Annotated in this window: 226 protein-coding genes and 3 tRNA genes (2 of these 229 only partly in view); 108 read left to right on the top strand and 121 right to left on the bottom strand. The window is 53.6% G+C overall.

The genetic code is table 11. The features are described 5' to 3' along the window. A protein-coding gene (locus HPY73_03355) for an acetyl-CoA carboxylase biotin carboxyl carrier protein subunit (protein ID QLH74581.1) crosses the window boundary here: on the top strand, positions 1-314 show its 3' portion. 184 nt of this gene lie to the left of the window's left edge; only the last 314 of its 498 coding nucleotides appear in the window; the start codon falls outside the window, past its left edge; the stop codon is at positions 312-314. Positions 315-443: 129 nt separating this feature from the next. Here the strand turns inward: HPY73_03355 and HPY73_03360 are convergent, their stop codons facing one another. After that, positions 444-1,721: an insulinase family protein gene (locus HPY73_03360; protein ID QLH74582.1), complete on the bottom strand. Its 1,278-nt coding sequence runs from the start codon at positions 1,719-1,721 to the stop codon at positions 444-446. A 266-nt stretch (positions 1,722-1,987) separates the two neighbouring features. Here HPY73_03360 and cdhC point away from each other — a divergent pair, with 266 nt between their 5' ends. The 3 genes from cdhC to HPY73_03375 are packed head-to-tail and all read left to right on the top strand — an operon-like array spanning position 1,988 to position 6,398. After that, complete coding sequence (gene cdhC / locus HPY73_03365; GenBank protein ID QLH75637.1) at positions 1,988-4,096, top strand: CO dehydrogenase/CO-methylating acetyl-CoA synthase complex subunit beta; 2,109 nt, start codon at positions 1,988-1,990, stop codon at positions 4,094-4,096. A gap of 21 nt (positions 4,097-4,117) precedes the next feature. Continuing rightward, entirely contained in the window at positions 4,118-5,074 is a 957-nt protein-coding gene (locus tag HPY73_03370; protein QLH74583.1) for an acetyl-CoA decarbonylase/synthase complex subunit delta, read from the top strand. A gap of 1 nt (position 5,075) precedes the next feature. Further along, a complete protein-coding gene (locus HPY73_03375) occupies positions 5,076-6,398 on the top strand; it encodes an acetyl-CoA decarbonylase/synthase complex subunit gamma (GenBank protein ID QLH74584.1) in 1,323 nt (440 codons plus the stop codon). Between the two features lies 1 nt (position 6,399). Here the strand turns inward: HPY73_03375 and HPY73_03380 are convergent, their stop codons facing one another. The 5 genes from HPY73_03380 to HPY73_03400 all read right to left on the bottom strand — a co-directional run bounded on the left by HPY73_03380 (position 6,400) and on the right by HPY73_03400 (position 11,533). Then, a complete protein-coding gene (locus tag HPY73_03380; GenBank protein QLH74585.1) occupies positions 6,400-6,834 on the bottom strand; it encodes a hypothetical protein in 435 nt (144 codons plus the stop codon). Positions 6,835-6,880: 46 nt separating this feature from the next. Then, complete coding sequence (locus HPY73_03385; GenBank protein ID QLH74586.1) at positions 6,881-7,636, bottom strand: AAA family ATPase; 756 nt, start codon at positions 7,634-7,636, stop codon at positions 6,881-6,883. After that, positions 7,629-8,651 carry a methionine synthase gene (locus HPY73_03390; GenBank protein QLH74587.1) on the bottom strand — a complete coding sequence of 341 codons (1,023 nt, stop codon included), beginning with the start codon at positions 8,649-8,651 and terminating at the stop codon, positions 7,629-7,631. The genes HPY73_03385 and HPY73_03390 overlap by 8 nt, the downstream gene beginning before the upstream one ends. Before the next feature lie 153 nt (positions 8,652-8,804). Then, the gene (locus HPY73_03395) at positions 8,805-10,760 is read right to left on the bottom strand and encodes a DUF4445 domain-containing protein (GenBank protein ID QLH74588.1); all 1,956 of its coding nucleotides are present in this window, start codon (positions 10,758-10,760) and stop codon (positions 8,805-8,807) included. A 200-nt stretch (positions 10,761-10,960) separates the two neighbouring features. Continuing rightward, the gene (locus HPY73_03400; protein QLH74589.1) at positions 10,961-11,533 is read right to left on the bottom strand and encodes a flavin reductase family protein; all 573 of its coding nucleotides are present in this window, start codon (positions 11,531-11,533) and stop codon (positions 10,961-10,963) included. Between the two features lie 86 nt (positions 11,534-11,619). Here HPY73_03400 and HPY73_03405 point away from each other — a divergent pair, with 86 nt between their 5' ends. Continuing rightward, positions 11,620-12,570, top strand: a complete 951-nt coding sequence (locus HPY73_03405; protein QLH74590.1) for a cation transporter — start codon at positions 11,620-11,622, stop codon at positions 12,568-12,570. A gap of 83 nt (positions 12,571-12,653) precedes the next feature. On the opposite strand, the gene purH is transcribed toward HPY73_03405, so the two are convergent. From purH to HPY73_03420, 3 genes are all read right to left on the bottom strand, one after another. Continuing rightward, complete coding sequence (gene purH, locus HPY73_03410; protein QLH74591.1) at positions 12,654-14,207, bottom strand: bifunctional phosphoribosylaminoimidazolecarboxamide formyltransferase/IMP cyclohydrolase; 1,554 nt, start codon at positions 14,205-14,207, stop codon at positions 12,654-12,656. A 128-nt stretch (positions 14,208-14,335) separates the two neighbouring features. Then, on the bottom strand, positions 14,336-14,869 hold the full coding sequence (locus tag HPY73_03415) for a hypothetical protein (GenBank protein QLH74592.1): 534 nt from the start codon (positions 14,867-14,869) through the stop codon (positions 14,336-14,338). Between the two features lie 147 nt (positions 14,870-15,016). Beyond that, positions 15,017-15,667 (bottom strand): ribonuclease III family protein, encoded by a 651-nt coding sequence (locus tag HPY73_03420; protein QLH74593.1) that lies wholly within the window; start codon positions 15,665-15,667, stop codon positions 15,017-15,019. Positions 15,668-15,749: 82 nt separating this feature from the next. Between HPY73_03420 and HPY73_03425 the strand changes: the two genes are divergently transcribed. Then, positions 15,750-16,526 carry a dihydropteroate synthase gene (locus tag HPY73_03425; GenBank protein ID QLH75638.1) on the top strand — a complete coding sequence of 259 codons (777 nt, stop codon included), beginning with the start codon at positions 15,750-15,752 and terminating at the stop codon, positions 16,524-16,526. Between the two features lie 166 nt (positions 16,527-16,692). On the opposite strand, the gene HPY73_03430 is transcribed toward HPY73_03425, so the two are convergent. Together HPY73_03430 and HPY73_03435 are read right to left on the bottom strand one after the other, a co-directional pair. Continuing rightward, positions 16,693-16,935, bottom strand: coding sequence for a TM0996/MTH895 family glutaredoxin-like protein (locus HPY73_03430; GenBank protein ID QLH74594.1), 243 nt, complete (start codon positions 16,933-16,935; stop codon positions 16,693-16,695). Positions 16,936-16,996: 61 nt separating this feature from the next. Continuing rightward, the gene (locus HPY73_03435; GenBank protein QLH75639.1) at positions 16,997-18,028 is read right to left on the bottom strand and encodes a permease; all 1,032 of its coding nucleotides are present in this window, start codon (positions 18,026-18,028) and stop codon (positions 16,997-16,999) included. Positions 18,029-18,729: 701 nt separating this feature from the next. Here HPY73_03435 and HPY73_03440 point away from each other — a divergent pair. Together HPY73_03440 and HPY73_03445 are read left to right on the top strand one after the other, a co-directional pair. After that, the gene (locus HPY73_03440; protein QLH74595.1) at positions 18,730-19,080 is read left to right on the top strand and encodes a hypothetical protein; all 351 of its coding nucleotides are present in this window, start codon (positions 18,730-18,732) and stop codon (positions 19,078-19,080) included. Positions 19,081-19,251: 171 nt separating this feature from the next. Then, the gene (locus HPY73_03445; protein ID QLH74596.1) at positions 19,252-19,539 is read left to right on the top strand and encodes a hypothetical protein; all 288 of its coding nucleotides are present in this window, start codon (positions 19,252-19,254) and stop codon (positions 19,537-19,539) included. 101 nt (positions 19,540-19,640) lie between these two features. Here HPY73_03445 and HPY73_03450 read toward each other — a convergent pair whose 3' ends face one another. Further along, on the bottom strand, positions 19,641-19,922 hold the full coding sequence (locus HPY73_03450) for a winged helix-turn-helix transcriptional regulator (protein ID QLH74597.1): 282 nt from the start codon (positions 19,920-19,922) through the stop codon (positions 19,641-19,643). A gap of 654 nt (positions 19,923-20,576) precedes the next feature. Between HPY73_03450 and arsB the strand changes: the two genes are divergently transcribed. The 4 genes from arsB to HPY73_03470 are packed head-to-tail and all read left to right on the top strand — an operon-like array spanning position 20,577 to position 22,813. Further along, positions 20,577-21,653 (top strand): ACR3 family arsenite efflux transporter, encoded by a 1,077-nt coding sequence (gene arsB, locus HPY73_03455; GenBank protein QLH75640.1) that lies wholly within the window; start codon positions 20,577-20,579, stop codon positions 21,651-21,653. Between the two features lie 3 nt (positions 21,654-21,656). Continuing rightward, on the top strand, positions 21,657-21,875 hold the full coding sequence (locus tag HPY73_03460) for a carboxymuconolactone decarboxylase family protein (protein ID QLH74598.1): 219 nt from the start codon (positions 21,657-21,659) through the stop codon (positions 21,873-21,875). A 2-nt stretch (positions 21,876-21,877) separates the two neighbouring features. Then, positions 21,878-22,489: a hypothetical protein gene (locus tag HPY73_03465; protein QLH74599.1), complete on the top strand. Its 612-nt coding sequence runs from the start codon at positions 21,878-21,880 to the stop codon at positions 22,487-22,489. A gap of 45 nt (positions 22,490-22,534) precedes the next feature. Beyond that, positions 22,535-22,813: a hypothetical protein gene (locus HPY73_03470; GenBank protein QLH74600.1), complete on the top strand. Its 279-nt coding sequence runs from the start codon at positions 22,535-22,537 to the stop codon at positions 22,811-22,813. 115 nt (positions 22,814-22,928) lie between these two features. Here HPY73_03470 and HPY73_03475 read toward each other — a convergent pair whose 3' ends face one another. From HPY73_03475 to HPY73_03500, 6 genes are all read right to left on the bottom strand, one after another. After that, the gene (locus tag HPY73_03475) at positions 22,929-23,108 is read right to left on the bottom strand and encodes a hypothetical protein (protein QLH74601.1); all 180 of its coding nucleotides are present in this window, start codon (positions 23,106-23,108) and stop codon (positions 22,929-22,931) included. A gap of 166 nt (positions 23,109-23,274) precedes the next feature. Beyond that, positions 23,275-24,183, bottom strand: coding sequence for a methylenetetrahydrofolate reductase (locus HPY73_03480; GenBank protein ID QLH74602.1), 909 nt, complete (start codon positions 24,181-24,183; stop codon positions 23,275-23,277). After that, positions 24,180-24,884 carry a methylenetetrahydrofolate reductase C-terminal domain-containing protein gene (locus tag HPY73_03485; GenBank protein QLH74603.1) on the bottom strand — a complete coding sequence of 235 codons (705 nt, stop codon included), beginning with the start codon at positions 24,882-24,884 and terminating at the stop codon, positions 24,180-24,182. Before HPY73_03485 ends, HPY73_03480 begins: the two co-directional genes overlap by 4 nt. 1 nt (position 24,885) lies before the next feature. Beyond that, the gene (locus tag HPY73_03490; GenBank protein QLH74604.1) at positions 24,886-25,233 is read right to left on the bottom strand and encodes a hydrogenase iron-sulfur subunit; all 348 of its coding nucleotides are present in this window, start codon (positions 25,231-25,233) and stop codon (positions 24,886-24,888) included. A gap of 52 nt (positions 25,234-25,285) precedes the next feature. After that, the gene (locus tag HPY73_03495; GenBank protein ID QLH74605.1) at positions 25,286-26,941 is read right to left on the bottom strand and encodes a CoB--CoM heterodisulfide reductase iron-sulfur subunit A family protein; all 1,656 of its coding nucleotides are present in this window, start codon (positions 26,939-26,941) and stop codon (positions 25,286-25,288) included. Continuing rightward, on the bottom strand, positions 26,938-28,170 hold the full coding sequence (locus HPY73_03500) for a CoB--CoM heterodisulfide reductase iron-sulfur subunit A family protein (GenBank protein ID QLH74606.1): 1,233 nt from the start codon (positions 28,168-28,170) through the stop codon (positions 26,938-26,940). Before HPY73_03500 ends, HPY73_03495 begins: the two co-directional genes overlap by 4 nt. A 166-nt stretch (positions 28,171-28,336) precedes the next feature. Between HPY73_03500 and HPY73_03505 the strand changes: the two genes are divergently transcribed. Continuing rightward, complete coding sequence (locus HPY73_03505) at positions 28,337-29,176, top strand: polysaccharide deacetylase family protein (protein QLH74607.1); 840 nt, start codon at positions 28,337-28,339, stop codon at positions 29,174-29,176. Further along, entirely contained in the window at positions 29,173-29,802 is a 630-nt protein-coding gene (locus tag HPY73_03510; protein ID QLH74608.1) for a DUF3786 domain-containing protein, read from the top strand. The genes HPY73_03505 and HPY73_03510 overlap by 4 nt, the downstream gene beginning before the upstream one ends. Here HPY73_03510 and HPY73_03515 read toward each other — a convergent pair. Beyond that, positions 29,786-31,459 carry a formate--tetrahydrofolate ligase gene (locus HPY73_03515; protein QLH74609.1) on the bottom strand — a complete coding sequence of 558 codons (1,674 nt, stop codon included), beginning with the start codon at positions 31,457-31,459 and terminating at the stop codon, positions 29,786-29,788. The genes HPY73_03510 and HPY73_03515 overlap by 17 nt on opposite strands. A gap of 134 nt (positions 31,460-31,593) precedes the next feature. Here HPY73_03515 and HPY73_03520 point away from each other — a divergent pair, with 134 nt between their 5' ends. Next, positions 31,594-32,481, top strand: coding sequence for a bifunctional 5,10-methylene-tetrahydrofolate dehydrogenase/5,10-methylene-tetrahydrofolate cyclohydrolase (locus tag HPY73_03520; protein ID QLH74610.1), 888 nt, complete (start codon positions 31,594-31,596; stop codon positions 32,479-32,481). Between the two features lie 249 nt (positions 32,482-32,730). Then, entirely contained in the window at positions 32,731-33,309 is a 579-nt protein-coding gene (locus tag HPY73_03525; protein QLH75641.1) for an RNA 2'-phosphotransferase, read from the top strand. 321 nt (positions 33,310-33,630) lie between these two features. Here the strand turns inward: HPY73_03525 and HPY73_03530 are convergent, their stop codons facing one another. Next, positions 33,631-33,879: a hypothetical protein gene (locus tag HPY73_03530; protein QLH75642.1), complete on the bottom strand. Its 249-nt coding sequence runs from the start codon at positions 33,877-33,879 to the stop codon at positions 33,631-33,633. A 193-nt stretch (positions 33,880-34,072) separates the two neighbouring features. Here HPY73_03530 and HPY73_03535 point away from each other — a divergent pair, with 193 nt between their 5' ends. The 4 genes from HPY73_03535 (at position 34,073) to HPY73_03550 (ending at position 38,921) form a co-directional block, all read left to right on the top strand. Next, positions 34,073-34,921, top strand: coding sequence for a DUF2797 domain-containing protein (locus HPY73_03535; protein ID QLH74611.1), 849 nt, complete (start codon positions 34,073-34,075; stop codon positions 34,919-34,921). Positions 34,922-34,970: 49 nt separating this feature from the next. Then, positions 34,971-35,918, top strand: coding sequence for a DUF1743 domain-containing protein (locus HPY73_03540; protein QLH74612.1), 948 nt, complete (start codon positions 34,971-34,973; stop codon positions 35,916-35,918). A 53-nt stretch (positions 35,919-35,971) separates the two neighbouring features. Further along, positions 35,972-36,754 carry a di-trans,poly-cis-decaprenylcistransferase gene (gene uppS / locus HPY73_03545; GenBank protein ID QLH74613.1) on the top strand — a complete coding sequence of 261 codons (783 nt, stop codon included), beginning with the start codon at positions 35,972-35,974 and terminating at the stop codon, positions 36,752-36,754. A 445-nt stretch (positions 36,755-37,199) separates the two neighbouring features. Next, positions 37,200-38,921, top strand: coding sequence for a TIGR04190 family B12-binding domain/radical SAM domain protein (locus HPY73_03550; GenBank protein QLH74614.1), 1,722 nt, complete (start codon positions 37,200-37,202; stop codon positions 38,919-38,921). 2 nt (positions 38,922-38,923) lie between these two features. On the opposite strand, the gene HPY73_03555 is transcribed toward HPY73_03550, so the two are convergent. The 14 genes from HPY73_03555 to HPY73_03620 form a co-directional block, all read right to left on the bottom strand. Then, complete coding sequence (locus HPY73_03555; protein QLH74615.1) at positions 38,924-40,015, bottom strand: NAD(P)/FAD-dependent oxidoreductase; 1,092 nt, start codon at positions 40,013-40,015, stop codon at positions 38,924-38,926. Positions 40,016-40,072: 57 nt separating this feature from the next. Then, entirely contained in the window at positions 40,073-41,041 is a 969-nt protein-coding gene (locus HPY73_03560) for a polyprenyl synthetase family protein (GenBank protein ID QLH74616.1), read from the bottom strand. A gap of 129 nt (positions 41,042-41,170) precedes the next feature. Beyond that, positions 41,171-42,628 (bottom strand): NADH-quinone oxidoreductase subunit N, encoded by a 1,458-nt coding sequence (locus tag HPY73_03565; protein QLH74617.1) that lies wholly within the window; start codon positions 42,626-42,628, stop codon positions 41,171-41,173. A 1-nt stretch (position 42,629) separates the two neighbouring features. Then, positions 42,630-44,171, bottom strand: a complete 1,542-nt coding sequence (locus tag HPY73_03570; protein ID QLH75643.1) for an NADH-quinone oxidoreductase subunit M — start codon at positions 44,169-44,171, stop codon at positions 42,630-42,632. A gap of 10 nt (positions 44,172-44,181) precedes the next feature. Beyond that, on the bottom strand, positions 44,182-46,272 hold the full coding sequence (nuoL, locus tag HPY73_03575) for an NADH-quinone oxidoreductase subunit L (GenBank protein QLH74618.1): 2,091 nt from the start codon (positions 46,270-46,272) through the stop codon (positions 44,182-44,184). 1 nt (position 46,273) lies between these two features. Continuing rightward, positions 46,274-46,588, bottom strand: coding sequence for an NADH-quinone oxidoreductase subunit NuoK (nuoK, locus tag HPY73_03580; protein ID QLH74619.1), 315 nt, complete (start codon positions 46,586-46,588; stop codon positions 46,274-46,276). Continuing rightward, on the bottom strand, positions 46,588-46,857 hold the full coding sequence (locus HPY73_03585; protein ID QLH74620.1) for an NADH-quinone oxidoreductase subunit J: 270 nt from the start codon (positions 46,855-46,857) through the stop codon (positions 46,588-46,590). Before HPY73_03585 ends, nuoK begins: the two co-directional genes overlap by 1 nt. Next, complete coding sequence (locus tag HPY73_03590; GenBank protein ID QLH74621.1) at positions 46,850-47,122, bottom strand: NADH-quinone oxidoreductase subunit J; 273 nt, start codon at positions 47,120-47,122, stop codon at positions 46,850-46,852. The genes HPY73_03585 and HPY73_03590 overlap by 8 nt, the downstream gene beginning before the upstream one ends. Position 47,123: 1 nt before the next feature. Beyond that, the gene (locus HPY73_03595; protein QLH74622.1) at positions 47,124-47,885 is read right to left on the bottom strand and encodes a 4Fe-4S dicluster domain-containing protein; all 762 of its coding nucleotides are present in this window, start codon (positions 47,883-47,885) and stop codon (positions 47,124-47,126) included. 1 nt (position 47,886) lies between these two features. Further along, on the bottom strand, positions 47,887-49,008 hold the full coding sequence (gene nuoH, locus HPY73_03600; protein QLH74623.1) for an NADH-quinone oxidoreductase subunit NuoH: 1,122 nt from the start codon (positions 49,006-49,008) through the stop codon (positions 47,887-47,889). 6 nt (positions 49,009-49,014) lie between these two features. Beyond that, positions 49,015-50,100 (bottom strand): NADH-quinone oxidoreductase subunit D, encoded by a 1,086-nt coding sequence (locus tag HPY73_03605; GenBank protein QLH74624.1) that lies wholly within the window; start codon positions 50,098-50,100, stop codon positions 49,015-49,017. After that, positions 50,097-50,567, bottom strand: a complete 471-nt coding sequence (locus tag HPY73_03610; protein ID QLH74625.1) for an NADH-quinone oxidoreductase subunit C — start codon at positions 50,565-50,567, stop codon at positions 50,097-50,099. The genes HPY73_03605 and HPY73_03610 overlap by 4 nt, the downstream gene beginning before the upstream one ends. A gap of 9 nt (positions 50,568-50,576) precedes the next feature. Further along, the gene (nuoB, locus tag HPY73_03615) at positions 50,577-51,137 is read right to left on the bottom strand and encodes an NADH-quinone oxidoreductase subunit NuoB (protein ID QLH74626.1); all 561 of its coding nucleotides are present in this window, start codon (positions 51,135-51,137) and stop codon (positions 50,577-50,579) included. Continuing rightward, complete coding sequence (locus HPY73_03620) at positions 51,128-51,511, bottom strand: NADH-quinone oxidoreductase subunit A (protein ID QLH74627.1); 384 nt, start codon at positions 51,509-51,511, stop codon at positions 51,128-51,130. The genes nuoB and HPY73_03620 overlap by 10 nt, the downstream gene beginning before the upstream one ends. Before the next feature lie 187 nt (positions 51,512-51,698). Here HPY73_03620 and HPY73_03625 point away from each other — a divergent pair, with 187 nt between their 5' ends. Together HPY73_03625 and proC are read left to right on the top strand one after the other, a co-directional pair. Next, on the top strand, positions 51,699-52,223 hold the full coding sequence (locus HPY73_03625; GenBank protein ID QLH74628.1) for a type 1 glutamine amidotransferase: 525 nt from the start codon (positions 51,699-51,701) through the stop codon (positions 52,221-52,223). An 80-nt stretch (positions 52,224-52,303) separates the two neighbouring features. Continuing rightward, a complete protein-coding gene (gene proC, locus HPY73_03630; GenBank protein QLH74629.1) occupies positions 52,304-53,107 on the top strand; it encodes a pyrroline-5-carboxylate reductase in 804 nt (267 codons plus the stop codon). Between the two features lie 3 nt (positions 53,108-53,110). On the opposite strand, the gene HPY73_03635 is transcribed toward proC, so the two are convergent. Continuing rightward, the gene (locus HPY73_03635; protein ID QLH74630.1) at positions 53,111-53,587 is read right to left on the bottom strand and encodes a nucleic acid-binding protein; all 477 of its coding nucleotides are present in this window, start codon (positions 53,585-53,587) and stop codon (positions 53,111-53,113) included. A gap of 65 nt (positions 53,588-53,652) precedes the next feature. Between HPY73_03635 and HPY73_03640 the strand changes: the two genes are divergently transcribed. Beyond that, positions 53,653-53,913 carry a hypothetical protein gene (locus HPY73_03640; protein ID QLH74631.1) on the top strand — a complete coding sequence of 87 codons (261 nt, stop codon included), beginning with the start codon at positions 53,653-53,655 and terminating at the stop codon, positions 53,911-53,913. Here the strand turns inward: HPY73_03640 and HPY73_03645 are convergent. Genes HPY73_03645 through HPY73_03665 form a run of 5 tightly spaced genes read right to left on the bottom strand, consistent with a single transcriptional unit; the run spans position 53,885 to position 56,589 of the window. Beyond that, complete coding sequence (locus tag HPY73_03645; GenBank protein ID QLH74632.1) at positions 53,885-54,538, bottom strand: 7-cyano-7-deazaguanine synthase; 654 nt, start codon at positions 54,536-54,538, stop codon at positions 53,885-53,887. The two genes, HPY73_03640 and HPY73_03645, sit on opposite strands and share 29 nt — an antisense overlap. 1 nt (position 54,539) lies before the next feature. Continuing rightward, positions 54,540-54,713, bottom strand: a complete 174-nt coding sequence (locus HPY73_03650; GenBank protein QLH74633.1) for a hypothetical protein — start codon at positions 54,711-54,713, stop codon at positions 54,540-54,542. A gap of 47 nt (positions 54,714-54,760) precedes the next feature. Beyond that, positions 54,761-55,300: an exosome complex RNA-binding protein Csl4 gene (locus HPY73_03655; protein ID QLH75644.1), complete on the bottom strand. Its 540-nt coding sequence runs from the start codon at positions 55,298-55,300 to the stop codon at positions 54,761-54,763. A gap of 17 nt (positions 55,301-55,317) precedes the next feature. Further along, a complete protein-coding gene (locus HPY73_03660) occupies positions 55,318-55,929 on the bottom strand; it encodes a methyltransferase (GenBank protein ID QLH74634.1) in 612 nt (203 codons plus the stop codon). Positions 55,930-55,953: 24 nt separating this feature from the next. Then, positions 55,954-56,589 carry a helix-turn-helix domain-containing protein gene (locus HPY73_03665; GenBank protein QLH74635.1) on the bottom strand — a complete coding sequence of 212 codons (636 nt, stop codon included), beginning with the start codon at positions 56,587-56,589 and terminating at the stop codon, positions 55,954-55,956. 298 nt (positions 56,590-56,887) lie between these two features. On the opposite strand from HPY73_03665, the gene HPY73_03670 reads away from it, so the two are divergent. From HPY73_03670 to HPY73_03680, 3 genes are read left to right on the top strand one after another with little or no spacing between them, the layout of a single operon-like run. Continuing rightward, positions 56,888-58,342 carry a hypothetical protein gene (locus HPY73_03670; protein QLH74636.1) on the top strand — a complete coding sequence of 485 codons (1,455 nt, stop codon included), beginning with the start codon at positions 56,888-56,890 and terminating at the stop codon, positions 58,340-58,342. 32 nt (positions 58,343-58,374) lie between these two features. Continuing rightward, complete coding sequence (locus HPY73_03675; GenBank protein QLH75645.1) at positions 58,375-59,871, top strand: FMN-binding glutamate synthase family protein; 1,497 nt, start codon at positions 58,375-58,377, stop codon at positions 59,869-59,871. Further along, positions 59,871-60,674, top strand: a complete 804-nt coding sequence (locus HPY73_03680) for a hypothetical protein (GenBank protein QLH74637.1) — start codon at positions 59,871-59,873, stop codon at positions 60,672-60,674. Before HPY73_03675 ends, HPY73_03680 begins: the two co-directional genes overlap by 1 nt. Positions 60,675-60,676: 2 nt before the next feature. Here the strand turns inward: HPY73_03680 and HPY73_03685 are convergent, their stop codons facing one another. The 4 genes from HPY73_03685 to HPY73_03700 all read right to left on the bottom strand — a co-directional run bounded on the left by HPY73_03685 (position 60,677) and on the right by HPY73_03700 (position 64,150). Next, entirely contained in the window at positions 60,677-61,120 is a 444-nt protein-coding gene (locus HPY73_03685) for an Lrp/AsnC family transcriptional regulator (GenBank protein QLH74638.1), read from the bottom strand. Between the two features lie 127 nt (positions 61,121-61,247). Beyond that, positions 61,248-62,333, bottom strand: coding sequence for a hypothetical protein (locus tag HPY73_03690; protein ID QLH74639.1), 1,086 nt, complete (start codon positions 62,331-62,333; stop codon positions 61,248-61,250). Between the two features lie 58 nt (positions 62,334-62,391). Then, the gene (locus HPY73_03695) at positions 62,392-63,009 is read right to left on the bottom strand and encodes a hypothetical protein (GenBank protein ID QLH74640.1); all 618 of its coding nucleotides are present in this window, start codon (positions 63,007-63,009) and stop codon (positions 62,392-62,394) included. Between the two features lie 67 nt (positions 63,010-63,076). Continuing rightward, positions 63,077-64,150 (bottom strand): hypothetical protein, encoded by a 1,074-nt coding sequence (locus HPY73_03700; protein ID QLH74641.1) that lies wholly within the window; start codon positions 64,148-64,150, stop codon positions 63,077-63,079. A gap of 507 nt (positions 64,151-64,657) precedes the next feature. Here HPY73_03700 and HPY73_03705 point away from each other — a divergent pair. Then, a complete protein-coding gene (locus tag HPY73_03705) occupies positions 64,658-65,200 on the top strand; it encodes a heme-binding protein (protein ID QLH74642.1) in 543 nt (180 codons plus the stop codon). Positions 65,201-65,207: 7 nt separating this feature from the next. On the opposite strand, the gene HPY73_03710 is transcribed toward HPY73_03705, so the two are convergent. The 4 genes from HPY73_03710 to HPY73_03725 form a co-directional block, all read right to left on the bottom strand. Continuing rightward, on the bottom strand, positions 65,208-65,753 hold the full coding sequence (locus HPY73_03710; GenBank protein QLH74643.1) for a HEAT repeat domain-containing protein: 546 nt from the start codon (positions 65,751-65,753) through the stop codon (positions 65,208-65,210). Between the two features lie 53 nt (positions 65,754-65,806). After that, positions 65,807-66,490 carry a helix-turn-helix domain-containing protein gene (locus HPY73_03715; GenBank protein QLH74644.1) on the bottom strand — a complete coding sequence of 228 codons (684 nt, stop codon included), beginning with the start codon at positions 66,488-66,490 and terminating at the stop codon, positions 65,807-65,809. 406 nt (positions 66,491-66,896) lie between these two features. Continuing rightward, the gene (locus tag HPY73_03720) at positions 66,897-67,439 is read right to left on the bottom strand and encodes a hypothetical protein (protein ID QLH74645.1); all 543 of its coding nucleotides are present in this window, start codon (positions 67,437-67,439) and stop codon (positions 66,897-66,899) included. 83 nt (positions 67,440-67,522) lie between these two features. After that, positions 67,523-68,986: an SLC13/DASS family transporter gene (locus HPY73_03725; protein QLH74646.1), complete on the bottom strand. Its 1,464-nt coding sequence runs from the start codon at positions 68,984-68,986 to the stop codon at positions 67,523-67,525. 178 nt (positions 68,987-69,164) lie between these two features. On the opposite strand from HPY73_03725, the gene HPY73_03730 reads away from it, so the two are divergent. The 6 genes from HPY73_03730 (at position 69,165) to HPY73_03755 (ending at position 74,450) form a co-directional block, all read left to right on the top strand. Next, positions 69,165-70,136: an NAD-dependent epimerase/dehydratase family protein gene (locus tag HPY73_03730; GenBank protein QLH74647.1), complete on the top strand. Its 972-nt coding sequence runs from the start codon at positions 69,165-69,167 to the stop codon at positions 70,134-70,136. Between the two features lie 38 nt (positions 70,137-70,174). After that, positions 70,175-71,368 (top strand): glycine C-acetyltransferase, encoded by a 1,194-nt coding sequence (locus HPY73_03735; protein ID QLH74648.1) that lies wholly within the window; start codon positions 70,175-70,177, stop codon positions 71,366-71,368. 223 nt (positions 71,369-71,591) lie between these two features. Further along, the gene (locus tag HPY73_03740; protein ID QLH74649.1) at positions 71,592-71,834 is read left to right on the top strand and encodes a hypothetical protein; all 243 of its coding nucleotides are present in this window, start codon (positions 71,592-71,594) and stop codon (positions 71,832-71,834) included. Between the two features lie 142 nt (positions 71,835-71,976). After that, positions 71,977-72,681 carry a CDGSH iron-sulfur domain-containing protein gene (locus HPY73_03745; GenBank protein ID QLH75646.1) on the top strand — a complete coding sequence of 235 codons (705 nt, stop codon included), beginning with the start codon at positions 71,977-71,979 and terminating at the stop codon, positions 72,679-72,681. Positions 72,682-73,169: 488 nt separating this feature from the next. Further along, entirely contained in the window at positions 73,170-73,628 is a 459-nt protein-coding gene (locus tag HPY73_03750; protein ID QLH74650.1) for a flavodoxin family protein, read from the top strand. Positions 73,629-73,964: 336 nt separating this feature from the next. Continuing rightward, positions 73,965-74,450: a CBS domain-containing protein gene (locus tag HPY73_03755; GenBank protein ID QLH74651.1), complete on the top strand. Its 486-nt coding sequence runs from the start codon at positions 73,965-73,967 to the stop codon at positions 74,448-74,450. 436 nt (positions 74,451-74,886) lie between these two features. Here HPY73_03755 and dcm read toward each other — a convergent pair whose 3' ends face one another. The 3 genes from dcm to HPY73_03770 all read right to left on the bottom strand — a co-directional run bounded on the left by dcm (position 74,887) and on the right by HPY73_03770 (position 78,053). Then, positions 74,887-76,155, bottom strand: coding sequence for a DNA (cytosine-5-)-methyltransferase (dcm, locus tag HPY73_03760; GenBank protein QLH75647.1), 1,269 nt, complete (start codon positions 76,153-76,155; stop codon positions 74,887-74,889). 64 nt (positions 76,156-76,219) lie between these two features. Continuing rightward, complete coding sequence (locus tag HPY73_03765) at positions 76,220-77,599, bottom strand: DNA mismatch repair protein (protein ID QLH74652.1); 1,380 nt, start codon at positions 77,597-77,599, stop codon at positions 76,220-76,222. Then, positions 77,592-78,053 (bottom strand): very short patch repair endonuclease, encoded by a 462-nt coding sequence (locus HPY73_03770; protein QLH74653.1) that lies wholly within the window; start codon positions 78,051-78,053, stop codon positions 77,592-77,594. Before HPY73_03770 ends, HPY73_03765 begins: the two co-directional genes overlap by 8 nt. Before the next feature lie 648 nt (positions 78,054-78,701). Between HPY73_03770 and HPY73_03775 the strand changes: the two genes are divergently transcribed. The 6 genes from HPY73_03775 to HPY73_03800 all read left to right on the top strand — a co-directional run bounded on the left by HPY73_03775 (position 78,702) and on the right by HPY73_03800 (position 85,064). Next, entirely contained in the window at positions 78,702-79,121 is a 420-nt protein-coding gene (locus tag HPY73_03775) for a hypothetical protein (GenBank protein ID QLH74654.1), read from the top strand. After that, positions 79,118-79,591, top strand: a complete 474-nt coding sequence (locus tag HPY73_03780) for a hypothetical protein (GenBank protein QLH74655.1) — start codon at positions 79,118-79,120, stop codon at positions 79,589-79,591. Before HPY73_03775 ends, HPY73_03780 begins: the two co-directional genes overlap by 4 nt. Positions 79,592-79,878: 287 nt before the next feature. Further along, the gene (locus HPY73_03785) at positions 79,879-81,672 is read left to right on the top strand and encodes a dynamin family protein (protein QLH74656.1); all 1,794 of its coding nucleotides are present in this window, start codon (positions 79,879-79,881) and stop codon (positions 81,670-81,672) included. A gap of 646 nt (positions 81,673-82,318) precedes the next feature. Then, entirely contained in the window at positions 82,319-83,443 is a 1,125-nt protein-coding gene (locus HPY73_03790; GenBank protein QLH75648.1) for a cation:proton antiporter, read from the top strand. Continuing rightward, the gene (locus HPY73_03795; protein QLH74657.1) at positions 83,440-83,871 is read left to right on the top strand and encodes a universal stress protein; all 432 of its coding nucleotides are present in this window, start codon (positions 83,440-83,442) and stop codon (positions 83,869-83,871) included. The genes HPY73_03790 and HPY73_03795 overlap by 4 nt, the downstream gene beginning before the upstream one ends. Positions 83,872-83,891: 20 nt before the next feature. Further along, complete coding sequence (locus tag HPY73_03800; GenBank protein QLH74658.1) at positions 83,892-85,064, top strand: MFS transporter; 1,173 nt, start codon at positions 83,892-83,894, stop codon at positions 85,062-85,064. A 639-nt stretch (positions 85,065-85,703) separates the two neighbouring features. On the opposite strand, the gene HPY73_03805 is transcribed toward HPY73_03800, so the two are convergent. From HPY73_03805 to HPY73_03825, 5 genes are all read right to left on the bottom strand, one after another. Continuing rightward, positions 85,704-86,762, bottom strand: a complete 1,059-nt coding sequence (locus HPY73_03805; protein QLH74659.1) for a hypothetical protein — start codon at positions 86,760-86,762, stop codon at positions 85,704-85,706. A gap of 6 nt (positions 86,763-86,768) precedes the next feature. Next, positions 86,769-87,767, bottom strand: coding sequence for an ABC transporter substrate-binding protein (locus HPY73_03810; GenBank protein ID QLH74660.1), 999 nt, complete (start codon positions 87,765-87,767; stop codon positions 86,769-86,771). A 16-nt stretch (positions 87,768-87,783) separates the two neighbouring features. Beyond that, complete coding sequence (locus HPY73_03815) at positions 87,784-88,599, bottom strand: ABC transporter ATP-binding protein (protein ID QLH75649.1); 816 nt, start codon at positions 88,597-88,599, stop codon at positions 87,784-87,786. A gap of 1 nt (position 88,600) precedes the next feature. Continuing rightward, positions 88,601-89,485, bottom strand: coding sequence for an ABC transporter permease (locus HPY73_03820; GenBank protein ID QLH74661.1), 885 nt, complete (start codon positions 89,483-89,485; stop codon positions 88,601-88,603). Between the two features lie 272 nt (positions 89,486-89,757). Beyond that, positions 89,758-89,857, bottom strand: a tRNA-Glu gene (locus tag HPY73_03825). 225 nt (positions 89,858-90,082) lie between these two features. On the opposite strand from HPY73_03825, the gene eif1A reads away from it, so the two are divergent. From eif1A to HPY73_03840, 3 genes are read left to right on the top strand one after another with little or no spacing between them, the layout of a single operon-like run. Next, on the top strand, positions 90,083-90,415 hold the full coding sequence (gene eif1A / locus HPY73_03830; GenBank protein QLH74662.1) for a translation initiation factor eIF-1A: 333 nt from the start codon (positions 90,083-90,085) through the stop codon (positions 90,413-90,415). Between the two features lie 17 nt (positions 90,416-90,432). Then, positions 90,433-91,227: a serine protein kinase RIO gene (locus HPY73_03835; protein QLH74663.1), complete on the top strand. Its 795-nt coding sequence runs from the start codon at positions 90,433-90,435 to the stop codon at positions 91,225-91,227. After that, positions 91,224-91,766, top strand: coding sequence for an RNA-processing protein (locus tag HPY73_03840; GenBank protein ID QLH74664.1), 543 nt, complete (start codon positions 91,224-91,226; stop codon positions 91,764-91,766). Before HPY73_03835 ends, HPY73_03840 begins: the two co-directional genes overlap by 4 nt. 63 nt (positions 91,767-91,829) lie before the next feature. On the opposite strand, the gene HPY73_03845 is transcribed toward HPY73_03840, so the two are convergent. After that, a complete protein-coding gene (locus HPY73_03845) occupies positions 91,830-93,314 on the bottom strand; it encodes a hypothetical protein (GenBank protein ID QLH74665.1) in 1,485 nt (494 codons plus the stop codon). A gap of 139 nt (positions 93,315-93,453) precedes the next feature. Between HPY73_03845 and HPY73_03850 the strand changes: the two genes are divergently transcribed. The 9 genes from HPY73_03850 to HPY73_03890 all read left to right on the top strand — a co-directional run bounded on the left by HPY73_03850 (position 93,454) and on the right by HPY73_03890 (position 101,349). Next, complete coding sequence (locus HPY73_03850; GenBank protein QLH74666.1) at positions 93,454-96,231, top strand: tetratricopeptide repeat protein; 2,778 nt, start codon at positions 93,454-93,456, stop codon at positions 96,229-96,231. A 60-nt stretch (positions 96,232-96,291) separates the two neighbouring features. Beyond that, positions 96,292-97,530 (top strand): tRNA pseudouridine(54/55) synthase Pus10, encoded by a 1,239-nt coding sequence (locus HPY73_03855; protein ID QLH74667.1) that lies wholly within the window; start codon positions 96,292-96,294, stop codon positions 97,528-97,530. 2 nt (positions 97,531-97,532) lie between these two features. Continuing rightward, positions 97,533-97,829, top strand: a complete 297-nt coding sequence (locus tag HPY73_03860) for a 50S ribosomal protein L21e (GenBank protein QLH74668.1) — start codon at positions 97,533-97,535, stop codon at positions 97,827-97,829. Positions 97,830-97,840: 11 nt separating this feature from the next. Then, the gene (locus tag HPY73_03865) at positions 97,841-98,161 is read left to right on the top strand and encodes an RNA polymerase (GenBank protein ID QLH74669.1); all 321 of its coding nucleotides are present in this window, start codon (positions 97,841-97,843) and stop codon (positions 98,159-98,161) included. A gap of 15 nt (positions 98,162-98,176) precedes the next feature. Continuing rightward, on the top strand, positions 98,177-98,725 hold the full coding sequence (locus tag HPY73_03870) for a DUF655 domain-containing protein (protein QLH75650.1): 549 nt from the start codon (positions 98,177-98,179) through the stop codon (positions 98,723-98,725). A gap of 6 nt (positions 98,726-98,731) precedes the next feature. After that, positions 98,732-99,541 (top strand): ribosomal RNA small subunit methyltransferase A, encoded by an 810-nt coding sequence (gene rsmA, locus HPY73_03875; protein QLH74670.1) that lies wholly within the window; start codon positions 98,732-98,734, stop codon positions 99,539-99,541. Positions 99,542-99,615: 74 nt separating this feature from the next. After that, positions 99,616-100,161 carry a DedA family protein gene (locus HPY73_03880; protein ID QLH75651.1) on the top strand — a complete coding sequence of 182 codons (546 nt, stop codon included), beginning with the start codon at positions 99,616-99,618 and terminating at the stop codon, positions 100,159-100,161. Between the two features lie 340 nt (positions 100,162-100,501). Next, a complete protein-coding gene (locus tag HPY73_03885; GenBank protein ID QLH74671.1) occupies positions 100,502-101,047 on the top strand; it encodes a carbonate dehydratase in 546 nt (181 codons plus the stop codon). Between the two features lie 23 nt (positions 101,048-101,070). Further along, positions 101,071-101,349, top strand: a complete 279-nt coding sequence (locus HPY73_03890) for a MarR family transcriptional regulator (GenBank protein QLH75652.1) — start codon at positions 101,071-101,073, stop codon at positions 101,347-101,349. An 85-nt stretch (positions 101,350-101,434) separates the two neighbouring features. On the opposite strand, the gene HPY73_03895 is transcribed toward HPY73_03890, so the two are convergent. After that, positions 101,435-104,392: an MMPL family transporter gene (locus HPY73_03895; protein ID QLH74672.1), complete on the bottom strand. Its 2,958-nt coding sequence runs from the start codon at positions 104,390-104,392 to the stop codon at positions 101,435-101,437. A gap of 95 nt (positions 104,393-104,487) precedes the next feature. Beyond that, positions 104,488-105,099 carry a TetR/AcrR family transcriptional regulator gene (locus tag HPY73_03900; protein ID QLH74673.1) on the bottom strand — a complete coding sequence of 204 codons (612 nt, stop codon included), beginning with the start codon at positions 105,097-105,099 and terminating at the stop codon, positions 104,488-104,490. A 544-nt stretch (positions 105,100-105,643) separates the two neighbouring features. Here HPY73_03900 and HPY73_03905 point away from each other — a divergent pair. The 5 genes from HPY73_03905 (at position 105,644) to HPY73_03925 (ending at position 111,398) form a co-directional block, all read left to right on the top strand. Next, positions 105,644-106,057, top strand: coding sequence for a CBS domain-containing protein (locus HPY73_03905; GenBank protein ID QLH74674.1), 414 nt, complete (start codon positions 105,644-105,646; stop codon positions 106,055-106,057). A 95-nt stretch (positions 106,058-106,152) separates the two neighbouring features. Further along, positions 106,153-107,451, top strand: coding sequence for a phenylacetate--CoA ligase (locus HPY73_03910; GenBank protein ID QLH74675.1), 1,299 nt, complete (start codon positions 106,153-106,155; stop codon positions 107,449-107,451). Between the two features lie 5 nt (positions 107,452-107,456). Further along, on the top strand, positions 107,457-107,912 hold the full coding sequence (locus HPY73_03915; GenBank protein QLH75653.1) for an acetolactate synthase: 456 nt from the start codon (positions 107,457-107,459) through the stop codon (positions 107,910-107,912). Positions 107,913-108,126: 214 nt separating this feature from the next. Then, on the top strand, positions 108,127-109,773 hold the full coding sequence (locus HPY73_03920) for a sodium:solute symporter family protein (protein ID QLH74676.1): 1,647 nt from the start codon (positions 108,127-108,129) through the stop codon (positions 109,771-109,773). Positions 109,774-109,784: 11 nt separating this feature from the next. Continuing rightward, on the top strand, positions 109,785-111,398 hold the full coding sequence (locus HPY73_03925) for a sodium:solute symporter family protein (protein ID QLH74677.1): 1,614 nt from the start codon (positions 109,785-109,787) through the stop codon (positions 111,396-111,398). A gap of 315 nt (positions 111,399-111,713) precedes the next feature. On the opposite strand, the gene HPY73_03930 is transcribed toward HPY73_03925, so the two are convergent. From HPY73_03930 to HPY73_03945, 4 genes are all read right to left on the bottom strand, one after another. Further along, entirely contained in the window at positions 111,714-112,673 is a 960-nt protein-coding gene (locus HPY73_03930) for a pyruvate synthase subunit beta (protein QLH74678.1), read from the bottom strand. Then, positions 112,670-113,842 (bottom strand): hypothetical protein, encoded by a 1,173-nt coding sequence (locus HPY73_03935; protein ID QLH74679.1) that lies wholly within the window; start codon positions 113,840-113,842, stop codon positions 112,670-112,672. The genes HPY73_03930 and HPY73_03935 overlap by 4 nt, the downstream gene beginning before the upstream one ends. Beyond that, positions 113,839-114,738, bottom strand: a complete 900-nt coding sequence (locus HPY73_03940) for a 2-oxoacid:acceptor oxidoreductase family protein (GenBank protein ID QLH74680.1) — start codon at positions 114,736-114,738, stop codon at positions 113,839-113,841. The genes HPY73_03935 and HPY73_03940 overlap by 4 nt, the downstream gene beginning before the upstream one ends. A 72-nt stretch (positions 114,739-114,810) precedes the next feature. Then, complete coding sequence (locus tag HPY73_03945; GenBank protein ID QLH74681.1) at positions 114,811-115,752, bottom strand: branched-chain amino acid transaminase; 942 nt, start codon at positions 115,750-115,752, stop codon at positions 114,811-114,813. 185 nt (positions 115,753-115,937) lie between these two features. Between HPY73_03945 and HPY73_03950 the strand changes: the two genes are divergently transcribed. The 3 genes from HPY73_03950 (at position 115,938) to HPY73_03960 (ending at position 122,066) form a co-directional block, all read left to right on the top strand. Next, a complete protein-coding gene (locus HPY73_03950) occupies positions 115,938-118,304 on the top strand; it encodes an AAA family ATPase (GenBank protein ID QLH74682.1) in 2,367 nt (788 codons plus the stop codon). Between the two features lie 65 nt (positions 118,305-118,369). Beyond that, entirely contained in the window at positions 118,370-119,560 is a 1,191-nt protein-coding gene (locus tag HPY73_03955) for a redox-regulated ATPase YchF (GenBank protein QLH74683.1), read from the top strand. A 4-nt stretch (positions 119,561-119,564) separates the two neighbouring features. Continuing rightward, entirely contained in the window at positions 119,565-122,066 is a 2,502-nt protein-coding gene (locus HPY73_03960; GenBank protein QLH74684.1) for a DNA polymerase II, read from the top strand. A 25-nt stretch (positions 122,067-122,091) separates the two neighbouring features. Here HPY73_03960 and HPY73_03965 read toward each other — a convergent pair whose 3' ends face one another. The 4 genes from HPY73_03965 to HPY73_03980 form a co-directional block, all read right to left on the bottom strand. Continuing rightward, positions 122,092-122,724 carry a helix-turn-helix domain-containing protein gene (locus tag HPY73_03965; GenBank protein QLH74685.1) on the bottom strand — a complete coding sequence of 211 codons (633 nt, stop codon included), beginning with the start codon at positions 122,722-122,724 and terminating at the stop codon, positions 122,092-122,094. Between the two features lie 61 nt (positions 122,725-122,785). Further along, positions 122,786-124,015, bottom strand: coding sequence for a cation:proton antiporter (locus HPY73_03970; GenBank protein ID QLH74686.1), 1,230 nt, complete (start codon positions 124,013-124,015; stop codon positions 122,786-122,788). A gap of 66 nt (positions 124,016-124,081) precedes the next feature. After that, entirely contained in the window at positions 124,082-124,957 is an 876-nt protein-coding gene (locus HPY73_03975) for a mechanosensitive ion channel (GenBank protein QLH74687.1), read from the bottom strand. A 101-nt stretch (positions 124,958-125,058) separates the two neighbouring features. Then, entirely contained in the window at positions 125,059-126,834 is a 1,776-nt protein-coding gene (locus tag HPY73_03980) for a KamA family radical SAM protein (GenBank protein ID QLH75654.1), read from the bottom strand. Positions 126,835-127,218: 384 nt separating this feature from the next. On the opposite strand from HPY73_03980, the gene HPY73_03985 reads away from it, so the two are divergent. Further along, positions 127,219-127,857: a 50S ribosomal protein L15e gene (locus HPY73_03985; GenBank protein QLH74688.1), complete on the top strand. Its 639-nt coding sequence runs from the start codon at positions 127,219-127,221 to the stop codon at positions 127,855-127,857. A gap of 17 nt (positions 127,858-127,874) precedes the next feature. Here HPY73_03985 and HPY73_03990 read toward each other — a convergent pair whose 3' ends face one another. Continuing rightward, complete coding sequence (locus HPY73_03990) at positions 127,875-128,732, bottom strand: hypothetical protein (GenBank protein ID QLH74689.1); 858 nt, start codon at positions 128,730-128,732, stop codon at positions 127,875-127,877. Between the two features lie 83 nt (positions 128,733-128,815). On the opposite strand from HPY73_03990, the gene HPY73_03995 reads away from it, so the two are divergent. The 3 genes from HPY73_03995 to HPY73_04005 are packed head-to-tail and all read left to right on the top strand — an operon-like array spanning position 128,816 to position 131,362. Continuing rightward, positions 128,816-129,661, top strand: coding sequence for a sulfite exporter TauE/SafE family protein (locus HPY73_03995; protein QLH74690.1), 846 nt, complete (start codon positions 128,816-128,818; stop codon positions 129,659-129,661). After that, a complete protein-coding gene (locus HPY73_04000; GenBank protein QLH74691.1) occupies positions 129,661-129,993 on the top strand; it encodes a DUF1634 domain-containing protein in 333 nt (110 codons plus the stop codon). The genes HPY73_03995 and HPY73_04000 overlap by 1 nt, the downstream gene beginning before the upstream one ends. A gap of 55 nt (positions 129,994-130,048) precedes the next feature. Continuing rightward, on the top strand, positions 130,049-131,362 hold the full coding sequence (locus HPY73_04005; protein ID QLH74692.1) for an MFS transporter: 1,314 nt from the start codon (positions 130,049-130,051) through the stop codon (positions 131,360-131,362). Positions 131,363-131,366: 4 nt separating this feature from the next. Here HPY73_04005 and HPY73_04010 read toward each other — a convergent pair whose 3' ends face one another. Both HPY73_04010 and HPY73_04015 read right to left on the bottom strand, forming a co-directional pair. Then, complete coding sequence (locus HPY73_04010; protein ID QLH74693.1) at positions 131,367-131,705, bottom strand: hypothetical protein; 339 nt, start codon at positions 131,703-131,705, stop codon at positions 131,367-131,369. Then, positions 131,702-131,818, bottom strand: a complete 117-nt coding sequence (locus tag HPY73_04015; GenBank protein ID QLH74694.1) for a flavodoxin family protein — start codon at positions 131,816-131,818, stop codon at positions 131,702-131,704. Before HPY73_04015 ends, HPY73_04010 begins: the two co-directional genes overlap by 4 nt. A 155-nt stretch (positions 131,819-131,973) precedes the next feature. Between HPY73_04015 and HPY73_04020 the strand changes: the two genes are divergently transcribed. The 3 genes from HPY73_04020 (at position 131,974) to HPY73_04030 (ending at position 135,395) form a co-directional block, all read left to right on the top strand. Beyond that, positions 131,974-132,996 carry a flippase-like domain-containing protein gene (locus HPY73_04020; protein ID QLH74695.1) on the top strand — a complete coding sequence of 341 codons (1,023 nt, stop codon included), beginning with the start codon at positions 131,974-131,976 and terminating at the stop codon, positions 132,994-132,996. Between the two features lie 14 nt (positions 132,997-133,010). Then, positions 133,011-133,745 (top strand): glycosyltransferase family 2 protein, encoded by a 735-nt coding sequence (locus HPY73_04025; GenBank protein QLH74696.1) that lies wholly within the window; start codon positions 133,011-133,013, stop codon positions 133,743-133,745. A gap of 420 nt (positions 133,746-134,165) precedes the next feature. Continuing rightward, positions 134,166-135,395 (top strand): DUF2029 domain-containing protein, encoded by a 1,230-nt coding sequence (locus HPY73_04030; protein ID QLH74697.1) that lies wholly within the window; start codon positions 134,166-134,168, stop codon positions 135,393-135,395. A 151-nt stretch (positions 135,396-135,546) separates the two neighbouring features. Here the strand turns inward: HPY73_04030 and HPY73_04035 are convergent. Continuing rightward, a tRNA-Leu gene (locus HPY73_04035) sits at positions 135,547-135,633 on the bottom strand. A gap of 272 nt (positions 135,634-135,905) precedes the next feature. On the opposite strand from HPY73_04035, the gene ppk1 reads away from it, so the two are divergent. The 4 genes from ppk1 to HPY73_04055 all read left to right on the top strand — a co-directional run bounded on the left by ppk1 (position 135,906) and on the right by HPY73_04055 (position 144,881). Then, positions 135,906-138,002 carry a polyphosphate kinase 1 gene (gene ppk1 / locus HPY73_04040; GenBank protein ID QLH75655.1) on the top strand — a complete coding sequence of 699 codons (2,097 nt, stop codon included), beginning with the start codon at positions 135,906-135,908 and terminating at the stop codon, positions 138,000-138,002. Continuing rightward, positions 137,989-140,187 (top strand): CHAD domain-containing protein, encoded by a 2,199-nt coding sequence (locus tag HPY73_04045; GenBank protein ID QLH74698.1) that lies wholly within the window; start codon positions 137,989-137,991, stop codon positions 140,185-140,187. The genes ppk1 and HPY73_04045 overlap by 14 nt, the downstream gene beginning before the upstream one ends. After that, the gene (locus tag HPY73_04050; protein QLH74699.1) at positions 140,184-141,746 is read left to right on the top strand and encodes a Ppx/GppA family phosphatase; all 1,563 of its coding nucleotides are present in this window, start codon (positions 140,184-140,186) and stop codon (positions 141,744-141,746) included. Before HPY73_04045 ends, HPY73_04050 begins: the two co-directional genes overlap by 4 nt. 96 nt (positions 141,747-141,842) lie before the next feature. After that, entirely contained in the window at positions 141,843-144,881 is a 3,039-nt protein-coding gene (locus tag HPY73_04055) for a PAS domain S-box protein (GenBank protein ID QLH74700.1), read from the top strand. A gap of 589 nt (positions 144,882-145,470) precedes the next feature. Here HPY73_04055 and HPY73_04060 read toward each other — a convergent pair. Continuing rightward, positions 145,471-145,683: a hypothetical protein gene (locus HPY73_04060; GenBank protein QLH75656.1), complete on the bottom strand. Its 213-nt coding sequence runs from the start codon at positions 145,681-145,683 to the stop codon at positions 145,471-145,473. A 307-nt stretch (positions 145,684-145,990) separates the two neighbouring features. On the opposite strand from HPY73_04060, the gene glmM (HPY73_04065) reads away from it, so the two are divergent. Then, a complete protein-coding gene (gene glmM / locus HPY73_04065; protein ID QLH74701.1) occupies positions 145,991-147,295 on the top strand; it encodes a phosphoglucosamine mutase in 1,305 nt (434 codons plus the stop codon). Next, on the top strand, positions 147,292-148,518 hold the full coding sequence (locus tag HPY73_04070; protein QLH74702.1) for an NTP transferase domain-containing protein: 1,227 nt from the start codon (positions 147,292-147,294) through the stop codon (positions 148,516-148,518). Before glmM (HPY73_04065) ends, HPY73_04070 begins: the two co-directional genes overlap by 4 nt. A 5-nt stretch (positions 148,519-148,523) precedes the next feature. Here HPY73_04070 and HPY73_04075 read toward each other — a convergent pair whose 3' ends face one another. The 3 genes from HPY73_04075 to HPY73_04085 are packed head-to-tail and all read right to left on the bottom strand — an operon-like array spanning position 148,524 to position 150,480. Continuing rightward, positions 148,524-148,907, bottom strand: a complete 384-nt coding sequence (locus HPY73_04075; GenBank protein QLH74703.1) for a Mov34/MPN/PAD-1 family protein — start codon at positions 148,905-148,907, stop codon at positions 148,524-148,526. Then, complete coding sequence (locus HPY73_04080; protein QLH74704.1) at positions 148,901-149,710, bottom strand: NAD(+)/NADH kinase; 810 nt, start codon at positions 149,708-149,710, stop codon at positions 148,901-148,903. Before HPY73_04080 ends, HPY73_04075 begins: the two co-directional genes overlap by 7 nt. Then, positions 149,707-150,480 carry an inositol monophosphatase gene (locus HPY73_04085; protein ID QLH74705.1) on the bottom strand — a complete coding sequence of 258 codons (774 nt, stop codon included), beginning with the start codon at positions 150,478-150,480 and terminating at the stop codon, positions 149,707-149,709. The genes HPY73_04080 and HPY73_04085 overlap by 4 nt, the downstream gene beginning before the upstream one ends. A 169-nt stretch (positions 150,481-150,649) precedes the next feature. Here HPY73_04085 and HPY73_04090 point away from each other — a divergent pair, with 169 nt between their 5' ends. The 7 genes from HPY73_04090 (at position 150,650) to HPY73_04120 (ending at position 157,884) form a co-directional block, all read left to right on the top strand. Then, complete coding sequence (locus tag HPY73_04090) at positions 150,650-153,217, top strand: phosphoenolpyruvate protein kinase (GenBank protein QLH75657.1); 2,568 nt, start codon at positions 150,650-150,652, stop codon at positions 153,215-153,217. A 5-nt stretch (positions 153,218-153,222) separates the two neighbouring features. Then, positions 153,223-154,134, top strand: coding sequence for a hypothetical protein (locus tag HPY73_04095; GenBank protein QLH74706.1), 912 nt, complete (start codon positions 153,223-153,225; stop codon positions 154,132-154,134). Between the two features lie 605 nt (positions 154,135-154,739). After that, entirely contained in the window at positions 154,740-154,934 is a 195-nt protein-coding gene (locus HPY73_04100; protein QLH74707.1) for a hypothetical protein, read from the top strand. A gap of 2 nt (positions 154,935-154,936) precedes the next feature. Next, complete coding sequence (locus tag HPY73_04105) at positions 154,937-155,608, top strand: fibrillarin-like rRNA/tRNA 2'-O-methyltransferase (GenBank protein ID QLH75658.1); 672 nt, start codon at positions 154,937-154,939, stop codon at positions 155,606-155,608. Positions 155,609-155,652: 44 nt separating this feature from the next. Next, a complete protein-coding gene (locus HPY73_04110) occupies positions 155,653-155,982 on the top strand; it encodes an NUDIX hydrolase (protein ID QLH75659.1) in 330 nt (109 codons plus the stop codon). Positions 155,983-156,056: 74 nt separating this feature from the next. Continuing rightward, positions 156,057-156,512: a 30S ribosomal protein S15 gene (locus tag HPY73_04115; protein QLH74708.1), complete on the top strand. Its 456-nt coding sequence runs from the start codon at positions 156,057-156,059 to the stop codon at positions 156,510-156,512. A 7-nt stretch (positions 156,513-156,519) separates the two neighbouring features. Continuing rightward, positions 156,520-157,884: a DHH family phosphoesterase gene (locus tag HPY73_04120; protein ID QLH74709.1), complete on the top strand. Its 1,365-nt coding sequence runs from the start codon at positions 156,520-156,522 to the stop codon at positions 157,882-157,884. Here HPY73_04120 and HPY73_04125 read toward each other — a convergent pair whose 3' ends face one another. Together HPY73_04125 and HPY73_04130 are read right to left on the bottom strand one after the other, a co-directional pair. Next, positions 157,885-158,865, bottom strand: a complete 981-nt coding sequence (locus tag HPY73_04125) for a bifunctional N(6)-L-threonylcarbamoyladenine synthase/serine/threonine protein kinase (protein QLH74710.1) — start codon at positions 158,863-158,865, stop codon at positions 157,885-157,887. It lies immediately after the preceding gene. A gap of 31 nt (positions 158,866-158,896) precedes the next feature. Next, positions 158,897-159,139: a hypothetical protein gene (locus tag HPY73_04130; protein QLH74711.1), complete on the bottom strand. Its 243-nt coding sequence runs from the start codon at positions 159,137-159,139 to the stop codon at positions 158,897-158,899. 186 nt (positions 159,140-159,325) lie between these two features. Between HPY73_04130 and HPY73_04135 the strand changes: the two genes are divergently transcribed. From HPY73_04135 to HPY73_04155, 5 genes are all read left to right on the top strand, one after another. Further along, the gene (locus tag HPY73_04135; protein QLH74712.1) at positions 159,326-159,748 is read left to right on the top strand and encodes a CBS domain-containing protein; all 423 of its coding nucleotides are present in this window, start codon (positions 159,326-159,328) and stop codon (positions 159,746-159,748) included. Positions 159,749-159,779: 31 nt separating this feature from the next. Continuing rightward, positions 159,780-162,587, top strand: coding sequence for an HAD-IC family P-type ATPase (locus HPY73_04140; GenBank protein QLH75660.1), 2,808 nt, complete (start codon positions 159,780-159,782; stop codon positions 162,585-162,587). 99 nt (positions 162,588-162,686) lie between these two features. Then, a tRNA-Val gene (locus HPY73_04145) sits at positions 162,687-162,762 on the top strand. Between the two features lie 557 nt (positions 162,763-163,319). After that, a complete protein-coding gene (locus HPY73_04150; GenBank protein QLH74713.1) occupies positions 163,320-164,435 on the top strand; it encodes an aminopeptidase in 1,116 nt (371 codons plus the stop codon). Positions 164,436-164,494: 59 nt separating this feature from the next. Then, complete coding sequence (locus HPY73_04155; protein QLH74714.1) at positions 164,495-164,875, top strand: divalent-cation tolerance protein CutA; 381 nt, start codon at positions 164,495-164,497, stop codon at positions 164,873-164,875. A gap of 4 nt (positions 164,876-164,879) precedes the next feature. Here HPY73_04155 and HPY73_04160 read toward each other — a convergent pair whose 3' ends face one another. Both HPY73_04160 and HPY73_04165 read right to left on the bottom strand, forming a co-directional pair. After that, the gene (locus HPY73_04160) at positions 164,880-165,329 is read right to left on the bottom strand and encodes a hypothetical protein (protein QLH74715.1); all 450 of its coding nucleotides are present in this window, start codon (positions 165,327-165,329) and stop codon (positions 164,880-164,882) included. Positions 165,330-165,413: 84 nt separating this feature from the next. Then, positions 165,414-166,163: an ArsR family transcriptional regulator gene (locus HPY73_04165; protein QLH74716.1), complete on the bottom strand. Its 750-nt coding sequence runs from the start codon at positions 166,161-166,163 to the stop codon at positions 165,414-165,416. Between the two features lie 130 nt (positions 166,164-166,293). On the opposite strand from HPY73_04165, the gene mtnA reads away from it, so the two are divergent. The 4 genes from mtnA to HPY73_04185 are packed head-to-tail and all read left to right on the top strand — an operon-like array spanning position 166,294 to position 169,427. Then, positions 166,294-167,304: an S-methyl-5-thioribose-1-phosphate isomerase gene (gene mtnA, locus HPY73_04170; protein QLH74717.1), complete on the top strand. Its 1,011-nt coding sequence runs from the start codon at positions 166,294-166,296 to the stop codon at positions 167,302-167,304. After that, a complete protein-coding gene (locus tag HPY73_04175) occupies positions 167,301-167,930 on the top strand; it encodes a class II aldolase/adducin family protein (GenBank protein QLH74718.1) in 630 nt (209 codons plus the stop codon). The genes mtnA and HPY73_04175 overlap by 4 nt, the downstream gene beginning before the upstream one ends. 11 nt (positions 167,931-167,941) lie before the next feature. Beyond that, entirely contained in the window at positions 167,942-169,027 is a 1,086-nt protein-coding gene (locus HPY73_04180) for a ribosomal biogenesis protein (protein ID QLH74719.1), read from the top strand. A gap of 13 nt (positions 169,028-169,040) precedes the next feature. Then, a complete protein-coding gene (locus HPY73_04185; protein QLH74720.1) occupies positions 169,041-169,427 on the top strand; it encodes a translation initiation factor IF-5A in 387 nt (128 codons plus the stop codon). A gap of 293 nt (positions 169,428-169,720) precedes the next feature. Here HPY73_04185 and HPY73_04190 read toward each other — a convergent pair whose 3' ends face one another. The 12 genes from HPY73_04190 to smc all read right to left on the bottom strand — a co-directional run bounded on the left by HPY73_04190 (position 169,721) and on the right by smc (position 184,275). Beyond that, positions 169,721-171,577 (bottom strand): ATP-dependent DNA helicase, encoded by a 1,857-nt coding sequence (locus tag HPY73_04190; protein QLH74721.1) that lies wholly within the window; start codon positions 171,575-171,577, stop codon positions 169,721-169,723. A 256-nt stretch (positions 171,578-171,833) separates the two neighbouring features. Continuing rightward, positions 171,834-173,195, bottom strand: a complete 1,362-nt coding sequence (gene glmM / locus HPY73_04195) for a phosphoglucosamine mutase (GenBank protein ID QLH74722.1) — start codon at positions 173,193-173,195, stop codon at positions 171,834-171,836. 6 nt (positions 173,196-173,201) lie between these two features. Then, positions 173,202-173,897 (bottom strand): DUF47 family protein, encoded by a 696-nt coding sequence (locus HPY73_04200; GenBank protein ID QLH74723.1) that lies wholly within the window; start codon positions 173,895-173,897, stop codon positions 173,202-173,204. Further along, the gene (locus HPY73_04205; protein QLH74724.1) at positions 173,890-174,975 is read right to left on the bottom strand and encodes an ABC transporter ATP-binding protein; all 1,086 of its coding nucleotides are present in this window, start codon (positions 174,973-174,975) and stop codon (positions 173,890-173,892) included. Before HPY73_04205 ends, HPY73_04200 begins: the two co-directional genes overlap by 8 nt. Next, positions 174,976-176,067, bottom strand: a complete 1,092-nt coding sequence (locus HPY73_04210; GenBank protein ID QLH74725.1) for an ABC transporter ATP-binding protein — start codon at positions 176,065-176,067, stop codon at positions 174,976-174,978. Next, positions 176,067-177,704 carry an iron ABC transporter permease gene (locus HPY73_04215; protein QLH74726.1) on the bottom strand — a complete coding sequence of 546 codons (1,638 nt, stop codon included), beginning with the start codon at positions 177,702-177,704 and terminating at the stop codon, positions 176,067-176,069. Before HPY73_04215 ends, HPY73_04210 begins: the two co-directional genes overlap by 1 nt. 98 nt (positions 177,705-177,802) lie before the next feature. Then, complete coding sequence (locus HPY73_04220; protein QLH74727.1) at positions 177,803-178,762, bottom strand: NDP-sugar synthase; 960 nt, start codon at positions 178,760-178,762, stop codon at positions 177,803-177,805. Positions 178,763-178,794: 32 nt separating this feature from the next. Beyond that, positions 178,795-179,010, bottom strand: a complete 216-nt coding sequence (locus tag HPY73_04225) for an RNA-binding protein (protein QLH74728.1) — start codon at positions 179,008-179,010, stop codon at positions 178,795-178,797. A 67-nt stretch (positions 179,011-179,077) separates the two neighbouring features. Beyond that, the gene (locus HPY73_04230) at positions 179,078-179,287 is read right to left on the bottom strand and encodes a hypothetical protein (protein ID QLH74729.1); all 210 of its coding nucleotides are present in this window, start codon (positions 179,285-179,287) and stop codon (positions 179,078-179,080) included. Then, positions 179,257-179,757, bottom strand: a complete 501-nt coding sequence (gene scpB, locus HPY73_04235) for an SMC-Scp complex subunit ScpB (protein QLH74730.1) — start codon at positions 179,755-179,757, stop codon at positions 179,257-179,259. Before scpB ends, HPY73_04230 begins: the two co-directional genes overlap by 31 nt. After that, positions 179,747-180,679 (bottom strand): hypothetical protein, encoded by a 933-nt coding sequence (locus HPY73_04240; protein ID QLH74731.1) that lies wholly within the window; start codon positions 180,677-180,679, stop codon positions 179,747-179,749. The genes scpB and HPY73_04240 overlap by 11 nt, the downstream gene beginning before the upstream one ends. Then, positions 180,676-184,275, bottom strand: coding sequence for a chromosome segregation protein SMC (smc, locus tag HPY73_04245; protein QLH74732.1), 3,600 nt, complete (start codon positions 184,273-184,275; stop codon positions 180,676-180,678). The genes HPY73_04240 and smc overlap by 4 nt, the downstream gene beginning before the upstream one ends. Before the next feature lie 228 nt (positions 184,276-184,503). Here smc and HPY73_04250 point away from each other — a divergent pair, with 228 nt between their 5' ends. From HPY73_04250 to HPY73_04260, 3 genes are all read left to right on the top strand, one after another. Continuing rightward, positions 184,504-185,706, top strand: coding sequence for a glycosyltransferase family 4 protein (locus HPY73_04250; GenBank protein QLH74733.1), 1,203 nt, complete (start codon positions 184,504-184,506; stop codon positions 185,704-185,706). 72 nt (positions 185,707-185,778) lie between these two features. Next, positions 185,779-186,999 (top strand): hypothetical protein, encoded by a 1,221-nt coding sequence (locus tag HPY73_04255; protein ID QLH74734.1) that lies wholly within the window; start codon positions 185,779-185,781, stop codon positions 186,997-186,999. A 163-nt stretch (positions 187,000-187,162) separates the two neighbouring features. Beyond that, on the top strand, positions 187,163-188,674 hold the full coding sequence (locus HPY73_04260; protein QLH74735.1) for a flippase: 1,512 nt from the start codon (positions 187,163-187,165) through the stop codon (positions 188,672-188,674). Between the two features lie 5 nt (positions 188,675-188,679). Here HPY73_04260 and HPY73_04265 read toward each other — a convergent pair whose 3' ends face one another. Genes HPY73_04265 through HPY73_04280 form a run of 4 tightly spaced genes read right to left on the bottom strand, consistent with a single transcriptional unit; the run spans position 188,680 to position 192,309 of the window. Beyond that, a complete protein-coding gene (locus HPY73_04265) occupies positions 188,680-189,783 on the bottom strand; it encodes a glycosyltransferase (GenBank protein QLH74736.1) in 1,104 nt (367 codons plus the stop codon). A 9-nt stretch (positions 189,784-189,792) separates the two neighbouring features. Continuing rightward, a complete protein-coding gene (locus tag HPY73_04270) occupies positions 189,793-190,743 on the bottom strand; it encodes a Gfo/Idh/MocA family oxidoreductase (GenBank protein ID QLH74737.1) in 951 nt (316 codons plus the stop codon). 4 nt (positions 190,744-190,747) lie between these two features. Continuing rightward, positions 190,748-191,845: a DegT/DnrJ/EryC1/StrS family aminotransferase gene (locus HPY73_04275; GenBank protein QLH74738.1), complete on the bottom strand. Its 1,098-nt coding sequence runs from the start codon at positions 191,843-191,845 to the stop codon at positions 190,748-190,750. An 8-nt stretch (positions 191,846-191,853) separates the two neighbouring features. Further along, positions 191,854-192,309 (bottom strand): N-acetyltransferase, encoded by a 456-nt coding sequence (locus HPY73_04280; GenBank protein ID QLH75661.1) that lies wholly within the window; start codon positions 192,307-192,309, stop codon positions 191,854-191,856. A gap of 117 nt (positions 192,310-192,426) precedes the next feature. On the opposite strand from HPY73_04280, the gene HPY73_04285 reads away from it, so the two are divergent. After that, on the top strand, positions 192,427-193,221 hold the full coding sequence (locus HPY73_04285; protein QLH74739.1) for a glycosyltransferase: 795 nt from the start codon (positions 192,427-192,429) through the stop codon (positions 193,219-193,221). A gap of 78 nt (positions 193,222-193,299) precedes the next feature. Then, entirely contained in the window at positions 193,300-193,980 is a 681-nt protein-coding gene (locus tag HPY73_04290; protein QLH75662.1) for a glycosyltransferase family 2 protein, read from the top strand. On the opposite strand, the gene HPY73_04295 is transcribed toward HPY73_04290, so the two are convergent. The 5 genes from HPY73_04295 to HPY73_04315 form a co-directional block, all read right to left on the bottom strand. After that, positions 193,940-194,506: a uracil-DNA glycosylase gene (locus tag HPY73_04295; protein QLH74740.1), complete on the bottom strand. Its 567-nt coding sequence runs from the start codon at positions 194,504-194,506 to the stop codon at positions 193,940-193,942. The two genes, HPY73_04290 and HPY73_04295, sit on opposite strands and share 41 nt — an antisense overlap. After that, entirely contained in the window at positions 194,507-195,037 is a 531-nt protein-coding gene (locus HPY73_04300) for an orotate phosphoribosyltransferase (protein QLH74741.1), read from the bottom strand. A gap of 4 nt (positions 195,038-195,041) precedes the next feature. Further along, entirely contained in the window at positions 195,042-195,614 is a 573-nt protein-coding gene (locus tag HPY73_04305; GenBank protein QLH74742.1) for a CDP-2,3-bis-(O-geranylgeranyl)-sn-glycerol synthase, read from the bottom strand. Positions 195,615-195,640: 26 nt separating this feature from the next. Further along, complete coding sequence (locus tag HPY73_04310; GenBank protein QLH74743.1) at positions 195,641-197,551, bottom strand: ATP-dependent DNA helicase; 1,911 nt, start codon at positions 197,549-197,551, stop codon at positions 195,641-195,643. 75 nt (positions 197,552-197,626) lie between these two features. Beyond that, positions 197,627-198,025: a hypothetical protein gene (locus tag HPY73_04315; protein ID QLH75663.1), complete on the bottom strand. Its 399-nt coding sequence runs from the start codon at positions 198,023-198,025 to the stop codon at positions 197,627-197,629. 395 nt (positions 198,026-198,420) lie between these two features. Here HPY73_04315 and HPY73_04320 point away from each other — a divergent pair, with 395 nt between their 5' ends. Next, the gene (locus HPY73_04320) at positions 198,421-198,705 is read left to right on the top strand and encodes an MTH1187 family thiamine-binding protein (GenBank protein QLH74744.1); all 285 of its coding nucleotides are present in this window, start codon (positions 198,421-198,423) and stop codon (positions 198,703-198,705) included. Positions 198,706-198,708: 3 nt separating this feature from the next. Here the strand turns inward: HPY73_04320 and wecB are convergent, their stop codons facing one another. The 4 genes from wecB to HPY73_04340 form a co-directional block, all read right to left on the bottom strand. Continuing rightward, positions 198,709-199,773 (bottom strand): UDP-N-acetylglucosamine 2-epimerase (non-hydrolyzing), encoded by a 1,065-nt coding sequence (wecB, locus tag HPY73_04325; GenBank protein ID QLH74745.1) that lies wholly within the window; start codon positions 199,771-199,773, stop codon positions 198,709-198,711. 93 nt (positions 199,774-199,866) lie between these two features. After that, positions 199,867-201,474 carry a phosphoglycerate dehydrogenase gene (locus tag HPY73_04330; protein ID QLH74746.1) on the bottom strand — a complete coding sequence of 536 codons (1,608 nt, stop codon included), beginning with the start codon at positions 201,472-201,474 and terminating at the stop codon, positions 199,867-199,869. Then, the gene (locus HPY73_04335) at positions 201,474-202,475 is read right to left on the bottom strand and encodes an alanine--glyoxylate aminotransferase family protein (GenBank protein ID QLH75664.1); all 1,002 of its coding nucleotides are present in this window, start codon (positions 202,473-202,475) and stop codon (positions 201,474-201,476) included. Before HPY73_04335 ends, HPY73_04330 begins: the two co-directional genes overlap by 1 nt. Before the next feature lie 239 nt (positions 202,476-202,714). Beyond that, entirely contained in the window at positions 202,715-203,677 is a 963-nt protein-coding gene (locus HPY73_04340; GenBank protein ID QLH74747.1) for a glycosyltransferase family 4 protein, read from the bottom strand. An 82-nt stretch (positions 203,678-203,759) separates the two neighbouring features. On the opposite strand from HPY73_04340, the gene HPY73_04345 reads away from it, so the two are divergent. Then, a complete protein-coding gene (locus HPY73_04345) occupies positions 203,760-205,052 on the top strand; it encodes a nucleotide sugar dehydrogenase (protein QLH74748.1) in 1,293 nt (430 codons plus the stop codon). Here the strand turns inward: HPY73_04345 and ltaE are convergent, their stop codons facing one another. Beyond that, the gene (gene ltaE / locus HPY73_04350; protein QLH74749.1) at positions 205,053-206,087 is read right to left on the bottom strand and encodes a low-specificity L-threonine aldolase; all 1,035 of its coding nucleotides are present in this window, start codon (positions 206,085-206,087) and stop codon (positions 205,053-205,055) included. It abuts the gene before it with no gap. 41 nt (positions 206,088-206,128) lie between these two features. Further along, positions 206,129-207,103: a Gfo/Idh/MocA family oxidoreductase gene (locus HPY73_04355; protein QLH74750.1), complete on the bottom strand. Its 975-nt coding sequence runs from the start codon at positions 207,101-207,103 to the stop codon at positions 206,129-206,131. An 86-nt stretch (positions 207,104-207,189) separates the two neighbouring features. Here HPY73_04355 and HPY73_04360 point away from each other — a divergent pair, with 86 nt between their 5' ends. Further along, positions 207,190-207,366, top strand: a complete 177-nt coding sequence (locus tag HPY73_04360; GenBank protein QLH75665.1) for a methytransferase partner Trm112 — start codon at positions 207,190-207,192, stop codon at positions 207,364-207,366. Between the two features lie 3 nt (positions 207,367-207,369). On the opposite strand, the gene HPY73_04365 is transcribed toward HPY73_04360, so the two are convergent. After that, on the bottom strand, positions 207,370-208,527 hold the full coding sequence (locus tag HPY73_04365; GenBank protein ID QLH74751.1) for a pyridoxal phosphate-dependent aminotransferase: 1,158 nt from the start codon (positions 208,525-208,527) through the stop codon (positions 207,370-207,372). A 164-nt stretch (positions 208,528-208,691) separates the two neighbouring features. Here HPY73_04365 and pdxS point away from each other — a divergent pair, with 164 nt between their 5' ends. Further along, positions 208,692-209,600, top strand: a complete 909-nt coding sequence (gene pdxS, locus HPY73_04370) for a pyridoxal 5'-phosphate synthase lyase subunit PdxS (GenBank protein QLH74752.1) — start codon at positions 208,692-208,694, stop codon at positions 209,598-209,600. Positions 209,601-209,649: 49 nt separating this feature from the next. On the opposite strand, the gene HPY73_04375 is transcribed toward pdxS, so the two are convergent. From HPY73_04375 to HPY73_04385, 3 genes are all read right to left on the bottom strand, one after another. Next, positions 209,650-210,309, bottom strand: coding sequence for a hypothetical protein (locus HPY73_04375; GenBank protein ID QLH74753.1), 660 nt, complete (start codon positions 210,307-210,309; stop codon positions 209,650-209,652). Further along, the gene (locus HPY73_04380) at positions 210,306-211,376 is read right to left on the bottom strand and encodes a formate--phosphoribosylaminoimidazolecarboxamide ligase (protein QLH74754.1); all 1,071 of its coding nucleotides are present in this window, start codon (positions 211,374-211,376) and stop codon (positions 210,306-210,308) included. The genes HPY73_04375 and HPY73_04380 overlap by 4 nt, the downstream gene beginning before the upstream one ends. 77 nt (positions 211,377-211,453) lie before the next feature. Continuing rightward, entirely contained in the window at positions 211,454-211,945 is a 492-nt protein-coding gene (locus tag HPY73_04385; GenBank protein QLH74755.1) for a hypothetical protein, read from the bottom strand. Positions 211,946-212,091: 146 nt separating this feature from the next. Between HPY73_04385 and HPY73_04390 the strand changes: the two genes are divergently transcribed. The 6 genes from HPY73_04390 to HPY73_04415 all read left to right on the top strand — a co-directional run bounded on the left by HPY73_04390 (position 212,092) and on the right by HPY73_04415 (position 216,319). Further along, complete coding sequence (locus HPY73_04390) at positions 212,092-212,709, top strand: hypothetical protein (protein ID QLH74756.1); 618 nt, start codon at positions 212,092-212,094, stop codon at positions 212,707-212,709. 128 nt (positions 212,710-212,837) lie between these two features. Next, the gene (locus tag HPY73_04395) at positions 212,838-214,172 is read left to right on the top strand and encodes a DNA-binding protein (GenBank protein ID QLH74757.1); all 1,335 of its coding nucleotides are present in this window, start codon (positions 212,838-212,840) and stop codon (positions 214,170-214,172) included. Next, on the top strand, positions 214,169-215,056 hold the full coding sequence (locus HPY73_04400; protein QLH74758.1) for a hypothetical protein: 888 nt from the start codon (positions 214,169-214,171) through the stop codon (positions 215,054-215,056). The genes HPY73_04395 and HPY73_04400 overlap by 4 nt, the downstream gene beginning before the upstream one ends. Positions 215,057-215,170: 114 nt before the next feature. After that, positions 215,171-215,644 carry a hypothetical protein gene (locus HPY73_04405; protein QLH74759.1) on the top strand — a complete coding sequence of 158 codons (474 nt, stop codon included), beginning with the start codon at positions 215,171-215,173 and terminating at the stop codon, positions 215,642-215,644. 79 nt (positions 215,645-215,723) lie between these two features. Further along, on the top strand, positions 215,724-215,927 hold the full coding sequence (locus HPY73_04410) for a hypothetical protein (GenBank protein QLH74760.1): 204 nt from the start codon (positions 215,724-215,726) through the stop codon (positions 215,925-215,927). Between the two features lie 68 nt (positions 215,928-215,995). Further along, the gene (locus tag HPY73_04415) at positions 215,996-216,319 is read left to right on the top strand and encodes a zinc ribbon domain-containing protein (GenBank protein QLH74761.1); all 324 of its coding nucleotides are present in this window, start codon (positions 215,996-215,998) and stop codon (positions 216,317-216,319) included. A 58-nt stretch (positions 216,320-216,377) separates the two neighbouring features. Here the strand turns inward: HPY73_04415 and HPY73_04420 are convergent, their stop codons facing one another. From HPY73_04420 to HPY73_04445, 6 genes are all read right to left on the bottom strand, one after another. Beyond that, positions 216,378-217,253, bottom strand: a complete 876-nt coding sequence (locus HPY73_04420) for a hypothetical protein (GenBank protein ID QLH74762.1) — start codon at positions 217,251-217,253, stop codon at positions 216,378-216,380. Positions 217,254-217,350: 97 nt separating this feature from the next. Beyond that, complete coding sequence (locus HPY73_04425; GenBank protein QLH74763.1) at positions 217,351-218,169, bottom strand: MEMO1 family protein; 819 nt, start codon at positions 218,167-218,169, stop codon at positions 217,351-217,353. A 43-nt stretch (positions 218,170-218,212) separates the two neighbouring features. Beyond that, the gene (locus tag HPY73_04430; protein ID QLH74764.1) at positions 218,213-218,839 is read right to left on the bottom strand and encodes a 30S ribosomal protein S2; all 627 of its coding nucleotides are present in this window, start codon (positions 218,837-218,839) and stop codon (positions 218,213-218,215) included. Positions 218,840-218,849: 10 nt separating this feature from the next. Further along, positions 218,850-219,023: a DNA-directed RNA polymerase subunit K gene (locus HPY73_04435; GenBank protein ID QLH75666.1), complete on the bottom strand. Its 174-nt coding sequence runs from the start codon at positions 219,021-219,023 to the stop codon at positions 218,850-218,852. Positions 219,024-219,178: 155 nt separating this feature from the next. Then, positions 219,179-219,667, bottom strand: a complete 489-nt coding sequence (locus HPY73_04440) for a 3-isopropylmalate dehydratase small subunit (GenBank protein QLH74765.1) — start codon at positions 219,665-219,667, stop codon at positions 219,179-219,181. Beyond that, a complete protein-coding gene (locus HPY73_04445) occupies positions 219,664-220,926 on the bottom strand; it encodes a 3-isopropylmalate dehydratase large subunit (GenBank protein ID QLH74766.1) in 1,263 nt (420 codons plus the stop codon). The genes HPY73_04440 and HPY73_04445 overlap by 4 nt, the downstream gene beginning before the upstream one ends. Before the next feature lie 212 nt (positions 220,927-221,138). Between HPY73_04445 and HPY73_04450 the strand changes: the two genes are divergently transcribed. After that, entirely contained in the window at positions 221,139-221,945 is an 807-nt protein-coding gene (locus HPY73_04450; GenBank protein QLH74767.1) for a TIM barrel protein, read from the top strand. A gap of 16 nt (positions 221,946-221,961) precedes the next feature. Here HPY73_04450 and phrB read toward each other — a convergent pair whose 3' ends face one another. The 4 genes from phrB to HPY73_04470 form a co-directional block, all read right to left on the bottom strand. After that, positions 221,962-223,329, bottom strand: a complete 1,368-nt coding sequence (gene phrB / locus HPY73_04455; protein QLH74768.1) for a deoxyribodipyrimidine photo-lyase — start codon at positions 223,327-223,329, stop codon at positions 221,962-221,964. A 42-nt stretch (positions 223,330-223,371) separates the two neighbouring features. Beyond that, the gene (locus HPY73_04460; protein ID QLH74769.1) at positions 223,372-224,109 is read right to left on the bottom strand and encodes a hypothetical protein; all 738 of its coding nucleotides are present in this window, start codon (positions 224,107-224,109) and stop codon (positions 223,372-223,374) included. 63 nt (positions 224,110-224,172) lie between these two features. Continuing rightward, the gene (locus tag HPY73_04465; protein ID QLH74770.1) at positions 224,173-224,811 is read right to left on the bottom strand and encodes a winged helix-turn-helix transcriptional regulator; all 639 of its coding nucleotides are present in this window, start codon (positions 224,809-224,811) and stop codon (positions 224,173-224,175) included. Next, positions 224,808-226,622 carry a beta-propeller domain-containing protein gene (locus tag HPY73_04470; protein ID QLH74771.1) on the bottom strand — a complete coding sequence of 605 codons (1,815 nt, stop codon included), beginning with the start codon at positions 226,620-226,622 and terminating at the stop codon, positions 224,808-224,810. The genes HPY73_04465 and HPY73_04470 overlap by 4 nt, the downstream gene beginning before the upstream one ends. Positions 226,623-226,863: 241 nt before the next feature. Between HPY73_04470 and HPY73_04475 the strand changes: the two genes are divergently transcribed. The 3 genes from HPY73_04475 to HPY73_04485 all read left to right on the top strand — a co-directional run bounded on the left by HPY73_04475 (position 226,864) and on the right by HPY73_04485 (position 229,326). Further along, positions 226,864-227,457 carry a hypothetical protein gene (locus tag HPY73_04475; GenBank protein ID QLH74772.1) on the top strand — a complete coding sequence of 198 codons (594 nt, stop codon included), beginning with the start codon at positions 226,864-226,866 and terminating at the stop codon, positions 227,455-227,457. Positions 227,458-227,518: 61 nt separating this feature from the next. Further along, positions 227,519-227,752, top strand: a complete 234-nt coding sequence (locus tag HPY73_04480) for a hypothetical protein (protein ID QLH74773.1) — start codon at positions 227,519-227,521, stop codon at positions 227,750-227,752. Between the two features lie 65 nt (positions 227,753-227,817). Continuing rightward, on the top strand, positions 227,818-229,326 hold the full coding sequence (locus HPY73_04485; GenBank protein ID QLH74774.1) for an MBL fold metallo-hydrolase: 1,509 nt from the start codon (positions 227,818-227,820) through the stop codon (positions 229,324-229,326). A gap of 24 nt (positions 229,327-229,350) precedes the next feature. On the opposite strand, the gene heR is transcribed toward HPY73_04485, so the two are convergent. Then, positions 229,351-230,136, bottom strand: a complete 786-nt coding sequence (gene heR, locus HPY73_04490) for a heliorhodopsin HeR (GenBank protein QLH74775.1) — start codon at positions 230,134-230,136, stop codon at positions 229,351-229,353. Between the two features lie 164 nt (positions 230,137-230,300). Between heR and HPY73_04495 the strand changes: the two genes are divergently transcribed. Continuing rightward, positions 230,301-230,686, top strand: the beginning of a protein-coding gene (locus HPY73_04495; GenBank protein QLH74776.1) for a TRC40/GET3/ArsA family transport-energizing ATPase. It continues 535 nt past the right edge of the window; 386 of the gene's 921 nt are visible here — the first part of the coding sequence; the start codon lies at positions 230,301-230,303; its stop codon lies off the right edge, out of view.

The following is a 230,686-nucleotide window of genomic DNA, read 5'->3' on the forward strand; positions in this document are numbered from 1 at the left end:
TCTCATCCTCAGGCCGGAAGATGCTCGTAAAGGTCGAGCAGGTGCGGGAGATCGAGCAGGTCGTGCTGGAGGCCGTCGACAATGGCAACAATGGTGGCGGGGCGAAGGTCGTCGAGGCGCCGATGCCGGGCAAGGTCATCACCATCAAGGTAAAGGCAGGTGACGAGGTCAGGCCTAACCAGGTGGTCGTCATCCTGGAGGCGATGAAGATGGAGAACGAGATCATGTCCGAGGGTTCGGGCAAGGTCAAGGAGATAAAGGTCCGGCCTGGCGAGATGGTCGAGGGCGGTCAGGCATTGGTCGTGCTGGAATGAATGGGCGGCCTTGAGGACATACCTTATCTGACATTGCGGTAGCCCAATTGGGATGGGGGCATCGGTCGCCTTGATGGAGGAACATGTCGGGGCCATTCTTCCTATCCGACCGTGTGCCGATGGCATGACCTAGAAATCTATGCTCGCCGCCTTGATCGCCACAGGTTCTGCCTTCTCCTTCGCCGCGTGCACGGCGGCGCACATCATGCCGCGGTTCAACTGAGAGTCCGCGAAGGACATCACCTGCTCTTCCGAGACGGCCTCGATCCGCGAGACCATCTCATCCACCGTACGGACCTTTCCGGTCATCATGAAGGAATAGATCATCGTCCTCATGTCGTCCCTCGGCTGCCCATAGACCCTATAGAGAGCGCCCTTGATGACCCTTTTCGCCCTTTCCATCTCCCCAGGCCTGATCCCTTCCTCCTTGAACCTTTTCAGCTCCTGGGCAAAGAGGTCCAGGACCCGTTCTGCCCTCTCACTGGTGGTGGAGAAGTACGTGTCTATCGTGCCCACGTCCTTATAGGGGATGGGCGTGGTGGTGATGCTGTACACGAGCCCTTCCTCCTCCCTTATCTTGTGGTTGAGCCGAGAGCTCGACCCTCCATTGAGTATGGTGCACATGACATCGGCGACCGGCGCAAGGTCGCTCCCCGCCTCGACGCCTGGGAGCCCTATACCCACATAGGTATGTTCTCCGTTCCGGGGGTAGATGTCAATGCTGGAACGGTGAGAGGGGGCCGTCCTCTCTTTTCTGTGCCCGTTGTCTGTCTTATGGTCCAACGCCCTTGAGGCCCAGTCCAATACCTCCTCGGCATTGACGTTGCCTGCGGCCACGACCGCCAGGTGCGGCGGGCAATAGTGCTTCGAATGATACTCTAACAACTGCTCCCTCTCGAATGATTCGACCGTCTCCTCCCGCCCCAATATCGGCCTCGCCAAGGGGTGGTCCCCGAAATGGGTCTGCATCAGGAGCCTTCGGATGTACATGTCAGGGTCGTTGATCATGTTGTTGAGCTCCTGCTTGATCACGCCCTTCTCAAGGGCGATGTGCTCCGGTGCCATGGTCGAATGGTTGAAGATGTCCTCCAAGAGCATCATCCCTACCGGGGTCGTCTCGTCCATGGTCAAAGAATAGAACGCCGTCAGCTCGTGCATCGTGAACGCGTTGAGATACCCCCCGGCATCCTCAATGGTCTCGTTGACCTCCTTGTAGCTCCTGTTGCTAGTGCCTCGGAACATCATATGCTCTAAGAAATGCGAAATGCCACTGTTCTCCAGAGACTCATCCCTTGAGCCCACCCCGACACAGATGGCCGTGGCGACAGACCTGGTGTGCGGTAATGTCTCGACTATGACAGGGATCCCGCCTGGGGTCCTTGATATAATGATCTTTTGGTCCTTCACGTTGTAGTGATTCAAACAAAGCTTATTTAACATCCGTGCAAAGGTCCGGTCCCCATAGGACGCCCCGGTCATGGAGAAGGGGGCCCGACCCTGGTCCAAATGGCCGGCCCCGCTCTTTTGATATGCAGGATTTAAATGGTCGAAGGGTTTTCAGAATGTCCGTTACCTTATAGAAGGACCGGAAGAAGATGAGCGGACAGGCAGACCTTTCCTTAAAGGGAGAAAACAGTGCCAGGGAGACGATATCGAACCAGACCGTCATTCGCATGGCTGTGCAAGGGGCAAAGACCGCCCTGGACCTGGCCAGGTCGGCCATGGAAAAGGCCGTTCAGCGATATGGAAAGGACATGCCCGTCGAATACCCTGAGACGGCCTATGAGCTTCCGACGATATACGCATGGGACGGGGCCGAGGTCCATGTGCTGTCCGACCTTGAGCCAGTGCTTGACAGGGCAGCCTCAGGGCTGACCGATGAGATCACATTGGAGAACGGGATGGCCGCGGGAGAGGCATTGATGGTCTCGGCCGAGATCGTGGAGGCGCTAAGATATCTGGACGGGGCGAGACCCTATGAAGGCACGGACCTCTGTGGTTTCATACCGGACAGGGTCCTTAGAGAACTGGGCGTCTCCCTCGTCGACGACACCATCCCCGGCATCGCCGTCCTGTTAGGAAAGGCCTCGGACCTGGAAGGGCTTTCAAAGATGGTCAGGGACCTCCAGGGGAAGGGCATGCTTATCATCGCCGCCAACGAGGTCATCCCTCAGCTCAGGTCCCTTGGGATAAGGACCGGGCTGGACCGAATGCTCTATCCGGTCGGCAGCGGGACGCAGGTGGTGCACGCCCTGAACTTCGCTGTAAGGGCCGCCTTGTCGTTCGGTGGGGTGCAAAGGGGGGACAGGGACCGCCTCCAGGGATATCTGGCCAAGCGTGTCAAGGCGTTTGTCCTGGCCTTCGGCGAGATCGATGATATGACCGCGGCGGCCGCGTTCGCATCGCTGCTTCACGGGATACCGGTCATCACCGACCAGAACGTGGAAGGAGTTCCAGATAGATTGGTCCAACAACGTGACATGTCGAAGATGTTGCAGGTCGCACTTGAGATCAGGGACATCAAGGTCACGTCGTCGAAGGTCGACATACCGGTCGCTTTCGGCCCCGCCTTCGAGGGCGAGACCGTAAGGAAGCCTGACACCTACATTGAGGCGGGAGGGGCGGCGAGGACTATGTCCTATGAGCTCCTGAGGTCGAGGCCGGAGGCCGAGGTGGAGGATGGAAGGGTCATCGTGATCGGTAAGGACCTTGATGAGTTCCAGGAAGGGAGCGTCACGCCCTTGGCGATACTCGTAGATGTCTATGGCAAGAGGATGCAGGAGGACTTTGAATCGGTGATGGAGAGGAGGATCCACCTCTACCTGAACTTCGCCGAGGGAGTATGGCACACTGGTCAACGAAACATGAACTGGATCAGGATAAGCAGGTCGGCGGTCGCCGCGGGGTTCCGACTGAGACATATAGGGAACATCTTGGTCACAAAGCTGAAGGAGGAGTTCGGGAACATCGTGAGCAGGGTCCAGGTCAGGATAATGACCGATGCGCAGGAGATCCGTGCCAACCTTGCGGAGGCGGTCGAGGCCTATGCCAGGAGGGACCAGAGATTGGAAGACCTTACCGATGATGCGGTAGACACCTTCTATTCCTGCCTTATGTGCCAGTCGTTCGCCCCGGACCATGTCTGCATAATCACGCCTGAAAGGCTGGGACTATGTGGAGCGATCAACTGGCTCGATGCCAGGACGGGAAAGGAGATAGTTCCATCAGGGCCCAACCAGCCCATAGTGAAGGGTGAGTGCATCGACGCGGACAAGGGCCAGTGGCAGGGCGTCAATGATGCTGTGCGCGAGCTGACACATGGGAAGATCGAAAGGTTCAACGCCTATTCACTGATGGAGGATCCGATGACCTCCTGCGGATGCTTCGAGTGCATTGTGGCCATGACTGCGGACATGCAGGGCGTGATTGTCGTGAACAGGGAGTATGGTGGAATGACCCCTGTCGGAATGAAGTTCTCCACGTTGGCAGGAAATATTGGTGGCGGGAAACAGACGCCAGGGTTCATCGGCGTCGGTAGAAAATATCTTACGAGCAAGAAGTTCATATCGGCGGACGGCGGATTCCTGCGCATAGCCTGGATGCCCAAGGACCTGAAGGAGGCGTTAAGGAAAGAGCTCAACCACAGGGCCATGGAACTGGGCGAGAGCGATTTCGTCGAAAAGATAGCCGATGAGACGGTGACGACCGAGGCGGAGGGGCTCGTGGAGTGGATGGCCAAGGTGGACCACCCTGCGCTGAGGATGCCCCCGTTGCTGTCATGATCGTGATTTCAAGGTGAGCAGATGGTCGAGGTTCCAATTCCAAAGGAGAAATGGTCGGGGAAGGTCGGCACGGTGTCATTGGGTTCAATGGTAGAGCTGGGAGGGTCGCGCAGGAAGGTCCTTATGGTGGGCGGGGAGACGTCCATGCCTTTCCTGTCCTATGAGGGTGCGGCGCCCAACAGGCCCCTTATCGCTGGCGAGGTCATGGACGACGCTTCGGACCTTCCAGAGCAGATAAGGAGGGAGCTCGGCAATGCGGTCAGCTCACCTGGAGAGTGGGCCAGGGCATGGGTCGAGGATTTCGGGTCCGATCTTGTATGCCTGCGCCTCACATCCACCAACCCGGAGGAAAAGAATGCCTCTGCAGAGGATGCTGCCAGGACCGTGCTGGAGGTCCTAAGGGCGGTGGACGTCCCCCTCATCGTATATGGATGTGGACAGGAGGAGAAGGACGCCAAGGTCATGGAGGCCGTCAGCAACGCCGCCCCGAAGGAGAGGCTGTTGCTCGGACATGTCGAGGAAGGAGCGTACAAGTCGATCTCCGCCGCGGCCATGGCGAACGACCATGCGGTGGTCGCGTTCTCCAACCTGGATATCAACCTGGCCAAGCAGATCACCATCCTCCTCACGGACTTCGGGGTGAAGAGGGAGAACATCATCATGGACCCGTTGATGGCACCTCTGGGGATGGGGCTTGAATATTCATACTCGGTCAACGAGAGGATAAGGTTGGCAGCGCTCTCCGGTGACAGCATGCTCCAGCAGCCCATGCTCTGCGATTGTACAGGGGCGTGGAAATGCCGGGAGGCGACCGATGATGTCCCGGATTGGGGACCGAAGGAGGCCAGAGGAAAATGGTGGGAGACCATGACGGCCCTGGCGGCCCTGCTCTCCGGCGCTGATATACTGATAATGAGGAGCCCGGCGGCGGTGGCCGAGACCAGGAAGGCCATCGATGGCCTGAGGGGGGGTCGTTGAGATGCCTACTGCCATCGAGATATTCAAGCACCTCCCTAAGAAGAACTGCGGCGAGTGCAGGAACCCCACCTGCCTGGCCTTCGCCATGCAATTGGCCAATGCAAAGGCGAAGCTGGAGGACTGCCCTTACATCTCAGAGGCCGGAAAGGCCGCATTGGCATCGTCCTCAGCACCGCCCATCAGATTGATCAAGGTCGGCGTGGACCACCGGGTGATCGAGATAGGCGATGAGACCGAGCTGTACCGTCATGAGAAGCGCTTCTTCAATCCGACAAGATACTCGACGGAGGTCGATGACTCGATGACCGACGAGGCAATCGAGAGAGAGGTCCTGGCCTCCAACCGCATGCGGTTCGAGCGTGTAGGGCAGACCATGACGCTGGACCTACTGACCGTCAGGTCCAAGGTTGGTGGCCAGAGGTTCGTCCAGGCCGTCGAGGTGGCCGCCTCGGGCACCGAGAGGCCGTTGGTGATAATGACAAGGTCCCCCTCTGACATGAGGTCGGCGGGGCTCAAGGTCAGGACAAGGCGCCCTTTGTTGCACTGCGCTGACGCCGAGAATTATAAAGAGATGGCGGCGGTGGCGAAGGAGCTGGGATGCCCGCTCGTCGTGTATGAGGACAAGGGGCTGAACGAGCTGGCCGACCTGGTCGCGAAGGTGAAGGCTGTCGGGATAGAGGATATCGTCCTGGACTTCGGCGCCAAGGACCTGAAGACCCTGCTCGAGAGATCTACCATAATCCGAAAATTGAGCGTGAGGAAGGTCTTCAGGGGATTGGGGTACCCTATATTCGTCTCCGCGCCCAGGGCGGAAAGGATGCAGTTCGGGGCCGTGGCGACCATGAAGTATGGAGGGATAGTGTCCTTCGACTCCCTTCCGCCAGAGGAGGCCTTCCCTCTGTTCGTATTGAGGCAGAACATCTACACGGACCCGCAGGTCCCTATCCAGGTGAAGGCCGACCTTTATCCTGTCAACGGGCCGGACGAGACGTCGCCCATCCTCTTCACGACGAACTTCTCCCTGACCTACTTCACAGTGATGGCAGATATCGAGAAGAGCAAGGTCCCCGTCTGGCTCCAGGTCGTTGATACAGAAGGGCTCTCGGTGCTGACGGCCTACGCAGCAGGCAAGTTGACCGCCGAGGCGGTCAACAGGGCGCTCGAACGGTCCAACGCAAGGACCAGGTCCAGATCGAACACGCTGATCATCCCCGGCATGGTCGCCAGGATGGCCGCAAAGCTCGGTGAGGTCACGGGGATGAAAGTTATCGTCGGACCAAAGGAGTCCTCGGGCGTGCCGAAGTTCCTGAAAGGGCTGCAGTGATTCACCATCTTTTCCTTGTCACCAGGCGCCTGAGCTGATGCCTGAGCCACTGGTCCTTACCAGTGTACTCGATGAACATCGACACGAGGTTGAACTCTATCGCCAACAGGGCGAGCACGAGCAGGGCGCGGCCCATCATCTCATGATAGAAGAGCTCACCGATGAGTATCATGATCATGAAGATCACGTTGGCCGAACGGACCATGTACCTGACCTTAAAACCAGGCACGTTAAGCAGCTCTACCAGCCGGAGCGCGCCATATGTCAGGGTCAACATCGATGAGAGAAAGATGAGGAGGTACGTGTGCTCAGAGCGGTCCCCCACCCAGACCAGCACTATCGCTCTCCCCGTGACGAACATTATCATCAGGACTATCCAGTTTCCGTGCCTGGAGTCCTTTGTAGGGAACAGCAGGCCCTTCCAATCGATGTGCATCCCGAGCGGATGAAGGACCGACGGATTACTTAAAAATGACCGAGCATCAACGGAGATTGTAGGCCAGTTCCCTGACCTTGTTCCTGAGAGGGTTCGACGATGGAACGAGGGAGAGCGGCTCCCCCATGGCGTTGAGCCTCGCGACCTCAGGGTCCTCAGGCAGCTGAACGACGTTGAAGGGTGGGCCGATCGATGACGCCAATGGAGCAGGGACGTGCTCATTCACCCTGTTCAGCAGGAGATATCTTCTCCCTACCTTGATATCCATCTCATCAGCCAGTGTGGAGATCCTCTTCGCTGTCTCGATGCCCGCTTTTGTCGGGTCCGATACCAGCATCAGGGCGTCCATCCTTTTCGTTGTCCTTCTTGACAGATGCTCCAGGCCCGCCTCGTTATCTATCACGACATAAGGATACGAGTCGATGGCCTCGTCGATGAATGTGCGCAATATGTTGTTGATGTAGCAATAACATCCTGGACCTTCTGGCCTTCCCATCGTGAGCAGGTCGAAGTCCCTTCCCTCGACCATTGCGAGCTTCATCTGATATCTGACCATATCATGTTTGCTGGTCCCGGCAGGCATCTCTTCCGCCTTCTTCAAAAGGTCCTCCCGCAGATCGCCTATGGTCCTTCCGACCTTCACCCCCAACTTCTCACCGAGGTTCGAGTTCGGGTCGGCATCGATGGCGAGCACGACCGCCCTGGCCCGCTCTGCAAGTGCCATGACGAGCATCGATGCTATCGTCGTCTTTCCAACGCCGCCCTTGCCAGCGACCGCCACTATGAACGCCATGTCACTCACCGAGGCCGTGCCTTCTCCTCATCTCCTCCGAGACACCGGTCAGCAGTTCCAGCACGCGGCCGCATCTCTCCTCGTCGAGACCTCCGAGGCCGCATTGGGGCGTCAGGACCGACCGTTCAAGGAGCAGGTCCCTGTCGACGCCCTTCGATACCAGGGAACCGATGCCATCCTCCAGTCTTGCCACGAGGGAATGGACCGTCTCCTTGTCGATCCTGCTGTCCATGTTCGGCACGATGCCCCAAGAGAGCGCCCCTCCCCTTTCCAAGAAGGAAGAGACCTCTTTGGGATAGAGCGCGATGGAGAAAGCATAGCTGTAGGCATCGAAGGACAGCAGGTCGATGTTCGTTGAGAGCACCATCGGCCAATCGGTGTTCCCGCAGCAGTGGAGCCCTTTGATGCAGCTCAATCCGTCCAGCACCTCGTTTATCCAAAGCACCACCTTCTCATGGGGGATAGGGGCGAAAGGGGTGCCCACCAGCGAGAGCGAGGGCTCATCGAGGAAGATCACCACGTTATCGTTCATCTCCTTGAGCTTCTTCTCCTGCCATCTCGCGCAGAAGTTGAGGTCCCTCCTGATGATCTCACCATAGAAGTCGTCGTAAAGGGCGGACTTGCCATTCTGGTCGAATATCTGGAGCCCGGTGCTGATAGGTCCTGTCACCTGTCCTTTGACCGCCCTTGCTCCTGACGGCATCCTCCTCAAGAGCTCGAAGAGCCCGTGGAAGTTCTCCTCCTCATACGCGAAATGGTCGAGGTCCTCTTCCACCACCGCGATGTAGAACGCCTCAGGGTCATAGTCGTTCAGATCGACCGTGACCTTTTTCGCCTCGGCATCGATCCTTATCCCTGGTAGCTTGGTGGAGAACTGTGCGTACATGTTCTCCCCGAAACCGAGATTGGGCAGCTGGGGCCAGAAAGGGACCTCTTTAAGATGGGACATTATGAGGTCCAGGGCCTTCTTCGGGTCTGTGTGAGGCAATGAGCCGATGCAGGTTGACGCGCAGTTCCAATCCATATCTTGAATGCGAACGGCCCTCATCCTTATCATTTTTTGCAGTCATATCTGAGGTGGACCGTACACCAGGACATAGAGGCAGTATGTTGCGTCAAGAGGCGTATCGGGCCCTCGACCAGGATGTACGAGAGGCCTATTGGGTCAAAGACGTCATCAATGGCTGGCATCAGTTACTAGCCGCGCCTTGACGGTAGGGAACCTGTCCACGTCAGTATGTGGTAGGAAGAGCGATGATGTGAACTTGTCGAAGAACGTGTTGTTGGTGGTCAGCTCAAGATATGTCATCCTTGAATAGATATCGACCGCCTCCTTCCTCTTGGCTGCCGATAAGAGAGTGAGCCTTGCGCCCGCAAGTGCAGCGTTCCCTAGGAATACGAACCGTTCCCGTGGTATGTCAGGGAGCAGTCCTATCCCCACGGCCTTCTCCACATCGATGTAATTCCCAAAGCCACCTGCGATATAGACCTTCCTGACATCATCGAACCTCATGTCCATGCTCTCCACCAGCACATCACATGCTGCATAGAGCGCCGCCTTGGTCCGTATGATGTTCACGATATCATCGTCGGTTATCACGATGTCCCTGCCCTGGACGGTCTTGGCGCCCCACACCCCGCTCTTCGCCTTCATGGCCAGGCTTATTGCGGTCTCCTTTGTCTCCTGAGCGAACGCCACCACGAACTCCCTTCCATTATCATTGGCGCGGACCCTCCTGATCCTGATGTCCTGTATCTTCCCCTTTTTATCAATCACCCCGCGGAAAAAGAGCTCATGGACCACGTCGATGAGACCGGAGCCGCATATTCCTCTTGGCTTGTCCCCTCTGATGGTCTGGTATGTGACCTCGAGGTCCTTATCGATCGATACCTTCTCTATGGCACCTGTCATCGCCCTCATTCCAGACGCGACCTCTCCTCCCTCGAAGGCAGGTCCGGCCGAACAAGAGCATGAGACCATCCAGTCCCTGTTCCCAAGAACGACCTCGCCATTGGTCCCGACATCGATGAGCAATGATACCTCGTCCGAAAGATGCATCCCGCTCGCCAGGACGTCCGCGATGATGTCCCCGCCGACATAGCTCGCCCTTCCCGGGACAATGTAGACAGGGGCCTCGGGATGTATCTTGATGTCCAGCTCTCTTGCCCTGTAAACAGGTGGGAGGTTGGTCACGGACACGTAAGGCTGATACCTTATCTGTTTAGGATGCAGTCCCATCAGAAGATGTATCATGGTGGTGTTCCCAGCAATTGCCATTGCTGTCACCTCCTCCCTGCATACCTTCTTATTGTCAGGTCTGCACACCTCCGATAGGACGACCACCTGTGAGATCAGATAATCTATGCTCTCGAGGATGAGCTGACGGAGCCTTTCGAGACCTCCATCCTCAGCATATGCGATCCGGGCCAGCACATCCTCTCCGCACATCACCTGCTTGTTGTGGTCCGAGGCCTGGGCCAATATCTTGCCGGTCCTCATGTCGATCAACGCCAGGACCACCGTGGTCGTCCCGATGTCCAATGCTATCCCGAAGTTTCTGCCCGAGGTGTCCCAGTTATTGATGTCCACCAGGGCAGGACGACAGTTGACCCTGTCGACGACGGCGGTGACCCTCCAACCGCTGTCCCGGACTATCTTCGGAAGGTCCCTTAGCATATCCAATGATATGTGAAGGTCTCCATCCTTGAGGCCAAGGGACGCGCTCAACCTCTCAACGTCCCCGCGGTTGTCATCTAGCGAGGGCGGTGGTATCTCGATGTACTCTGCCGTGGTCATCGGTGAGATGTCCCTGACCTCTCCAGCAACGAAGCCCTCGAATATCTGAAGGTCCTCCACCCTAGAGCCCTCTGGAACAAAAATTGCCGAGTCCCCGACCACTTTTGCGGTGCACGCGAGCCTCCATCCCCTCTCCCAATCCTCCTTCGAGATGGAATCTGACATCGGCCCTTGGACCGGCCCTTCGACCAGCACCTTGCATCGGCCGCATTCACCCTTTCCACCGCAGGCGCTGTTGATCTCGACCCCTGCCAGGAAAGCGGCCTCTAGGACCGTTGTCGGTCCATCAAGGGTGATGTCGACGTTCTTGGGAAAGAACCTGACCTGAAAGCTCATACTGACCGAATCTGAGCCCAGGCTATTTATTGTTCGGGTATCGGACAGGGACCGGAGCTGTGATGTCGAAAGAGGCGTACCTCTATCATAATGGAAAGGATAAGGGCCTGAGAACAAATGGACATAGGTCTCGCACATCATCATAGGCAGGTGGTCGCAGGGAGCGGCACCCTACTGGGCATTTCCACTGGCCCCCACCATCATTTTTTCATGAACTTCCTGCCACAGGTGAAGGCCTTCATCAGCTCTTCGCCGATGTTGAAGTAAGAGGACGAGCCAGGGCTGTAGATGAGGGGCCTTATCTTCTCGATGACGGGGCTTCCATCTATGAGGCAGTCGTCCTCTACCTTGACATCGACGATCTCGCCGATGAACTGGGTATGGAGACCTAGCTCATGGATGCCCACGACCTTGCACTCCAGCACGACCGGGAACTCGCGGACGAAGGGCGCATTGACGCGCTCGGCCCTCTCAGGGGTAAGACCTGTGTCCTCGAACTTGTCCGTATCCCTCCCGCTTGCAATGCCAAGATAGTCCACCTCCTCCACATGCTCGTCCGATGGGATGGAAACAGTGAATGCCATCCCCTCCATCAGATTGGAATATGTGTAGGTCGCCTTCCTGAGCGATATGGCGACACAGGGTGGGACCGAACAGCATATCCCTCCCCATGCAACCACCATTGCGTTCGGTCTCCCCTCGCGGTCATATGTCCCTACCACCATCACAGGTGTAGGGTAGAGCAACGTCCTAGCACCGATCGACCTCTTCATGCCCTCACCATCTTGAACATCGAATTCGAGCTTATTATACGATCGCTGGGAAAATGTAATATCGGTCCCCATGCGCTCTCCTCCCGATGAACGAGGGGCAAGACAAAGAGGTGCGTGTTCACGCCCATCTCCCTAACGAAGGGGGCGTGACAAGACCTTTGTTGTTCGCATTTGCAATGACCTGCAGCTTTGCGGTCTTTGAACTTATCGGGGGGTGGCTATCTGGTTCGCTGGCCTTGCTCTCGGATTCTGGGCACATGTTCACGGATGCCCTTGCCTTGGCATTGAGCTTAGGTGCCTCCTTGATCGCGACAAAGGAACCGACCGAAAAACAAACATTCGGTTTCTTCAGGGTCGAGATCGTTGTCGCCCTTCTTAACGGCATAGTGCTGGTGGTGATGTCGGGATTTATCCTTTATGAGGCCTACCTTAGGTATCAGGCACCGCATGATATCGAGGCCCCGTTGATGCTCATGGTAGCTTTGGTCGGGCTTGGGGCCAATGTCTTTGGGTTCTTTGTCCTGCGAGGGCATGCCCATGAAAACCTGAACGTCAGGGGGGCGTTCCTTCATGTCCTGGGTGACCTGTTATCTTCAATTGGAGTAATAGTCGCGGCGGTCCTGATATTCTTCTATGACCTTAAGGTTGCTGACCCCCTCATTTCTATCATGATCGCGGTGGTCATAATGTGGGGGGCCTTCGGCGTCATCAGGCAGTCCTTGGATGTCCTATTGGAATTCGCTCCTTCCCACATCAGGGCAGAGGATGTGAGACAGGAGATGTTAAGATTGAAGGGGGTCAGGGAGGTCCATGATATCCATATGTGGACCCTTTCTTCGAACATCTACTCAATCAGCATCCATGTCGTCGTCGAGGACCAGCTTGTCAGTGCATGTTCATGCATAATCGAAGAGATAGAGGAGGTCCTCAAAAACAAGTTCAAGTTCTCACATGTCACGGTCCAGCTTGAGGCATCCGCGTGCAAGGTGGACAATTGTTACTTCAAGAAGAATAACAACAAGCATGCAGGGAAATGATAAGAGAGGGGGCATGGACCAATGAATTTTCAGGACAGATGATGAGCGAATTGTCTGGTCATGCTCTTATCGACAAACAATGTTCAATGCCGGAATATCCTGACCCCGGTGAAGACCATCGCCATGCCGTGCTCATCGGCTGCCTGTATCACCTCGGCGTCCCGTATGGAGCCACCTGGCTGGATCACCGCTGTCACCCCTGCCTTGGCCGCCTCATCGATGCCGTCCCTGAAGGGGAAGAACGCGTCCGAGGCCATTACCGATCCCTTGGCCTCCTCCTTCGCCTTGTGCGCAGCTATCATCGACGAGTCCACCCGGGACATCTGACCTGCTCCTATGCCCACCACCCTCTCTCCCTTTGCCAGGATGATGGCGTTGGACCACACATGCTTACACACCTTCCAGGCGAAGAGCATCGAGTGGACCTCTTCCTTTGTAGGGGCGCGCTTGGTCACGACCTTCAGCATCGACTCGTTCACTTCGACATGTCTGTTGGTCTGGACAAGGATGCCTCCCTTGACCTTCTTCATCTTGTGCTCAGGTCTTTCGTCGATGGTGATCGGGGCATTGGTCCTAAGGAGCCTAACGTTCTTCTTTTTCTTTAAGTGCTCGAGTGCATCATCGTCATAGTCCGGCGCGATGACGCAGTCCACGAAATGCGAGCCAATCTGCTCCGCTGTGGCCATGTCGACCTTCCTGTTGAGCCCGATGACGCAACCGAAGGCTGCCAAGGGGTCCACATTGTACGCCGTCACGAACGCATCTACGAGCCTGTCCGCCGATGCCACACCGCATGGATTTGTATGCTTTATCACGACCGCGGTGGGTCGAGAGAACTCCCTTACGAGCTCCATCGCCGACTCGAGGTCCAATATGTTGTTGTAAGAGATCTCCTTTCCATGCAGCTTTTCCGCACGGGACACTGAGACCCCCTCCGAGAACGGGTCGATGTAGAAGGAGGCTGTCTGCTCTGGGTTCTCCCCATAGCGGAGGTCGAACGCCTTCTCCATCCCGATGTTCAGGGTCGAAGGGAATTCGTCCGAAGGGAATTTCCTCCCTAGGAAATTCGCGATGAGACAGTCATAGTTCGCCGTGGTACGGAAGGCCTCGAGCATCAATCGTTTCCTCGTCTCCAATGAAAGTGTACAACCGTTCAGTCTCATCTCATCATATACGGACCGATATCTGGATGGGTCGGTCACGACCGCCACGCTCTGATAGTTCTTCGCAGCCGCCCTGATCATCGACGGCCCCCCGATATCTATGTTCTCGATGATCTGCTCAATGTCATTCGGGTCCTTCAATACCGTCTCCTTGAAAGGATAAAGGTTGACGACGACCATGTCGATGGTCTTGATCTTCATCTTCTCTACCTGGGCCATATGGTCGACAGAGTCTCGCCGTGCAAGGATACCGCCGAATATCAGGGGGTGCAACGTCTTGACCCTGCCCTCTAACATCTCCGGGAAGCCTGTGACCTCGCTTATCCCGGTCGTCTCGATACCGTTCTTCCTCAAAAGCGTGGCAGTACCACCTGTCGATATGATCTCCACACCCAGGTCGCTCAGCCCCTTTGCAAAGTCCACAATGCCGTCCTTGTTGGACACGCTTATGACAGCACGTTCGATCCTTGACAAATGAAATCCTCCAGGTCAATAGGCACGCCACTCGGAGGTGTATGCCGGAGCTACATGCCCTGATCGAAGATAAAGGTATCTTGAAGGCCTTATGGAGAATGTGGTCGGCCTTCCGTTGAATGACCACCTTACTTTTGCGGCCTATCGAAGAATATGTTCTTCCCGGTGGCCGACAGGGGGATTCCATGTATGACCTTAGACCTCATCAGGCCCAGCCTTTTTGCGCTCACCCCTGCCCGATACATTATCCTGTTATCGACGTTCAGGTCCGATGCTGTCTTCACGGCCGATCCCAGGGCGATGCCCAGGTCCAACAATCTTATGGCACAGTTGGGACCTTCGAAGTCTCCCTTGATGGAAGCTTCATTGAAAGATGCACAGTCCTTGAAACCGCATGCCCCGCAATCAAGCCCCACGCCCTTGTGGGGCAGGAGACCTATCAATACCATCGCTGACGAGCCGAGGACGTTTTTACCATCCCTTTCAAACCCAGGGCTGTCCCTTTCCTTAGATATGGCCAACATATCGTTCCCGATCGCGACCCTCTCCTCGTCCGTCAGGACCTTGACCTCTATAAAATCCTGACCGACCCCCTTTGGGGCGGTCCTGGCAGACACTTCCATCAGGTCCGCGACAAAATTTACCGTATCCTTCAAGGTCATGAGAAGGTGAAGGGCAATTCACCTAATAAACCAAACATCACAAAATCATATGCTTGATCTATTCTTGATCATCAGATGGAGAACGTTCTTGTCAATTTGGACATTTATCGATGCATCCTCATTTTGATCACATAAGGAACGCGGTCTTCATGGGCTCAGTTTGGCCATCATCTTTTTTGCGGCAGAGGCCATTGCTTCCTTCTTTGTCCCCCCGGTGCCTGTCTCGGTTAGGTCCCCCACTGTGAGCCATGCTTGGAAATATTTTCCATCCTCTGCATCCTCTTCGAAGGTCACATAACGATATTGCACCCTCTGTTGGTCTGACCATTCCTTGACCATACTGATCCAGTCCTGCCTCTCCAATGCCTCGGCCGCCAGGTCCCCCTCGAACAGTATCTTCGATATCACCCTCTCGGCGCCCTCGACCCCTCCATCTAGATAGACGGCACCGATTATCGCCTCGACCACGTCCGCAAGCATCTTCTGAGAGGTCCTCCCTTGCAACGAGTCGCCCACCATCACCAGTTCTTTAAGACCTAATCTTTCTGCCACCTTCCGAAGCGTCGTTCTGTCGGTGAGGACGCTCCTTTTCCTGGTCAACGTTGCCTCATCGTCCTTCAGGCCTTCCAAGAAGAGTTTCCTGGAGACGATGAACGAGAGCACAGAATCCCCCAAGAACTCGAGCCTCTCATTGTTCTCTGACCCGACCGACCTGTGCCTCAATGCCAACTCGAGAAGGGAAATGTTCGAGAACTTGTAACCCAGTAGCTCCTCGAGACGCATCATTTTGATTTCCATCTTCCCTCCTCCCCCTCAGCAAGGCCCAACGCTGATAATAACCCTTTTTATGATGTACTGTGTTGGCGTGGTCGGTCGGGACATGTACATCATCAGCGAGCGTATCAATGGGCTTTTCACATCGGTCGGAAGGGCCATCGACAGGAGAGATGCCAAATGGATACAGGACCATGCGCTCCATCAGGTCGAATGCGGGGCACAGGCACTTGACATCAACGTCGGTCCAGGTAGAGAGGATGGCCCTGCCGCGATGGATTGGCTCATCAGGACGGTTCAGGATGTCACAGACGTCACACTCTGCATCGACACGCCCGGTGTGAAGACCATGGCAGCTGGCCTCAAGGCTGCAAAGAACAAGACGATAATGAACTCGACCACCGCAGAGAAGAAGAAGATGGATGCTTTGTTTCCGCTCTGCAGGGAATATGGTTCAGACCTGATATGTCTGACGATGGACGAGAAGGGCATCCCGAACGATTCCTCTTCGAGGGCGGAGCTTGCCATGCTCATGATAACCACGGCCATGGAACATGAGATAATGCCAGACCGATTATTGTTGGACCCTCTGGTGCTGCCGACCAAGGCGGCGCAGGACCAGGGGATCAAGGTGATCAAGGCGATCGAGATGTTCCAGGCATTGAACGACCCGCCGATAAGGACCGTGGTCGGGCTGAGCAACATATCGAACGGTTGCAAGGACCGCCAACTTGTCAACAGGACCTATCTCGCCATGCTGATGGGGGCTGGCCTCAGCGCCGCCATCCTAGATCCAGAGGACAAGGCGCTGATGGACACGATAAAGACGGCCCGGGTTCTCCGGAACGAGATGCTCTATTGTGACGATTATTTGAGGGCGTGATCTGGATCCTCTCTCAGGCTTCTTTTCGAAATGGGGTCTTTTAATGGGCCTTTTATTCTACCTCACAATCAGATATCAAGGTATGATATGCACACGCAATTCCGATCATGTCAGAGATCGATCTTCAATATGCCTTTATCATCGTAACGATGCACAGTATCTTGGCTCAATTGTCGTCCCCCTTGATCATTCTAACGATCTCTTCTTTTTTTGGCACACGACCTGCTGAGACCGCCTCTCCATTGATGAACAAAGCGGGCGTGATCATTACGCCTTTGTCCATCATCGCTTGAAGGTCCTCTATCTTGACCACTTCCGCCTGGACCCCCATCTCCTTGACCGTTTCTGTCACCATCTGATAAAGTTTCCGACACTTTGCGCATCCTGTTCCATATATCTCGATCTTCATTCTTTCATCTCCCATTCTTTAATATTTATGATGTTTTATATTATTTGATTTTGCAACCCTTTCACCCCGTAATATATCCAAAGGAGAGCCCGGCCAAGGTTGACATCAATATCACCAAGGCCCAGTAGACAAGGGTCTTCTTCCATCCCATCACCTTTGAGAGGACAACTATGGAGGGGAGGCTGGTCGTGGGACCGGATAACAACAATACCAAAGCAGGTCCAGAGGCCATCGCCCCGCTTGTATAGCCCAAGGTCCCTCCGATTATTGGCACTTCCATCAAGGTCGGCATGTATAAAAGGGCCCCTATCACAGAGGCCAATAGATTCGACCAGATATTGTTATCCCCAAGATATGGTTTGAAGGTCTCGGGAGGTACAAAGTAAGAAAATACGCCGACGAAGAACGTACCGACCAGCAATATTGGGAATATCTTCTTGGTCAGGTCCCACGTCTCTGTCCCCCAATCGGTAACCTCCTCCCTGGTGAAATAATAGATCAGGAGAATGGCCACGCCCAGGGTCAGGACATATATTATGGGCATCTTTATCATCCAGTCCAATGTTGAGGCGCCAAATACCAAGATGCCTATCAGAAAGATGAAGAAGATAGGTGTCGTCCATTTTGGTCTGCTGCTCTCATCCTTGAACTTTAGCATCGGCCTTTCATTGCTGGATCCCTCCGTTCCTTTTGTCTTGAACAAAAAGGACATCACCACGCCAACTACAACTGACATGGCTATGGCAAAGATCGCCCTGGCCAGACCTAGATCGAGACCCAATATCTGCGCGGTATAGATCATCGCAAGGACATTGATGGCAGGACCGGCGAATAGGAAGGTTGTCGCAGGTCCGAGCCCGGCCCCTTTTTTATATATCCCTGCGAACAAAGGAAGAATGGTGCAGCTGCAGACTGCAAGTATCGTTCCCGATATGGAGGCCACAAAATAAGATTTATATTTTGCAACATTGGGCCCGAAGAACCTCAAGATCGCGTCCTTCTTCACCAACGCTGCGATCGCGCCTGCAATGAAGAATGCTGGGACCAGACATGTCAGCACATGTTGGGCCAAATATTCGATCGAAGCATCCATACCGCTTTCCAACGGTCCTAACAGAAAATCCGTCGTATCACCCACCCCTGTTTGTCCGTCTTCCTTTTGGTCCGTCCCCAGACGAGAATCTCAATACCAAGCGACTTTGATCAAAATCCTGATAGGCCCCAAATGAATGGCCAAAAACGTCAGATGATAACTCGATTAGGTTCAGGTACCATTTAATCCTATAAATGGCCAATTGTAGTAGACCCAGTGACGCGGAGGTTTCAAAATTATAACAACCTGATGGTTCTCTTTGCAGATATGTTGATGTTGCAGACCTGATGGATGAAATCGTGCACGTATTAGCCACCCCCGCCTTGTCGATATATACCTATTATTTTTCGGTTAATATTTCAATTATATTTGAAATGTAAAAATTTAGGATGTTAAAATAGTTTTTCATTTTAAATTAGTTTGAAAATTCTCGTTAGGTTCGTGTCAAATAATCGACCAACTCAACAATTAAAATGTGTCAAGTCGCCCCCCCCCATGGAGGTCTTGTCGTGAAAATATAAATATAATATTATAATAATATTAATTAGCCATATTATATTTACCCAGCGTAATCATCTGTTGATCAATGATGGCATGAAATATTCTCATGAGAATATCAAAAGGTCATGGATGGGCAACTCGCTAATAAGGATGTTTCAAATTATTTTAAATTGACGAATGGCATATAACGGGTAAAAGCGATGGTGATCGTTGGTGATGATATGGTCGCAAAAGTGAGAGTGAACATGTTCCCATGCGAGAATAAGACCGAGATAGAGGTCGTTTCAAACTCCGATGGGGACTTTATAATAACTGTAGTAAGTTCCTGCGCGAAGGCCAAAAAGTTCATCGAAGGTCTGAACCCATTGTCATTGACGGACCTTTCGAATAAGTCCGAGAGCAAGATATTCAAAAAATTTATTGAGTCTGACATGAGCGCTAACTGTCTGGTCCTATCCGGTGTCTTGACCGCAGGCTGGGTCGAGGCGGGCATGATAGCGAGGTCCATGGCAAAAAAGGGAGTCCCTCTCTCGATAGAGTTCATCGAATAAGCGGTATTGAAGGTGGGATCGAATGGTGGTTGGTCACATTCCATTTCAAAATAAGGTGAGCACCGTGCATAAGGACGCAAATATGATTATGAGCGGCGCATTTGAGATGATACAATACACCAGTGTTTTCCCTCGGTGAGGTGATGAATATTGAATGGTCATGAGGTTTTGATGGATAAGAAGAACAAGGAAGAGGAGGAGGAACGTCCTTGTTGTCCATCATCTGCTGCAAGGATGATCAGAAAGGTCATGATTGGTGGAAAGGAGGTTGGGATCGCTCAACTTGACCAGATCATTTCTAAGATCTCTAAGATGTCGTTGACCGATGAAAATGAGTTATCATCTGTGCTGATAAAAGAGGTCAAGATCTATAATTACGTACCTAGATCGAAAGAAAACGAATATCGTAAGGCAGTGATGGAGGAGTACAGGAAAAGGACCCATGGTCCCCAAAGATAAGAACGCGCAGAGGAACGGGACATTCATAACTTATGAGAGCCCGTTTTTATTAGGAACCCAGCACATGAAATTCGGATGATGCCCCACATAATGGATAAGGATCATTTTCCTAGCTCTTTGCGTCCTTTTTCTGTGATGAAGTAGATCCTCCAACGATGTCTTGGGGACGATTCGATAAGCCCTTCACCTTCCAGAATGTTCAGGTGGTATGACAATTTAGAATCCGACAGACCAGTGATGTCCTTAAGAACACAGGGGCACAGGTCTGTCCGCATCAGAGCGTGGAGTATCTGTAACCTTTTCGGATCTGACATGGCCTGGAACAATTTTGCTTGATTTGAAAGATGTTCATTATCTGGTAATTTTTTTTTCAGCTCGCACAACCCCCCGATTTTCAAAAGACTTTCCTTCATTTCTTCAGGTAGATTGAGAGGGCTCTCGCAACATTGGATGTCTGTCTTTTTCTTATTTTTCATTGACTTTTCAACTCTCTGAAATTAAGATGTGATATCTCACCAAAGACTTATTGATTTCACCGTACCTTTTCAAGATTTGATGAATGGGTTCTTATCAGAAAGATTATTGGGATCGGTCGTTCAACGAGCTGTAGGTTTCATTAGAGTTCACACGACGTCAAGGGGGAACCACGGGTCCGGATGTGGTTGGAACCATGGTAAGAATCCTTTATTCGACGTTCGACGTTTGAACCTGCACATATCAACGCGAAATCTATTCTAGGCCCTCAGTGAAGGAAAGTAGAAGCTCAAATACGATCTGATGATTAAAGCACTTACATATGGAAGGATTGTATATTTTATTAACAGAGGCGCGTCGAATAATAATCTTTTACCAATGTCCTTAGGGATTGGGCATACGGCCCTTGACGTTCCTTTTTTTAAATCCGTAACGATGGTTAGGAACTTATTAAATATCTGAAAAATGTTTCAATTCAATATTAGTTGAAATATTGAAAGAACGATGTTGGGGGGCGTTATGGATTGCTTGATGATGAGATCGGGGTGCAATCGGTTCCAATTGTGAAAAAATTGTCATTCCTGAACAAATACCTCACGATCTGGATATTCTCCGCTATGGCATTGGGGGTCGGATTGGGCGTTGTCGTTCCAGAGCTTGCCGATGCTCTTGATCGGATGAGCGTCGGAACGACCTCTATACCCATAGCGATAGGGCTCATACTGATGATGTATCCTCCATTGGCCAAGGTCAAGTATGAAGAGCTTGGACAGATAACGAAGCAGCCTGAAGCAAAGAAGATGTTCGGGACGTCCTTGGCCCTCAATTACATCGTCGGTCCGCTTCTTATGTTCTCTCTCGCCTGGATATTCCTTCCCGAACAACCTGAATACAGGATCGGCCTAATCCTCACCGGTGTCGCTAGATGCATCGCCATGGTGCTGGTATGGAACCAACTGGCTGAGGGGGACAGCGAATATGCGGCCATATTGGTGGCATTGAACTCTATATTCCAGATAATCTTGTACTCATTCTACGCCTACTTCCTCATCGCTATCCTGTCCGATGTGGTGTCGCCCGGGTCTGGGGTGGCCGTGGATATTTCCATCGTATCGGTGGCGATCAGCGTCATCATCTATCTTGGCATACCTTTCTTTGCTGGAATATTGAGCAGATACTACATACGTCCTCGAAAGGGGGCGGATTGGTATGACAACGTTTTCATGAGCTCTGCTGGCAAGATGTCGCTGTTGGCACTCCTTTTCACCATAGTGGTCATGTTCTCGTTGAGGGCCGAGACCATCATCGACTCTCCGCTGGACGTCGTCCATATTGCCATCCCGTTGCTGTGTTATTTCGTCATCATGTTCCTGTTCTCTTTCTGGCTTTCGATGAGGTTCAACTATGATTACGCACATGCGGCGACACAGTCCTTCACGGCCGCAAGCAATAATTTTGAGCTTGCCATAGCTGTGGCGGTGGGAGTCTTCGGAATAGGCTCGGCGGTCGCCTTCGCGACCGTGATCGGACCTCTCGTTGAAGTGCCTGTCCTGATATCGTTGGTTAACCTGGCCCTTTACTTCCGCCGTAAATATTATGATGAGCACGGAAGGATCAAAAGGCGCTCGACGGGGGCCTGACGTATGGACGAGAGGACCAGGGAGCTCGTTGCGATAGCGGCCTCGGTGGCAGGTCGTTGTCAACCATGCTTCAGGCATCATTTGGAGAGGTCTAGAGAGCTTGGCGTGAGCGATGAGGATATCAGGTCGACCATCGCCTTGGCCTCGCGGATAAGCGAGGTGGGCGATCAACGGATGGTCGAGTTTGTGGAGTCGTTGATGAAGGGGGGAATGGAGGGGTAGATATGGTGATAGAAGAGATCGACCTTTATCGTTTGAGCGCGGATGTCCTGGAGAACTATCTCCCGACCGATAAGAGCCCGCCTGAGGGCTTTGGGTCCTGGGGGGATTTCGCGAAGGCATTGACAGATGGCAAGGCCAGAGCATCCGATTGTAAAAAGATCGACGGTAAGATGGCCTTTGCCATGGATGCTGTCCTGAGCATAGATATCCATTTGCCTGAGAGCGACCCAATGCAAAGGAAGGTGCCAGAGGTCCTCTTCGAGTACAACTCGCCTGATGTGGGCTCGCCTGTGTTGCTCACCAGCAACTCGGTCATCACTCACCAGATCTTGAAGTTGGTCCTTGATACGGCCAAAGTGAAGGCCTTCGTGATTCCAGTTGACACTAATGGTTACACGCTGGACAACGCAGTCATCACCGGTAACTTCACCCCCATGGGGGTGCTGAAGGCATTGACCGATAGCAACATTGCTGCCAAGACCGGGGCAAAGAGGGCAGTGCTCCCGGGTCTGGCGAAGGACCTGAAGAACAATATCGAGCGGGCCACAAGATGGAGCATGGAGGTAGGTCCGGTCAGCGCGTTCGAGCTTCCATTGTATCTTCTGACCAGATGACCTGATGTAGATAATGGTCGATTTAGGACAAGATACGGGACATACATGGCAGGCATCTTGGTCAAAAGGTTCGAATGGCCGGCCTCTTGGCTCAAAGGGGAGGTCAGGTTGCATTGCATCGCATGTGAAGCTGAGGTGGAGAGGATGGAAAAGGTGTGCCCCCGATGCAACGCCCCTCTGCGCAAGGAGTGTCCCATCTGCCACTACTGGGTGGAGATGGATGCCTCGACCTGCGTATCATGCAGATATCTGTTCCCCCTCCCTCTGAAGAGCAAGGCCACGGTCAGGATGTGGCACGGAGCAGATGCTTCGGGGGGTCCTTGAGCGGACGAACGATCCTGATTGGTCATCGATGAAAGAGCTAAAAATCAGGATGAAATGTAATAAAGGCGTTTGAGGACCTCACGGCCCTCCCTATACCAAAATCAGCAGGAGCTGATCAGTACCTGTCCTTCGGCTTGTGCTTCTGATAGCAGTCGCGGCAGTAGACAGGCCTTCCCTCGGTCGGCTTGAACGGTACCTGCGTCTGCTGTCCGCAGTCCGAGCAAGTAACATCGTGCATCTCGCGTGGCCCATCGTTCCTGGGGCGGAAGCCGCCCTTACCTCTGTTTCCGTACATTACTAAACTACCTATGTTGTCTTATTTCCTGAACCCCTTGCGAAGAACAGGATATCCGTGCTATGCCGCCCCTACTATTTAAAAGAATGTGCAAGATGTATGAAAATGGGCGCGGGCCCTTTCATCCTCGGACCGCTGGCCAAAATGAACGTCCTGTCCTTTCAATTCAACGGGGAAGAAGGCCCGCATCCTTCACGATCTCAGGTATTATCTCCTCCCATGCGACGGCCATCAAGTGAACGCCGTGGACCCCTTCTATGCCCTTGAGATGCTCGATCTGCTCGAGACATAACCTTGCTCCCTCTGCCTTTTGGTCCGAGGCCTTTTTCATCCTGTCGATTACCTCGTCGGGCACGATCATCCCTGGGACCTTGTTCTTCATGTACAGGGCCGCCTTGTGCGATCTGATCGGCATCACCCCTGCCAAGATATGGGCCATCTCATGGAGGCCCATCGACCTCACCTGCCTCATCCAGGACTCGAACCTTCCGACATCATAGACTGCCTGGGTCTGGATGAAATCGGCCCCTGCCGCGACCTTTTTGGCCAGCCTCCTCGCCCGGTATTCGAATGGGTCGGCGAAGGGATTCGCGGCCGCTCCAAGGAAGAGCTTTGGGGGCTCCTCGAGCTTATCCCCTCCCCATACCTCTGCCTCGTCCCTCATCCTGCGAAAGATCATAAGCTGTTGGACAGGGTCGACGTCGTAGACGTTCTTGGCCTCTTTCTGGTTCCCGAACGATTGGTGGTCACCGCTTATGCAGAGCACGTTCCTTATACCAAGCGCGCTCGCCCCGAGGATGTCCGACTGCATGGCTATCCTGTTCCTGTCCCTGCAGGTCATCTGTATGATCGGTTCCAGGCCCTCCTGGAGGCAGACCACCCCTGAGGCGATGCTCGAGAGCCGGACGATCGCTGTCTGATTGTCCGTAAGATTGAAAGCATCGGCGCTTCCCTTCATGACCCTCGCGTGCCTTCTGATGACCTCGGCGCTAGCTGACTTTGGTGGACCTATCTCTGCCGTGACCGCGAACCTTCCTTTCGAAAGAACGGCCTCCAGGTTGCTGCCCGCCTTCATCTCGATGCCCCCTTTGCCCTTTTCTCCTCATCGGTCAGCACTGCCTCTTTCCTGACGACCTTCCTTGGACCGCCGCTCCTGCTGGGCCGCCAATCCCTCGGTGGTATGGGGACATCCATCAGATCTGGACGGCCGAGCCTCTCAAGGCTGTTATATATCTGGTCCCATGCGCAAGGAACGTCAGGGCCGATCTCGCATCTGCCGCCCTGTGAGCCGCCGCAAGGACCGTTCATCAACGACTTGGAGCACCTGGCCACCGGGCATATCCCCCCTGTCAGATGCAGGACGCAGTCCCCACATCCCCCGCATTTTTCAAGATAGATCCCATGTTCCTCTGGGGCCCCCATGTTAGAGGTGTTCAGGCCGGGGACCACCCTGATGTCCGGGTACATTTCCTGGACCACCTGGGCACCGACCCCGCAGGCCAGGGAGATGATGCAATCCTTCCCTATGATGGCCTGCTCCAGCTGTGCCACGAACTCCTTCTCACATGCCCGTTCCAAGGTCTCCTCCGATATATCCCACCCTTTTGACCTGAGGTCAGAGTGCAACCTCAACGCCTCTGAGAGGACGCCGACCTCCTTCTCCCCTCCGGCAAGACATATGGCCACGCATGACCTGCAGCCGACGACCAAGATCTCCCTGTGCCCTTCTATGATATCGATGAGCTCCTTGAGCTTCTTCTGCTCCCCTATGATCATACTAGGCCCTCCCTTCGAATACCGGCCCCAGCCTCGAGACGCGGGATGCCATCTCCCTTGCGGCCTCGGCGAAACGCCATCCCTGGTTCGAAGCGATGTTGAACATCTCCACCCTCTCACCATCTATCCCTAGCTGCGATAGCAGCTCCCTCGCCTGCTCGACCCTTTTCCTTGCCTCGATGTTACCGAACTGGTAATTGCAGTTCCCCTCGAGACATCCGACGACCATCACGGCATCGGCCCCATCCCTAAAGGCCTTGATGATATGTTTTACATCAACCCTTCCAGTGCAGGGAACGCGGACCGGTATCACGGATGATGGATATTCCTGACATGTGGCACCTGCCATGTCGGCCGCCGAATATCCACAGAATGAGCATACTAGAGCTACGATCCTCAGATCAGATGCCCCCTATCGATGCTTTGATCTGCTCCTCTATCTGATCGTCCCTGAAGGAGCTCAACTGGATCGCCTTGCTCGGGCATGCGCTGGCGCAGATACCGCAGCCCTGGCATCTGGACTCTTCTATCATCGCCTTCCCCTCAGGACCGATCGAAGGCGCACCATAAGGGCATACCCTGGCACAGGTCAGGCAGCCAGAGCATTTTTCCTGCCACACCTCCGCCTTCTCCCCTTCATCGAGAATGTCGCCTGCCAGCAGCGCCGATGCCTTGGCGACCGCCGACCTGGCCTCCAAGCTCGGCCCTATCCCAAGGCTTCTCTCTACCGCAGTTCCGCAGATGAAAACCCCTTCTTTCAAAGATGATGATGGTTTGAGCTTCGCATTCGGTCTTCTCAACCTCCCATTGTCATCCAACGGGAGCCCGAGCGCCCTGGCCGTCCCATGCATATCAGGCACCTTTGTGATGTTGTCGATGACCACCATGTCATGATCGATCTCAAGGGTCCCGCCTAGGCCAACATCGCGGACCAGCATCTTGCCCTCTACTGTCATGTCAGGCATGGAGTCGGTCCTGATGATGATCACGCCCAACTCCTGTGCACGGCGATAGCCGTGCTCGCACTGGCCCAGTGCGAAGACCTCGCGCGTGATTATGTAGACGACCGTCCTCGGCGCCATGCTTTTGAGATAAAGGGCATTGTGCACCGCCTCATGGGTGGACAACGGGTCGAACGCGCTCTCCCCGGCATCGTCCATGGCCAACATGACCACTGTTCCGTTTGGCCTGTTGCCCGAGCGGAGCATCTCCTCGAGCTGTCTCTGGTCTATGACATTCCCTTTTATCTTTGACCGAAGAGGGTTGTCCATGGGCACCTCATCCATCGCGACGATGACCGCCCCTGCGGTCAAGGCCACCTCGCCGAGAGGTGTTCCGACCCGAATTTGAAGGTCTCCAAGACCTCCCTCAGCGCTGATGACCTCCGATGATGTCGATATCGCAAAGGACCTTCCCGCCTTCCTGCAGAACGCTTCGAACCCGTCCTCCTCGAGCGAGACCACCTCATCGTCATGTCCTTCGTCCCCGAGCCGCTCTGAGGGGCAGATGAGCGTCACCTCATGACCCAGGGCGACCGCCTCTCTGGACGCGACCTTGGCGCTGTTACCATTACCTATGATCAATATCGAGCTGTTGACCTTCTTATTTCTGCTGGAGGGTGTTGGTTGCAGCATCATGCACCTTCTCAAGGAACCTCGGAGCATCATCTTGGCCTTGGCCGTTGCTTCGGGCACACCATGGACCAATGCGGAATGCTCCTTGATGTTGCACACCTCGACCAGCGACCGGTCCAGACCTGCCTCTGTCGCCAACCGTTTGAACCGTCCGATAGAGATCTTATAAGAGCAACCTGCGACGATGAACCGGTCGACCTCGCCGGAGAGGAGGGAGAGGCGCATCCTGTCCTTATCCTCCCCTTCACAACAATTTTCGAGCACCTCGGCCGACCTGACATGCTGGAACATCAGCATGTCCTCCTTTAATGCTTCCAGATCGATCCTCCTGGCCACATCTCCCTTGCATCCACAGAGGAACACCGCCACCCCCTTCGGCGGGGACAATGGCGCGTGGGGCCCGTCTGGAGATGGTGGTATCATTTCCTCCCCTCCAGGTATTTCTTCACCTTTGCGGCGGCGACGGCCCCTTCCATCGAGCTTTCCTCGATGTCCTTAGGGCCAGCGCATGTGCCGGCGAACACCACTCCCTTCTCCTCGAGCGTCCTCGCCTGCCTGCCCTCTGAGAAAAAGAAACCATGGGGATTGAGCTTTGCGCCGATGGTCTCAGCGATCTCCTCGTTATGCGGCGAAGGTCTCATCCCGACGGACAGTACCACTAGGTCAAAGGCCTCCTCCACCACACCAAGATCGCCGGGAAGGGCATATCTCATTACGGGGCGACCGTCATCTCCAGTGAACACCTCGGAGGGCCTCGACCTTATTGCCCTGACGCCCTTCTCGAGAGAGGCCCATTCGAGAAGGTCGTCCCCCCTCTCCAAGGGTCGCCAGTCCATGAAGGTGAAGGTGATCTCGGTGGCCGGCGACATGGCCTTTATGAGCTTAGCTATCTTCATCGAATATTTGCAGCAGACCTTGGAACATAGATGCGCACCGAACCTGGCATCCCGGGAACCGACACATTGGATGAAACAAATTTTCCCGGGCCTGCCTGAAGCTATCCTCCTGCCAAGCTCGTCCATTTTTCCGATGCCTCTTTCAACCTCCAGGGAGGTCACTACGCCATCGACCACGCCATAGCCTAGCCTCCTGTCGGCGGACGGGTCGAACGGTACCGAGCCTATGGCCACTATGATCGCGTCCGCCTCGACCTCCAATGTCTCCTCCTCTCCCTCAAGGTCTATTGCCCCCTGAGGACAGGCCACTGAGCATTCCTCACACCCGTTCCTTGTATGAGCGCACCTTTCCTGGTCGATGCAGAAGAAAATGCCCTCCCTTGCACTGTACATTGTGATCGCTGAGCCTTTGCATGCTTCCATGCATCTTCCACACCTGGTGCATATCTCATCATCGACCAGCTTGGACCGGGACAATGTCGCTCTATACCTACCGGACCTTCTTTCCAACATCTCGAGCTTTGAGTCCTTGATGGTGATGATTTCATCCGACCCTGCCACGATCGCGACCTTGTCCGTCGCCAGGCAGACGTCACATCTGACACATTGTCTGACGCCCTTGCAGGCCAGTTCATTCGCGGTCCCTCCGATGCATGGCGATCTTTCGACCAGGATGGGGCTGAATCCGAACCTAGCAAGAGCAAGCGCGGCAGAGATGCCTGTCGTCCCACCGCCCAATATCAGGACGTGGGCCAAGCTAATCCCCTCCTGTCCCAAGATATTGTCCGCATCTACCTTCTCTCAATCGCTTACCAACCATTCGGACCCTGGACCGCATATAAAATATTTATGAGGGCCGGGGAAGATGGCCTTCGGTCGTCAAAGATAGGATTATCTACATCCGCATGGTTCAGAACGTTATATGCGACGGTGCTCGATCACGGTCGATGTCGACAGGGATGTGAACCAGGCGGTCGCTGGCAAGGTATGTGCGATATCTATGGAAAAAGATGGCAGCACCGAGCCGAGGTTCAGCTCTTCTGCCAAAGGACTTGAGGTGATCGTGGATGTCCTCAACGGTCTGGATGTCCAAGGTACTTTCTTTTTTGAGGCCAGGACGGCAATTGAAATATCTAAGGTCATTGACCTGCCCTCCTTGATGAGGGGGCATGAGGTCGCTTGCCATGGATATGACCATGAGGATCTTACTGGGCAAAAGACAGGGTCTCCATTGGGACCTGGAGAATTGGACGACATCCTTGAGAGGTCGATCTCAGTGGTCCGAGAGCTTTTCGGGGTGTCCCGCATGGGTTTCAGGGCACCGTACCTCTCTTGTGATGACCTCGTCGAGAAAGAGCTTGTGAAAAAGGATTTCATCTATGATTCTTCAAAGGTGACCTCCTTGAGCAACGGCGTCATCGGACCGTTCATCACTGAGAACGGCATCGTAGAGGTGCCAGTTGCCTCTGGGACGGACGCGGATGGAAAGAAGATCGTAGGGTATCTATGGCCGATGCATGAGGGAAAAAGGAAGGTGGGGGACTATATCCATCTGATGGGGCAGTTCGAGGATGGCCTCTTGGTCTTCGCGACGCATAGCTGGCATATGGTCGAGAACTTCTGTTCGGGTCTGCTCTGCGCCACAGATTCAAGGGCGCAGAGGGACAACCTTCATGAGCTCATCTCCAAAGGCATGGACATGGGCCTTGAGTTCGTCAGGGTCGATGACCACCTGTTTGAGCATGGACCGAGGGCCTTATGAAGAGCGCACGGCAAGGAGAGATGTGCTATCTCCCTTCCTTGGAAAGGGCATGGGACATGCTGGCGGACCTGGACCTTAGAGTGGCGGCCGAAAGGGCCGGCGGACGGGCCGAAGGGTCCATGATATTGATAAGGATGCTCAATGGCGAGGCGTCCATCGAACCAGGAAGGAGAAGGATCGAATGTAATGTTCCAGGCTCTGGGTTCCTCCTCGAAATAGTGGTCCTGCATTACGTGAAAGGATGCCTGGACAACGCCCCATCGAAAGGGAAGGAATGGCTGCTCTTCAGACAATTGCCGGGCGGGGAGGTGTTCCAGCCCGCGTTCCAAAAGAGGGTCGTCCAAGGGATCGCCAAGAGGTTCTCTTCCCGGCCCGATGAACTTTTGAGGGCCGGTCTCTCCCTAGGTGGAAGAAAGGAAGATCTCGGCGATGCGACGGTGGTGCTTCCTTTCTTTCCTAGGCTCGAGGTCAGGGTCACGGTGTGGGAGGGTGACGATGAGGTGCCTGGCAGTGCGACGCTCCTCTTCTCTCCAGAGACGCCGTCCTTGCTCCCGACCGAGGACCTGACCGAGGTGGGAGAGGTCGTTCTTTCCGCCCTTTTAAAGGCCGTCAATAAAGGCCGGTGATCTTCCCGTTCTCGTCGATGTCCATCTTCAATGCCGCCGGCTCCGAGGGCAGACCGGGGATCAGCATGATCTGCCCGCATATCGGCACGACGAACCCCGCACCGGCGGAGACACGGACCTCTCTCACCTTCAAAGTCCATCCGCGGGGGGCGCCCTTCAATTTTGGATTGTCGGTTATCGACAGCTGGGTCTTCGCCATGCAGATCGGAAGGTTACCATAACCAGACTGTTCTATCAGCTTCAGGTTCCTCTCGGCCTCGCCCTCGAAGATGACGTCCGCCGCACCATAGATCTCGGTGGCGATGGTCTTTATCTTCTCCCTTAGAGGACGGTCCGAGGAGTACAGCAATCTGAACTCGCAGGGCTCGTTCTCAAGGACGTCGAGGACCGCCTCAGCGAGCTCCCTCCCTCCCTTTCCACCTTCTGCAAAGACCCTGGACACGGCGCATCTCACGCCCTTGTCCTTGCAATGCCTCCTCACGAGGTCTATCTCTTCCTGGGTATCTGTATCAAAGAAGTTGATCGCCACAACGACCGGTACGCCGAACTTGCGTATGTTCTCGATGTGCTTGTCGAGGTTCTCGAAGCCCTTCCTGAGAGTGAGGCAATCACCTTTGCATATCTGGTCCAGCGTGGCGCCTCCGTGCATCTTGAGGGCCCTGATGGAGCACACGATCACCGCGCAATCGGGCCTCAGGCCGTTGCTCCTGCACACGATGTTGAAGAACTTCTCTGCACCAAGGTCGGCTGCGAACCCCGCCTCTGTCACCACTATGTCAGCGAGCTTCAGGGCATACTTGGTCGCGATGATGGAATTATTACCGTGGGCGATGTTGGCGAACGGGAACCCATGGATGAAGAAGGGATCACCCTCCAATGTCTGGACCAGGTTGGGGCTCAGCGCATCCTTAAGCAACATGGCCATCGCCCCCACGCAGCCCAACTGCGATGCGGTGACGGGCTTCCCCTGGTAGGTGTAGGCTACGATTATCTTGCCAAGCCTCTCCTTGAGGTCGGACATTGAGGTCGACAGTGCCAATACCGCACTTATCTCGGAGGCGGCCGTCACGATGAACGACGATTCGTGCGGCGTTCCGCCCTCGGTCCGGCCGCCGAGACCTACAACAATGTTCCTCAGCTCGCGACAGTTCATGTCCATGGCCTTGCTCAGGACGATCCTTGTCGGGTCTATACCGAGCGAATTGTCCCTGGATACGTGGTTCTCAAGGACCGCGGAAAGGAGGTTGTGCGCTGCTGCGACGGCGTGTATGTCGCCAGTGAAATGCAGGTCTATGTCCCACATGGGATAGACCTGAGAATAGCCACCACCGGTCGCCCCTCCCTTGATGCCGAAGATGGGGCCCAGTGACGGTTCTCTCAACGCCCCCATGACCTTCTTGTCCATTCTGCCGAGGGCCTGCACCAGCCCTATGGTGGTGACGGTCTTTCCCTCCCCTGCGGGAGTGGGGGTGATCGCCGTCGTCAGGACCAATTTACCGTTCGGCCTTTGGTCGAACCGCTTCAGAACGTTCAATGGGACCTTTGCAATGTATCTTCCATAAGGTATGATCTCTGATTCTTGGATGCCCAACTTCTCAGCTATGTCACCGATGGGCCATGCTTTCGCATCCTGGGCTATCTCGATGTTCGACCTCATCGTCCTGCCACTCCCTGTTCTCGCATATTGAACCTTTTATTAAATACTCATCATGTCCTGGCGAGGTTCTCCATTGTAAACGCCTTGACCAAGATTAATAATAGCCCATCATCATTTTCGCGCGGAGATATGCGATGACGGCTCGTTTGATAGATGGTAACGTTGTTGCGGAGGCCATAAGGTGCGATCTAAGGGAGAAGGTCTCTAAGCTGGCCTCAAAAGGGGTCCGTCCCGGTCTCGCCGTCATCATAGTCGGGGAGGACCCTGCCTCCCAGACATATGTAAGGATGAAAGAGAAGGAATGCTCCGATCTGGGCATCCTTTCAAGGACCATAAGGTTACCGACGGACACAAGGGAGGAGGAATTGTTGTCCATCATCGATGACCTGAACATCGACGATGAGGTCCATGCAATGCTCGTCCAGATGCCCCTACCAAAGCAGATAGACCCGCAGAAGGTCATCATGAGGATCGCCCCGGAGAAGGATGCGGACGGGTTTCATCCAGTGAACGTAGGGAAGATGCTCATCGGCGACAGGTCAGGTTTTCTGCCATGCACCCCGCATGGGATCCAGGTCATGATGGAGCGCTCGGGGGTAATGACCGAGGGGAGGCACGTGGTAATCTGTGGGAGGAGCAACATAGTCGGAAAGCCCATGGCCGCCCTACTCATGCAGAAGGGCAAGGGAGCGGATGCCACCGTGACCGTCTGTCACTCTAGGACCAGGGACCTGGCCCATCACACAAGACAGGCAGACATCCTGATCGTGGCCATGGGGGTCCCTGGATTCATTAAACAGGACATGGTCAAGGAAGGGGCGGTGGTCATTGATGTCGGCATGAACCGTGTCGAGGACCCGACATCAAAAAAAGGGTATAGGCTGGTAGGGGACGTGGACTTTGAAGAGGTGAGCAAGAAGGCCTCTGCGATAACTCCTGTGCCCGGGGGTGTTGGCCTGATGACAAGGGTGCTGCTCATGGAGAACACGATAAAGGCCGCCGAGAACAGTCTTGCCAAATAATGAGATAAAGAGAGATGGGGCCAGCCTATCATCATGCTTCATCCACCAGCTCATCTCCTTGGGGAATATGTCCTTTGGACGGTACATGTCGTCAGTGAGATGAATTGGACCGAAAGCGATGATGTAGAGGCTGAAAAGTTTAAAATCGAATATCCTGTTGAGGTCTTCGTCATGTTGAAGGAATGTAACGAGCATGGGTATTTCCGCGGGGAGAGCTGCCCGGTCTGCGGAGAAAGTGGCAAGTTCCTGATGAACGACCAGGAGCTCGAGCAGATAGGGAGGACGATGGCAGGGGTCCTCAGGCACTTCCCTGAGAAGTTCGGACTGGAGATGGACGACCAGGGCTTCGTCGACCTCAGGCAGTTCGTTAATGCGCTGAAGAACCAGAGCAGAAGGAACCATTGGATAAGGCCGCATCATATAATAGCGATCATAGAGACCGACCCTAAGGGCAGATATCAGGTGAGCAACAACCTCATAAGGGCGACCTATGGACATTCCATAGAGCTGGACCTTAAGCTCCCGACGGGCAATGTCCCCGACAAGCTCTACTATCCTACGACCGAGGAGGAGGCCGATATCGTGTTGGAGACCGGCCTCAAGCCTTCGGACAGGAAAATGGTGCATCTCTCAAAGACCTACGCGGACGCTATGAACGCGGGAAGGGTACGTACAGAGAAGCCTGTGATCCTGGAGATCGATGCCAAAGCGGCCATTGCCAGCGGGCTGGTCATAGGTCAGGCCGGAAGGACGGTATTCCTGGCACCAGAGATACCGGCGGAGTTCCTCAAGAAGGCAGAGCCTGTAGAGGAAGAGGTCATCCAATAATTGACTGCCCCATCATCATCTCGACAATCATGGCCCATTAGTCCTAAATGGGAGTTCTTTCCATCGCTTTCATGATATTCATATTTTAAGCCAAACCAAGTCCCTTCCAGACCAGGTGTTGAGGTCCTCGCCCCATACTGAACCATCGACCCTGAGTGGCCTCACCAATGAACGGACGGGCCGCCAGCATATCACTTGACATTTTATGATAGGCTCTGCCCGTGGATATGGACCTTACGATGAAATGAAATGTATGAGCAAATTACAAGGATAAGGAAATTACAGGGCCCGGACCAACAAAAGGGTCAGATCATTTCCAGATCACGCGATGGGTGCGACGATCTCGAGCACCTGGAAAACGATGGTCAGCGAGAAAACGACGAGCAAAGGAACGATCGCTGCGTCAAGTATCGCCAAGACCTTTCTTGACCTCTTCGAGGATGCGGTTATCAGCTCCCTGGATGAAAGAAGCATGATGAGAAGTATTGCTATGAGCGCCCCTCCCACGCCTATGCCGATCGCCGTGGTAAGTGATACCGCTGAGGAGGCAGAGGTCGTGGTCGTCGAAATTATGCTCATTGCCAGATCCATTCTTTCACTTAGAGTGTTAGAAAACCCCTCTTTATATTTATATTTTTTTATGATAATGCTCATCTTTGATAATATCCCAAATCCATTTTTCCTGATGAGGGGCCTATACATCTCCTTACTTTCGTTCGGCCCTTCCAAAGGGTGATTAACTGATGAAAGGTATCGAGGTGCAATGTTCGTCAGGGCGGACAAGCTTCTCGGCCCGAGGACATACCCGACCATTGGATATCATGTGATCGATTTCGAATGGGAGGGCTATGAGCCGTTGCTCTTCTGGTATGTTGAGAGGGAGGGCCACATCGAGAGGGCGGACCTTAAAGAGATAGAATGGAAGGTATCGTCCAACAAGCGGTGCATCGGGAGGTCCGATGAAAAAGGATATCACCGATGCCCGGATTCCATGCCGGTCTCCAGATTCGCTCAATGCCCACGTTGCTCCGCTGCCTGGATCGGTCACCAGGAATGCATATTCGAGCCCATGTGCGCGGGCGAGAGGTGTGGGTCCACGATATGTGGAAAGGAGCATACGGTCTACATGGCCTTTTTTGGTGAGAGCGCCAAGGTCGGTATGACCACGAGCTCGAGGCTGGAGGAAAGGGGGATCGAGCAAGGTGCTGATGCCATCGTTCCACTTGTCATGTCCCCGAACCGGATGGAGGGAAGAAGGGCCGAGAAAGAGATATCAATGCAGCTCGATGTCACGCAGCAGATATCAAGGAAGAAGGCCGTCAGCCTCCTGGCAAGGCCAGTGATGTGGGACAAGCTCGAACAGACATATGAACGGTTTCTCAAGATATTATCAAGAAAAATGGATGTCCTGGGAGAAAGGCTGATACGTTTGGACGGTTACCCTCTCAAAGGATTGCAAGGGCGGAAGGTGGACCTGGTCCCGACAGAAGGGGCTCATAAGGGGAAGGTCCTTGGGTTAAAAGGCAAGTTCCTTGTCTATCTGGACGAAGAAGGTAGGACATGTGCCATGGAGGCTTCTGACCTTCCCGGGAGGCACATCTCAGCAAAATAGATTTATCGATGGAGAGCATGATGAGGCACCTTCACCTGTTGGTATTGAGATGACAGTGAGACTCACACCTGATGAGGTCCGGCAGAAGTATGGTAAACTTTTCTGCAAGGGAATATATGCATTGGTCGATGAAAAGAACGGGGTCGCTCAGATTATCGAGGAATGTTCAGCAAAGGGGCCCGTCGAGTGGGACGCCGTGAACCGAAAAAGGGCCAAGGGCGTCATCACTGATGTCAGGGTCGAGGGGACTACTCTCATAATGGACGCGGTCATTGGAGAAAGGGAGGTCAGCTTCGGACCAGCGTCGAAGGACGTCGGCGGTCAAGGGCTCAGGGCGTTGAAGGTCGAGGGGGACCTGGTCAAGACGACCTGGGTCGGACTTGCGGGTGCGAGCGTTGGCATCGGCGCATGCATGCCACAGGGGCCAGGGACGATAATGGCCGAATACCCCGATGACGTGAGGATCGGGGGGGCGCATAGGATCGAGGTCACCGTGACCATGCCCAAGATGGTCAGGGTGATAATAGCTGTCGATGATACAGACACCAGGGAGAAAGGTGCCTCTTGGTCCATGCTGCTGAGGATAGCGAGAGAATGCGAGATCGGCCATATGCTCGAGCACAAGATCATCCAGCTGAACCCCGAAGTGCCTGAGAAGACCACCAACTGCGTCTCGGTCGCCGTTTCTTTCGCCGTGGAGGTCAAGGACGTCGAGAGGCTTATCTCCTATTTCATTGAGAGGATACGAGAGGCCACATTCTCGAAGGAGACCACCATGGTCGTTTTCCAGGGACTGAAGGTCCCTAAAGAGGTCGAAGAATATGGTCTTCGTGCGAAAAAAGAGATATTGACCAGGGAGATGGCGATGGAAGTGGCCGAAAGGAACGGGCTTAACGTGATAGAGGTGACCGGACGACGTGGGATAATCGGGGCAGTCGCCGGCATAGGGTGCTTTGATATGGGCATCAGGGCGGCAGGGCTTCCAGAGGATTTCTGAAGGGCCATCGGAAATAAAATAATCTTACAGATCATCGGCACTCAGGAGCTTAGATGAAGAACGAGATCTCGAAAGTGATCGCGAACACGGCGTACCAGACCTATGAGAGGAAGCTCTTCAAGGAGGTCACCGATGGGCCGATCCCGCATCACGTCGCCATCATCATGGATGGTAACAGACGCTTTGCAAGGGAGTTCGGCCTCTCCGCGAACGAAGGGCATGTCAAGGGCAAGGAAAAGCTGGAGGAGGTCATGGAATGGTGCCTTGAGCTCGGGATCAAGATCCTCACGGTCTATGCTTTCAGCACAGAGAACCTGAAGAGGGAGGCCCAGGAGGTCGAGTACCTCATGGACCTTTTCGCTGAGAACTTCAGGAAGTTGGCGAAAGATGAGAGGATCCATAAACATAGGATCAAGCTCACTGTGATAGGACAGATCGAACTTCTTCCTGATAAGGTCCAGGAATCTATCAGGGAGGCTTTGGACGCCACGAAGGACTATGACTCCTATTACTATAACATCGCAATAGCCTATGGCAGCAGACAAGAGATAATCCAGGCGATAAAGAGGGTGGCGGAGAAGGTCAAATCCGGAGAACTGGATATCGACCAGATAGATGAGAAGCTTGTGTCCAGCCATATGTATACTGGCACCTTGCCCGACCCGGACCTGATATTGAGGACCTCAGGAGAAGAGAGGGTATCGAACTTCCTGCTATGGCAGCTCGCATATTCCGAGCTCTACTTCACTGATGTCTATTGGCCTGGTTTCCGTCGTGTCGATTTTCTAAGGGCCATAAGGTCCTTCCAGCAGAGAAAAAGACGTTTCGGTAAGTGATGGACTGGTGATGTCATATCCCCCACCCCCCCTAGTGCTCCCGATGGACGGGACCGGAGATAGACCGTCGACCAGAGAGCTTAATGCAAGAGGTCCGAAATGTCCGGTGGCACTCAATCTATTATATATTATAATAATACATTAATAAAATTAGCCTGCTGATCGCAGAGATGCATAAAATGGACCTATCCTACATGTCCTCACGAGGAGACATTGTGTCTCCAAGCGTATGATCGGGCCTCGGAGCGTGGCCTCACCGTCATATCATACCATGCCAGTCCTATAGGACGAGGTCCTTGAACGCATCCCGATCAATATTCCGTAGCGGTCCCCATCCAGATGGGTAAATGCATGTCCCTGGTCATAAACGCAGGTCAAAGGTCCGATCGCCCAAACCTTTCTTATAACCCTAGCACTTTTTCCGCAATGTCCGAGGAAGGAACAAATGGCCAAAATGGACCTGATACTTCTGCATGCTCCGAGCGTATATGATTTCAGGAAGGAGTTCCTCTTTTATGGTCCGGTCAGCGACCTGGTCCCTTCAACCCCTGTGTTCGAGATGTATCCTTTCGGGTTCATGACCATGGCCACGGCCCTGCACTCTGAGGGGTACCGCGTCAGGATCATCAATCTTGCAAGCATGATGCTCAATGACCCTAAGCTCGATGTCGAGAAGTTCATATCCAGACTGGATGCGGATGTCTTCGGCATCGATCTTCATTGGTTGCCCCATGCGCATGGTTCACTTGAGATAGCGAGGATCGTCCGGGATAAACATCCTGGTTCCAAGATCCTTTTCGGAGGTTATTCTTCCACGTATTATCATCAAGAGCTCATCAATTATGACCAGGTCGACATGGTCCTTCGCGGCGACTCCACCGAGGTCCCTGTCTGCGAGCTTTTCCACGCCTTGGAAAAGGGGAATGACCTATCAAAGGTGCAGAACCTCACCTGGAAGGAGGGTGGGAAGGTCCGTTCCAATCCGATCACCTATGTCCCAAAGGACCTGGACCACCTTGATGTGGATTACGGATGGATCGTGAGGTCCGTCATCCGACATCGGGACCTGGAAGGTGCCAAACCCTTCAAGGACTGGGACAGGTATCCGCTCACGGTCGCCTTCACGGTCAGGGGTTGCACCGTGCAATGTGCCGTGTGCGGGGGGTCCTGCGGCGCAATGAAAGGATTTTTAGGGAGGTCCAGGCCAGCTTTCCGTTCTCCAGAGAAGGTCGCCGAGGACATCTACAACATACAGAACTACCTAAGGGCGCCGACGTTCGTCGTCGGGGACCTGAGACAGGGAGGGAAGCACTACGCTGACAGATTCTTTTCAAGGGCTAAGGAGCTGGGCATAGATAATCAGGTCATACTCGAGCTCTTCACCCCAGCACCTCTGGAGTTCTTCAAGCAGGCGAAGGAGAACCTCTCATCATATTCAATAGAATTCTCACCAGACTCGCATGATGAGACCGTCAGAAGGGCATTGGGCCGAAACTTTGACACCGCCTCCATGGAAAAGACGGTATATAATGCGCTCGATCAGGATGCAAGGCGCTTCGATATCTTCTTCATGATAGGGCTTCCCCAGCAGACGCGCATCTCCGCATTGGACAGCGCGAGATACGCCAAGAGGCTCTACGATGTGGTCTCGAACGACACAAGGCTTTTCGTATATACCTCACCTCTCGCGCCTTTCCTAGATCCGGGCAGCATCGCCTTTGAGAATGCCGACAAGCTCGGATATATCTCTCTGGCAAGGACCCTCGAGGAGCATAGAAGGCGACTTCTCAGCCCAAGCTGGAAATATGTGCTATCATATGAGACCAGATGGATGATTAGGGACGACATAGCAGAGGTGTCATATGATGCGGCGGACATCCTGAACGAGGTGCGCCATGAATGCGGGCTCATCGACGCAAGGGAGCTGGAAGACAGGAAATGCAGGACCGCTGCCGCAAGGGAGATGATGCGACGCATCGACGAGGTCGTTGCCATTGAAGATGAGAGGATGAAGAAAGAGGCCTTGATGTCCCTTAAGAAGAGCTCAGAGGAGCTTATGAATTCCACGATATGTCAGAAGGGCGACCTGGAGTGGAATGCTGGCAGCGTCATCAAGAGCGCCCCGCGCGCGGTCCTTGGGATGATCAGAGGAAGGAAAAGGAGGTAGTGTCAGGGCAATATCGGCTTGCACCTGATCAACTTGTTTATCCGCCTCTGCCCTAGAGAGCGCATTGCCATCTCTAACCTCCAGGTGCTGCCGAAGCAGGTGTTGGCCAACATCTTCGTCCTGACCGCCGTCCTCAAAGGCCCATAGATCTGCTTCCTGCACAATGATTCATAGTCCTCAAGAGGTGCCCCGTTCTTGATGTGCATCGCCGCGACCCTTCCGGCGAAACGCCCGCACAGCATCGCTATCGGTATCCCACCGCCGTTGACGGCCATGACCTGACCCGCGGCATCCCCCACCAGCATGATGTTCCCGTTGACCGCCCTCCTTATCGGGCCTGACATTGGGACGAACTTGCCCATGACCGGCATTTCGGACCGAAGGCCCTTCTGTTCAAGGAACCTATCGAAGTACTCACCGACGGTCATCTTGGCAAATCTCTTCGCTACGCCCAGGCCGACGTTCGCTGAGCCCTTCTTTGGTATTATCCATGCATATCCGCCCGGGGCTACCGACCCGAAGTACATCTCCGGCATTGGATCAAAATCCCCATTGACCTGGACCGTGACGGCCGGACATAGGTCGGTCGACCTGCCGAGCCCTGCGTCCTTGGCCACCTTGGACAATGGGCCATCGGCCCCCACCACGACTTTGGCCTTGATCTCCATCCCATCGGCAAGTGCCACACCGTCCCTCAGGCCATTGTATTTGACCCCGGTTATTAGTTTGGCACCTGCCTTGACGGCCCTCTTGGCCAGATACTGGTCGAACCTTCCTCTATCGGTGGTATACCCAGCGAATGGGACCTCCCAGCTCCTCATCTTTGGAGAATATAGGCGTATATAGGCCGTTTCCAGCAAGCGGAGGTCGCCAGGTATCTCAAAGAGAGGTGCTATGTCCAATGCATCAGGGAATATCTGAGAGATCTCCTCCACATGGGGCATGAACTCGCCACACCTCACAGGCTCACCGACGACCGGTCTCTTCTCGATCAGCAGTACCTCGGCACCGTTAAGGGCGGCATGCTCCGCGGTCGTGCTGCCTGCCGGCCCGGCACCGACGACCAGGACATCGACCTCGACCTTTTCGACCATGCGATCACTCTGTGTCATCCGATATGATTATATGAAGCTGACCTGGAACATTTCGCATCAGATGTTCCTTTCCTCAAGTGAGTCTGCGAGCATCTCCATGGACCTTGTGTAGCTCGACGCCGTGCCCATTTCGATCACCGCATCCTTCGCCTTGGACGTATAATCGGCGACCATCATCCTCGCCCTCGCCACCGCGTCGGTCATCGACACGAGGGCCATAGCCCTCTCGAGATCGTCCTTTGTCTTTCCCTTCTTCAGGAAAAGGGCCTTTAGGTCCTTACCGACCTTCTCATCGGCCATGGCATATAGGAGGACAAGGTTCGGTTTGCCGTCCATGAAGTCCACCCCCCTCGGCTTACCGAGCGTGGCCTGGTTGCCCACCACGTCCAATATGTCATCGCGTATCTGGAACGCTATCCCGATGTTCAGACCATACCTTCCCATCAATGCCATGCGTTCACTGTCCGCGCCCGCGAGATAGGCACCTATCATGGCGCTCGCCTCCATGAACTTAGCGGTCTTTCCCTCTATGATCTTAAGGTAGTCCTTTAGCGAGGTCTCAGCATCTTGCTCGTGGATTATCTGCAACATCTCGCTCTCGGCGATGGATGTGCAGGCATCGGCTATCATATCGACGATCTTCTCGTCGAAGGTGCCGCCGAGCTTGAATGACTTGACAAAAAGGAAGTCGCCGGCGATCAGGGCCCTTTGGGTGCCGAAGCGCTTGTATGCGGCCTCCCGGCCCCTACGGAACTCACCTGCATCATTGATGTCGTCGTGGATGAGGGTCGCGGCATGTATCATCTCAAAGGCCGATGCTATCTTGATCACCTTTGCGGGGTCCTTACCTCCGTTGGCCTTGAACGAGAGCAGGGCTATCGCCGGACGGATCCTTTTACCTCCGGAACCGATGACATAAAGCGATATCTCAGTGAGGAGGCTCTGCTCGGAGAATACACGGTCGCGCATCTCCTGCTCGACCATGTCCAGCTCTTCTCTTATTGTAGAGTCCCACGTCAGGACCATTGCCGCTCGATATGGTGAATGCGTACTTAACGGTTATTCCAAAATATGTTCTCGTCCTGATGCATTGCTTGTAAGGCCAGTAATGAAAATGAAAAGGAAAAATTAAGGTCTGTTAAGAGGTTTGGGCGCTCACGACAGGAACGCAAAGAAGCTCGATGCCGCGTTCTGGCAGGCCTCGAAGAACGGACCTGGGAAGATGCCCATGACCACCACCGCGGTCACGCAGATGAGGACGGCGGCCACCATTGTGCTCGGCAGCTTCAGCTTTTCCTGGTTCTCCCCCTTCTCCACCAACATGTACTTTATTATCCGCACATAGTAGAAAAGAGATATCGCGCTGTTGATGATCGCGGCCACGGTCAGCCATAACAGCCAATCGTTACCTGAGGTGACCGCATCGATGGGCGCGGAGAACAGGAAGAACTTTGAGGCGAATCCGGCCAGAGGTGGTATGCCCGCTAGCGACAGGAGGAAGATGGTCATGGAGATGGCCATCAACGGTGACCTCTTTGCGAGCCCCTTATAATCGTTGATGCTCTCACCGACCGCCACCACACCGAGCGTGGCGACTATCATGAAGGCCCCGCCCTTCATGAAGGCGTGCGTCACGATCTGGAACAATCCGCCGGCGAGCGCGTAGTCAGTCGCCACAGGGATCGCCATCAATATGTAGCCCGCCTGGGCGATCGAAGAATAGGCCAACATGCGTTTTATATTGGTCTGGTTGAGGGCGGCGAGGTTACCTACCGTCATCGTTGCCACGGCCATGATCGCCATCAGCAGCTCCCAGTCCGCCTTTATGGCTATGATGCCGATAAGGAAGAACTTGAACATGGCGACGAAGCCCATCTTCTTGCTGCCAGCTGCAAGCATCGCGGTGATCGTGGTCGGAGCTCCTTCGTAGACGTCAGGGGCCCACATATGGAACGGTACCATCGAGATCTTGAAACCGAACCCGACCACCGTCATGATCATCGCGACCCACATGATCTCGATGTTCTCGGTACCTTGGGTGATGAGGTAGTAGTTGATGCCGTCGAACCTCGTGGTGCCCGCGTACCCATAGACCAAGGAGATACCGAACAGCGCGAAACCGCTTGACATCGCGCCGATGATGAAGTACTTGGTCGCCGCCTCAGCGCTCTTCACGTCCTTCTTGCGGAAGGACACGAGCGCATATGATGAGAGGCTTGTAAGCTCGATCCCGATGAAGAGCGCGAACAGGTCGGTGGCACAGGCGACGAACAACATGCCCACGGTCGCCAGGAGGATCAACGAGTAATACTCTGGCTTGTGCCTGTCACCGTCAACGTAGGTTATCGAGGCCAGGATGACATAGAAGGCCACGGCCAGGAACACGTACATGAAGATGACCGCGAAGTCCTCTAACAGCACGAACCCTTGGAACCCGACAGGCAACGAATATCCGTCCGTGATGGACCATATGCTGAACCCTGCCAGCGCTATACCTACAAGGGAGAAAGCCCCCAGGACCTTCGACGATCTGGTGACCATGCCCAACGCAGGAAGGGCGATGGCGAACATTGCCAGCACGATCTCTGGCGTTATTGCGGTATAATCTACCATCTCAGAAACCTCCCATGAGGACCTTGGTCACGGCCGGCGTGATGTAGTCCAATATCAGTGCGGGCCATATCCCGAACAGCACTATGAAGAACACCAGCACCGCCAGCGGCGCAGCCTCGTACCAGGAGACGTCATGCAGATGCTCCAGGTCGATGTCCTTCGTGAGCGGACCGAAGAGGACGCGCTGCATGGCCCAGATATAATAGGCCGCGGTGAGCGCGACCGACATTATCGGGACCAGGAGAAGCCAGTCGAAGGCCTCGAACGTCGATACGAATATCGCGAACTCCGCGATGAAACCGACCAGGCCTGGCAGCCCGAGGGATGCCATGAAGCCGATCATCATGAACGTCGCCGCGACGGGTATCTTGGCGGCAAGACCTCCCAACCTTGGTATCATCCTTGTGCCGGTCTTATGCTGGACGACACCGCACATCATGAAGAGGACGGCCGTGATAAGGCCATGAGCGAACATCATGAAGACGCCGGCGGCAAGACCTATCTCGGTGAAGGTCGAGAAGGCGAGCATGACCCCGCCCATATGGCTGATGGAGGAGTAAGCGACCATCTTCTTGATGTCCTTCTGGGCGATGCACATTATGGCCCCGTAGATCATTGACAGGACACCTAGCACTATCATGACGACCTGCATATCGCTGAAGCCTTCGACAAGGCCTCCATAAGCGCCAGCGTCCAGGTCCCAGGCGCCATGCAGACTGGGCAATGATATCCTGATGATACCATAGGACCCCATCTTCAGCAAGAGGCCTGCCAGCAGCACCGACCCTGCGGTCGGGGCCTCGACGTGCGCGTCGGGGAGCCAAGTATGCACAGGGACCATGGGCATCTTCGTTATGAAACCGATGAGCAGCGCCGCGAAGATCGATGTCTGCAGGGCGATGCTGAAATCACCCGAGACGGTGGCGATCGCCTGCATGTCGAACGTCCTATAGCCAAGGGCATTCGATGCCTCGAAGTAAAGGGCGAAGATACCGATGAGCATCACAAGGGATGCGACGTGCGTATAGATGAAGAACTTCAGGGACGCGTAGTCACGACGGGGCCCTCCCCATATCGCGATCAGGAAATACATCGGGATCAGCACGACCTCCCAGAACACATAGAACAGGAAGTAGTCGAGCGCCATGAACACCCCGAGCACGCCGACCTCGAGCACGAGCATGAGGCCCATGTACTGGCTGGTCCTGGTCTCGACATCCCAGGAGAACAATATAGCCAGGAAGCAGAGCAGGGCGGTCAGCCAGACCATCGGGACCGATATGCCATCGACGCCGAGGATATAGTTTATCCCGGCCGCTTTTATCCACTCATAGCTCTCACCATACTGGTACTCTCCAAAGATTTCCTTACCGAGGGCAAAGAACTCCAGCATGAGGAGCGAGGCCAGCACCAGAGTGGCAGCTGAGGCCCCCAATGCGATCATCTTCGATATCTTGGCCCTTGGTCCGACCATGAAGGCTGCCAACGCCCCGATGAGGGGCAGGACCAACAATAGGGACAGTATAGGTACATTTTCCAACATCATGATCACCTCAAGGACTAAGGTCCACCCCCATCACTGACAGTAGAAGATACATAAGCAGCATCAGGACCACCGCACCGCCCACCGCTATCCCGGCATAGGTCTGCACGAACCCGGTCTGGACCTTGCGCAGCCCCCTCCCGGCCTTCAGGCTGACCCTTCCGATGCCGTTGACGATGCCGTCGATTATGTTCCTGTCGAACCAGTCGAGCAGCAGCGAGAACCCGTACACGACCTTGAGACCGAACTGGTCGTATCCCTTGGTGAATCCGTAGCGGGCCAACAGCATGTTGTAGAGCGGTCGTATCGCGGGCCTGTTGACGATGGCCGCCACATCGATCCTCTTCTTGTAGAAGGCCATATATGCAAGGAATATCCCACCGGCCGCTATCAGTATGGACACATAGGTCAGGACGCTCGTGAACACCTTCTCCAGTATCTCGACGGAGGTCTCATGTATCGGCTCCTCGAAGAAGACTGTTCCATAGAACGACTCGCCGAAGAAGAACAGCGCCGCCATTCCTGAGAACAGAGCCAGGACCGCGAGCAACATCAAAGGAACCGTCATCACCTTCGGGGTGTGCTCCTTGAACCTGCCCGCCTTGGCGTGACCGTGCTCCTTGCCATCATGTCCCTCATGATGCTCTCCGTGGGCCGTGGCGTGCTTCGTCGCAGACCCCTCGGGACCAGTGAAGGTCAGGAACCACATGCGGAACATGTAGAATGCGGTCATGAAGGCCGTGGCGACCCCCATGACCCAGAGCAAAGCGAATATCCAGTTCGTTGAACCAGCCTCAAAGACCGTCGCCAATACCTCATCCTTGCTCCAGAAGCCGCTCAATGGAGGGATACCGGCGATCGATAGCGCGCCGATTAGCATCACCAGGGAGGTTATCGGCATGTACTTGCGCAGTCCGCCCATCTTCGCCATCTCTTCGGTGTGGACATAGTGGATGACCGCACCCGCGCTGAGGAAGAGAAGGGCCTTGAAGAAGGCGTGGTTCATCAGATGGAACATTCCGGCGGAGTAGCCCAGGATGCCTTCCTCGGTGTGTCCTTCTGCAAGGAGATAGCCCCCTGTGCCCAAAGCCAGGAACATATAACCTAGCTGGCTGATCGTAGAGTAGGCCAGGACACGCTTGATGTTCGGCGAGTTCAAGGCCATCGTCGCAGCGATGAACGCAGTGACCCCTCCTATGACCGCTATGAATATCAGAACATCTGGTACGTTGAGATGGGCGTTCTCCACCAGCAGCGGGAACATCCTCGCCACCAGGTAGACGCCCGCCTTGACCATCGTCGCTGCATGGATGAGCGCGGAGACGGTTGTCGGGCCTTCCATCGCATCAGGGAGCCAGTCGTGCAACGGGAACTGTGCGCTCTTACCTATCGCACCGCCGAACACGAAGAACACGCCCCACATGAGCCAGGTCTGGTCCACGGCAGCTATGGCCGCTGGGTCGAATATCTCGCTGAACGAGAGGCTCTTGAACGACCAGAATAGTATTATCAGGCCGATCATGAACATCACGTCACCGACACGGGTGACGAGGAAGGCCTTCTTTGCCGCAGACGCTGCGGAAGGCTTCTCGAACCAGAACCCGATGAGCAGGTATGAACAAAGACCTACGAGCTCCCAGAATATGAACAGCTCAAGGAAGTTGTTGGCAAGGACCAGCCCGAGCATGACGCCGACGAACAGCGATATCTCGGTGAAGTATCTCCTGCGCCTCTCTCCCTCCTCATGCATGTATCCGACCGAATAGATCACCACGAGGGTCGCAACGAACGAAACCACTATGAGCATCAGTGCGGTCAGGGCGTCGATATAGATGCCCAGCTCGAATGAGTAGCCGCTGCCCAGCTCTACCCACTTGAACGACTCCTCAAAGTAGGCGCCTTCCGCATGTTGCGGCAGGTTGCCGGTCAATGCCCCGAAGGCAACCATGAGAGAAAAGACCATCGCCGACCCGACGAGCGCGATCGCGACGACCCCGCCCTTGTCCTTCATCTTCTTCCCAAGGAATCCGACGATCAGGAACGATATCAGCGGTAAGAGCGGTATGACCCACGCTAGCTTGAAGATAGGCTCAAAGTCCATTTTACCACCTCAGTATTGAGAGGTCGTCGACCTCGACGGTGTCCCTAAGTTTGTTCAGGTTCAACAATATCGCAAGACCTATCGCGACCTCTGCGGCGGCCAGACCTATCGAGAACAAGGCCATGACCTGTCCGGTCGCATCGTTGTTGTAAACTGAGAAGGCGACCAGGTTGATGTTGGCCGCATTCAGCATCATCTCTATGGACATCAGGATGATGATCGCGTTCTTCTTGATGAGCACGCCCGCCACCCCGATGAGGAACAGGGCCGTGGACAGCATCAGGAACCAGCTGATCGGTATTGAGGTCGTGTCCATCACTCATCCTCCTCCTGTGCGATGAAGACCCCGCCCATCATGGCAGAGAACAGTATGAGGGCGAGCACCATTACCACCACCCCCCACTGCGTGAACAGCAGGTTGCCGATGGACTCGGTCATGTTGGAGAGTATCGGATATGTGCCGATCTCGCCGAGACCGGCCCATTCGTATATCGTATATAATATCGTCACCGCCAATAGGCCGACGACGACCAGCTTTGCGATGGTGGAGCCTAACGGGCCTGTTTGGAATCTGGTCTTACTCACAGGCACCACCTCCCATGAGCCTGCGCTTCGTGAGCATAACCCCGAACAGGATCAGGACGTTGATCGCGCCCACGTAGACAAGGATCTGTATGAGCGAGATGAACTCTGAGTTCAGGAACAGATATGTAATCGCCACGCCGACAAAGGTAAAGGCCAGGAACACCGCGCTCCGGACTATCTCCTTCGTTACGAGCACTGAGATCGCAGCGCCGACCGTAAGGCCGGCGAACACCATGAACGTAATAGGGGCCAGGTCAAAAGCCATCTCACATCGCCTCCTTCATCGAAAGGCAGCTCTTCGGGCACACTTCGACGCACTGCTCGCAAGAGACGCACTTGTTGTTGTCAAAGACCGGTCTCTTCACCGGCTTGTTGGTCTTCGGGTTCACCTCGCCGGTGTCGGCCATAGTTATCGCTCCGACCGGACAGGTCTTGGCGCAACGCTGGCAGCTGATGCACTTCTTCGGGTCCAACTCGACGGTGTCCTTGATGGCCATGTCGCCCTTGTCATGAGATTCGGTCTTCCCGGCCTTGAGCTCTGACGGGGTGATCATCGGCGAATGGACCTCATATCCGGGCTTGTGCTCATACTGAAGCTTGAAAGGGTCGAACATGAGGTCAGACCTGGTGTATGCCGCAAGCTCGAACTCTGGCGTGACCATCATCGCATTGGTGGGGCAGACCTCTGCACAATAGCCGCACATCATGCATCGCGCGACATATACCTGGGGCCTGTTCACCTTTCCCAAGGTGGGATGGTCAATAGGCACCATCTGGATGCACTGGTTCGGACAGATCTTCACGCACTTCTTGCATTCAATGCATTTCTCGAGCCGGATGCCCGGGCGTCCACGGAAACAGTCGGGCATGATGAGCTTTTCCCACGGGTACAATATCGTGTTCGGACGGTTGATCGTCGTCCTGACAAGGGTCCTGAACACCGCGACCATCGGGTCCCCGATATACAGCCGGGGCTTGAGCTCCTTCCTGCTCCTGTAAGTTGTACGCTTCTTGACTTCCTCGGCCATCTTACCAACCTCCAACCGAGTAGACTTTGATCAGCACGACGACCACCAGGTTGATGACCGCCAAGGGAAGGAGACGCCTCCACCCGATCTTGAGGATCTGGTCGGTCCTGATACGGACCATAGCGGCCCTCACCCATACCATCATGAAGAACAGGAAGAAGGTCTTCAAGAGAAGCCAGACCGCACCTGGAATAGGCTCAGGTCCCAGCCAACCGCCGAGGAACAATATGGCGAACAGCGCACAGACGATATACGCCCTGATGTAGTCACATAGCATGATGAGGCCCCAGCGGAAACCTCCATATTCCGTCTGCCACCCCTCGACGAGCTCGGCCTCCGCCTCGGGAAGATCGAACGGGACCCTCTCGACCTCTGCGATACCGGCCACGAAGAATGTGAGCGCGCCGATGGCCAATGGGACCAGCAAGATTATGTTATCGTTCTGCCAGTTGACTATCTCTACAAAGTTCAAAGACCCGGTCATGACGACGAGCGACACCACGACCAACAACATCGGCACCTCGTATGCGATGAGCTGGGCGGCGGCACGCATGCCTCCTATGACGGTGTATTTGTTGTTGGACGCCCACCCGCCTATAAGTATGGCGAACGGGGCCAAGGAGAACACCGCAAGTCCCAGCAATAATGCCAACGGTACGTTGACGGCATAGAACTCATCGTCCCATGGGACGAGCCCCATCAACATCGCCGACGTGGCGATGATGAGGACGACCGCCCATGTGTACACCTTTTGGTCGGCATCGCGGGGTATGATGATCTCCTTAAGTAGGGTCTTGATCCCGTCCGCGAAGTTCTGGAACAGACCTAATACGCCCACCTGGGTACCACGCCTGTCCATGAAACGCCCGAGAAGCTTTCTTTCCATCCATATGACCGTGAGGCCTGCGAACAGGAACACGAAGACGAAATATATGACGGCCACGAGCAGGTAGGATACAAATGTGACGAACTGGGGGTCGACCAAGAACTGCTTGATCGGATAGAAGAAGCTGCCTTCATCGATGCCGATGAATCCCAGGACCCTCCCTACTGCCCAGAGCAACCAAGATACCAAGCTGAACATGAACGTGTAAATGGTGGAGAAATCAAGGTCGATGTTCATTTTTGATCACCTGTCCGTCTCTCCAAGGCACATGTCGATCGAACCCATGATCGCGGGGACATCAGCGACCTTCTCTCCAATGAGCATGACAGGGGCAGCAGAGACTGATACGAATATCGGACTGCGCACCTTCAGCCTGTAAGGCTGGTTCGTCCCATCGCCGACGACATACATCAGGCCCTCGCCGCGCGGGTCCTCGACGTGCGCGAAGGCTGTCTTCTTCGGCGCATTCCTGGGCGCCTTGACACGCACCGGGCCAGGCCTCATCTTTTTGAACGCCTGACGGATGATGTTGCAGGACTCCTGCATCTCCCTCATCCTGACGCGATAGCGCGCATATGAGTCCCCTTCCTGCTCAACGCATACCTCGAAATCGACCTCATCATATTTCTCATAGGGGTCGTCCCTCCTGATGTCGAAATCGACGCCCGAGCCGCGCATGTTCGGGCCCGTGACACCTAGGTTCATGGCGTCCGCCTTTGAAAGGTATCCGGTATTCTCCATCCTCATGCGGTAGGATACCGTCTTGTCACATAGCGCCTCATATTCTGTCTTTAACCTCTTCTCGAATAGGTTCAGCACCCTCAATGTGTCCCTCTCGAAGTTCTCTGGCAGGTCGTTCCTGACCCCTCCGATGCGCGGATAATTGTATGTCATCCTCGCCCCGGTGAGGTTCATCAGCTGGTCAAGGAACAGCTCCCTCTCCCTCATGCAATATAAGAAAATGGTGTATGAGCCTAGGTCAGTGCCCACTGCGGCCAACCACATAAGGTGAGAGGCGATGCGCTGCATCTCGCAGACAATGACCCTGATCCATTGGGCCCTTTCTGGCACCTCTACATCCATGAGCTCTTCGATGGTCCTGCAATAAAGGTGGCTCCAGGTCATCGATGACCCATAGCATAGACGGTCGGCCATCGGGATGATCTGCTGGAAGTCCCTTGCCTCGACCATCTTCTCCCAGCCGCGGTGCAGGTAGCCTATGACCGGCTGGGCCTCAGTGATCTTCTCACCATCCACCTTGACCCTGAGGTTCCACAGCCCATGCGTCATCGGGTGCTGAGGACCCATGTTCATCCACATCTCGGTCATGATACCCTCCTCCCTGGGTTGAAGTCCTTCCTGAGCGGGAAGAACTGGAAGTCGTCGGCCATCAAAAGCCTCTCCAGCTTCGGGTGCCCGACAAAGATGATCCCGAACATATCGTAGGTCTCCCTCTCATGCCAATTGGCCCCTCCCCATAGAGGGGTGATGGAGTCCACCTCAGGCTTATCCTTGGAGATGTTGTCGACCACGATCTCAGCGACCACCTTGTTCTGATAAGATGAAATGTGATGTACCACCTGGAAGTGGGTCTTCATGTCCACCCCGCAGGAGCAGCTAACATGCTCGAAGCCCAGCTCGTTCTTCAGCTTCTTGCAGAGGTCCAATAGAATATCTTTGCTTATCGTGAGGAAGATGCGCCTGGGGGCGACCTCTATGCTCGTGATGCCCTGTGGGAAGGCGCTGTTTATCGCCTCCGCGATCTGTTCCTCGTTCATCCTGGAAGTCTCGGTCATCTTCTCACCTCAGTCCAGGAACGTTCCCTTCTGCTCCGCTGTTATCTTGCGGTTGAGCATCAGGAATGCGTCTATCATCGCCTCCGGGCGGGGCGGACAGCCCGGGATATAAATGTCGACCGGTATGAAGGTGTCCAGGCCCTGCACGACATTGTATGCGTCATACCAGGGTCCTCCAGAGACCGCGCACTCTCCCATGGCCACGACCCACTTGGGTTCAGGCATTTGCTCGTAGAGCCTCCTCAACGAAGGACGTAGCTTTTGGGATATCCAGCCATTGGCGAGCAGCACATCGCATTGCCTTGGGGAGGACCTATAGATAAGTCCCAGCCTTTCGGCGTCCCATCTGCAGGCGGAGGCGGCGGCCATCTCAAGGGCGCAGCAGGCGATACCGAAGTGCAGAGGATAGATGGCGTTCCTCTGCCCCCATGCCCATATCGGGGCGGTGATCCCGTCCACCACTTTCTTCACTCCGGAGGCCCTCAGCGTCTCGGTGACAAAGTTCTTGGACCATATCTGGAATTCCTTTGCGGTCATCGCGATCGCATGCGGTGCGAGGCTTAGATCCATAGTATCTTCTCCTTTTTGATCGCGTAGTACACCCCTAGGAGCATGATGCCGGTGAAGAAGGCAGCAAAGACCAGGGGCAGGTTGTTCAACAGATTGTCAGGATCGATCCCGAACGAGTCAAAGGCCAAAGCCCAGATCAATAAAAATACAGTCACGATGTCGAACACCACGAAAATGATTGCGTAGATATAGAATTGGACATGGAACTGGATCTGTGCTTGTCCGATAGGCGTTTCGCCGCACTCATAGGTGCTGTCCCGTAACGTGGTGTACTTCGTGGGTCGGAAGAACCGAGACACGTAGAACGCCAACACCGGGAACAGCAACGAGACGAGCGCGAAGAGTGCAACCGGATAATAATCGTCTACGAGCATTGCATCCCGAATAATGTAACCTTATATAAATTGAACGCAGAAAAGACCATCGGAACTGCCATTAATTATCGTTTATTCTTGGAATGATGGCTCTCAAAATGAGGATATTGAATTCTACTATCTGAATAAAAATATGTCGGGCGTGATCTAAAAGCATTATGAACCCCTGCCTCCCTTATTATCAATAATGGAAACAAAGGGCGTGTCGGACAAGATAGCGATCTTGGTCGAGGACGATTATGAGGACCTCGAGCTCTGGTACCCATATTATCGGTTGAAAGAGGCATGTTATGTTCCGATCATCGTTGGTCCAGGAACCAAGAAGGTCTACAAGAGCAAACATGGCTATGAGGCGGTGGTGGACCTTGACGTCGACAAGGCAAAGTTCAATGACTTCGTCGCTGTGGTGATCCCTGGAGGATTCGCCCCGGACAGGATCAGAAGACATCCTCACATGAACGAGTTCGTCAGAAGGATGTTTGACTCGGGAAAGTTGGTCGCCGCGATATGCCATGGGCCATCGGTCCTGGTCTCGGCGAATATCCTCAAGGGAAGGAAGGCAACTTGCTTCCATTCGATCAAGGATGATATCATCAATGCTGGTGCCAGATTCATCGATGATGAGGTGGTCGTTGACAGGAACCTTGTGACGTCCCGAAGGCCGGAGGACCTTCCGTCCTTCATGAAGGCGATCCTATCGCTCCTGGAGTGAACGGGACATGCAGTGGTTATATATCGTGTTGGGCATATGGCGGTCCACGGAATGTCCACATCGCTAGGGGAGATATCAAGATGAAGATAGGATTCTTAGGGGCCGGCAACATGGCAGAGGCCCTCATGAAGGGGCTTATGGCAGCGAAGCTCGCCGATCCAGAAGAGCTAATAGCGAGCGAGATCTGGGGACCAAGGAGAGAGTTCATCCATAAGACCTATGGAATTAAGGTGACAGATAGCAACCCTGAGGTCGTGCGTTCCGCGGACGTTGTCATATTGGCCGTGAAACCACAGCAGGTGCCAGATGTCATGAGGGACGTCAAGGCCGACATGGACGGCAGACACCTTCTTATATCGATCGCGGCGGGAGTGAAGATCTCCACCATCGAAGGCATGTTGGACCCGGCGGTGAGGGTGGTGAGGGTCATGCCGAACCAGGCCTGCCTGGTCGGGGCCTCCGCCTCCGCCTTTTCGAAGGGGAGGTCGGCCACGAAGGAGGACATGGCCCTGGTACAGAGGATCTTGGATTCAGTGGGCATAGCATATCCTGTCGAGGAAAAGCTCCTCGACGCGGTCACCGGCCTGAGCGGGTCGGGCCCCGCCTACGTCTACATGATGATCGAGGCGATGGCGGACGGGGGGGTCCTTTCAGGCCTGCCGAGGGATGTGGCGGTCATGTTGGCCGCGCAGACCCTTCTCGGTTCGGCGAAGACGGTCCTCGAGACGAAGAAACATCCAGGGGAGCTGAAGGACATGGTCGCATCTCCCGCTGGTACGACGATAGAGGGCATCAGGGTGTTGGAGGAGGGGGGCTTCCGTGGCCTTATCATCGATGCCATAGAGGCCGGCGCCAAAAGGTCTGCTGAGCTAGGGTCCAAGTGATGACTATTTTCTCTTGCCCTTGTAGGTCTTGAGCTGGCCCCCGCATATCGGACAATCAGGGAGGTCGTCCTGATAGACCTTGCCGCATCCAGAACATCGATGTTTCCATTTTATCACCTTCTTGATCCCTCCGGCCCCGATCGGACGATAAGGCACCGCAAGGACCTCTGAGACATTCTGTATCGAATAATCATCTGTCCATATCTCTCCCCCGATCTCAAGCGCCAGGGCGATGAGCTCTCGGTCAGTAGGAGAAAGTCTGGACATATCACCTGTCGTCCTTGCCGCCTCCTCTACAGGCACCATCGATGAAAAAGAGGGAGATGCCACCTTCAGCTTGTGCTCTAGGAATGCTGCCCTCCTGTCACCGTACTTATCAAGCTCCTCAAGCACCGCATAGGTGGTATATGCCTCGATCCCTGTTGGGATGTCCTCCATCGAGAAGAGGGCAGAGGTGTCCAGAACGACCTTTCTTTTCATACCAGATTCTCGTCATTAACTGCGCTCATGTTAAATACAACTTTTCCTGTCGCCATTCGGATAAGATGAACATCGTTGTCGACCCTGAGGTCGTTGAGTTCGTCAAAAGGTCCAGTGAGGACCAGCGTCTTTCGACATCGTGCTCGGGACCCATCATCATCCCGATATCCATCAAGCCACCGAAGGAGAGCGACCTGAGGATAAAGTGCGGCGACCGCACATTGTTCATATCCCGTGTGCAGGCCAGATATATCAATAGGATAACTAGCTCGATGATCTACGACCCCGAGGAGGGGCTCAGCTGTTCGATGTATCCAGAGCTCTGATGTCCTTCATGTTGTTGACGGCATAGGAGATCATCTCCTCGATGTCCACCTTCGCCTCCTCAGATATGACATTCTCCTCAGATGCCATGGTCACCACGTGGTCGGGCAGGACCGTACAGGCCTTCCCTTCTATCCCTGAGATCGAGACCTCGTAGGTGCCGATCCTCTTAGCTATCGCCTCAATCTCAAGCTTGTCAAGACCTATCAAAGGCCTTAGCACAGGGAAGCCAAGACCGGCCTGTTCAGACCTGATGTTCTGAAGGGTCTGAGATGCCACCTGGCCGAGCGATTCTCCCGTGACTATCGCAACCGCACCGTACCTCAGTGCCACCGCCTTGGCCACCTTCAGCATCAATCTCTTGCAAAGGACGCACTGATAGGACCTGGTGCACATGCGGGAATTGATCTCCTGGTTCCTTCCATGCGGGGCGAAATAGAAATCCACTTTTCCACCGGAGGAACTGCCGACGATCTTGGCCAACCTTGCAGCCTTTATGACGCTCCCCTCAGACGAGTAAGGCCTGTTGTCCATATGAAGGGCCATGACCTCAACGCCCTGGCGCGCCATCATGTATGCCGCGACCGGCGAATCGATGCCGCCGGACAATAGCGCAACTACCTTCATCTCAGTTGTTCATCCTGGGGATTTCCATTCCATTGGGGAACAGACCGATCCCTTCCTCTTCATCTTCCGCCTCGGTGATCATGCTGAAGAGCACTCCAACGATCTCCTTCATCTGCCTGATCTCCTCGCGGAGCTCCCGGATCTCCTTGACAAGATCCTCATGGTCTTTGTCCATTCTACGCCCCCTTTTCAACCGTCATCGACAGAAAAATGTTTCATCGGTCAGAACTCCACCGAGGCATAATCATCGGCGAGCTTCCTATAGTCCGACCTCTCGCAATTGTTGCAGTATAGGCCCTTCTCCGTTCTGAGCAGGGGATGCCTGCACTTCCTGCAAAGGGCCTTGATGACGCCAAGATGGGGCCCGGCCGTTGTGAGCTGGATCGATGGCCTTGTCTGTAGGACCTTTGCTCTTATTATGTCGCTCGGCCTCATCTCTTTTGTGGCATCCTGGACATAGTCCTGCGACATCTTTGATACATGGATCGTGCCGTTGGTGTCCCCGGTGATCTCTCGCTTTTTCCCTTCCACGGCGACAACGTCGCATATCGCCATGGATGCTCGGACGTCCGTGACGACGCAGAAGACGTGGTCCCCTTGCTTCAGATTGGTCATTGGGTTCTTTGCCTTGACCGTTGCCGTCCTTTCCTCGTTGTCGAGCTCAAGCTCTCCATATAGGGCGGCATAGATCTTACCGTCCTCTTCGTACGTCCCCTCTGATGGGATATATTCTTCTACCTCGGCGACCTCCTCGCCGGGAATCACCCTCCTCTTCTCTTTCATAATGGCTCACCGCATCTGCGGAAACATAGGAACGAAACGTCAAAGCTCTTCCTTGATTTCCTGTGGAACGCGAATGTATGAGGGATGTCAAATTTAAACCTTTTCTGGAACTCTATCACGAACCCTCTCTCGCTGGCATATTGCGCCAGGAAACCGATGGTCTCGCTCATATGCAATGAATAGACCACGTCGGCGACGGCCATGGCCTTGTCGAGGAACGGCCTGTCCGCATTGCGGTTCTGAGAGCCGAAAGGTGGGTTCTGCAATACTGTATCCACCCTGCCCTGGAAGCATCCCACATCCCCCTTCATCAGTTCGATCTCCACCCCGGCGGCCAGGGCGTTGTCCCTCGCGATGGCGAGTGCCCCTTCGTCCAATTCGACACCGATGACCCTGGTCGCCCCCATAAGGGCGGCGCCGACCGACAAGACCCCGGTACCGCATCCGAGGTCCAGGACCGTTCTGCCTTCGATATCGCCTCTGGCATATGCGGTGAAGACCATCTCGGCGGCTATAGTGGCCGATGTGGGGTATTGCTCGAGGTCCGCCCTGGGACGCACGAAGGGCCTCACCTTTTGCAATTCCATTTCCAGCTCTTTCTTTTTCATATCGATGGCGACCTGTCTCAAAGCTCATTGGTTCAGGCCCAGGTTCAGGAAGTCCGCGCTCGTAAGGATCCCCACGATGGCGCCCTTCCTCGAAATTAGGATGGCCTCCTCCCTTTGAAGGTGGAGAGATGCCACATCGATCGGTGTGTCCTCGCTGAGGATCGGGAACGGCTCTCCCATCATCTCCTCGACCCTTGTCCGCATGACCTCTTCATAGGTCTTTGTCCTGTTTTTGGTGGCCTCTATGGTATAATCCCTGAGCCTGTCATCGGTGAGGGCCCCTACGACCTTCTCTCCGACCATGACCGGCAGTTGCGTGAAGCGGCCCTTCATCATTTTCTCCGTCGCCTCACCGATGGTCTGGTCAGGAGAGACGCTGACCACACCCTTTGTAGCAAGGTCCCCGACCGTGAGCTGACCGCCCGACCTCACGCCCTCTGTCTTCCTCTTCCTTATCACGTCCTCGAATGCGTAAAGGATCTTCCTCACATTGCTATATGATGGGTCGATGCTCCCTCTCTCTATCTTTGCGATGAGGGATTGGCTCACCCCCGCGAGGCTTGCCAGTTCCCTTTGGGAAAGGTTGAGCCTTTTCCTCATCTGCCTTATCTTGTCCAGGTCCGGGAGCTGAGGCACAAAGGTCATTCTGTTGGACGACATGGGGCAACGCCTGTTGCGGCTGTTATGGGCCGTGAATGACTTAAGTCTATTGACCCAGTTCTCTTGATGAGGTCCCCATAGGAATCGCCCCCGGTAGTTCGTTGATGTATGGACATGATTAGATAAATGACCTAAAAAATCGAGAATGTCATCGAAAATCACAACATTTTAACGAATTTAGTATTCAATTTCAAATATTATATGCGAAATGTTCATCTAATGATTTCCTGCCTTTCTGTGAAATGAAAATGCTAAAATAATACCGTTTATGTAATGCGCCCTGCGCGGACATCGCTCGATGGGCTCGGATGAAGGCCTGTGGGGAAGCGTGCATCTCCACATAAGGGCCTCTTCGAGGCTGTCAGGGCTGTACGCGGCCAAGGCCTTCATGATTTGGCGTAAGCTCTGGTGCCCTCTACACCTTAGCGACGCCCAAAGGTTGAGGGCAAGGAAAAGCTGTGGAGCGATGGATATCTCTAACAAGGGACCGATAGGGCGTTTGACATCGAAAGATACGAAGCAGACCGATGACAGAGGTTTTTCAGATCAAAGTTTGAACGGGCTTCGAGATTATCCCCTAGGCTCAGTGCGATATGTGGCCACCAGACCGCCCGGGCTTAGCTATCAGATGGGCGGATGCGGTATCGCTGCATTGATCTCCCTGGATGGAAGGCCCGTCGCGGGAGACAAGATACGCTCCATGCTCACCATCATGGAGGAGAGAGAGAACGGGCTTGGGGCCGGTTATGCCTGCTATGGTCTGTTCCCGAAGAACAGGGAGGACTATTGTATGCAGTTCTTCTTCGACGATGAGGATGCCAAAGCGAAGGTTGAATCTCTCCTCGGTGAGCACATGTCCATAATGAGGGACGAGAAGGTCTTCACCAGGAAGGTCAAGACACTGAGACCTCCCTATCCTATTGTCTGGCGATACTTCTGCCAGCCCAGGAGGTCTAAGGAGGCCGTGGGCGGAATGGACCCTGGGGAGGAGGACCATGTCGTGAACCTCGTCATGCATATCAATGATCAGGTCGACGGTGCCATGTGCATCTCGAGCGGAAAGGACATGGCGGTGTTCAAGGGGAACGGGTACTCCTATGAGATAGCGGAATTCTATGACCTCCCTAGGTATAGTGGTACCCTATGGACATCCCATTCCAGGTTCCCAACTAACTCGCCAGCATGGTGGGCTGGCGCCCATCCTCTGTCTTTGATAGATTGGAGCGTCTGCCATAACGGTGAGATCACATCTTATGGCGTGAACAGGAAAATGGTCGAGATGGCGGGATATAGATGCACGGTTATGACCGACACCGAGGTCGTTGTCTACATGTGGGACCTTTTGGTGAGGAGACATAAGCTCCCAATATCGGCCGCGGCCTTCGCCATGGCCCCGTGGACCTATAAGGAGATAGAGCTAATGGACCCAGAGAGCAGAAGGTTGGCGATGTGGCTCAGGTTCACGTACAGGGAGGCGTTCCTGAACGGCCCGTTCAGCATACTCGTCGCCAGAGGTCAACCGGTCCCCACGCTGATCGCTCTAGCGGACAGAAAGAAATTGCGTCCCTTGCTCGTCGGGCAGTCTGAAGATAATAGACTTGCTTATTGCGCCAGCGAGGAGTGCGCCATAAGGATGGTCGATGAGACCGCCAGAACATGGCAGACCAACGCTGGGAGCCCATTTGTGGCCCAGGTCGGCAAAGGCATTCTGAGGGACGGCAGCGAGCATCCTTTCAAGGTGGTGAGGGAATGAGCCAGACCGGACCAAAGAAGATAGATATAAAAATGCCAGAAAGGTTCGTACCGGTCATAAACTACAACACCTGCCGCGTCTGTAAAAGATGTGTCAATGAATGCTCATATCAGGCTTTGGACTTTAAGGACGGAAAGGTGGTGCCGGCCGGTGGGTGCGTCGCATGTGGAAGATGCATCTCTGTCTGCCCAGCCAGTTCCATGGAGATAAGGACCGTGCCCAGCCAGTTCCCGCCTCATGGCAATTGGACCGAGAGGATCAGGCGAGGCATCTATGCTCAGGCAGGGAGCGGAGGGGTGCTACTCTCTTCCTGCGGGACCGATGGGGATCATCCTGTCATTTTCGATGACCTTCTCTTGGACGCGGCCCAGGTCACCAACCCCTCTATCGACCCATTGAGGGAGCCGGTGGAGACGGTAACGCTGCTCGGAGGGAGACCTGGCAAGGTCGATGTCTCAGAGAACGGGGTGATGCGCCTTGAGGGCGGTGAAAAGCCCATCGTTGTGATGGACATGCCTTTGATGATCGGGCATATTTCACTAGGTTCGGTCTCATATAACACTCAGAAGTCATTCTTTATGGCGGCAAAGGAGCTCAATATCATAGCTGGAAGCGGGGAGGGCGGTCTGCATCCAGACTTCTATCAATATGCCGACCACATCTGCACCGAGATCGCCTCTGGAAGGTTCGGTATCAATCCTGAATATCTGAAGAAGGCCGCCGCGGTGGAGATCAAGATAGGGCAGGGGGCGAAGCCGGGTCATGGCGGTCACCTTCCTGGCGAGAAGGTGACACCGCTCATATCTCAGACAAGGATGATACCCCTGGGCACGGATGCACTGTCGCCTTACCCTCACCACGACATCTACAGCATCGAGGACCTGGCACAATTGATATCGGTGACGAAGGAGGCGGTGGAGTACAATAAGCCAGTGGGTGTTAAGATCGCTGCCGTCCATAACGTCGCCGCCATCGCGTCAGGGGTCGTTAGGGCAGGTGCGGATTTCATCACTATAGACGGTTTCAAGGGAGGGACCGGCTCATCGATGAGGGTCATCAGGGACCATGCAGGTCTGCCCATCGAGGTGGCCGTGGCGGTCGTCGATAAAAGGCTCACGGACGAAGGGCTCAGGAACAGGGTCACCGTGTGCGCTGGAGGGGGTGTCCGCTGCAGCGCCGACATGATCAAGGTCCTCGCCCTCGGAGCGGACGTGGCCATGGTCTCGACCGCCCCGATGGTCGCTCTGGGATGCAGGGTATGCCAACAGTGCCACCGAGGTCTCTGCTCCTGGGGCATAGCGACCCAGAGGGAGGACCTTATGCAGCGCCTTGACCCTGAGGTAGGGGCACAGAGGGTCGTTCGACTGTTCAGTGCCTGGAACGAGGAGCTGAAAGAGGTCATGGGTGCCATGGGGATCGATTCCGTAGAAAGCCTGGTCGGTAACCGTGACAGGCTGAGATACCAAGGGCCGAACCCTAAGATAGCGGAGATCATGGGCGTCAAACATATCGGTGAGGGGTGGGGCTGATGGGGCTGAGGAGGAGACCTTTGTCCGATCTCATAACATCCTGCAACGGCGTGTCGATCATAAATGCCAACAGGAACGGGAGACCAGTGCACTTCAGGGAGCTCAATGCAGCCATCAGGGAGGCGATGGAGCTTGGGTCAAAGCGCATTGTGATAGAGAATGTCACAGGGCAGAGGTACATCGCCGCCACAGCCTCAAAGAAGGACCTTTATATTGAGGTCCACGGGACCCCTGGTAATGATCTTGGGGCGTTCCTGGACGGACCGACCATCGAGGTCTTCGGCAATGCCCAGGACATGATGGGTAATACCATGAACTCCGGGAAGATCATCGTGCATGGTAATGCCTGGGATGTGACCGGCCTATCCGCAAGAGGAGGGAAGATGTTCATCCAGGGAAGCTCAGGCTACCGCGTCGGCATACATATGAAGGAGTATGGTGAGACGAGGCCATATCTTGTCATCGGCGGGACCGCCAAGGACCACCTTGGCGAGTACATGGCCGGCGGTACCATACTGGTCCTGGGGATCGGTTCCGGTGCTGGGTCGCCGGTGGGCCTCAACATTGCCTCTGGCATTCATGGAGGTCGCATCTTCGTGAGGGGAAAGGTCTCCGAGGAACAGCTCGGGGCCGGCGCGATGATCGCTGAGATCAAGGATGAGGAAAGGAAGGAGGTCGAGGACCTTGTCAAAGAGTTCAGGACCTACTTCAAGGTGGAGGTCGGGGATCTGGAAGAGATGACAATGATAGTCCCCGCATCGTCAAGACCGTTTTCCGGTAAATACGACAAGACGAACATCTGAGGTCAGAAGGACGCCTGTCCCTGGACGGATTCGAGGACTATTCGTAGCTCCACATCGCACAGCCCCATAGGTACGAGATGTTGGAAGACCGTCTCCTCAAGGGCCCTGTTGTCCACCGCATTGACCCTTATCAGCACCCTCCTGGGACCGCTTACCTGGAGGAGCTCCTTGACACCCGTCACCTGCTTCATCTTCCTAAGGTCCTCGACCCCTTTGCCCTCTTTGAGCTTCGCCAACACTATGGCGTCAGCCTTAATGCCCATCCGCTCGTTGTTGACCACTGCAAAATATCCTAGTATGACCTTGTCATCCTCAAGACGCCTTATCCTGTCACGTACAGTCGAGGGGGAGCGGCGAAGCTTCTTCGCTATATCATTATAGGTCATCTTCCCATCGGCCGCCAGCAACCGTAGGATCCTTTTGTTCATCGGATCGACGTTGACCATTGTGGCCTCCCCTATCTTTACTCCGCCAAGAGCGCATTTCGAAATATTAACGGAAAATCTATAATAAATTGACGTTTTTAGCGACGTGATCGCTGTTCATTCTATACTGGCAATTAACGTAACGCCGTTATTTCCTGAAGTGGTCCGGCCTTTCAGGGTCCGGCCGTATCGCCGAGTCCAAGTATGAGCGTACCGTCGCGCCGATAGATATTGACGCGTCCTTGAGCGCCCTCTCCATCACCGTTTTTATCTCCACCGGAGGGGCCATTACCCTGGCATTGAGTATGACCGAAAAGCGGCCCTCAGCATATCGGCCTCCCTTTATGCCATCCACCTGGACCGAGTCTGCGACCAAGCTCATCTTCAATGATGCCGAAGGAGATGTCATCACCAGTTTGACATGACCGGTCCTGTCCCCCCCGAATGTCTCCCCCACCTTTTGCATTATCCTCATGGAAAGGTCATATAGGTCAAGCCGGCCGGCCTCGAGCTCTGCTGTGCCCGAATACCATCCCATCGACGCCTTCTCAGTGGCAAAGAGCCTGTTGTCCACGCCCAGTGCGGCCTTCGATGAGGTCTCATTTGATAATACGACCTCGGCCAGCTCTCGGATGCCTGTACCCATCCTCGCACTGGCGGACAATATCTTCGCTCCCGGAACCTCCTTACCGATCTTTTCCGCGGCAAGGGCAAGGGTGTCACTGTCGACCATGTCTGTCTTTGTCAGGACCACGACCTCGGCCTCATGCACCTGGTGCGAAGGGATGATCCTGCCCCCTCCGAGCCCGAACGTCTGGGCCCGGGCAAGGACATCAAAGGCCCGGGAGCTGTCCACCACTATGAACAGGGGGGCGACCTCGAACTCCTCAGGATACATCTCCCTGAGGGGCACGACCACCGAGGAGAGGATGTTGGTCGAGGTCCCGATGGGCTCTGCGATGATGATGTCGGGCCTCTCCATATTGACCAGGCTTCTCGCGCTCTTGATGAAATCATCGAAGTGGGAGCAGAAGCATCCCCCGAGGACCTCCCTGACATCGACGCCTGCATTCTTCATGTAGGCCGTATCGACAAGAGCGTTCCCTTGGTCATTAGTGATCACAGCGACGCTCTTACCATGCTTCGATCTGAGCTCTCTTGCCAATGCTGCGGCCAAGGTCGTCTTTCCAGCACCGAGGTATCCGCCCAATATGAGGAAGCGTGTTCTTTGCATCAGAGCACTCCGGACAGAGCGTAAACCCCGTTAATAGATAAAAATGATCGCCTGCTCCCTACCGGACCTCGATGAATCTCTTGGTGAGCGCGCAATGGTCGCAAGGGATCTCGACAGAACATGTCGAACCTCCGGGTATACCTCTGAAGGCACAAATGATGGCCATGTCCAGGAGCCTGAAGGGAGGTTTCCTTCCATTGGACATCAACAAGGCCATCTCCGTCTCAGACAAAGAGGTGGAGCAGCAACCTCCCTGGACACCGTAGGAGACGCATCTCCTGGCCTCATGCGGTGTGCACACATCGCATCTGACCCCTACCTTGTGCAATGGACCGAAAAGGTTCGCGAGCGGGTCCACCAGGAAAATGGCGTTGTCCTTGCCCAGAGATATGAAGACTGTGTCCGGATAGGTCGGCTCTATGAGCTCCATCCTGGTCCCCCGCACCTTCTGCTCCTCTTTGACCAACCAGAAATCCTTCAGGTGGTTATTCAGCTGATAGACCAGCTGGTGATATCCGACCCGGAGATGGTCTGCCAGCTGCTGCTTCGTGATGGGACCGCTCCTCGTCATGACATAAAGTGCTTTCAGGATGTCCTTCCGCATCGCGTGGTTGACGATCGAGGTATAGGTCTCAGGGTCGATGTATTGGATCTCTATACGGCAATTGCTAGGCACTGACCTATAACACTTTTAAATCAAATATTTAATTTTCGCTCAGATCGGTAAGACCGGGAATACATGTTTAGCCGGACATCCGGTGGGTCGGATTTGGCCTGGACGGTGAAAAACAATCATCATTGAAGCCCTCCATAGCTATGCCCATCTGTTGCATGCTCCTCTGCACTGCCCACCTCATCACTTCCCGTAGCTTCTCTGGTGAGGAGACGATGCGGGCGTTGACCGTCATGACCACGTCCCCCTCTGCATAGCGAGAGCCTTTTACAACATCGACCGTGATGTTGTTCAGGACAGTGCTCATCTTCACAACGTTCCTAGGGGATTCTATCAGCACCTTGGCGTGGGCTATGTCCTCAGTGCTGTATTTCTCCACGACCCCGTGCATGATCCTGGTCGCAAGATCATATGAGTCCACCTTCTCGGTCGCTGAGAATCGGTACGTGCCATTGTACCATCCAAGTTCCGCCTCTGCCTGTGCATATACATCATAATCGATGTCGACCGGGGACTTGTTGCTCACCCTGTCCGAAAGTATGACCGATATCACCTTGTCCAGCCCTTTCCCCGTGATGGCAGAGTATGTGATGATCTCGGCCTTTGGGTTTATCTCATTTATGACATACTTGAGCTCTTCCAGCTCTTCGGCCGTTATCTTGTCCACCTTGGAAAGGACGACATGCTCGGCCTCCATTATCTGGTGCCTGCGCAGGTAATCCCCTATCCTCTGGACGTCGAATCCCTTGGACATCACGCGTTCTGAGTCCACCATTATGATCAATGGGGCGACCGTGAACTCTCTAGGGTATAGCACTTTCAACGGTGCCACCACTGTTGCCAACAGGTCCGTGCATGAGCCGACCGGCTCGGCCAATATGACCTCAGGACCATGCTTCCCGACAAGGTTCCTGGCTGAGACCATGAAATCAGGGAACCTGCAGCAGAAGCATCCTCTGAGCACCTCGGCGGTCTCGATGCCCATCGCGCTGCTGTATCTTGTATCGACCAAAGCCTCTCCCTGGTCGTTCGTGATTATGGCGACGTTGCTGCCTTTTTCCACCAGCGCCTTCGCGATCTTGTTTATGATGGTGGTCTTTCCTGCTCCCAAAAATCCTCCGATGATCGCGATCCTGGTGGCCATCTTATAACACCGTTACCTGGCTGAAACCGATTGTTAGGATAAATGTTTTACCCATGGCTCAAATATTATAATTGCGAAAGTAGAGATGATCAGAGGGCCTGAGCATGTCAGATGTCGGGGGACCTCATCTGACATGGCAGACCCTGACAGGACCATGACCACCTTTCATCTGTACTTGCATCTGTCCCGCTTCAAAGACCCATCGGTCCAACACAATGCCTTTTTCATCGGATCAATACGTAAATATGCCCCTTGATTTTGAGATGGGTTGCGTTCAGAGAAGCGTCGGGCTTCTTGGTTTTCTCTCGAGACCGTCATCATACCTTCATGATCACATCATCGGCCTGCTAGGCTTTCCAACAGCATGGTTGGAGGGGGGTTGAGCGGGGGTCTCATGAATTGACGGGAGCCATATTATCGGGCGTTGGGCGTTCCCGATGACTTCCTACAAGCTCATGGACCATATCGGACCCTTATGTCATCGTAGATAGTTTGAATAGGAAGGTGGTGGAGTTGTTCATCATGGTCGAGCGGGCGCACTATGAGATACTTGGTAGGATCGGTGAGCTTGAGGTCAGAAGATATCCTGAGCTTGTGACCGCCAAGGTCTTCGGGATGAGCGAGAATGTTGCCTTCTCCCTTCTGTTCGATTACATCTCTGGCAACAACAGATCGAGGGCAAAGGTCGAGATGGTCTCACCGGTCCATTCGGAGGTGACGGGCATGAGGGTGCCCATGACGGCGCCGGTGGTCGACGAGGATGGGGGTATGGCCTTCATCCTTCAGGCCGGCATAACTATAGAGAGCGCACCTCGACCGCTAGATGAAAGGGTCAAGCTTCTCAAGGTCCCCTCACGGACCTTGGCCGTATTAAGGTTCAAGGGCGTCGCAGACCAAAGGAGGGTGGACGAGATGACCGGAAAGATGTTGGGGGACCTTGCAAAGGCCAACATTGTGATCAAAGGGCGCCCCATCCTTATGCGCTATGACCCTCCTTTCAAACCTGGTTTTCTCAGGAGGAACGAGGTCGCGGTCGAGATCGGATGGTGATTTGCCTTCACTCGAAACCTATCTCTTTGAACCTTGAGATGGCCCACTCAGCACCTTTTCTGACAAGCTGGCTTTCGTCGTTTAGTAGCGTTTTGAGAAGGGCCAAGGAATCGTTCCTGCCTACGCCCACCCTCTCGGCGAACCTTCCCAATGCCCACGCTGCCATGGCCCTTACCTCGGCGGTCTCGTCCTTCAAAAGGAATGTCAGATAATATGGTGTGCATAGCTCACAGACCTCGAACCCTGCCATCTCTCCCAATGCCCAGGCGGCGTTCTCCCGCACCTCGGGGTCCTTGTCCCTCAACAGCTCATGCAAGATAGGTATTGAAGACCCGTCCCCGACCTTCTTGAGCGCGTGCTTCCCTAAGATGAGAAGGGCCTCTTTCTTGATCTCCTGGTCCTCGCTCATCAAAAGGTCGTTCAACGGCCCGATGGAGGAGATGTCCATGCGCCCGTCCTTGACCACCGATGAGAGCGCGGCCAGGGCCCTCAAGATCGTCTCCCTGTCCCCTGACCTGAGGTCTTGGTTGATCGTTCCGATTTCCGGGTCCATGGTCTGATCCTCTTGAGGTAAATCCCCTCCAGGAGATTAAGTTATGCAGTGGATCATGGGGACTTTGTCACGAGCATGGCAGGCAGTGCGTTCCTAAGAAGGCGGTACTCTGCTTTCCTCAGGTGCTCGGCGAGGGTAGACCTTGATAGGCCGACCTTGGCCGCCAGCTCATCGGCAGTGATTCTGGCGGGTTGGTCGAAATACCCCTCATCGTATGCTAGCCTGAGGAGGTCCAACTGCCTCTTTGTTATGTCCTGATGAAGGGAGCTCGCCGGTATGAGGGAGCCGTTGCAGAGGTCGTTTATCTCCTTCTCTCTGATGGACAATAGCTCTATCTTGATCCCCTTTTCCTTCGCCGCCCTCACCAATCTCTCTATGTCTGATTTTTTCAGAGCATATACTGTGAAATGTTCCCATCCCCTCTCCAGCACAACAGGCTGGAGATACCAGCAGTCAGAGCGTGTGATGATCTCGTTGATGCTCTCTTTCTTGGGCGTGTTCAGTTCATACATTATCTCTAACCGGGCCCCCTGTCTGGCCTTCTTGATGTTCTTGGAACAGAACCCCAGTTCCCTTTCAAAATCCTCTATGTCCTCCACATCCTTCGATTCGACCAGCATGACACAGCTGACCTCGTTGCACCAATAGTTGATACGGCAATCGGGGTGCTGTGCGGTGAATATATGGAAAGAGGAACCTTCATCGACCTTGATCCTTGCCTCGATGTTCGACGTCATACCAATCACACAGCGCATTAGCGTTCAAAATATATATTACCGCCCTAAGGCGGGTAAAACACAAAGCTCCAAGATGTGATAGTGTTAATTGAGACAGATGATACCTTATGTGGCGGGGAACGCACACTATCGACCTATCAGGACCTCGGAGCTGCGATCATACCTTCGTCAGGAGGGCCTTGGCTATTCAGATGTGGTAGGAACACACCAAAGCAATAATCCACCGGACCGGGTGATGAGGGGTCCCTTGAAGAAAAGAGAGGTGATGCCGTCGATCGAATGAGCGATGCCAGGTCATCAATTGGCGAAATATTTTTTTTATTTTTTATCTTAATTTATTAATTATATACTATAAAATTAACCGCTCATAAGGCTTGGCCTGAAAGACCGCGGGGCGAACATAAGGTCAGAGGATGTCCCTTTCGAGCTCCCTTCTCATCTTGCCGACATCTAGGATCTGCGATCTCTTGAGAAGCGCCATCCCCGCCCAGTCCCCAAGGATCTCTACGACGATGATGAGGTCCGGGTCATGAAGATCGACCTTCCCGGAATTGATCGGCGCGGTCAATCTTTCTATCAGGTCGGCAGAGTGTTCTCCAACGTGCCTCTTATGAAGATGGAGCATCCACCTGTCGTTCTTTCCAATCAGCTTGCCCCATTCCGCGGTCACCTTGGCCATCTCATCGATATATGCAGGCACCCAGGTCGTGATGGGGACCCAATGGTGTGTATGGATGAACTTCTCTGGATAATCCTTGCACATCGACCTCAGATCGAAGACCACCTTACGAGGGTCCTCGTTGACTCGCACCTCGAAAAGCCCCTCGAAATCGGTCTCCTCGATGCTGACCAGATGTGCCCCGACCTCCTCTATGTTCCTCCTTACCTCCTGTTCTGCATGCCCCTTTGCATAGTGGTCGTACGATACCAACATGTTTCCTGACGCCATCCGGCTCACCTAATTGATATTACTCCCCCGAGGGTTCTTCATGATTGCGGAAGCGAGCGCCCGAACTTAGCTGAGGGGATTTGTCACAATATGCCCACCAGGACGAACATATAGACCGTTAGGACTATCAGGAGCATGACCGGGAGACCGACCGCGAGACCAGACCTTGCCAGGTCGGCCCTTGAGAATGTCCCTGTGGAGAACGCGAGCGTCACTGGCGGAGTGCCGACCGGAGTCACCAGGGAGATCGATGCGACCATACCTACGACCAAGGCCAGATAGGTAGGTTCGATGTCCAGGGACCTGGAGGTCGATATAGCGATCGGCACAAGGATCGCGGCCGTCGCGGTGTTCGACAGAATGCTCGTCAAAAGGAACGTTATGAGGGCGAAGATCAACATGGTGATGAGCAATGGACTTCCTCCCGAAAATGATGAGACCGCATCGCCCATCCATTGGGCGGTACCTGTCTTTTCCAATGCCTCGCCGAGCGCAAGACCGGCCCCGATGATGAGGAAAACATCCCATGCGATGTTCTTCGCATCTTCCCAACGCACAGCCCCTATGAGGAACATGACCACCGCTGACATCAGCGCGATTATGCCAGAGTTCATGAGGCCGCCAGGTATGCCCAGGACATCAGCGATGTCCTCTCCGAACATCCATGCCAGTATAGTGAACGAGAAAACCACCAGGATGGCCTTTTCCATATGTCCGACGGGGCCGAGCTTCTCCCTCATCCTATCGACCTCAGCGATGTCCAGCCTTTTCTTCGGCGGACGAAGGACCTTTGGCAGCAGGAGTAACGCCAAGAGCAAGGACATCAACGCGACGGGCACGCCTATGACCGCCCAATCTATGAATGTCCAGCTGATCTCCTTTGCCAAAAGCCCAGAGGTTATTGCGTTCGTCGGAGAGCCCACTATCGTCGACAGACTGCCGAATGCGGTCGCCATGCTCACCGATATCAAAAGGAACCCAGCGACCTTCCTGCTATCGTTCCCTGCCTGAGATGCCACCGATGTCACGACCGGGATGAGGAGGGCGACGGTCGCCGTATTAGATATCCACATGGAAAGGATGGCAGCGGTGGCCATGAGGGCTACGGTCGTTCTCTTGAGGTCCCCTCCTGCTGCATGGACCAGGTAATAGGCGAGGCGCTTGTCCATCCCGTTGCGTCGGAAGGTCTCGGCGATGATCAATCCGCCGACCAACAGGTACACCACGGGGTCGGCGAACGGCGAAAGCGCTTCCTTTGGGGAGAAGATCCCAAAACCGACCAGAAGCACCGGCACGAGAAGGGCTGTCACTGCCAAAGGGACCATCCCGAAGGTCCATAACGTCGAAACGCAAACGAGGATGGCAAGGGAGTACCTCATCTCATCATTGAGACCGAGAGGCGCCAGCGATATCGCTGTGAGCAACAGGAACGGTATGATGATCGATATCAACATCAACCTTCTCGGCGGTATGCTGTTAAGAAATGAGATGAAGTGACGGACCGGCAGCTTCAGGTCCTCGGCGGACGGATGGTACACAGGGGCCATCTGCGGGGGATTTGCACCTGTCGGTAGATAGAGGTTTTCCTTATGGCGACATATCCGACGAGGTCCCTTACCACCATAGGACCGTAGGTCGGGCCGCTGATATCGCAAGAGATGGTCTCAATGGTGACTTGGAAAGGGTTTTTAAGGCCACCGGCCCTCACCACCCAGGAGTGGTCCGATGGGCGAAGGTCCGAAGAGGGTATTGGTCACTGGCGCCACTGGTCAGATCGGTTCAGAGCTTGTCCCAGAACTTAGGAAAAGATATGGAGGCCAGAATGTCATAGCCGCAGGTCACCGCAGGAGGCCGAGCGAGGAGATGCTGAGGTCAGGCCCCTACATCGAGCTTGACCTGACGGACCGGGCCGCGGTGATGGAGGCGGTGAAGGGCCACGACATCGAGGTCGTATATCACCTTGCTGCGATCCTTTCAGGTATTGGGGAGAAGGACCCCATGTACGCCTGGAATGTGAACATGAGCTCCCTCGTCAACATGTTGGAGGCGTGCAGGACCTGCAGGTGCGAGAAGATGTTCTGGCCTTCCTCGATCGCGGTCTTTGGGCCGAGCTCCCCGCGCCTGAACACGCCACAGGACGCTGTCCTCCTTCCGACGTCCATGTATGGGGTCACAAAGGTATCGGGGGAGCTCCTCTGCAACTATTATCACTCGAAGTTCGGTCTGGATGTCCGTTCGGTAAGATTCCCCGGGATCATAAGCTCAGAGACCCTTCCAGGTGGGGGCACCACAGACTACGCTGTTGAGATATTCCATCATGCCATCAGGAATGGGAGGTACAAATGCTTCGTGAGGAAGGACACCGTTCTTCCCATGCTTTACATGCCAGATTGCATCAAGTGCACATTAGGGATAATGGAAGCCCCTGCAGAAAAGGTCCGCAGACATGACGGCTACAACGTCACTGGAATGAGCTTCTCGGTCGAGGAGCTTGTGGAAGAGATAAGAAAACACATACCTGATCTCGAGGTGACCTATGAGCCGGACCATCGTCAGACCATAGCGGACAGCTGGCCGATGTCGCTGGACGATTCGGCCGCGAGAAGGGACTGGGGATGGTCCCCTGATTATGACCTTTCTCGGATGACAAGGGACATGATAGAGAGATTGACCTTTGGATTGAGGAGAAAGGGTTAAGACGGCCCTTCCGCCATCATTCTCATGGCCGTGATGAGATGAGGGACCCCACATCATTCTTGAGGCAGGAGTACGAAGAGCTCGTGAGGAACGACCTGGACTGGAAACTGCGCGAGCTGCAAGGACCTAGCACGCCCTGGTGCATGGTGGATGGCAAAAGGATGCTGATGTTCTGCTCTAACAACTACCTCTCGTTGAGCAACCACCCAAGGGTAAAGGAGGCGGCGATAGAGGCCATAAGGACCCATGGGGCCGGCTCGGGGTCCGTGCGACCTATCGCAGGGACCATGGACCTCCATCTGGAGCTCGAGAGGAGGCTGGCGAAGTTCAAGGGGGCGGAGGCCTCGTTGGTGTATCAGACTGGGTTCGCGGCGAACGCAGGCCTCATACCTCAGCTGGTGGGAAAGGGGGACCTTATAATAAGCGACGAGCTGAACCATGGCAGCATAATCGATGGGGTCAGACTGTCATCGGCCGAGAGGGCGATCTTCAAGCATGCTGACGTTGCTGACCTGAAGATGAAGTTAGAAGAAGCAGAGAAAAAGAGCGCTCCACCAAGGCGCATCCTTATCATAACCGATGGGGTCTTCTCGATGGACGGGGACATCGCCCCTTTGCCAGAGATCGCAAGGGCAGCGAGAGAGCATGGGGCGATGCTCTATGTTGACGATGCGCATGGGGAGGGCGTGCTCGGAGAGGGCGGACGCGGCATAGTCTCCCATTTTAAAATGCCCCGGGACCTGGTCCATGTTGAGATGGGGACGTTCTCCAAGGCCTTCGGGGTCGTAGGAGGTCATATCTCAGGGTCAAGGGACCTCATCAACTTCGCCTTGAACAGGTCGAGGACCTGGCTACTGAGCGGTTCGCATCCTCCCGCAGTGGTGGCCGCATGCATCGCCGCCATCGATGTGCTGGAGAAAGAGCCAGAACATGTCATGAGGCTCTGGGAGAACACCCGATATTTCAAGAATGCCATGACCTCTTTGGGCTTCGACATCGGAAAGAGCGAGACACCGATCACACCGATAATGGTCGGCGAGAGCTCGCTGGCCAAAAGGATGAGCGAAGGCCTGATGCGGGAAGGGGTCTTCGCATTGCCTATAATATTCCCTATGGTCGCCAGGGACAAGGCGAGGATAAGGACCATCATGAACGCTGCGCTGGAGCGGAAGGATGTTGATTTTGCCATCGCGGCATTTGAAAAGGTAGGAAGGGAGCTCAAGATCCTCTGATCTCGTGACCTTATTTAGGGTGGGGGAATATCGTTAAAATTTTTATAGAATAAATTAATATATATTTATTGAATAAATTAAAATAATTTATTATAGCATTATTCTTTACAATTGACAATAACAACGATAGATAAATCAATTAACACCTAAAAATAGTTAGATTATTAATACCTGTTAAGGAAATGGAATTTGGGGTTTTTCACCCCTAAAGGAGGAGAAAGATATGGTTGAAGTGACCACGACCTTCGATGTTCCGGACGAGATAATCCCGGAATTGAAGAAGAAGTATGCATCGGAGAAGGACAACGACCTGCGCGTTACGAGGGCCAACCCTTCGAACCCGCCATACTATGCGTTCGGCGACCCCCGGGCAAAGCCTGAGCCTTTCAAGTTCGAGGGCAAGGAATATTGGGTCTACAAGGTCTCAAAGGGCCGGAAGATGAACTGGGTCTACGATCACGAATGAGCGTGTCCTTCGAAAAGGGGCCTGTCGCCCCTGATATTTTTTTATCATGATCGGTAGCGACCTTTTAACCTCTCTCCGATCGATTTAAAATAATCTGTGCTCAAATGATTAGAAAGAGGTAGGGCAGATGAACACTGAGGAAATGAGGCCGAGCAAGAAAGGGAAGGTCGTCATCAGTAAGAACGGCCCATATCTGGTCTCAGGAGGACTGCCTCTCTCCAAGCAGATCATCTTGGTCGGTCGTGACAATGAGCCAGAGTCTTGGATGGAAGGCGATAGGTACCCTGCCCAAGAGGAATATTCGCTCTGCAGGTGCGGAGGCTCAAAGGAGAAGCCTTTCTGCGATGGTTCCCATATAAAGAAAAGGTTCTATGGTAAGGAGACGGCATCCGCGTTGCCGTATCTTGATGTTGCGATAAGAGTGACGGGCGAAGACCTGGTCCTGACGGACGCGGAGGATCTGTGTGCAGGAGCCCGGTTCTGTCATAAAGGCCGGGGCACATGGGAGATCGTTGAGAGCTCCGAGGATGATGAGGAAAAAGGGATCGCGATCGATTCTGCGATGAAATGCCCTTCAGGCCGGCTGGTGATATGGGATAAAAGGAGCAATGAGCCGCTAGAGCCTGATTACGAACCCTCTATCGGGATCATCGAGGACCCGCAGGAGGAGGTGAGCGGACCCATCTGGGTCCGAGGAAGGGTCAGGATATTCTCAGAGGAGGGGCGCCGTTACGAGGTGAGGAACAGGGTGACCCTTTGCAGATGTGGTGCATCCAGGAACAAGCCCTTCTGCGATGGTGGGCACAGAAGGATACGGTTCAATGACGGGGACAGGTCTTTGGGATGACCGTCGGTCGCTAGATGGACTGGCAGATTGAGCTTTTTTGACCTTCAGGTCCTCTTTGGATATATTTGGCCTATCGGGCCCAGCTACCAATGCTATAATAAATGCAGACGCCACGAATTATGTGAGGGTCGATCTCGGTTGCCTCATATCTTTCACGCAAGAAGGTGTGGCCGTCAGATATATGAACGAGGATTTTGCATGGACCCGTCGTAGAGATCTGGGCCATATCAGTCCTTTTCTTCTTTCTCAATTATCTTGTCTGCCACGAGGACACATATGATCCATGGCAGACGCTTGAGTTCCATAAAAAGGTGCTGGGATGCGTATTTGCTTTAGCTTCCCTGTGATTCAGACCATGGAGACCATTCCAAGGTACCTAAAGGTGTTCCAATCACAATTTCATGAAAGAATGATATGATTATCCAGAAACGTGCTGCCTTCGGCAACCTATATTATCCCATGAACATCTTTCTCATCAGGGGATAGTGATGAGGGCGTTATTGATATATGACTCAGTATCAGAAGCAAAAGTGACCGGTAAGGTCGCAGAAATGATAGCCAGTGAGATGAGGTCCAATGGGGCTTCCGTCGATGTTCTGTTCGTAGAGGATGCTGGTAAGGTAGATATTAAAAGCTATGACCTCCTCGTGCTGGGGGCCCCGACGATGGCATGGAGGCCTTCCCCCAGGATGAAAAAGTTCCTGGCATCGATGACGGACGGCCTTGACGGAAGAGCCGCGACGACCTTCGACACGCAGTTCGAATCGAGGTTCGCTGGCAACGCAACGAGGCACATGGAGAAGGCCCTTAGGAAGAAAGGGATGAAGATCGTGGTTCCTTCCCTCGTCGCCTATGTGGTGAGCAAGGACAAGTTGTATCACCTCAGGGAGGACCAGGCCCAGAAGATCTCCTCTTGGGCAAAAGAGCTTGTGAAGGCTGTCAAATGATCATAGGCAGAGGTATGATGAGACCATAAGGTCCGTTACAGAAAGGAGATCTCTTCTGGCGACCGCCATGAGAGGCAAAAAATTCCAAATCTTGAACACTTGTCCATTCATTCGATGTGGACAGGGTACGGGCAACGATGGCCTGTTTTTCCATGGTCCTTCGGCCAACTATTTACAAAGTTCGTCCTGAAGGTTGATCACAATGCTGTAGAAGAGATGACATCGGCTTAATGGGGTCATGAACGTCTGTCTGTAGGTCCTCATTCCGAGCCTCAAGATGAGTTGGAAAGGAACGCCGTGGAAAAAATTAATTACATCGTGGCCGTTGAATTAATTATGCCATATAGAGATAAGAAGTTCAGCGAGCTGCTTGTCGCGGATGTTTATGATAAATTGGTGCTCAAAGCATCTCAGGTCAAGAGCGGGGCGATGATCTATGATGCAATCGAGCAGATGATCAGCAACATGTCAAGGAAGGCATATGTTGTCGATGAGGAGGGGAGATATCTAGGTACCATAAGCACAGAGACCATCCTGAAGCTCATAGGCTACAGGGTGGGCGTGAGGGATTCGAGCAGCCTTTCGTTCTATAGGTTCCTTAGGGACATATTCAAAGAAGATGTGAACAGCATAATGGCCAAAGGCAGGACTGTTACGAAGGAGACGCCTCTTACAAAGGCGCTCAAGATAATGTTGGACGACCATCTCAACGACCTCCCCGTTGTGGACGAGAACAACAGGTTGATAGGCGAGCTTGTCAGCCTTGAGCTCTTCATTGAAGGTAAGAAGGTATTTATGGAACGTGATGAGGGTTCAAGCTGACCATTTTTTGGCTCAGAGGGTTGAATACATCGTTTCAATATGTGCTTTGAATAGGGAGGTAGAGCACCCACTTCCATATTCTTTGATTGGAGAGGCCGATGGTCCTGATGAATGGATGTGATTTGCGCATTTGCCCTGAGTACAGAGAATGATTTATCAGCCAAGACCATGGGGCATCTGATAGATGAGTTAATGATGATGTTCTTTCAGGGCGTTTGATAATTACAGAAATGCTATCCCATCGCTGGTCTGCTTCTGTACCCTGATTTTTTTAAGAGATGCCCAGAAATAGAGCATACTTCCATCAGCGAGCTTCTAAGGTTCCCTAAATATGAGGTTAAATTGAAAAAAAGTTCATAATGATGGCAAATGGGTCATGATGCCAAACCGCATCCTGCCTATGTTCGTTTCCTAATGACGGTTCATTTTTAATTGATCAAAATTCATCAATCCGTTTGACCCTTGAGGATACCTTTGGGTCGTTTATAATCTCCATAAGTCGCTTCCCCATGATCTCTACCAGACCCACGACCAAAGCATTGCCCATACAGAAATAGCGCCATCTTGTTGGCATCCCCAGCGTCCAATTGTCATCAAAACCATTCAATCTCTCACACTCAACCGGCGTCAATATCCTGTAACGACCATTCGTTGGATCTAGGATTATATGGCTGACCCGATTCGGTCTCTTGTTACCATCGCTTGTCAGTAATGTCCTCGAAGGCTCGTCCAATCTGTCAGGAAATGGTATAGCGCCTTCTGTGTAATGATACTCGTAGCCATTCTTATCCTTCCGATATTCAGCTTTTGCACCTTTGCAGTACCTCCACGTTTTTTTATTTATTGTATCGGATCCCTCCTCACCTATGTCCCCTTCATTTACATAGAACTCATCATCAGCATCAGGCACAAGAACGTCTCTCAGGGTCATCTTCCTTCCGTTGAACTTTGGAATTACATTGCAGGTCTGTATCTTACCCCTTACCATGTATCCAGAATTTTCAAATTTGAATTTGAAATTGTCAGAAATGGATTGTAGGTCCTCTTCAAGGATGGCGGATCTGCACTCCCCGTTCAATTTGACCTTGAAAGAAGGTGCGAAGAAACCCTGTGATAATATCACCTTCTCGGCTGGTGTGCTTTCATAAAGCGCCTTTATGACGGACTTAGGTCTTGTTGCAAAGATAAAGGTCCTCCTCCGTTTTTGAGGGAACCCATAATCTGCTGCATTGATGACCCTCCATTCTACCGCATAACCTAGCCTGTTCAGACATCCCAAGATCATTCCGAAATCTCTTCCACGCTGACCTGTGGGGGACTTCAGCAACCTATCGACGTTCTCAAGAAGGACATAAGGGATTGGTCTCCCAGCATGGACCTTCTCTTTTAAAATCCTATCAATGTCCCACCAAAGGACGCCCTTCTTTCCTGTGATGCCGTTTGCTTTTGTTGTTGCAACTGAATAATCTTGGCATGGAAAACCTCCGACAAGAAGGGTAGCATCTGGTATATTCCGAACTTCGACCTTTGAGATATCTAAGTTCAAACAGATGCCTGGATAGTGCCTATTATAGCATTCAAAGGCATGCTGGACCTTTTTCCCAGGCTCCCATTGGTCGGCCCAAACCACCTTCCAACCACTCTTACTGAGACCGAGGTGAAAACCCCCCACGCCTGCAAAGAGCTCGATTACAGTTGGTTCCATCTGTTCAAGTTGAGGCCCTATCCTTATGAATAATTTTCTGATGGGGTCAGTGTAAGTGTGGGAATCATCTATTATCCAATGTCCAGGGGACAGCGCCAATCTGTTTTTCTATATAGGAGCGGTTCAACCAAAATGACCTTTTTACCTGCTTGCTTCCATCAGGTGCGGTGATAGTGTCGCGGGCCGTTCTTGCATGTGGTCTCACATGGCTCACCTTGTTGTCCGTGCTTTTTGGAAGTTCTGGATACTTGCCATCTATGATGCATTTCTTTGTGTCACTCCAGACCTTTCTCACTTCTTCTAGGTCCTTTGGCGGTATTGACCAGAACATGACCTTTTTCAAATGTTTTATTCCTCTTTCGTCCTTCTGATATATAACAAAGAAAAATCTCTTTACGAACATCTCGCGGATTTGCGATGTATCCCAATCATCCTCTTTGACTATCTCGTCATATCTGAATGCGGGGAATGAGATATGCTCTTTGATTTTGCCATTCGCCTCCACTGTAATGCTTCTCAGCGTTATGTCCGCTTTTTCGAACTCTATAATCCGCTTTTTGACGCCTAAAATTCGACGTGTTAGAAGGTCGTTTATATTCTTTGCCCTACTATTCACATCAAAATCAAATTTCTTACCAATCGCTACCACATCCCATCCAATATACGGATTGAATCTTTCAATTACAATTTCTTCAAATGAGTCGTATCCCTTTGGTAGGCCTTGTTTCACGATGGAGTCCTGTTGCAATATATTCTCCTTTTTTTGTAAATATTGGATAATGGAGTTTACATAGCTCTGTTTGAATGAGAACGCCCTTTGCATCGCCTTTTTTTCCGAAAATGGCTGATCTCTCAATGAATTGGAGTCTTTACCTTTAGTGCATGCAGCAAGATACCTTGTCATGCCCTCATGAATTTCATGTGCCTTTCCTGCCATTACCATTTCTTTTATGTCTTCCCAATCCTTCTTGATGACAGGAAGATCCTCATTTGGTATACTCCAAAGGTCTGCCAGGACCACTTTCAGGTCCTTTACAGGCTTGTCTTTCTCATGCAAATAAAAAACAACCAATAATCTTGCATTCTTCTTGAGGAAAGAGGAATTTTCAAAGATTTCGTCCTTCAATGAATGGTAATTGATGATGCTCAGGACCATTCTTTCTTTTGCTTTTATCCCTTTTGCTGTTTTTATGACCGGGCTTGATTTGAGTTCTATGCCTGCTTCACGAAAATCAGGAACGCTCTCATTGAAGTTCTCCTGAATCCCAAAATATTCTCGCTCCAAGATTGTGCCAAACCCTCCCTTTGATGTTCTAGTAGTGTGTTCGTCAGAACCTCCATCCACGGATGTGGGAAGAACGGACCTTAGGGTTTTATTTACTATTCTTTTGGCCATCGAAAGTATGATGGACTGGTCCTTGATCGATTTAGAATCGTCATTCATTTTCCTTCACCAGATTGATGATCATATCAACGACCATTTGGATGTCCCTTTTAATTTGACACTCCCATATTACCAAGGGCGTCCATCCGATTGCCTCTAATTCCTTTTTCACCTCGGCATCCCTTTTGATGTTCTTTTCAAATTTATTTTGCCAGAAATCAGAATGAGATTTCGGGACGGGCAAATTGCATAATGGACATCTATGCCAAAAACACCCATTCACAAATATGGCGACTTTCTTACGAACGAATGCAATATCAGGTCTTCCAGGGAGTTTTCCATAACTGACCCTATATCCATAAATTCCATTTTCTCTCAATTTCTTTCTCAGCTTTACTTCGGGACCGGTATCTTTTCCTTTATTAGATCTCATACAGACGGATGTGCTCTCGGAAACAGGGATAGGGCACCTTCCATCCCTAATAAATGACTTCGTCCTTCTCCTCTTCTTCATATTCTCCTATGGAATTCAATTAAAATCCTTAATATTTGCCGCCTTTATTAAAACACCCCAATATGTTGGACTTATATTATCAATATTATTTGATGGACAAAATATAGGCGATTTTATTTTGACAGTTGAAAAGAAATGCATTAAATCTGGAAGACATGGATGTCCAGTTATCAGAGTAGAACTTCAAGTTTGAAGGGCAGACCTGCCTTGATGCGTAGTCCATCAAACATTCAGAAAACATGACCGCCTTCTGTACCCATTCCAATTCTCGGATGCATACGAAGTATCTGATTGTGTGGCGCATCCGCATTCTTGCGAACATGTTCCCGTTCTCTACCCATGAAAAATAGGTCTGTCCTACCGCTAGTTCCTAAATGCAATCTTATCCTCTGCTACCTTGAATGGTAGATATCCATCGCCATTTGATACAGATACAATATCTTGACCACATTGACCAATTAGATATTTCTATGGGAATTATTACCAATGAATCCACACACCGAATGTAATTGTAAAAAGATGTGTTAGAACGTTAAGGGGCGTTATAGAAAAAATGGTTTGATCCCTGTGACCATCTCCGTTAAATATGCCATCAGCCCCATAAATGATGAAAATAGGTCATTTCAACTAAAATGGTGACAATCAACTATGATAAGACATCTGAAAAAGTACATCTTGAGCTCATCCAGAGAGGATGACAGGTCTGCCACGGTTAACATTTCAAAAGAAGATTGGCAGGATTATATAGCAATGGTCAAGGAAGGTGTGCCGCTCGATGTCTCACCTGAGACGCTCATATCGATCGGTTCAAAGGTCCTGTTAGACGAAACGAACTATGAAGGACAGTCCTTCCTCCGTTCTCCACACCAGGAATTGGAAAAGCTCCGAAGGGAATGCATGGTCCTTGATAAGATGATAGAGGACGAGGTGATGATTGGTGATGAGCAAGAAAGGTCCCTGAACGAATATCTGGAAGACTGTGCGACCCTACAGTATTATCTCGAGATGATGGAGCTCTTCGTAGCGAGGATGAAGAAAATGAGCCGGAAGGAAGGTGCTGAGAGTTGAGAGAAGGCCAAGTAAGCATGTCGACGGTCGATGTCCTCCTGAAAGAGGATCTGGCCAAAAAGGTGAAGAAGGTCGCCCTCAAGAAACGTGTGAGCTTCAAGACCGCCTTGGACATGTGTTATTCCGTCGGGCTTGAGAGATCATTGCGGTCGCGAGATGCCTGGAACGACCTGGCCAAAGAACAGGGCCTATATGATGAGATCGTCCGAGCAAGGGCGGAAAAGGATGAAAAATTAAGACGGGTCATGGACCATCGCTCCCGGAGCGTGTCTAAGAAATTCGATGGCTATGAAGGGTTCAACAACGTCACAACGATGCTCATATCATACCTGGGGAAGCGCGCAGAGGCGGTGCAGCTTAAATCGCAATTGGAAAAGAAAGGGATAAAGGTTGACATAAGCCCAGGTGAGGTCCCGAACCTGGATGTGCTGACCAGGAGATATCTTTTCAAAGATAAAAAAAACGGATGATGCCTGAGACCATATGCGGTCGGTATCAGATGCGTATCGAACTGATACCCTGTAAAAAATTCCTCAATTATAATACCTCACGACTGCATAATTCTCATATACTGACCTCATGATGAAGAAAAGACTGGTGATGGGGCCCACCTTTAACCGCCTGGTGCGAGCTGATGGCTTCTATCTTTCAATCGCACCTATGATAAAAGGTAGGTCCCTATGACGACGAGATCTGTGAGAATGGAGCGATGGGCCCTCATTATAAAGACCGCCTTCATCCGCCTATCTGTCCTTAGATGGTCTGGAACACCTCTGGGGGCCTGACCATGATATCGTCCACCGCTCTGAAGGAGTTCGAAGGTCGGAAACTTGCTATTTTGGACGTGGCCGGAAGGCTCGAAGAGGCTGCAACGGTGTTGAGGGCAGATATCGCCAGGTCAAGGATCAAGGATATAAGGACCAAACTGCAGGATGAACGGTTCAACATCGCGGTGGTCGGCGGCTATAAAAGAGGAAAGTCGACCTTCGTCAATGCCCTTCTGGGCTCTGAGATACTTCCAACAGGTATCGTCCCGTTGACGAGCGTGATAACGAAGATCGTGAGCGGAGATAAGACCCAGGTGACCGTGGTCTTTCAAGATGGAAGGCAAGAGAAGATCGCGATCAGGGACCTAGGACAATATATCACAGAGAAAGGAAACCCTGGGAACAGGTTGAAGGTCAGTGAGGTGGAGGTCACCTTTGATACAGGCGATCTGAAGGAGGGTGTCACCATCGTAGATACACCAGGCATCGGATCGACATTTATTGAGAACACCAAGGTCGCCCATGGGTTCATCGACCAAGTAGATGCTGCAGTGTTCGTGATAGGTGCCGACCCTCCGATAGGTGAGGCAGAGATGGAGTTCTTGAAGATGGTCGGCAGGTCGGTGGACAAGATCTTCTTCGTTCAGAACAAGATCGATGCGTTTTCAGATGGCGAGTGGATGGAATCATTGGATTTTTCCTCGACCATGATAAAGGATCACCTTGGACTAAAAGAGGTCAAGGTATATCCTCTCTCGTCCAAGTTGGCCTTGGACGCCAAGAAGAGACAGGGTAGGGCACAATGGGAGGCCAGCCGTTTCGAGCAGTTCGAAAGGGATTTTGAGAGATTCTTGGTGAATGGAAAGGGAGATGTCGTGCTCCATAACGCCAGGTCACGATTGCTGCGGATAGCGTATGACCTGAAGGATGCTGTCACGTTGGAGATCGATGCTACGGAACATTCCATCGAAGAATTGCAAAGAAGATTGGATTGGCTTGATCAACAGAACAATCATGCAGTTCTGAGAATGAAAGAGGCGGCGTATATCATAGATGGGATGGAGAAAGATGTGTCCAGCTCGGTCACTGCCGATATCGCGCCATTTATCGGATCGAATAAAGACCGAGCTGTAGATCTGCTTAAAAGGAGGCTCGATGGGATCAGCAACGACCTAAATAAGGAAGATCTCCTCAATATGGTGACAAGTGAGATGGCCATCACTATCGATGAGGTCCTGGAGCCTTTCGTGAAAGAGCAAAGCTCGAAAGTGACGGGGACCTTCGAGCTCGCCGCAATAAGATTTAAAAAAGAGGCGGATGAGATCATCAGGTCGGTCCGTCAGGAGGTGGCCGAGGCTTTCAACATCAGCCTGTGCAAAGATGTGAGGCTCCCTGACTTCAAACAAGAGACAAGGTCTTGGCTCGATATCAGACCTGTCATCTCATATGACCTGTTGTTCGTCGGTGAGGTCCAGAGCGCACTACCCCGGAAGTTGATGAGGCGTATCGTTGAAAAAAAGGCCTTGAAGATGATAGAGGAGGAGCTCGAGAAGAACGCGGGCAGATTCAGATATGACCTCGTGAGCCGACTGTCTGAGAGCTGCCAAAGGCTGAAGGACGAATATCAGGGAAATCTGAACGAGGTCGTATCGACCATCGATAAAGCATTGAGGTCTGGTATCGAAGATAGGCAGCGGACAAAGGAAGATGCGATGAAACGCAAGGCGCTCTTGAGGTCAGAGCTGACAATCCTATGCGACATCGTAGATGAACTGGAAAGATAGAAATGTCATGCTGGACCATCCTTTCTTTGGACGGATAGGTCTTGATGATAAAGTATTAGATAATGAACAAAAGAGAGGTCCTGATGTCGTCTCACACATAATTAAAAAAAAATAGACGCGTAGGAAGGTCAAACCACCATCGCCAATAAGCATAGGTGTGGGGTGTGATGAGGTCCCGGGGCATTATCATCAAGCGTTCTGAGATCTGCCTTCTGGATAATTCAGCTCCCGATCTTCTTGGAAATCGGACAGATGATGATCGGGCCAGGACAAAGGCCGTGTACCAGTTCCAAAGATAGACAGGGTCCAAGGTTCCTTTTAATATCATCGATCAGCAGATTTACCATGAACTTGGACCGTGATTGCCATCCTGCCACATTTTTTGCTGATCGAAGAGGGCAGAGGTTCTCTGGGGGTGCAACTATAAGGCTTGTCAAGGCCCATGACCTTCACCTGTCTGGAGGTCTTGACCTCAGCGCTTTTATCATAATTATACTAGGGCCCGAAAATATAATTCTGACCAAATCAGAATTACAATCGAAAGAATTATTATATTGTGTCAATGTCCCCAGCCTGGTGATGAGGCTCACCATCAACTGCCTACCAATGGCTGATAGCTTCTACCTCGTCCTTAGGTGAGCTGATGATCGACTCCACCGCGTTGCTGGTCGTGCTGGTTACAGCGTTCATAGCTTCATTGATGTCCATCCGGTTGGGCATTTCGGTCGCTATCTTGGAGATCGTGCTTGGAATAGTGCTTGGTAATGTGCTGGGAATGGAGAGCGCCGACCACGAATGGTTGGCGTTCTTGGCCGGCATCGGGAGCGTTGTGCTCACCTTCCTTGCGGGGGCAGAGATAGACCCAGATGCGATGAAGAAGGACCTGAAGGGCAGTCTGGTCATAGGCACCCTTTCGTTCTTGGCCCCTTTCCTTGGGGCCCTTGCATTCGCCTATTACGTATTAGGATGGGCGACGCAGGCCTCTCTGATAACGGGGATAGCCCTCTCCACGACATCAGTGGCAGTTGTCTATATCGTACTGGTCGAGGCCGGTACCAGCAAGACGAGGACCGGCTCTCTTATATTGTCCGCATGCTTCGTCACTGACCTCGGGACCGCTTTGGCCTTGAGCCTGCTCTTTGTTCAGCCGAACTACAACATCATCTTCCTATTGATAGCGATCGTGATCGTAAGCGTCTATGGTCCGAAGGTTATCGACCGGGCGATAAGATGGATAAAGGGAAGGGGTGGGGAGGGCGAGGTCAAGCTGCTGTTGGTATTGATAATCGGACTTGGGGCCTTGGCAGAGGTCGCAGGGGTCCATGCCGTCCTTCCAGCATACATCCTGGGCCTGGTCACGGCAAGGGTGATGGGGAACAACAAGACGGCCCTGCAGAAGCTCAGGACCGTGTGCTTGGCGATGTTGACTCCAATCTTCTTCATCAATGCTGGTATGAACGTGTCCGTCGCCGCGGTGGTCTCCGGCATCGGTCTCATAGCCGTGCTGTTCGGTGTCAAGGTCATAACAAAGTTCATAGGGGTCCTGCCCGCCACAAAATATTTTGTCGGCAGAGACAGTGTCTATATAACGTTGCTCATGAGCACTGGACTGACCTTTGGGACGATCTCTGCACAATATGGATTGAACAGCGGCATCATCGACGAGATGCAATTCTCGATACTGGTGATGGTCGTTGTCCTTACAGCGGTGATACCGACGGTATTCGCCCAAAAGATGTTCAGTCCAAAGTTCGAGGGGGGGAATAGGTGATGGAGAGCGATAGGTTGATCAAACGACTGTTGGTCGCGGTGGACGGGTCTCAACAAAGTTATAAAGCGGTCCGTTATGCGTCCGAAATCGCGAAAAGCACTAACGCGGCGATGACGCTGTTGGCCGTCGTCGAAGTGATAGACGCTCCGGAATTGATGATGGCAGACCACATCAATGGTGAAAAGGCGGCAATGGATTCTGCGTTGGAGGAGGCTGCGGAGATGGCGATCTCTTACGGTGTTGAGGCCAAGACGGTCATCCGTCATGGCAATCCAGCCGATCAGATACTCAGATACGCAAAGGAGGAGGGGGTCGATATGATAGTCACAGGCAGCAGGGGCCGGGGCGATGCCAAAGGTCTTATCATGGGGAGCGTGTCCAGGGCCGTCACTAAAAGGGCGGACATACCGGTCCTGATAGTCCGTTGAGCAATGGTGGTCTGAACTTAATGGCGATCGGTCTTAACGCTCATCTCTCGAAGAGGACGGCCTTTTCCTTCATCATCGTGATGGGGATAGTAAGTCTGCTTGTCGATCTGGTGTATGAGGGTGCCAGGAGCATCACGGGCCCTTACCTGTCAATGCTTGGCGCCAGCGCGGCCGTGGTCGGTTTCGTCGCAGGGTTCGGGGAGCTGGCCGGCTACGGGCTGAGATATGTATCGGGGGTGCTCAGCGACCGGACCAAACAATACTGGCTGATAACTATCGCCGGTTATTCCATGAGCGTTATCGCGGTCCCCTTACTCGCTTTGGCCGGGAGCTGGGAGCTGGCAGCCGTGCTCATAGTGACGGAAAGAGCAGGGAAGGCCATACGGACCCCCGCCAAGGACACCATGTTGTCCCATGCCACGTCCGTGGTCGGACATGGGCGGGGCTTCGGGATCCACGAGGCCATGGACCAGACAGGCGCTCTCATTGGTCCGATGATCATCGCCGTGGTCCTTTTCCTTGGTGGCAGCTACCAGGCAGGATTTGCCCTGATGGTCATCCCGGCCATTATGGCCCTGGTCGTTCTGCTCTATGCCCGCCACTACTATCCGAACCCGAGAGGTTTCGAGGGGAGCAGAGAGATAAGGACGGAGGGCATCCCTAGGTCATTCTGGTTCTATCTGATGGCAGTGGCCCTGGTTGCCGCTGCCTTCGCTGACTTCGCATTGATGTCGTTCCATTTCGAGAAGACGGGCCTGGTGGACATGGTCTACATACCGATCTTCTACGCGGTGGCGATGGGTGTCGATGCCATCGCCGCCCTCGCCTTTGGGCGCTTGTATGACAAGATAGGTCTACCGGTGCTCGCCATGGTATCAATGATCTCGGCGTTCTTCGCTCCTTTGGTGTTCTTGGGCGATATCTACATGGCGCTGATAGGAACGGTGCTGTGGGGCGTGGGGATGGGGGCGCAGGAATCTGTGATGAGGGCGGCGGTGGCAGAACTGGTCCCGCCAGACAAGAGGAGCACTGGGTATGGTATATTCAATCTAGGATACGGCGTCTTCTGGTTCATCGGGAGCGCGATAATGGGCGTGCTCTATGATGTCTCCATCGTCGCGTTGGTGGCGTTCTCTTTCGCTTTGCAGGTGGCGTCGGTCCCGATATTCCTCAGACTGAAAAGGTCTAAATGAGGTCTCAGAGAGCGTGATTAACGTTACATTTCGCATGTCAGAAGGTCATGTTATGATTGGTAGAAATGGGAGTGACCATCGACATTGAGATGCTATTGGTCAACGTCAATGAATATACCGGAGTTTGTTCAAGTTCTGATGTGTTTTATGGTAACGCTAGGATGGTTCCTAATTAATTTCTAGCAGATGGTCTTTGTAGATTTTTTTCCCAATGAAAAGTGGATGGGTCAAGGAACGTGGTGTTCTTACCTCTCGATATCCATGAAAGGGTCTGATGCAGGAAAGATGTCAATGGTTTTCATTTTGTCATCCACCCGACACCGAATGAAAGGTAAGGACCTTGATGCGTCGTGATGCTTCTCGGATAATCATGGAGTCGGAAATTATATTCGGTTCCCCCAATCTCAACCGTATCAAACGCGTGTTTTACCATTGTTTGGACCAAGGACGATAATAGGACAATATCGGTTGAAGGGAGGGCGTGACCACAGCTGATATTCAATTTATCTTTCCTCATCATGTGTTACCAAGGAATGTCGACCTTGTCCAGTGGTGGTCCCCTTGGCGGCAGAACCTCAATAAGTTGCATCATATGATCATCCAATAATAGAATTGAAAGATAGGTGGAGGGTGTGTTGATCAATAGTCCCACTTATGAGAGGAATAGGCTTTGCACGCGCGCATCATTGCGTCCACATGGGAAAGAGGCATACCTCGGTGCAGAGAGCAAGAGCACATGAAGATATATCCTCCCCCAGGAGAGCAGGCGTTAAGGTATTCTTTCGTTTCCCGCTCGATCTTCTCTTCCGGGCCCAAGAGCAGCGTTGTGAAGACGTTGAGGCCTCCCAATTCACACACCCTTCTCTGACATACCCTTTTTAGTAAAACCAGATCGTTCTCTTCCCCAAACTGGATCCCTTGCACACCTGTGTCAATACATTCGTCAACCAATGACAGATTCTCTTGGGAATGGAATATGCCATGCGGATGGAAGATGGTTGGCAAGCCCAACCCCATAGCCTTAGATCTAAGCTTCCGGACCCCCGGGAGGGAGTACTTTCTAAAGGCCTCTTGTCCGAAAATGGTGGGATTGTCGGTCGATGATGCTAAGAAGCAAGTCCCTGCTCCTCTTTTAGCAGCCTCCTCCAAGAAGGATATGGAGAGTTCGACCGATAGCCGTGTGACTTCACGGGCCATGGTCTCGTCCAGATAGATGTCCAGGGCGTATCTTTCCATACCTCGTAGCAGCGCAGCCTTGGTCATAGGACCCTCGATGTTGCACACCACCTCCGCCTCTTCGGACAGGGAACGTGAGACCAGCTCGTAAGATCGGAGAGCCCCCCGATATGGATCCTCGCTCATTGTCTTAGGCTCTATCATGTCCTGCCAATCGTCCGATTCCAGTGGATGCCTGAGCACGGATGGGATCCCATAATCTGTGAACTTGATCTCCCCTCCCAATGCCAGGGCGTCGAATCCCACGTAATGTATGCATCCTACGACGGCATCCTGCCTAAGACGTCGATGTAAGGAGAGGATGGAATGAGCCGATCTTTCAGGATCGTAGGGAGGGGCGCAAACTTCGGGTGTTGTATAGCCGGCCTCATCCATTCCGAGGGTCAGGTCTCGTAAAAAGACGGGGACCGTATCTGGGGTTCCCAGCTCCAAGGCCGTCTGGAACCTCTCTTTTCCATTCATCACTTTTCACTCCTCGACCCTCGCCACCATAATGACGTTTTCAATGGGTATGAAACCCTGCGCCATTCTGGCCTCGAAGTCAGGTATAGCCGAGATCTTACCGCTCGAAAGGAGGAAGTTTGCGGTCTGATGAAGGCTGCCCAGGTCTGTTTGGTTGAACCCGATGCTAAAAAACTCGCTGTTCATGCACTTCTTCGTCTCTTCGAGGGTGAGGCCTATTTTCTGAGCGCAGATGGCCGCGCTCTCCTCGTAATTCTGGTTGATGAACGCCACTGCCTTTTGTAAGGCCCTGACCGCCGCCTTCACCGCCTCGCCCTTCTCTTGGATCGCCTTCTGTGATGCCATGAAGATCATAGGGAATGTATTGGATAGACCACTAGAATCGCCGATCTGATGGACCTTGTCCCCGCATAATTTTTCAACATTGGTCGGCCATGGTTCACTCCCGGCCATGGCATCGATCTGTTCGGTCTGCATAGCGGTCGGCATGTCCGAAGGGCTAATGGGGACCAAGGTCACTTTGGAAGCGTTGACCCCGTTAACGCTCATCCATTGCAGGAAAGAGCCGTGGGTGCTGGACCCCATCTGTATCCCGACCTTTTTTCCCTCGAGGTCCTTCGGCCCCAAGATGTAATCCTGGCCAATGTATCGGTGTATGCCCTCCCCTCCCGAGTAACGACAGATTATCCTCGCTCCTGGATTTTTATCTAATAGCATTATCGCAGGTGCATCCCCCATAGCCCCCACCTCCGCCGCCCCGGTCATAATGGCCTCGGCTGACTGGATGCCCCCGGTGACAACCATGGTGGTGATGTTCAAGTTCTCTTCCTCGAAGTATCCCTTCTCTACTGCAACGATAAACGGCTCATAGTTGATCTTGTTAGAATACGTGATCACAAGGTCCATTTTTTTGCTTGAGTCTTTCCACATGAGAAGAGCTGTCCCTACGGAACCGATGACAAGCAATGCTATAATCGCCATCCCGATCAAGTACGATTTCTTCATTCATATCCCCCCATCGTCACTTACCTTCTTTCATCTCGATAGAAATTATTTTTTGAGTATTGGAAGCAGGTTTATAGGCGCAGGAGCAGGTACCAAGATTGGCCGATATCTCTTTTTGAAGGGCCTTGAACTCCGGTGATGTCGGGTCTCTCGGCCATTTCATGCTTATCATCCACTCTTTTGCGATCCGACCTGGTGATGGGGACATCAATACGATCCTTGTGCCCAAAAAGATCGCCTCTTCGATGTTGTGGGTCACAAATAAGATGCTCTTAGCGCCCATCTGCCACAGGTGTCTGACCTCGTTGTCCAAATGTCTGCGGGTCTGTTCATCTAAGCTCCCAAAGGGCTCATCCATTAGCAACACCTGAGGGTCCATGGCCAAGGCTCTGGCGATGGCCACGCGCTGCTTCATCCCCCCAGAAAGCTCATTTGGTCTTGAATCTGAAAAGGCGGACAGCCCTACCATCTCCAGGGCAGAAAGTGCCCTCTGCTCACGACGATCATGGTCTTTCTCGACCCCCTTCAAAACAAAATCAATATTCTCTAGGACGCTCATCCATGGGTATAGACTGAACTCTTGGAACACCACGCTTCTATCTGGACCAGGGCCAACGATCCCCTCGCCCTTGAATAGCACATCTCCTTTGGTGGGCTTTTCAAAACCCGCGGCAATGTTAAGGAGCGTGGTCTTTCCGCATCCACTTGGACCTATCAAGCATACGAACTCGCCCTTTTCGATCTTGAGGTTGATGTGGCTAAGCACCACCAATCCCTTACCTCTCCGCTCATCGAGGAAGACCTTGCTAACGTCCTTTAGCTCCAAAATAATATCAGCCCCTATCCAGGCCCAAACGGTCCATGATCTTGTCCTCCAGAACCGTGAAGAGCGTTTTTTCCACGATAAGCCCGATCAAGCAGATTACAAGTATTGAGACAAATGCCGATACATAGTCCAGGTCATATCGCGACTGAATGATAACATACCCCAGTCCCAGGGCTACGCCCACCACCATCTCGGCCGCTATAAGGACCCTCCATCCATTGGCCAGGCCGATTCGCAGTCCATTGATTATCGACAGGGAAGAAGCTGGAAGCAGAACGCGAACAAAGGTGCGAAATTGGCCTGCTCCCGACATCTGGGCAACCCTCTTATGAACCTGTGGGACCGCCCTTATTCCTCCAGACGTGTTGATAACAATGGGAGGGAATGCGGTCATGAATATCATGAAAATGGTCGCTGTCTCACCAAGACCGAAAATGAGCATGGCCATTGGTACCCAAGCTAGTCCTGGTACCATCTGCAAGATGTATATCGAAACGATCGATAGCTGATGTGCCCTCTGCGAAACCCCCAATAAACACCCTAGAGAAATACCGACGGCCACTGCCAAAATGTAAGCTGTCCCCCATCTGTACAAACTGGCTACAGTATGGTCGGCGATGCTCTTACCTTGAATTGGGGTACCATTGATCGCCTCTGCGAACACTTGAAAGGTTTCCCAGGGACGAGGAAAGTACACTCCTTTTGTCGCAGCAACGATCTCAGCCACTACATACCAGATGATAATAATAATTGTCACGCCAGCTATGATCCCGATAACATTTCCTTTAAAACAATCGTACTTATTTTTATGAAATGTGAAGATGGATTCGCCTTCCTCAAGAGCCTGGAGCGCCCTATCTTCTGCCTTAATAGAAGTCACAGCCCCACCCATTTCATAATCAGCCCTTACCCGTTGATTATTTTAATAAATAATAAACATTTATCTCAATAAATTTTAAAATATTTGTAATAATTAAGATTATACTACAACAATATCTGGATAACAATAAATGATGATATAAGAAAAACAAATAAGAGAGTGAACGTTACGTGGGGTAAATTATTATCATAGTGATTATGTATTAATAGTCATATAGATGTAGTATTAATCCAGCATTAACCCCTAGATGCGCTAAATTGTAAATTCCCTAAATTTGATAAAAGTGCTCCCGCCGGGATTTGAACCCGAGTCGTTGACTTACCTCCGCGGATAAGTCACCGCGCCGAAAGGCCAACATGATTGACCGGACTACACTACGGGAGCGTTGCCGCGACAATCTTGGATTCTCTACTTAAACCTACCGAACTCTGATTTTTGTTCCTATGTCGCCGATCGAGTCCCCGGACCTGCTCGTTGGCCATCTTCGTTTCGTATGCGATGGGCTGGTGGTTTTCTAGGCATATTTTTATTTCATTCCGTCAAAGGAAATCCTAATTCCTTATATACTCGTTCAGTTTATGCATGGCCAATATCTCCTGGAGGTATTGATTGAGTCCACCTTACGAAGAAGTGCAGTCTGGCGAAGAGGTCATAAAACTACGTTACCCTAACAAGAAAGAGGGAGAGATCTTCGGAATAGCAGACCAGCTGCTGGGTGGCTCCAGGATCCGTGTGATGTGCGCAGATGGAGTTGCGCGCATGGGGCGCATCTCGGGCAAGATCCGAAAGCGCATGTGGATCCGGGAGGGAGACCTTGTGATAGTGACCCCATGGGACTTCCAGGACGACAAGTGCGAGATCACGCACAGATATACCAAGACCGAGGCCGCCATATTAGCAAGGAAGCGCGTCCTCCCAAAGGCCTTTGAGAACATGTTCTGAATAGTCGGTGATCATCGATGCCAAAACGCTTTCAGGAGGGGAAGCGTCTCGAACACCATCTCGAGTCCCTCCGTCTTTTCCGCTCCGAGGAGAGTTCTGAGGAGACCAGGAAGGTCCTCGACGAGGTCTTCGACCAGCGCACCATGCTCGCCATCTATAAGTTCATGACAGGCGGGCTCATCGACCATCTTGATTTCCCGATCTCGACCGGCAAGGAGGGGAACGTCTTCCGGGCCACGACGCCCGAGGGCGGTCATGTTGTGCTGAAGATCTACAGGATCAACACCGCCACATTCCATTCGATATCAAAATATATCGAGGGGGACCCTCGGTTCAAAGGGCTTAAGGGCTCGCACCGCAAGCTCATCTACGCATGGTGCACGAAGGAGTTCAAGAACCTGACAAGGATGCTCGATGCTGGCATCAGGGTGCCTGAGCCGTATGACTTTCACGAGAACATTTTGCTCATGGAATATATCGGCAGCGAGGAGCGACCTGCCCCTGCCCTTAGGAGCGTTGAGCTTTCCCCCGATGTGGCAAATGAGTTCTATGATGAGGTCCTCAAGTTCATCAAGGCAGCATACAGGAAGGCCGGCCTTGTCCATGGGGACCTGAGCGAATATAACATCCTTGTGCATGAGGGGCATCCGTGGATAATTGATTGCGGTCAGGCCGTGACGACCGACCATCCGAACGCTGACGAGCTCCTGTTGAGGGACGTAAAGAACATCAACCGATACTTCCGTTCTTTGGACGTAAAGGTAAAGAGCGATGAGGAAATCATGCGGACCGTCAAAGGTGTGATAAAATGAAGGGCGCCCGTATACCCAAAGAAAGGATCGGAGTGCTGATAGGCAAAGGGGGCGAGACGAAGGCCTACATTGAAGAAAGGGCTAAGGTCAGGCTCTCGATCGACGCCGAGGGGGAGGTGCTCATCGACGATTCCAAGATCGAGGACCCTTTGATACAGTTCAAGATAGTCGACATCGTCCGTGCCATAGGAAGGGGCTTCTCTCCTCAACATGCCTACAGGCTGTTCGATGATGATGAGTACTTCGAGCTCATCGACATCGACGAGTATGTCGGGAAGAAGCCAGACCAGCTGGCCAGGGTCAGGGCCAGGGTCATCGGTTCCGGAGGGAAGACCAGAAGGCTCATCGAGAACCTGACCGGCGTCAATATTTCCGTCTACGGCGACACCGTTGGCATCATCGGGAACAGCGTCCAGATGCCAATAGCAAGGACTGCGGTCGACATGTTGTTGAGAGGCAGCGAGCACTCCACCGTCTACAGCTATCTTGAGAGGAACAGGAGGACGTTGAGGATAGCCGAGATGGGGTTTGAACCCTGAACTTACCGATATTCGTCGCAGATACTTCGGACAAAAGATAAAAAATAAGGGGTTTGAGGGGGGTCACTTTTTATCATAATATTTCGACCAGTCGTTCTCATCCTTTTTGGCCTTTGAATCAAAGGTCCCTGGTCCGTTCCTGCCTTTCCTCCTCGTGAGGGCTATCGCGCCGACCGTGACCCCGCCCGCACAGACCGCACCTAGGATTATCAGGCCGATGTTCTCGCTCAGGAACGAGCCTCCCTCAACAGGGAGATTGGACGATGACACAAGGTCGGTCGTGGCCTCCGTCGATATCGACGGGTCCTGGACGATCGACCCCCCAGCGGGGAATGACATGCCCATCAGAGCGATGAATCCTGTGAACGAGCTGCCCCTGAAGTTCATGGCGGCAATCGGTCTGCCCGCAACGACCTGTGCCCTCACCTGCTCCTCTTCACCGTTCACCATGGTGGTCTGGACCCATTCAAACCTTGCTATGTCCGTGCTCTGTCCCCGGAATGTGAGCATGTTCGTGTTCAACGCCTGCTGCTGGATGCTCACGGGGCCCGTCGTCCCGTTCATCGGCTCATCCCATCCGTTCGCCCACATGGAACCCTCTTCGCCCATGGAAGCGATCATATGTCTGAGCTGCCAGGTATTGATGTTCGGTACATCATTGGCAGGAATATGATTGGCCACTATCAGGCCGTATTCCATCAATAACATCGGCGCTTCATTGGATGGGTCTAGGTCCCATCCCTCGATGTCCTTGTCCCACTTGACATCATATCTTGTTATGTTCCCGCTGAACTGCGCGGTCTCGCGCAGCTGCACCTTGTTGATGTATCCAGAGTTCCTCAGTGTCACCTCATATTGCGGAACGGATATATCATCGGAGTGTTCCGTTGCTACCCTCAGGTTGAAGGTGAGGTTGACCTTGTCAAGGACCCCGTTCCCAACGTTGGTATCGACCCCATTGGAGAGGGCCTGATACGGCAGACCATAGGCCGTCAGACTGAACGTCCATATGATGGTCCCATTGTCCTCAGAATTTTCGACCTCGGACCTCTCCCATGCCGTCGAGAGGTCGACCCGCTTGACCAGTTCGTCCTGGCCCCCGCTGACAGGCTGATAGCTGCTGAACGAGCCGGTGTCCGGGTTAAACATCCTGGTGTAGCTGGCCACCCCGTTCCCGTTCCCATCATCGAACTCGAATATGCTGTCAAGCTTTACCGCTTGGATGGTATAGACCTTGACAAGCTTCTCCTTTGCCAACGTCACTCCTTGGGCATTGATGAACGTTGCCGAGCCCACATATCTCGACATCAAGGTGACAAGATATATGTCGTTTGGACTATCCTCTGTCCCCCAGATCACCCCAAACCGTGCATCGTCCCCGAAACGCACATAGAAATAGTCCCCTCCACCCAGGTCTGTGGTGGTCCCTGTCTCCACTTCGATCTCTGAGCTCATGCCTACCGGTCCTTCGGACGCTGCGGGGACCGATAGAAAGCTCACGCAGAGCAAGGCCATAATGCCTATTATGATCACGTGGTCGGTCTTCATTTTAAACACCTGTTTAGGACCACCGACAAAGAGGGTATAATAACGTCATCGGTCCTTTCGCCTTATTTTCATCATCTAACATCTTTTCATCATCGTACCAATAGAAAAAACAAATGAACGGGATACGTTATTCATCCCAATGGTCCAGACCTTCTCCCAGAGCGAAAGGGTCCTCCTCCTATTGCTCGAGCATGATCTCATACGTTCGCCAGAGGCCCCCTTCGTCCTCTGCCAAGAGGGGATGGCTGAAAAGCTCGGTATGCAAATCCAGAATATGTCCAGGACCCTCATGAAAATGCAAAAGGAGGGTCTGATAATCGAGAGGCTGGCCCATGTCAGCGGTGTCGGTCGGAGAAGGAAGGTCTACCAGTTGACAGAGGTCGGTAGGACGGCAGCCTCGACCGTGAGGGATACTGTCCTCCGGTCCAACGTGGTTGTCCAGGAAGGCCCTACATCGAGGTCGATGTCTGTCTCGGACCTCATTTCATATCTTAGGGACGCGGGGCAGACGATGTCTTTGCTGGAAGCCGCTGATCATGTCGCAAAAGGTAGATTGGTCATAGACGACCTGCGGTCCGGGAGGAACAGGTCCGGAAGTAAATGTCCTTCCCTGTCGATAGGAAAGCCAGATCCTGTCGAGGTCGTAGGAAGGGAGGACGAACTGGCCAAATTGGAATCGTTCCTGTACGACCAAGGGGTCAGATGTGTCTTGGTCTGGGGGCTCCCTGGCATGGGGAAGACCACCCTCGGCATGGCATTGTTCGAACGATGCCGGGGAAGATTCCCCTTGTTCTGGTATACGATCAGGGGATTCGATTCGGAGACAGATATACTGACCCCATTATGGAGTGTGCTCAGGGAATCTGGTGTGCATGTTGGCCCAAACAGTTCCGCCGATGAGATGGCGAAACTGTTCGGGCAGTTATGTTCAGAACTTTCAAAGTGGAAGGGCGTCATCTTCATCGATGATGCGCATAAGGCCAATGAAAGGGCCAATACAGCGATCAACCTCTTGATAGAGGCCTGCAGGTCCCAGGTCGGGACCAGGCTTATATTGATCTCAAGGACCATGACCAGACCTTTTATTCAAGATCACGATGGGATGGTGGCATTGGAGCTCCAAGGTCTGAGACCTCGTGATGCGGAGGAGCTCGCCAGACGGACCGGTGCGGAGAGGGCAGATGTCGTCCTTGAAAGAACGAAGGGCAACCCTCTGCTTATCCAGATAGCCGCCAGAGGAGGTCAGGTGAACGGGGTAAGGACGGCTGCAGACTATGTCGATGACCTATGGGCGAGCCTGAACGAGGTGGAAAGACGCGCCCTGAAGGTCCTGGCCATCTATAGGGACTTTGTTCCCCTTTCGGCCCTGAACATCGCGGCGGAGGTGATATTCGGGCTCAGGTCAAAGGGGATAGTTCAGAAAATGGAGGACCGGATCATGCTTCACGACCTTGTCAGGAACAGAGTGCTGGACCTCCTGACCGATGATGAAAGAAGGGCCGGTCATTCTCTTGCGGGTCATTATTACTTGGGACAAGGCGGCGAGCTCATCTTTGAGGGTCTGTACCATCTTGGCCAGACCGGGGATGAGAGCGCCTTCATCGATGTGTTGGCCGAGCAATGGGAGAAGCTGGTCGAAAGGCCTGATGAGCTCCTGGCCATCATAGATGGGGTGAGGCTGCCCGAACGCTCACCTGCTCTGCTGTATTGGAGGTCCAGGACATTGACGGCCCTTGAAAGATATGATGAGGCGGAGACCGGGCTTGAAAAGGTCCTTGCCTCGATCATGACCGGCCCAGAGCTAAAGGCCAAGACCCTCGAGGCGTTGGCCGAAGTCCATCACTTGGTCGATGAGCTGGACCAAGCATTGTCCAGGCATAAAGAGGCGCTGGAGCTCTATAAGATGAACGGGGACCGCAGATCGCAGGCGAGGGAGCTTTTGAACATCGGACGGATATATAGGATAAGGGGCGACTTCGAGAACGCCCTTGCCACATATGACATGGCATCAGATGTTATGCCGGATGACAAGAAGCTCGCTGCCCTTCTGTCGAACAACAGAGGTATGGTATTTTGGAGCTGGGGGAAACTGGACGAGGCAGAGAAGGAGTTCCGAGAGGCTGCAAAGAAGGCCAGGGAGATAAGGGACCTCAGGTCCGAGGGGATGGCCCTTACGAACTTGGCCGAGATGTACCAGGAGTCGCTGAGACATGAGGAGATGCTCCTTGCTTTGAAGGACGCCTCTGACGCTTTCATTCGGTCAGGGGACCTTGACCATTATGCTGAATGTGAAGTAATGATCGCATCGCATTTGGCCAACATTGGGAAGGACCAGGAGGCCTTGACAAAGATAGAGGAGGCCATCATCAAGACACCGGGCCACATATTGACGACCGGTCATTCAACGGCCAAGGCCAGATTGTATCTTGCCGCGATGAGGGTCCTCCGGGAGATGGGCAGACCTAAGGAGACCATCGAAAAGGGAAGAACTGCGGAGAGGTTGCGCCACATGGAACCGGATGTTGCCGCACGTATCGACCTTGAGATGGCCCTGGCCTATGCGGAGATCGGTGACCTGGACCGAGCGATAGAACTCCTGGATAGGGCTTCGATGAGGTTAAGGGAGATAAGGGACGAGGTCGGGCTCACCCTTGTCCTCATCGAGAAGGGAGAGCTCGAAGAGCGTAAAGGCGACCTAGAAAAAGCGACCAAGCTCTACAAGGAGGCGGCATGGAGGGCAGAGGGAACAAAAGATATGCTCGGACTTGCCACATCCCTTGAGTACCTTTCCTATATCTCAGAGGGGGAGGAGGGCGCAAAGGCCGGTGCTAGGGCGGCCGATATCTATAAGAAATTGGGAATGCTGGACAGGGCCCTCCGGTTGCAAAGAGGACAGCACCCCGTCCCTGAGACCTGACCTTTGGTCGTTGAAGGAGGACTGATAAAGTTTTTATCGTCCCCCGTGTTCGCTCGCTCGATGAACCCCCTGACAGAAAGGGCCGACAAGGTCTTGGCACGTTATGACCTGTGCGATCATTGTCTAGGCCGTCTATTCGCCAGGGTCAGCACCGGACTGACGAACGACGTCAGGGGCGTGTCGTTGAGGATGGCCCTCAACCTTGAACGGTCGCTTGAAGGGGCCAGGCCATACCTTCATTCGAAATGCTACGTCTGCGAGGATATCTTCTCCTCGGTCCCTCGTTTCGCACAGGCGGCGGCAAAGGCATTGGAGCATATCGAGTTCGGTAACTTCCTGGTCGGAACAAGGGTAGATCCCAATATATCCGAAAGGGAGGAACAGATGTGGTCCATCGTCGGCCAGGAGATGGCAGAGCCTATAAAGGCAGAGCTGAACCAGGAGATCGGTAAAGAGCTTGAGAGGCTCGTATCGAGACCTGTGGAGTTCAAGACCCCTGATGTGGTGGCGCTCGTCGATACCAGGTTCGCCCATGTGGAGGTGGACATCGCGCCGCTCTTTGTCTACGGTCGGTATCTGAAATTCTCCAGGGAGATCCCTCAGACCTATTGGCCATGCCGTTCCTGCAGAGGAAAAGGATGCACGAGATGCGACGGGACAGGGAAGCAGTATCAGACCAGCGTCCAAGAGATCATCGGCGGACCGATACTAAGGGCCGCCGAGGGAAAAGAGCATTTCCTCCACGGCATGGGCCGCGAGGACATCGATGCCCGGATGCTCGGTACTGGCCGTCCCTTCGTCATCGAGATCAGGGAGCCGATGAAACGGTCCGTCGACCTGGCTTCGTTGGAACGTGAGATCAATGAGCTAGGGAGGGGCCAGGTACAGGTGAGAGGTCTTAGGTTCAGCTCGCGCGAGGAGGTGCGGCGTATCAAGCTCGCGTCTCCTGACAAGGCCTATCGCGTTGTGATCTCCCATCATGGCAAAGTTAATAAGCAGAGAGTCATTGAGGTTCTCCACACAATCGACCGCACCTGCATTAGCCAGCAGACGCCATCGAGGGTACAGCATCGCCGGGCGGACCTAGACCGGCAAAAGGTGATCATCTCGGCCGAGCTTGAGGATCTCGGGGAGGACACGATGACCATCTTCCTCCGCACGCAGTCCGGGACCTACGTCAAGGAGTTCGTGCATGGGGACAACGGAAGGACGAGACCCTCCCTCTCAGAGATGCTGGGGACCCCGTTGGAAGTGTTGGCTTTGGACGTGGTAGAGATCAACGATATCATCGAGGGATAAATATGGTGAAACCGTCACACGGATTGAGGCGAAGGGGAAGGAACATCCTTAGGAAGACCCCGCGTAACCGCGGGCTGTCCCCCATCACTCATGAGTTCCAGATGTTCGAGACCGGGGAGAAGGCCAACATCTTCATAGACCCCAGCGTCCACCATGGCGCCCCGCATCTGCGCTTCCATGGCAAGACCGGGACCGTCGTCGGGCAGCAGGGAAGGGCCTTCGTGCTTGAGGTCAAGGATGGTAACAAGATAAAGATAGTCTGTTGCCGCCCAGAGCATCTCAGGAAGAACAACGCTTAAAGGTGTTCGAGATGAGCGAGGAGCGCTATGTCTCCTTGGCGGAGGTCAAGGAGATGCTTGAGACCGAACTTAAGCAGAGGGAGCTCACCCCAGAGCAGAAGCTTTCCCTCGACCATGCGACAAAGTTCGCGAAGATCGATGCGAAGCGGGCAAAGAAGCTCAATGAGGAGCTATGCAAGATAGACTTCATCACTCCGGCCATAGCAGTGAAGATAGTAGACCTCATGCCGACGCACTCAGACGATGTTCGCATACTTTTCACGAAGGAGCGCATGGTCCTCGACAAGAAACAGATTGAACAGATTCTTAAACTGGTCGAGAAATATCTCTAAGGCTGGTGTTTGACCTTGGAAGATTACGCGCACATCCTAGATTTCCTGCCGCAAGGCTCCATACAGGACAAATCCTACAGACGAGAGCCGGTGGCATATGCACTGGGCAGCGAGGAGTTCAAGCTCTTCGAGCTTGTGCCCAAGCACGATGCGGTCATCAACATAGGGGACCGTGTCTACATTGGAAAGGAAGCGGAGAAGCGCGATAAGATCCTTCACGTGAAGAGGCGAGTGTCCTTCGAGGAGCTGTCGGCGGCCGCACAGTCAGAACTGCCATTTGTCATCGCCGAGATAGTGAAGATGGAGGAGCCCAGGTTCGTCAGGTTCTTCAACGAGTCCCAGCCCATAACGATACGCCAGCATATGCTCGAGCTGCTCCCGGGCCTTGGAAAGAAGACCATGATGGCCATACTTGACGAGAGAAAGAAGGGGCCGTTCACGAGCTTCGAGGACCTCGCAAAAAGGGTGCCTTCGCTCAAACATCCTGAGAAGGTCATAACAAACCGGATAATGATGGAGCTGAACGACCCCCATCAGAAGTACCGCATCTTCGTCTCCAGATGAGGGCGCATGAGGCCTGCGGATATCAAGGCCACCTTGGCCTCTCTTTATTTGACCCCGACGAAAGGTAAAGGTCAAAATTTTCTTACCGACGACAGTGTGGCTGATAAAGAGGTAGGGTATCTCCAGGCCGAGGATGGGGATGTGGTCCTTGAGGTAGGGCCAGGCCTGGGCATCCTGACAGAGCGCCTGGTGAAGATGCCGGTGGACCTGAAGCTCATCGAGCTGGACAGGGCGCTCCTGCCATACCTTCAGCAAAGGTTCGGCAAGACGACCGAGATCATAGGCGGGGATGCGCTGAAGGTGGTCTGGCCACATTTTGACAGGTTCATCTCAAACGTTCCGTACAGCATCTCGTCCCCACTGATCTTCAGACTTCTGGAGCATGATTTCAAGTGCGCAGTGGTCATGGTGCAGAAAGAGTTCGCGGACAGGATGGGGGCGAGGGCTGACACCGAGGATTATGGAAGGCTTTCTGTCGGCGTCTATTATCGTGCAGAATGCGAGCTGTTGGATGTCGTGAGCAGGAACAGGTTCTGGCCTGAGCCCGAGGTCGATTCTAGGATCGTCCGTCTGACACCAAGGCCGGCCCCCTTCAAGGTCAATGACGAGGCCCTTTTCTTCAAGCTGGTGGAGATGTTGTTCAGCCAAAGGAGGAAAAAGATATCCACGGTGCTGAAGAAGGCCAAGATGTTGGAGGGGCACGACATCTCTAGCTTGCCATATCTAGATAAGAGGGTCGAAGCATTGGCCCCCGAGGAGATCGGGGAATTGGCGAATGCTGTGCATATCTTGAAGTATGATGGAAGGGGGTCGTGAGATTGATCAGCGAGCTGTCCCAATGGATGCTCGACTTCATCGAGGCCACGGGTTATCCAGGCATATTTGCGGCCATGTTCCTGGAGGGGATCATCACTCCGATCCCGAGCGAGCTGATAGTGCCGTTCGCTGGTCATCTGGCGAGCCTTGGCAAGATGGACCTTTTGTTCGTGGTCCTGGCTGCCACCATAGGAAGCACATTGGGTTCGACCGTATCTTACCTCCTTGCCATGGTCCTTGGGAGGCCAGTGCTTCTTAGATATGGGAGATGGATCTTCGTTGACGAGGAGATCCTGGACAAGGCCGACCGGTTCTTCGCCGAGAAAGGGAGGTTCGCGGTCCTGTTCGGCCACATGGTACCTGGCGTAAGGTCTATCATCTCCTATCCAGCGGGTATAGCGAAGATGGACCCCAAGAGGTTCATGCTCTTCACTTTCGGTGGCGGTCTGTTCTGGAACTCTGTGCTCGCATTGATCGGTCATGAACTTGGTTCGAGCTGGATGGATTTCTGGAAGATGATGGACGGCTGGGATGTTGTGATTGTTGCGGCCATAGGCTTGGCGGCCCTCATTTATCTCTATAGAAGATGGAAAAGGAAGAACAATTGGACCGGGACCTGACGCTCTCAACGACCTTCTCGGGAAGAATGTCTCCTTCATCCGCTCACCGTTGCATGGGCTTTATGAGCGGTCCCAATGATGGTAGTCATCTTGAGACCTGGGCGAGGCCGCCCTGCGCTTGTCTATTGTCATCAATTATTTTCAGTCATAATGTAAAGACCGCCAGGATCGATCCGGGGTGAGCTTTCTATATCTTGAGATGATTTTTTCGCGACATTGTCCTTCTTAATGGATAGAGAAAAAAGAAGCAGGGCTTACCATCACGGGGCGGAGTTCCGATATTTGCATATTTAATCATAAAAGTTCAAATATTTTCATAAATATTCATATTTTGAAATCCATGAAGACCGTTCATAAAACTCCAAACATCGGAAAAGGAACCTTCATCTCCGAACATGCCGTGGTCATGGGCAACGTCACGATCGGAGACAACGTATTTGTGGCCCCAAATGCTACCATCAGATGTGATGAGCCAGGCTCAAGTGTCGAGATCGGGGACGGCTGCAATATACAGGACAATGTGGTCATCCATGGGGTGATGGGCTCAACGGTCCGTATAGGTAAAGGTGTCTCGGTCGGACATGGGGCGATAATACATGGACCCTGTGAGGTCGGCGACCGGACGTTCATAGGTTTCGGGGCCGTGCTCTTCCGTTGTGATATCGGGTCAGAGTGCGCCGTCATGCACCGCGTCCTGATCGGGGTTGCTCTGCCTGACAGAAGGATGGTGTCCCCTGGGGTCGTGATGGACGGAAATAGAGCACATGATCACGACGAATTGACCGATGAGATGAGGAACTTCAGTGAGACCGTACAGGCCGTGAATGAGATGCTTGCAAAGGAATATCTCTCGATGGGGCAAGATATTACAATCGATAAGGATTAAGATATGAAGGGCCTATGAGAACCATGATGAACATTGAAGAGGCCGTAAGATGGGTACTGTCGGTGGACAGGAGGATGCTCGTCATGCGGGAGGCCCATGAGAACGGTGTCATCAAGGCATCAGAGCTCGCATCGCGCACTGGTCGTTCCGTTCAGAATATAAGCAGGGCGATCCATGAGATGGAACGAGAAGGTCTGATCGAATGCCTGACCCCTGAAAAAGAGACCTGGAAGAGATATCTGCTCACTCCGTTCGGGCGCTCGGTGCTGGAGTCGATGCGCTCCGCATATGCCTTCGAATGACCTTTCCAAACGGTCATTTCTGTTTTCCATGAGGCCAGATAAAAGATGGGATAAAATGGTTTGAAAGAGGTTTGTTCCAGGCGTCTTACTCGTTGACCTTTTCCTTAACATCCTGCCTTCCAACACGCCTTAGGCGACCAGGAGCATACCATGCCCATTTGCCCATGACGGTCATCGCCGCGGGGACGATGTAGGTACGCACGATCATGGCATCGAAGATGATGGCGCAGAACAGCGCGAAGCCGAACTCCTGCATCATCGCCATGCTGGAGAGCATCATGGACCCGAACGCTCCTCCCATGATGATGGCCAAAGCGGTAATGATCCCGCCTGTCCATTCCACAGCATCAACGATCGCCGTCCTGTTGTCCTTTCCTTTCTGCGCCTCCTCCCTGATGCGGGTCAGGATGAACACGTTATAGTCCATGCCTATGCCCATCAGCATTATGAAGAGGATCATCGGGACCATCCATAGTATAGGGACGGCGGAGAGCTCCCCGAACACCAGCACGGTGAGCGCGAAGGACCACATGATGCTCATGAGGATCGATATGATAGCGAACAGAGGTAGCAGCAGAGACCCAAGGACCAGCATCAGCACCAGGAAGATGCCGACTACCACGATCAGCTCCATGTTGTTGAACTCCTTGTTCATGTTCTCGCTCAGATCGCCCATCATCGCGGTGGAGCCGCCCACATATATCTCGGTGGAGGCCAGTGCAACCTCGGCCTGTTTGATCTCCGATACCTGCCCGCGAAGTTCGGTGATGAAGTCGACCGATGCCTTGGACATCGGCTGGTCCTTGAGCACGACCTCTAGGAGGACGGTGCTTCCATCTGTGCCGATGAACTCAGAGACGCTCTTCTGGAACGCCGACCTTTCTTCATCGGTCATCGAGTTGTATGATAGATAGTCGTTGACGGGCTGACCGTTCGGGCTGGTAGGGCCAGACACCATCTGGACCTCAGAGTTGGCCGCTATGGCGATCGACATATTGTTGAGCGAGTTCCATGATGCCAGGTCGATCGTCCCGTCGTTGTTGAAGAGGGTGATATCGTCGATGACCACCTGGGTGGGCATGATCAGCCCCTCGCCGAAGTCCTGGCTCATCGCCTTCAGGCCGTCTGTGCTCTCGACGGCGGGCATTCCTCCTATGAAGTCAAAGCTTGTCTCGGCGGTGGTGTAGATGTAAGCTGCCGGCACAGTGACCAGGGCGGCCACGACCAAGATGACCTTGGCATGGTCCACCGCGAAGTGGGCAGCATTGTGGAAATAACCGCGATTGCCCGCGGCCTTTTTTGCGTTGAAATTCTCAACGAACTTCTTCCAACGCTTACCAGTGGTGGGCCAGAAGACCCTGTTGCCGATGAGCATGAGGAGGGACGGTATCAACGTCAGCGCTATGAGAAGGGCGACCACGATCGCCATGCCAAGGATCATCCCCATCGTCTTCATCATGGAGAACGAGGAGATCGTCATCGCAAAGAAGGCGATGATGACCGTTGTGCCGCTGGTAACTATGCTCTCGCCGGCCCATGTCACTGCGGTGTGAACGGCCGTAGGCCTGTCATGGCCTTTGACCCTTTCCTCGCGATAGCGAGTCATTATGAATATTGAGTAATCGACGCCCACGCCCATCAGCACTGTGAACAGCAGCGTCAGCACGCTGTAGTGGATGTTGGCCACTGTCGATCCGATGACGAACACGAGGGCCTGGCTTATACCAATGGCAATGCCTGCCGCACCAAGTGGGACGAACTGGGCGAGAACTGACCGGAACAATACCCCCATCAGAACGATGACGATGCCGATCGTTATTGGCTCGATCAGGGACAGGTCGCCCGCAGCGGCCTTCTCCATATCGGCGGATATCGCCGCGCTCCCCGTGACGTATGTTCTAATGTCGGCAGAGGAGGTCGCCTTGACATCCTTGACGATACCTCTTATGGTCGCAACGCTCTCCATGAGCGGCTTCGTGCCATCGTCCAATGTGTATTCCTCGTCTATGGAGAATGTCAGGATTACAAGCGAGGTCTCGCCGTCCGGGCTCACCATTCCCGCGAAGACATCGCTTGGGACGGGCACGGGGTAGGTCTCGAAGGTTCCTGTTGAGATGATGGTGTTGGCCAGCCCTAGGACCTCGGGCCCTGAATACTCAGGACCTAGCCTATAGACCTCTTCCAGGAATTGGAGGTCGTTGATGCGGGACATCATCGCGAACGTGCTGACTGTGAAGTTGTGCACCGCCGTCTGATTGTTGAAATTGGAGAAGTTGAAGGCGACAAGAAGTGATCCTAACAATGCTGCCTTCTGCTCCGGGAGCCCGAGCGTCACAACGGTCTCGGAGACCGCCACGTTGATGCAATGCACCGCGCGGGCCTGAGGATCGCTCACCAGGCTGATGTTCGAAGCGGTCAGGTTCCACTCGTTAGCGAGCTGAGCGTAGTATGCGAGGGCCATGCCTTTCATCTGAGGGTCTTGGCCAAGCATCATCTGGTTTAGGGCCAGATAGGTCATCGAGTATGCCTGGACATCCGCCTCCGAAGGGGTCGCACCACCTGCTACGGCGGAGGACCATTCCTCAAGGAACATCGCCGGTACGCCATACATCACCAAGAGCGTGCCATTTATCTCGTTCTCGGCCGCCCAGAGGCCCGTGCCGACCTGAGGTATCGCGGCCAAGAGCACCATCCTCTGCACGGAATAGGGGGTCGTCACACCTGTGAGATACTCCAGGTCTTGGGATGTGGTCAGCCTGCTCTCCAGGGACAATAGGAAGTCGCGCGTGTATGGTGAAGATATGTTATCCGTCCGCACCACGATCATCAGGGTGCCATTGGCATCGGTCCTTGGGAAGCTCTCATCTATGATCTTTTGGGCCTTTATCGATTCGTACTCTCCGTCGACCAGCTCGGTCTCCTGGTAGACGACCACATCGTTCACCATGGCCATCGCCGGTATCGAGACGAGCAATGCGATCGCCCAGAATATGATTATCATCTTGTGATGCTTGATTATTACATTGCCTAACCTGTTGAACATGAATTGTCACCCATGCGCCAAGGAATGGATGCCGGGAACTTCTCCCTAGATAAAGGATTATCTATGGTCCCAAAAAAATTGTAAATTTTTAAAATCTATAATCTATCATCTCTGGCTCTGTTCATGGTCTCAAGGAAATTTATAAGGGCCTCTGCGCTGACCCTTGCACCTTCGGTGTATCTAAGGTCCATGCCCATGTTCTTTGCGATATCGTTGGTTATCGATATGCATATCAGACTATAGGCCACCTGGTCGCATGTTTCCTTTGGCGTATTGGGATATGTCCTATGAAGGGCCTCACCCATGCTTGTCGTCGCCTTTCTTAGAAGGTCCAGTATCATCTCCTTTGTCTCAGGGTACCTGTCTTTTGCCGTCATCAGAAGGCCGAGCACGAACTTTTCCCTGTCGGCCGCCTCTGAGGTCACCGGATACATGTTCTCAAGCATGCGGGGTACCACGTCATGTCCTTTGCTGGCTTTCGAGAGCTCGTCAATCATCATGTCATACCTTCTTATCGTGCGGTGGACCAGTTCCCTGACAAGATCGTTCCAATTGCCGATATAATGCCTGATTATGCTTGGCATCACGTCCGCCTCATTGGCTATCTGCTCGATGGTCACTCCGTCCAGACCATTCCTCACGACGCACCTCTCAAAAGCATCAAGAATCTGCTCCTTGCGCTGCACGGCGAGGCTCTTCCTTCCCATATAATACACCGGCATCTCCTAATAAATTGTAAGAATTATAAAATAATTATAATCCGACAATTTCATCAGGCCGATTTTGAATCGAGGCCCATTCCCATCTGTCGGTCTCTTTCACCGAGGACCCCTAATGGTCAAAAATGTTATCATAGACCTTAGGTAGGTACATTACAACGATGCATCAGGACGGATCAAGATACAAGGCGCAGAGACCATGTGATGATAAGATCGTGAGACCGGTATCGAGCAAAGGCCGGTCCCAGAGACCCAATACGATCAGACAAATTGGGCATGGCGCCATCGGCCTCTTTGACTGGTCGCATGATTGTAAGATCTGGATCTGAAATTAAGCGGTTGGCGAGAGGGCCTATCTTTGATTAATATCGCCTTGGGATGAGGATCGGCCTAGATCAATGGAACTGTGCGAAAATGATGAGGATGGCTCGGTGATAAAAATACTTTGAGATCTGATCTTGCCGGACAAAGAACAACTGGAAAGATTCAAGAACTGTTCCATCAATCTGAACTAGGATGAGCTATGGCCAAAATGAGGATGATCCCACCAAGGAAGGTCTCTGAGATAATGTCGAGAGAGATCGTCACTGTTTCTGAAGATGATAGCATAGGAAAGGCCCTGGCCATCTTTGAAGAGAAAGAGTATAACAGTTTGCCTGTTGTCAGGGATGGCCTGCTGGTCGGAATGATCTCGAAGCTAGATGTGCTCAAGGCCATCAACAATGCCAATACCAAGCTTCACCCTGGCCCTCTGGACCTCGAGAACGAGATGGTCAAGGACTTCATGAGAAAGGCGACGGTATCAATAAGGCCAGAAGACGACCTCCGGACGGCCGCTGCTTATATGGTCGAGTTCCGGTTAAGGACCTTGCCCGTCGTAAAGGCCGGAAAGGTGGTAGGGATGCTGTCCGAAGGGGACATAATGGACAACCTGGTATCGGCGTGATGGATCCCCTGGTCGGTCTTTTTATGATCAATTCCCGCTAAGGCTCATATATGCTACATGCTATCACAGGGCATTCTTGAGCGGAGCAGATTTGCATGGCGTGCTGGAACCCCGATATCGAAATGATGTCCAAGAAGGACCTTGATGACCTTCAGTTGGGATTGCTGAAGGACCTGGTCCGCAAGAACTACGAAAGGTCGCCCTTCTACCGTCAGAAGATGTTGAACAACAATGTCAGACCGGAGGACATCAGGACCCTGGATGATGTGGTCAAGCTTCCCTTCATGTCAAAAAAGGACCTGAGGGACAATTATCCAGACAGGCTTTTCACGGCATCTAAGAGAGAGATAGTCCGTTACCACGCATCATCTGGGACCACGGGCAAACCGACCATCGTCGGTTATACGCGCAATGACATCGAGATGTGGTCCGAATCGCTTGGCCGCGCCCTGAGATCGGCCGGGCTGGGCGCTGATGATGTCGTTCAGGTGGCGAACACCTATGGGCTTTTCACGGGGGGGCTCGGTTTCCATTACGCGGCCGAGAAGATCGGGGCGGCGGTCGTGCCTGCCAGCACAGGGAACACGGAAAGGCAGATCCAGATGATCGAGGACCTAGGCGTCACTGCGATGGCCGCCACCCCTTCTTACCTAATCTATGTGGGGGAGGTCGCGGAGAAGATCGGGTACGACCTAAGGAACAGCACCTTGAGGACGGGGCTTCTCGGGGCTGAACCTTGGTCTGACAAGATGCGGGACAGGATCCAGAACTGGCTCGGGGTGAAAGGGATCAACTGCTTCGGTGCCTCGGAGCTATCCGGACCATTATGGTCGGAGTGCGAGGACCAGTGCGGGATACATCTCTGGAGGGACATAGCCCTGGTAGAGATAATCGACCCCGAAACAGGAGAGAGGCTTGGACCGGGTGAGAGAGGTGAGCTGGTGATCACCATGCTCCAGAAGGAGGCCTTCCCCATAATACGTTACCGTATGGGCGACATAACGATGATAGAGAACGACAAATGCTCCTGTGGTAGGGACCACCCACGGATGATGAGGATCACTGGTCGTGTTGACGACATGCTGATAATCAGGGGGATCAATGTGTTCCCATCACAGGTCGAGCATTGTCTTCATACCAATCCAGAGGTCGGGAATGAGTTCCAGATAATCGTGGAGAGGCGGGGCGCGCTGGATGATATGATGGTGAAGGTCGAGCTCAAACCAGAGGCCTTCACCGACAACATTCTCGAGCTGAACGCGTTGAGAGAAAGGATATCTTCAAGATTGAGGAGCTCGTTGAATGTTGGTGCCAAGATAGAGCTGGTGCCACCTGGTTCTCTTCCAAGGTTCGAAGGGAAGGCAAAGCGCGTCGTTGATAGGAGGGAGATCTGATGTCGATCGATCATGCCAAGTATCGGGTGAAGCAGCTATCGATATTCGCGGAGAACAAGCCTGGGATGATCGCGGCGATGGCGAAGGTCATGCGCGACAACGATGTGAACATCCTTGGCTTCAGCATTGCCGAGGGGGCGGGCTACGGTGTTATAAGGGTGATAGTGGACAAGCCCGATATCGCACACGATATGCTGAAGAAGGCCGGTTTCGTCGTGAAGTTCACCGATGTCCTCGCGGTGGAGATGGCCGACAGACCTGGAGGACTGTATGACCTTACGGACATGTTGAGCAGGGCAGGTGTGAACATAGAATATGGATATGGATACCGGAACGAGCCGTGCGCTGTCCTGATAATAAGGGTCGAGGACGTGGACGCCGGGATCGAAAAGATACTTGCACATGGGGCAAGGCTTCTTGACAAAGACCATTTCCAAGGCTCTTGCACCAAAAGACCATAGGGGACGTTTCGTGCTAAATGTTAGCAAGAAGCGGACTAACATATAACATTTATATCCAAAGAAGCCATTCGTCAGAGAAATCAGGGGGAGCAATCTGTGGAAGTACTTGGTATAAGTGACCCATGGGTCTGGGGCGGGTATGCCTTTGCGATCGGTCTTACCGTTGTCTGTGTGATATACGGGATCCTCAATTGGAACAAGGAAGAGGATTGAGATGGTCGATCCTATCTATTTTTGGATAGCCACGGTGATATTCGTCGTCATCACCATCTATCTATCATACCTCGGATACAAGAGAACGAGGCAGGGCGAAGAATATCTTCTGGCCGGAAGGAACGTAAACCCCATAATCATTGGGCTTTCCTATGGTGCCACCTTCATATCGACCTCCGCAATAGTTGGTTTTGGGGGCGTGGCCGCGATATTCGGCATGAGCATAATCTGGCTGGTGGTCCTCAATGTCGGTATCGGTGTCCTTTTGGCCTTCTTGGTCTTCGGGCATCCGGTAAGAAGGCTGGGCAAGAAGCTGGGGGCGGTGACGTTCCCTGACCTCATGAGCAAGGTATACAGATCGGACTTCATCAGGTACTTCATGGCAGTGGTCATTCTGATCGGGATGCCGCTCTATTCGGCCGCGGTCCTTATTGGTGGATCGAGGTTCATAGAAGGGACGTTAGATGTCGATTTTGACGTGGCGATGGTCACTCTTTCGCTCATCGTTGCCCTATATGTTGCCTTCGGAGGGATGAGGGCGGTCATGTATGCTGATGCCTTTCAGGCATTGGTCATGATCCTCGGAATGGGGGCGATCCTAGTGATCACCTTTTCACTCCTGGGGGGTGTGACCGAGGCAAATACGGCACTGAGCAATCTCGCGAACGATCCCGGCGTTCCAGCCCCATTGGCCGCGCAGGGCATGACGGGGTGGACCAGCTTCCCAGAGTTCCTATCCCAGAACTGGTACTTCATGGTGACCACTATAATCATGGGCGTGGGGATAGGGGTCTTGGCCCAGCCCCAGTTGATAGTGCGTTTCATGTGCGCGAAGGATGGAAAGATGCTCAACAGGGCCATACCTGTAGGCGGTCTCTTCATCCTGCTGACCACTGGTGTCGCATATACGGTAGGAGCCTTGTCGAACGTATACTTCATGGACCCTGACAACGGCGGTGCGCTTTCCAGCGTGATCGCAGGGGACAGGGACAAGATCATGCCCTTGTACATAGAGAGCGCTATGCCGGACATCGTGGTCGTGTTCTTCCTCCTGACCTTGCTCGCGGCGGCGATGTCGACGCTCAGTTCATTGTTGCATGCATTAGGTTCCGCGGCAGGGACGGACCTATGGAGCGGCATAAGGCGCTCGAGATTGGTCCCAGAAAAATATAGGAGGCCCAAAGAGGACAATACCTGCTCGCTAAGGTCCAACAGATATGCGGCCTTCCTCATGATCGCCGTGACCTTGGCGGTGGCGTTCTACATGCCGAACGAGATAATCGCTATCGCCACATCTGCGTTCATGGGGCTATGTGCCTCTGCGTTCCTGCCGATGTTCGCGGCCGGGGTGTTCATCAAGAGACCCTCGGTGATCGCGGCAAAGCTCAGCCTTGCGGTCGGGGCGCTGACCTGGTTCATCTGGGGGATGTTCGTCTACGGCTCGGGCACGGTCGAGACCAAATGGTCTGGCTATACTCCGGTCTTTGGCGTATGTCAGGCCCTGTTCGATAAGGCCAGTGTACTCCCCACACCGTATAGCTGGATCGACCCTCTCTTCGTGGCGCTGCCATTGGCGACCTTGATGCTCATCATCGGTTACGCCGTCGATCGTAATAGGAAGGTGGAGAAAGAAGAGAACCAAAGCTAGGCGGTGCGCGAATGGTGGACTCCACGGTGTTCTGGGCCTGTACGATAGCATACTTAGGCGTTACCCTTGGCCTCTCCTACCTGGCATATAAGAAGACCAGGGTCGGAGAGGACTTCCTGCTTGCTGGAAGGAATGTACCATCATGGGTGATCGGCCTATCATATGGTTCCACCTTCATTTCCACCTCAGCCATCGTCGGATTCGGGGGTGTGGCGGCGGCCTACGGCATGGGCATCATATGGCTCACCGTACTATGCATCGGGGTCGGCGTGCTTGTTGCATTCCTGTTATATGGGAAGAGGGTGAGAAAGATAGGGAAATCCCTGAGAGCGATGACGTTCCCGGACCTTCTTGGAAAACGGTTCAACTCTCCTTTCCTGCAGTATTCAACGTCGTTGCTGATATTATTGATGATGCCGCTATATGCTTCCGCAGTATTGATCGGAGGCTCTCAGTTCCTCAGGACCACATTGGACATAGATTATAACGCCGCACTTCTCGGTTTTGCGGTGATCACAGCTGTATATGTGGTGTTCGGAGGCCTCCTGGCCGTGATGTACACTGATTCGTTCCAAGGTGCCGTCATGCTCTTCGGCATGACGGCGATCCTTGTCCTGACATTTGTCTATCTTGGAGGATGGGAGGCGGCCAATACCTCCCTCGCTGGACTGGCGACTGACCCAGGCGTCCCGGCGGGCCTGAGGGCCCAGGGTATGAACGGCTGGACCGAGTTCCCGGACGCGTTCAGCTCCAATTGGCTTGTCCTGGTGACCACTGTGATCATGGGCGTGGGGATAGGGGTCTTGGCCCAGCCCCAGTTGACCGTCAGGTTCATGACGGCCAAGGACGGGAAGATATTGAACAGAGCGGTTCCCGTAGGGGCTTTGTTCATCGGTCTGTCCACCGGTGTGGCGTTCACCATCGGGGCACTATCCAATGTTTGGTTCTATAGCAAGACCGAGAACCCGAAATATTTCGGGAAGCTCGCCACGCAGGTGGCCATCGATAAGAACATCGACACGATAATCCCCCTCTATATCAACGATGCCATGCCTGACCTGATCGTTGTCATATTCATGCTGACGCTGCTCGCGGCCGCAATGTCGACGTTGAGCGCATTGTTCCACACGATGGGCTCTTCCGCCGGTCATGACCTTTGGTGCCACCTTGCCCCTTCAAGGCTCATGCCGAAGAAGTACAGGCAGGACATCACCGCCTGCTCGCTCAGGGCGAACAGATATGGCACGGCCATGATGATCTTCTTCTCGGTCCTGTTGGCGTTCTATATGCCTGGAAGCATCATCATGAGGGCGACGGCCATGTTCATGGGCCTTTGCGCGGCCGCATTCCTGCCGATGTTCACATATGGCATCTTTTCCAAGGAACCAAGGGCGATGCCGGCCAAGATATCGCTGGTGGTAGGGGCGGTGACATGGTTCACATGGACCGCCTTCGTGCACATCAAAGAGTCAGAGCCGTTGGGGATCAGCAACCTCCTGTTCGGAAGACCGGCGGTTCTTGACATGCCCTGGCAGGTCGTCGACCCTCTGGTCATCGCCCTGCCTGCATCGGTCATCGCCCTGATAGCTGCGGTCGCAGTGGACCGGTGGGCACGGATGCGCTAGGACATCTCGTCCTCAAACCAGATATGCCATCGGTCAAGACCCCTGACCGACCGATACTGATGGTCCTTCCTATAGAGGTGGATTAATAAAGGGCCTTCTATCGAACGACGGGCATCCGACCAGAGATGGAATGGGGCTGCTAGAATGAAAAGATGGCCAGAGGGTGCCAGGACCTATGTGTCCCTATTAAAATGACCACCCTTCATGGCATGGTCTGAAACGGGCTTCGGACCTCTGACATCGAACAGCGAGCATTGCTGTGAAGATGACCAGGCCCGGGTCAGAGAAGACCATGGCGGGAGCTTTAAAGGCCGTTCAGATCCCTTCGTTATCTTCCTCGACCATCGATAGCTCTTCCTCCTCCGACCTTGGTACAGGGGACACCATGTCAGGTTCATAGTGCATCTTCCACTTTTTGCATATCCATTTTTGCAACGTCTCGATGTCCTCCTTTGACATATGCTTGAACCTTCCCTGCATCTTGAGATAGTTCTCGACCGGGACCATCTCCTTCGGTCGGTATGTGATGCGCTTCGCCCCATCCTCTATCTCATATAACGTCCACATCCCCGTTTCGACCGCCAATCGTGCCAGCTCATATGTCGCCGATGGCTCCGTCTTCCAGCCAGAGGTGCATGGTGTCATGATGTGAAGGAACCTGAAGCCCCTCTTCCCCTTTGCCTTCTCAACTTTCCTAAGGAAGTCTCCAGGATGTGCTATGGAAAGGGTGGCTGCATACGGTACCTCCTGCGCTGCGATCACTGACATCAGGTCTTTCTTGTGCTGCCTCTTCCCTTGGATGACCTTCCCGACCGGCGTCGTGGTCGTCCATGCGCCAAAGGGCGTCGACCCCGAGCGTTGCGTGCCTGTGTTCATATACGCCTCGTTGTCCACGCATACATAAAGCACATCATCGTTCCTCTCCGCCGCCCCTGAGAGGGCCTGGAGCCCTATGTCAAAGGTACCTCCATCGCCGGCAAAGCCCACCACGTACGATGCCTTCCCTTGTCTTCTGAGACCTGCGGAGATCCCTGAGATCACGGCACCGGTGTTCTCGAACGCTGAATATATGAAAGGGACCTTCAATGCGCTGATGGGGTATTGCGCAGAGAAAACGAGGAAACAGGAGGCCGGCGCATACACTATCGTGTCTGGCCCGAGCACCCTCAGCACATTGTTCACCGCCGTGCTAAGACCGCAGCCGCCACAGGCACCATGGCCAGAGGTCAACATGTCCTCCTGCGGCATCGTCCGTATCGTCAACTGCTTGCTCATATCTGCTCACCCCTCAGTCCATGCCAATAACAATCCCTTCCCCCGCCCTTCACGCTGTCCTCTATCCTCTGGAACATCTCCTTGAACATCTGGACCGTCAGGTCCCTTCCACCTATCCCTGCTATATGGTCCGTGACAGGGACCCCTGTCCCATAGAGCGAGTTCCTTGCCTCTGTGAACACTGGACCAAAGCCGTTCATCGATATGGAACGGTCGAAGACACCAAAGGCCTTCACATGCTCGAGGGCCCTTCTGAGCCTTTCATGCGGGAACGGCCTCATGAAACGCAGCTTGATCAGACCTACCTTCCTGCCCTCGGCCCTCAGTTCATCCACCGCTACCCTTGCCGTGCTTGTTGCGGTACCAAGCGTCATCAGCGCATAGTCAGCGTCCTCCATGCGATACTCCTCGATCACCCCACCATATCTCCTGCCGAACATCTTTGAAAATTCTTCATCGACCTCGTCGATGAAGGGCGCCACTCCCCTCATGAGATGGTCCATCTGATACCTCATCTCCATGGAATGCGCCGGTGACACCGCTATGTTTATGAACTTAGGGTTGGACGTATCCAGATAGTTCATGGGCCTGAACCTGGGAAGGAATGCATCGACCTCTGACTGCTCAGGAACAAGGACCTTTTCCACCGTATGGGAGAGGACGAATGCATCAAGGCAGACCATCATCGGTAGCATCACACGATGGTCCTCGGCGACCCGATACGCCTGGATGATTGCGTCCATGGCCTCCTGGCAGTCCTCCACATATACCTGCATCCATCCGGACTCGCGCTCGGGCATCGAGTCGTTGTACTCTGCCCAGATGCCAGAACCTGCCCCGAGGCTCCTGTTGACGTTGGCCATCACTATGGGCAGCCTGGTCTGCGGGGCGACGTAGAGCATCTCGTGCATCAAGGCCAACCCTTGCGATGCGGTCGCGGTGAAGGTCCTTACGCCGGTCGCTGACGCACCGACCGCCATGGACATGGCCGAGTGCTCGCTGTCGGCGTGCATGAAGGTCGCATCGAACTCTCCATCGAATATGAAATCAGATATCTTCTCTATGATCAGGGTCTGCGGGGTTATCGGGTAGGTAGGGATGACATCCACCTTGCAGAGCTTGACCGCATGGGCGACGGCATGGTCCCCGCTCAGGACCTTGACCTTCATAACCTCGCCCCCCTTACCATCTCTATCGCTCTTGCAGGACATACCGTTGAGCATATGCCGCATCCTTTGCAATGGTCATAATCGATGTCGATCCTGTCGTCCTTCCGGCGATGTATCGCAGCGTCAGGACAGATGAACCAGCATTTTACGCACCTGACACATCTCTCCTCGATGTATCTAGGTGTCCTGGTCCTCCAGGTGCCTGTCCTCACTTGGACGGCCGACCCTGGCCCGACCTTCATCCCCCCGACCTCCCCGGGATGGAGGGCCACACCAGCAGGCATGTCCTGCCAGGTGGGTAGCCACATGCTCCTTTTCGCCTGTTGTCTCTTAGCGATGCTCTCGCCTATAATGGCCTTCTCATAGGCCCTCTGGGCGGCCTCTGCGTTCAGGGCCCCTGCCTTCTCACCAAGATGTTCCCCGAACCTGCTGATGATCGCCTTCTTGATGGAGCCCAAGGAGACCAGGGGGTCCGCCTTGGCCATCGCCCCTAGTATCGCGGTGTTCACGATCGGTGCCTTCAAGGTCTCAAGGGCTATCGTGGTCGCATCGACGGTCACGCATCTGACCCTCTTTCCCAGATCTATATTTTCAGGTGAAGAGCTGGTGTTGATCACTGCTGAGCCCGTATCCTTCAGGCCGTCAGCGACGGGCTCGATGTCGAGAAGGGATTCGTCCATGACGACGAGCATGTCGGGAACATATACCTGCGTCCTCACGCTGATCTTCTTGGTGTCGATCCTCGCAAAGGCCATGACCGGAGCTCCTCTTCTCTCTGCACCGAAGTGCGGGAAGGCCTGGGCCTCGAGCCCTTCGTTCACCGCCGCCTCGGCTATGGTCTGTGCTGCCATGACCGCCCCTTGCCCTCCCCTGCCGTGGAACCTTATCTCGAACATGCTACCTCACCTGCCACGAATATGACCTGACGTTCTTGTCCAGAAGGAATTGTCACCAGCCCGACCTTTTCCTTATTTCTTAACCTCGACGAGGTCCAGCCAATGCCTGTATTTGGGCAGATTGCCTCTCGCTGCCTCGAAGAATGTCTCCTGTATCTGCTTGGTGATCGGACCACGCTTGCCGTTCCCTATCGCCCTTCCGTCCAACGACCCGCATGGTGTGACCTCCGCCGCGGTGCCTGTCATGAAGAACTCATCGGCGTTCCATATCTCTGACCGTGTTATCTCCCTCTCGATGACCTCGTACCCAAGGTCCTTCGCGATGGTAAGGACCGAGTCCTTGGTGATCCCTTCAAGCACACCAGATGCAATAGGGGGGGTGATCAGCTTACCGCCCCTGATGATGAAGATGTTCTCTCCAGGCCCCTCTGCCACGGTCCCGTTCGAGTTCAGCATCAGGCCCTCATCGGCGCCGAGCATGTTTGACTCGATCTTGCATAGGACGGAGTTGACATAATTTCCACAGATCTTCGCCTGCAGAGATGTGGATTCATTGGTCGGTTTCTTCCAGGAGGATGTGATTATCTTCGCTCCCTTTTCCAGGCTCTCCTTCCCCAGGTAGGCGCCCATGTAGGCCAATGCGACCGCCACCCTTACTGGGAAGATCGTGGGGTTCAGCGTGATCTTGTCCTGTTCGTTGTGGCCATAATATGCCAACGGGCGGATGTAGTCCATGTGGGGGGGGTTGACCCGGACCGTCTCTCGCACGGCCTCGCACATCTCGTCGACACTGTATGGTATCTTCATGTTGAGCGCCTTCGCGGAGTTCTCGAACCTGACCATGTGGTCCTTTAGTCTGAAGACCGCGCGGCCCTGCGAAGTATGGTATACACGGATGCCTTCGAAGACGCCCGTACCATAGTGAAGGGCGTGGGTCATGATCGGGACCACGGCCTTCTCCTTCTCGATCATCTTTCCGTCCATCCAAACGTACTGCTGCTCCTTCTTTTCCATGCCTTCAATCTCCAGCTGGACCGATCTTTCTTAAGATGTTGAGGCCCCTTGAAAGGGCCATGCAATGATTTGTCATGCCATAGCAGATTGGATATTTCAAAGATATTGTGGTTACTCCTGATGGGATGAAAATAATATTATAACGAACGGGTCCAATCGTTGCAATCATCATCGGAGTGAAAAAGATGAGGGAGCTGAGCGTCAAGGAATGCAGCGAGCAGTGCCCGTCGCTGATGTTCGATTGCAAGAGCACAGCGGAGCTCACGCCGTTGGAAGAGATCATAGGCCAGGACAGGGCGGTCCGGGCGTTGCAATATGGCCTCAGGATGAGGGACAGCGGTTTCAACATCTTCATATCTGGTGTCCCTGGGACCGGCAGGAAGACGTCGGTGGTGAACTTCATACAGGAACTGTCGAGGTCGATGCCTGTGCCGAAAGACTATGTCTACGTCAACAATTTCAAGGACCCGAGCCGACCGATATCCATCGGCCTCCCTCCTGGCAAGGGAAAGGAGCTCAAACGTGAGATGGAGCTGTTCACCCAGGGCCTTGTCAAAGCCCTCCAGACAGCCTTTGAGAGCGAGGCATACGCTAAGAAGAGAGAGGCCGCCATCAAATCTATCGAGACGGAGCGTAACAACATAATCATTGAGGCCAGCAAGATGGCCCAGGAAGAGGGCTTCCTCCTTCAGGCAACACAGCTCGGTCTGAGCGTGGTGCCGATGACGGAGGGCAGGGCCTTGACCCCGGATGAGATGTCCAGACTACCGGCAGTCCTCCAGAAGGAGATAGAGCTCAAGAGAATGGACCTGGAGGGGAGGCTGAGGGAGTACCTCAGACCTTTAAGGGAGCTTTCCCGCAAGGCCGAGAGCCTTATGACGGATCTCAATAGGACGACGGCCGACCTTGCCATGGACCCACTTCTTGAGAAGGCCAGAGAGATATTCAAGGGGAACGAGGCCGTCGAGAGATATCTTTTAGAGGTCGAGGAGGATGTGCTCAACAACCTACCAGTGCTGCTCCTGCCCCCTCAATCGCTTCCGCCTGGTGCGGTCCCCCCGGACCCGACGAGGGGATATAAGGTCAATCTCATCGTTGACAACACAGGACTTCAGAACGCACCGACCGTCATAGAGTCGAGCCCGACGCATAACAAGCTTTTCGGCTATAGCGAGAAGGAGGTGAGGTTCGGGACGCTTTTCACCGATTACACTATGATACGCGGTGGTTCCGCGCACAGGGCCAACGGCGGGTTCCTCGTCATCGAGGCCGAGAGGCTGCTCGCGGACCCTTTCGCTTACCAGGCGTTAAAGCAGACAGTACAACAAAAGAAGCTGACGGTCGAGGAGCCGGCCGCAAGGTTTGATTTCATGGTCACCAAGACCTTGCACCCCGAGCCTGTGCCTTTTGACTGCAAGATAGTCCTGATGGGCAGCCCTCAGCTGTATGACCTCCTGTTCAGCTATGATCAGGAGTTCAGAGAGCTCTTCAAGGTCAAGGCGGATTTCGATGTGATCATGGACAGGACCGAGGAGAATATCCGCCGATATGCGTCGTTCATATGCACGTTATGTAAAAAGGAGGGACTGAGACATCTTGAACCGCAGGCACTAGCAGCCGTGATCGACCATAGCTCAAGGCTTGCGGAGGACAAGAACAAACTCTCCACCCAGTTCAGTGCCGTCGCTGACCTGATCCGTGAAGCGAATTTCTACGCCGGAGAGGACGGTTCAGATGTCATAAAAAAGGAACATATCATGAGACAGCTCGAGGAGAAAGAATATCGTTCGAACATGGTCCAAGAACGGATCGGTGAGATGATCGCCAATGGGACCCTTTTGGTCGACACTGAGGGTGAGGTGGTAGGTCAGGTCAATGGTCTCGCGGTCTATCAGGTCGGTGACCATACCTTTGGGAAGCCCAGCAGGATCACTGCGAGCGTCGGGGTCGGACGCGAGGGCGTAGTCGATATTGAGAGACAGGCGCAGATGGGCGGTCCGACACATACGAAGGGTGTCCTCATCCTCAGCGGCTACCTCAATCTGATGTACGCGCAGAAGAGGCCTCTCAGCCTGAACGCGAGGTTGGTCTTCGAGCAGAGCTATTCAGGGGTTGATGGGGACAGCGCCTCGAGCACCGAGCTTTATTGCATACTTTCCGCCCTGGCCAACAGACCTATCAAACAATGCTATGCCGTGACAGGGTCCGTCAACCAGAGAGGACAGGTGCAGGCCATCGGCGGGGTGAATCAGAAGGTCGAGGGCTTTTATGAGGTGTGTAAGCAGCGCGGGCTCAACGGCACCCATGGATGTCTCATCCCCCAGAGCAATGTGAAGAACCTCATGCTGAAGCAGGAGGTCCTCGATGCGGTCGCCGAGGGAAAGTTCCACATATTCCCCGTCAGCACGATCGATGAGGGGATAGAGATCCTGACGGGGTTGCCTGCCGGCGCCAGGAGAGACGATGGCACCTTCCCTGAGGGTACCATCCATCAGCTCGTCCAATCTCGGCTCGATGAGATGGCAGAGAGTATCAAGGAATATCACATCTGAAAAAGATGCCAGCATCCGATAGGCAATCATTAATCTAATCCGAGAAGATAAGGGGACCGAGATGCATGTTGATAGGTATCGTCGGTAAGCCAAACGTCGGCAAGTCCACATTCTTCAGCGCGGCCACCTTGGCACCTGCTGAGATAGCAAATTATCCGTTCACGACCATTAAACCGAACAGGGGGGTCGCTTACCTACGTGTCAAATGTCCGCATGTCGAGCTAGGGCATGTCTGCAACCCCAGGAACTCGCATTGCGAGAATGGGACCAGGCTAGTCCCTGTAGAGCTCCTTGATGTCGCTGGTCTTGTTCCAGACGCTCACAAGGGCAAGGGCCTTGGGAACCAGTTCCTGGATGACCTTCGCCAGGCGGACGCCTTCGTCCATATCGTCGATGCCACCGGTGGCACTGATTGCGAGGGGGTTGCGGTACCCCAATGCAGCCATGACCCGATGGAGGATGTAAGGTTCTTGGACGCGGAGATCTCCCAATGGATGAAAGGCATTTTGGAAAAAGGCTGGGAGAAGGCCGCCAGACAGGCCCATCTCGAGGGACATAAGGTCCATGAGCTGATCCATCAGAAGCTGACCGGGCTCGGGGTCTCGGAAGGTTCAATTTTGGCGGCGCTCAGGGAGACGCCTTTGCCTGAGAACATCACCAATTGGAAAGAGGATGACATGCTCAAGCTCTGCCGGTCGATCAGAAGGCATAGCAAACCGATGATGATCGCGCTCAACAAGGCCGATGTTACGCCGCCCGAGTTCCTCAAAAGAATGATGGATGTGCCAGGTTACATCACGGTCCCAACCATGGCCGAGGCCGAGCTAGCTCTAAGAAAGGCCGCAAAGGCGGGCCTCGTAACATATCTCCCAGGGTCGGACGGGTTCAAGGTGAACGACCCTTCAAGGCTGAACCCCCAGCAGGCAAAGGCCTTGGAATACATGGCCCAGAACATGAGGAGGCTGAACGGCACGGGGGTCCAGACCGTGCTTGAGACCGCCGCGTTCAAGCTCCTTGACATGATCGTCGTCTATCCTGTCGAGGACGAGAACAAATGGACGGACCATGACGGGAATGTCCTGCCCGATGCTTTCCTCGTAAAAAGGGGCTCTACCGCGAAGGACCTCGCGTACAAGATACATACCGACCTTGGCGACAATTTCATCCGCGGCATCAATGCCAGGACGAAGCGCGTCGTAGGACATGACCATGTGCTCCAGGACGGCGAAGTGATGTCGATCGTTTCCAAGAAGTGATACCATGGAGAGCTGGGACCTTCGCATCGTGAGCGCCACCTACAAATCGACCCCGGACGAGAACATAGTGGTGGAGATCTATGGCCATACCCGGGACGGAAGGTCTATAGTGGCCTTGGACCTCATCAAGGACCAGATGGAGAAGAGGCCTTACTGCTTCATCGTGAGCGAAGACCCTGACCTGGATGAATTTCTTAGGGCCAGGAGGGAGGTGCTTGATGTGCGAAGGGTGACCCTCTTCCATAGAGGGGCGGACCGTAGCTGTGTGCGGGTGACTGTGAGGTTGCCCAAGCATGTCAAGCAGCTCAGGGAGGATACCAGGATAAGAGGGGAGTTCCTCGCGGCCGACATACCTTTCTATCTCAGGTACATCTATAACAACGACCTTGGTTCCTGCATAAAGGTATTTGGGAGAAAGGTCGAGAAAGGGAATTACACCGCCGACCTGGTCGTAGAGGTAGGACGTACAGAGACCGTAGAGGCGTTCAATCCACCGTTGCGTGTGCTGAGCTTCGATATCGAGAACAGCCTCAAGGACATCAATGACGGCAAGGTCATGATAGGGGAGATCGACTCTGAGACCGAGGAGGCGCCCGACGAGTTCTATAACAAAAGGATACTCACCATATGTTGTGTCCTCCAAGTTGGGAAAGAGATCGTCGAGAGGGCATCCTTCCGAGGCTCTGAGAGGAAGATGCTGGAGGAGTTCACCGAGTATATCAGGAGCCGGGACCCGGACATCATCTCCGGGTATAACATCGAAGGGTATGACCTCAGGGTCATCGAGAAACGTGCGACCCAGCTCGGCGTTCCTCTGAGATGGGGGAGGGACGGCTCGTCCTTGAACGGAAGGAGGGACCAAAAGTACAATAAACCGGTCTGGGAGGTCACAGGCCGTCTCATCGTTGACGCCTGGTGGGCCGTCAAGATGGACCTTCGTCCGAAACAGGAGACGCTCAATGCCGTTTCCATGCAATTGCTCGGAGGAGAGACGAAGCTCGATGTAGATCCAAGGAAAATGGACGAGGAGTGGGAGAAGAACTCGGACCGGGTGGTCGAGTATTGTACGAGGGATGCCGAGCTTTCGCTCAGGATACTCAATAAGCTTGAGAGGGTCCGGAAGATAATGGACCTTGCTACCGTCTCAAAGCTCCCTCTGGAGGACGTGATGAAGAACAGGTCATCGCTCCTCATAGATTCCATACTTATCCGTCAGGCAGACCGTTCTGGCGTCGGCGTGCCGATGACAAAGAGCTTCCGGGACGACGAGGAGGCGATAGAGGGAGGATATGTCCACGAGATAGAACCTGGATTATACCATTGGGTGTGCGTCCTCGACTTCAAATCGATGTACCCCTCCATCATCATTGCCAAGAACATATGCTTCACGACGCTGAGCCCGGACGGGAAGATAGTGAGCCCGAACGGTGTCCATTTCCTTGACAAGGCCCAGAGAGAGGGCCTGTTGCCGAACATCTTGGTCCGCCTTATGAAGGAGAGGGATGACACCAAGAGGAGGATGAAGGAGGCCAAGGACAAGGACGAGGAACAGTATTATGACGGGCTGCAGCAGGCCATAAAGATACTCATGAACTCGTTCTATGGGGTATTCGCATCGTCGTTCTATCGCTTCACCGACAAGAACATAGGTTCCTCCATCACTGCCTTTGCCCGGGAGACCACCAAGGGCATCATCCAGAACCTTGAGAGAGAGGGTTACAAGGTGATCTACTCTGACACCGATTCGGTCTTCGTAAAATCACCAGATGAGGACCTCGAGGGGGCAAAGGCCTTCGGAATGAGGATGGCGGAGCGCTTCTCGAAGGAGGGGGGGATGTTGGAGTTCGAGAAGATAATGGAGTCCATGTTCTCCCACGGCAAAAAGAAGAGATATGTCGGAAGGACGGTCTGGCCGAAGAAGGAGCTCGTGGTCCGGGGCTATGAGATGAGGCGTACGGACTCCTTCGACCTGCAGGCGGAGACACTACAGGCGGTCTTCGACAGGATCCTTGATGGCGACATCGATGGGGCGATGAAGGTCGCCAGGAGCTCGGTGCAGGAGGTCTTGCAGGGAAAGGTCGACCCGAGGAAGCTTGTGATATCGAAGGGGTGCAAGGCCTTCAGCTCATATGCCAATCCAGATAGCCAGGCCACGGTGCAGGCCGCAAAAAAATTGATCTCGATGGGGTATCAGTTCGTACCTGGCATGAAGGTGTCATGGATCGTGACAAATTCCAGAAGGACGCCGCAGGAGGTGACCCCTTGGGTCGAGGGGCGGCCCTTCGAAGGTACCCCCGACTGGCGTTATTATGCTGAAAGGGTGGCGCAGACGGTGTCCAGGGTCACTGAGGTATGGGGCCTTGACGACAGAAGCCTTATGTCCGGAAACACGCAGTCCAATTTCTTGAACGGCAATTTCGGGCCTCAGGAGGACAAGGTTCCGACGAACAGGAAGACAGAGGTCAAGAAGACCAATAAAAGACTCTCGCTCGATGATTTCATGTGAACCGGTCAGACCTTAGGCGGATCATCTATCTGTTCTTCAGGAGGTACATCTCCACGAGCTTCTTTTGAGACGACTGTAATGATTCGTAAAGGGTCGATTGGACGATCCCAAGCCTTTTTGCAAGCTCCTTTGCGCTTATCCTTCTGGGATAGTCGAAGTATCCCAGTTCATAGGCTGTCATGAGAACGCGCTCCTGGTTCTTAGATAAGACCTTGCTGTCCTCGACCCTCGATTTCCTGAGGAGCCTGACCTCGCATCCTGTTTCCACCATTCCTTGGACAAGACTGCGCAGGGACTCCTCTTTCCCAATAAGAATGTGCCATTCGATCGTCCCGTCCCGCTTTGCCCTTGCTCCCTTGATGAAACCATGTGACCTGATGATCTTTGTGAAAGCATACCAACGACGGACGGTCACGCTGCCGGTAAGCCGTCCGTCCTTTTGGACCTCAAGGTTCGTCCTCAAAATATCTTGATGAGAATTGATCTCAAAGAGGACCTTTTTTGATGTTTCTTCATCTGCCTCAACCTCTATGATCCCCTCTACCTCTCCCCCTTCCCTTTGTATCAGACTATGGATCATGATCGGCGTCTGCGTCTTCCTCGCGACGTCCACGGCCCAGCTCTCTGGGGGCCTAATTCTTATGATCACATCGAACAACCATCTCTCCCCCCTTTAGAGCAAGGTATGAGAGTTCGACCAATTATAACTGACCGGTCCGCTATGATCTTCTGCCCAACCTGGAAAGCACGAACGCGCCGACCGAGGCGCCTATTGTGGTATACAGGATTATCATCACAGTGATGCCGACGATCAGGTTACCATCTTCAACAGACACGGCGCCGGATGTCAGTGGGAGGGAGGCAAGGACCGCTGCGCTCAGCCCTCTCGGCATCATCACCACGTAGCCAATGGGATCGTGCCCGTTCATACCGAGGCTCTTTCTCTCGACCATCACCCCGAGCCATCTGACGAAGAAAAGGCCAGCAAATATGACGATGCTGAACAGGATGTCTCCCTTTCCAAGTGCTATGGTGCCAAAGAACAATCCTAGGTAGACGAAAAAGAATGTCCGGACGAAGAAGGTTATCTCCTGATTCAACTTGATTATGTCCCTCCCTATCTCAATGACCTCCTCTACCATGCCAAGCCTCGTGACGACCTCATGTCTGTTCCCTAGCACCAGGCCGAAGACCAATGCGGCTATGGCCCCTCCTCCGCTTTCGCCGATGATCATGTTCGTGATCGAATAGATGACGAAAACGACCCCTAAAGTGATCATATATGCCAACGGCCGCCCCTGTAACCTTGCAAGGGCCTTGATCCACAATATGCCGGCCCCTCCTCCGATGGCTATCGAAAGCAAAAAGGACAATATCAAGACCCTGACGGCATCAAGGGCCGATGCCGATTGCTCCCTCATCAAGAAGATCAGGAAGATGGCGATGACGATCACGAGGACATCCGTGATCGCGGCCTCCAATGTCAAGATCGTCCTCGCCTTATCGGTCATCCTCATCCTTTTGACCATTGGGATGACTATCGCTCCGCTAGTACCTCCGATGATGGTCCCCAGTGTCAGGCCCAAGATGAGGTCCCAACCAAGAAGCACACTTGCTATGACCGCCACGATGACTATCGAGAGGAAGAACTCCAATAGGGTGTGAAGGACGGCGTGCCTCAAGGAACCGAACACCATCCCCAGGTCCAACCCCAGACCCGCGTCGAAAAGGATGATCGCGAGGGCCACCCCGGCCACATATGGGGTGATCTCCATGATATTGTCCGTAAGGGACCCGCTCACGATCCCCGCCAAGCCCGGGCCGAGGATGAACCCGAGAAGTATCAGCAATAGGACGTCAGGGAAGCCGATCCTTTGGAACAAATAATCGGCCATGAAACCAAGTATGATGCTCAGGCCGAGGACAAGGAAAATGACGTCAGGCGTCAATTGCTCACTGTTTGCCGATGGGGTGCATTTTATAAAAAAGTAGTGAATGAGGAGAGATGGCCAGCATCATGTATCGGCCATCTCTATGTTCTCCTCCTTGAACCTGCGATTGATGTTGCCTAGGAATTTTGATATTATCTCGTCCTGTCTTTGAGGGTCCTTCACCCAGATCTTTACGTTCAATGTGATCCTGCTCTCTTCCAGCCTTACAATGTTGAGCTGCGGGTCGAACATCTTCATGTCGGGATGAGAACCGAAGATCGCCTGGATGTTCGGCCTTTCCAGGAGCTTGATGAAGGCCTTTTTCTCTTCGCCCTTGAGGTTCGGAAGTATGTTCTCATCGATGTCCGCCTCGTGCAGTACAATCTTGTATGCCTTTCCAAGGTCTGTCCCCTGCTTCAAGTAGATCGGGATGTCAAAGGCCACAAACCCTGCCCTTGTGTAATTGACGACCTTGTTCGATATTACGAAAGAATTAGGCAATGCTATGATCTTGCCGTTGATCTCCCTGAGCTCAGTATACATCAGGCTGATGTCCTTTACCTTCCCCATCCTTGTTATGGGGAACCCCCCGATCTCGACCCAATCCTCAAGCTCGATCGGTTTGGATATGGAGATCAAGATGCCGGCGAAAACGTTCTGCAAGACCTGCTGGGCCGCGAGAGCGACCGCCAGGCTTATGATCCCCAGCGAGACGAAGAGCTCGGACAGGTTGAGCTTGAGCAATATGACGAAACCGATGTAGAGACCGATCAATATCAGGACATACTGGGTTAATCTGGCGAAGCTCTTCGACGACTTCTTGGTTATCCTCGCGTCCAGATATCTCCTTATAAGAAGATATAGGATCTGGGCGATCATCAGGGTCAGCCCTATGAAGACGGCAAATATGATGAGGTCCCATAAGGTCAGGTCCCCCATTATCGTGTCGCTGAAGGCCATATTGCTGACATAAGGCATCGAGGGTAAAAAAGATTGGCCGAAGAGCGTGCTCCCGACATTCCTGCCCCCGGCCTTAGGCCAGAACTAGACATCCCATCGTCCTAGAAATAATACCATATGCTCCAATAGTCCGCAGGGTCCTCGCCTATCCCGTCGAGCCTGTCAAGATAGCCCATGATCGGTACATCCTTATAAACATAGGTCGGGGCCATTACGATGTTCTTTTCCCAAGGGTGGAACTCGTAGACCCGTTCGCCCTGAGCTGAGATCATTATCATATCATGATGTTGCCATGCCCGAAGATGGTTCTTCCCTAATGCAGGTATGTTGAACACCGGCTCGTCCGTCCTGGTAAGGCCTGGTAGCAGCCTCGCCTCCTCCTTCCGCTCCTGAAGGATCCTGGCGATGGGCACCCTGAACCATTCTGTCTCTTCCTTCCCTTTGGTGTTGAAGGTGTAGTAAGGATCGACCCCTGATCGTTTAACGATGTCCCTCAGCAGTGCGGTCTCGAACCTCCTGCTGTTCTCGAAGGTGAAGACCTGTTGATTATAGACAGATATGCCCCTCCTTCTGATCGATACGACCGCCCTGACGAGGTCCGGAGTGACCTCATACGGATGTTCTATATGAGTTACGACGCAGACCTCTCTCCTTGGGGGGTCATGCACTGCCTCTATCTCGTCAAGGAACGAGGGCGTGACCCTCATGGGAAGGACCACTGGCACCCTCGTTCCGATCCTGATCCTCGTGATATGCTCAAGCTCAGCGAGCCTACCTAGCAGACTGCCAAGGACCTCGTCCCCCAACAATACAGGGTCCCCTCCTGTGACAAGGACCTCGTTCACCATTGGATGCTCAGCGAACCAATGGACCGCGGCTGAGATGGACCCCTCGTCCACTGCAGCATCCTCAGCATCGACCTCCCTTATCTCCCAGTTCCTCTGACAATAGACGCATATCTGTGCACAGGAGCTGTATGGCTTCATGATGGCGATTATCGGATACCTCCTGGTTATCAAGGGCGCAGGGGAGGTGAGCCCTTCCTTCATGAAGTCCAGCTCCTCCTTGGCTCCTTTCTTTGACAGCACCCTCTTAAGATAACCTAGTCGAGGTATCACCTGGGCCCTTACCGCATGGTCCCTTGTCCTCGATGGTCCTCTGTCCATCAATGAGACATAGTACGGGGTGATGCCGAACGGGACCTTGTTCTCTACTGCCAGGTCGATCGCTGCCCTTTCCTCCTCGGTCAGCTCGATCATGTCTTGGAGGTGCTGGGAGTCCCTGACGGTATTCCTTCTATGCCATGAGTGGTCCTCCCAATCATCAAATGATCCCCCTATCACCTCAAGGACCCTTTCCTTGTTCTTCTCCCTTAGCTCTATTATCTCCTTGTCCAGGCCAGAAGGGTATCTCGACATGAAGGTCCTGCATCTCATTGCCAGGGCATCAAGGTGGTCGGACCTCCTCCTCGAGACCTCAAACCGATCGATGCCTGTGAACGTAGGGGCCTCCTCGTTGTATATCCCTGACATCGCCAAGGCCCCTTTCATCACGTTTATGACATCAGCGTAGAAATGGTAAGAGTATTCGGTCTCAGAATAATTGTCATATGCGGCCAACAGGCCCTTGAGGACGCTGCACCCAGATATGATCTCGTTCCTGACGCTCATGAAGTTCTCAAGCGTCCCGATGCAGTTTAAGGCGACGACCCTCTCAAGGTCCTCGGTCCTGCAATCTGGACCATAATAATGGTCCTTCCTGCTTTGCAGAAGCTCGACGATCTTGTCCCTGGATTCATCTATTTCAGTTGCCGATGATAGGATCGTGTCCATCTCTGGGTCCATCTTTCTCAGGTGCTCCTTGAAGGACCTGATCATGTTCTCATGGCCCCTTTCATCCCTGCTAAGGAAAAAGAAGGGCCGCCCATAGGCCTGACCGCTTTTAATTATGATATCATTTGTAGAGCACATATCTTCCACATCCAGTTCTGCGAACACATGGTCATCGGGGCAGAGGCAATGAGAAAAATGAGGAAAGAGAAGGATTATCATTGTCCCGAATCCTCGGCAGCCCATCATGCCATAGATGAAGAAGATGGCATGGAAAGCTCGACATGGGATGCTCATAAGCATGTTGAGAATGATTTATATAGGGTCATTCATTTGCCATCCTGCTCTCTATGGCGAGACGACGAGTCTCGCAGGAAATGTGCCCTTCGGGGTGAATCCCTGCCCGCCAATAAGAAGCGTACGGTGATAACGATGGAGACGAACCAGAATGCCTCTGAGGAGGCCAAGAAGAAGGTCGCAGGCAAGAGCATGTACAGTTACATCGCCGAGGCCTGGAACAGACCGAGCAAGACCTATGTTGATGACCTTATGTTCGAACGCCTTATCCAGTGGAGGCGCGAGGAGAACTTTTGTCGTGTTGAGCGGCCTACCAGGCTGGACCGTGCCCGCGCCCTCGGCTACAAGGCCAAACAGGGATTCGTCATCGTGCGCGGTCACGTCAGGAAGGGTTCTCTGCAGCGCAGGAAGATGAGGTGGAAGGGGCGGCGCGCAAAGAGAAAGGGGATCAACAAGCTTACCATGGGGAAGAACTTACAATGGATATGTGAGGAGAGGGCATCCAAGAAGTACCCCAACCTCGAGATACTGAACTCCTACTGGGTAGGGGAGGACGGCAAGAGGGTGTGGTTCGAGATCATCATGGTGGACAAGCATCACCCTGTCATCAGGTCTGATAGGTCGATCAATTGGATCTGCAGCGATAAGCAGAAGGGAAGGGTCTATCGTGGCCTTACCTCAGCAGGTCACAAGGCGCGCGGGCTCAGATGGAAAGGCAAGGGCGCTGAGAAGATGAGGCCGTCAGGCGCTGCCCACGACCACCACAACAAATAAACCATTTATCCTAATTATCAATGGCATCGGCTTATCGATGCCAGTCTTCTCTCTATTTCTTCATTCTCCATGCCTATCAGGGGAAAGAATATCGGAAGTGGCGACCTCAAATGGACGATCCGGTCCATGTCTTTGATGCGAAATCCATAGACCAGGGCCGAGACATGATGGCGCAGCGCGGCATCCTGGACGCTCTCTGTCTTTATCACTCTGATCTCAGGGTCCCAACCTCTTAGGACCGCGACCGCATCCTCAGGGCCTATGATGATGCATTTACATCCCCTCTTCATCATCAACCATGCAGCGACGGCGTCCTCTCTGGTCTCCAGCACCGCCAGCACCTTCCCCTGACTGCCCATCGGTAGACCTGCAGGTCCTTCGATGTAATCGGTGAAGATGTAGGCATGCCCGCCTCTTATCTCCACATAAAAAATCACGTCTGGATGATGAATGTCCACCCTGATTCCCCGACCGGCGTTCGCCTCGAGGATCGCCTCCCCTATCTCTGCCGCAGCCTGCATGCTCGTGAAGGTGTGAGAGCCTGTCCTCCTTGCCTCGACCTTGAATGTCTGGCCTTGTGTCAGTCTTAACTTAGAGAGGGTTGCGGCGGCCTCTCGGAACTCGACCAGTCCTCCCTGGACCTTCTTCGCGATGCTTATCGATGCCACCCCGAAGACGCGCTTGATGGATCTGGCCGCACCCTCGATATCATTCGACTCTATGTAGAACCTACCGTTCTCGCTGGAGACCAATGCCTCAACGCCATCATGTGCCAGCATTGACATGATGTTGTCGACCAGCATCCGCTCGAACCTTGTACGGACCTTCCTGCTCTTTAGGCCCAGCTCTGCATAGCGGACAAGGATGACGTCCATGTACCGAGCGATGGTGGTGTCCTTATTAATCCCTTGCCCGACCACGAATCATTATCATCTCCCTGGAAAATCACCATTGGTCCATGGAGCCTCTCATCGCCCTGACGATAATCTCGCTTTCAGTTCTTGCAGGCCTTGTAGGCTCTCTGCTAGGTCTCGGTGGGGGTCTGATAGTTGTACCGGCCCTCACATTGGGGCTGGGCTTCTCCATGCAGGAGGCGATCGGCGCCAGCCTGATCGGGGTCATCGCATCATCCACTGGTGCAGCGGCCCGATATGTCCGGGAGGGATATGCCAACATAAAGCTGGGCATGCTCCTGGAAACGACGACGACCGTAGGGGCGATCCTGGGGGCGTTAACTGCCGTCTATTTGGACCAGATGATCCTGTTCATCCTGTTTTCGTTCGTCCTGGTCTTTGCCGCGCATAGGATGATGATGAGGAAGGAGACCGTCCATGACCCAGATGAACCGGGTGGAGATGTGGGAGAGATCGACCTTTCCTGCAGCTACTACGACCCAAGGACAAATAAAGAGGTGGCCTATGGGGTCAGGGGGATCAAGGTGGGGCTCTTTGCCAGCCTTGCCGCAGGTGGTCTTTCGGGCCTTCTTGGTGTGGGGGGAGGCGTCATCAAGGTCCCGGTGATGAACGCATACATGTGCGTGCCGATGAAGGCGGCGACGGCGACCAGCAACTTCATGATAGGGGTCACGGCCCTCTCGGGGGCATTGATATACTTCCGCTATGACCTCATCCAGCCTGTGCTGGCCGCATTGGTCGGCATCGGCGTCCTGATGGGGGCCATGGCAGGCTCCAGGATCATTGAAAGGATCGACAGCATCACTCTCAGGAAGGGGTTCGGCATCTTCCTTCTTTTCGTAGCGATCATGATGGCCCTCCGCGCCCTGGGATTGATAGAGGTGGCGTGATGACCGGAGAAAGGATCAACGAAGTGCTCCACAGGGTGCTATTGTTTGGGATGATCCTAAGCCTGACGATCATGGTGCTCGGGCTGTTGCTCCATATCGCATATGGGACGGGCAACGATGAGGTGGTCCCCATCGAGCGTCTCCCGACCGAATTGGCAAACGGAACTCCTCTGGCCATTGTCCAGCTCGGAATCCTGGTCTTGATATCGACGCCGCTTATGAGGGTGGTCGCGGCGATGGTCGTGTTCTCTTATCAAAAGGATGTCAGGTTCGTCGTTCTGTCGCTGATCGTGCTTTCAATGATCGTCGTCGCGATGCTGGTAAAGGTCTGAGCCCTACATTGCAAAGATTGATATCATCGACGATTGCTCACTCCAGAGGGATGGGATGCTGAGCGGCGGCTCCAAGGACGAGAGATGGTACTATACCTTTCTACCCTACAATATCTCTGGGGGGAGCACAAGCAACCTTATCCCCCTTTTCATGGCCCAGAGCCTTAAAGCGTCTGTGGCGGAGGTCAGCATAGTATCGGCTATCACCTCTCTGGCGTCCGTTCCAGCGAACATCTTCTGGGGGAATCTTTCAGACATCACTAAAAAAAGGAAGGTCTTCATATTGATGGGCTTCCTTGGGATGGCCCTCGCCCTCATTATGATGGGGCTCTCAACGACCTTGCCACAATATTATCTGGCAAATTTCCTGATGGGGCTATTGGCCGCCGCGGTGGCACCGGTCGGCACGGTACTTGTGCTCGAGTCGTTCCACAAGAACGAATGGGGCCGAAGGCTCGGGGACTTCAGTAAGGTTGGTGGCATCGGATGGGTCATAGGTCTTATCATCGGGACAATATGGCTCATGGTCTTCGATGGAGATGATCAGGATATGCCCATGAGGGCGCTGTTCTTCCTATCTGCCATCCTCTCATTGGCAGCGATGGTCCTGGCCATGAGATGGGTCCCTGAACCTCAGAGGAAGCTCGACCGTTCCTCTGTGGACCCTGAGGACTTCGACAACGTCCTGGTCAACATAGTGGAAAGGGCCAGATATCTTCCTCATAGGCTTATGTACACGCTCGAGGTCTCAAGGAAAAATCTGCGCGCCAGAAATTTCTCACCGACGCTCAGAAGATATTATGTGGTGGTCTTCCTCGCCTTTACAGGTTTCCTCAGCTTCTATGTCGCCCTTCCGATATTCCTATATGAAGAGGTCGGCCTGGAGAACTCGAGGGTGTTCATCGTGTACATGGCGTCCTCGATCGCATCCGCATTGTCATATGGAATCATGGGAAAGGTCATCAAAAAGAAGGGTGGTAAGAAGGTGCAGGCCTTTTGCTTCGCCGCAAGGATCTTCATCTTCCCATCCTTCTTCTTGGTGACACTATTTGATCTGTCCCCAACAATGCTCTTGGCCTCGCTCCTCGTGCTCCACGCTGGGGCCGGGCTCTGTTGGGCGGGACTGAGCGTTGCGGGCCATGAGATAGTTGGGGAGCTGTCCTTCAAGGAGACCAGGACGCAATCCCTTGGACTATACAATGCGATCCAAGGCATCGCCACCATCGCGGGGTCTTTGATCGGGGGCCTCGTCGCCGCGGTCTTCGGGTACGAGGTGCTGTTCGTCATGGCCTCGGGCTTTATTGTCCTGGCACTTTCCTTGCTATTGATGACGGATATCGACAATGGAAAGGTCGTGGAGCCTTCATAAGATGTCAAGCGGACCTTTTCGCTATCTCAACACCATAGAGCTCGGCCCTTGCCTCCTCGCCTTCAACGAGCGGGCCGGCCCCCGATTCGACAAAGAAGGCTGCTGGGTCGGTCACAAGCGGGACGCCGTACCTTTTCAACATTGAGCGTAGCTTACCAGATGCTCCCCGTGACATGCCCTTGTACCGGGTGTCGAAAACGGCCGCCCTCTTGCCTTTCCCTTCATACTTTAAGGCGTTGTTCAACAGGACCTTCATGCGGAATGTGGCCGACCCCCACCGTGTAGGACTTCCGATCACCCAGATCTCCCTGTCCTTGAAATCCTCCTCGTCAGCGAGCTTCATGCCCGTGACCAGTACGTCCTCGATGCCCCCTTCCTCAGTCCCTCGGCCACCGCCTTGGCGACCTTCTCTGTGTTACCGTACCTTGAATCGAAAACGACTATCGCCTTGGACATCTATTGGCAGCAAGGCCGTTCTATTGATATAATCGTTGAGGGCAGGAAGGCCTCTGAGATGTCTAGGTGGAATGTCTTAGAACAAAATTATTAATACACATTCAGGGGCTCAGCGCTCTGTCCTTTGATGATGGGGCGGGGAAAAGGTACTTCTGATGCAAAAGATCTCGTTCAGTGGAAAGGTCAAGATAGCCATATCCGTGGCCTTGATAATATTGGTACTCTTGTTCTCCGACATGGGGTCCATCGCAGAGGCGATGGCGGATGTCAATTGGGGCCTCATCCTTGTTGTCGTGGTCCTATATCTTGCTAACCTTGTCGTCAAGGCATATCGTTGGGGGGTCCTTGTCCAGAGCACGGGCAATAAGATGCCCTTCAGGTCGATCTTCGCTACCTTCACGTTCTCCCAGGCATTGAACAACATCATACCAGGGCGCGTGGTCGGCGAGACCTCTAGGATCTATGAGGTCAAGAAAAGGGAGGGGATGGGCGTCGGGACCAGCCTCGCGACGATCGTCACCGAGCGGTTGATGGACTTCATGGTCGTGACCGTTCTGGCGATCACCAGCCTCGTCATGCTCTTTGCTTATTTGAGCGAGGATCTGGCTGACCAATTGCTCCTCGTTGTATCTTTCCTCGTCGTTCTGAATTTCTTCCTGATCTACGTCCTCATCGATCCCGCGATAGCGAGGAAGGTCTGCGATTGGTGCGTGAACATCGTCAACAGGTTGCATCTGGGGAGCAAAGGTGACAAGCTGAATGAAATGATGATAGGTTTCGTCACCTCGTTCTCTAGCGCGGTAAACACCAAAGAAAGGAAAAATGGTAGGTACATCTGGTATGCAGGCGCTCTAACCATAGGGATCTGGACCAATGAGATAGTCCGCACATGGTTGATCATGGAGGCGTTAGGGGCAGAGGTCACGGTCCTGGCGGTCGTGGCCACCTGCAGCCTCGCATCACTTAGCGGCATCATGTTGTCTGCAGGGAGCGGGAACGTTGTCGTCTCCTCTGCAATATACACCGCAAGCGGCCTCGAGCCGGAGATCGCTGCCACGGCCGGTGTGCTGAGCGCCATGACATCGATCTGGCTATCTGTCCCGGTGAGCATAATCGCCATACTCGCCCATGACAGAAAGGCGAGGGTGAAAAAATTTCCTGAGATGGCGAATAAATGAGGGAAGTGAGATAAATGAGATGCACGACAGTGCTGCTGATCAAGAACGAGAAAGAGAACGTGCCTCCCTTGACAAAGGATATACTTGATACATACGCCGAGAACAAGATCGACGGGGAGGTGCTCCTTGTGGACGATGGCAGCACGGATGGGACATCCGAGATATGTGATGAGCTCGCGGCCAAGCATGACAGGGTACGGGTGGTCCACCATGGCGTCAACAAAGGACGGTCCTATGCCATCAGGACGGGGTTCCTGGAGGCCAAGGGCGATGTGGTCATCATCATGGACGGGGACAGACAGTATGAACCGAGGCAGATACCTCAGTTCCTGGCGAAGATCGATGAAGGATACGATGTCGTGACGGGATGGAGGCATCAAAGGACGGACCCTTTCATCCGCAAGTTCATCTCCAAGGTGTATAACAAGCGCATCATCCAAAAGAGGTTCGGGCTGAAGGTCAAGGACCAGAACAGCGGTTTCAAGGCGTTCAGACGTGAGAAGGCCATCGCAATGGATTTTAACCCCGATGGATACAAGGGCCTGCACAGGTTCATCCTTCCCTTGGCGTCGCTCAAGGGCATGAAGATCGCCGAGATACCTATCGTACATTATGCCAGACCGAGCGGTAAATCCTACATCAAGTTCTACACGGTGCCATTCATCACCCTGAGGGACTTCTCAAAGTTCAAGAAGGACCATAGGGAAGAGATCAAGGCGATGAGGGCACGAAGGGAAAGGGCAGATTGACCGGCATCAGATTGGCAGGACAATGAGGCGTCGATGGTCTTGTCTGAGATTTTAGCTTCGTTCGAATGTCGCATCGAAGTAAATTACTTCATAAAGAGGCCCTCGCCCTATTGGCCCTAATCGTTTTTTTCTGAAGATGTACCATACGCCATTATTTCATTCTGTTGATCCTCATTCCATTGTTGACCGTAACTGACCGAGGGGCCGAAATAAGATCGATGCTGGCATTCGCCCTCCCCCCCCCCACATTGTACGGATACTTTGCATCGGATGGGACCGATCGTAAGATTGCGCCGTCTAAGGAGGAAGGGCCATCGGACCTGCATTGGTCATTATTGGAACGGTCTTGATCTGCGATTCCACCAGGGTGGACTTTAAGTCTGAGAGTTTCATTACGCGGAACATTAAGAGGGGCTCTGCATGGCCGTGAACGAGGTCTTGAAAGAGGTGTGGGGAGGGATGCGCTCCCTTGACGCAAAGAGAAAGGTCGCGGTCTTGTTCGCCATTATGCTCCTGGTCTATGGAATCGGGATAATCGCCGATATGACCTATCTCTCCAAGGACGTTGCGCCCGATCTTTCCCATCCTGACATCCCGCGCTACCGCGACAGGGCCCAGACGATTATCGATGGCGGCCTGCTGTACAGGGACGTCCATACTGAGACGCCGCCTCTGATAAACTATCTTCTTGTGCCGGCGCAGCTCATGGGAGGGGCGGACCACATATGGGTCTGGAGCGTTTACTTCTCCATATTCGTATTCTTCATTTCTGTGACCCTCTATCTTTCGTTCAGAAGGATAGATGAGAACAAGGCCTTCCTCATGGCCATCCTTGTCGTGCTCTGTCCTTTCCTGATCAGCGAGTCCAGCATCGGGGAGGACGAATCGATAATGGTGTTCACGTTCATCTTGGCCGCCATCCTTATGTTCTATGACAGAAAGAAGCTCTCGGCGATCGCCATAACCGCAGGCATATGGACGAAGATGTTCCCGATTCTTCTTCTGCCAACCGAGTTCCTGAGGCAGAAGAGATGGCAGGACCGGTCCGCCCTCATCGCCATCGTGGCCGCGGTGACGCTGTTGATCACGGGGGCCTTTCTCATCCTCTGTTATGAGGACTTCACATATTTCCTGAACTTCTATTTCCTTGGCGATTCGAACAGGCCCACCGGTGGACAGAGCATCTGGCATTTCCTGCGGATGGGGGGTCTTGAGCTGCCCAGGCTCCTCGAGCTCGGTCTTGTCGGCGGTGGTCTCCTTTTGGCATACCTATACTGTCACATAAAAAAAATTGGGGTCTGGGAGAGCATCACTGTCTCGACGCTCGTCTTCTTCATCCTTTACCCAAAGGTCCACACCGGTTACTATGCAATAATATTTGTCATGTTGGCAGCCTGGGCAGTGGATAACAAAGCCATCGCCCTGAGGATCTATCTGTCATTCTTCCCCATCCTGGCCTCGGTGGCCTTCTCCGAGCTTGAGAGCGGGGAGACGTTCATCAGCTTTGATGGGAGCTGGATAATAGGACTTGTCCTAAACCTGACGGGGACGGTACTTCTCGTTGATGCGACCAGATTGGCATTGAAGAGGAGGCCATTTATTTACAATGAGCATAAGCATGGCCTAATTGAGGTGGAGGAGGTGGCTTGATGAAAGGCCTTGCCTCTTATCGCATAAATGGCCTTCGGGTGGTCAAGAGGTCGGTGTTCGAAGCGCAGTTATATAATCCCATACTCTCGGGGACGTGAATAGCTAATGAACGTTCCCGTTGGGTCGTGCTATCTACCTCTCGATGAGAATATGGTGCAGGGAAAGGGATTTGAACCCTTGGACCACTAAGGACTAGACCCTGAATCTAGCGCCGTTGGCCAGGCTTGGCTATCCCTGCTTTGGGATGAGCACAATGACCTCTTGATACAAAAACATTGTTGACCTGACATAGGGCGTCATTGCGATGCTGGGGCCGTCATGAAAGTTTGATAGATATCATGCTGTCTATATTAGACCGGCATGGTATATATTAATAGAATGAACCTGATAAATATTCAAAGGTCGTTGAGATAAGAAAACGGTCGGTCTAAAATGGAAGAGAAGAAGATGAAGGCCCAAAGGAAGGAGGTCGAGAAGAGGATGTCAAAGAGGGACATCCTGCCTAAGCAGATGCCCGGTGACCCTCTGGATGATCCAGACCTATATCTGAACCGAGAGATCGCTTGGGTGAGGTTCAATAAAAGGATCTTTGAGGAGGCCATGGACAGGTCGCACCCCCTTCTCGAAAGGGTCAAGTTCCTTGCCATATGCGGCAGCAATCTGGACGAGTTCTTCATGGTCAGGGTCTCAGGGCTGAGGAGGCAGCTCCTGAGGGGGGCCCTGGAGGCGCCGCCGGACGGTCTGACCCCCCTTGAACAGATAATGAGGATAAAGAAAGAGGTCCAGTCCATGGTCTCTGACTATTCTGCTCTATGGTTCGACGACCTTGTCCCGGCCCTCAAGGAGGAGGGCATCTTTATACATAATGTCACTGAGCTGAGCGCAAAGGAGAAAGAGTATCTCAAAGAATATTTTATCAGCACCATATTCCCAGCGCTCACCCCCTTGGCATTGGACCTTGCACATCCATTCCCGTTCATCTCGAACCTCAGCATCAATCTGGCGGTATCCTTGAAGGACCCGCGCGGCGTGCAGAAATATGCAAGGGTCAAGGTCCCAACGAACCTCTTCGGACGCTTTATCCAGATCCCAAATGAGTTCATGGAGGGGAAGGGACCGAAGAATGAGAGAGAGGTCCACTATGTTCTCATCGAGGATGTCATCGAGTCCAACCTGGACGTGCTGTTCCCAGGTATGGAGATAATCGGGTCTTACCCATTCAGGATAACAAGGGATGCTGACATCGAGATCGAGCTCGACGAGGCGGAGGACCTTCTCACGGCGGTCGAGGAGTCCGTGGAGGCAAGACGTATCGGTGCCCCCTGCAGGCTCGAGGTCGAGACCAGCATGCCAGAGAAGCTACGTGAGCTCTTCGCCAACAAGCTGGGCCTCCCTAACTACCTTGTCTTTGAGAAGGACTACCCTTTGGCGCTGGTCGACTTCTGGTATCTCGTCGGTCTGAACAGGCCAGACCTCAAGGATATTCCTTTCATGCCTTATGTCCATCCCGACCTCTCCGATAAGAGGATATTATCCTCGATCGAGCACAAGGACTATGTCCTTTATCATCCCTATGACAGTTTCGGCATGGTCGTCAATCTGCTCAAGGAGGCAGCGGTGGACCCAGACGTTCTGGCCATCAAGATAACATTATATCGCATCGACCATGACTCGCAGGTCATCGAGGCTCTCAAAGAGGCGAGGCGCAACAAGAAACAGGTCGCCGCCCTGGTCGAGCTTAAGGCCAGGTTCGATGAGGAGAATAACATCATCTGGGCGAGGGCCCTCGAAGAGGCCGGCGTGCATGTGGTCTATGGCCTCGTGGACCTCAAGGTGCACGCGAAGGTATGCCTTATAGTCAAAAGGGCCAAGAACGGGATCACCCGCATCGCCCACATCAGCTCTGGGAATTATAACTCCGCTACAGCAAGGGTCTACGGGGACATCGGATATCTGACCGCCGATGATGATATTTGCTCCGATGTGCAGGACCTTTTCAATTCGCTCACTGGCTACTCCCACAAGGAGGACTACCGGACATTGTTGGTGGCACCTCACTCTCTGAGAAAGGAGATCTTGAAAAGGATAGAGAGGGAGATCGAGCGCCATAAAGACAAGCAGGATGGATACATCGCTTGGAAATTGAACGCGCTTGTTGATAAAGAGATAATTAAGGCCCTTTACAGAGCATCCCAGGCCGGTGTAAGGATCGACCTCAATGTCAGAGGTCTGTGCTGCCTGAGGCCCGGTGTGAAGGGCGTCAGCGAGAACATCAAGGTAAGGTCCATCGTCGGCCGCTTCCTCGAGCATGCTAGGATATACTATTTCAGGAACGGAGGCGACGAAGAGGTGCTTCTTGGTAGCAGCGACATGATGCCTAGGAACCTGAACCGCAGGGTCGAGGTCCTTTTCCCTGTCCCTGATGAGACGATCAGGAGATCGATCATCAAGGACATGTTGGAGGTCCACTTGGCGGACAATGTCAAGGCCAGAGAGCTCCTCGCCGATGGTACCTATAGATCAGTGAGGGTGAAAAAGGGCGAAAAGAGATTCAACTCGCAACTTTGGTTGATCAAGAACAGAGGAAGATGGCATGGTAATGCCTGAGTCCGGTTATCTGCGCTTTGCGGCCCTGACGATACAGCGTCAGATGGATGATCTTGAAAGAGAGCTGAGGGGGGCCTCCAAAGATGCGGATATCGAGTTCGTCCACCGTTCCAGGGTCGCATCAAGACGATTGAGGGCATCCCTGGGCACCTTCTATGATTGTCTTCCAAAGGACAAAAGGAAGGTCTGGATGAGGACGGTGAAGGGCGTGACAAGGTCCCTTGGCGAGGCGAGGGACCTTGATGTCCAGATCGAGTTCCTGATGAGCTATATCTCAAAAAAAGAGGATGATGCCTCCCTGCATCGCCTTCTTGCCTCACTGTGCAAAAAAAGAAATTTGGCACAGGCCAGCGTCGACCGGTCAGTCAAAGAATTGATAGAGGAAGGTGCTCTAAGGTCCCTGAAGGATTGGTGCGATGATTCCCTCTCTTATGTTGATGACCTCAGGGCAATTAAGCGCAAGGCCCTCATCGGAGCGATGGCTGGCATCGATGACCTGTTCGAGTTCGACAGATATGTACAAGACCCTTCGGCCGTCATCGAGCATCATGAGATGAGGATCGCGACAAAGAAGCTCCGATACACTCTGGAGATCTTCTCAGGGGTCTTTGAGGGGGGCCTTAGGCCCTACATCAAGAAATTAAAGGAGCTGCAGGATGTATTGGGAGAGATGCACGATTGCGATGTCTGGACGTCTATGCTCGCAAGGATCAAGGGGGGCGGCGCGGCCAGCCTGAAGGCGGACAGGGAGGCGCGGCGGTCAGAACTCTATGACGATTTCACAAAGATGTGGGCCGAGATAAAGGAAGGAACGATCCCCAGGCTTGAAGCGGCGGTCAGGGATGGCGGAAGTGTCGCAAAGGTCCCTATGTCAGATGGCCCAGTGGCGATCATTTCAGACATACACGGAAACTTGCCAGCATTGCTCGCGGTCCTCAAAGATGCCGATGAGGCCGGGGCAGTCGCAGTGATCAACGCCGGCGATTCTGTAGGACCTGCGCCTTTCAATCCTGAGGTCATCGCCGAACTGACAGGGAGAGGGGCGATAAGCGTGATCGGGAACTTCGACAGGGAGATGTTAGCATTCAAAGAAGGAGGGTCGGAGAGCAAAAAGGTCCCCCGGTCAAAAGAGGTGATCATAAAAAAGATCGTTCGACAGTTGGGGAGGGCGGAGTGCGATTGGCTCCTGTCCCTGCCTGAGAGGGTGCTCATCGATGTCGGGGGGAAGAATGTTTTGGTGGTCCATGCCAGCCCGACCTCAAGGGAAGAGAAGGTCATGCCATCGACGTCAAAGGATAGGTTGAAGGAGCTGGCCGTCGCGGCAAAGGCCGATGTCATTATAACAGGGCATTCGCACATCCCGCTGGACGTTGAAGAGGCCGAAGCTCGTTTCATCAACCCAGGGAGCGTTGGAAGGCAGGTAGACGGAGACCCTCGGGCGTCATATACAATCTGGTACCCTAAGGAGGGCGTGGTAAAAATGAGGAGGACGGCCTACCCATTGCATGAGCTCATTGACAGGTTCAAGGAGCTGAGATGGTCCTCCAAAGAATGCTTGGCCTATGCTTCAGGAGGCAGAGAAAAAGGGACCCGGGCCAAGGGTGACGTGGACCCCGTCCGAGCATTGAGCGCCGCAGAGTCCTTGGCGATGGAACATGGACATCTTGATGCACATACCCTACATGTAAGGGACCTTTCCCTAAAGCTCTTCGATGCGCTGTCGAGAGATCTTGACCTTGCTCCCAGCGACCGAGTCCTGTTGGAATGCGCTGCAATCGTTCACGATATCGGATGGGCCTGGGGGGGGAAGGGGCACAACCGCTCTTCCTTCGACCTTGTGATGATGTCGAGCGCCTTTGACCTGCCTCTCGTTCAAAAAATCATCGTCGCCAGCATCTGTCGTTATCATAGAGGTAAAGGGCCCAAACGTTCGCATGGGAACCTTGACCTTCTTGACCGTGAGGACCGTGCCAAGGTGGTCCGCTTGGCCTCCCTCCTCAGGATAGCGGACGGCCTGGACCATGACCATGGAAAGAAGGCAGAGATCTCGTCGGTCAAGATCGTCAAGGGCGAGCTTGCGATCGAACTTGTAGACCCTTCAGTATGCGAAGAGAACATTAAGGCGGCCCTTGGTAAGTCAAACCTCTTCTCTGAGCTGACCGGGATGAAGGTGAGGATCGGATGACAGATGTGACTGTCCCAAAGGTCGTGGCCTTTGTGGACATAGGAACGAACTCTATCAGGCTCCTTGTGGTCAGGATCAATATGAACGGCTCTTACATCATATTGAGCCAGGAAAAAGAGACGGTCCGGCTTGGCGAATCGGAGTTCAAAGAGGGTTTCATAATTCCCGCGGCGATGGAGCGGGCAGTCCTGGTCTGCAGGAAGTTCGTAGAGCTGGCCAAGTACTACAAGGCAGAGGAGATCATATCTGTGGCCACTTCCGCCGCAAGAGAGGCCAGGAACCAGGCGGAACTTCTCGAGAGGATCAAGATGGAGGCGGGCCTCGATGTCAGCGTCATCTCGGGAAAAGAAGAGGCCAGGTTGATATACCTAGGTGTATCGAGCGGTATCAACATCGGACATAGGAAGGCCCTCTTCATAGACATCGGAGGGGGAAGCTGCGAAATCATGATAGGGGACCAGTTCGGTCACTCGTACCTCGACAGCCTTGATCTGGGTGCGATAAGGATCAGCTCTCTATTCCTGCCTGATGGGCACCGAGGTCCAGTCACCTCGGAGATGTATTCCCGTATGAAGAAGCACGCCAAGGCCGCTACCGTGAGGACCAAGAAGAGGGTGGAGGAGGAGGAAATATCGATCGCTGTGGCTTCGTCAGGCACGGCCATCAACCTCGCTCAGATCGCCGCAAGGTTGTTCGACCTCCCCTTGGACAAGCAAATGACCCTCAAAAGAGCACATCTCAAGAAGGTCGCCTCGATGCTCTGCTCTCTTCCTCTTGAGAAGAGGAGGTCGGTGCCTGGAATAAATCCAGAAAGGGCGGACATCATCATAGGGGGGGCGGCAGTGCTCGAGACGCTGATGGAGGAGCTCCACATCGAAGAGGTCGTCATAAGCGAGAGGGGTCTGAGGGACGGGATGCTGATCGAGTATCTGGCAGAAAAAGGTCTGCTTCCGAGCGTCGGTGAAACGGATGTGCGTGCCCGGAGCGTGATGCAGCTAGCTGGATCATGCAACATCGATGAGGAGCATGCAAAGAGGGTGAGGGATATGGCACTGAGATTGTTTGACTCCGGCGCAGAAAAGAGGCTGCATCCGTACAGGAAGGATGAGCGGGACCTTCTCGAGCACGCAGCATTCCTGCATGACATTGGTGATTTCATATCCTTCAGCGACCACCATCTACACTCGTACTACATCATATCGCACTCAGAACTCCTAGGGTTCGACCAGAGGGAGATCTCGGTCATAGCGAACGTGGCCAAGTTCCATAGGAAACGGGCCCCTCGCAAAAAGGATCCGGAATTGAGCGGATTGGACGATAGGTCCCAAAAGGTCGTTATCGTCCTCGCGGCGCTCCTTAGGATCGCCGAGAGCCTGGACAGAAGCCACATGGGCATAGTGGTCTCGTCCGAGTTCGTCAAGGTCGATAAGAAAAAGGCGGTCCTGCGTATTGTCACCAAGGACGATTGTCAGCTCGAATGCTGGGGAGTTGAGTCGCACAGAAGGGCCTTCGAGAAGGCCTTCGGCAGGGAGCTGGTGATCGAGGTCGCCAGATCGTAATGGTGCTGATTATCGATATGCGAAATTGATAACGCCAAGCTTTTATTTCTGGTCTCGATTTGCAACGGAAGCGTTACTCCAGGGGCCGTAGCTGGCTTGAAGATCAGATGGAAGATGTTGTTGGTCGTGGCCGTTTCCCTTTTGGTGTTCTTCAGTGCCACGTATGTCTCCATCTCATCGATCCTCAATGCGAGCTATAAAAGTATAGAGGGACGCGACATCGAGCAGCGATTGGATAAGACAATGGTCGCATATGAGCATGAAGAGGCGAACCTTAGGACCATCCTCATAGATTATACCAACTGGGACGACACGTACGAGTTCATATCGCAGAAGGACCCCGAGTATTTAGAATCGAACTTTGTCCTGGGAACGTTCATTAACCTCCACCTTGACGATGTGGTCATCATCGATGATCAGGGAGAGCTGCTGTTTGCATATCATCTACAGAACGACACCCTTGTGCCCAGCTCTCAGGATCTCCTCAACATGACGGTCGGCCCTGATGGTTTGCAAGGTCTCGTAGGTAATGGAGAGGGGATCTCGGGGTTGGTCCGGATAGGTGATGACCTTACGATGTTCAGCTGTCGGAGGGCGTTCCACAGCGATGGGAGCGGCCCTGGTATCGGTTTCATATGGTTCTCAAGGACGGTGGATGATTATTGGGCCAGCAACATGAAGGATCTGACCTCCTACGATGTCCTGATGGAGCCGTATGATGATGGGGCCCTGCACCAAGAGCTTGGGGAGAAAGGGTTTCAAGACCTGGTGAGAAACGGATACGCTGTTGTTGAGGACGGCGACGACCGTCTAAGGCTCTACTCCTTGGTTAGCGACGTCTACGGCCAACCGACCATGGTGATCACCTCCACGATGGGGCGGGATGTTTTTCTCTTTGGCAAGGAGACGATGGAACTGGTCCTATATTCGATAATCGTGGCCTCGATGATCTTTTTGGTCATAATCTACTTCAGCGTGGGATTGGCAATAAAGAGGGTCGAAGGGCTCGAGGACGATGTGAACAAGATCTATCGGGACCCCAAGGATGGCCAGCGGGTCAGAATCGAAGATAAACAGGACGAGATCTCCTCTTTGGGAAGGTCGATCAACATCATGTTGGAGAATCTTGAAATGGTAAAAAAGGACCTCGAGGAAAAAGAGGCCCTTTTCAGGTCGGTCCTAAGGGACCAGACCGAGATGATCGTCAGGTTCGACCCAGAGCTGAATATAACATTCGGTAATGAATCCTATTTTAAATTCGTGAACGGGGGGCCGAGATCGAAGAGCGGCCAGTCTTTGACCGACCATGTGCTGCCCATCGATCTCGATAAGCTTCTCAATGCGATCAGAGGCCTGAAAAAAGATGAGACGGTCGGGCCATTGGACATTAGGAGCCTTGACAGGAATGGGGATCTGAGATGGCACGCTTGGACCATAAGGTCTGTAGTGAAAAATGGGTCGGTCTCCGAGTATCAGGCAGTGGCCAGGGATGTGACCGAACAGAAGCTCACCGACGATGAGCTTAAAAAGTACCGCGAAAGCTTGGAGGAGATGGTTAAGGAGAGGACCGCCGAGCTCATGAAGGTCAACGAGGTCCTGGCCAAAGAGATCGAGAAAAGACGCGCGGTCGAGAAGGACCTTAAGATGAGCCAAAGAAGATACCAGGCCGTCATAGAGGATCAGACGGAGCTCATTGTGAGGACCTCCCCCGATGGGTCCATCAATTTCATGAACAAGGCGTTCTCTAGATTTTTCGGCCTCGAGAATGGTAAAGACGCGAAACAGCCCTTCGCTCAGAACATAGTTGATGAAGACCGAGAAAAATATGACAAGTTCATCGAAGGGCTCGACATCGCAAACCCTTCTGGTATGATAGAATACAAGGTGCTTGTGAACGGCAAGGTCCATTGGCTCCAATGGACCTATAGGAAGATATTCGACGCCGAGGGTTCCCTCACGGAGGTCCAGGGTGTTGGAAGGGATATAACCGAGCTGAAGAAGCTGCAGAACGAAAGGTTGCAGACCGCAAACCTCGAGTCCCTCGGCCTTTTGGCAGGTGGGATGGCGCATGAGTTCAACAATCTTCTAACAATTGTTCTCGGTAACATATCGTTGATCAGGTCGTCCCCTGCGATCGATGAGGGACTTAGGGACAGGCTAGAGAGCACAGAGAGGTCTATACGGGCGGGGTATAGCCTGACAGAAAGTATCCTGACATTCTCGTCTGGTGGCGAACCATTGATGAATCCCATACCTGCTGTGGCCCTCATCAAGGACGTCATTTCGGATGTGTCGTTCAGTTCCTCGATAATCTTGAAATTGGATTACACGGAAGACGTTTGGGATATCCAAGGGGACAGAGGACAGTTGAGACAGGCATTGAGAGCGATAGTGGTCAATGCCAAGGAAGCAGTTAGCAAAGGGGGAGAGGTCGTCATCTCCGCGACAAATGTCTTAGTGACCGAGAAGGGAGCGAGCAGCATTCCTCCAGGGAGATATGTCAGGATCGATATTACTGACAATGGTATAGGGATCGCAGATGATGATCTTCCACACATCTTCGACCCTTACTACAGCACCAAGAGATCGAAAGGTCTAGGGCTCACGTACGCATTGTCTATAGTCAAGAGACATCATGGTAACATACTCGTCGAATCGGGCTTGGGCATCGGAAGTAAGTTCTCCGTGTTCCTACTGGCATCGGACGAGGTGCATCACGATGAAGGTCCAGGCCCCGTCAAAGAGGGCGGTGCGCGAATACTATTGATGGACGATGAGGAGGACATTCTGGAGGTAACGGGCGAGCTCCTCTCCGTGCATGGATATGAGGTGGGGAAGGCGCTTGATGGAGAGGGTGCAATTGCTGAATATGAACGAGCAAAGAAGGAAGGTAGACCATACGACCTCGTTATCATGGACCTGACCATAAAAGGAGGGATGGGCGGGAAGGAGGCGATCTCCAAGCTAAGAATGCTTGACCCAGGGGTCCGTGCGATAGTATCGAGCGGATATTCGACCGACCCTGTCATGGCCAAATATAGGGAATTTGGGTTTGATGGGGTGGTCAAAAAACCGTACACCATAATAGAGATGGTCGCCGAGATCCAAAGAGTGCTTGGACATGTGTCCATGTGATCCCATACCAGATCTAAGTGGTCTTGGATGGTCTTGGGATTTGACGGTCATTTTTCGAGGTTTGGACGGTCCATGACTATGTTCGAACCAGTCCTCGATGTAGAAGCGGGAAACGAGGGGGAGCTCAGAAGGGAAGGTCATATCAGGGCAAAACGACGGCCTATGGACGTCTGAATAACGCGACCTTTTTAGAGCAGGCATGTGTCCTAAGGAACGCAAGATAAGAAGATGTCATTATCTTACATTCGAACAATGGACCTATGTCAACCCTCAGAATAGATGAGACAAGGATGCTGTGGGAGAGCATAGCTAAAAAAAGTTGGCCTGGACCTTGACCTGTCCCATATCGAACAATTGGTCGATCAGATCGGGCACAGGGGCATGCCATATATTGCGTTGTTGGAATGGCCGGACAAATAGATGTTGCTCTGAGCCAATAAACTGTTTGACGTGTGTTATGATGTCTCCAATGCCATATTGTAAAGTTGAACAAGGTCTTAGAATAAGTGATAAATAAGATAAAAGTGGCAATTGGGCCACTTTAAGCCAGGGATCTTTTTATTGATATGAAGAATCAGTGATGGTTTGCTCACTTCTTCATGATCTTCATCCAGCCGCCGCTCTCGTAAACGGCCAGACCCCTCTTGGAGAGGGTCTTCTCGAAGTCGTCCCAGGTGACCGTCTCGAGCCTTGGGTTGTTGCCTTTTGTGAATTGGATCCCGTTGGTGCCCTTGACGCGCCCGGGCTTCAAGCCCTTCTTCTTGGCGATGTCCTTTGCCTTGTCTAGGCTGATTTTCTCCATGACCATCTTATCACCATCCTTTCTGAGGCCTTGCTGGCCTATTGTCCAGTATGTAATGAACCTGACTAATATATAAAATTTATCTGATAATGTTCTTTGACCAGACAATATTTTATTTAAAAATAAATCCGTTTTTTCGGTCTAATTATCCAGCCTGAGCATGTTTAACGATTGATTTTCTAAATTATTTTTTATCGATATTCAAATCATCCTGGCGTATGACTGGCCGATTGATAATAATCAATGACAGTCCATCAAAAGAGCACGCTAAAGATATATTGGGTCAGAGCCATGACCGAATGAGAAAATGACGTTGTTCGGCTCATCGGGCATAAGAGGTGTTATCGGAAGGGAGATGACCGTAGAGCTTGCCTTGAAGATCGGGGCCGCAGTGGGCCGAAAGCATGAGAACATTATAATCGGGAAGGACACCCGTACAAGCGGGGACATGATGGAGATGGCCCTCGCTGGAGGGGCGATGTCCACAGGTGCCGATGTCCATCTTGCAGGAATGGTCTCGACGCCGACATTGGCTCGTGCCGCTTTTGACTATGGGTGCGGGCTGATGGTGACGGCATCCCATAACCCAGCGGAGTACAATGGGGTCAAGATGTGGAATCCTGATGGGAGCGCGTTCGACACAGGACAGATGAACGAGATCGAGTCGCTGATAATCGAGGAAGGACGCGCATATCCAAAATGGAATGAGGTCGGTTCGCTCAGAAGGCATGTGGGAGCGGTCAGGGCCCATATCGAAGAGGTCCTGCGCTCGGTCGGAAGCGCGAGCATTTCGGTCGTCGTGGATTGTGCATGTGGTGCCACGACCGGGATCACACCAGTGCTCATGAGAGAGCTGGGATGTTCTGTGTTCACCATCAACGCCCAGCCTGATGGGCATTTTCCAGGAAGGCTTCCTGAGCCTACCGAGGACCAGCTCCTTGATCTCAGGAATGCCGTGATATCAAGAGGTGCGAACCTCGGGATCGCACATGATGGCGATGGCGACAGGATGGTCGCTGTCGATGAGAACGGACGCTTCATAGATGGGGACAAGCTTTTAGCGCTCTTTGCCTCGCTGACCGAAGCTGGAGGGATAGTGGCGCCGATCGATGCTTCGATGGTGCTCGACGACATCGTCGACGGCAATGTCGTGAGGACCAAGGTGGGAGACGTCTACGTGGCCGAGGCCTTGAAGAAGTTCGATTTCCCGTTCGGAGGCGAACCTTCTGGAACGTTCATATTCCCAAGGGAGTCCTTCTGCCCTGACGGAGTGTACGCGGCCGCATTGTTGGCCAAGTTCGTCTCGGAGAGAAGGCTCTCACAGATGATAGATGCCCTTCCTTCTTATCCGACCGCAAGAGAGTCTTTCCTATTCCAGGCCACAGAACGTGACATATTGCGGGGCAAGATCGCAGCGGAGATGAACATGGTCAAATGCAACAAGCTCATTACCGTCGACGGGTTCCGGGCCGAGTTCGATGACGGTTGGTTCTTGGTCCGGCTCTCTGGTACCGAGCCAAAGATCAGGATCACGGCCGAGGCAAGAACGAAAGATGAGGTTGATAGGTTGATGAACATGGCCAGAAGTTTGGTCAAGAGGTGTCTGAAATGAAGGCGTTGGTCCTCGCCGCGGGGGAAGGGACAAGGCTCAGACCTCTGACCACAAATACCCCGAAACCTCTCCTCAACGTCGCTGGTAGGCCTTATCTCGCTCACCTCTTCAAGGCCCTCAAGGCCTCTGGTGTCGATGATATCGTCCTTCTCGTTGGCTGGAAGGGGGGTCGGATCAAGGAACATTTTGGCAATGGGGAGAGGGAAGGGTTGAAGATCTCATACCTCGAGCAGAAGGAAAGGTTGGGTACTGCCAATGCGATAGGGACGGCGGAAGGTCATATCGATGAGGACTTCATCTGCATCAACGGAGATGTCCTGATCTTTGAAAAAGATATCAAGGCGGCCCTCGACCTCTATCATAGGACGGGGAATGCGGTCGTAGGTGCTGTCGAGGTGCCCGATCCCTCGAGGTTCGGCGTGATCAGAGAAAAGGACGGGCGGTTTGAGGGGATAGTCGAAAGGCCAAAGGAGCCCGTCGGAAAGCTGGTCAACGCTGGAATGATGGTGTTCAAGAAGGATATCTTTAGCTACATTGCTAGGACCAAGAGGTCGAGGCGAGGTGAGTATGAGATCACCGACACGCTCAACGACTACTCGAAACATAACGACCTGGCGGTGCTCCGTCTGCAGGACGAATGGCTGGATGTCGGGATGCCCTGGGACCTCTTAAAAGCGAACGAGGTGTTGCTGTCGAGGATGAAGGGCGAGATCAAAGGGGAGGTCGAGGCGGGCGCTGTGCTGAAGGGCATGGTGGTCGTGGAAGAGGGGGCGGTCATCAAAAGCGGCTCCTATATCGAGGGGCCAGCCTTCATATCTAAAGGTTGCGAGATCGGCCCGAACTGTTACATCAGGGGGAGCACCTCCTTGGCAGAGGGCGTGAAGATAGGGGCCTCCGTGGAGGTGAAGAACTCGGTCATCATGGCCGGGACGCACATTCCCCATCACAACTATGTCGGTGACAGCGTGATCGGTGAGAGGTGCAACTTCGGTGCGGGCACAAAGGTCGCGAACCTTAGGTTCGATAACATGAACGTGAAGGTGTCGATAAAGGGGGAGATGGTCGACACAGGATTGAGGAAGCTAGGTGTCATCATGGGGGATGGCGTGAAGACGGGCATCAACAGCATGATAGAGCCTGGCGCGATGATCTATGAGGACAGTATCATCGGTATGGGGGCGCTTGCGAAAGGGATGATAGGTCCAGGGTCGAAGGTCTTCTGACCCGCTCAGTCGTCCACGACCTCGAGATCCATCTCATTCCCGTCCTTGTCATAGGCCTTCCAACTGTCCATGTCATAAGGGAGGCACATTATGATGTGGATGTGGCCGAACTTCTGGAAAAGGGAGAGGTCCTCGGCTGAGGGCCTGTTGCTGAACCCTGGGTGGCAATGGACGCTCCCAACGACGGAGAGGTCGATGGGACGCATGTAGAGTGGTAGGATCGCGCTCTCCTCCCCCGCCTGCGACCCTGGAAGAAAATGTAGCTCGTCGATTATTCCATCCTCATGTCTGAGTAATGCGACGAACTCGTTCGGGTAACTGTTCCTTGAGACCTCCATTATCATCTCAAGGACATCCCGGTAGATCCCCCAGACCTTCCTCTTCAACATAGCGAGCCCATCAGCTTCTCTCTTGTCCTGGTGTAGAAACCTTTGCCGAACGTGACGAACCTTGCATCGGTCTCCGACGCTGTGAACTCCACGGTCTCATTGCCCTGCATGGGCTCGGCCTCCTGACCGTCGATGACGACGACGCATTCTTTAGGCCTGACCACTCGTAGTGTTATCTTGCTGGTCGAAGGAACGACCACTGGTCTGGCCGCGAACTTGAACGGGGCCATCGGCGCTATCACCAGAGCGTTCACCCTTGGGTCCAGCAGAGGTGCCCCGACGCTCATGGCATAGCATGTCGAACCTGTCGGTGTGGCCACTATTATGCCGTCGGCACGGACGTTCACCGCGAGCTCGCCATCTACGTGAACCTGGAAATGACGGATCTTTGCGATGTGGGCGGTGTGGACCACCGATTCGTTCACCGCATCTTTGAGCCTTCGGCCCGCGAGCACCGTCTTGAGCCTCGACCGCCTGTCCAAGGAGTAATTTCCATTGATGATGTTCTCCAGCCCTTCCTCCAGCTCATCCTCCATCACCGTGGTGAGGAAACCGAGGTCCCCTGCGTTGACACCGAATATCGGAGCGTTATTATGATGCAACGCCCTTAATATCGTCCCATCCCCCCCAACGGTTATCATCATATCGACATCCATGTCATCAATGGACATCCCTGGTCTCTTCAATCTAGCGGCAACCTCGTTCTCGAGGAGCACCTCGTGGCCCTTCAGTCCCTCAATGACCTTCTTAGCGAGACGGGGGGCATCAGGTATGTCCATGTTCACGCTCATCCCGAACCTCATAAAAGGACCTCCTTCACACATTCGTCTCCATATGCTAAGAAGTTACTGCGGACCTTCAGATCAAAGGGCATGTCCAACCTGTTCCCTTCCAGGTCGCATACGTCCCCTCCTGCCTCCCTGAGGACCAGAGCGGCCGCCGCTATGTCCACCACACGTATGGCCTTCTCGTATCGGGATGTGTTGAGATAGAATGCGTCGGCCTTGCCCTGCGCCACCAATGAGAGCTCGAGGGAGGAGCAACCGAGCGACCTCGTCCTCGCGCTCTTCAAAGCAACATTATAGCACTCTGGTGTGGCGAACCTTCCCATATAGGCGAGGGAGAATATCTTTCCCTTGTCGGCCTTCCTCGTCCTTATCCTCTTGCCGTTCAGGAAAGCCCCCTGCCCTTTGGTGGCGCTATAGCTGTCCCCTGTGACGAGGTTCCGGACATATCCTTCCTGGATATCCTCCATCGAAGATTTTCCAAGGGCAAGGGAGACGCTATAGAGCGGGATGCCGAGGACCGCGTTATACGTCCCATCGATCGGGTCTATTACAAGGGTCATATCACCACCATTGTCGATCAGGCCAGCCTCTTCGCTGAGGATGTTCCAATGCAGCTCGTTCTTGACCACGTAATCTATTATCGCATCCTCGGCGAGCCTATCGATCACGAGCGTGGGCGTTCCATCCGCCCCCATATAGAGCTCCTCCCCAGGCTCAATGTCGTTCGGGATGGTTCTGACCGCTTGTTGGACCATGTCGGCGATCCCGATCAAGTGCCTCATCATCGAAGGGCGCTACCGCTTATGTGGTTAAAAGGTTTGTTTCCACTACAGCCTAGACAGAAGTATTTAGAGAGAGAAGGGTGTTCCAAAGGAAGATCCATCTTTTAACGAGGGGGGGACCGTGAGAGCGAACATCCTTGACCTGAAGGAGATAGGCGATCCTGAGCTAGGCATGGTCGGAGGGAAAGCTTCGAACCTTGCGAACCTGATGTCTGCGGGCTTCCCTGTCCCACCTGGAGTGGTCGTGGGGGTCACTGAGTATGAGCAGTTCCTCGATGAGAATGGGCTGCGGCATAGGATCAGTTCGGTGCTCTCCTCCACTGACCTCCATGATGTCAGGGATGTCGAGAGGGCCTCCAAGGAGATAAGGTCGATGATAATGTCGGCCCCGCTCGGCATTGGTCTTGTTGAAGGGCTGAGGACCGTGCTAGGTGGTGATGATGGCTCCCTCTGGGCGGTACGTTCGTCTGCCATAGCAGAGGACCTTGCTGATGCGTCCTTCGCTGGGCAGCAGGACACATATCTCTGTGTGAGAGGGGAGGAGGTGCCTTCATTCGTAAAGAGCTGTTGGGCATCATATTGGAACGATAGGGCGATATCGTATCGCTATGACAACGATGTGCCCCAGCTCGGCAATGGGATCGCGGTGGTGGTCCAAAAAATGGTATCGGCCATCAGCTCAGGCATCATGTTCACTAAAGACCCTCTTAATGGAGATGATAAGGTCATAATCGAGTCGTCATGGGGGCTTGGCGAGTCCATCGCTTCTGGGATCGTGAGCCCCGACCGGTTCGTCTGCGATGGTCATGGAAAGCTCAGGGACCGTCATATCAGCAAGAAGCTGAAGGCGTTCTATCTTTCACCCTCTGGGAGCAGAGAGGTGGTGGTCGAGGAGAGTGCACAATCGAAGCCTTCGATAAATGATGGGCAGATAGAGATGCTTGCTGAGCTCGGGCTGCGCCTGGAAGCGCACTTTGGGTCACCCCAGGACATCGAGTGGGCATTTGACGGTGAGCGGTTGTTCATCCTCCAATCTCGTCCAATCACCACCCTCACTACGGACAACACCCTTTGGACCAGGGCCTATGGCGATGAATATTGGGCTGATGTGACGTCCCCTCTTTTCTTCTCATTGCTGGGGGAATACCTCACAAAATATGTCAACCATGAAGGCAGCGAGATCATGGGCTATAAGGAACTGACAGAGAAGAAGCTGCTAAGGGTCCACAAAGGGCACATTTATTTCAACTCAGAGGTTTTGGAAGAGGTCTTCACCTATAACCCCAAGTTCTCAAGGACCAAGGAGCTGCTCAACTACTTCCCCATCAAAGACCAAGAGAGGATAGCAAAGGCCAAGACCAAGATCGCCAAACGTCTGTTGGCCGAGGTGAGGATCGCTATCCTTGATCCCGATGGCGTGATACTTAGGACGAACAAAGCCTATGACCGTTGGGCCAAGCGGTTCATGGAGAGCGTCAGGGAGTTTGACTCCAAGGACCTCAGGTCGATGACGCCGCAACAGCTCCATGAAGAGTTCAAGAGGCTTGAGAACGACTATCTGAAACACTTCCGCCTGATAAGGTACGGGATGGTCACACACTCGATCGGGATGAACCTCATGGTCAAACGCTGGTTGACCGACTGGCTTGATGATGAATCGGGGGTCTTGTACTCGAAGGTGATCTCCGGCCTTAAAGGGAACAAGACCATCGAGACGAACATCGCGCTCTCCAAGCTCGCTGACAAGGCAAGGGACGATGCGTATGTCCTTGCGGGCCTGTCGGGGCTCAGCTCCTCCGATTTCCTTCATAAGATGAGGACCGATGAGAGGATGGTGGCCTTCAGGGCCGAGTTCGAGGGCTTCCTAAGATCATATGGACAAAGGTCGCACACCAGGGAGATATATTTCCCGAGATGGAGGGACGACCAGACGCTCGTTGTCGACATACTGAGGGCGTTGGTCCGGTCGTCAAGGCTGGACCTGGAGAAGGTCGAGGTGCAGAAGATCGAGGAACGAAAGAAGGCCGAGAAGGAGATACTTGACAGGATAGGGAAGATGAGGTTCGGCCCCTTCCGTAAGATCGTCTTCAGGACCGTTCTCAGCTATGCCCAGACATACCTGATGTTCCGTGAGAACCAGAGGTTCTATCTTGACCATATCTTGGATGTCTGGCGCAGGCTGTTCATGGAATATGGACGGAGGTTCGCTGAGGAGGGTATGATAGAGGCGCCAGAGGATATATTCTTCCTGTCCAAAGAGGAAATATTTGATCTGGCAGAGAAAAACGGAGGGTCTGTCAGGAAGACCGTTGCATCACGGAAAAAGGAGTTCGATAGGTACAAGGACAGGCTGCCCCCCAAATTCCTCAGGGGAAATGTCGAGTTCGATGATACTGTCATCTGGCAAGGGAATGTGATGAAAATAACAGGTACCTCTGCCAGTCCTGGGACGTTCACCGGGACGGCACGGGTCGTTGGTTCCATCGAGGACCTGCCCGAGGTCATGGAGAACGAAATATTGATCACGAGCAACACGGACCCTGGCTGGACAGCTGTTTTCAGCAAGATCGGTGGGCTGATAACCGAGACTGGCGGGATCCTGTCCCATGGGGCCGTGGTCTCGAGAGAATACGGCATCCCGGCCGTGACGGCAGTGAAGGGTGCGACGAAAATCTTCAAGACAGGGCAGAGAATAACCCTTGACGGCAACGAAGGCGCTATCTACATAATGGAAGGTTGACCGAAATGGAGTATGATGTATTGCATGAGGCTGGAGAACAGAACGACTGGAACGAAAGTTTCTATTTCAATTTCTATGACCGCGGCAACGATCTGACCGGCTTCATGAGGATCGGGCTCGTCCCAAACAAGAAGCAGAAGAACGTATTCGCATATCTGATGTTGCCCGACGGTTCCATTGCTGGGCTGAAGGACGTCGTCGAGATGAGCGATAATGAGCTCTCGGCCAAAGGCCTTGTGCTTGAGAAGCTGGAGGCCGATAAGAAGTGGAAGATGAAATTCTCAGGCCAGGTCATGAGGTTGCATAAAGGAGAGCAGACACAGGTCGAGGCCAGCTTCGACCTCGAGTTCGTCGCGCTCAACGAGCCTTTCGATTACCGCAAGTGCGTGACGACCCCCGAGAAGGAGAAGATATCCCAGGCGGTGGCCTCAGAGCACATCGAGCAGGTCGGTTCGATAACCGGGACCGTCAAGGTCGGGGACAGGGAGTACACCGTTAGGGCGCTGGGGGAAAGGGACCACTCATGGGGACCGAGGGACTGGACAGCGCCAAGGTTCTGGCTGTGGGTCACCTGTCAGTTCAATGAGGGCTACGCGTTCAATATCACCAAGCTAGAGATGGACAAAGGAGAGGTGGACGCCGGGTTCCTGTTCATGGACGGGCAGAACATCCCGATCGTCAAGGTGGACATCGCCAAAGAGCTCCATGCTGATGGCAGCCCCAGCGAGCTGTACATGGCCATGTACGATGCGGAGGGGAATGTGTACGGCATCAAGGGGGTCACAAAGCACAAAGCGATGCTAAGGTTCGATGGGGAGGACAAGAAGCATCACGCGGTCATGTGGGAGACCTTGACGAAGTTCAAGCTGGATGACGAGGTCGGATATGGTATCGCCGAGTATCTGTTCCGCATGTGAGCGGAGAGGGGGGCGGTCGATCTTTCATTCTCCAGGGCCAGAGCTCTGAGATAAGTGCCCTGGCCATCAATTGCTTTAACCAGAAAGATAATGAGGTCGAAGAGGAATATTTTGCCGACAGCTCTCTGGCAATCTTTTTTCCATCCCTTTGGAGATCGACGTGCGGTAGGATCTTCTCTACGCCTTCAGTGTTCTTTGCCTCACCTTTAGTTAGGTAATCCCTAGGTTCAATAGCAGCCCCGGATCTGTGGCAACAGCATATAGGATCGTCGACCTTTCCTATTCCTTGAGTCAGCTTGTAATTCTCATCGCTATGGTCGTTGAGATGGCCACCGCCGATCACGGTCTTCTGAAGCCCTCCTAGGCCAAGGTCGATACATACTCCCTTGTCAGATCGGATGATTCTTTATCGGACTTTATAGGACATCCCGCCGCCTTGAGGGACCTGTAGAACGCCGCCACGGACTGACCTTACTTCTCTCCTTCCTGGGCATTGCATAAGACCATGGTCAACGCCTCCGACGGGCCGTTATCTTCTCAGAGAGCATCTCGAATCTTGATACCGACCTGAATTATTGACAGTGGTCCATCAAGCGGAAATACCTTTGAACCGTTTCATAGAACTGGAAGAGCTGCCCCACGAGCTCAGAATAGGGCATGGCGACCTCCCGGAGAGCGTTTTCAAGCTGTTCCTCCTTTTTGATGAGCTCCTCGATCTTCTTCCCATTGTCCCCTCCCCCTCAGGCACGGTCGCTTCGTTCGTCAGGCAAGGATTTAAGATGTTTCTCCATATGGGATGACCATGGGCAGGGCCAGGAACTTGATCGTGCCGACCGGACATCACGGTGTTTTCACGGATGGCAGCATGCTCTTCACCAGAAACTCGGTGCCAAATGACAGGGTCTACGGGGAGAGGCTTTATGACCAGGAAGGTGTGGAATATAGAGAATGGGTGCCGAGCCGGAGCAAGCTGGCAGCTTATCTGAGAAAGGGCGGAGAGAGCTTTCCTTTCAAAGAAGGTACGACGGTCCTATACCTCGGGGCGGCGAGCGGTACCACGTCCAGTCATGTGGCCGACATCGTGGGGAAAGGGACGGTCTATTGTGTAGAGGTCTCGCCAAGGTCTTTCAGGGACCTCGTCGCCGTTTGCGAGAAGAGAAAAAACATGGTTCCTGTCCTCTCAGATGCCACCAGACCTGAGGACTACTCGTTCATCGTTGAGTCGCCAGATATCCTCTATCAGGACATAGCACAGAAGGGGCAGGCAGCGATATTTGTTAAGAACATGAGGGCTTTCGGAATAAAGGAGGGGATGCTCACGGTCAAGGCCCGCTCTGAAGATGTCACAAAAGACCCTAAGGAGGTCTTCGCTGACGTGACCTCTCAATTGGAAAGATCTGGGTTCAAGGTCGTCGAGCTCGTCGATCTTGATCCCTTCGAGAAAGACCATGCAATGGCCGTGGTGAGGGCTTGACTGACTTCGTCTATGCTATCGCATTCGTCGGGGACAGGTTCCTGATGGTCATGAACCCGAAAAGGGGAGGGTGGGAGATGCCAGGAGGCCATGTCGAAGAGGGGGAGGATGCCGAGACCGCCATAGTGCGCGAGTTCAAGGAGGAGACGGGGCAGATCTTCCTGCCCATGATGGCAATGAGGTATGGCTATGGCGCGGTATTCGCAGGTATGATGAAGGAGACGGATGAGCGAGGAGAGATGGAATGGGGCCTTTTCGATTCTTTGCCCAGGGACCTTTCCTTCCCTGAGGTCGAATACCTCGCTCAGGTCGATTGGGCCAGAAAAGCGGTCAAAGGCGGGTTTCAAGGGGCTCGGGAAAAATCAAAGTCTTAAATATTAGTAGTTAAATTGGCAGTCGCTTCGCCACAGCAGAAACGCTTTATTGAATTCATGGAAGGTTGACATTCATGGCAAAGATGCACGCCAGGAGAAGGGGCAAGGCCGGATCTAAGAGGCCTATGGTCAGTGAGAACCCCGAGTGGGTACCTGTTCCCCCGGAAGAGATAACCCAGCTTGTACTGAGGTACGGTAAGGAAGGCATGCCGACCGCCAAGATCGGAATGGTCCTCCGCGACCAGTACGCTGTTCCAGACGTTCGTCTGGCGACCGGCAAGACCATCCTTGAGATACTCAAGGAGAACAACATAGCCCCGAAGCTGCCCGAGGACCTCGTGGCCCTGATGAAGAGGGCCATAGAGCTAAATGTCCACGTGGTCGAGAACCCTAAGGACATGGCCAACAAGCGCGGTCTTCAGCTGATAGAGGCGAAGATAAGGCGCCTCGTGAAGTACTACAAACGCGAGGAGATACTTCCGGCCGATTGGGAATATTCTCTAAAGAACGCAGAACTGTTGATCGAGTGAGGCGTTCATGGACGAAGCTGTCCAGCTTCCCCCAAACCTCTTAATGCGTTTCAAAAAGGCGGCAGAGGCCGTGGAAAAGGCAACGAGCGTGCGGGTCATCTCGCACAACGATGCGGACGGCATCTGCTCCGCCAGTATCATCTGTTCTATGCTTTTTAGAAAGTGTAAGCAGTTCCAATGCTCGATGGTGAAAGGTTTCGATGAAAATTTTGTGAGAGGGTCGGTCGAGGGCCACGACCTGCTCATCATCTCGGACATGGGGTCTAACAACCTTGATGTATTGGAATCGCTGGGGATCGCCGTTGTGGTACTGGACCACCATAAACCTGAAAGGGATTCCGATAGGACCGTTCATTGCAATCCTCATATTTTTGGCATCGATGGGGCGACAGAGGGGTGTGCGAGCTCGTTGGCCCTCCTGTTGGCGGTAACGGTGTCCGAGAGCAACTGGGACCTGAGCGGGGCCTCATTTGGGGGCATCGTTGGGGACAGGCAGCATCTCCGAGGCATGGCCGGGATAAATGCATACCTGCTGCAGGGCGCCTCGAAAAGGAAGATGATCGAAGAAAGACCAGGCCAGATCATCACCGATGGCCCTTTGAGAGATGCTCTCTATGCGACCACGGAGCCGTTCATCGTCGGTGTGAGCGGGGACAGGCAGGGTGTAGACCGGCTTTTGGCCGACGCTCGGGTCCTGGACAACCTTCCATATGACTCATTGGAAGAGGAAGAGAAGGTGCGATTGAACTCGCTGATAGTCCTTAGACTTCTGGAGCAGGGGGTCGGGCTGGCAAACCTTGAGGAGCTGCTGAGCAACAGATACTACTCGCCCGATAGAAAGGTGTATTCGAAGGACGTCGCCAATGCCGTCAACGCCTGCGGCAAGTCAGAGAATCAGGGTGTGGGGCTGGCGATGCTCATGGGGGACGTGAAGGCGTCCGAGCGGGCCTGGAAGCTCAAGGACGAATTCCAGAAGCAGCTGTTGGCCAACTGCATCGCCGTCAATGATAGAGGTCTCCTTCATGCCGAGAACTTCCAATACTTCGTAAGCCCGGACATTGACGTCTCGTCCGAGACCTGCGGTACGATGATGCAGTGGGTCGGGGACCAGACGAAGCCCACGGTCTCCCTGGCGCACAAGGGAGGTGAGGTCCGCATCTCATCGAGGGCGAACCGTCATATCGTCGACCACCTGGGGATCGACCTTGGGGCGGCGCTAAAGGAGGCGACCGCGAAGGTCGGGGGAAGCGGGGGAGGGCACAACATCGCCAGCGGTGGCAGGATCCCGCTTGGGAAAGAAGACGCTTTCCTCAAGGAGCTCGACCGGGCGCTTGGGGAACAGAAGCGGGAAAAGACCTACGCGGCCAAGTGATCAACGCCATGATACGGCCACGTCATCGGTCCTGAACCTTTGGTCTATCATCGTCTCATTAATGCCCATCCTCACTCCGGCCTTGTGCATCACCAGGCCGGTCCAGGCTATCATTGCCCCATTGTCCATGCACAACGTCCTGTCCGGGACGAACATCTTGGCCCCCCGGTCCGAGGTCATACGGGCCACCATCTCCTGAAGGCGTTTGTTCTGCACGACCCCGCCCCCCAAGAGGACCTCGTCCTTCTCGATGTGCGCCATTGCCCTTTCTGTGACCTCGCAGAGCATGGCAAAGGTGGTCTCCTGGACACTGAAGCAGATGTCCTCTATCCTTTCACCCTTCGCCCTATGCTGCATCGCCGCGGTCATTATCCCTGAGAAGGCCATGTCCATCCCCTTGACGGAATAGGGGAGATCAAGGAGCTTCTCTCCCTCCTTGGCAGCCTTCTCGATCTTAGGCCCTGCGTAATATCCAAGGCCCATCTCTCGGCCTAATTTGTCGAACATGTTGCCTATACCGATGTCCAATGTCTCGCCGAATATGCGATATCTTCCATTTGCGAATGCGATGACCTGTGTGTTCCCTCCTGAGGCGTAGAGGAGCACCGGGTCCTTCGCTTGCGTCTTTATCCTTCCTATCTCCAGATGAGATATGCAGTGGTTGACGCCGATGATGGGGACCCCTAGCGTGAGCGCCATGGCCCTGGCCCCCGTCGCAACGGTCCTCAGGCAGGGGCCGAGCCCCGGTCCTTGCGAGAAACACACAAGCTCGATGTCTTTGGCAGAGACCTTTGCTTTCTCGAGCGCCTGCATCACAAGTGGCACAAGATGCTCGGCGTGATGGTTCGCCGCCTCCCGAGGATGGATGCCGCCCTGTTCCGGCCTGTACATCCTGATCTCGTTGGCAAGGATGTTGCCCTCCTCATCGACTATGCCCACACCGCACGTGTGCGCGGTGCCCTCAATGCCAAGCGCGATCATCTAATATGGGTATGAGAACACGGTCTATTATTCATTCATTTCCACAGGACAGGCTCTTGAGCTTGTTGAGGATGACTATCGCCCCTTCATATACCTGGTCGTCCACGACGAGTATCGGTGTCGGTTTGTTCAACAGCTCATAGTAGGCCGCTTCGGCAAGTCCTTCAGCGGTAGATGTGTCTACCAGGTTGACCTTCAGACCTTCAGGGATCCTCTCTTTCACGTACTCGCACTTCTGACAAGATGGCTTTGTGAAAAGCAGTATCTCGGGCATCCTAATTCCGGAGGGGGTCAATACAGAAGTGAGGTAAATAAGGATATGGTCCATCAAACAAGGTATGTAGATTGATTTTTGAGGGAGGGGGCCCTGTCGTGGTGGGGCCTAGGCACCACATCCATTCATTTCGGGCGATTGTTTTTATTCTTTGTCCTCTCATTGTTGGTAGCTAGTGAAGCGACCATGAATAAAAAGATCAAGGACAAGAAGGTCTCGGAGATCATGAAAACAGACCTGATAACAGCGACGGAGGATATGACGATCAAAGACCTCAAGGCGCTCTTCGATCGGTATGACTATAATGCTTTCCCGGTCGTAAGGGGGAAGGCCATGGTCGGCATCGTGACCAAGATGGACCTTTTCAAGACGTTCTCCACAGGTATGAGATTGACAAGGTCTGGATACTTCAACCTGTGGGCGAACAAGGTGGGCGATATTATGAGGAGGTCGGTTGTCTTCGTGCATCCAGATGATAGCATATCCAAGGTCATTGATTATATGGTGGAGTTCAAGCTCAGGTCTGTCCCGGTCATTAAGGGCAAAGAGCTTGTAGGCATAGTGTCGAGGAGCGACCTTGTTCCACATATGGTCGTGGAAGAGGAGTGAAGTGAACAAATTTCATGAATAGGTGTTCATGATGAGCCCAAAGGACCGGCTATTGCCATCATATCTGACAAGATATTTCGAAGATGCCAAGAAAGATACATTTCATGAGGTCGACGAGAGGAAGGGCTGGCACAACGTCTCGGTGGAAGAGACCTTCAAATTGAACCAAACTAGCCTGGATGGACTAACTGAAGATTCCGTCGAGGAGAGAAGGAAGGAGTTCGGTAAGAACGTGCTTCCGACAAAGAAACCTCCGAGCATCATCGAGGTCTTCCTTAGACAGTTCCTGAGCCCTCTCATATATGTCCTTGTGGCGGCCGGTGTGATCGCTGGCCTATTGGGAGACCTGAAAGACTCGATATTCATCTCGATAGTCCTTCTGATAAACGCGGTCATAGGGACCTTCCAGGAAATGAAGGCCGAGAAGAGCGCCGAGCAGCTCCAGAAGCTCCTGAAGACCATGGTGAGGGTCAGACGGGATGGCCATGAGGCCATCATACCAGCGGAGGATCTCGTGCCTGGTGACGTTGTGCTTCTCGAGTCGGGGGCAAAGGTACCGGCCGACCTTCGGCTCGTTCAGGTCCAGAACCTCAGCGTGGATGAATCCCTTTTGACAGGAGAATCGCTCCCGGTGGCGAAGGCCGTCCCTGAGCTCCCAGAAGATCTGGCAGTCCCAGAGAGGGTGAACATGGCCTTCGCCGGAACCACCGTGTCCCAAGGAAGGGGCGTCGGTGTGGTGGTCCAGACCGGCGGTAGGACCGAGATCGGCCAGATAGCCAAAGCGGTCACGATGGTGGACGACTCAAAACCCCCTCTGGTGATCAGGCTCGAGAAGTTCTCGAAGCAGATATCCTATATCATCCTGCTTGCGGCGCTGGCGATGGGTATCATGGCTTTCCTCCGAGGGATGCCCATCATCGACGTCTTCTTCCTCGCAGTAGCACTGGCCGTGGCGGCGATCCCTGAAGGGCTTCCGGTCGCGGTGACCGTGGCGATGGCGATCAGGGTCACCAGGATGGCAAAAAGGAATGTGCTCACAAGAAGATTGGCCGCAGTTGAGAGCTTAGGGTCATGCACTTGCATCGCATCGGACAAGACAGGGACCTTGACAGTGAACAAACAGACCGCCAAATTGATATGCATCGGTCAGGAAGACCGCATCGCGGTCTCTGGGGAGGGATATGCTGGCGAAGGTTCGCTGTCCATGGAAGGAGGGGGGGAGGTCCGACCAGAGCTGAAAGGACACCTGGAAGAGCTGGTGAGGGCTGTTGTCATATGCAATGAGGCGTCCCTCAGGAAAGATGATGGGGAGTGGACATACACAGGGGATTCGGTCGATGTTGCATTGCTCGCCTTGGGCTATAAGATGGGGTTGGATGTCAGCGGTCTGAGAAGTTCATTGAGATATTTGGGAGAGGTGCCGTTTGAATCGGAGAAGCGGTTCGCCGCGAAATTCTACGAGCGGGATGGGCGGCCATATGTTGCGGTGAAAGGGGGGGTGGAGGCGGTCCTTCAGTTCTGCACCGACATGATGTGCGGTGGGGTCTTAAGACCGGTGGACAAGGACATGGTGGAAAAAGAGGCATCATATCTTTCTGAAGGGGGGTACAGGACCATAGCGGTGGCCTCCGGATATGTCTCTTCGGATGGTCCGATGGGGGAAGAGGCCATCAAAGGACTGACGTTCCTAGGGGTCGTCGGTCTCATAGATCCACCGAGGCCAGAGGTCAAGGACGCTGTTGAAAGGTGTCATCGTGCAGGGGTCAATGTGGTCATGGTGACAGGTGACCACCCGTCAACAGCCTTTGCCATCGCAAAAGAGCTGGGGATAGCTGAGGACAGGTCTCAGGTGGTCACGGGGAAAGAACTGGCAGAGATAGGATCTCCGACGGTGCCCCTTTTCTTGGAAAAGGTCAAGGAGGCGAAGGTTTTCGCCAGAGTGACGCCGGTCCAGAAACTGGAGATCGTCGATTCGCTGATAAAGCTGGGGAACTATGTCGCTGTCACTGGTGACGGGGTGAACGACGCACCGGCCCTTAGGAAGGCGAACATCGGTGTTGCGATGGGCTCTGGGACCGATGTGGCAAAGGATGCCTCATCGATAATCGTCACTGATGATAATTTCTCATCAATAGTGGCGGGCGTGGAAGAAGGCAGGTATGCTTACGAGAACGTGAGGAAGGTCACGTATCTCCTTGTGTCGACAGGTATGGCCGAGATCACGTTGTTCATCCTTGCACTTATATTCGGGGCCATGGATGAGAGCACTGGAAAGTTCATCATTCCCCTAATAGCTGTCCAATTGCTCTGGCTGAACGTGGTCACAAACGGCATACAGCACGTTACCTTGGCCATGGAGGCCGGGGACCCTTCAGTGATGGAGCGCCCCCCAAGGAATCCAAATGAGGGGATATTCGATAAGCTGATGATAAGACAGGTGGGCATCAGCGCCGTCACCATGGGGGTCCTGGCGTTCCTTGTCTTCTACTATTTCAGCGAGATAAAGGACTATGGGGCATTTCAGGCATCTAACCTTACTCTCCTGCTGATGGTACTGTTGGAAAACGTGCATGTTCTGAACTGCCGTTCGGAGAGGAGGTCGGTCTTCCAGGTCCCGATAAGAAACAACTACTACCTGATATTAGGGATAATCGGGGCGCAGGGACTGCACCTATTGGCCATGTATACTCCGGTATTGCAGGATGTGCTAAGGGTCGAGCCTGTGGACTTTGGGACCTGGGCTATGATGTTAGGGATCGCGCTCGTCCTGTTGGGCGTGATGGAGGTCCACAAATTGATGCTTCGGAGGTCTGAGGCGAAGGCCAAGGAGGACAAGTGAGCTAAAATGTTATGGTAGGACCTGCTGCCCCCTTTCATATGGCGGGTGCCCGCGTAACGAAAGACATATAGAGTAGGACGCATTACTGCGGAAGCACTCGGGCTCATGGTCTAGTGGCTATGACGTTTCCCTGACACGGAGAAGGTCGCCGGTTCGAATCCGGCTGAGCCCACCATCTTCTCATCGAATTATGATAGGGGCCTCACATTAGGACCTTGCATATCTTGATGGCCATGGGCCTACCATGCACCTTGTTCCTAGAGATCTCAACGGATGCGATTGTGAGCCGTTTCGATCACGCGTTTCTGGTCATCATCTGCATATGAAAATGATGATTCGGTCCAAAATCTGACAGAGCATTCCTTTAATTCATATTGAATAACGTGTGCTCTGTTTTGATCAAACAAGATTATGATGATTGAGTGAGGGGCACTGATGACCATAGGGATACAAAGAGGGGGGGGTCCTTGATGAGAGTGCGGCCATTACCGAAGGCTCCATTGACCATGTATCATCGACGCGACATTGGGATCAAGGAGGCCGCTGCCTAAATGAACCCGACAAGATGGTCCCGCAACGAACCATCAGTGCATCTACTCTATAATTTTCTCTAATGTGCCAGCTGACTACGGAACCTTGCGATTCTGACCTGTCAGACATTCTTTCGACGTCCCTGACTTAGACCGGCCAATTGGTCAATTATTAAAAGTATGGAGAATGTTAGAGTCGTTGATGCAAGACCCTAGGTTTAAAAAACTGGCAGATGTCATTGTCAATCATTCGATCAAACTCCAGAAAGGCGAAGTGGTCTATATCGAGCTGTTCGACATCCCTACCGAGATGGCCGAGGTCCTTATAACGACGGTATATGAGGCGGAGGGCATTCCTCTGATATCCCAAAAGTCCCCAAGGACGCTCAGGAAGCTTTATTCAGGAGCGGATGAGGCGGCGATGAAAATATTCGGAGAGCTTGAGCTTGAGAAGATGAAGAGGGCACAGGCCTATATCGGGATGAGGGGGGCCAACAACCTGACCGAGCTCTCAGATGTCCCACCGAAAGGGATGGACCTCTATAGGAGGCTGTGGTGGAAACCTGTCCACACCGAATGGAGGGTGCCGAAGACGAGATGGGTCGTGTTAAGATGGCCGACGCCGTCCATGGCGCAGCTGGCAGAGATGTCGACCGAGGGCTTTGAGGATTTCTACTTCAATACCACCACGCTCGACTATAAGAGATTCTCAAAGGCGATGGACCCTCTCGTGGACCTCATGCAAAAGACCGACATGGTAAGATTGGTATCCCCCGGGACGGACCTCACATTCTCCATAAAGGGGATCCCGGTCATCAAGTGCGACGGTAATCTCAATCTTCCCGATGGAGAGGTGTACACCGCACCCGTAAAAGATACGGTAAATGGGGTCATCCGATACAACACAAGAAGTTATTACGATGGCAAGATCTACGACAACATCCGATTTGTTTTCAAAGACGGTAGGATCGTGGATGCAACATCATCCGATACGGTCGGAATGAACCAGGTCCTTGACACGGATGACGGTGCGAGATTTGTGGGGGAGTTCGCCTTGGGGCTTAACCCATATGTGACCAGGCCTATCCTAGATACGCTGTTCGACGAAAAGATCGCTGGTTCGATACACCTTACCCCCGGTAACTCATATGATGATGCGTTCAACGGCAACAGGTCTGCGGTCCACTGGGACCTGGTATTGGTCCAGACGAAGGAATGGGGCGGCGGAGAGATATATTTCGACGATGTCCTGGTCAGGAAGGACGGGGTGTTCGTCCTGGATGAGCTGAAAGGGCTTAACCCAGACCAGTTGAAATAAGATGCCTGGTGCTCTGGTCTACCTCATGACATGTGGACATCTTTTGAATAAGTTATTTAGTGAGATCAGGAGGGTTCAAGTCATCTCCGACGATACCGTTCCTAGTGATAATATTGCCTGAGAAGGAGGAGTTCTCAAGTGTTCTGGTGACGTGCGGTTCCATGGAGAAGGCCAAGGCCATTGCAAAGGACCTTATAAATAAAAGGCTGGCCGCCTGTGCCAATATCTGGACGGTCGACTCGATCTACCGATGGCAGGGGGAGGTCGAGGAGTCCCCCGAGGTCATGATGCTCCTCAAGGTCCGTACCGAGGATTTCAAAGAGGTCTGTGACTCGATCAGACGGCTACATGACTACGAGGTCCCATGTGTGGTCAGATATGACATCGCAGACGGTCTGGACATCTATCTTCGATGGATACATGATGTCACTGAACGATGAACCATCAATGGAGAAGATAGTCCGCGATGTCATGTCTTCTAAGATAATAGATCACAAAAAACGGAAGCACGATGCACATGGCCAGCCTCAATGCGAATTGAAGGTCATTGAGACCGAATAGCGCGAGCAGCGCAGCGTTGACAAGGACGGTCAGGACCGCCAGGACGGCCCCCGTCTTATACGAGAATCTCTTCCTTCTCAGAAGTCCCCATATGACCAACACTGAGATGCCAGTGAGCAGGGCCACGATCCCCCCGAAAAGGCCAGTGAGCTCCCTTGCATTATCGATCAGGAACTCGGACGGTCCCGATCCCAGATTGTCCAGTAGCTCTTGGTCGGTCGTTCCGAACGACATCAGCAACAGCACGGCGGCAGTATAGAAGAGGAGCACCGTTATCGCGAACTCGAACGTCATCAGATATATCATGTCGTAAGGGCGCCTTTTGACGACCATGTCCTTTGCGATATTCGCAACGGTATATAATCCTCGCTGAGACCCTGAGAGATCATTCGGGCAGTTGCATTAAGAACCGTCATATCAGAGCGACGGCTCGATGACATATTTGCACATGTTGAAGTTCGACCCGAAGGTCTCTTTCTCCGCAACGCGGAGGGGCATTCCTAGCTTAACCTCAAAGATGGCCTCCAACATCCCTTCGTTCAGAAGACAGAGCGTTCTACCGACATCAGGTGCCTTGGAGCAATCGTACTCGTCCTTGATGATGAGGGTCACTGGATGTATCGAGTACACCACCACCTCGCCCAGCTCATGTTCTTTATAGAACTCTTTGACCTCTTGTATAAGGCCCTCGACATTTTCAGACTTGAAGCGCTTCGACACTTCCATCCCTATCTGTTTTCCTATGTCCTTCAAGATCGGGTCCATGTTGAAGCCGATCGACTCCATCCCGATGACTATGGACCTTATGGTGCCTTTGAGGAAAGTGCTCGGAAGCCCGATGCTCCTTGCTATGGTGTTACCTATCGCCCTCTTGAGCTCCTCCCTGGGGACGACAGAAGAGCCGACCGGTCTTGAGATGAGATAAAAGATCTTTCTCCTGTTGTCCTGAGGGTCATCCCTGTAACCTATGAGGCCCTCTGACACCATCTTGTCGAGATGTACAGACAACGTCGATTGCGCCTTGCCTGTGAGAGATGCTATCTCGCTCAGGCTCAGGTCATGCCGCTGTAGCTCAGATAATATCTTCTGCCTCACGGGGTTGGATATCTGCCGCAGGCCGGTGCTTGTCGAATAGACGTCGAAGTCTGAGCTCTTCTTTGCTGCCATAAGGTTACGGGAAATTAGATTCAGTGACTAGGTAATTAAATCTTCTTCTGAGCGGACATGATCCGGAGCGTCCTTGACATAGGGGGACAAATGATTTTCTAACCCTATCGCACTGACCATCGCTGAGAACATGAAATTGGAGATCGATGGCGAGAAAAGGGATGTCCGTGCCCTCTGGTATGAGGCAGGAAAGGTCATGATGATCGACCAGAGGTGTCTGCCCGAAAAGGTCGCGGTCCTTGAACTTACCACCGTTGACCAGGTGGCAGATGCCATCAAGAACATGACGGTACGCGGTGCCCCGGCCATCGGTGCGGCTGCCGCATATGGCATGCTCCTTGCATATAAGGGCGGGGTGGACCTGGTCTCGGCAGCAAAGATGCTGAAGGGCACGAGACCGACGGCGCACGACCTCTTCTTCGCCGTCGACCACATGATGGCCAGGATCAGATCTGGTGAAGACCCCGTCGAAGCCGCCGAGGAATATTGTGACTCCATCATCGAGAAGTGCAGGAGGATAGGTGTCCACGGCGAGCCTTTGATAAAGGATGGCGCGAAGATCATGACCCATTGCAATGCTGGCGCTCTGGCGACGATAGACCATGGAACAGCCCTAGCACCGATCAGGGAGGCGCATAGGAAGGGTAAAAAGGTCTTCGTATACGTCTCAGAGACCAGGCCCAGGCTCCAGGGCATGAAGCTCACGGCCTTCGAGCTGCTCAACGAAGGGATACCTCATGCCATAATATCCGATGGGGCCTCTGGTCACTTCATGAGGAAAGATGTGGACATCATCATCGTAGGAGCTGACAGGATAGCGGCGAACGGTGATTTCGCGAACAAGATCGGTACCTTCGAGAAGGCCGTCCTGGCAAAAGAGCTGGGGATACCGTTCTACACCGCAGCGCCCATCTCGACCTTTGATTTCAGCATAAGCAGCGGTAAGGAGATCCCGATAGAGGACAGGGCCGAGAGCGAGGTGACCGAGATCGGAGGGGTGAGGGTCGCACCGATAGGGTCCCCTGCGCTCAATCCCTCGTTCGATATGACTCCTCATAGATATCTCACGGGGATAATCACAGAGATGGGTGTCTTAAGTCCTCAGGATGTCATCAAGGTCAAGGAGGAGGGGATGAGATGAGGTTCATGAAAGAGCGGGCGGAGATAGTGAGGTTCGGGAAATATCTGTATGATAAAGGCCTGGTGACAGGGACGAGCGGTAATATCAGTGTCAGGGGGGACGAGGACACGATGCTCATCACCCCCTCCGGCGCCTGTAAGGGCATGCTGTCGGTCTCTGACATGATCGAGGTCAGGATCTCAGACGGTGAGCTGCTCTCGGAAGGGAGGCCGTCCATGGAAACACCGTTCCATCTGGCTTTCTATAGGAAGAGAAGGGATGTCAATGCCGTTGTCCATTCCCATCCACTGTATTGTACCATATTCGCCGTGGCTGGGCTGAGGGTCTTCACCACGTTGACGCCCGAGTCCCTTCTCGTACTTGGAAGAGAGGTGCCATATGTTCCTTATGCTACACCCGGATCAGAGGACCTGGCCGAGGGTCTGACAGAGAACATGGGGGATGCCAACGCATTTCTGCTCGATAAGCATGGTGCAATAGCCGTCGGGGGGAGCCTTAAAGATGCCTTCCATAGGTTGGAGACCCTGGAGTTCATGGCCGAGATGCAATACCGGCTCATCGCCATCGAGAAAGGGGACCCTCTGCCGATGGACGAGGTCGAAAAGATACTTAGGTCAGGCCATTAGGAGGTCTTGTCATGATATTGGTCACAAAGTGGTTCGGGGTCTTCCTCTGTGAAGGCCAGGCCGTCAAGAGGGCCGTGATATTCGAGAAGGACCCAAAGGTGATTGCGAAGAAGCTTGCGGCGGTGCAGCGGGGGGAGGTCCTTCCAGAGGAGAGGTCGCTCGCGGTCAAGAGGATGAAGGTCGCTGAGCCGAGGCTGGCGAGATTGGGAAAACCTGTCCTTTTCGATTCGTCGTTCATAAGGCCCCAGGACTACCAGATGACCCCTGAGCTCATGCAGCGTGTGATGGTCGAGCTCGGGAAGATCAGGACGAGAGAGCCCCTGGGAGAGGACAAGTGCATCGCCCAGGCCATCCGTGCCACGGACGACCTGATAGAGACGATCAACCTCATGAGCGAGCGGCTCCATGAATGGTATGGTATGTATTTCCCGGAGCTTGCGGACCATGCCCGCGAGGAAAGGTATGCGGAGCTCATCGCCGAGGTCGGGAACAGAGAGGAGATCCTGAGGCAGCTCGGGGTAGAGCTGGAATCCGTGGGGTCGGAGATGCTCGAGGAGGACCTGGCAACGATAAGGTCCTTTGCCTCGTCATTGGTCGATCTTTATAAAAGGAAAGCGGACCTCGACAGATACATCCTCGAGTCGATGCAAAAGGTCGCTCCCAATCTAACTGCCCTGCTCTCGGCCAACCTCGCCGCAAGGATGATATCCCTAGCGGGGGGCCTGGGGCGTCTCTCCAAGCTGCCCTCGAGCACATTGCAGCTTCTAGGAGCGGAGAAGGCCCTGTTCCTCCATCTCAGGACGGGGAAGAGGCCTCCTAAGCATGGGATCATTTTCCAACATCCTCTGGTGAACAAGGCACCATATTGGCAGCGGGGCAAGGTCGCGAGGACCCTCGGGGGAAAGATATCCATTGCAGCGAAGGTCGACCATTTCAAGGGCGAGTTCATCGGGGACAGATTATTGGCCGAGATGGAGGAGAGGGCCAAGGAGATCAGGGAGAAATATCCTGACCCCCCAAGGCGCGCACAGCCCCAGTTCCAGCGGCAACAGAGGCGCCCAGAGAAGAGCAAGGTTTATAAATCGAAGCATAATTGACGGGATGATATTCATGTCGTGGACACAATCCGAGGTACGCGAGCTGAAGGAAGGGCGCTACATGTTGATAGATGATGAGCCCTGCAAGATCATCTCCATATCCACATCCAAGCCCGGGAAGCACGGTGAGGCCAAGGCCAACATCGACGCGGTGGGCATCTTTGATAAGAAGAAGAGGAGCGTTGTCTTTCCTGTCAAGCACAAGGTGCAGGTCCCGATGATCGACAAGCGCAAGGCGCAGATCCTTGCGGTACACGGTAAGGAGGTCGAGCTCATGGACCTTGAGACCTTTGAGAACTTCTCCCTCGAGATCCAAGAGGAGTTCGAAGGTCAGCTCCACGCCGGCGAGGAGGTCATGTACCTTGTCGCGATGGACCGCCGCATGATCACAAAGGTCTAAGACCGCCTCTATTCTTCTCAAAAACGATGGTCGTGGTCGGATGAGGGCCATGCCCTATCTTGTTTCCTTATATGCACCATTTTCTTGATGGTCCCTTTTTTATCTCCTAGAGCCTATATCGCCCTCGTGGACAGAAAAGGGCCAGGCATAGGGCCAAGCTCCATTCCACGATACTGACGCCCTGAAAGATGCCCCCATTCCCCTTACATTATCAGTATCGATCCTTCCCGAAGGTCTTCCCGACCATCGTCCCTGAGAACCGTCGCTCTCACCCACATATAGGGAGGTCCATCTCAGCTATGTTGATCGCCTCTGGAGAAGAACCTTTGGACCTCCACGGCAGGTGCGGCCGATGGCCTGGCATCGAGCTCCGCGGCGTACTTTGAGGTCCTGGAGTCTAGGATGATGGCCGCCCCTCTGTCGCTCTCTGTACGTATCAGGCGACCGACCGCCTGGTTCACCTTTCTTATCGCCGGTACTTCCTGGGCGTACCTTTTACCTTTCCCGTTTCCGTATCTTGTCTCATATAGCATCTCTAACTTTCTCAACGCCAAGGAGGGCGGGGAGTAGGGCAGACCGACGATGACGACCATCTCAAGCTGTCGTCCTGGGAAGTCGAGACCTTCCGAGACGCGGCCGCCCATCGCTGTGAAGAAGATGCCGCCCCTCTTCTGCTTGAACTTATAGATGGCCCTGTTGAAATGGTCTGCGGATAGACCGGTGTCCCAGAACATCCCTTTGTGCACTGAGGGCTCTATCTGGGGCCTCATCCTCCTCATCAGGTCATAGGACCTGAAGAACACGATCGTGCTGACATCCACCGCATTGCATAGCGCGGTCACCGCCTCCTCGACCTTGCATTTCATCGATGGGTCCCTGGCCATGGCATCGAACCCTGGGTTGAGGTCGGGTGTGTAGAGCACCATCTTGTTCTCAGGAGGGTAAGGGGATGGATAGCATCGTGTTACGTACCCTGACGGTACCCCAGCTACGTCCACATACTGTTCCAATGGTCTCAACGTCCCCGACATGTGAAGCACGGAGGGGCATGAGCTCAGAAGACCCTCAAGCTGCTCCGGCACAACATTGACGGCCCTCAGCGAGCCGCCCTCCTCCCTGCTCGCGGTCTTCACGAACGACGTTCCATCGACAGAGGACCACCTCCTTAGGAACTCCCCAAGATGGAGCGTCATCGAACGAGGGTCTGATCCTGCCGCGATCTTCTCTTCTGCGATGGCCTGCCCCAGTTCAAAGGTGTTCGTCGCGATGGCCTTTACTGAGCCTATGTCCAGCCCCAACCTCGTCGCCAGCTCCCCTTCTAGGAACATCCTTCCGAGCTCCACCTCATCCTGGTCTTCAGGGATCTCCTTGATCTTGTCGGTTATGATCTCTTTCACCGTATCGACGAGGTCCTTCAAAGTGGTCCCCTTGCCGACCTCCATCCCCGATCTCATTTTAAACTCAGGCATCCCCGCATGAAGTTCGGTCAGGGTCAGCCTGAAGCTCTCAGCATCCCTCGCGGAATCGACGAGGTTATGTGCTTCATCTATGATCATGATGACCTCGCCCAGGTTGCTCCCTATGGTCTCCATGAAATGTTCCCTCAGCTCATCCGAGAGCACATGGATGTACGGGGCGACCACAACATCCGCATCCTTTGCCAACAGCTTTCTTGCCTCGTAAGGACATATGCCCATGTCAGCGCAGTGGTCATCGAACTCCTGCACAAGGGGCAGCTCTCTGGCCACATAGGTCAGGAGAGAGCCGTCCTTAATGGCGGACAGGTTCGCATAGTGACCGCACCCACCGACCTGCCCGCTCCTGGTCCTTTTTTTCTTCTCCTCGCAGAACCTGCTCAGCGCATGGGGCGGCAGAGCGTCATCACGCCCCGCCCCTTTCATGAAAAGGCATGATTTCGCCCGGCCGGACATTGGGATCCCCACCACCCTCTTGATCTCGGAGATGGCCTGCAGCTCCACCATGACCTGGTCGCTCTGAGAGACGGTCCTGGTCAGGTAGATGACCTTCCTCCCGGACCCCTTGGCAAGTTCTAACGCTGCGACCAGGGCACATATCGTCTTTCCCGTCCCGGTCCCCGACTCGACCACAAAGTGCTTCTTTGAGGCTAGGGCCTCCTTCGCCTCTGACACGAATGTCGTTTGATATGGACGGGGTTCGTATGGGAAAAGGCCATGACCATGCGTGGCACCTCTGCCCTTCGGACCCCTTTCAGCCCGGATACGAGGATTTGCCAACTGCCACGTCATGTTGAGACCGCATCGGGGACATTTTGGCTGTCCAGGTGCGACAAGGGTTTTGCATCGCTCACAATTGAACGAGGGCATGAGGTACCGTCTCTCCATCCCAGGATGTCGATGTGGCTGTCTGACGCGGACCATGATGTGCTCAGGCCTTGGCCTCTTCGAGCGCCTCTCTGAGCTCCTTTTCGCAGCGGTCGCCTATCTTTTTAGCCGCGTCCTTCGTCTTCGCCTCGGAGTATATCCTGAATATCGGTTCCGTCCCAGATGGCCTTATGAGCGCCCAGCCGTTAGAGAAATGGACCTTCAGGCCATCGGTGGTATCTAGCTTCTCCCCCTGGAACCGGATGAGCAGGTCCTCGAGCACGGCCTCCTTCAGGTCGTTGGCCACTTCGACCCGCCTCTTGTCAAGGGCGTAGTTGGGGACCGACCGCATGAGCTTTGACAGCTTACCTTCCTTTGCGATGATCTCGAGCACCTTGGCCATGGTCATGGCCCCGTCCCTGCAATACTGATGCTCGGGGAATATCAGGCCGCCGTTCTCCTCCCCGCCAAAGGCGGCGTTAAGTTCGATCATCTGTCTGGCCACGATGGGCGACCCTACCTTCGTGTACACCACTTTGCCGCCCGCCGCTTTGACGACGTCCTCGACGCAGGATGAGGTGCTGACGGGGGTGACCACCGTTCCCCCTCCCTTCTCTCTGATGATGTAGCTGGCCACCAGAGCCAAAGACCTGTCGCCATATAGGTATTCGCCCTTATCGTCCACGAATATCGTCCTATCGGCGTCGCCATCATGCGCGATGCCCAGGTCCGCACCGGTGGCCTTCACCACCGCCATCAGGTCCTTGAGATGGTCGGGCGTGGGCTCGCTCTCGTGCCCAGGGAACGTTCCTTGAGGGTTCGCATTGAGCGTCACGGCCCGGACGCCCAGCATTTCGAGCAGCGCAGGAGAGGTGACCGACCCTGCCCCGTTTGCGCAGTCCAGCACCACTGATATTTTCGCATCTGATATCGCAGGGGCATCTACGAGCCTCTTGACGGCGTTGATGTAGGAGCGGTCGACACCGGTCACCTGCCTCATCGAGCCTATCGACCTCCAAGACCTTTGGACAAAGCCCTTGGAGAAGTATATCCCCTCTATGACCTCCTCCTTCGCCCTCGGCATCTCGGTCCCATCATAATCTATGCACTTGATACCGTTGAACTCTGGTGGATTGTGGGAGGCCGTGATCATCACCCCCCCTTTGACACCCGAGTTCTTGACGTAATACTGGAGGGCCGGGGTCGGGAGCATCCCGAGGTCCAATACCTCCACACCTACCGACATCATCCCAGCGGCCACGGAGCACCGGAGCATGTCAGCGGAAGTGCGCGAATCCGTGGCCAAGGCGACCTTACCGCCCATGAAGGTGCCTATGGCCCTGCCGACATCGAGGGCCAGCTGGGCCCCCATGTCCTCGTTCACTACTCCCCGTACCCCGTTCGTGCCGAACAACCTCTGTTCCATCTTTATCTACCGGACCTGGGCCTTATGCCTCTGAGATATGACCAGGATGTGGAGAATATCGGCCGAGTCCTTACACTTATCGGAGGAGTTCTCGATACCGTGCAATATGTCCCTCATGAGGAAGATCGCTCTGGCATCCAGCTCCGATGCGAGGAATATCTCCTTCTTTGTGCTGAAGTACATGTCATCAAGGATGTGCTCCGAGACCTCGACGCTCCTCTCGTACTTGATGACCCCGTCATTGTCCACGCCCAGGGCATCTATGCTCTGGCGCAGCGCCTTCGTGGCCTTCTCTAGCTCGGCCGTCATCTCCGCATATCTCTTCCAAAGATGCCCAGGGACCTTGGCCTTCACCTCTATCATAAGCTGGAGGTTCAGCCCCGCCTCCTTGGCCCAGTCAGCTATGTAGTCCATACGGCGGATGAGGTGCATGAGGTCCTCCCTCTCCTTTGACTCCATGTCGCCCTTGGAGAGCTCCTCGCTGATCATCTCCTCCATCCTGTCCGCCTCCTTCTCGGAGAGGATCAACCGTTTGATCGCATCAAGGGCGGACGCGTCATCCCCCTTCACCATGGCCGATATGGCACGGTTGAGCTCAGAGGCGGTATCGCCGACCTTCTCCGCATGCTCCCTGATGGCCTTCGTCACCAGCGATTCCCTGCGCTTGCCAAACCATTCGAGCAAAGATCCCTTGTCACTCAAGTTTAACAGCCTCCACAATGCCTTCCTGTGGCCTCGGGAACAAGACCACCGCCTTCCTGTTCATCATAAGATAGACCTCCTGCCCTACTTTATATAGATGACCGTCGGACACGGGCACATCGAAATCGACCTCGTCCTCGCTGAGCGTCTCGGCGGTCATCCGCCAATAAGTGCCCATATAAGTGACCGACGTTATCTTCGATAAAAGACCGCTCGTAAAGGGGTAGACGAACTCCGGACGGACCGATATCACGACCGCCTCCCCCACATCGAAAGGACAATTGAGGACCTCGATCTCAGAGCCGTCCCTCAGCTCTATCTTGCTAAGGTCCCTGTCCTTCTCCCTCACCCATCCCTCGATCAGATTTGTCTCCCCGATGAAGTTCATGGTGAAGATGTTCTTAGGCCTGGTGTAAAGCTCCTCCGGCGTACCCATCTCTACGATGGCGCCCGCCCGCATCAGCACGATCCTGTCCGACACCGACATGGCCTCCTCCTGGTCGTGCGTGACGTGTATCGTGGTTATGCCCAGCGATTTGACCAGCCTCCTGAGGTCATACCTCAGGTCGACCCTCACCCTCGCGTCCAGCGCAGAGAGCGGTTCATCGAGCAGCAACAGCTTCGAACCGGTTGCCAATGCCCGTGCCAGCGATACCTTCTGCTGCTCGCCGCCGCATAGCTCCGAGGGGAACATGCCCATCTTGTCGAGCAGCTTGACCAGCTCCAGGTAGCGATGTGCGGTGGAGCTCTGCTCCTTAACGCTCTTGCCTTTCACCCTTGGGCTGTACGAGACGTTCTCCCCGACATTAAGGTTTGGGAAGAGCGCGATGTTCTGGAACACATATCCTAGGTCCCTCTCCTCGATCGGGACGCCTTTCATGTCCTTACCGTCGATGAACACCTGCCCTTCGGTCGGCTCAATGATGCCAGCGATCATCCTTATCAGCGTTGTCTTGCCGCATCCTGATGGGCCCAAGATCGTGACGTACTCCCCATCCTTGATGGTGAGGGTCGCATCGTCAACGGCGACCACCTTCCCATATCGCTTTGTCAGCCCTCTCACCGACACCTCTGGCATTCATTCCACCTTCAGTTCGTTCTCCAGACCCCCTTTGGGGAGCGGGAAGACCATCGCTTTCTCAGGGTTCCACCTGATGTGCTTCCTGTCACCGACCGCGAACTTCCCCAGACGCCAAGATGGCGTCTTCGCCGATATCCTTCCATTCCCATCGACCTGAAGGTCCACATGGAGATGCCTGCCCTCGAAAAGTATCCTCTCGACCGTCCCTTCCAGATATCCCTTGACGTCCCTCGACGTCTCCGTGTTCCCGACCTTGACGGCGAGGACGGCCCTTTCCCCGACCTTCATGTCACATGACCTGGCCTCAAGCAGTTTTCCATCATCGGTCCTGAGCACTGTCCTCTCCCCGACCGATTCTATCGTACCGACAAAGAAGTTCGATTGGCCGACGAAGTTGGCCACGAACGGAGATACTGGCGAGTCGAAGACCTCGGCAGGCGTACCGACCTGTAAGATCTTCCCGTTCCTTATGACCGCGATGCGGTCGGCCATGACCATCGCCTCATCTTGGTCATGCGTCACGTGGACGGTGGTCAGACCAAGGGACCTCGCGAGGTCCTTGAGCTCATATCTCAGGCTTATCCGCAGTCTTGCGTCGAGCGCCCTCAACGGCTCGTCCAATAGCAGCACATCACAACCTGAGGCGAGGGCTCTGGCAAGGGCGGTCCTCTGCTGCATCCCCCCAGAGAGTTCCCTCGGATAGGCGTCCGAACGCGATGTCAGTCTTACGAGGTCCAACATCGAGGCGAGGGTCCTTTCCTCATCCTCTTTGCTCATGCCGCGTATCTCAGGACCGAAAAGAATGTTCTCCTTAACGGTAAGCTGCGGGAACAATGAATATGTCTGGGACAACATGACGGCCCCCCGGTCCTCCGGCTCGGCCCTCGTGACGTCCTTTCCATCGAAGTAGACCTTCCCGCTGTCCGGCCTGGTGAGCCCGCATAATGTCCTCAGAAGCGTCGTCTTGCCAGCTCCGGTAGGGCCAAGGACGCACATATACTCACCGTCCTTGATCTCAAGGTCTATACCATCAGCAGCATGGATGTCCCCATACCATTTCCTCACCCCTTCGATCCTGATGCTCGGCATCAGCCCGCCCTCCTTTTGGTCACGTAACGGAGCAATAGCATGAAGATGTAGGATACAATGATCAGCACGATGCATGCGAGCCCGGCCAGATAGAACTGTTCGGCATTGATCAGGTTGACTATGTACACAGGTGCCGTGTTCGCATCGGCGACCACTGCCAAGGTCGCTCCCGTCTCGCCCAGGCTCCTCGTGAACGCCATTATTGCACCGGCAAGGATGGATGTCTTTATCATCGGGTAAAGTACCCGCTTGAACGCCTGGGTTGGTTTTGCCCCGAGAGTCCTTGCCGTCTCCTCGAAGGAGGGGTCGATCTCCTCCACCGCCCCGGCAACGTTCCTCACCACCAACGGATAGGTGAAGGCGACATGCGCCATCACCACCAAGAGGAATTCCAGCGAACCTGCCCCTGATATATCGCTCCAGAATACGCCCAGAGAGTACCCCAGCGCGGCGGTGGGGACGATCAGGGGGACGTTGACAAGGACATCGAGCCCTTGGGCCAGTCTCGAACCATGACCTCTTGCCAAGTAAAGGGCCATCGGCACCCCCATCACGATATCGATAAGGGTCACCACGCCCGCGATCACGAAGGAATACATCAGGCTGTCCCAGAACCTTGCCCATTCCGCGCTCTGGTACGGAAGGACGATGACATATGAGAAGATAAAGAAGGAGGGGATGAGCACGAAGATGAAAAGGAAGGCCGTCGAGGAGGAATCCTTCAAAAACGGAGCCCATCCCCGGGAGAGCGTACGTTCCCACTTGGGCCAGACCTTTCCTGCCGGAAGTCTGACCTTCATTACGATCACCTTCAGCACCACCAGCAGCACCAGCGATATAGCGATGAGCAGGATGCTCACGAATGCCAGCTGAGGTACTATGTCAGGATTCGTCTGGACCAGTTTTTTCCACTTCCCTATGATGGTCGGGCCGGTCTCGAATCCTCCTGCGTTGGCCATGGTCGCCAGGGCGATCATCGTCCCGCCGGTCTCGCTCAGGCTCCTGGCAAGACAGAGTATTATGCCTGTCACCAGACCGGCCCTGAACATGGGGAGGGTGATGGTCCTCGCGGCGGTGAGCCTCGATGCCCCCAGGACCCTACCTGCGGTCTCATAAGTGACGTCGATCTGCTCAAGGATCGCGGCAAGGCTCCTGACCATATACGGATACGAGAAGACAACGTGGAGGAGGATTATCAGGACGAATGCGGAGTCGATCAGACCCAGGGCGAAATCAGGGGCATGGACGTCTGAAGGGGTCACCGCCCAGAATATAGCGCAGGAGAACCCCAGCGCGGCGGTCGGGACGGCCAAAGGCATGTCTATTAGGGTGTCCAAGTATCTCTTTCCCCGGAACTCCTTCCGTACTAGGACCCATGCCATAGGGAGCCCCACGATGATGTCTATGACGGTGACTATGGCGGCGATCTCAAAGGACGCGATTATCGCGTCGGTGATCGTGCCCATCACCTCCGGGTCGTCAAGGACGAACTTCTGGATCGACGACCAGTCCGTCAGAACATAGCTTAGGATCCAGATGGTGGGTATTATGACGATGGTGATGAAGAAGATTATGATGAAGAGCCACCAGACCTTCCGGAAAAGCCTGGAACTGATGACCTCCATCAATCTGTCCATTTTTGAAGCGGCCAGCCGACCCACCTTATCAATCCGGATTAGCTATGTCAATATATAGATAACGAAGGACGGAACATATTGTATTTACATAACATCATTCAAGCTAGTATCGTGGATATCACTTCGCCGCATCTAGGCACCTTGACATCCGGCCCTATGATGGAGCCGATGACCTTGGCCCCTTCGCCTATCACGGCACCTTCCATCACCATCGAGCCTGCGACGAACGCCCCCTTCATGACCAAAGCACCAGGGCGTACAACGGCATCAGGTCCGACCGTGCAGGCCTCGAAGGCCGCCCCCTGTAAGTGATTGTGCCCTTCCATCCTGACGCTGCCCTTGAACGTGCAATCGTGAACGGCCGCAAGTCCTTTCGAGAGCAGCTCTCTCTGCGCCAAAAGAAGGTTCTCCCTTGTCCCACAGTCCACCCAATGACCTGAGAACCTATAACCATAGAGACCTTTCTGCAATAATCCTGGGAACACATCCCTCTCCAGAGAGACGACCCCTTCTCCGATGTGGTCCAGGACCTCCGGCTCGAACACATAGGCCCCGGCATTGATATTCCTGGAGACCGCCTCCTCCCTCCTTGGCTTTTCCTGAAATACAGTTATCCTTCCCCCGGACCCGATGCCGACAACCCCGAACGCGGTAGGGTCCTCGACCTCCCATAGGGATATTGTTCCAATGCCCGCCTTTGCCCTATGCCATGCCAACATCTCCCTTATATCAAGGGAGCAGACCACATCCCCGTTGAAGGCGAGGAAGGTTTCGTCCAGATAAGATGCTACGTTCTTCAGGGCCCCTCCCGTCCCGAGCGGCCTGTCCTCGTTGACCAGAATGATCTTCCTTCCGCAGTCGTTCTTGGAAAAATGCTCCTCGAGACGGTCCTTCATGTAGCTCACCGCCAATATGACGGTGTCCACCTCCTCAGGGAGGGATCCGATGATGTGCATGACCATCGGCCTGTCGACCAATGGCACCAAGGGCTTGGGCATATGGTAGGTAAGAGGCCTGAGCCTCGTTCCCATACCCCCGGCCAGGATGACCGCCTTCATGGGGACCGGCCGCTCTCAGGATGTGTTCTTGATCAAAGGGGGGAGATGCTCACGACGTTGTTCCCACGGAGGATGACTACGCCCAGGCGCCTGGAGGCCTCTGCCGTCCTCTCCTCGGTCTCCTCAAGCACCATGTTCATATACTCATCATAACCAGTGAGCTTACCCTCGAGGACCCTGTTGTCCTTCAGCATCAAAGATATGCGCTTGTTAATGGACTTTTCCAGCAAGGCGAGCGGCATTACCATGGACGATCACTGTTGTCACCCATGAGGGCTGGTCGATTTAAACCTTTTCGTTCAGGTCGTTCTCGTCTTAATGTTTGAGGGACACGAAAGGATAGCCTGTCCAGGTCGGAGCGGGCCGCTCGGTCGCCTCGATGTTGTAAGATATCTCGGTGATGTTCACACAGAAGCTTGCACCATGGACCCTGGTGCCCTCTGGCATCGTGACAGGGATCCTTGTGATGCTGTCAGCCTCGACCTGATATGACCTTATGGCCTCTTTGAACGAGATTCGAACCACCTCTTGATGTCCTCTTTCTTTGTGCTCCCGATGCCGAACTTCTCGCTGAACTTCGTCGTCGTTGTCAGCAACCAGGTCTGGCCCTTCTTTTTCCCAGAGACCAGGCCGGCCCGCCTGAGCGCCCTGACGTCCTCGTATACGTCCGACCCCATGAGCTTCGCGAGGTCGCTCTGTAGGATAGGCTGGTTATATGCTATGATGGACACCGTCCTGAGCTCGCTGTCAGAAAGGTCCTTGTCAGCGAACTGGATAGAATACTGTGCCACCTCGTCCCTGAGCTGCATGGAGTAGTTGAGCCCCGTCCTGGTTATCACGATCGCGGAGCTCCTTCCATCATAGATGGAAATGAGCTTTTTTATCGCCTTCCTCACCTCGGTCTGCGACAGTCCTGTCGCATCGGAGATCTCCGCCGCCCTCAAAGGTCTGCCAGCGGAGAACAGCACCGCCTCAACAACTGTCTCAGGCTCCACTCCTCACCACCGCTCTGCTCAATGTGGGTTGAATGTCCGATGCGACCTTGTCCTCCATGGTCCCGATGTCCCAGGGCAATTTGATCTCCAGGAAGATCTGCCCGTTCGGAAGTTCGTCCTGCCAAAGGGCTATCTTTCCCGCCCTTGCAAGGAAGAGGAGCGACACGAAGACCGTGACCGCATCCTCCTTTCCGCCCTCGACGAGGTCCTCGAAGACGATCGGGCCGTTCCCGCATCTCATTATCCGCCTCCAGGTCAGCTCCACGTCCTTTTCGATGTCCTCTGAGTGCGCCTTCCCATCGAAAGCCCCTGCCTTCTTCTCAAGGGCCTCCTTGACCTTCTGCCTCTGGATCTGGACCTCGACGTCCTTCTTCGCCTCCTCGAAGGCATCGAGCAGCTCTACCAATGAGACGGGCCTCGAGGTATGGTGCCTGACCGCCTCGGTCAGCTCCACGCCCGCCGGTAACCTTGTATCGATGCGTCCAAGAACAGGGTCATCATAGAAGGCGTCGAGCATGTCCATATCCCACCCCTCGACCATGAGCTCCTCGGCCTCCTGACGGTCATGCAGGGTCAGGACCTCCTGTGACTGCATTCGGAAGATGCTCCAGGCCATGAACATGAGCTTTCCGGCGACAATGAAGTTTATGTCATCGTCCCCCTGCATCTTCTTGGCGTAGAGCCTTGCGAACTCCATCAGGTTGACGTCCCATGGGTCAAAGTTATTTGACAGCACGAGCTCGAACACGAGCTGTATGGCCCGGTCGATAGGGTCCTTTGGCACGGCCCTGTCCCCCTGCTCCGCCTGTCTTAGCAGCTCCATGTACCTTTCTATCTTCTCGCTCCGGTCCCCTTCGTCGATTATCGCCCTGTGGAAAAGCAGATGGCTGAGCACCGCCTCCGAGCTTTTGACCTCGTTCATGGATTTTCCTCCTTCCCGACCGGCACCTTCAGATCCTCGTGAAGGTCCTTGATGTCGCCGACATCCGGCTTGACGATGACATTGCTGATACCTCCCTCAGGCTTGGTGACGCCGATGATGTGGTCGGCCTTGTTCAACGTGACCTTTCTGAGGGTGATCATGATGAACTGTGCGGTTTTTGAGCTCTTCTTTACGCGCTGGGCGACCATGTCCGCGTTCACCGCGTCGAGGAACATGTCCACCTCGTCCAATAGATAGAAGGGGGACGGCTGCCACTCCTGCATGGCGAAAATGAAGGAAAGGGCCGCTAGCGACTTCTCCCCTCCGCTCAGCGCCTCCAGCCTCAGGACCTTGCCGTTCCGGGGCCTGCACTTCATCACGAGACCCCCCTCGAATGGCCTCTCTGGATCCTCCAACATAAGGGAGGCCTCGCCCCCTCCTGAGAGCTCTGCATAGACCTTGCTGAAGTTCTCATTGACGGCATCGAAGACCTTCAGGAGGGCCACCTTCTTCTTCTCGTTAAGCTCGGTCGTGAGCTTGATGAGGTCCTTCCTTTGGTCCTCCAGCCTCTTGACCTCGTTCTTGAGCTCGATATGCCTGGCGCTCTTCTGCTCATAGTCCTCTATGGAGCGAAGGTTGACGTTCCCCATGGATGCGAGCATGGACTCGCATCTGTTGATCTCGGCCTTGATGTCCTCCATCGATGGCAACGGGTATGTCACCGGGACCTTTATCGCCGATATCTCGAGATCGCACTCCTTGATACGCTCCAACGCCGCCGCCATCTTGGTATTGAGGGTGATGATGAGGTCCTGAGATGTGTCAATGCGGGTCTGCACCTTGTCCTTCTCCGATTCAAGCTGAGAGCGCTCCTTGATCAGGCCTTCCTTCTTTTGTCGGAGGTCCTCCATCTCCCGCCCCATCGCCTCTTCGATCTTCTTGAGGCCGCCCAGCTCGACGCGCAGCTTCGACTCCTTGGCCTTCGCCTCATCAGATTCGGCCTTGAGCCTTATCGACCTCTGTTTGACCTCGAGCACGAATGCGTCGAACTCCTGGAGGTGCTTCCTTATCAGGTCCGCCTGCGTCTGCATCGTGGCCTTCTCGGACTCGAGCTTGGCCACCGAGGCCGTGAGCTCGATGACCTCGGCCTGGAGGGAGCGCAGCTTGGCGGAGAGGTCCTTCGGGGCGAGCTCGACCATCTTCCTGTTGCCCGCCTCCCTCTGCTCACGGATGATGGTCGTCTTCGACCCCAGGGACGCGGCCTCCCTGTCCAGGCGCTCGATGGCCCCTGTGACCTCCTCCAGTTCCTTGGTCCTCGCGACAATATCTTCCTTCACCTTCGCGAGCTTCAACCTCTGGTCCTTTAAAGAGGCTTCCAGACCGTTGATCTTTATCTCATTGCTCCCACCGGCGCCGTTTAGCTCGCGGAGCCGGGATTCTATCTGTTGGAGCTCCAGGCGCAGGGCCTTTAGCTGGGCGGCGACCTTCTCGGAATGTTCTGTCGTCCTTCTCAGCTCCTCGGCGACCTCGTCGATCCGGCCCTTCTTACTGGCCCCGAACTTCGGGACGTTGGTGTCCACCGTCCCGCCTACCATCGCCCCGGAGGCCTCGATAAGCTCGCCGCCCGATGTGACGAGGCGGACGCCGCCCATCAGCCTCCTTGCCTGGTCCAAGGTTTCGACGACGACCGTGTCCCCGAACACGTACCAGAAGGCGGGCCTGTACCTCTCATCGAAATCGATGAGGTCTATCGCATATCCTACCGCTTCCTTCACGACTATCTGGGCCTTGCCCCTCGGCTTCCCATCGAGCATCTTGTTCAATGGCAGGAACGTCGCCCTTCCCAGATTGTTCCTCTTCAGGTAGTGGATGGCGGTCGAGGCGACCTCGTCGTCATCGACGATGATCGATTGCATCCTTGCTCCCGCGGCCACGTTCAACGCCGTCTCATACTTCGGATCTACCTTTGCCAGTTCGGCCACGGTTCCGTGGATCCCTTTGATCTCGTTCCTGTCCCTTGCCTCGAGCAGGGAGCGGACGGCGCGGTTGTAACCTTTTGCCACGCTCTCCGCCGCCTCTTTCTCTGCGGAGAGAAGATTGTATTCCCTGGTGAGCGAGCGTATCGCGTTCTCGAGCTCCACCAGCTGCGCAGCAAGCTTTGATTCCTGGGACCTTTTGGCGAAGAACTGGGCCTGGAGCGTGCTGACCTCTCCTGATGAGGATCTCTCTGTCCTCTGGAGATCCTTGAGCCTCCATTCCGAGTCCTTTATCTGGAACTCCAGGTTGTTCCGGCTTTCCTCCAGAGAGGCTATGTCGGAGCGCAGCCTTGTCTGGCGGTCCTCTTGGCGGTTCTTCTCGAGCAGGATCGAATGGACCTTCTCCTCCATCTCCTTTATCTGGGCATCGAGCTCGGCCACCTTTTTCTCCAATGCCGATATCTCCCCATCAGATTCAGATATCTTCATTTGGATGTCGGCCATGGCCGCCTTCTTCTCGTCAAGGAGGCGTTGCTTTTCCATGCGGGATGCCTCTGCCTTCTTGATCCCGTCCTCTAGACGTTCGACCTCCTGAAGAAGCTTGGCCCTCTCCTCTTTTCTTGCCCTCAGGGATTCATGGAGGTCCTTGATCTCTTCCTCAGACCTCTGCACCGTGTCCACGGCGCGGGCGATCTCGATCTTCACCGAGTCCATGCGCTCTTTAATGCCACGGAACTCCTCGCCCCCTTTGTCGATTATCTCTTTTTCGAGCTGCTCGATCCTCTGGTCGGTCTCGATGACCTTCCTGGCGATCTCCTGTTTCTTCAGCTTGAGATCTTCGATCTCCTTGTTATATGACTCGATCTGTGACCTGGTCGAGCTCACCTCGGACTCGGCCATCTCCTTTTTCTTATGGGCCATCCGGGACTTTGAAAGGGCCAAGCGGTCCCTGGTCTCCATATATTTCAGTGCGGCCGTCTTCTCGGACTCGAGCTGTTTCATCTGCCTCTCCAGCTCGCTCATGATGATCCCAAGGCGCTCCATGTTCTCCTCGGCCGACCTACGTTCCCCTTCGGCCTTGAGGATCTCTTCATCGAACTTAGATATCCCCGAGATGTCGTCCAGGAGCCTTCTCCTTTCCAGAGGGGACATCTCCACGATCCTGGTCACATCGCCCTGCTGGACGAGGTTGTAGCCATCGGCGCTTATGCGTGCGGATGCGAGCAGGTAGTCGAACTCGGACAGGGATGACTTCCTGTCGTTCACATAGAAATATGAGTTGTACCCAAGCTCGCTCTCTGAGAGCTTGACATGCCTGGTCAGCCTTACAATGTCGGAATCCACAGGTATTGTCCTATCGGCGTTATCGAAGACCAGGGAGACCTTGCAATAATTCGCTGGCTGCTTCGAATTGCCACCGTTGAATATGAGATCGGTGAGCTTACCGGCCCTGAGGGCCTTCGAGCTCTTAGGTCCGAGGACGAAAAGTATGGCATCGGATATGTTCGATTTTCCTGAACCGTTCGGGCCTGTGACGGCGGTGAAACCGTCCAGCATCGGGATGGTCATCTTCTTACCGAATGATTTGAAGTTTTCTACCTCGATCTGCTTAAGGTACACTAGCAGACCCCCCCGGTTGAGAGCACAGGGCCTGACCTATCGTATATCGACCGCATCCCCATCCCTAGAGTCCGACGGCTGTCAGACGAAATAACTGAAGGAATTGATTATTATATATATTTATTCAATGACATGATATTTTTATTACGAATACATCATTGAGTCCCGAGTCTGGCAATCTAAAACACCTCCAAACCTTTAAAACAGAAAACCCCATAAAAGCCCAAGATGTTGAACAAAGTTGCTATTGCCACGATAGATGACCCCTTTAAAAATGGCGGGGTGGGTGGAAAACATACACACATCCGTTTACTTTTTCAGGCATTGGATCAAATGGGATTAAAATGTAACATTTTCAGTCCGGAAGAGACCTATCGGTTTAAAACTTGGCGAGCGTTGAGAGGGGCAAAGCGGAAGCTAATATCTGATGGCAATCTAAGATATAACGAATGGTTAAACGATTTCGTCAGGAATTTGGACAAACGAGCCGATAATATTGATGACAGTTTTAATGTGATCAATGCTCAGGATGTCGTTGCCTTCAATATCTTGAGCAGAAAAGGCAAGAACAAAGACATACCCTGTGTTCTGACGCTTCATGGGTATTATGTGGATGAAATGATAAGTGTGGGGTCGTTGATGCCGAATTCTCCAACGACGAACAGATTGTTGAATATGGAGATATCTGCATACAGTGAGGCGGACCGAATAGTGGCAGTGGATAAAAGGATAAAAGAGTACGTTATCAAAAAAGTTCCTGACAAGGCTGAATCCATCTCCGTCATCCAGAATGCGGTCGATGTTGATTTGTTTAAGCCATCTGATGAGGTCTCATATCTTAAATCGAGAAATAAATTCAATATTCCCAGAAAATCAAAGGTACTTTTATGTGCAAGAAGGCTAGTCCCAAAAAATGGTGTTAGTGTGGCTGTTCAAGCCATGCCAGAAATATTAAAGCATTTTCCTGAAGCGCTTCTAGTGATAGCGGGTGATGGCCCATTAAATAATGAGCTTAGAAGGTTAACTTCATCTCTTGGAATAGCGAGAAATGTACTCTTCTTGGGATCCGTGCCTCATAAATTAATGCCAACATTATATGCAGCGACGGATTTGGTTCTTGTCCCATCAATTCATTCAGTTAATGTTGAAGAGGCAACATCGATCACAATGCTCGAAGGGATGTCTGCGGGAAAGCCATTAATCGCAAGTTCGATTGGCGGAATCAAGGAGGTCATTAAACATGGAGAAAACGGCCTGTTGACGAAAGAAGGCGATTGTCACCAATTGGCAGATTCGTGTGTTGATTTATTGATGGATGAGAGTCGGAGAATTTTCATAGGAACAAGAGCTAGAGACTACGTTATAAAAAATCATTCACACTTTGATCATGCCAGGAAATTCATTATTGAGTATGAAAAGGTGTGTAATTAAATGGTTTCGCAATTAGAACTTATTTTTTTGTTTGTGCTTGTGCTAGTTACTTTTTTTTCTAGGTCCTATGCTTTGAAGACTAGGGGCGAATTTGGAAATGATGCATATTATCATTTAATGGTTGGGAAGTTGGCGATCAAGGAGTCTGCATTACCTCTCAACGACCCAGGGATGGTGCCATTATTTCGGAGGACATATCCTCCAATGATTCATGAATTAATAAGATTATTAGGTGTGGAAAGATCAAAACGATGGATTTCTCCATCTATAGATTCTCTTTTGGTTATATTGGCTTATTTGATTGCTGTTTCAGCAAGGGTAAAGGTACCGTTGTTCGTTCCTGCAGTTTTTGTCATTTCATCTTGGAATTTAATTGATGGTTCCAGCATCAATCCGAGGCCAATATCGAACTTGCTACTAAATTTTATGCTTCTCATTTTGCTGGTTGTTATTCAATATCATTTGAATATTTTATTTATTTTTATAATGATGCCTATAATAATTGCTCTTATTTGCCTAACCAACAAATTGGCATTACAAACATCTGTCCCTTTTGTCATGTTGGTTGGAATTTTCATGACAATAAAAACCCCCGGCATTGGTCTTGCGATTCTCTCATCTATGATAATTGGGCCCCTGTTGGCAAACTTAATAACAAGGGGGTGGTATCTTAAGGTTGGTCTGCCCGATCACATAAAATATCTTAGACATCATCTTAAAAAAGGACATTATCTAACAGGAAAGAAAGGATTTGAATCTCCCCTCTGGTTAATAAAATCCAACCCAGTTACATATCTTAGTTTACCTTTTTCTCTGTTCCTATTGAATGAAGAAGTAGAAGTGGGATTCATATTGATATTGATTTTCTGTTTGACCATATGGATTCTTTCACAATTTTGGGTCTGGGGAGATGGATGGAGGTATCTTCAGTTTGGAACTATCGCATCGGCAATTGTCATGGAAATTACAATCGAATCTGTTTTTTCTCCTGAGCTAACTTTGTGGTTTCTTACCGTATTTTTAATTTCTCTTGGGTTTTTGGCATCAATCCAATTAAAAAAATCACTTCAAGGTGATAAAGCCAAAGATCTAGATTCTATAATTGATGAAATTCCAGCCCATATTAAAGAGAAAATCAGAAAATCAACGTACTATTCTAACCTTAAGCATTATTTCATTCCTTGGAAGCTGGGAGGAAGTATTGTGCTAGGGAATCCAAGTTCGTTGGGAATGGATTTCAATAGAGAATTAGCTTTTTTAGAAAAACAGTCCCCAGAGAAAATTATTTATTAAAATTGAAATTTGGAATTGATATCGATCTAATACTTTTATTCAATTCTCCAAAAGAGAAGGAGATTGATGGGTGGAAAACGATATTTGTATCACCCAACGTTAGTATTTATCAAAAGACTGGAATGTTGAAGAAACTATAATTATGAATAATTTGCTAGCCTAAATGATCCAATTGGTTGGTCGAAAATCGTTGTTAATGCTCTTGGCGCGTTTGTTCAGCGCCTTATTGTCCTTTATTGGATATTATTATATGTGGAGATACCTGGGGAAGGACAGTTATGGATCGATAGCGTTCTCTTTAGCATTTCTAGCCACTATCAATACAATAGCGGATCTTGGTTTTTCAACTGCGCATATTAAAAGAATTTCTGAAGGTAAGGATGTCAATCAATGTCTCAGTACATTCATAGCTGTTCGAATTGTGCTCATCTTTGCCATGGTGGGAACGACATTAGGATTAGTACTGCTTTGGCCAGTAATCTTCGATAAAGAAATTTTGGCTGGAGACTTGAATGTGCTCTTGGCTCTTCTTATCTATTTTGTTTTATACGACATTGCTGGGATTGCGACATATACCTTCGATGCAAAGCTTCAGACTGCTAAAAGCCAATTGGCATTCATCGTTGATCCGATAATTAGAATTCCAATTATCATATTTGTTTCAATAAACCGTATGGGACCGTTTGAAGCGTCCCTCGCCTATGTCGCGGGAGGTGCTCTTACGATGTTAGTTGCCATTTCTTTGCTTGCACGGGAGGGCATCAACATAGGTAGGCCTGTGCTTTTCAGGTCTTATTTTTCCTATGCTTTACCTGTTGCATTAATTTTGGTTGTATCAAATTTGATGACCAATGCTGACAAAATATTTTTAGGAACGTTTTGGGGGAATTCGGAAGTTGCCTTATACAACGCTGGCCAAACGTTTTTAAACATATTGGGAATGGTAGGAGCTGTAGTTGCCACACTGATACTCCCGCTATTCTCCCAGTTATGGAATGAAGGGAAGAAGACAGACATTATAAACAAGACTATCATGATGGAAAGATATTCGATGTTTATTGCGCTTCCAATATCTGCTGTCATAATTCTAATGCCATATGATGTAGCTAGAATTGTCTTTGGTGGGACTTTTAGAGATGCTGGTTCTGCATTACAATTTCAGATTATAGTCAGCCTTTTGAATATGCTGAATGTAGCATATATCTACCAACTTTATGCGGCGGATCGTCCTTCTATTATTTTAAAAATTTATATTATTGGGACGGTTGTGAATGTACTATTGTTAACCGCCCTGGTCCCTGAAAAGGTGTTTGGTATCAGTATGATTGGCATGTCTTATACAGGTGCTGCCATCGCAATGTTGATAACAATGGGGCTGGTGTATTTCACAACGAGGATTGTTGCCTATCGATTTGTAAAAGTTCCGTTCTATATAGGATTCGTTAAGCATGGTATTGCATTTGGTTTATCGTTGTTGACCCTGGTGGTATTGTCCCATTTTTGGACAGTGGGCCGTTGGTATGATTTAGCTTATTACACATTGATTGCGTATGGTGTCTATTCTCTTGTCACAATCATCATGAAAGAAATTAAGGATGAAGATATTAATTTTGTTTCCCAAATAATTAACATCAAGGAATTGAAGAAATATATTGTTGATGAGTTTAAGAAATGACCAAATCACTTAATTTTATCATATAAATATGCAAGCCGGTCTCCCATGATTTGCCAATTGTATTTTGTTACATATGCTTTGATGCCATTATCGCCTAAACGATTGCGTTCGCTTTCTTGCGATAATACTGTAATTGCTCCAATTAAATTTTCTTTATCCATATCAATTACCAAGCCCGCCTCTGCACTTTTTACAATCTCTCCTGCCAGGGTGCCTTTTGATGCGAGTATCGGTACTCCAATTGCCATTGCCTCAAAAATCCTATTGGGGGTCCCGATTATATTGTTGGGAATTTTGGGGTCCAGCAATGCTAAAATGCCAGTTGATGACGCCATCTCTCTTAAGAGGTCGTTATGACTTACATATCCTTGAAAGGTTATTCTATCACATTTCTTTGCAGAATTTATCACGTATTCCTTTAATCGTCCGTCACCGGCAATCTTCATTTTAAGCCAGGGTGTCTGCTGTACAACGTCGATAGTTTCTTCAATGTACCTCCCTGGTTCCAAACTGCCACCATAGAATATCGTAGGCCCATTGATGACTTCAAAACGATGGATGCCAGGGTTCTCGATGCAATTCATAATCACTGTTATCTCTTCTTCAGTATGTGATTTTAAATAACTTGCAATGGCATCATTGGCTGCAATCACTGTTCCTGCTCTTTTGACCATGAGCGATTCAATAAAATCAAAGAAAAATGACAATTTTTCTCCAATATCGACAGAAACCATATGAGAATAATGTTCATGGGCATCATAGACAAGATGAGCTCGACCTATTTTTGAGATCATCAGCCCAGGGAAAAGGGTATCTAAATCGTGAGCGTGAACTACATCTGGTCTTTCTCTTAACCCATGGAGGATTGCCTTCAGATAGAAACAAAATAATCCAATAGGCAAAATAATTTTATGTGTTGTCTTAATAGTATTAAGCCTCTTTATTTTCGCCCCACTATCGTCGATTGTGATAGGTTCTTTTTCCAATCGTCTATTCCAACATAATATTGTTACATTTTTTCCTATTGCCTGAAGTTTAGCCGCTTCCTTATATACGCGTGGATCGGGCCGATATTCATTGGATAACAGCATCAAAACTTTTTTTTTCATCTGCACACTCTAACCATTTTGAACTGTCCTTCCTTGGGCCAATGATTTCTTCGTAAGTTCAATCATCTCGACCGTCTTTACTCCAATCGACCCAGAGTTCCTTGTCTCTGTAGAGGGGTCTCCTATCGACCTTATGAAATGTATCAGCTCATCCCTTATCGTGTTGTTCCTTGTGACGCCAAGCTGATAGGTGTATCCGCTCTCATGCACCGTGACCACCTGGCCCACGGCATCGATGATGCAGGACCTGCTCTCCCCAACGATCTCGATCTGCCTCACCTTCTTGGGGCCGAGCCAATTGAGATGCGCGAACGCCACCGCGCCGCTCGGCATCTCGCAGGTGATGTATGCCGCCTCCTCCTTGTCCGTCTGCCGATATGGTCTGGCCACGCATGATATCCTCTGGGGCCATTCCCCGAAAAGATAGTTCACGATGTCGAAATAATGTGGCGCGAGATCGACTATGACATCTCTATCTGTGAACACCGGTTCCTGGTTCGTCCATGTGAGGTTCAGTAAAAAGACCCTTCCGAAAAAATTCTCGGACCACAGCCGTCTCACCTCGGCCAAGGCGTTATTGAACCTGTAGATATGACCGACGCTCAATGTCAAATTCCTGCTCTCTGCCAGCTGGACGAGCTCCTCTCCTTCCTTAGATGTCAGGGTGATCGGCTTCTCGACGAGCACATGCTTTCCCTTCTCCAATGCTTCCTTGCATGCGATATAATGAAGTGAGTTCGGCAGGCAGATATGCACCGCCGTGATGGAATCCATGGCGAGCACGTCCCGATAGTCGTGCATAAGGTTCTGGACACCATAGCGCTCCTTGGCATACTTCAGGTTCTTGTCCATCAGGTCCGAGACCGCACTGACCTTCACATTCTGGAGCGCGCTGTATTCCTCGACTATCTTCCTGCCCCAATATCCGACCCCTAAAACCCCGACCTCGAACCTTCTCATCTTTTCACCTTCCATAGAAAGACGCCACCGTCTCTGCCACCTTTCTCACCTGTTCATCCTTTAAGGATGGGAAGATAGGTAATGACAATAAGCTTTCTGACAATGCTTCGCTGACTGGGTGATCCCCTGGCTTATATCCATATCTCTGAACATATACTGGCTGTAGGTGGATCGGGACGGGGTAATGGACCCCGCATTCGATGCCGTTGTCGTTCAGGTGCTTAGCCAGGCCGTCCCGGTCCTTGCACTTGATCGCATAAAGATGATATACCGGGCTGACGTCCTTGTCGGGCCTAGGTGGGCGGACGACCTCCTCCACGTCCTTTAGAAGAGAATCGTACCGCCCTGCTATCGCCCTCCTTCTCTCGTTCCAGGAATCCAGATACTTCAACTGCACCAGACCGAAGGCGGCGTTGCCTGTGTTGAGCCTTGAAGTGAAACCTATGACGTCATGCACATACCTGGACACCCTGCCGCAGTCCCTCAGCTTTGCTATCTCCTTCGCCAGGTCCGCGTCATCGGTTGTTATCATGCCGCCATCCCCTCCAACGGTCATGTTCTTGGTGGGATAGAACGAGAAGCATCCGATGTCGCCGATGGCACCTGCCTTCTTCCCACGGTATAGTGCTCCGTGCGCCTGGCATGCATCTTCAATGACCTTGATCCCCTTTTCTCTTGCCAGGTCGTTGATCTCGTCCATTTTGCATGGGTGGCCGAAAAGATGCACGGGCAGCAACGCCCCAGCCCTCGAAGTGAGGTTCGCCCTTAACTTTTGCACGTCAATGTTGTTGTCCTCATAGCATACATCCGAGAACCTCGGCACAGCACCTGCCTGGACCGCCGCATTTGCCGTGGCGATGAAGGAGAGAGGGGTTGTTACAACGTCCTTTGATTCCAACCTCGATGCGATCATTGCCAATCTCAGAGCGTCCGTCCCGGAGGATACGGATACGGCGTGCTTCGTACCTGTATACCTGGCGAACGCCTCCTCAAACCTATGTACGCTCTCGCCGAGCACGAGCCTTTCATTCTGAAGGGCGCAGGTCATCGCATCTATCATCTCCTTGGTGACCTCAGGTCTCCCCAAAGGTATTCTTTCCATCGTTGTTATCACCTCAATCTCTTGACCGGTCTGGCAGGATTGCCGACCACTAATGTGTCAGGCGGGACATCTTTGGTGACTACCGCGCCGGCCCCCACCATGGCCCCTTCCCCTATCACGACGCCGCACACTATTGTGGCATTGGCCCCTATGGAGGCCCCCTTCCTGACAAAGGTGGGGATGACCTTCCAATCGCCCACCGCCCTTGGATAAATGTCGTTCGTGAATACAACGTGCGGTCCCACGAACACCTCTTCCTCTATCTTGACGCCAGTAGGTATGAAAGCGAAGGCCTCGACCTTGCATCGGTCCCCTATCTCGACCCCGCGCTGTATCTCTACGAAGGCCGCTATCTTGCAGTCCTTCCCGATCTTGCACCCGTAGAGGTTCACGAAATCCCTGACTATCGTGCCCTCCCCGATCTCGCAGTCCTTGATGGAATAAAAGTCCGCCAACAGTCTCATGTCCATAGGTGTATTGTTTAGGCCATAAAAGTATGATGGCCCTGAGTATCGGTATTGCAACTGATGATATTCCTCTGACAATTAATATATCCCAGGCCAACATCTCGATATGTTGCCATGTTGGTCAGCGTCGTCCTTAACGTGATGAACGAAGAGAAGAACATCGGGGACCTTCTCGACAGTCTTGTCATACAGGAGCAGCCGATGGAGATAGTTGTTGTGGATGCTGCCAGCAAGGACCGGACCAGGGAGATAGTGAGGTCCTATATGGAACGGTACCCCTTCATAAGCCTATATGTAAAACCTGGCAGGAGAGGAGAGAGCACCAACTATGGCATAGACATGTCCAAGGGTGATATCCTTGCTTTCATCGGAGGGGATTGCATCGCAAACCCCTTCTGGATAAAGGAGCTGAGAAGGAGCATAATGGAGGGCAACAAGGTCGTCGTCGGCAAGACCATCACCCTGGGATTGGATGCCTGGGTGGCCTTGGACAGGGTGGAGCTCTATTTCAAAGGTGTCGACATCTCCTGGCCAAGCTGCAACGAGGCCTTCGTCCGGGAGGCGGTGATCGAGGCGGGCAAGTTCGACCCTTGGTTCATAACGGCCGAGGACATCGACCTCAACCTGAGGGTGGTGGACAAGGGATACAAGATCGTCTACAATGAGAACGCCATTGTCTATCACAGGCACAAATCGACCTTGTACAGGTTCTTCAAGCAGGCCTTCTGGAACGGGGCTGGAAGGAAGCAGCTGACAATGAAACATGGTAGGCTCTGGTCGTCCTATGACCCCCTGAAGATGTTCCGCCAGAAGACGACCTTCTGGTCCTTGAGCAGGCTTACGGTGGCGATGATGGGGTATGTTGCCTTCAAGTTGTTCGGGGACCGTCCGGGAGAAGGACGTGCCTAGGGCTACCGCTCCGAGGCTCATGTCTTTCTGACAACCATTTTATGAAAGAAGTCCGTTCGCTTAGCGTCAGGTGGTCCACTGAGGGTCAGCGTCATTATCCCAACGATGAACGAGGAGCAGGGCATTGGGGCCGTCATTGACTCTGTCGTCCGCGCATTCTCCGGAACAGACCTTGAGCTTGAGGTGATGATAGTCGATACTAGGTCCAAGGACCGGACGGTCGAGATCGCGAGGGAGAAAGGGGCGATAGTCATCGATGAGCCGAGGAGGGGGTACGGCCGTGCCTACAAGACCGGTTTCGAGAGGGCATCGGGGGACGTCATAGCCACTTTGGACGCTGACTGCACATATCCTGCTGAGGAGATCCCCCGTCTTGCAAGGATGTTGGATGCAGAGGGCCTGGACTTCATAACCACCAACAGGTTCGCTGATCTGGAAAAGGGGGCCATGAGCGCAAAGCATCGGCTAGGCAACAAACTGCTGACCCTGACCATGAACGTGCTCTTCGGGGTCATGATAAGGGACTCGCAGAGCGGCATGTGGGTCTTCAGGAGGTCCATTGTGCCTAAGCTCGACATAACCAGCGATGGGATGGCCATGTCCGAGGAGATCAAGCTGGAGGCCTTCAAGAAGGTGCGGTCCAAGGAGGTCCCGATAGCCTACAGGAAAAGGGTCGGAGAGGTCAAGCTCTCCTCGTGGAAGGATGGAATAGGGAACATCAGGTTTCTTTTCCGGAAGAGGCTGACGTTCGAACATTGAGATGGTCCCTCACCATCCTCATCGCATCGATGAGCCTTGACCTTGCCTCCTTGTTGTAGATGCAGGCGCTCGGATGGAACGTAAGGAGGACGTCCATTGTCCCGATCCCTTCGATGTCCACCTTGACGGTCCTGTTCGCTACCTCTGAGACCTTGACCTCTGAGCCGAGCAGCGCCTCTATAGCTGTGCTGCCCAAGGCGACGATGAGCTCCCTTCCCCTCAGCTCGTCCATCAGGTATCGCCGACAGGCGGCAAGCTCCTGAGCATCAGGCCTCCTGTTGCCAGGGGGCCTACATTTGACCGTGTTGGTGATCATCACGGACCTTCGGTCGAGGCCTGCCTCCTGCATGCATTTGTCCAACCATTTCCCTGCCCTTCCGACGAAAGGCGCACCGAGCCTGTCCTCGCTCTCGCCCGGTGCCTCCCCGACCAGAACGACAGGCGAGGAGAGGTCACCGGAAGGTGGTACTACCCGCGTCCTCCATGCGCTCAGCGGGCATAATGCACATTCAAGGTCCAAGGACATCTACTTCCTCAGCACGTCCGTCGCAGTGACCAGCGAGGAAAGCTCCACTCCTACCTCCTCGAGCTTCTTCCTCCCGCCTTCCTCCCGGTCGACGACGGAGAAGACGTTCTCGACGGTCAGGCCCTCCCCTCTCAAAACCTCGATGGCGTATAGCGCCGACCCGGCCGACGTAACAACATCCTCGACGACGAGGACCTTCTCACCTCTCGAATAAGCTCCTTCGATGAGCTTCGTTGTGCCATGGTCCTTCTTCTCCTTCCTGACCATGATGAACGGTATGCCTGTCTTCAGCGACAGCGCAACGGCAAGAGGTATCGAGCCAAGGACCACTCCTGCGATCCTGTCGACCTTCATTCCCTTCATCGCCAACAGCGATGACATCTCCTCGGCGATCAAAGATAATACCTGGGGGTCTGTGCTGGCCTTTTTTATGTCGATATAATAGCCGCTCTTCTTCCCTGATGCCAAAGTGAAGTCCCCATAGAGCAGGGCACCGCACTCGACCAGAGCCTTTCTTGTCCTTTCGCTCATCCGATCACCATGGTACCTTCTTCAGACCCTTCTTATAGCCTATGATATTGACCCCCCGGTGCAACAAGGGGGTGATGATGAGCACCGAGAGGAGGCTTATTATATGCTCCCCCTCGACGAACGCCCCGATGAACCAGGATGGGTATATGGCCAAGGACAGCAGCATTGCACCAGCGATGAAGTTGTACTGGTCCAGGACAGGGGCTTTTGCTCCCCGTTCCAAACCAAGCCTCCGTTTGATGAACGCCCCGCATAGGTCACCAAGCAACGAGCCAAGCGCAAGGACGAACACCAATCCCATGGAGTCAGGGAGATCCCCGAACCCCCAATAGGCAGAATCGTCGAATGGGTATGCTACATATAGTTGCAACAGCCCCAAGGCCGTCCCCGCCGAGACCCCTCCTATAAAACCTCTCCAGGTTTTTCCTTCCCCTAAAAGCCTCCTCCCCCTCCAGGACCGCCCAAGGTCGATCGGCCTGCCGCCGCCGAATATGACCGCCGCGGAATTGGGCAGATAGGCAGGCAGCATGAGCCAAAGACCGGCCGCCACATATATCAAGAGGCTCAGTAGGTCCATCGACCGGCCCATTACCTGCGGCCCCATTAATCTTTCTCAGCCTGACCTCTAGACCTGAAGAACCGTACCAGCTCGTTTACCGGGGCCTCCACGGCCCTCATATCCATCCTATCGGCGAACTGCTTTGCCCTCCGGTCAAGTATCACCGCGGCGCCGATGTCCGTCTCCGTCCTTATAAGGCGTCCTATCGCCTGTGCCATTTTTCTATAGGTGGGTGCCTTGACGGTATATTCCCACCCCTTCCTGAACTTCGTCTCATAGAAGTGCATCAGCGCCCTCTGCTTTGCGGTCGGCTTCGGATAGGGGACGCCGACCAGCACCGCGACCTGGAGGTCCTTGTCTGGGAAATCGATCCCCTCGCTGATCCTTCCTCCCATCACAGCGAACAGGACCGCACCCTCGTCCCTCTGTCCCTTGAACCTGGAGACGACCTCCATCAGGTCCGTCTGGGCCATGCCTTTCTCCTCGACGTGGACCTTCCTTTTGATCCTTGCGAGCGTCCTGTCGGCGATGAAACGGTCCATCATAGAGTATGAAGGGAAGAACACGACGGTGTTCCTGCTCATCACATTGCATATGGCCACGACATGGTCCTCCATCCTTGTGATCATCCCATCGTCCTGGGCCATCTCCTCATATTTCGTGGTCACATCCTCGACGTACATGACATCCCTGTTCTCTTTTGCGAAAGGAGAAGGGAAGGTGGCCATGGATGTGTCGGTGGGGAGCCCGATCGAGTCCCTGTACTCCACGAGGGGCACGAGTGTTCCGGACATGTGAATGGAGGCACCACAGCTCAACAGGACCGAGGTCGTCACAACAGGGTCAAGGCAGAAGGCCTTGAAGCTGGGGTTCTCACCTCCTATCACCAGCTTGACATACTCACCTTCCTCAAGGGATGCCCAGTTGTTGATGAAGGCCCCCATGGCAAATATATACGACCTGGGCAACCTTGATTCCTGGAGCTTTCTCTCCCTTATGACCTCCCCTTGCTCCATCAACGCCTTCGAGATGGTGAGGATCCCACGGGAGGACGTCGTGAACGCCTCCATGAGACCCTCCTCAAGGAAGGAGGGGGGTATCAGCCCATCCTCATCTATGAGATACTCACCGACTGCGATGTCGAGGAGCTTCTTGATCTCCTGTGCCACATCCCTTATGCTCACCCCGTCCAACACCTCGGGGTCTCCATACTCGTCTATCTCCTTCTCGACGGAGTCGATCGACCATCTGCTCATCTGGAAGCTCTCTACCTCCCTGGTATATTCCGGAAGGTTATGGGCCTCGTCCACTATGACCACAAGGTCCTCCATCGCAACGTCCATCCAGTCCAACAAAGAGTTCCTTATGAAAGGGATGAAGAAATATGCGTACGGGGCCGCCACGACCCTTGCTTCCCTTGCCAGCTCCTTCATGAGCTCGTGTGGGCAGAGACCTTTGGAGTCGCAATGATCGACGAACTCCTCGGCCGTCGGTAAGTTGATGCGACAGTAGTTGAAGACCCCGTCCATGTCGGATAGCCTGGTCTCTTGGAAGAACCTGCAGCCGCCCTCCTTGCCCTGCAATACCTTCCTTTTCTTCTCCCTGCACAATCTTGACAGTTCCTCAGGGGAGCCTGCCCTAAGGTCCGGGTCCCTTCTGAAGAGGGGGCAGGTCACCTGCCTTCCCTGTATCGCGATCCCGAAGACCTGATGTTTCGCCGAGATCCTTCTCAGCTCCAACATCACCTGCCTTTCCTGGGAGTTCGTCCTGGTGAGGTATAATACCTTCTTGCCGGTCCGCAGGGCCGCCTGAAGGCTGCCGGAAAGGGCGCATATGGTCTTGCCCGTACCAGTACCTGATTCAAGAATGAGATGTCGGCCTTCCTCGGCCACCTTCTCGACGAGCGTGACGAACTCCTTCTGATAAGGTCTCGGCTCGTAAGGGAAAAGCTTCATCCATCTGATTAATTGGTGTACTTTAGAATATGGTTTCGTCGAGGTCCCCGAAACTAGGGACCGCCCGTTTATCGTTTATTTTGAACGTTGCCAGATCTCGTCTGGAACATCGCCATAGTTGAATGAAGAATCGTCCGACCTGCCCCCTTGCCCCCCATCAAGGTTGATCAGCTCGAAGATGCGTTCCTTCCTGAAGAGCCAATAATGTATCCTCCACTCTCGGCCATCATACAAGGTCGTCTCCTCCCTTTCGGTCGTCAGGATGCCGGTGTCCTCCAACTGATAGAACGCATCGCGGTCCTCCGGTTCCAGCACGTTGTCGATTATCCTCTCGCTATATCCAAAGAAGTTCAGGACATGCTGCGCCATCCCACGGGCCTGCTCCTCTGGCATTCCATCCTTATCGATGCCGTTGCGTATCGCCTGGGTAAGGTGGTCGACCGTCAACGTTGTGCATTTATCATCAAAACAGATCTCAAAAGTAGGTTGTTTATCGGCCCCGCCTGCGATCGGGTAGTCGTTCTTGATCGTCTGTGCACCGACCATGCTCAATGAGGCGGTCTTTCCACTTCCACTCTTTCCGCTGGAAAAATTGCGGGACTTGTTAGTGTTGCTCTTCATTGTTATAGGCCCCTTTAGAGGTGATTTACGGGATAAACGGTTTTTATGAATATTATAAAAGGAAATCATTTGAGATTCTGTATATATAATATTTGGTCCGAAAAGATGCGCCGGGCGATATGTGAAAAGAATATCATAAGATATGAAAGATCGTCACCTGCCATCATCGATCGACCTCTAATAAGATTTATAAAGAACCTATCTGAGGTGGATATGGGATAAGGCACGAGGACCTGAGGTGACCTCATATGATAGCGGAATTCAGCATCGTTCCCTTAGGCAACGGGGTCGGAATAAGCGAGTATGTCGCTGAGTGCATCAAGATCGTGAAGCGGTCGGGATTGGACTTTGAGCTGACGCCGATGGGGACCATAATCCAAGGAGACCATGAGACAGTCATGTTGACGATATCATTGTGCCACAAGAGGGTGGCGGAGATGTCCGACAGGGTCATCACCCATATAACCATCGATGATAGGAGAGATGAGAGGCCCATGCGCAGAAAGGTGGAGAGCGTTCTCGATAAGATCTGAAGCTCAGCTCAGAAATGCCTCCTCGAGGATGTGGACGATCCTCTCGCTCACCCTCTCATCCCCGTACGAGATCTGAGGTGCATCAGGTCGTGGCCTGAGGACCGCCTGCACGATCTTTTCCTTCGAGGCGCCTGCGAGGACGTTCCATCCTCCATCAAGCGTCTCGACCCACTCGGTCTCGTCCCTCATTGTGGTGCATGGTACCTTGAGGATGTACGCCTCCTTCTGTACCCCGCCCGAATCTGTCAGGATGTGCGCCGCATGTTTCTCCATCGCAGTGAAGGTCACATAGTCCATCGGTTCCACCACCTTTATGTTCTTGGATGATAGGGCTTTGTCCATCATGCCCCAAGAATTCAAGTTCTTGACCGTGCGCGGGTGAAGGGGCAGCACGACATCCATCCCAAGGTCCGCCATTGCCGATAGTATCTCTGACATGTTCTTCCTTGAATCGGCGTTCTCCTGTCTGTGCACCGTGGCCAGGACATATCCCCCGACCCTTACCCCATACCTCTCCACCATGGACCTGTCCAATCTAGGACACATCTCCAACAGCGTCTGTGCCATCGTGTCGCCCACCACATGAACGTTCTTCGTAATGCCCTCCTTCCTTAGATTGTCAGAGGCGACATCGGTCGGGCAGAACAATATGCTGGATATGTGGTCGGTGAGGACCCTGTTTATCTCCTCGGGCATCGACCTTCGGTATGACCTGAGTCCTGCCTCTACATGGGCCACGGGCATCAGCATCTTCACCGCCGCCAATGCACCTGCGAGGGTCGAGTTCGTATCGCCATATACGATGACGACGTCCGGTCTTTCCTTCATCAGTACGTCCTCCACCGCCGAGAGCATCCTGGCCGTCTGCTCTCCGTGGGCTCCCGAACCTATCCCTAGGTTGTGCTTTGGCTCAGGGATGTTCAATACCTCGAAGAAGACCTGGCTCATCTTATAATCATAATGCTGTCCTGTGTGCACGATCACATGCTCGTGCCTTTTCATGGCCCTGTGGATCGGCGCCAACTTGACGAACTGAGGCCTTGCCCCCACCACTGATAGGAACTTCACACGACGTCATGAGCGCTGGCAGTAATAACACTTGCCGATAGTGATGATAGGCTAGGGCCACAGGAAAATAGGAGGATGAAAGGGTTTCTGTTCTCAGATGTTCATGTACTCCTTGGTCCGCATGTGGCTGAGCGTGATATATCGGACCTCGTTGAAGTTCTGAAGCGCCCTGAGCTCCTCAAGGACCGTCTTGTCCACAGGGTCGTCCACCGATATGAGCATGAGCGCCCTTCCCAACTTCCCGACACGCCCGACGCCCATCCTCGCGATGTTCACCTTTCTGGACCCGAGCGCGTTGCCTATCTTACCTATCATACCAGGCATATCATCATGCTTGGTCAATATGAAGTCGCCCTCCAGGGGCATGTCCAGATCGAACTCGTCCACACCTAGGATCCTCGGTTGGTCCGACGGGAAGGCCGTGCCACGGACCTCATGCTTCGTCCCGTCGCTCGATATCCGGACGACGAGCATGTTCGTGAAGAGCCCGGCCTCATCGACCTTCGACTCGACGACCTGTATCCCCTTCTCTCTAGCTATCGATATGGCATTGATCACGTTCGTGGTCTCTCCAGTTACATTCTGGAGCACGCCTATGAGGGCGGACACGGTGACCATCTTCGTGTCCAGGTTGGCGATCTCACCGTGCATCTCGACCTCCACCTTCTTCACTGGACCGTCAACTATCTGCATGCAGAACGAACCGAGCCTCTCGGCGATAGGGATGAACGGTGCCACCTTCGGGTCCACCTTGCTGATGGGGGCGTTCACGGCGTTCGTAATCTTGTTCTCCAGAAGGAACAGCTTCACATGCTCGGCCATCTCCACAGAGACCTTCTCCTGCGCCTCCTTTGTGCTTGCGCCCAGGTGCGGTGTCAGAACAACGTTGGGGAGCGTCAGGAGCTTGGATCCCTTCGGGGGCTCCTTCTCAAAGACGTCCAATGCGGCCCCAGCTATCCTCTTTGTCTCCAACGCCTCTACCAAAGCGTTCTCGTCAACGATCTCCCCTCTAGCACAGTTGATGAGGACCGCATGGGGCTTCATCATATCGAACTGGGCCTTACCGATCAGATGATGCGTCGTTGGTGTGAGAGGTGCGTGTATGGTTATTATGTCAGATTCCTGAAGGACCTTGTCCAAAGGCAGGAGCCTGACGCCTAGCTTTACCGCTAGCTCCTGTGAGATGAACGGGTCATATCCGACAAGCTTCATCCCGAAGGCCTTTGCCTTCTTGGCCACCTCCCCGCCGATCCTTCCAATGCCCACGATGCCCAGGGTCTTCCCGCTGAGCTCTATGCCCATGAACTTGCTCCTTTCCCACTTGCCCTCTTTCATTGAGACGTCAGCCGAAGGGATGTTCCTGGCCCAGGCTAGCATCATCGCCATCGTATGCTCGGACGCCGAGATTATGTTCGCGGCCGGCGTGTTCATGACCAGCACCCCGCGCCTGGTCGCAGCCTCAACGTCCACGTTGTCCACACCGACACCGGCGCGTCCGACCACGCGTAACTTCTTACCGGCCTCGATCACCTGGGCGGTGACCTTGGTTCCACTCCTGACGATCAACGCCTCATAGTCACCTATGATTTTGATGAGCTCCTCCTGAGAAATCTTCGGCCTGACGTCCACCTGGATCGCCCCGTCCTTCGTGAGCATCTCGATGCCCTCCTTGGAGAGCTCGTCCGTGATCAGTATCTTCATTACATCCCCTCCAGCACTGAGTCCATTGCACTGAGCAGTTCCTGTATGTCCTTGGTCGTCAGGTCGCCCATATGTCCGATACGGAAGGTCATGTCCTTCACCCTTCCGTAACCTGGGGAGACCTCGAAACCTTTCTCTTTCAATTTCTTATCGAATTCTGAGAAGTCGAACTTTCCGGTCTCGATGACACTGATGGACCTTGAACGGAAGCCGTGCTCAGCGAAGAGCCCGAACCTCTTCTTTGCCCAATCATGCACCATCTTGGTCATCGCCTCGTGCCTCTCGAACCTCGCTGCGGACCCTTCTTTGAGCCACTTGTCGAGCTGATAATCCAGCCCATAAAGTAAGGATACCGCCGGCGTTGTGAGCGGCAGGTCCTTGTCCGCGAACTTCTTTATCTCGAGCAGGTCGAAGTAGTAACCTCGGTTCTCGACCTGTTCAGCCTTCTTAAGAAGCCTATCGGAGACGCAGATTATCGCCAGGCCTGGCGGGAGGGCCAATGCTTTCTGGCTTCCGAAGACCAAAGCATCAGGCCGCATCTCCCTCAACCTCATGTCGACCGCGCCCACCGCAGTTACACCGTCAACGAACAGCAGTGGGTCCCCATTATCCCTGACCGCCTCAGCAAGCTCGACCATCGGATTCAGCACGCCCGTCGACGATTCATTGGAAACGATGGTGACGGCCTCCGCATCCTTGCTGATCCTTCCATCGATGTGCTCCTTCCTGATCGCCTTCCCCCATTCACAGTCGATCTTGTCCACGAGCTTTCCGTTGGCCGTCCCGATCTGTTGCCACCTGTCACCGAATGATCCGTTCGAAATGCCGACCATCTTCCTTTTCACGCCACAACGGACGCAAGACTCGAGGAATCCTGTCGCGGAGCATGGTGAAAGGTAGATCTCGAGGTCGGTGTCCAATGCCTTGTGCAACTTCTCGACGATGCCCTTCTGGAGCTTCTGATATTCCTTACCTCTGTGGATGATCATCGGTCTGCTCATCGCCTCGAGCGTGTCCGAGAACACTTCCACCGGGCCAACTGTGAAAAGCCTGTTGCTCAAATCATCGCCTCTTTCTGTGGTCCGTGCGCATCACAGACCGAGACTCTGTCCCAGGTCTGGAGAACGCACATCCTTGTCAGACGCATGACAAGGATTGACAAGAAAGCCATAACATGGACAATTTAAATAAACTTTACCAGGCCGTCAAGCACCGATGATTCTTATAGGAATAGTATCGCTCACGCTATCGCCGAATAGATCCTTTCAAATGTTTGGACTATCTTGTTTTGATTGTGTTCCCTGAGCGCATATTCTCTGCCCTTTCTCATGACAGTAGTAAGACGGTCAGCGTCGGTGATAAGACCCTTAAGACATTCTGCCAACGATAATGCTGTTGGCTCGGCCGGAGATACGACCCCGATGTCCTTCGGATATCTTTGCCTCATTTCATCATCGATGAAGGCCACGGCCACCTTTCCAAGTGCCATCGCCTCGATCGAGGTCTTACCGTAGATGCCAGCTATACCTGTGACGCTTCTATCTGATATCCAATCGATAACGATATCCGACCTTCTAATAGCTGATATAGCCTCATCATGAGGGACGTGCTCGAGGACCGTGAACTCGATTGCCAGGCCATCTTTTTTCAAAAGGGAGATCGCTTCGAGCACCTTATCAGTACCTTTGATCGTCCTGTCGGTCGGCATATGAAGGATCTTTATCGTACCTGATGGAGGGGAAAATGGCACGTTAAAAAGCTCATCCTTGACCGGGTTCGGTACATATTCAGCGTCCTCCCACCAGTCAAGAAGGTCGGGCGTGGCGACCACCTTGGCGTCGCCAAGAGAGCTATAGTAGGCCCCGTAACCCAATCTTGTTTCTGACCCATGATAATGAAGGAGAATGGGCCTTTTTCTTATCGCTCCCAACCATACGAGGTCGGCCCTTTTCCAATTAATTCCTGTGTGGACATGAAGGACGTCATATCCAGAGGATATCCTGATGACCTCCTTCATCCCCTTTAAACTTGTGAGCGTCATCCCTTTGAGGGGGACCTCGTGGTCGACCGGGAATTTCATGGGGTTGGGCCATGTCACCAATACATCCGAATCAACGCCTGATCTCCTTTGAGCATCTCTAAGCTCAGATGCCACTCCGGCAGGATTCTCGATGTGTAAGACCCTCAATGCCCACACGCTCATGCAACTGATGCCATGGCTTGATATTTTATTTTGATCCCTCCTTAGAACATTCTTAAAATATACGCGAGGCATAAGATGCCCGATGCCAAGGGAGACCGCAGTCGTCGTAGGGCTTGGTTATGTCGGGCTTCCGCTCGCCTGCCTTCTTGCTGAGAGCGGATGTCAGACATATGGAGTGGATATCGATCAAAGGAAGATCTCCACCATTATGCAAGGGTTGAGCCCTATCAAAGGAGAGGAGCCAGGCCTTGTGGATCTTATTGAAGAGGTTGTCAAGAACGGGGACCTGAGGGCGACCTCGGACATCAGCGTGATCGCAAAGGCCGACGCTGTGTTCATATGCGTTGATACTCCGGTCGTCGAAAGGAGGCCCGATCTCACCATCCTAAGGAACGTACTGGGAGATATCGCAAGGAACTTGAAGACGGGGCAGTTGGTATCGGTCGAATCTACCTTGCCACCAGGCACATGTTCGTCTTTGGTCATACCGGTCCTCGAGAAGGGGAGCGGTCTCAAGGCAGGCAAGGACTTCTCGCTGGTCCATTGCCCGGAGAGGGTGATGCCTGGTAAGTTGTTGACCAATATGCGTTCGGTCGAAAGGGTGATCGGAGGCCTGGATTCTACGTCCATCAGAGCGGGCGCTTACTTCTATTCGAAGTTCGTCAAGGCCGAGCTCCACCCCACCGACCTTCTCTCAGCGGAGATCTCAAAAACGGTGGAGAACGCCTATAGGGATGTCCAGATCGCCTTCGCCAATGAGGTCGCTCTTTTATGCGAGGCGCTTGGCGGGGATGCCTATGAGGTGAGACGGCTCGTCAACACATGTCCGTTCAGGGACATGCACGTCCCAGGGTCCGGAGTGGGGGGGCATTGTCTCCCCAAGGACCCATGGCTTCTTCTCAGCTCCGCACCGGACGTAAATGCCAAGGTCATCCCTTCTGCAAGGGCGGTCAACGAGGGGATGCCTGAGCACCTTGCCGACCTTGCCGTCAGGGCATTGAAAGAACGTTTTGGAAATGGGAATAGACCTAAGGTGGCGGTCATGGGCCTGGCATTTCTGAGGAACTCCGATGACACCAGGAACTCACCGGCCGTCCCGGTGATCGACAGGATGATGTCTCTGGCCGATGTGGTCGTCCATGACAGGTTCGTCAAGGAAAGATATGTTGCCCCGCTGGTCCGCGACCCCTATGAGGCGATCAAAGGAGCGGATTGCGCGATATTCGTCACAGACCATTCAGAATATCAGTCCCTCGACCTTGACAGGTTGAGACATGAAATGAGGACCCCCATACTGATCGATGGAAGAAACATCTTCAACGCCAGCGATGTGAGGAAGAAAGGATTTTATTATTCCGCCATTGGCAAGGGCTGATCAGGAGAGCGCCCTTTCTATCCTCGCCACGGTCTCCTCGATATCCTCTTTTTCGATGCCATGGTGGGTGACGAACCTCACTGTCTCTGGCCCGAAGGAAAATATCCTGATCCCGTTCCTGGCGCACATCTCCACGAACCCGTCAGAGCTCATCCCCGTGCCCTTGACGTTGGCGATGACTATGTTGGTCTGGACCGTCCTCATGTCTATCTCGATGCCGTCGATGTCCTGAAGTCCTCTCGCCAGCATGGCCGCGTTATCATGGTCCTCCTTCAATCGATGGACCATCTTGTCCAAAGCGACAATGCCTGGGGCAGCGATGATGCCTGCCTGGCGCATGCCTCCCCCTACCATCTTTCTGTTCGCCCTCGCCCTTTCGATGAAATCATCGCTCCCCAACAGGACCGAGCCGACAGGGCAGCACAGCCCTTTCGACAGACAGAAGCTCATGCTGTCCACATGTCTCATGAACTCCCTCACGCTGACGTCCAGCGCGATGGCTGCGTTGAATATCCTTGCTCCGTCGATGTGGACCTTGAGGCCGTGGTCCGTGGCCACCTTGCTCACTGACGCCACCTGGTCGGGGGTCCAGCAACAGCCTCCGGCGCGGTTGTGCGTGTTCTCTATCTCCAACAAGGTCGAAGGGGGGTAGTGCAATGGGTCATAGGGCCTGATGGCCGCCTCGACCTCCTCGGCGGTGAAGACCCCTCTTTCACCCTTGATGAGCCTTGGGATGGCGCCCACCAGGGCGGACATCCCTCCCACCTCGTAGTAGTACATATGGGCCTCAGATTCCAGGATTATCTCGTCACCGCGCCTGCAATGGGTCAGCATCGCGACGAGGTTACCCTGCGTCCCGCTCGGCATGAGAAGCGCTGACCCAGCACCGAACATACGTGCCGCCTTTTCTTGAAGGCGGTTCACCGTCTCGTCCTCTTTTTCAACATCATCGCCCAACGGGGCTGCCATGATGCTCTCGAGCATCTCCCTGGTGGGTTTGGTCACGGTGTCACTTCTAAGGTCGATGGTCCGCATGGAATGATCCCTCGTGGGTATGCCGATCAAGATAAATAGATTTACAATGGGACCTTTGTCCCCGACCTCAGCGATTCCTGTGCCGCCTCGCAGACCTTGAGGTTCGCGACCGCGTCCTCTCCACCGACGAACGGCCTGGAATGACCTTCGGAAGCTGCAAGGAAATTCTCAAGCTCCTTCTTCAACGGTTCCTCCTTCCTAACAGAGATCCTTCTCACGTCATGTTCGATGAGTATCCTGAACATATCCCCGGGGTCGAGCTCGGGTATCCTCGTGGTCGAGATCTCAAGGCTCTGGTCGGTGTAGTCGAGCTGGACGAACCCTGTGCTGCAGGTGAAGGACATCTTCCTGACCTTCATCGGTGTGAGCCAGTTCACTTCGACGAAGGCCACCGCGCCATCTTCCATCTCAAGAAGAAGGTTCGCATAGTCCTCGAAGCCGGTCCCTTGATACCTGCCCCCAAGGGCATACACCGAACGGAACTCCGAGGCCGTGACGTACCTGATGACATCGATGTCGTGTATCCCCAGGTCCATGATGACGCCCACGTCCCTTATCCTCGAAGGGAATGAAGAGACCCTCCGGGAGGCAAGGGATATCACCCTCCCGAACCGACCTTTGTCGATGGCCTCTTTGGCGACAGAGACCACCGGGTTGAACCGTTCTATGAAACCTGAGTAGAGGGTCACCCCCTCCTTCTCGGCCGCCTTGGTGAGCTCCTCGGCCTTTTTACTGTCACCGGTGAACGGTTTCTCGACGAGGAGTGACCTGCCTCTCCTGATGACCTTCATCGCCATCTCGTAGTGGAATGAGGTGGGGGTGCATATGCTGACGGCGTCGACCCTGTCCAACAGGTCGTCCAAGCTGTCGAAGGACCCGATGTTGAACCTCTGGGCGACCTTGACAGACTGGTCCTTGACCGCGTCATGGACCCCTATGAGGTCCGCTATCTCGGAATATACCCGTACGTGGTTCTGGCCCATCGAACCGACGCCGATGACCCCGACACGCAACATGTCCTGGTCATTCCTTGGAGGGATATTAATCGTTCGGAGTTTTTCTAAGGAAGGAATAAATCGGTCCGACGCTGTTGCCGGATATGATGAAGCGCGACCTCCTCGATATCTTGGCCTGCCCGGTCTGCAGATCATATCCGTTGGGGCTAGAGGTTGAAGAGGCGGACGGTGATGAGGTCGTCAGGGGTTCTCTTATCTGCCCTGGCTGCAAGGCCATCTATCCGATCGAGGGGTCTATACCCAACATGATCCCGAAGAAATGAGGATCATAGGGAGGCCATCGCCCTCTTTATCCTCTCCATTCCCTCGATGATGTCCTTCCTGCTAGCCGCATACGAGACCCTTATATGGCCTTCGCCCGATGGCCCAAACGCGCTTCCAGGCGTGACCGCGACATGCGCCTTCTCGAGGAGCAATGCGGCGAGGTCCTCAGATGGCATTCCCTTATCGTACGACGGGAATAGATAGAACGCCCCTTTAGGTCTAGGGCAGCTCAAGGACGGTATCTCCTGCATCAGGTCATAGATGAGGTCCCTTCTCGCCTTGAACTCCTTCTTCATCTCCTCCACCGCGGTCTGCGGGCCCTTCAACGCCTCGACGCCTGCCTTTTGAACAAAGGAGGTGGCGCAGGTTATCGATTGTGTCTGAAGTTTGTTGAGCTCCTTGAAGATAGGGGGTGGCGCTATGGCCCAACCGAGCCTCCAACCTGTCATCGCATAGGTCTTTGAAAAGCCACCCAGAGTCACCGTCCTCTCGAACATCCCTTCCAAAGATGATATCGAGATGTGCTCACCCTCAAAGACCAGTTTCTCGTAGATCTCATCGGATATCACATAGAGGTCATGGTCCTTGGCTATGTCCGCCACACCTTTGATGTCCTCCTTGGACATCACCGCACCGCAAGGGTTCGATGGGGTGTTGATCACAACCAACCTCGTTTTTCTGGTGAGCGATTCCATCAGTCTCTCGGGCGTGAGAGTGAACCCCTCATCCTGGCCCAGCCTGACGTAATTGACCTTTCCGCCTGCCAATCTGGCACAGGCATCGAAGGTCCCCCATTCAGGGTCGGGTATGGCGACCTCGTCCCCTTCATCAACGAGGGCCAGCATCGTCATGAATATCGCCTGCTTCGTTGGCGTCACAAGAACGTTCGCGTCCTCGCACGGGATGCCGTTGTTTGCCCTTAGCATGCTTGCTATGGCCACCCTGAGCTCGGGTATGCCCGCTGAAGGGGTATAATATGTGAAGTGGTCCCTCAGAGAGACTATGCAGGCCTCGGTTATGTTGTCAGGTGTCGTGAAGTCAGGCTCTCCCATCGAGAACGAGATCATGTCCTTGACCCCCTCCTGTCTGAGCTTGCTGACGACGTTGGCGATCTTCACGGTCCCTGACTCGGGCACATTCCCCATCCTTCGAGCTACCATCGATGCGTGCTAACGTGTATGGTATCTTTATTCCTTTTCATGTGCCAACAGGGCACGGCCGGGGTTTTTCCATGTACATTATTGTTTAATTATCTACTATTTTGTTCATTTGGTTAGAAATACTTTTATAACAAACTTCCGCTAAACGCGACCGGTGAGAGGCAATGGTTTTCGAATTGGACCTTACCAAGCTCCGGTACGGAACAGAACTTGTGAAAAGAGGATTTGCCAAGATGCAGCAGGGGGGCGTCGTAATGGACGTAACCAATGCGGAGCAGGCGGGCATCGCTGAGGATGCCGGAGCTGTGGCGGTCATGGCGCTGGAGCGCGTTCCGGCGGACATACGCGCACAGGGGGGCGTCGCCCGGATGGCTGACCCTAAGAAGATCAAGGAGATAATGGATGCAGTCACGATACCGGTCATGGCAAAGTGCAGGATAGGTCATTTTGTGGAGGCCCAGGTGCTGGAGGCGCTGGGCGTCGACATGATAGATGAGTCGGAGGTGCTCACTCCGGCAGATCCGTTCTTCCATGTCAACAAGAGCAAGTTCACGGTCCCGTTCGTCTGCGGGGCCAGGGACCTTGGGGAGGCGCTGAGGCGTATCGATGAAGGAGCCGCGATGATAAGGACGAAGGGAGAGCCTGGCACCGGTAACATCATCGAGGCCGTGAGGCATCAGAGGATGGTGATGGGAGCGATACGCGAGCTGAAGGGAAAGGATCGTGAGGAGCTCGTCGCGGTAGCACGTAAGATCGAGGCGCCCATCTATCTCGTCGAGGAGGTGGCAAAGCTGCAAAGGCTGCCAGTGATCAACTTCGCGGCAGGTGGTGTGGCGACGCCTGCGGATGCGGCCCTGATGATGCAGCTGGGGAGCGACGGCGTCTTCGTAGGGTCCGGGATATTCAAGTCCGACAATCCAAAGGCTAGGGCAAAGGCCATTGTCGACGCTGTCACCAACTTTGATGACCCTCATGTCATCGCGGAGATATCCAAGGGGCTCGGCGAGGCCATGCATGGCATCGAGATCGCTACGATCCCTGAACAACAGAGGATGCAGGAGCGCGGTTGGTAATCAACATATGTCCTGTTCCTTTCAGATGACAGGACCTACTTCCCCTTTTTCATTTAGGAAGGCACCGGAGTATCTCGGCCGTCACCGCGTTGATGTTGAGCCATTCTGACCCCAGGGTGACCGCAATGTCGGCAAGGTCGTAGGCAGGGCTCTTATACTCCCCCTCGGGGAACCCACCGAACATTATCGCCGCTGTCTTCGATTCATAGCCCTTGAGGAGGCTCTCAAGTCCCTTTATCTCGCCGTGGGGCGACATCACAACGTTCAGGTCTGCCCCGATGCTTGTGAGAAGGTCCTCGAGACCTGATACGCTCTCTATCGTTATCGTCTCGTCGCCAGACCCTACGTGCCCATTTGAATAGAGCTGCCCCAGCATGTGCAGGAACTCGAAATAGTTCTGCGGGACATAAGCTCTCCTTCCGAACCTTATGACCTCGTCGTTCCTAGTGTGCACGATGACGTCGATATAGCCTCTTCTGTATGCGAGAGAGCTTATGCACAGTGAAAGGGCATGGTGCACTATGTCCGGCCTTCCCCTCCGGGTCCCTCCCGACATGTATCTGAGGACGTCCGCATGCAGCCAAGAGTCGAGTATGACCTCCCCTTGGCCGAAGATCGTGTCGGAGGTCGCCCTGAACCTTGCGCCCTTGGCCTTCTCCCTGGGCAATGTCTCTATTTCTGAATCGATGATAAGTATTGTCGCCCTCATGAGACCACCAGGTCTATCAGGTCCTTCTGTAATGCAACCTTGATCTCCCTCGAGATCCTGCGGCCAGTGCTCATGCCGGGTTCGACCAGGTCCGCATAGGGAGAGCCAGAAACGAACGGGTTGGAGCCGGCAACTATCCTGGAGGATATCTCAAAGACCTTGAACTCGAGCTTGTCGGTGACTATCGTCTCAAGACAGAACGGCCCTATCATGCCGCCAAAGAGCTGTTCGGACCTCTCGACGACCTTCTCGCCCATCTCAAAGACCTTGGGCAGAAGGCTCTCCCTTATCACGACCGGGACGTTGCCTGTCACTACGAAGGTGGGGAAGTAGCCGAGCTTCTTAAGTTCCTCCGCCGCCCCGAGCTTGTACATCTCGTCTATGTTGCTCTCGTCCCTGCGGTCCATGGACATGAGCTCGATGCAACCATCGCTGACGCGGTAACCATCCTTTTTTATTGGCGAATAGAAGTAATGCAGATAATATCTGGTCCCGAGGATGTATTCCTGGATGGTGAAAGGCTGCTCCATGTCGATCCCCATCTTGAAGTCCATATAGTCCTTGGCTATAAAGAACCCCCTCCCCCCCTTGGCCCCCCAGTACTTGACAAGGACAGGGCGGTCGATGGACTTGGGGTCCTCGATGACGCGTGGCATGTCGATGCCGGCCGACTCTATCCATTCCCTCATCTTGCCACGGTCGGACTCCCAACCCAGGACCCTCCTGTTACCAAAGGTGGGGATAGGCATATCCTCGAACTTGCTGGTGCCCATATACTCGACGAAGGAACCATGGGGCACGATGATGATGTTCCTGGCGAGGAAGTCGTCCGCCTTATCAATGAGGTCCGTGTAGGATTCCAGTTTTATTATCTCGTCCGGCTTTGCGAGCGGGAAAGCGTCATAATGCCTGTTGTTAGGCCTGACCGCCAGACCGAGCGTCCTGAAACCTTCCTGCTTGGCCCCGTGAAAGATCTGAAGCGAGGAATGAGAACAGAGCGTGGCAATCGTGATCTTGTCCTTTTCATACTCGGACAGGACCTTTGAGATCTTACTCTTCGGAACCATTATTGTAGAATTTGTATTGGTCTAATAAATGTTTCCAAGGACCTACAAAGAAACTATATGTCTTAATGGCCGTTAAATCATACCAATTTATAACCTAGCCATTCAAAGAACGCCCAGACGATGACCACTCGTGTGATCCCTGCAAAAAAATTCACGATCACGAACTTCCGGACCTCGAGGGTCGTACCTTCCTTATTGAACAAAGAGAAGACGTATAGAACGGCGGTATCGCTCATCAGGGGAACGCTCAGGAGCAGGTACATGCCAACATATTTGAGCTTGGACACGAACCATTCTGAAAACCTCACCACCAGCCCGAAGAACTTCCATTTGACCGACCATTTTCTCACGAACGCCTCGATCTCGTACCCGATGTAGAAGACGATCATGCTGCCGACGGCCTTTCCTGCGCCAAGGGCCAATGCTTTGACGACCAGCGGGGTGTTCGAACCCCCGAACAGCACTATCTCGACGGGTATGGGCAGGAACACCGCCGCTGCGACGGCATATAGGAACAGCAAGATGGGGTAGAGGATCACGTCCCCCTCCATCTGCGAAAGGAAGTCCATCAGGCCCATTGTGGGGCATATGGCGACCTTGATAATAAATACAATACCACCTACAGATGACTCCCAAGGCTCTCGTGAAATGGATTTGGCCAGATTCTAGGATATCTATTTATTTACGTAGTCTTATTATCCGGCGGGGGATATATTTGGCTCCTGAGAAATCTGGTAAGGACGACTGGTTCAGCAAGCTCGATGCAGAGCTCGAGAAGAAGACGATGGCCGTGTCCCGCGACCGTGACGAGCTCCATATGCAGAAGACCAGGATCAACAAGATGCTCATCGAGGATTTCTGGAACATCCTCAACCGTTTCGGCAAGATCGGCGTGAACATGACCATGGAGCCGACCTATAGCACTTTCTTCGCCTTCGAGAAGGACACGTTCCCGGAGAAATGGTCGTTCAGACCGGATGTGGATTTCGATCTCGTGAACAACCTTCAGCTCATCGACCGCTCACAGGTCCAGGGACGTATGGGGGATTCGCTCAAGGTTTGGCATTACTCGGCCGAAGCGACCCCTCGTGTCCGCATAGTCTTTGACTACTGCGAGGGCGAGCACTATTACAAATATGCTGGCTGGAAGCGCATATTCGGACAGTTCGTCCTTTATGACTCGGAGCTGGCCACCGCAGACCCTGACAGGGTCCATGAGATATTGAGGGATGTCATAGTGGCATGGTACGAGTCCCATCTCCGGAACAACAGGGACATATTGATCAGCCATCTTAAGGAGAACTACGAGAAGGGAGAGACCTTCACAGAATGATCTCTTAAACCTATTCCGCCATCCCCCGGCCGGGCCTTGTCCTTCTACTTTCGCTGAACCCTTGAATAGTTCATTTAAGGGGTATTTTGATATCTTCCTGCCGAACTGCCTATGGCAGGAGGGATTTCATGGACAAGAACGAGATCGCACCCCATGTAAAGGAGATCGCCAGGGTGCTGGAAGGAAAAGTGGAAGAATCGAAGATCGAGGAAGAGCTTGAGAATTATCTGAACGTCTACCGTGTCTCTCTGGACACGGCGAAGAGGAGCGTCGTCAAGAGCTTCGGCGGTGACCCGAACGCCCTGGGCAAAGAGGCTCCCAGGAAGATCGCCGACATCAAGGGCGGTGAGGCGTCGGTCGACATCCTCGCCAAGGTCGTCACTGTGAACCCTAAGGAGATCCCTGGCACTGATGGAAAGCCGGCTAAGCAGATCGTCTACGGGATAGTCGCCGACGACACTGGTTCGATGTCATACACGGCATGGGACCCTTCCAGGTTCCAGGCAAGGCCGGGCGATGTCGTGCTGATCAAGAATGGATACACCCGCGAGTACAACGGAAGGGTGGACCTGAACCTCGGGAGCAGGGCGATAGTGGAGCAGAGGCCGAAGGATGATATGCAGGGTGGCGAAATGTCCATACGCTCTTCCTACAGCGCAGGACCTGTCAAGGTCTGCGAGCTTTCAGACGGGATGAACAATGTGACGGTCTCGGGCCGGATCTTGTCGGTGGAGAGGCGGGAGGTCCCAACGGAGGATGGACCTAAGGTCGTTTTCTCAGGCATCTTGGAAGATGATACGGGCCGCGTGCAGTACTCAGCATGGCATGATTTCGATCTCAAGCCGAACGAGGTCGTGAAGATCACCAATGGTTATGTCAAATCTTGGAAGGGGGTCCCCAAGCTGAACTTCGGTGAGAAGGCCACGGTCAACAGGCTCAGGATAGAGGATCTCCCAGAATTAAACAGGGGAAAACCAAAGCCAAGGACCATAATGGACATCGAGAAGGTAGGTGGAGCGACCGACGCTGTGGTCGAGGGTACGATTGTGGACGTCAGGGAAGGTTCCGGACTGCTCAAGAGATGCCCTCAGTGCAAGAGGGTGGTCCAAAAAGGGGCCTGCCTTCTCCATGGCAAGGTCAATGGAACAGATGATCTCAGGACCAAGGCGGTCCTGGATGATGGGGAGGCATCGATGGCGGTCATATTCAACCGTGCGGTGACCGAGTCCGTCCTGGGTTTGACCTTGGAGGATTGCAAACGCAGGGCCCAAGAGGCGATGACGACGGACGTGATCAAGGAGATGATCGAGGAAAAGATCTTGGCCATGCCGATGAGCGTCAGAGGGAACGTTCTGAAGGACGATTACGGTCTCATGATGATAGTCAGCGAGGCGAGCTTCGTCAATGTGGACGTGAAGGAGGAAGCGACCAAGCTCCTTACGAAGTTGGAGGGGTTCCAATGATCTCAAGGGAGCTATCGTGGAGGGTCTTCGCTGTAGAGTTCAACTCCTCGAGGCTCGAGATAAAAGGCGAGGGCGACAAGGCCCCATCGCACCTGGTGACGCCTTTGGGTGCATCGATAAACCGACTTTTTGTGGTGGGCGTCCTCACCGACATAGATAACATAGGCTCGGAGGAGGAGCCTATGTGGCGTGCAAGGATACAGGACCCGACCGGTACTTTCTATCTTTCTTCCGGTCAGTATCAGCCAGAGGCCACCGCGGCACTGGCGAAGATCCAGCCTCCTAAGTTCGTTGCGGTCATTGGGAAGGTCCGAACCTACTCCCCCGAGGAGGGGACGATGTACGTTTCCATCAGGCCTGAGAAGGTGCGCGTCGTCGATGCAGTGACCAGGGACCTTTGGGTCCTTGACACGTGCAAGGCCACGCTCAATCGCATAGAGGCAATGGGGGAGGCGAAGGAGATGTCCAAGCCCACGGCCGAGGCGCTCGTCAAGCTGGGCTTCAGCCCGATACTGGCGGACGGCGTCATCAAGGCCATGGAACATTACGGAGAGGTCGACCTTAAGCGTTACCAGGAGGCTGTCCTAGATGCCGTGAAGTACCTGCTGCCAGAGACCCAGGCTGGCCTCGCGGTCCATGAGGAGGTCCCGGACATACCGGAAGAGATCGAGGAGGAGACCGAGGAATCGGTCGACAAGGAAAAGACCGTTCTCCAGTTGGTCGAGAGCCTGGACAAGACGGGCAAGGGGGCCTCCTGGGACGATATCGTCAAGGAGGCAGAGAAGAAGAACATCGGGCGGGACGAGCTGGACGAGATAACCAACTCCTTGCTTGACAAAGGTCTTGTCTATGAGCCTGCCCTGGGCAGGATGAAGATCATCTGAATGGAGCCCGCGGGGACCGTGCCTGGTCAGGCCATTCTCCCTGCATTTTCTCTTTTTTTAAGGAGTCGATGAAACTGTATTATAGTCAGATCTGTTTCATAAGATGCTGGAATAATGAGCAAGATAAGGGATGAGCTTAAAAATGAGCCGATAGTCCTGGCCCATCACCCGATGTGCGGAAGGTATGACGATCATTTCTTCATCATATCAGGGAGAAAGATATGCAGGGGATGTCTTACAGTGTATCCATCCGCCATTGCCGTTTTCCTGGTCTTGATGCTCCTGGGAATCGATGATTTCTGGACCCTTTTCGGAGCTGCTTTTGTCCTCTTCATGATAAACTCCCTAAGGATCTTGATTGACAGGTCAAAGGCCATGAACATCATCTTCAATATCATGCTCGGAACGATACTGGCCCTGACCATCCAGGCCATTTTGCATTGCCCAGATGAACTTAAGATCGTGATATACCCATTTGTGGTCCTATCTGCCTTTGCGTTCATGGGGATACGTGGTTGGAAGCTCCTTCTGAGCTGTAAAAAATGTCCAGATTATCGAAATTTCCCTGCCTGTGCGAGAGGAAAATGAGCTCGGATCAGGATCTGGAACCGATTTTATTAAATATTGAGCATTCCGCTGAATCCATAAAATTCCAAGGAGGGGGGTTATGGCAAAAAAGAAATTCGTTGGTAGCTGGGTGATCCTGATCCTGTTGATCATCCTTTGTTGGCCCGCCGCTCTGATCTACTTCTTCATGAAGTACGAGGAGCAAGAGGAGACCAGGACGTGTATGAATTGTGGGGCCAATATCGCGATCTCATACAGCATCTGCCCACACTGCGGCAAGCCGCCCGTGCAGCCGCCTCAGTGAAATGATAAGGCCTTATGGGATGAGGCCGCCATATTCTTTTTTTAAAGCTCACGATCTTGGGAGGGGACATGGCAAGGAAGAAGTTTGTTGGTAGCTGGGTGATCCTGATCCTGCTGATCTTGTTCTGTTGGCCTGCAGCATTGATCTATTTCTTTGTGAAATATGAGGAGGATCCCTCCAGCGAGACCAGGACGTGTATGAACTGTGGGGCCAAGATCAGCTTGTCCTACGCATTCTGCCCGTTCTGTGGGAGATCACCGATTCAGTATCAACCATTACAGCAGACATCGGATGGTCGTTCAGATACCTCGATCAACTATTGCAGGAGCTGTGGCACCAAGGTGGAACCGGAACATGGTTTCTGCAAGATGTGCGGGACTAAGTTGAAATGAGCGCACGGACAATCTGAATGGTGTTAAAATTAATTAAAAGAAGGAAGAGAGTTCAGATCTACCTTAGCTGCATCATCAGCTGGTCCTCGAACTGCCATTGCGCATGATAGTGTTCGTTCGGATCATTTATCAGCACGTACATCCAGTAGAACATGAAAGGTGAGAACAATATCGAGACCAGCAGGTAGAGGATGAACGACCTTTGCGGCAAGGTCTTCCAGGAAGGGGTCATGATGTTCATGCCCAGCTGGCTTCCTGCGTACTGCACCTGCTGCGTGAAGGCATGCCACCTCTGGTCATGCTCGAACGGATGCTTGGTCAGAACATAGAGCACATAGAATTGCAATAACGGGATGAATGCCATTATCGTGAACAGGACGGCGTTGTTCTCCTGCTCCTTATATGAGGCTTCCTGGTTGATGCTTTCCATGGTGGCTATCTGGCCAGAGATCATCTGTTCCTTGTACTGCTCACGGGCCTTGTCCCTCAATAGGTTCATGATGGCGTTCCTGAGAACGACCTCCCTTTTGATATGCTCGTTCTGCCTGTTGATGAGCTTGTAAACCAGGACCGCGAAGAGGGCCCCGAACACCACCACCCCGATGCCCATCCCAATGAACCCTATCAAAAATGTGAGGGCGATTATGACGATTATACCAAGTATGGGCAACAGCACCCAGAAGACCGGTATGATCTCGTCTGTCTGCGTTCTCATCTGTATCGCGTTCGCGATCTGCTGTCTCGGCAATGTCGGCTGCCCTTGAGCTTGACCATAATACGATGAGGATTGGTACTGCGGTTGGCCTGTCTGTTGCCAAGGTCCCTGCCCTTGGCTTATGGATACCATAGCGATGTTTGTGCCGCACCCCACGCACCACTGTGCCTCCGCCACGTTCTGCCTTCCACAGTTCGGGCAGACCTTTTGTCCCTCCATATTTCACACCTCTCAATGAGCGATATCAGGCCAGATATGGTCCGACCATGTTTTTTTATGTTTGTACGGGGGACCGGCCCCATCGGACAGGACAAGGTCATCTGTATACGACGATCCCAGCGTACCCGACCACCTGCTGCATTGGCGTGACATCGCCCGACGTCGCATATTTGAGAAGCTCGGCCTTCGAACCATCCGACGCCATGAGCATCGCCATCGCTGGACCGTACCCGCACATCGATACTCCGAGCCTGTTCACGGCATCATATACGCCCTTCGCATCCAAGGCCAAGATTCGCTCTATGACCTTCGAGTCCATGCCCTTGGCAGTCGATGGAGGGACATAATGGGACATGTCGCTGGATGCCAGAACTATGATGTCCTTGCCCTCCGCCGCCCTCCTTATGGAAGAGGCCAATTCCTTTGCGGTCTCATGGTCCTGATATCCCATGGAGATGGCCACCAACTTGATGTCGGGCCTTATGTACTGGAGGAACGGAAGCTGGACCTCTATGGAGTGCTCGTACATGTGAGCCACGCGGTCCTGCTCCACGACACCTCTCAGCCTCGAGACGAGCTCCCTGTCGACCTTCACCTCCCCTAAAGGCGTCTCGAAGTCCTCCGTGCTTACCGCCACGCCCTTTCCGACGCCGTGATGGTTCGGCCCTATGATGACGAACGTCTCGGGGAACCCGTCGGATGCGATTGCGTTGTACACGTGCGCCGCCACAGGCCCTGAGTACATCAGGCCGGCATGCGGCACCATGGCCCCTACGATCCTCCTTGGCCCGTTCAGCGCAAGCTTCGGCAACATCCCTGGGCCTATCGGTGATAGGAAGCACCCTTCGACCTCCGCCCTCAGCGAGGCGGCGCGGGAGGAGTAGAATTGACCTGCGACGGCGGGGCGTCTTACCATACAAAATAAGGATTAGGGGAAGGGGTTTGATATAGGTTTGCGCTCAGAGCGACGCCTCAAAGTCGTCGATGGTGAGCTTGAAGTCGGCGTCGTTCATCAGTTGTCCACGCGCCTTCAGGACCTCACGGGTGAGGAGCCAGTAGACACATGCCAGGGCACGGCGGCCCTTGTTGTTAGTCGGTATGACGAAATCGACATTCCTCGTTTCGTTGTTGGCATCGCAGAGGGCGATGATGGGGATGGTGACCTGCATGGCCTCTTCCATTGCCAGCTTGTCGGCGGCCGGGTCTGTCAGAATGATTATGTCAGGCTCGGTGAAGTTCTTGAGCTGTGGGTTGGTGAGCGTTCCAGGGACATATCTCTTGTCAGGGGTGTCGCCTCCGAGCGCCTTCGCGCCGATGGTCTTGGCGAAGATCTCCGCCGGCTTCTGACCATACTGTCTTGCTGAGACTACAAGTACCCTTTCGGGCTTGTATCGCGCGATGAACTTCGCAGCGGTCCTGATGCGCTCGTCCGTCTGCTTCACGTCAAGTACGTAAAGACCGTCAGACCTGACCTTGAAGATGAAACCCTTCATGTCAGCGCTCTTTTGCTGAGTACCAATGTGGACACCCGACGTCAGGTACACATCCTCTGGCACCAGAAGATTCAAGTTTGCTTCTTCACTCATTTCAATACCCTCATTCGTCTCGTTTTACCGTGATCGGGATCACTCCCTTCTCGAACTCCATCATAGCCATCTGTATCGGGTCTATGACGCCCTCAGGAAAATCCAGCAGGACTGGCGCACCTAGAGAAATCTGCAGTGCCCTTGCACCGATAATGCGCGCCTTCTCAAATCTGGTATATTTCATGAATTCACCAATTAGGGAGTGTCCCCATATTAACGGGGGGGTTATAAAGTTTTTGACGACTTCGTATGTCATCGAATGATGTCTGGCTGATCCCAATCTCTCCTGGCTGTACACCCGTGTCCGGATGCATGCCCGCAACTTTGGGCATTCCCATCTTATTTGTTGATCATTTTCTTCGTATAGCTGACGAGGCCCCCGCTTCTTATGATTTCCATCAGGAAATCGGGCGGCGGCACGAACCTCGTCCTCGCGCCGGTGGATTCGTTGACCAATATTCCCTTCTCGATGTTGATCAACGCTCTCTCGCCGGTCCTGAACATCGTGGCGGCCTGTTTGCATTCGATCACCGGGAGGCCTATGTTGATGGCGTTCCTGAAGAATATCCTTGAGAAGCTCCCAGCTATAACTGCGCCCACTCCCGCTGTCTTGATCGCTATGGGGGCCTGTTCCCTGCTGGAACCGCATCCGAAGTTCCTGCCCGCCACGATGATGTCCCCATATGCCACCTTTTTGCTGAACGACGGGTCGAGGTCCTCCAGGACATGCCTGGCAAGGCTCTTCGGGTCATAATCATCGAGATAGCGGCCCGGTATTATCAGGTCCGTGTTGATGTGGTCGCCATAGACCCAGACCTTGCCGTTCATGCCAGCAGCCTCCTGGGGTCCGCTATGGCCCCCTCGACGGCGCTCGCCGCGACGGTGAGCGGGCTTGCAAGATACACTTCGGCATCAGGGCTCCCCATCCTCCCCTTGAAGTTCCTGTTCGTCGTGGATATCGCCCTCTCCCCCGGCGCCAACAGGCCTTGATGCGCTCCGAGGCACGGACCGCATCCTGGGTTGAGGACGACCGCCCCGGACCGCACAAAGCAAGATATCAATCCCTTGTCCGCCGCCTCCAGATATATCTCCCTCGAGGCAGGTACGATGATGAGCCTTACGCCCTCGGCCACCTCCCTTCCGCTCAATATCGTCGCTGCGGCCACAAGGTCCTCCATCCTTCCATTCGTGCAAGAGCCGATCAACGCCTGGTCTATCGGGATGCCCTCGACCTCCTCGACGGGCCTGACGTTGTCAACGGAGTGAGGGCATGCGACCTGCGGTCCCAGGGCGGAAACGTCATAATCCTCCCTTCTCTCAACTGGTGCCTCTGGGTCCGAGGTCACCGCTTGATATCCGATGTTTCCCCTTCCCTTCAGATAACGGTCGGTCGTTTCATCTGGGAAGCATACTCCTGCCTTTGCCCCCATCTCGACGGCCATGTTGCAAAGGACCATCCTAGAGGCGATGGTCATCGATGCGACCGTCGGGCCGACGTATTCGACGCAACGGTAATCCGCCCCATCGGCCCCCATCTGTCCTATGACGTTCAATATCACGTCCTTGGCCATGGTCCCGGCGGGAAGTTTTCCATCGAAATGCAATCTGATCGTCTCTGGGACCTTGAGCCATAGCTCTCCAGTGGTCCATACGGAGGCCATCTCCGTTGCCCCGATCCCTGTCGAGAACGCTCCCAGCGCCCCATAGGTCGTCGTATGCGAATCGGTGCCCACGATCAGCATCCCTGGCCTAACATGGCCTTTCTCAGGCAGGACCTGGTGGCAGATGCCCTCCCTCATATCGTAGAATATTGGCAGCCCCTCCTGCCTCACGAAGTCCCTTACGGCCTTATGGCCCTCCGCCGCCTTAGTGGTGTTGGCCGGGACCCTGTGATCGAACAGAAGCACGATCTTGTTCCTGTCCCATACGTGGGCCGCGCCCATCTCCTTGAACGACCTCAGGACCAAGGCGGCATTCTCGTGCGACATGGCCAGGTCTATCTTGGCATTGACTATCTCTCCCGGTTCGACATGGTCCTTGCCAGCAGCTTTCGCCAGCACCTTCTCGGCGAAGGTCATCTGAGGCATGAGGGGATTGTACTACGAGGTCGGATAAATAGATGCTGATACCTTCCCATCTCATTCGCGCGCCGTTCCTTGCACCGCTATTGGTCATCAGATGGTCGCCCCATCCAATATCAAAATGTGTCGATCGAGAAAGGGTGATGTCCCGGGGTCCGGCCGACCTCGATCTCGGTCGTGGCCCATGGATAGGATTATCAGGAGGTTCTTAGGTACACATGACCTGGAACGTGATGAGAAGGCCAAGATTAGGAATGCCCGCGTTGATCGAGTTCTCCAGCGTCGAGGAGAACGCCGCCCTCTGCAGCTCATTGGAGCTTTCCTTCGTCGAGCTCAACATGAACATGCCATATTGTTTCCCAGAGAATCTGGCACCGAGGATGTTGGAAAGGGTCACGGAGGAGACAGGAGTAGGGTTCACAATGCATATGCCAGATGACCTGGACCTGGCCTCGATGCATCGCTCCGTCCGGGAGGGCGCGGTAAGAAGGGCGATGGAATCGGTGGATTGGGCGGGGGAGGCGGGCGTCGAGCTCCTCAACTTCCATATCAACCCAGGCATCTATTTCACATTGCCAGGTCATAGGGTCTGGATCTACGATAAGTTCTATGACATGTTCGAGAAGAACATCCTCGATGTTTTCCAAACGATAATCGACAAGGCCAAGGAAGCTGGCGTCAAAGTGAGCGTGGAGAACGTATGCAACTTCGACCTGGATTTTGTGGCCAGGGCGCTGTGCAAACTCACAAAGATCGACGGATTCCACCTGACCTGGGATGTCGGACATGACGCAAAGACGTCGTTCAGGGAGAGGGAGGTCCTCCTGAAGTATGAAAGGAACCTGGCCCACATGCACCTTCACGATTTTGATGGTAGGACAGACCATCAGGTCCTTTTCAAAGGTCAGCTGGACATCATGTGGCTTTTGATGTTCGCCTCCTCGCATGGAATGAGCGTGGTGATCGAGACGAAGACCATCGACTCGGTCGTAGATTCGGTCAATGCTCTGAACAAGCGCCTGTGAGCTCCCACATGCACGTTCAGGCCTCACGGCCGTACCTGAAGATGTACGCTTCGACGTCGAACTTCCGCCTGGCCCCGTCCAAGCTCATATACCTGACCTTTCCGAATATCGGCCTCTCTGGCCAGGGCCTGTCGTGCACGCCGCCGATGCACCATGCGATGCCTGCGTATCCGTTGGGATCACGTCCATCGAGCTCGTACCTGTCATTTAGATGGATGGCCTTAAAGAGCGCATCCTGTGGGGTCTCCGACCACTCCAGGATCTTCTTGCCCCAGTACATCCTCAGGTAACCGTGCATCCTTCCTGTCCTGACCATCTGCAGCTGTGCGGCGTTCCATAGGGGGTCATGGGTATCGGCCGATTCCAGCTCATTGATGGAATAAATATATTCGCGCCGGTCGCCGAGATGCTCCTCCAACGACCTTCTGGACCAATCGGGGAATGCCTCGACCGAATCATAATTCGAGTTGTAATGACAAAGGTTGTCGGAGAGCTCCCTTCTGACGATGAGCTCCTCGAGGAATGCCGCCTTATCGTTCTCAGGTGCCTCAGACCTCATGACCTCGAGCGCCACCCTTTGTGCCGATATCATACCGAAATGAAGGTAGGGCGAGAGTCCGGACTGCCCTTCGATCACCGGATCGTTCCTGTCGGCCGAGTATCCTCTTAGGCCAGAGGAGATGAGGTCCCTCAGCCTTTTCAAGGCGTGGGATGCGCCGCCCTTGATCTGTATCCTCTGACCTATCGAAGAAGACGCTTCTGGGGCCTCGACGTCGATCGGCATCGGAGAGCCGTCTTCATTTCTGACCGACCTCCCCCTGATCGGTGGGGGTGTCCTATAGAGGAACTCAGGAAGGAGCCTGCCGATCTTCGGCCTGAAGGTCGCTGCGGAATACTCTTGCTTTGGCGACGCTTCCCAACAAGGCACGATGTTGTGAGAATCCACCACCGACAGGCCCACATCCTGATCGATGGCCAACCTCTCCCTCCATTGTTTTTTTATCCTCAATGGATCGTGGTCCATAACGACCATCGATGCCCTGATCTCCTCGGCCAGGTCGCCGACCTCTTTCGGGGGGTCCCCTTGAAGGAAGTAGAAAGGTATGTTCAACGCTGAAAGCCGGCCCTCGACCTCCCTGAGGCCCTCGAACATGAACCTGTAATGCTCCTTGTTCGCCTCAAGGAACCATGGCGCGAGGCAGAACGCCACGACAAGGACTGCGGAGCGTTCTCTGGAAAGAGCGTCAGCGAAGGTCAACGACCAATTGTCGTCCACCCTCTGGTCCCTGCTCATCCAATATACGACGGGGCCCCGGCCCTCGCCCTGCCTGAGGATCACCGCCCTTCTCATTCGCAAGATGTCGGTCACGTCATGCTGCTCCATTCGGTTCCTCCTATGGCGCTCATTGATATTAAGGGAGAGACCTCAAAGGCACCCGTGCCATTCTGCCAGTTCTATCAGTGAACGATATCTCCTCTCAGATATGGCCATGGACACGGCCGGTATTATTAGCAAGACCAATAATAAGGGGCCGGCCGACCCTAAGGCGAGAAATATTAGGATGGTGGCCGACACGGCCGATGTGACCAGTGTTATCGTCCGTATGATCGACGACCGTCTCAACATTTCCTCGATGGACGGGGGCGGGTCCGGTCCATCGAGGACCGAGGAGATGATCGCTGCCGAATAAAAGGTGGCCTGGGCGAGGGCAGAGAATGGTTCTGAGCTGGGCCTGATGGCCTTCACACATGAACGGATAAAATCAGGTGAGCTCTTTGAATGCCTTATACCATTTATGACCTGGCCATGGGGGACCGCCAGTTCCATGATCCGCTCCTCGAGCAGGCAATGCCTGTGCCAACTAAGGCACCTCGAGACGCACCTGTCCTGGATGTAATGCAGGGCCCTTCCCAGATGTCGACATGCGTGTTCATCGTCGCCATCGAGATATGCAGCCCGGGCCTTCCACAGAAGGACGGTCGTGGCACGGTCCGAACGCCCGTGATGTGCCACCCTGAGCCTTTTGGTCGTACTTCTTCCTACAAGCACGGGATTCCTATCGGGCTCGACCGCCCCGTCCACGATCATCTCCTCATAGTGCTCTGGGACGCCGAGCTCCTTGCAGACGGCCCTTGTGATTGCAGCGTGGCTCTTCCACTTCACTCCTCCGAAAAAATACATTGGATTTAAATCATGGATGAGGGGGGTGCGGCGAAACTAGTGATGTCAATCGAGAAGCTCCCGCCTGCCCTCTGAGGACCAGGATTCAGCCAGCTCAGGGTCCTTCTGCCTAGGCTTTCTATGCCTGACATAGGCCATATAGGCAAGAGCTCCCGCCGGGATGAGAAGGACCACTGCCCATAGGAGGTATAATGCCGACGTGTCATCGGTATCATTGACCATGACAGGGTCGCCTTCGGATTGGCCCTGTTCGCCCGCCCTGTCGTTCCCAAGACCTAGGTCATAGGAGGATGAAGCCGCGAAAAGGACCAAGGACGTGGCCAACAGCAGCACGAAGACCGAGGAGATCAAGATGATTATCTTCGTGTTCTCGCCGGGGGATATCAGGTCCCGTGCCTTCCATGTAAGGGAGTAATAGATGAACCCGTGGTCCTCGGTCCTGGTGACAAGGCCGCCTTCCTCGAGCTTCTTGAGATGTCTGAGGACGCCTGCCTTATCGGCATTGAGGGCCTCTGAGAGCTGGGCGAGCGTCCTTCTTTCATTGGTCAGGGCCTTCAATATCTCAAGCCTGGAATCCGAGGCCAATGCGTACAGCGCCTTTTTGTCTAGCTCAACCCTCAACCGTCTCTCCTCGGGCATCATATCCTGTTCAGGGAGATTTATCCCTTTCAGCTGTCCGCTCATCTCACTATGGCACCGTCCTCGACCGCCCAATGATACCATACATCGGCCGAATCCTCTGCGAAGACCAGTTTGCCGACCATCTCGAAACCTGAGATGCTCCATGCGACCATCGATGTGGTGGTTATAGTGTAGAAAGTGTCCTCTATGACCATGCTCCGGGGCGAGCTTTCACCTTCGCCATTGCTCAATCTGGCGACGAGGTCTAGACCCTCCGTCCCGACCGAGAAGACCAGGACCTCCTCGCTGGAGGTCATCGTCCCCTCATCGAAGGAGAACACAGGTATCGCCAACAGATGGTGCCTATCATCGAACATCACCGCCTTGTGGTCCCAGAGGGCGGATGACCAGGCATTGATGTTGGCCATCACCTTTCCCTTCTCTATCGGTGCTGTGGGGTCTGAGACGTCGAAAAGGGACACCTTCAACGTCCAATCCTCCAACCCTATACCGACCAACAAGCTGTCACCCACAGGATGCAGGTATGTTGAAAAGCCAGGCAGTACCAGCTCGCCCAAGACCTTCGGCCCCCCTGGGTCGCTCAGGTCGATGACGAACAGAGGGTCGGTCAGAAGGAAGGTCACAAGATAGAGCGTATCGCCGATGAATCTCGCGGATTGGATGGTCTCATTGATGGCTATTCCTCTCAGGCTTCCTATGACCTCCATGCCCTCATCGAGCACAAAGACCATGTTCTCCCTATGGGCCCAACCGGAGCAGGTGGCGATCCTCAACAGCCCATCATTCTCGTCCATCGAGAACTGGTTCAATGGGTATCCGTCCACCTTTCCCATCGCTACGGGCCTGATATCTCCCCCAGAGATATCTATCTTGAATATCTTGGTAAAGACCTCGGAGCTGTCCGACGAGACCGCTGCATCCTCAGCCCCCCAGGTGCTCAGGTCCCATCGCCATTCCACGAAGGCAAGATAGATGTTCATTGCTGATACGTACAACGTGGAGGAGACGTCGGTCAATATGCTGGTGCAATTGACCGACATGTCAGCAATGTCCATTACAAGGAAGTTCGTGAAGGTGCTGACCCTTGTACAGTCGGGGTCGAACCTTACGTCCTTTGCAGATAGCTCTCTCACATCTCCATCGACCATTATCCTCGGAAGGTCGATGCGGTCCTTGTTCCATATCGGGTCCTGGGAGATAATGTACAACCTATCCTCGATCAACCTGGAACCGACAGAGAAGCCGCCCACCCCGGCATTTTTCATGACCTTCGGGGAATAGGGGTCCGATACGTCGACCGCCACCGCGACCGTCATGGCCTTGCTTGGCGCCCAATATTTCCCGTCCATGGGCCAATGGCCATCTTGATAAGAGAAGGTATCGCATATCAATATGAGCATGCCCCCAAATAGGTAGATCCCAAGAATGGAAGAATAGGATTCCTTGACCCCAAGGATATCATCTATGAGCACCTCTGAGACGTTCGACATCGAAGAAGATGGATATGCCAGGACGATGGACACCCTATCGCTGGATGCAATATACACGAACGCCCCATCGGTCTTTATCCTGTCGATCTCATCGACACCAGAGACCTGAACGTTCGTCCCAGTATGATAGTTGCTTCCTGAATCCTCCGCATCATAAGGACCGGACAGTTTCACCTGGTCCGACCGGCCCGGCCCTTTCGAACGGATAAAATCCATCAATTGCCCCTTGGTCTCGAAGGATGGCAATGTCCCTGATGGCAGGCCGTCGCCCGTGTTCTTGACAGAAATGACCGCGGCCACGGCCGCAGTCACGAGGAATAGGACTATCAGAACTGCACCTATTTTTTGGAGACCGTCCTTCATGAGCTATTCTACCCCGGGCATGCTATATCAATGTCGTTCTACCGTTGACATTTGAATCAACGATATTCTGCTGGCATCGAACCTCTCCTTCGACGAACGACGTGCCCATGCTCTTGCGCTTCAGTTATGGTCAGCGTAGCAATCCTTAAGTATTCGGCACATGGTCGAGGGATTTTAACCTTCGTCGATTGTCTGATGAGAGCCAGTGACGAGAGAATACCAACGAACGAGGTGAACATCCGTGCTGCCAATATTTATCGTCGTCCCGCTCTACGCATTCCTCGGCATATCGATCAAGTTCATCGACCAGGCCTACGATGAGGAGATGTACTCCCTCAAGGTCGCGAACCTTCTGGCAGCGATATCCGGCGTGGTGATGGGGGGCCTTATGGTCTTCGATTCGCCATTCTCGACCGCCTTTTTCCTGGCGATGATCATAAGTCTGGTGCTGGCAAAGAAGATCGATAATTTTGCTTTCAGACTTGGGACCGCGACCTCGCTTGTGGCCCTGTGCCTCCTGATGTTGGTATATGAGGTCGTGTTCCTTTGGGGGGTCGTCGTCATCCTGCTGTTCGCAGGTTTCGTCGATGAGGTAATGGACGGGGTCGCCCACAAGCTCAAGATGCACTGGGCCATGGACTGGTTCCTGCACTACAGACCGTTCAGCGACATGGCCGTCATAATGCTGGCCTTCGTGGGTACCATCGGGTGGGCCTATCTGGTGCCCTATTTCGCCTTTACATTTGGGTACATGACGATGGAGCGCTTCACCCCGATGGAGATCGGTTCGTCCGTCAAAGGGGTGCTCCTCCGCGCTGTACATCTGAGGCCATGAGAACCCTGACCGGAAAATATTATGAACCCGAGGCTCCGCTGATATCCCAAGGATGCTTGCGATGGACGGTGAAGAGAAGAAGGAAGTAAAAGAGCGCTTGAGGAAGATCCCCGGCATCGGCGAGAACGCCGCGGAGGCGCTTTACCGTCTTGGGATCAGGGATGCGCGGGACCTTGTCGGAAGGTCTCCGGAGGACATGTACGAAGAACTGAGGAACATGAAGGATTTCTATGCCGAGCCGTGCATGCTGAACTCCTTGAAGGTGGCGGTCAAATATGCATCTTCGAAGAAATGATGCTCAAAGACCATGCAAGGGCGGCGAGGCAAGATTTTTCTCATAGCACGGATTGACCTTGGCCGATGAGCCTCAGGCGATATCACTTCATTGCTAGGATGCCGGATGAGCCAGGTGCCCTGCACAGGGCCGCGGCCATCGTAAAGAGGTACAGGGGCAACATCGAAAGGATCCATTACGACAGGAGGATAGACCCCTATGTCGTGTTCTTCGAGGTCACCTGCAACGAGGATGAGTATGCTCATATTGCAAGGGAGCTGAAGGAGATCGGTTACCTTCAGACCTCCCTTTCGAGCCTGGGCTTCCTTAAGTTCCACGTATATCTGCCGCACAGGGCCGGGGCCCTTCTCGAACTTTTGAACTTCACCACCGCCTCGGGATGCAACATAGCTTTCCTCGATTTCGATGACAAGAGCAGGACGCCGGACAGGCTGACGGTCTCGCTGACGATAGATGATATATCGAAGGTGGACGGGCTTCTAGAGCAGCTGAGGTCCAGATACCCTCTGGAGATAATCGAGTACGATACTACGGGGAAGAACCTGGATGATACTGTCTTCTATATCCGCTTCGCACAAGAGCTGAGGGCGATCTTAGGTGACAAAGAGGACCAGTTCCTCATGAAGCTGCTGTCCGACATAGACCACATCGTGCAGGAGCTGACCAACCTCAACAAGGACCCGAAGAAGGTTTTCCAGAGCGTGCTCCAGACGGGCAGAGGCCTCAAGAGCACGGTCGGACCAGGGTTCTACGCGGACGTGCAGAGGCTCAAGGTGACAGAGCAGGTCGAGCTGTTCTGCTTCCAGATGCCCTGCGGCGGGAACGTCTATGTCCTTCATTCTCAGGATGAGATGGTCATGGTCGACTCAGGGTATGCGGCATACCACAACGATATCATGAGGCTGCTCGCCGACCATGGCCTAGGTGACCTCTCGAAGCTGACCAGGATATTCGTCACGCATGCCGACGCCGACCATGCCGGGGGCGCCGGACATTTCGACGTTCCTGTCTGGATGCACGCTGGCGCCAAGGAAATCATAGAGGCGGCCAACCGGGCATACGGTTCCGTCTCTGAGAGCTCGGTGCTGGAAGAGGTCTACACCAAGCTCATCGGTTTGTTCTCGGGGTTCATCCCCCCTCGGAAGATAATGACATTCGATGCTCCCATCGGACATGCATGGGGGTTCAATGTCCTCGGCAGGTTCGTAATCGCGGACCTCGAGCTGTCCGTGCTGGAGAGCCTTGGAGGGCATCAGCATGGGCAGGTATACTTCGCATCAGAGCGTCACGGCATCGTCTTCTGTGGGGACAGCGTCATCAATTTCAAGAGCCTGAGCGAGGAGAGACAGAAGTTCAATCTGCTGGCAAAGGACCTCATGACCACGGTGAACGTCGACAGCGACAGGGCGGAGAAGGAGAGGATGATGCTCTTGGAGATGATAAGAGGATGGAACGAGGGCCATGATCATGGGGGCAGGGGATGTCTTGTCTGCGGTGGGCATGGGGCCGTGTCCAGATTGGTCGATGATGGACTTGTCATTTATGGTGCAGTCGAAAAATATCGAGTGAAATGATATGGAAAGGGTTTGATGGGTGGCTCATCCCTGGAGCGTTCCCGCGAACACCTGCCATGCCAGGGCGGTCTTCGCCACAAGGCTCAGGACTATGTACATGTACTCCCCGTAAAGGTAGTCCTTCCATTTCCCGACCTTTTTGTATTGGAGCACCATGTTCACCGCGAAGATGTTGAAGAAGAACGCTATCGAGATGAATATGCCGTACACGAAGTCCGGAGGGCTACCGTTCTGAACGCCGGTGAAGTACATCGCAAGCGCTATCCATGGGATAAGGCCCGCGAAACAGCCGAAGATGAATGCCGTCCAATCGGTCCTTTTCGTCGTCTGGTTGTGAAGCTCCATCATGTAGCCGAACAGGTTCATGCATGCGTTCAGCGAGAACAATAGCATGATCGAGATGAAATCGAACATGCCGCAGAGCCATGCGATGACCACCAGCATGAACGAGCTCGAGACCGCGTACTCGAACCATCTGGCCTTGTTAATGTTCATCTTCAGGTTCCTTACATACCAATTATACCCGAAGGTTGAGACGGAAAGATGGGCGATGGCCGACATCAGCAGGAATATCGCGACCATCGGGCCAAGAGAGACCGTGAAAAGCTCCTGAGCTGGGCCAGGTCCTGTGGGCGGGAATCCTCCCGCCGCGTCGATGTAGGAGGTCGTAAAGATCATCTTCACGCCATAGTCCGCTATGATAAGCATCACTATGGCCTGGAGAAGATGGAGCATCCCCATCACCAGGTTGAACTTCCTTAATTTTTTGAACTTCACCTCTTCAGGCGCGTCTTTGAACTTCTCTTTCATGAGAACACCTTATCAATAGGCTGACTGGCCGATATTTATTATTTATTGAAGTGGTCGTCCTTAAAAAAACGAGCTTATCGGAGGCCCTGTTGTGCGTGGCCTCGAAGGGCTCCCATATGTTTTGGTGGTAATGTATAAGCGGGGATCATGCATTCTTTAGGCGGATGACGGACAACGGGCTGCGAGAGATCCTGGAGAAAAAGAAGTTCATTTTCTTCGGCGGCAAGGGCGGTGTTGGGAAGACGACGATGGCGGCCGCGGCGGCCACCTGGCTCTCGGACCATGGATACAAGACCATAGTGGTGGCTACCGACCCGACGGTGAGCCTTTCGGCCATCTACGGGCAGCATATCAGCGAGACCGAGGTGACAAAGATCGGGACCGAGAGGAACCTTTGCGGCCTTAACATCAACCCGAAGAAGGCGATGGGCATGTTCCAGACGAGATTGGAGGGCACTCTGTCGGGCATCTCTTCGCTCTTCGGGAGCGAGCTCCTCAGCACCCCGTGCACCGAGGAGATAGCGGCGTTCGACCAGTTCGTCTCCTTCTT

This window comes from Methanomassiliicoccales archaeon (assembly GCA_013415865.1).
In the GTDB taxonomy this organism is placed as follows: Archaea; Thermoplasmatota; Thermoplasmata; order Methanomassiliicoccales; family UBA472; genus MVRC01.

What these genes read in the sequence shown, in the direction of transcription:
- HPY73_03785 (QLH74656.1), top strand. Translation starts at nt 79,879, where the DNA reads ATGGTCTGGAACACCTCTGGGGGCCTGACCATGATATCGTCCACCGCT.
- HPY73_04395 (QLH74757.1), top strand. Translation starts at nt 212,838, where the DNA reads ATGGACAAGAACGAGATCGCACCCCATGTAAAGGAGATCGCCAGGGTG.
- HPY73_03550 (QLH74614.1), top strand. Translation starts at nt 37,200, where the DNA reads ATGGCCAAAATGGACCTGATACTTCTGCATGCTCCGAGCGTATATGAT.
- HPY73_03590 (QLH74621.1), bottom strand. Translation starts at nt 47,122, where the DNA reads ATGGCTTTTGACCTGGCCCCTATTACGTTCATGGTGTTCGCCGGCCTT.
- HPY73_03535 (QLH74611.1), top strand. Translation starts at nt 34,073, where the DNA reads ATGTTCGTCAGGGCGGACAAGCTTCTCGGCCCGAGGACATACCCGACC.
- HPY73_03480 (QLH74602.1), bottom strand. Translation starts at nt 24,183, where the DNA reads ATGAAGGCGGGCAGCAACCTGGAGGCCGTTCTTTCGAAAGGAAGGTTC.
- HPY73_03445 (QLH74596.1), top strand. Translation starts at nt 19,252, where the DNA reads ATGGATAAGAAGAACAAGGAAGAGGAGGAGGAACGTCCTTGTTGTCCA.
- HPY73_04020 (QLH74695.1), top strand. Translation starts at nt 131,974, where the DNA reads ATGCAAAAGATCTCGTTCAGTGGAAAGGTCAAGATAGCCATATCCGTG.
- HPY73_03990 (QLH74689.1), bottom strand. Translation starts at nt 128,732, where the DNA reads ATGGACGTCATCCTTGTCCGCTATGCAGAGCTGGGCCTAAAGAGCAGG.
- HPY73_03995 (QLH74690.1), top strand. Translation starts at nt 128,816, where the DNA reads ATGGAGCCTCTCATCGCCCTGACGATAATCTCGCTTTCAGTTCTTGCA.
- HPY73_04430 (QLH74764.1), bottom strand. Translation starts at nt 218,839, where the DNA reads ATGAGTGAAGAAGCAAACTTGAATCTTCTGGTGCCAGAGGATGTGTAC.
- HPY73_04225 (QLH74728.1), bottom strand. Translation starts at nt 179,010, where the DNA reads ATGGTAATGCCGCTCGCCTTGCTGGAAAAGTCCATTAACAAGCGCATA.
- HPY73_04485 (QLH74774.1), top strand. Translation starts at nt 227,818, where the DNA reads ATGAGCCTCAGGCGATATCACTTCATTGCTAGGATGCCGGATGAGCCA.
- HPY73_03685 (QLH74638.1), bottom strand. Translation starts at nt 61,120, where the DNA reads ATGGTCAACGTCGATCCGATGAACAAAAGGATCCTACGGTTGCTGGCG.
- HPY73_04270 (QLH74737.1), bottom strand. Translation starts at nt 190,743, where the DNA reads ATGAGAAGGTTCGAGGTCGGGGTTTTAGGGGTCGGATATTGGGGCAGG.
- HPY73_04095 (QLH74706.1), top strand. Translation starts at nt 153,223, where the DNA reads ATGGAGTATGATGTATTGCATGAGGCTGGAGAACAGAACGACTGGAAC.
- HPY73_04425 (QLH74763.1), bottom strand. Translation starts at nt 218,169, where the DNA reads ATGGTAAGACGCCCCGCCGTCGCAGGTCAATTCTACTCCTCCCGCGCC.
- HPY73_03935 (QLH74679.1), bottom strand. Translation starts at nt 113,842, where the DNA reads ATGAAGGTCAAGGTCCTGAGCGGGGACCATGCCGTCGCCCATGCGGTC.
- HPY73_04285 (QLH74739.1), top strand. Translation starts at nt 192,427, where the DNA reads ATGTTGGTCAGCGTCGTCCTTAACGTGATGAACGAAGAGAAGAACATC.
- HPY73_03560 (QLH74616.1), bottom strand. Translation starts at nt 41,041, where the DNA reads ATGGTCCTGACGTGGGACTCTACAATAAGAGAAGAGCTGGACATGGTC.
- HPY73_03420 (QLH74593.1), bottom strand. Translation starts at nt 15,667, where the DNA reads ATGGAAATCAAAATGATGCGTCTCGAGGAGCTACTGGGTTACAAGTTC.
- HPY73_04295 (QLH74740.1), bottom strand. Translation starts at nt 194,506, where the DNA reads ATGTCCTTGGACCTTGAATGTGCATTATGCCCGCTGAGCGCATGGAGG.
- nuoH (QLH74623.1), bottom strand. Translation starts at nt 49,008, where the DNA reads ATGAACATCGACCTTGATTTCTCCACCATTTACACGTTCATGTTCAGC.
- HPY73_04365 (QLH74751.1), bottom strand. Translation starts at nt 208,527, where the DNA reads ATGGTAGCTCGAAGGATGGGGAATGTGCCCGAGTCAGGGACCGTGAAG.
- HPY73_03800 (QLH74658.1), top strand. Translation starts at nt 83,892, where the DNA reads ATGGCGATCGGTCTTAACGCTCATCTCTCGAAGAGGACGGCCTTTTCC.
- HPY73_03985 (QLH74688.1), top strand. Translation starts at nt 127,219, where the DNA reads ATGGAGACGAACCAGAATGCCTCTGAGGAGGCCAAGAAGAAGGTCGCA.
- HPY73_03905 (QLH74674.1), top strand. Translation starts at nt 105,644, where the DNA reads ATGAGGATGATCCCACCAAGGAAGGTCTCTGAGATAATGTCGAGAGAG.
- HPY73_04220 (QLH74727.1), bottom strand. Translation starts at nt 178,762, where the DNA reads ATGAAGGCGGTCATCCTGGCCGGGGGTATGGGAACGAGGCTCAGGCCT.
- HPY73_04050 (QLH74699.1), top strand. Translation starts at nt 140,184, where the DNA reads ATGACAGATGTGACTGTCCCAAAGGTCGTGGCCTTTGTGGACATAGGA.
- HPY73_03960 (QLH74684.1), top strand. Translation starts at nt 119,565, where the DNA reads ATGGAGAGCTGGGACCTTCGCATCGTGAGCGCCACCTACAAATCGACC.
- HPY73_03835 (QLH74663.1), top strand. Translation starts at nt 90,433, where the DNA reads ATGCCAAAACGCTTTCAGGAGGGGAAGCGTCTCGAACACCATCTCGAG.
- HPY73_03925 (QLH74677.1), top strand. Translation starts at nt 109,785, where the DNA reads ATGGTGGACTCCACGGTGTTCTGGGCCTGTACGATAGCATACTTAGGC.
- HPY73_03515 (QLH74609.1), bottom strand. Translation starts at nt 31,459, where the DNA reads ATGAGGTCGAACATCGAGATAGCCCAGGATGCGAAAGCATGGCCCATC.
- HPY73_04275 (QLH74738.1), bottom strand. Translation starts at nt 191,845, where the DNA reads ATGGAAAGAATACCTTTGGGGAGACCTGAGGTCACCAAGGAGATGATA.
- HPY73_03850 (QLH74666.1), top strand. Translation starts at nt 93,454, where the DNA reads ATGGTCCAGACCTTCTCCCAGAGCGAAAGGGTCCTCCTCCTATTGCTC.
- HPY73_03540 (QLH74612.1), top strand. Translation starts at nt 34,971, where the DNA reads ATGACAGTGAGACTCACACCTGATGAGGTCCGGCAGAAGTATGGTAAA.
- proC (QLH74629.1), top strand. Translation starts at nt 52,304, where the DNA reads ATGAAGATAGGATTCTTAGGGGCCGGCAACATGGCAGAGGCCCTCATG.
- HPY73_04205 (QLH74724.1), bottom strand. Translation starts at nt 174,975, where the DNA reads ATGCCAGAGGTGTCGGTGAGAGGGCTGACAAAGCGATATGGGAAGGTG.
- HPY73_04120 (QLH74709.1), top strand. Translation starts at nt 156,520, where the DNA reads ATGGACGAAGCTGTCCAGCTTCCCCCAAACCTCTTAATGCGTTTCAAA.
- phrB (QLH74768.1), bottom strand. Translation starts at nt 223,329, where the DNA reads ATGGAGCAGCATGACGTGACCGACATCTTGCGAATGAGAAGGGCGGTG.
- HPY73_04400 (QLH74758.1), top strand. Translation starts at nt 214,169, where the DNA reads ATGATCTCAAGGGAGCTATCGTGGAGGGTCTTCGCTGTAGAGTTCAAC.
- HPY73_04480 (QLH74773.1), top strand. Translation starts at nt 227,519, where the DNA reads ATGGACGGTGAAGAGAAGAAGGAAGTAAAAGAGCGCTTGAGGAAGATC.
- nuoK (QLH74619.1), bottom strand. Translation starts at nt 46,588, where the DNA reads ATGGACACGACCTCAATACCGATCAGCTGGTTCCTGATGCTGTCCACG.
- HPY73_03860 (QLH74668.1), top strand. Translation starts at nt 97,533, where the DNA reads ATGGTGAAACCGTCACACGGATTGAGGCGAAGGGGAAGGAACATCCTT.
- HPY73_03900 (QLH74673.1), bottom strand. Translation starts at nt 105,099, where the DNA reads ATGGGAAGGAAGAGCCTCGCCGTGCAGCGCAAGGAGCAGATTCTTGAT.
- HPY73_03415 (QLH74592.1), bottom strand. Translation starts at nt 14,869, where the DNA reads ATGACCTTGAAGGATACGGTAAATTTTGTCGCGGACCTGATGGAAGTG.
- HPY73_03675 (QLH75645.1), top strand. Translation starts at nt 58,375, where the DNA reads ATGCCAGAAAGGTTCGTACCGGTCATAAACTACAACACCTGCCGCGTC.
- HPY73_03555 (QLH74615.1), bottom strand. Translation starts at nt 40,015, where the DNA reads ATGGTCGAAAAGGTCGAGGTCGATGTCCTGGTCGTCGGTGCCGGGCCG.
- HPY73_04115 (QLH74708.1), top strand. Translation starts at nt 156,057, where the DNA reads ATGGCAAAGATGCACGCCAGGAGAAGGGGCAAGGCCGGATCTAAGAGG.
- HPY73_04080 (QLH74704.1), bottom strand. Translation starts at nt 149,710, where the DNA reads ATGAGGTTCGGGATGAGCGTGAACATGGACATACCTGATGCCCCCCGT.
- HPY73_03885 (QLH74671.1), top strand. Translation starts at nt 100,502, where the DNA reads ATGAAGACCGTTCATAAAACTCCAAACATCGGAAAAGGAACCTTCATC.
- pdxS (QLH74752.1), top strand. Translation starts at nt 208,692, where the DNA reads ATGGTTTTCGAATTGGACCTTACCAAGCTCCGGTACGGAACAGAACTT.
- HPY73_04130 (QLH74711.1), bottom strand. Translation starts at nt 159,139, where the DNA reads ATGCCCGAGATACTGCTTTTCACAAAGCCATCTTGTCAGAAGTGCGAG.
- HPY73_04085 (QLH74705.1), bottom strand. Translation starts at nt 150,480, where the DNA reads ATGATGAGGCACTTGATCGGGATCGCCGACATGGTCCAACAAGCGGTC.
- HPY73_03735 (QLH74648.1), top strand. Translation starts at nt 70,175, where the DNA reads ATGAGGGACCCCACATCATTCTTGAGGCAGGAGTACGAAGAGCTCGTG.
- HPY73_04105 (QLH75658.1), top strand. Translation starts at nt 154,937, where the DNA reads ATGGGCAGGGCCAGGAACTTGATCGTGCCGACCGGACATCACGGTGTT.
- mtnA (QLH74717.1), top strand. Translation starts at nt 166,294, where the DNA reads ATGAAATTGGAGATCGATGGCGAGAAAAGGGATGTCCGTGCCCTCTGG.
- HPY73_03510 (QLH74608.1), top strand. Translation starts at nt 29,173, where the DNA reads ATGAAGAGCGCACGGCAAGGAGAGATGTGCTATCTCCCTTCCTTGGAA.
- HPY73_03775 (QLH74654.1), top strand. Translation starts at nt 78,702, where the DNA reads ATGATAAGACATCTGAAAAAGTACATCTTGAGCTCATCCAGAGAGGAT.
- glmM (QLH74722.1), bottom strand. Translation starts at nt 173,195, where the DNA reads ATGGAACAGAGGTTGTTCGGCACGAACGGGGTACGGGGAGTAGTGAAC.
- HPY73_04135 (QLH74712.1), top strand. Translation starts at nt 159,326, where the DNA reads ATGAATAAAAAGATCAAGGACAAGAAGGTCTCGGAGATCATGAAAACA.
- HPY73_04410 (QLH74760.1), top strand. Translation starts at nt 215,724, where the DNA reads ATGGCAAAAAAGAAATTCGTTGGTAGCTGGGTGATCCTGATCCTGTTG.
- HPY73_03390 (QLH74587.1), bottom strand. Translation starts at nt 8,651, where the DNA reads ATGGATTGGAACTGCGCGTCAACCTGCATCGGCTCATTGCCTCACACA.
- cdhC (QLH75637.1), top strand. Translation starts at nt 1,988, where the DNA reads ATGGCTGTGCAAGGGGCAAAGACCGCCCTGGACCTGGCCAGGTCGGCC.
- HPY73_03840 (QLH74664.1), top strand. Translation starts at nt 91,224, where the DNA reads ATGAAGGGCGCCCGTATACCCAAAGAAAGGATCGGAGTGCTGATAGGC.
- HPY73_04405 (QLH74759.1), top strand. Translation starts at nt 215,171, where the DNA reads ATGAGCAAGATAAGGGATGAGCTTAAAAATGAGCCGATAGTCCTGGCC.
- HPY73_03440 (QLH74595.1), top strand. Translation starts at nt 18,730, where the DNA reads ATGGTGATCGTTGGTGATGATATGGTCGCAAAAGTGAGAGTGAACATG.
- heR (QLH74775.1), bottom strand. Translation starts at nt 230,136, where the DNA reads ATGAAAGAGAAGTTCAAAGACGCGCCTGAAGAGGTGAAGTTCAAAAAA.
- HPY73_03370 (QLH74583.1), top strand. Translation starts at nt 4,118, where the DNA reads ATGGTCGAGGTTCCAATTCCAAAGGAGAAATGGTCGGGGAAGGTCGGC.
- HPY73_03910 (QLH74675.1), top strand. Translation starts at nt 106,153, where the DNA reads ATGGCGTGCTGGAACCCCGATATCGAAATGATGTCCAAGAAGGACCTT.
- HPY73_03920 (QLH74676.1), top strand. Translation starts at nt 108,127, where the DNA reads ATGGTCGATCCTATCTATTTTTGGATAGCCACGGTGATATTCGTCGTC.
- HPY73_04335 (QLH75664.1), bottom strand. Translation starts at nt 202,475, where the DNA reads ATGAGCAGACCGATGATCATCCACAGAGGTAAGGAATATCAGAAGCTC.
- HPY73_03980 (QLH75654.1), bottom strand. Translation starts at nt 126,834, where the DNA reads ATGATCAGGTCCTTCAAGGAGCACCTGAGAAAGATGGACCCAGAGATG.
- HPY73_03855 (QLH74667.1), top strand. Translation starts at nt 96,292, where the DNA reads ATGAACCCCCTGACAGAAAGGGCCGACAAGGTCTTGGCACGTTATGAC.
- HPY73_03525 (QLH75641.1), top strand. Translation starts at nt 32,731, where the DNA reads ATGAACGACCAGGAGCTCGAGCAGATAGGGAGGACGATGGCAGGGGTC.
- HPY73_04385 (QLH74755.1), bottom strand. Translation starts at nt 211,945, where the DNA reads ATGGACTTCCTTTCGCAGATGGAGGGGGACGTGATCCTCTACCCCATC.
- HPY73_03955 (QLH74683.1), top strand. Translation starts at nt 118,370, where the DNA reads ATGTTGATAGGTATCGTCGGTAAGCCAAACGTCGGCAAGTCCACATTC.
- HPY73_03395 (QLH74588.1), bottom strand. Translation starts at nt 10,760, where the DNA reads ATGAGCTTTCAGGTCAGGTTCTTTCCCAAGAACGTCGACATCACCCTT.
- HPY73_04265 (QLH74736.1), bottom strand. Translation starts at nt 189,783, where the DNA reads ATGAAAAAAAAAGTTTTGATGCTGTTATCCAATGAATATCGGCCCGAT.
- HPY73_03425 (QLH75638.1), top strand. Translation starts at nt 15,750, where the DNA reads ATGTACATCATCAGCGAGCGTATCAATGGGCTTTTCACATCGGTCGGA.
- HPY73_04375 (QLH74753.1), bottom strand. Translation starts at nt 210,309, where the DNA reads ATGAGGGCGACAATACTTATCATCGATTCAGAAATAGAGACATTGCCC.
- HPY73_03595 (QLH74622.1), bottom strand. Translation starts at nt 47,885, where the DNA reads ATGGCCGAGGAAGTCAAGAAGCGTACAACTTACAGGAGCAGGAAGGAG.
- HPY73_03880 (QLH75651.1), top strand. Translation starts at nt 99,616, where the DNA reads ATGTTCCTGGAGGGGATCATCACTCCGATCCCGAGCGAGCTGATAGTG.
- HPY73_04250 (QLH74733.1), top strand. Translation starts at nt 184,504, where the DNA reads ATGTTGAACAAAGTTGCTATTGCCACGATAGATGACCCCTTTAAAAAT.
- HPY73_03730 (QLH74647.1), top strand. Translation starts at nt 69,165, where the DNA reads ATGGGCGAAGGTCCGAAGAGGGTATTGGTCACTGGCGCCACTGGTCAG.
- HPY73_03640 (QLH74631.1), top strand. Translation starts at nt 53,653, where the DNA reads ATGAACATCGTTGTCGACCCTGAGGTCGTTGAGTTCGTCAAAAGGTCC.
- HPY73_03725 (QLH74646.1), bottom strand. Translation starts at nt 68,986, where the DNA reads ATGGCCCCTGTGTACCATCCGTCCGCCGAGGACCTGAAGCTGCCGGTC.
- HPY73_04210 (QLH74725.1), bottom strand. Translation starts at nt 176,067, where the DNA reads ATGCCGAGCATCAGGATCGAAGGGGTGAGGAAATGGTATGGGGACATC.
- HPY73_03750 (QLH74650.1), top strand. Translation starts at nt 73,170, where the DNA reads ATGAGGGCGTTATTGATATATGACTCAGTATCAGAAGCAAAAGTGACC.
- HPY73_03520 (QLH74610.1), top strand. Translation starts at nt 31,594, where the DNA reads ATGACGGCTCGTTTGATAGATGGTAACGTTGTTGCGGAGGCCATAAGG.
- dcm (QLH75647.1), bottom strand. Translation starts at nt 76,155, where the DNA reads ATGGAACCAACTGTAATCGAGCTCTTTGCAGGCGTGGGGGGTTTTCAC.
- HPY73_04180 (QLH74719.1), top strand. Translation starts at nt 167,942, where the DNA reads ATGATATTGGTCACAAAGTGGTTCGGGGTCTTCCTCTGTGAAGGCCAG.
- HPY73_03650 (QLH74633.1), bottom strand. Translation starts at nt 54,713, where the DNA reads ATGGACAAAGACCATGAGGATCTTGTCAAGGAGATCCGGGAGCTCCGC.
- HPY73_04440 (QLH74765.1), bottom strand. Translation starts at nt 219,667, where the DNA reads ATGAACGGCAAGGTCTGGGTCTATGGCGACCACATCAACACGGACCTG.
- HPY73_04160 (QLH74715.1), bottom strand. Translation starts at nt 165,329, where the DNA reads ATGGTCGTCAAAAGGCGCCCTTACGACATGATATATCTGATGACGTTC.
- HPY73_03895 (QLH74672.1), bottom strand. Translation starts at nt 104,392, where the DNA reads ATGTTCAACAGGTTAGGCAATGTAATAATCAAGCATCACAAGATGATA.
- HPY73_04420 (QLH74762.1), bottom strand. Translation starts at nt 217,253, where the DNA reads ATGGAGGGACAAAAGGTCTGCCCGAACTGTGGAAGGCAGAACGTGGCG.
- HPY73_03665 (QLH74635.1), bottom strand. Translation starts at nt 56,589, where the DNA reads ATGTCGTCCAACAGAATGACCTTTGTGCCTCAGCTCCCGGACCTGGAC.
- HPY73_03715 (QLH74644.1), bottom strand. Translation starts at nt 66,490, where the DNA reads ATGACGTCGAACATCGAGGCAAGGATCAAGGTCGATGAAGGTTCCTCT.
- HPY73_04010 (QLH74693.1), bottom strand. Translation starts at nt 131,705, where the DNA reads ATGAAGCTCGCTGACGAGGAGGATTTCAAGGACAGGGAGATCTGGGTG.
- HPY73_04185 (QLH74720.1), top strand. Translation starts at nt 169,041, where the DNA reads ATGTCGTGGACACAATCCGAGGTACGCGAGCTGAAGGAAGGGCGCTAC.
- HPY73_03890 (QLH75652.1), top strand. Translation starts at nt 101,071, where the DNA reads ATGATGAACATTGAAGAGGCCGTAAGATGGGTACTGTCGGTGGACAGG.
- HPY73_04450 (QLH74767.1), top strand. Translation starts at nt 221,139, where the DNA reads ATGACCTGGAACGTGATGAGAAGGCCAAGATTAGGAATGCCCGCGTTG.
- HPY73_03805 (QLH74659.1), bottom strand. Translation starts at nt 86,762, where the DNA reads ATGAATGGAAAAGAGAGGTTCCAGACGGCCTTGGAGCTGGGAACCCCA.
- HPY73_03710 (QLH74643.1), bottom strand. Translation starts at nt 65,753, where the DNA reads ATGGACCCGGAAATCGGAACGATCAACCAAGACCTCAGGTCAGGGGAC.
- HPY73_04310 (QLH74743.1), bottom strand. Translation starts at nt 197,551, where the DNA reads ATGAAGCTTTTCCCTTACGAGCCGAGACCTTATCAGAAGGAGTTCGTC.
- HPY73_04000 (QLH74691.1), top strand. Translation starts at nt 129,661, where the DNA reads ATGACCGGAGAAAGGATCAACGAAGTGCTCCACAGGGTGCTATTGTTT.
- uppS (QLH74613.1), top strand. Translation starts at nt 35,972, where the DNA reads ATGAAGAACGAGATCTCGAAAGTGATCGCGAACACGGCGTACCAGACC.
- HPY73_03810 (QLH74660.1), bottom strand. Translation starts at nt 87,767, where the DNA reads ATGAAGAAATCGTACTTGATCGGGATGGCGATTATAGCATTGCTTGTC.
- HPY73_03620 (QLH74627.1), bottom strand. Translation starts at nt 51,511, where the DNA reads ATGCTCGTAGACGATTATTATCCGGTTGCACTCTTCGCGCTCGTCTCG.
- HPY73_03460 (QLH74598.1), top strand. Translation starts at nt 21,657, where the DNA reads ATGGACGAGAGGACCAGGGAGCTCGTTGCGATAGCGGCCTCGGTGGCA.
- HPY73_03565 (QLH74617.1), bottom strand. Translation starts at nt 42,628, where the DNA reads ATGGTAGATTATACCGCAATAACGCCAGAGATCGTGCTGGCAATGTTC.
- HPY73_03495 (QLH74605.1), bottom strand. Translation starts at nt 26,941, where the DNA reads ATGATACCACCATCTCCAGACGGGCCCCACGCGCCATTGTCCCCGCCG.
- HPY73_04445 (QLH74766.1), bottom strand. Translation starts at nt 220,926, where the DNA reads ATGCCTCAGATGACCTTCGCCGAGAAGGTGCTGGCGAAAGCTGCTGGC.
- HPY73_04075 (QLH74703.1), bottom strand. Translation starts at nt 148,907, where the DNA reads ATGTTGAAGAGGAAGGTCTGGGGGATCTACCGGGATGTCCTTGAGATG.
- HPY73_04025 (QLH74696.1), top strand. Translation starts at nt 133,011, where the DNA reads ATGAGATGCACGACAGTGCTGCTGATCAAGAACGAGAAAGAGAACGTG.
- HPY73_04355 (QLH74750.1), bottom strand. Translation starts at nt 207,103, where the DNA reads ATGTTGCGTGTCGGGGTCATCGGCGTCGGTTCGATGGGCCAGAACCAC.
- HPY73_03745 (QLH75646.1), top strand. Translation starts at nt 71,977, where the DNA reads ATGAGGCCGAGCAAGAAAGGGAAGGTCGTCATCAGTAAGAACGGCCCA.
- HPY73_04165 (QLH74716.1), bottom strand. Translation starts at nt 166,163, where the DNA reads ATGGCAGCAAAGAAGAGCTCAGACTTCGACGTCTATTCGACAAGCACC.
- HPY73_04320 (QLH74744.1), top strand. Translation starts at nt 198,421, where the DNA reads ATGATAGCGGAATTCAGCATCGTTCCCTTAGGCAACGGGGTCGGAATA.
- HPY73_03820 (QLH74661.1), bottom strand. Translation starts at nt 89,485, where the DNA reads ATGGGTGGGGCTGTGACTTCTATTAAGGCAGAAGATAGGGCGCTCCAG.
- HPY73_03670 (QLH74636.1), top strand. Translation starts at nt 56,888, where the DNA reads ATGGGCTCGGATGAAGGCCTGTGGGGAAGCGTGCATCTCCACATAAGG.
- HPY73_04240 (QLH74731.1), bottom strand. Translation starts at nt 180,679, where the DNA reads ATGAACGAGGTCAAAAGCTCGGAGGCGGTGCTCAGCCATCTGCTTTTC.
- HPY73_03625 (QLH74628.1), top strand. Translation starts at nt 51,699, where the DNA reads ATGGAAACAAAGGGCGTGTCGGACAAGATAGCGATCTTGGTCGAGGAC.
- HPY73_04300 (QLH74741.1), bottom strand. Translation starts at nt 195,037, where the DNA reads ATGAGCGAAAGGACAAGAAAGGCTCTGGTCGAGTGCGGTGCCCTGCTC.
- HPY73_03700 (QLH74641.1), bottom strand. Translation starts at nt 64,150, where the DNA reads ATGGCCACCAGGATCGCGATCATCGGAGGATTTTTGGGAGCAGGAAAG.
- ppk1 (QLH75655.1), top strand. Translation starts at nt 135,906, where the DNA reads ATGCCCGGTGACCCTCTGGATGATCCAGACCTATATCTGAACCGAGAG.
- HPY73_04070 (QLH74702.1), top strand. Translation starts at nt 147,292, where the DNA reads ATGAAGGCGTTGGTCCTCGCCGCGGGGGAAGGGACAAGGCTCAGACCT.
- nuoB (QLH74626.1), bottom strand. Translation starts at nt 51,137, where the DNA reads ATGGATCTAAGCCTCGCACCGCATGCGATCGCGATGACCGCAAAGGAA.
- HPY73_03470 (QLH74600.1), top strand. Translation starts at nt 22,535, where the DNA reads ATGGCAGGCATCTTGGTCAAAAGGTTCGAATGGCCGGCCTCTTGGCTC.
- rsmA (QLH74670.1), top strand. Translation starts at nt 98,732, where the DNA reads ATGAGGCCTGCGGATATCAAGGCCACCTTGGCCTCTCTTTATTTGACC.
- HPY73_03570 (QLH75643.1), bottom strand. Translation starts at nt 44,171, where the DNA reads ATGTTGGAAAATGTACCTATACTGTCCCTATTGTTGGTCCTGCCCCTC.
- HPY73_03485 (QLH74603.1), bottom strand. Translation starts at nt 24,884, where the DNA reads ATGATCATAGGGGAGCAGAAGAAGCTCAAGGAGCTCATCGATATCATA.
- HPY73_03765 (QLH74652.1), bottom strand. Translation starts at nt 77,599, where the DNA reads ATGAATGACGATTCTAAATCGATCAAGGACCAGTCCATCATACTTTCG.
- HPY73_03950 (QLH74682.1), top strand. Translation starts at nt 115,938, where the DNA reads ATGAGGGAGCTGAGCGTCAAGGAATGCAGCGAGCAGTGCCCGTCGCTG.
- HPY73_03430 (QLH74594.1), bottom strand. Translation starts at nt 16,935, where the DNA reads ATGAAGATCGAGATATATGGAACAGGATGCGCAAAGTGTCGGAAACTT.
- HPY73_03975 (QLH74687.1), bottom strand. Translation starts at nt 124,957, where the DNA reads ATGGCCTTCAGCGACACGATAATGGGGGACCTGACCTTATGGGACCTC.
- HPY73_03940 (QLH74680.1), bottom strand. Translation starts at nt 114,738, where the DNA reads ATGTTCGAGATAAGGTTCCACGGCAGGGGAGGGCAAGGGGCGGTCATG.
- HPY73_03405 (QLH74590.1), top strand. Translation starts at nt 11,620, where the DNA reads ATGAACGAGGGGCAAGACAAAGAGGTGCGTGTTCACGCCCATCTCCCT.
- HPY73_04380 (QLH74754.1), bottom strand. Translation starts at nt 211,376, where the DNA reads ATGGTTCCGAAGAGTAAGATCTCAAAGGTCCTGTCCGAGTATGAAAAG.
- HPY73_04260 (QLH74735.1), top strand. Translation starts at nt 187,163, where the DNA reads ATGATCCAATTGGTTGGTCGAAAATCGTTGTTAATGCTCTTGGCGCGT.
- HPY73_04470 (QLH74771.1), bottom strand. Translation starts at nt 226,622, where the DNA reads ATGAAGGACGGTCTCCAAAAAATAGGTGCAGTTCTGATAGTCCTATTC.
- HPY73_03770 (QLH74653.1), bottom strand. Translation starts at nt 78,053, where the DNA reads ATGAAGAAGAGGAGAAGGACGAAGTCATTTATTAGGGATGGAAGGTGC.
- HPY73_03490 (QLH74604.1), bottom strand. Translation starts at nt 25,233, where the DNA reads ATGGCAGGTGCCACATGTCAGGAATATCCATCATCCGTGATACCGGTC.
- HPY73_03380 (QLH74585.1), bottom strand. Translation starts at nt 6,834, where the DNA reads ATGCACATCGATTGGAAGGGCCTGCTGTTCCCTACAAAGGACTCCAGG.
- HPY73_04125 (QLH74710.1), bottom strand. Translation starts at nt 158,865, where the DNA reads ATGATCGCGCTTGGCATTGAGGGCACCGCGCACACGTGCGGTGTGGGC.
- HPY73_03610 (QLH74625.1), bottom strand. Translation starts at nt 50,567, where the DNA reads ATGACCGAGACTTCCAGGATGAACGAGGAACAGATCGCGGAGGCGATA.
- HPY73_04360 (QLH75665.1), top strand. Translation starts at nt 207,190, where the DNA reads ATGAAGCGCGACCTCCTCGATATCTTGGCCTGCCCGGTCTGCAGATCA.
- HPY73_03660 (QLH74634.1), bottom strand. Translation starts at nt 55,929, where the DNA reads ATGAAAAAGAAAGAGCTGGAAATGGAATTGCAAAAGGTGAGGCCCTTC.
- HPY73_04005 (QLH74692.1), top strand. Translation starts at nt 130,049, where the DNA reads ATGCTGAGCGGCGGCTCCAAGGACGAGAGATGGTACTATACCTTTCTA.
- HPY73_03865 (QLH74669.1), top strand. Translation starts at nt 97,841, where the DNA reads ATGAGCGAGGAGCGCTATGTCTCCTTGGCGGAGGTCAAGGAGATGCTT.
- HPY73_04330 (QLH74746.1), bottom strand. Translation starts at nt 201,474, where the DNA reads ATGAAGATACTGATCACGGACGAGCTCTCCAAGGAGGGCATCGAGATG.
- HPY73_04435 (QLH75666.1), bottom strand. Translation starts at nt 219,023, where the DNA reads ATGAAATATACCAGATTTGAGAAGGCGCGCATTATCGGTGCAAGGGCA.
- HPY73_03755 (QLH74651.1), top strand. Translation starts at nt 73,965, where the DNA reads ATGCCATATAGAGATAAGAAGTTCAGCGAGCTGCTTGTCGCGGATGTT.
- HPY73_04215 (QLH74726.1), bottom strand. Translation starts at nt 177,704, where the DNA reads ATGGACAGATTGATGGAGGTCATCAGTTCCAGGCTTTTCCGGAAGGTC.
- HPY73_03465 (QLH74599.1), top strand. Translation starts at nt 21,878, where the DNA reads ATGGTGATAGAAGAGATCGACCTTTATCGTTTGAGCGCGGATGTCCTG.
- HPY73_03375 (QLH74584.1), top strand. Translation starts at nt 5,076, where the DNA reads ATGCCTACTGCCATCGAGATATTCAAGCACCTCCCTAAGAAGAACTGC.
- HPY73_04015 (QLH74694.1), bottom strand. Translation starts at nt 131,818, where the DNA reads ATGTCCAAGGCGATAGTCGTTTTCGATTCAAGGTACGGTAACACAGAG.
- HPY73_03635 (QLH74630.1), bottom strand. Translation starts at nt 53,587, where the DNA reads ATGAAAAGAAAGGTCGTTCTGGACACCTCTGCCCTCTTCTCGATGGAG.
- HPY73_04305 (QLH74742.1), bottom strand. Translation starts at nt 195,614, where the DNA reads ATGGACCTACTGAGCCTCTTGATATATGTGGCGGCCGGTCTTTGGCTC.
- HPY73_03435 (QLH75639.1), bottom strand. Translation starts at nt 18,028, where the DNA reads ATGGATGCTTCGATCGAATATTTGGCCCAACATGTGCTGACATGTCTG.
- HPY73_03645 (QLH74632.1), bottom strand. Translation starts at nt 54,538, where the DNA reads ATGAAGGTAGTTGCGCTATTGTCCGGCGGCATCGATTCGCCGGTCGCG.
- HPY73_04060 (QLH75656.1), bottom strand. Translation starts at nt 145,683, where the DNA reads ATGGAGAAAATCAGCCTAGACAAGGCAAAGGACATCGCCAAGAAGAAG.
- HPY73_04280 (QLH75661.1), bottom strand. Translation starts at nt 192,309, where the DNA reads ATGAGACTGTTGGCGGACTTTTATTCCATCAAGGACTGCGAGATCGGG.
- HPY73_04175 (QLH74718.1), top strand. Translation starts at nt 167,301, where the DNA reads ATGAGGTTCATGAAAGAGCGGGCGGAGATAGTGAGGTTCGGGAAATAT.
- HPY73_03945 (QLH74681.1), bottom strand. Translation starts at nt 115,752, where the DNA reads ATGGAAAAGAAGGAGCAGCAGTACGTTTGGATGGACGGAAAGATGATC.
- HPY73_03680 (QLH74637.1), top strand. Translation starts at nt 59,871, where the DNA reads ATGGGGCTGAGGAGGAGACCTTTGTCCGATCTCATAACATCCTGCAAC.
- HPY73_04030 (QLH74697.1), top strand. Translation starts at nt 134,166, where the DNA reads ATGGCCGTGAACGAGGTCTTGAAAGAGGTGTGGGGAGGGATGCGCTCC.
- HPY73_03740 (QLH74649.1), top strand. Translation starts at nt 71,592, where the DNA reads ATGGTTGAAGTGACCACGACCTTCGATGTTCCGGACGAGATAATCCCG.
- HPY73_04090 (QLH75657.1), top strand. Translation starts at nt 150,650, where the DNA reads ATGGTCGGAGGGAAAGCTTCGAACCTTGCGAACCTGATGTCTGCGGGC.
- HPY73_04110 (QLH75659.1), top strand. Translation starts at nt 155,653, where the DNA reads ATGGTCATGAACCCGAAAAGGGGAGGGTGGGAGATGCCAGGAGGCCAT.
- HPY73_04340 (QLH74747.1), bottom strand. Translation starts at nt 203,677, where the DNA reads ATGAGCGTGTGGGCATTGAGGGTCTTACACATCGAGAATCCTGCCGGA.
- HPY73_03605 (QLH74624.1), bottom strand. Translation starts at nt 50,100, where the DNA reads ATGACCGAGATGTGGATGAACATGGGTCCTCAGCACCCGATGACGCAT.
- HPY73_04465 (QLH74770.1), bottom strand. Translation starts at nt 224,811, where the DNA reads ATGAGCGGACAGCTGAAAGGGATAAATCTCCCTGAACAGGATATGATG.
- HPY73_04345 (QLH74748.1), top strand. Translation starts at nt 203,760, where the DNA reads ATGCCAAGGGAGACCGCAGTCGTCGTAGGGCTTGGTTATGTCGGGCTT.
- HPY73_03930 (QLH74678.1), bottom strand. Translation starts at nt 112,673, where the DNA reads ATGAGCAAGCAGTTGACGATACGGACGATGCCGCAGGAGGACATGTTG.
- glmM (QLH74701.1), top strand. Translation starts at nt 145,991, where the DNA reads ATGACGTTGTTCGGCTCATCGGGCATAAGAGGTGTTATCGGAAGGGAG.
- HPY73_03845 (QLH74665.1), bottom strand. Translation starts at nt 93,314, where the DNA reads ATGAAGACCGACCACGTGATCATAATAGGCATTATGGCCTTGCTCTGC.
- HPY73_04140 (QLH75660.1), top strand. Translation starts at nt 159,780, where the DNA reads ATGAGCCCAAAGGACCGGCTATTGCCATCATATCTGACAAGATATTTC.
- HPY73_03475 (QLH74601.1), bottom strand. Translation starts at nt 23,108, where the DNA reads ATGTACGGAAACAGAGGTAAGGGCGGCTTCCGCCCCAGGAACGATGGG.
- HPY73_03720 (QLH74645.1), bottom strand. Translation starts at nt 67,439, where the DNA reads ATGGCGTCAGGAAACATGTTGGTATCGTACGACCACTATGCAAAGGGG.
- HPY73_04150 (QLH74713.1), top strand. Translation starts at nt 163,320, where the DNA reads ATGCAAGACCCTAGGTTTAAAAAACTGGCAGATGTCATTGTCAATCAT.
- HPY73_04045 (QLH74698.1), top strand. Translation starts at nt 137,989, where the DNA reads ATGGTAATGCCTGAGTCCGGTTATCTGCGCTTTGCGGCCCTGACGATA.
- HPY73_04415 (QLH74761.1), top strand. Translation starts at nt 215,996, where the DNA reads ATGGCAAGGAAGAAGTTTGTTGGTAGCTGGGTGATCCTGATCCTGCTG.
- ltaE (QLH74749.1), bottom strand. Translation starts at nt 206,087, where the DNA reads ATGCGGACCATCGACCTTAGAAGTGACACCGTGACCAAACCCACCAGG.
- HPY73_03505 (QLH74607.1), top strand. Translation starts at nt 28,337, where the DNA reads ATGCGACGGTGCTCGATCACGGTCGATGTCGACAGGGATGTGAACCAG.
- HPY73_03400 (QLH74589.1), bottom strand. Translation starts at nt 11,533, where the DNA reads ATGAAGAGGTCGATCGGTGCTAGGACGTTGCTCTACCCTACACCTGTG.
- HPY73_03690 (QLH74639.1), bottom strand. Translation starts at nt 62,333, where the DNA reads ATGCAAAGAACACGCTTCCTCATATTGGGCGGATACCTCGGTGCTGGA.
- nuoL (QLH74618.1), bottom strand. Translation starts at nt 46,272, where the DNA reads ATGGACTTTGAGCCTATCTTCAAGCTAGCGTGGGTCATACCGCTCTTA.